This is a genomic window from Corticicoccus populi, from assembly GCF_042686195.1.
GTDB lineage: Bacteria > Bacillota > Bacilli > Staphylococcales > Salinicoccaceae > Corticicoccus > Corticicoccus populi.
In genome coordinates, this window is the sequence record NZ_JBHUOQ010000001.1 from 171,957 (window position 1) to 402,642 (window position 230,686).

Genomic DNA, 230,686 nt, shown 5'->3' on the forward strand with positions numbered 1-230,686 from the left:
ATCTTCCTCGAATTGCTCAGGTTTTTTCTGAGGTGGATATCTGTCCATGATTTTCCCTTCACGGGAAACCAGGAATTTAGTATAGTTCCATTTTATTGCGCTTGTCAGTAAGCCTGTTCTGCTTTCTGTCAGTGCCTTGAACAGGGGATGAATGTCTTTTCCTCTGACATGGACCTTTTCCATAATAGGAAATGTCACACCGTGATTCTCTCTGTAACAGCTTTCAGCGTCTTTTGAATTGAGAGGTTCCTGATTTCTAAAGTCACTGGACGGGAAACCGAGTATTACAAGACCTTCGTCTTTATATTTTTGATATAAGTGTTCAAGGGACTCAAGCTGGGATCTAAAGCCGCATTCGCTTGCGGTATTTACAATGATAACGACTTTATCCCTAAGTAAATCTGTATCAAAAGGTTCGCCGTGTGCATCATTAAAAGTCATATCATAAAAACGTGATTTCATACGCGTGTGCTCCTTTCGAGGTTACATTTTTCAGTTATAATTTAATTACACTTAAACTTTAAATCATAAACATGTTTTTTTAAATTTTTTAGGATAAAAAGACACTATTAACAGTAAAGGGTGATTCAATGGCTTTTGAACATACAGGCATCATTATCGGTGTTAATACAAAAGACCATAAGGACATTGAGGTCGAAGTGCAGGAGCTCAAAAGCTTATCAGAGTCTGTCGGTATAGAAATCATGGGGACACATGTTCAAAACAGAAGCTCCCGTGACCCTAAAAGTTACGTCGGGACAGGTTTTATAGAAGAAGTCTGCATGATGTATGAAGAAATTGATTATGTGATTGTGAATGATGAAATTACAGCGAGTCAGAACAGACGTTTAGAAGATCTGCTGGATACACGGATTATTGACAGAACACAGGTGATTTTAGATATATTCAGTCTCCGTGCAGAATCCCGTGCAGGTAAACTTCAGGTGGAACTGGCGCAGCTTGAATATTTAGTACCAAGACTTTCCGGGCAGGGCATCAATTTATCCCGTCTCGGTGCAGGGATTGGGACCAGAGGCCCCGGGGAGACAAAACTTGAGACAGATCGGAGGCACATCCGGACAAGAATTAAGGAAATTAAAAAACAGCTGATGCAGGTTGAGAATCACCGCACGAGATACCGAGAGAAACGGCGGCGTAACCAGGTGACGAAAATTTCATTAATCGGTTATACGAATGCCGGAAAATCATCACTGTTCAATGCGATGGCAAAATCAGATACGTATGAGGAAGATGCATTGTTTGCGACACTTGATTCCAAAACACGTCGTTTGAAACTGCCGTCGGGCTTTGAATGTATTATTTCAGACACAGTAGGGTTTATACAAAATCTGCCGACCACATTAATCGAAAGTTTTAAGTCGACTTTAGAGGAAGCGGCAGACAGTGATTTTATAATTCATGTGATAGATAACAATTCTGAGCATATCGGTATCCACTACGATACGGTCAAATCATTGATGCAGTCATTGGATATGGCGGATATTCCGCAGACAGTCTTTTTCAATAAGTCGGATTTGAATGCGGGTGAGCACTTTATTCCTTCGGAACCTTCATATTTTGTGAATAAAGATATGGGGACACAGGTGCTCCTCGGGCGCTTGGAAACATTTATGACTGATGCGTTCAGCAGCTATCAGTGCCGGATTCCAGCACATGAATCTCAAAAGTTATATGACATTAAGCGGCATACGATTGTGACGGAAGCAGTGCTTAGTGATAATGTTTATGAAATTAAAGGATACAGCCCGGAAGGCAACTGGGTAAATCGGATATTAGGGAGTACAGATAATGAGTAACGTGAGGCAGATTATTGAGGAATCGCTTGAAGATTTGGATCTATTCATAAAGGATAATAAAAAAACAGCCTACAAAAACTTCAGGAAAGTCATGAACGCATTTAACCATCACAGTGTGACAGAGAGTGACTTTAACGGTACCACCGGCTACGGCTATGATGATACAGGGAGAGATAAGCTGGAAGATATCTACGCAGACGTCTTCGGTGCAGAGGATGCACTGGTCAGAACACAGATTATTTCTGGCACACATGCCATCAGTCTGGTCCTCTTAAGCCTTTTAAAAAAAGGCGACGAACTCCTTTATATTACAGGCGAACCTTATGACACACTTGAAAAAGTCATCGGACATGATGAGAATGACATCGGAAGCCTTGCAGAAATGGGTGTGAAGTACAGTCATATTCCATTAAAAGAAAATGCGTTTGATGAAGAAAAGATTCTATCGGCGGTGACTGCCGATACCAAAATGATTGCGATCCAGCGTTCCAGAGGCTACTCAATGCGGCGTTCTGTGTCGATTGGTCAAATAGAAGCGGTGATTAAAAAAATCAAGGCTGAATATCCGGACATTATTATTTTTGTGGATAACTGCTACGGCGAATTTGTTGAAGACAGAGAGCCGGTAGAAGCAGGTGCAGATATTATTGCCGGCAGCCTGATTAAAAATCCAGGCGGCGGTCTGAGTAAAATGGGCGGCTATGTCGCAGGAAATAAAGACCTGATTACCCGCGTCAGCTACAGGCTCACTGTTCCAGGGATAGGCAAAGAAATGGGGGCAAGCCTGAATGCACTGACTGATATGTATCAGGGATTCTTTATGGCACCGCATGCGGTTATGGAAAGTGTTAATGGTGCACTCCTGACAAGTATGGTGTTGTCAAAGGCCGGTATGACGACCGATCCGCACTATGCAGACGAACGTACGGATTTAATACAGAGCGTATCATTCAACACTGAAGAAGAGATGATTACATTTAGTCAGATGATTCAAAAGGCAAGCCCAGTGAATTCAAAATTCCTGCCTATCCCTGACAAACTGCCGGGATATGAAAATCCCGTGATTATGGCTGCAGGTACATTTGTTCAAGGCGCCTCACTCGAACTCAGTGCAGACGGACCAATCAAGCCGCCGTACACAGTATTTGTGCAGGGCGGACTTCAGATAGAACATGTCATGTATGCGCTGGAAGAAGCATTAAAGGCACTAGGGATAGAGGAAGTGTAGGTATTTTTAGATGATAAAATCAATTAAATATTTGAAAACACATCCTCCTCTGAGGGTGTGTTTTTTTAGGTCTATGCGGGTATAAATGATAGGATGGTAGTAATGAGGAGTGTTAATAATGGCAGAAAAATTTAACTGGAGTCATACGTATAAAGAATTACCCGAAGTCTTCTGGACAGAAGTGGATATGATGGATGCACCGGAAGCAGAGATGGTTTTATTTAATAAAAATCTTGCAGCTGTATTGAATCTGCCGGAAAATCCGGATAATTATAATGATATTTTTACAGGCAGAGGCATGGATAAGCCGATTGCTCTCGCTTATGCCGGACATCAATTCGGTCATTTTAATATGCTTGGTGACGGACGTGCGGCTTTACTTGGCGAGCATGTGACACCTTCCGGTGAACGGTATGATGTTCATTTAAAAGGAACAGGGAGAACTGAGTTTTCAAGAAATGGTGACGGTCTTGCGGCGGTCGGACCGATGGTTCGGGAATATATCATTAGTGAGGCACTACATGCACTCGGAATTCCTACAAACCGAACATTGGGTGTGATGGAAACGGGGCGTGCGGTTGTGCGTGAGAAAAATCTTCCTGGTGCTGTTTTAGCACGTGTTGCGTCCAGTCATATCCGTGTCGGCACATTTGAGTACGCTGCACGGTTATCGAAAGAGCATGTACAAACACTGGCGGACTATACGATTGAAAGGCATTATCCAAAGATTAAGCACAGTGAAAATAAGTATGAATTATTTTTGGAAAGTGTTGCCCATGCTCAAAGCTATTTAATCAGTGAATGGATGGGTGTCGGTTTTATTCACGGTGTGATGAATACAGATAATATGACAGTGAGCGGTGAATCCATTGATTTTGGGCCGTGTGCATTTATGAATCAGTATGATCAGGATACGGTTTACAGCTCAATCGATACAGAGGGCAGATATCGTTACCGTAATCAGCCGGCCATCGGACAGTGGAATTTATCAAAACTTGCGGAAGCGTTAATACCGATTTTGGATGATAATGAAGATGAGGCAGTGAAAAAGGCTGAGAAAGTACTCGGACAGTATCGTGACTTATATCAGGCATACTGGCTGAAAAAAATGGCAAATAAGCTTGGTATTATTAAATTGGAAGAAAATGATGTGGATGTCATTTTAGAGTGGCTTGATATACTGGAAGAGAATAGAGCGGATTATACGTCTGCCTTCAGAAATTTAACCAACAATGAAATTTCTAAATTAGAGTTCAATACAACGGAACGTTTTAGTAAGTGGTTTGAATCCTGGCAGTCATTATTAGAAGGTAAGGAAGCGACACTTGATGAGGCATATACAGTAATGAAAGCAGTGAATCCAGCAGTGATTCCGAGAAATCATATTGTTGAAAATGCTGTTTCAGCTGCAGAAAACGGAGATTACAGTCAGGCGGAAGCACTCATTGAAGTGCTGAAATATCCGTATGTAGATGAACATGATGAAGTATACAAAAATCCTCCAAAACCGGACGAGGAGATTACCGCAACATTCTGCGGAACTTAATGAACGTAAAAACCACAGCAGATCTGCTGTGGTTTTTTCTTCAGTTTGAATTATAAAATTTTTATTCTTCCCATATCACGGGATTCTCATCGTAGGAACTGTCGCTTGGTGAGTAAATAACAGAGTTTACAGTAGATCCTTCAGGTACAAGTGAAATGACACAGATGTCCTGCGTGGCATCTGCATTCCACTCACTGTCGAGTGACTCCACATTACATGCTTCAAAATTTCCAATAATATTCAAGTTCTGTGCAGGTCCCTGCTGTCCGTCAACCGCACCGTTAAACGGGTTCGACAGGACGGTCCCGGCAAGTTCCGAAGAACCTTCATCGACGCCGGTGACTGTAATATGAAGATAGTATGGTACAAGTCCTGCGAGTTCATCTTCCATATCAAGGATATCAAGGTCGGCTGGATTCGCTTCTTCAATATCCGTCACTGTTGCACCCAGTAATGCATATTCATCTTCAGTGTCGTTTACCGGATGTTCCAATACAGCTGAATCACCAATAGTTAATGTTGCGCCCGGTTCAGTCACATCACCTGAACTACCGCTGCCTGAAGTGTCCTCAGATTCTTCATCGTTACTCTCATCTGTAGATGCATCGGTATCTGTCTCGTCTTCAGCCGCATCAGAAGCGTTATCTTCACTTTCCTCTGCAGCTTCATCAGTCGTTTCTTCTGTCTCATCTTCGGCCGGGTTTTCAGTCACTTCCTCAGTCGCAGTATCATCGACTTCTGCATCCTCTGGTTCGTCACCACCGCATCCTGCAACGAGCAGGGTAATGGCTGTAATAAAACCGATACCGAGTAATTTCTGCCTGGTGATTTTAAGAAACACATTTAACATGCTGTCCATATATCAAATTCCTCCTTTTGTTTGCGCTTACAAATTTGAAGTCATAATCTATGTGGTCAAACTGTGAAGTCGGTTATGTCATAAAGCTGTTCGTTCAGTTATTAAAACGACTGTATCAAATGAATAATTGTAAAAATAATACCATATTTAAAGTATTATGTCAATTATTTATCTGATTTTTCAGAAAATATAAGTGTTGTTGAATGATGGAGAATTTTATTAAAAACCCTGAAGATGATACTTATTTACAGAAGATAATGTATGAATAAAAAAGCCCTCCGAACGGAGGGGAAATCGTTTACCGCTTGATCTGATAGCCTTTTAACAATGTGTAGACGACATCAAGCACAGGCGTGTGCAAATCATTTTTATGTTGATAAAAATATTTCTGGATGTATTCGAATTCTGTTTTCACCTTATTGGATACATCATAATACATACTTGTTCCCATATGATCCGGATAGCTTTGATATAAAGCAATTGAGGTTTCTACAAAGTCATCATCAATCATCTGTTCATCCTGGTTAATAATATTTTTCCCTTCTTCCAGCAGCAGTCGGGTAAGATGCAGTATGTCTTCATCACTGAAAATTTGTGCTGTATTTTGAGTCAATGCGGTCATTGAATTGACACCGAGGTTAATGAGTAGTTTTTCATATCTTAAACGTTTAAATTCTGAAGATTTTTCGATAACGAGTTCAGTTTCAGCGTGCTGTTCAATATTTTTGATGAGCTGATCTGTAAAGGGGAGCGGGGTATTATCTATGATTAAGCGGCTGTCCCTGAAGTGTTCGATATAGTTTTGATGTTTCTGGCCGCTGATATAGACGACACTCGGTACCGGATTCTGAAAGAGTCCGTCATAACCCATACCGTTCGCACAAAGAATGATTTCAGTCGTGTCATGGCTCATATTCTTTACGACAGTTGAAACTGACTTCATGGCTGTTGCTTTAACGGCGATAAAAATCAGGTCATATGTCTCGTTTTTGTGACTGTCGAGCGGATGAATATGCCATGGATACGTGATATATTCACCATCTTCAAGAATGGTAAAACCGTCTTGCTCTTCACGTGAGAACAGTGTCACATCTATATCCAGTTGTTTTAATTCCCGTGCGATAATGCTGCCGACAGCACCAATACCGATACAAGCTGTTTTCATAGTGTTTTCTCCAATCATCATTGTATAATATGTATGATAGAATAATTATAACTTAAGTTTGCGACAGGGGGCACATAATATGATTACAACTCATGACCTATACACCATGAAACAAAATAAAGAAAAGATTACTATGCTGACCGCATATGACTACCCGAGTGCAAAGCAGGCGGAAGCTGCCGGGGTGGATACGATTTTAGTCGGTGACTCTCTCGGGATGACAGTGCTCGGCTATCAATCGACAGTTGAAGTGACACTTGATGACATGATTCATCATGCTAAAGCAGTTCGGCGCGGGGCGCCAGACACATACGTTGTTGTGGATATGCCTTTCGGCTCTTATCACGTCAGCCGGGAAGAAGCAGTACAGAATGCGATCCGCCTGTATCAGGAGAGCGGTGCCAATGCTGTAAAATTGGAAGGCCGTCATATTGAAGAATTTATACCGGTGCTTGTTGCTGCGGGGGTTCCTGTAGTCGGGCATTTAGGACTGACACCTCAGTCTGTAGGAATTACCGGCTTTAAAATGCAGGCGGGTACGAAAGAGGATGCACTTGAACTTCTTGAGGCAGTCGAGGTGCTTGAGGCACTGGGGGCGGTCATGGTTATCGTTGAGGCAATCCCGAGTGATCTTGCAGAGAAGGTTTCTGAAAAAGTGGATATTCCAATAATCGGCATCGGTGCAGGTGTTTATACTGACGGGCAGGTGCTTGTCTATCACGATGTGCTGAAGTACGGTACGGATTTTGCACCAAAATTTGTGAAACAGTACGGTGATTTTGATACTGTCGGCATTGAAGGTATTAAACAGTACGTAAAAGAAGTGAAAGATGCATCATTCCCGAGTGATGAGACAACATATAAGAAGAAGGTATTTATTGACGATGAAAACAACAGCTAGCATAGAAGAACTGCGGGGATTTTTAAAAGCGTCACAGGGAGAATCAGCACTTGTGCCGACAATGGGATATCTGCACAGCGGACATATGAAGCTTGTAGAACAGGCAAAGCGGCAGGCGGATGTATGTATTGTCAGCATTTTTGTCAATCCGCTTCAATTCGGTCCGGATGAAGATTTTGATGAATATCCGAGAGATTTAAAACGAGACCTTGCGCTTTGTGAAGCACACGGTGTCGACTTTGTTTTCCATCCGGATGTGGATGAGATGTACCCTGAAGCGCCTGAAGTGAATCTAGGCCTGAAGCATATGTCGAGTGTCCTTGACGGTATCAGCCGTCCCGGTCATTTCGAGGGTGTGATCACAGTCGTTAATAAATTGTTTAATATTATCCGTCCGGATTATGCAGTGTTTGGCGAAAAGGACCGCCAGCAGTTAATGATTGTGAAACGGCTGGTTCAGGATTTTAACCATGATCTTGAAATCATCGGTGTTGAAACAGAGCGTGAAAGAGACGGGCTCGCTAAAAGCAGCAGGAATGTGAATCTTACGATGTCAGAACGAGAAGAAGCGCCTTCGATACATGCGGCGCTTACTCACGGCCGTCAGTTAATTGAAGCCGGTCATGTAAGTACGGAAGACGTTATCCGTGAGGTGACAGACTTTATCGAAACTCGTATATCCGGTAAAGTGGACAGTATAGATATATACAGTTATCCTGATTTAAAGGAAGTCGTTAAAATAAAAGAAGATATCGTCATCTTTGCTGCGGTCAAATTCAGTAAAGCACGGTTGATAGATAATATGTTGGTGAAAAATAATGTTTAGAAAAATGATGAATGGTAAAATTCACAGGGCAGCAGTCACTGAAGCTGATTTGAACTATGTCGGCAGTATTACAATTGATAAAGATCTAATTGAAGCAGCAAATATTCTGCCGAATGAGTCTGTCCATGTGGTGAACAATAATAACGGTGAGCGTTTTGAAACATATGTTATAGAAGGTGAACGGGGCAGCGGGGAAATATGTGTTAATGGTGCTGCGGCGAGAAAAGTACAGGTGGGTGATGTGATTATTATCATCAGCTACGTGACAATTGAAGATAAAGAATCCTTCAATCACAAGCCGAGTGTCGTGATTGTCGATGAAAATAATAAAATATTGGAAAATGATTATACAGAACATCGAGGAACTGAATACACAGTTGAAAGTAATTAAACTAGAGTTTAATTACTTTTTATTAATCATCGGAGGACAAATATGTTAACCAGGATAATCATGTGTATGATAGTTTACGTTATGTTTATCATCATTCAGCCTGCTTTGGAAACATTTGATTTCAGTAAAGGATTTAATGAAGAGAATGTCAGAAGCTGGTCGGATGAATATATCATGCCGAACTATGATATGACTAAAATTACACAAGTGAACAGTGAACAGACACAGGATGTGACGTATACACTCGGCGAACCTTTTGAAGAGGACGGGAGTGTGACACTGGATTCCGAATATCAGGGCACATTCCATGTGTATGACGATCCGGGCGTGTTCCGGATGGTTTTAACGAATGACGGCAGTGTAACTGGAGTTTATACGAACAGTGATGATGTGTCTGTCGGCCAGATGAATTTTGAGGGACTCGACCGTTTGAAAGTTGAAGAAATATACGGTGAGCCGGTATCAACAATCAGTAAAGGAATGCAGCGTCTTGTTGTGGAAAATGATGAATATGATGTGTTTGATCTTGAGGACAGTTATGTCTACTTTTTCTATGATCTGCATGAAAATGATGAAGTCAGCGGCATGCTGGTGATTGATAAGGATGAACTGGATGTGAACAATGTCCTTTATAATAATCCGGATGCAGAAGAATACGAGCAGATGAATTGGTATATGTTGAATGCGGCAAGAATAGAATACGGCCTTGAACCGCTAGAGATTGATGGAGAGGTGAGTGCTGTTGCTAAAAGTCACAGTACAGACATGGCGGAGCGTGAATACTTTGACCATGATTCACCGGAAGGATCTACACTTAAAGACAGGGTAGAAGATGCGGATATCCGCTATAGACTGGCGGGTGAGAATATCGCAACAGGGCATACGTCCCCGATATTCTCTCATCACAGTCTGATGAACTCACTGGACCACAGAGTGAATATTTTAAATGCAGACTATACGCATATCGGGCTTGGCGTTGACTACAGTGATGAAGATGTACCGTATTACACAGAAAATTTTATAGAAAGATAAAAACAGCTGCAGAACATTCTGCAGCTGTTTTTTTAGTTGTCTGATTAAAATTCTCTAAACAGCCCGACCACTTTTCCAAGTACAGTGACACTGTCAAGGTAAATTGGTTCCATTGATGAATTTTCAGGCTGTAGACGGTAATAGCCGCTTTCTTTATAGAAACGTTTAACGGTTGCTTCGTCATCTGACGTCATCGCTACAATAATATCACCATTGTGTGCGATATTCTGTTTTCTTACAATGACACGGTCTCCGTCATGAATACCTGCTTCAACCATGCTGTCTCCGACAACAGAAAGTAAAAAGATTTCACTGTTATGATTGGCTGTAAAGTGTTCTGGGAGAGGGAAATATTCTTCAACATTTTCCACTGCTGTAATCGGCAGACCGGCTGTGACTTTCCCGAGAACAGGAACATGAATCACTGGAGTATGGTTCTCTTCATCCTGCATGACAATCTCTATGGCACGCGGTTTAGTAGGATCCCGTCTGATATATCCTTTTTCTTCAAGTTTTGACATATGACCGTGTACAGTTGAACTGGACTGCAGTCCGACAGCGTTTCCGATTTCTCTGACACTCGGCGGATATCCTTTATCCTGCACAGTGCGTTTGATGTATTGATAAATCTGTTTTTGGCGCTCACTGAGTTCCTTCATAATTCCTTTGCCTCCAGTCGGTGTGTTTAATTTATTTTAACATATGTCACATCGTGTGACAAACATTTGTTCGTATAGATGTTGACAGAGAACAAGTGTTCTGTTAATATGTTTATACAAACAAATGTTCTATGGAGGTTATGACATGAATATCAGTGATTTGAAGTTTTACAGCCTTTTATTTGTTGCATTAGTCGTAATTGGTTACGTTTATCTAGGACAGGCAGACGATAGAGAGAACGCATATTCTGAAGCGGATTATATAGAAGAAGATACAGCAGTTGCAGGAGAAATAGAACAAGAACCGAACAGTATAGACGGCATTGAGACCGCACAGGCAGATGAGGATTTAATGGAAAATACTCCGGGGGCGCGTGGTGTCATTCAGCTTGTCGGGATGAAAGATTAAATTAACTAAGTATGAGCATGGTCTCATGCTTTTTTTTATGGTAAATTATAAAGGAAAGGATTGAGGGATTACTATGCTTGAAAAGGATAAAATCGAACGTTTAAACCATCTTGCCAAAAAGAAAAAAGCCGAAACGATTTCGGAAAAAGAATTGACGGAACTTGAAGGCTTGAGAAGTGAATATTTAAAGAACTTCCGTTCATCATTCAGGAAGCAGGTGGAGCACACGAAAGTGATTGATCCTGAAGGCACTGATGTGACACCTGAAAAACTTAAAGAAATTCAGAGACAAAAAAACATTAGAAAATAAAGGAGTTTTAACAAATGGCATTTGACAAGACAGATCAGTTAGCAGTGAATACAATTCGTACGCTTTCTATTGATGCAATTGAGAAGGCAAACTCTGGACACCCGGGTCTTCCTATGGGTGCAGCACCGATGGCCTATACTTTATGGAGCCGTCATTTGAATTTTAACCCAAGTTCAATGGATTGGTTTAACAGAGACCGTTTTATCTTAAGTGCAGGACACGGCTCAATGCTGATTTACAGCCTGCTTCATTTATCAGGCGCTCTTGAACTGGAAGAACTTAAGGAATTCAGACAGTTTGATTCCAAAACACCGGGACATCCTGAGTTTAAACACACTGAAGGTGTTGAAATTACTACAGGACCACTGGGTCAGGGCTTTGCAATGAGTGTCGGTATGGCTATGGCTGAAAAACACCTGGGTGCATCATTCAATACTGATGACCATAAAATAGTGGATCACTATACGTATGTACTTGCCAGTGACGGCGACTTAATGGAAGGTATTTCTCATGAAGCGGCATCTCTTGCCGGTCATTTGAAACTTGACAACCTGGTTGTACTTTATGATTCTAATGATATTTCTTTAGATGGTGATTTAGATAAAAGTTTTTCTGAAGACATTAAAAAACGTTTTGAAGGATACGGCTGGGAATATTCCATCGTAAAAGACGGGAACGACCTGGATAAAATCGATAAAGCTATCGAAAAAGCGAAAAAAGCAGACCGTCCGGCATTGATTGAAGTGAAAACAGTCATTGGTTACGGTGCGCCGAATAAGTCCGGTAAGAGTGATGCGCACGGTGCGCCGCTTGGAGCGGATGAGCGTAATGCTGCGTTTGAATATTACGGTGTGAAAGACGAAGCGTTCCATGTGGATGAATCTGTCTACGCACGTTTCAATGAAACGATGAACACACGCAGTAATGAAGCTGAAAAAGCGTGGAATGAAGTACTGGAAGCATTTAAATCTGAGCATCCGGAAAAATATGAAGCATTTAAAAATGCGGTCGACGGTACGCTTCCGGAAGATTACGATAAAGATATGCCGTATTATGAAGCGGGAACTAAAAAAGCAACACGCGGTACGTCAGGTGATATGATCCAGGCGTTATCAAAATCAGTCCCTTCATTATTCGGCGGTGCAGCTGACCTTGCAGGCAGTAACAAAACAGCAGTCAGCGGCCAGGATGATTTCAGTGCAGATGATTATGCAGCGAAAAATGTATGGTTCGGTGTCCGTGAATTTGCGATGGCTGCAGCACTTAACGGTATGGCTGCCCACGGCGGTATCCGTCCGTACGGCGGAACATTCTTTGTTTTCAGTGACTACTTGAAACCTGCAGTAAGACTGAGTGCATTGATGGGACTTCCTGTAACATATGTATTGACACATGATTCAATCGCAGTCGGTGAAGACGGTCCGACACATGAGCCGGTTGAACAGCTGGCAGGCCTTCGTGCGATTCCTAATTTAAATACGATCCGTCCTGCAGACGGTAATGAATCACGCGCAGCCTGGAAGCTCGCAATGGAAGCAACAGATGCGCCGACAGCTCTGGTATTGACACGTCAGGATGTTGAAGTGACTGATGTTGAATATGATGCAGTAGAAGAAGGCGTGAAACGCGGCGGCTATGTTATTTATGACAAGGGTGATGATGCGATTATCTTTGCTTCAGGCAGTGAGGTATCACTTGCGGTAAATACGGCAAAAACACTTCATGAGCAGGGTGTAAACATTAAGGTAGCATCCATCCCGAATATGCAGGCCTTTGAAAAACAGGATAAAGCATACCAGGATAGTGTTCTGAACAAGCATATTGAAAACAGAACAGCAGTTGAAATGGCGGCAAGTTTAGGCTGGCACCGTTTCGTAGGTATTGACGGTAAATTATTAACGATTGACAGATTCGGTGCGAGTGCGCCGGGCGGTCTCGTTGTTGAGAAATATGGCTTTACTGTTGAGCAACTCACACGTACAGTTTTAGAGAAATAATATTGAAAAAGATATGAAATTAATGTAAACTGTATAGTGGTTTATGTGGAAAGAGGTGAGTCGCTTGGCAACTTGGATATGGATACTCATCGTCATTGTTGCATTAGTAGGTGGTTTGGCACTGGGATTTTTCCTTGCAAGAAAGTATATGATGGATTATTTGGAGAAAAACCCGCCAATCAATGAAGAAATGCTAAGAATGATGATGATGCAGATGGGTCAGAAACCGTCTCAAAAGAAAATCAATCAAATGATGACGATGATGAATCGTAATGCGGATTCGAAAGAAGCCAAAAAACGCATGAAAGATGCGCGATAATAATAATGAGGCACAGACTGTTTTGGTCTGTGCTTTTTTATTTAACATTATATTTATGTGAAATTATATTTAGCTTTGGGATGACAATGAGTGATATTTCAAGAAGTTCTGTGTCGTTTTATTCCAGGAAACGCTACGGATGAATGAAGTTCGCTCCAGCTGTGTCGCAACACGCTACAGGTACCCTGGAATTGTGACATCTGTGTCGTTTCACCCCGGGAAACGCTACGGATGAGTGAAGTTCACCCAATCTGTGTTGCAACACGCTACAGATACCTTGAAATTATAACATCTGTGTCGTTTCACCCCGGAAAACACTACGGATGAGTGAAGTTCACTCAACCTGTGACGGCATATCATCAAAAGAGCGTAACATCGAGAAGACTTTCCTCAATGTTACGCTCTTTTTTTGATTAAATACAAACATAATAATAGATATAAAATTTCAGTTAAATTATTATTGAATCTCAATTTTCAAACTATTACAAAATAAAATTGATATTATTGAAATGTAAATATATAATTAAGTTATAAATATAAGGGGGTACATATTTTTATGCAGAAAAAATACTATTTATTTTTAGTTCTGTTATTAACGATGGTTATTGCTGCATGCAGTGATGATTCTAATGTGGAAGAAAATACGGGCAGCGGGACTGAAGAGACAGGTCAATCGGGGGATTTGACTGTCGGTATGATGAATGAGGTTGTAACACTCGATCTGCATTATTCGAATGATGCATCATCATCGCAGGTCAGAAGAAATATTTATGAGCGTTTGATTTTCCAGGATGAGAATATGGAGCTTCAGCCGATGCTTGCATCTGAATGGGAGCAGACAGATGATAATACATGGACATTTACGCTTCGGGAAGATACGACATTTCATGAAGGATCGGAGTTTACTGCTGAAGATGTAAAGGCAACGTTTGACCGCGTCCGTGATCCTGCTGTCGCATCTGCAGTGGAATTTTTATTTGAAATGGTGGATGAAGTGGAAGTTGTGAGTGATTATGAAGTGACGATGACAACGGCGTATCCGTTTGCACCGCTTCCGTCACACCTTGCACACGGTACTGCAGGTATCATGAGTAAGGATATTATAGACAGAGACTATCAGCAGGCACTTGATGATGCTGGTGTGGATATGACTGCAGATGAGTATTATGAACTGCGTGAAGCAGGCGGGGAAGAGTATGATGAGGTGGTTGATCAGATTGCAGAACATGTTGGACAGGTGCTGGGTAATGAAACAGACGGTACCAACCACCTAGAACTTGAATCCAGAAGTGCCGGGGATAACGTGGTACTGACAAAATTTGAAGACTTCACAGGTGGAGACAGAAACTTTGATACTGTTACATTCCGTGTGATTCCGGAATCCGGCGCACGTATGGCTGAACTTGAAAGCGGAGGAATTCAAATTGCGACAGATATCGATTCATCGAGTGCCGAACGTCTCGAAAACGGACAGGATACCGCACTCCTTGAAAGAGAATCTGTGCGTATGTCCTACCTCGGCATGAACGTACAGCAGGAACCGTTCGATGATGTGAGAGTCCGTCAGGCGATTGCGTATGCGATTGACAGAGAAGAAATTATTTCAGGTGTATATGATGACATGGGTATTGTGGCAGACGGCCCGCTTGCTCCCGATGTATGGGGATATAACGAAGATCTGGAAGGGGTTCATTACGACCTTGACCGTGCACAGGAATTATTGAGTGAAACGGATGTTGCGGATGGATTTGATACGACAATCTGGGTAAACGATGACCAGCAGATTATTGATACTGCAGTTTACATTCAGGAAGCACTTTCCGCTTTAAATATTAATGTATCAATCGAACAGTTCGAGTGGGGCAGTTATTTGGAAACACTCGCTGAAGGGAATCATGATATGTACATTTTAGGATGGACGACAGTAACCGGTGATGCTGACTATGGTTTATATGCATTGTTCCATTCAGACAGTCAGGGTGCAACGGGCAACCGTTCATTCTATGACAATCCTGAAGTTGATGAACTCCTTGATGCAGGGCGCTCAGCAACAGATGAAGATGTCCGCTATCAAAACTATACAGATGTACAGGAAATTTTGATTGAAGAGGTGCCTATGGCATATATCTTCCATCCGAATTTCGCAATCGGTGTGAATGAGGCCCAGGTGGATGGTGCAATCATTGATCCGACAGGTGCACTGGATATTAAAGATGTAGAGTTTAAGTAACAAGGAAACGGAACAGACATTACAGAATTCTGTAGTGTCTGTTTTTTTGTGAATAAAATACCTAATAGGCCGTCGGTATGAAATCCTAAAAAATGGATGAAAATCAATTGAAAAGTATTTCAAAATCCGAAATATATGGTAGAATTTGTTGTGATACTAAGGTTTGGAGGGGGAAGGCTATGAAGGTTTATAAAGATTTGTGGTGGTTCTTTAAAAAAGAGAAAACCGGCTATTTATTCGGAATTTTAATGCTTGTGCTGGTTGCTTTAATGGAACTGATACCGCCGCAGGTCATCGGGCGTGTCATCGACAGTATTTCTGCAGACACATTAACACCCCGGAATTTAACAGTATTTTTAGCAGTACTGGTCGTTGCGGCCATATTAACATACATATTCAGATACTTCTGGCGGGTATTAATATTCGGTGCCAGCAACAGGCTCGGTAAAATCATGCGTGAACGTCTGTTTCGTAAATATGCAAAGATGAGTCCTTCGTTTTATCAGGAGATGCGGACCGGGGATTTGATGGCCCATGCAACAAATGATATCCGGGCGGTGCAGATGACAGCAGGGGCGGGTATTTTAGCGATTGCCGATTCTTTAATTACAGGCGGTGCTGTCCTGATTACGATGGCTGTGACCATCAGTCCGAAACTAACATTAATCGCCATGATTCCACTCCCGTTAATGGCAGTTCTCACCAGCTATTACGGAAAGCTTTTGAACAGAGGCTTTAAAAAAGCACAGGCGGCATTCAGTGCTTTAAACGATAAAACACAGGAAAGTATTGCGGGTATTAAAGTTACGAAAACATTCGGATATGAAAAGAGTGACCAGGACGATTTTAAAACACTCAGTGATGATGTGGTTCAGAAAAACTTGAAAGTATCCAAAATCGATGCACTCTTTGATCCGACGATTATGCTCGTCATCGGGGCGAGTTATTTTCTATCCGTATTTTTCGGTGCCCGGATGGTCTATGCGGATGAAATTACTATCGGGCAGCTGGTTACATTTACGACCTATCTCGGCATGATGGTATGGCCGCTTCTCGCACTCGGATGGTTTTTCAATCTCGTTCAGCGGGGCTCTGCTTCATATGAAAGAATTAATAAAATCATGAATACGAAAAACGATATTAAGCAGGATAATTATATTCAGGCACTGCCAAAAGGCGAGATTGAATTTAATATCGACCGTTTCAATTTTCCAAAAGATGAGTCCGATGGCATCCGTGATGTTAATTTTAAAATCTCCGAAGGTGCGACTGTCGGTATTGTCGGCAGGACAGGCTCCGGTAAAAGTGCGCTCATCAGACTTTTGCTGCGTGAGTTTGATACGGAACATGCGGATGATATTTTATACGGCGGCATTCCGATCAGGGATTATAATATTAAAACACTCCGGGACAGGTTCGGCTATGTGCCGCAGGAGCATTTCCTGTTCTCAACAACGATACGGAAAAATATTGCCTTCAGTAATCCTGAACTCGATGACTCTGTTATTTTTGAGGCGAGTACATTGAGTGATATCCATAAAGATATTTTGAATTTCCATGACGGTTACGACACGGTTGTCGGTGAGCGCGGCGTCTCTTTATCAGGCGGTCAGAAACAGCGGATTTCGATTGCCCGTGCCTTAATTATGGAGCCGGAAGTTTTAATTCTGGATGATTCATTATCTGCGGTTGATGCAGAAACAGAAGAAAAAATCCTTAATAATATGCAGAAAGCACGTAAAGGAAGAACGAATATTATCACTGCTCACAGAATGAGCGCTGTGAAAAATGCAGATTTAATCATTGTGATGGACAATGGTACAGTCATTGAAAGAGGGACACATGATGAATTGATGCAGGTGAAGGGCTGGTACTATGACACGTATAATGCTCAGGCACTGCGTGATTCTCTGACACATGAACTGGATGATATGGTGGAAGGGGATGATCGTGATGAATGATACAGTAAAATTAAGTGCCCGTGACCAGTGGGAAGTGCTCGTCCGGCTGATTAAGTATACATTTCCTTTTAAAGGCATTATCACACTCGCATTTATCATGCTTTTAATCTCGACTTTTGCTGGAATCGCAACACCTTACATTGTCATGGTGTTTATTGATGACTATTTAACGCCTGGTGTATTCCCGGAACAGGATATGATGTGGCTGATTATTATCTTTTTTACAGTACAGATTGTCGGTGCGCTCACGACGTATTTCAATATTTACCTGTTTCAGTATCTGGCATTCAGGGTGATTCAGCAGCTGCGGATTGACGCTTTCAATAAAATCGGGACACTCGGCATGAAATATTTCGATAAAGTGCCCGGCGGCAGTATTGTGTCTCGGTTAACGAATGATACCGAGGCGATTGTTGAAATGTTTATCGGTGTTTTTGCGTCATTTTTGATGGCGGTATTCATGATGACATCGAGTTACATTATGATGTTCATTCTGGATGTCCGGCTTGCTGTTATCGCACTGTTGTTTATGCCGGTGATTATTATTATGCTGATGGTTTACAGGAAATATTCAGCAATGTTCTTCTCGAAAGCCCGCCAGTTATTGTCGGATTTAAATGCGAAACTTGCTGAATCTATTGAAGGCATGAAAATCATTCAGGTATTTAATCAGGAGGAACGTCTTGAACGTGAGTTCAAGGAAATCAATGACGACCATTATAATTATAATATGCGGACAGTGAAAATTGACGGTCTTCTGCTTGGTCCAGCCATCAGCATGATTTCAATTATTGCGGTGGCGGTGATTCTCGGTTATTTCGGTCTTTTAAGTTTTGAAGCGGGTGTGACGGCAGGGGTGATTTTTGCCTTCATCCAATACATCGAGCGCTTTTTTGAGCCGATTAATCAAGTCAGTCAAAATTTGAATGTGTTCCAGCAGGCACTTGTTTCTGCGAGCCGTGTGTTTACACTGCTTGATGATGATACGCTTGAACCGCGTCAAAATGAGAATGAAAACAGCATCATGACGGATGGAAAGATCGAGTTTAAAGACGTGACGTTCAGTTATGACGGGAATGTTGATGTGCTGAAAAATATTTCATTTACGGCGAATCCTGGTGAAACAGTAGCACTTGTCGGCCATACGGGGTCCGGAAAAAGTTCGATTATCAATTTATTTATGCGGTTTTATGAGTTTGAAAGAGGAGACATACTGATTGACGGACACTCAATTAAAGAGATTCCGAAAACAGAATTGAAACATAACGTCGGTCTCGTGCTTCAGGATCCGTTCATCTTTTACGGCACGGTAAAATCCAATATAAAACTGTATCATCCGTCGATGACGTTTGAAGCGGTGAGGGCAGCGGCTGAATTTGTCCGTGCGGATAAGTTTATTAACAAACTGCCCGGGACTTATGAACATAAAGTGATCGAAAAGGGGAGTGCTTTTTCGAGCGGTGAACGGCAGCTTCTGGCGTTTGCCCGGACGATGGCCATTCAGCCGAAGATTTTAATTCTCGATGAAGCGACGGCGAACATTGATTCCGAGACAGAGGAGGAAATCCAGAAATCTCTTGAAGTGATGCGCCGTGGCCGGACAACACTTGCGATTGCCCACAGGCTCTCTACGATACAGGATGCAGATTTAATTCTTGTATTAAACAGGGGTGAAATTGCCGAAAGAGGGACGCATGATGAACTGATTCAAAAGGACGGTATTTATCATAAGATGTACACGCTTCAAAACGGCTGATACTAAATGTCATAAAATATTCTCATAAGAGTGTATAACCCCCGGTCATGTTCTGATAAAATGAGTGTGATTGGGGGTTTTACCATGGGTAGTGAAGTGACTTTCTTACTCGCATTTGGTGCCGGGGTGCTGAGCTTCATCTCACCATGTGTGCTGCCTGTATTCCCGGCTTTTGTTTCGTATATTACGGGTATGAGCTATAACGAAGTTGAGAATCAGAAGTTTAACATGAGAGCCATACTGCATACATTATTTTTCTTAATCGGATTCAGTATTATATATATTGCGCTCGGATTCGGGACATCATTTTTCGGCGGATTCTTTATAGAACACGGTGATTTAATCAGACAGCTCGGTGCGATTATGATTGTTGTATTCGGACTGGTGATTACAGGTATTTTAAGATTTGATTTTTTAATGAAAGACCGGAAGATTCATTTTAAAAACAGACCGTCAGGTTTTCTCGGGTCTATTTTAATCGGTATGGCATTTGCTGCCGGCTGGACACCATGCAACGGACCGATTATCGGTGCGATTTTTGCGATGAGTGCGACAGAACCGAGTAATGCATTAATGTTGATGGTGATATACTGTCTTGGTTTCGCAGTACCGTTCTTTGTACTCAGTTTCTTCGTATCAAAGACACGCTGGATGCTGAAGTATTCAAATACGATTATGAAAGTCGGCGGTGTCATTATGATTTTGATGGGAATTTTACTGTATTTTGACGGACTGACAAAAATAATAATCTGGTTACAGCCGTTATTCGGCGACTTTCAGGGGTTTTAATATGGAAAATATCAATATTGAAGCAGTTTTATTTTCAATCGCATCCGTGATGGCTGTGTTGATGGGGATTGCCGTCATTTTTATCAGAAAGCGGGCATCGAAAGAGCCGCTCACTATGAAAAAAGTCGTCATACCGCCTATAGCGATGTCGACTGGTGCATTGATGTATGTATTTCCGTATTTCAGGCTGACGTCATTTGAGATATTTGAAGCGGTGGCTGTTGGACTGGTGTTTTCAAGTGTTTTAATATTAACGACAAAATATGAAAAGCGGGACAATGAATTGTATGTGAAACAGTCGAAGTGGTTCCCTGTAATACTCGTGGCGCTGCTTGTCATCCGGCTCGTTTATAAATCGATTCTTTCCATCAGCATTTCACCCGGCGAAATCGGCGGTATGTTCTTCCTCCTCGCATTTGTCATGATTGCGATGTGGCGGGCATCAATGTTTTATCATTTAAATGTATTTAAAAAACAGCAGGCGAACGAGTCTTAAACTACTCGGTTCGTCTGCTGTTTATTTTTTCTGTCTGTTCGAATATGGAGAATTTCTGCTTTTCATCATCTGCATACTGGAACAGGTCCTCATATGCTGTATAGTCAATATTCAATTCTTTCAATTTCTTCTTCATAAACTTATGATCACGCTTTGGTGTTGCAATAATGTAGCCCTTCATAATCTGATCAAGCTCTATTGTTTTGACGCGTTCATCCAGTGCGATTTTTGAAATCCTTCCGGCAATACGTTCTTTTGCCACATCCCTGAATATTTCCGGGACCGGGCTGACCAGTTCATTAAGCAGTGCTTTCGCATCATCATTCCAGAGCGGCAGTGCTTTTTCTATGTAGTGGTCCTGCCAGTCAAGTTCACTGTAGCCGTCTTCTTTAGGCATCCGTTTTAAGAACTTTCGAAACATAAAATAACCGCCGATAATCATTAATCCGAGCATGATAAATGTCCACAGGGCAATACCCCACATAAAAATACCATTCGACATCGTCTCTTCCATACCCTCACCTCACTGTCATTATAGGCATTTATTATGCGCTTGTCCATCAGAGAAATTGTGACAATAAATACTGCAGGCACCTGCTGTATATCAGTGTGTTCAATAAAATAAACATGTTATAATGAATGCGATTACAAAAGGAGGGTGTTAATTATGCCAAAGACAGCAGTAGTTACAGGATCCGCAGGCGGATTAGGAAAAGGAATTGCAGAAAGGCTCGCAATGGACGGCTTTAATGTTGTACTGCATGATATTAATGAAGAACTTCTTAAGGAAACCGAAGAAGCGTTTAAAAAGCAGGGGTATAATGTGGCTTCATATAAAAGTGATGTGTCATCTAAATCGGAACAAACGGAATTGACAGCATTCGCGGCTGAAACTTTCGGGCAGCTGGATGTATTTGTGAATAATGCAGGTATTGATGCGGTGACACCATTTTTGGAAGTTGGTGAGGATCAGCTTGAAAAATTGTTCAGGGTAAACGTATTCGGCACAGTATACGGTACTCAGGCAGCGGCAGAACAGTACAAGAAACAAGGCACTAAAGGTAAAGTGATTAATGCATGCAGTATCGCAGGGCACGAGTCTTATGAAATGCTTTCTGTCTATTCTGCAACAAAACATGCGGTGCGTTCATTTACACAATCATCGGCAAAAGAGCTTGCCCAATTTGGGATTACTGTTAATGCATACTGTCCGGGTGTCGCAAAAACTGCAATGTGGGACCGTATTGATGAAGAGATGGTTAAGTACAATGATGATATGGAACTAGGAGATGCGTTTAAAGAATTTTCTTCTGCGATTAAGCTCGGCAGATATCAGGAGCCGAAGGATGTTGCGAATTTAGTGTCATTCCTTGCGTCGAGTGATTCAGACTATATCACAGGACAATCCATATTGACCGACGGCGGACTGGTATATAGATAAATTACAGATGTTATTGAGCTGCTTCATTCAGAAGCAGCTTTTTTATATTCATAATTTTCCTCTTTCTAAAAAAACTAATGCATTTAAATATGTATTAAAGTATAATTGGAAAGTTAGGGAGGTATAATATAGTATGAATAAAAAACTAATTGCGACGTTTACCGTCGGTGTATTTTTACTTGGAATGATGGAATTAATCATTTCAGGAATTTTGGAATTAATGAGTGATGATTTAAATATGTCACATGCAGTGACCGGTCAGCTGATTACGGTATATGCCGTAGCGTTTGCTGTTTTCGGACCGATTCTGGTCAAATTGTCTGAGAGGTATCAATCAAAGCCGATTATTATTGTCTCTCTTATTGTCTTTATCATTGGTAATGTTATTTTCGGCTTATCTTCAACATTTTTAATGCTTGCTCTCGGCCGTGTTGTGACAGCAATGGCTGCCGCGGTATTTATTGTGAAAGTCATGGATATGACGGTGATATTATCGGCGCCTGCTGTAAGAGGTAAGATGATTGCGCTCGTATACATGGGATTCAGTGCTGCGAATGTTTTTGGTATTCCGCTCGGAACACTGGTGGGTACTGCATTTGGTTGGAGAAATATTTTTATTATCGTGATTATACTCGCTGTCATCGTTGGTATCGGGGTGCTTACTTTTGTGCCGAACCGCTCATCTGAAAGTGTCGGGGAAATTGCGAAATCCCGTATTAAAAGCAAAAGAAATGTCTTTTTATATATCGGGGTGACGATGGCTGTATTGATTGGGAACTATATTGTGATTGGATATATTTCACCGCTCATGACGTCAAACGGCTATGTGCTTGAAAATGTATCCATCGCTTTATTTATTGCCGGTGCCGGCGGGATGCTCGGTACCTTTATCGGGGGTAACCTCGTAGATAAGTTCGGTTCTAAACGGACGATTTTTGTGATGCTGATCTTGTTCAGCATATCGATGTTCTTCATGCCGTTCTTATACGGCAGCCCGGTGTTGTTTTATGGTAACTTATTTATATGGAGTGTATTCCAGTGGAGTACATCGCCTGCTGTTCAGTCCGGCCTTGTTGAGAATGTGGAAGGGTCTGTTGCAGAGGTGTTCAGCTGGAACATGTCAGGCTTGAATCTCGGTATTGGTATCGGTGCTGTGATCGGAGGGATTTTCATCAGTAACTTCGACATTTCCTATGCGCCGTGGGTGAGTCTCGTGATTGTTTTAATGGGCCTCATTTTTGTGTCACTGGTTAAAAATCCGGAACAGGCAGACAGCCGGGCGGAATAGACCGGTTGTCATCTGAAATGATTCAGGCGCTCAGAGTTTCAGTGTAAAGAGAGATTGCTTGATTATTTGAGCTTTAAGACTATATAATATAGATTAATAGTTTTGAGGTGACTAAAATGATTATTTCTATACTGATTTATCTCGGTCTGTCGTTCGCAGTCATATACGGAATAAACTTCTTTAATCTCGCTTATGTGGATTATTCAGTGGCGAATATCCTGGTGACATTTATCGCACTGGTACTTTTACGTGTGCTATACACAGTATTCATTAAGTTTATGAAAGTATTTTTATTTGCTGTAGTGTTTGTGCCGCTGGTCGGCCTGTTTGGATACTATATATATTCATATGTAACCGGTCAGCCGGTTGAAATGATTGCCTGGCCGTTTTAAGGACTCAATTTTTGAGTCCTGTTTTTTTGTCTTCTTTTTTGTGATATATTAAATTGAAAATGCATATTAAGGAGGTAGCCATGAGTGGTTTAAACGAACCTGTCAGCTTCAAAGACCGCGTTCATGAGATTGACGGTATCCGCGGCTTTGCTTTGCTGGGAATTTTAATGATGAATATTATGAGTTTCGCATCACCAATGATGCAGTACAGTATTGAGGGCAGAGAAAATACATTATTTACTTCAACTGCTGCAGATGAGGGTGTAATTATGTTCATCAATACATTTGTTACAGCTAATTTTTATACAATGTTTTCATTTTTATTCGGACTTGGATTTTATATATTTTTAACACGTGCCAATGAAAAAGGGCATCATGCCAATCGATTATTTATCAGAAGAATCATATTACTGCTGTTGTTCGGCCTGATGCACGGTATTTTACTGTGGTACGGAGATATTCTTTGGACATATGCTGTTGCCGGGATATTTCTTCTGTTGTTTTATAAGCTGTCGCCGAAGACAAACCTGATTACGGGTATTGTCATCTTATCTGCAGGGACTGTTTTCACACTGTTGATTGCCGGGTTGGGTTCTATGATGGGTGACATCGAAGGGACTTCAAGCTTCAGATTATGGTTTGATATGCAGGAGACAATTTTAAACGGCAGTTATATAGATGTGATTATTATGAACAGCAGTATTATGACCTTAATGCTGTTCCAGGCATTTGTAACTGTACCGAACGTACTGGCAATGTTTTTAATCGGTTTATATGCAGCTCAGAAAGGAATATTTCAAAACCTTGATGCCCATCGCACTTTAATTAACAGAACAGCTGTCATCGGCCTTTCTGTCGGGCTTCCAGTGAAAATTTTAAGCGGCTACGGTCTCACATACGGCGGTATGGATCCGTTCTGGTCATCCATCGGTATTCTCGCAAATACACTCGGCGGTCCTTTAATGGCGCTTTCGTACATTGCACTCTTTATCATTATTGCAAGAAAGACAAAAGTGTTTGTGAAACTCCTTCAGCCGGTGGGGCAGATGGCTCTGACAAATTATATTTCCCAGACTGTCATTATGCTCATTATCTTTTACGGTTTTAACTTTTTCAACCAGGTGTCACCGGTATGGTTTATTCCGATTGTGATATCAGTGTTTATATTCCAAATCGGATTCAGTCATATATGGATGCGTATCTTCAGATACGGTCCTCTTGAGTGGCTGTGGCGTTCATTTACGTATCTTAAATTGATGCCGATTAAAAGATAATACTATAACAGTGGTTCAGTTTCATTTATAATGAAGCTGAATCTTTTTTTGGATGTGGGGATAATGCAGAAACTATTTATCATAGAAGATGATGAAGTATTAATGGAAGAATTAAAAACACGGTTCAGTGAGTGGGACTGTGAAGTTCAGGGTGTCCGGGATTTCGGTAATGTGGTTCAGGAGTTTATCGATGCAGGACCGGACCTTGTAATTATTGATGTGACGCTGCCGAAATACGACGGTTTTTACTGGTGCCGTATGATCCGGAATATTTCGAGTCTGCCGATTATATTTTTATCTTCCCGTAACCATCCGACGGATATGGTGATGAGTATGCAGATGGGGGCGGATGATTTTGTGCAGAAACCGTTTAATTTTGAAGTGCTGGTCGCGAAAGTCCAGGCGATGCTCAGACGGGCCTACGAATATCAGAATCAGAGCATTGATGTTTTTAAGTTCAGAGATGCGGTATTTAATTTTAAAAAGCTGACAGTAGTGAAGGGTGAGGTCACCATCGAACTCACTAAAAATGAATCGAAAATACTGTCGATATTAGCGGGAGATGTCAATCAGGCTGTCAGCCGTGAACAGCTGATTGAGCAGTTATGGGATGATTCAAAATTTATCAGTGATAACACGCTGACTGTCAATGTGAACAGAATCCGTAAGAAGCTGGAAGAAATCGGTCTCGAATCGGCCATTGTCACAAAGACCGGTCTCGGCTATATATTGAAGGAGTAATGATATGTACATAAAAGAACGTCTCCCGTGGATTATTTTGTTTTTAATGTTCAATGCATCCATACTTGTCATTGGTTTAATCGACAGTTCAATTCCTGATCTTTCTGTTATGTATGTCATCATGATTAATACTTTAATGCTCGTCATTTTTATCATTTGGGATTATATGAGGCAGCGGAATTTTTATTCAGATATTAAAAACTTAAATGTACCCGATGATATCGACGGTCATCATTATGCGAATACATCACTCCAGCGCGAAGTTCATGACAGTCTCCGCCGGCTGAAACAGAGTCATGAGGAACTGATTCTCACAGAGTCGAAGAAAACACGTGAAAATCTGGATGAACTGACGCGCTTTGTCCACGATATGAAAATGCCGTTAACAACAATGCATCTGATGATTCAGGATGTTGAACCGGTACAGCGGGAAAAACTTCTCGCGGAGATGGGTCGGCTTGAAGAAATGCTGAATGAAATTCTTTATGTGAAACGACTGCCGAACATTAAAAATGATCTGTACTTTGAAGATGTATCGCTTGAAATACTTTTAAATCATTCGATAAAAAAGCTGCGTCATATATGTATGAGTAAGGGGATTGGTTTTGATGTCGTTACGGATGTTGACACAGTAGAGTCCGATGTAAAGTGGCTGCAGTTTATCATCGACCAGCTGCTCTCAAACAGCGTCAAATATTCGGAAAACAGCACGATAGAAATCAGTACGTATCATGATTCCGGATATGATTATATTAAAATCAGAGACTTCGGCCGCGGCATTAAACCTGAAGATATTAAGCGGATATTTGATTCAGGTTTTACGTCAACCAGTGATCATGACGACAGTCATGCAACAGGAATGGGTCTTTATTTGACGAAAAATGTGGCAGATGTTTTAAATATTAATGTTGATGTGTCGTCGGTGTACGGTGAGGGGACCACTGTGACACTTACGTTTTCGAAACAGAATACATTTAACCAAATCACTTCTATGTGACAAAACTGTCACATAGAAGTATTTTTTGTGAGGAGAATCGAGGGATAATCACTAAAAAGCAGTGTAAAGTGGAGTTAAAGATTACAGGAGGCGTGATTATGCTATTAGAAGCTAAAGATATAAGAAAGAATTTCGGCAGTAAATTAAATCGTACTGAAGTATTAAAAGGAATTGATTTTGGACTTGAGAAGGGTGAATTTGTATCTATTATGGGACCTTCCGGTTCGGGTAAAACGACAATGCTTAACGTGCTCAGCTCCATCGACCGTGTATCCAGCGGTTCAATTATGATCGGCGGAGAGGATTTTACCAAGTTGAAGGATAAAAGACTCGCAGACTTCAGAAAAAATGAACTCGGATTTATTTTCCAGGAATATAATCTGCTTGACACTTTGACGGTAAAAGAAAATATACTGCTTCCGTTGTCCATCCGGAAAATGTCTAAAAAAGAAGCGGACCGACAGTTTGAAAGTACTGCAGGACAGCTCGGGATTGAGGATTTAAAAGATAAATATCCAGCTCAGATTTCCGGTGGTCAGCAGCAGCGGACAAGTGCTGCACGTGCGTTTATCCACCAGCCGAAAATTATTTTCGCAGATGAGCCGACAGGGGCACTGGATTCAAAATCTGCGAGTGAGCTGCTTTTAAAATTAAAAGAGATGAATGAAGAAATGGATACCAGCATTTTGATGGTGACACATGATGCGACAGCTGCAAGTTACTCTGAACGGGTGGTATTTTTGAAAGACGGAAATATTTATTCTTCTTTATCACGCGGGGAGAAATCCCAGGAAGCGTTCTACAAAGAAGTCATGGATACACAGCGTGTACTGGGTGGTGTTTTAGATGAGTCTAAATAGTCTGATCGTAAAAAACTTCTTTAAAAATCTGAAAAACTACGGATTATATATATTCTCGCTTATTTTCAGTGTGGCACTTTATTTCTCACTGCTGCTGTTGTCAAAAGACCAGTCTGCAAGTGAAGAGATTTCTTCAAGCACCGGACTTGGTGCAATGTTTACTGTCGGTTCTGTGCTGACACTCATTATTATTGTGATGTTTGTATGCTTTGCCAATATGATTTTCATCAAGCGCCGTCATAAGGAACTTGCATTATTCCAGCTTGTCGGTATGAATAAAATGAAGATTTTCCGTATTCTTGCTCTTGAAAATGCATTAATGTATTTCGGAAGTTTAATAGCGGGAATCGGTGTCGGTGTACTCATTTCAAGACTGTTTATGATGGTTTTACTAAAAGTAATGAGAGTCGATATGGAAGTGAGTCTTTTATTCTCAGGGAGTGCAGTCATTCAGACAGCCCTGGTATTTATCGCGATATTTGTTGTTTTAATGGTACAGAATTATTTATTTTTAAGAGGGAAGAAACTAATTGATCTTTTGAAACTCGGACGGACTTCAGAGCAGAAGGTCAAAGCATTTGGTGCCGGTACTGTCATATTCGGTATCATTGGTATTTTGATGATTGGAACAGGATATTATTTATCAACAATTATGTTTGATTCAGCAATCGGGAACCCAATATTTCTATTCATCCTGATGCCGTTAATACTGTTTCTGACCATTGCAGGAACCTATATTACGTTTAAATGTTCAGTGGCATTTATATTGAACATGATCCGTAAACGTAAGGGCGGACATGTCAATGTGAACGATGTACTGTCAACGACAAGTATTATGTTCAAAATGAAATCCAACTCATTCCTGCTGACAGTCATCACCACACTGACCGCATTGAGCATCAGTCTGATGTCAATGGCGTATATTTCATATTATTCTGTGGACTCTCAGATAGAAAATTTATATCCGTATGACTATACTTTCATGAATGAAGAAGATTATGATTTCTATACATCATTACTTGAAGATAATGATATTGAAGTCACACCACAGGTGAAGAACTTTATTCATTATGAGGTGAAAGAAGGCGGTGCAGTAACCTTCAGCGGTGCCGGGGGCAATAACCAGATGACTGACGGCAGTGGAGCGAGTTTAGTTACCATCAGTGAAAATGAGGTTGATGATTTTGATGTCGCTGAGAATGAAGTTTACATCACTGGTATTAATTCACTAATGGAGACATTCATGGAGTTTAACACTGGTGAAATCATGACATTCATGGATGGAGAAGGGTTCGAACGTTCTGTAGAAGTGGTTGATATCACTGATGGAAGTGTACTTCCTACACAGTCGACATTCGGTATGCCGGTAGCTGTAGTAGATGACACTGTTTATCAGGAAATGGAAGAGAATGTGCCGGTGAGAAATACAGAATTTGAATATCCAACAGAACTTTATGCGCTTGATATTACAGATGGCGACAATGAATCAGTACTGGAGCTGATGGATAGTGAAGAAAACCCGCCGTTTGAATCAAAACAAATATCTTATACAGCCATGTTTGAGTCAATCGGCCTTACCATGTTCATCGTCGGCTTTGTCGGCTTCAGTTTCCTACTGACTTCAGGATGTATACTGTACTTCAAGCAGATCGGCGAGTGTGAAGATGAAAAAGGATCGTATAAAGTACTGAGAAAACTTGGTTTCAGTGAAAATGAAATCATCCGCGGACTGTCACTTAAAATGGTAATCACGTTCGGAATCCCGCTTGTTATCGGACTCGGACACACCTATTTCGCGGTGAAGGCAGGCTGGTTCATATTCGGAACCGAGCTGTGGACTCCGATGCTGACAGTAATGGTTGTCTACACGATACTGTACTCAATCTTTGCCCTCCTTTCACTTGGATACTACAAAAAAGTCGTGAGACAAAGCCTGTAATTTCCTGTTTTGCTCACGGGGCGGTACAGATGCTCTGGAATTATGACATCTGTGCCGTTTCACACCGGGAAACGCTTTGGATGAATGAAGTTCACCCTAGCTGTGTCGCACCACGCTACAGGTATCCTGAAATTATGGAATCCGTGTCGTTTCACGCCGGGAAACGTTACAGAATAATGAAGGTCACCCTAGCTGTGTCGCACCACGCTACAGCTACCCTGGAATTATGACATCTGTGCCGTTTCACACCGGGAAACGCTTTGGATGAATGAAATCCACCCAACCTGTGGCGGGACATCATCAAAAAAGCGTAACGTCGAGGAGCAATTCCTCAATGTTACGCTCTTTTTATTTACGTTTCCAGTCGGCCCGGGTGAAGGGAAGGTCAGTGTCGATTTCGCTTGTAATTCGAGAGGGGATGGACGTGTCACCGCCGAGCCAGGCGCCGAAGTCGAAGTGGTTGAAACCGCCGCTTCCGATTCGGATGTCTGTCGTTAAATGATTCTTGTCGTAATATGACGTGTGGATCGTTCCCGACCAGCTCCGATAGTTGTCGACATAGAGGCCGTGGTCTTTATTCGAAAATAAATCCAAAAGTTTCGCTTTTTCAGGCGCCTTGATGTCCTTCACGATATCGAGGCGTTCTTTGGATTCTTTAACGTAGCGCCTGTTCTCTTCTGTCATGCCGAGATAATGGTTGGTACATACATGATCATTCCGGAAGACGACATTTCTCGATGACGCTTCCGCGATGAAGGAGTCATTATTTTTATCCTGAATGATATAGCTGAAGCCGCCGCGGTGGGGCAGTGATTTGAGTAAATGCCGGGCATCATCCGCTGTTTTGCATAATTCGAGAATGAAACGCGAAATGATGAAACATGTGAAACCGTCAAACGGTGCTTTCCGGTTCATAAAGTTGTAGGCGGAGACAAGACCGTGTTCGTTCATGCCGTCCATCCGCCCGGTGACTCTTGAAGCGGGACCGATGTGCGCGTAACCGTGGTCCGGCTTAAACAGTTTATAGATGCCGTCATAAGTATTCGGATGATAGTCATAGTTTCTGATAAAATGCTGCGGGTCAAAGTACACACTGCAGCCGGAGTTTTTCGGGCTGATTCTATAGTGTGCGAGATTCAGTAAAACCTCGTGGTCTGTTAAATCGAGACTGTCTTTTAAGCCCATGAGTTCTTCCCAGATATGAGGCGCAAAGTGCTGATAGATGCTTTTTGTTTCGTTATAATCGAGGTTGAATTTCGGACGGCGCTTGATCCATTCAAACGCACGGTTTTCCATATAAAATGTCTGTTTTAATTCCGCACCCTGCTGCACACCATAATCATAGTGGCTGCCGCGGAATGTATTGATGCTGACTTCAATGTTCATATTTAAAACTCCAGTTAGTGTGTTTTGATGTTTACATCTGTGACTTTGTAGAGTTCGCCGTCACTTTCAAGTATTGAAACAGAACAGTTATCAAGTTTTGTGAACACAAGGTCCACTTCATCTGTGAATAAAGTAAGGATTGCCTTAATGATCCGGGAATGAGCTGTCGCTATGACAATCTCATTTGTATAATTCCGGTCGATAAAGTCAATGACACTGCGTGCACGATTTAAGAGTTCTTCGGGTGTTTCTGCACCCGGCAGATCGCCTTCAGGGTAGCGGAGGCGTATGTTTTCAATGTGGTCACCTTCAAACGGGCCGAAGGACTGTTCCATTAAATCGTCGAGACATTTAATCGGCAGCCGGTGATTTTCATTAATCGTCTCACCGGTTTTATATGCGCGGGACAGCGGACTCGATAAAAACCGGTCAATATGTACATTTTTAAAATAATCACGTGCAAAATCAGCCTGTTTAAGGCCATCGGAATTTAACGGGATATCGCTTGACCCCTGCAGTTTTAATGCGGAATTATAATCTGTCACGCCGTGGCGGACCAAATATATTTTAGTCATCTTATCACCTCATAAACTTTATGAGTATATGATAACATTCAAAGTGGATAATCATATATAATTTAAATTGAACGTATTAAAATATTTGAAATTTTATTTAGTATTATAATGACAGAAAGGATATGTGAATATGAATCTGCAAAGTTTTTATATCGGTGATTATCATGCTGAAGTGACAATGATGCTCGGTGAAGGGGAGCCTTCAAAAGACGGCAGGCCCGCAGTGGTAATCTGTCCCGGCGGCAGTTATATGTACTGCTCCAAAAGAGAAAGTGAGCCGGTCGCCTACCGTTTTTTGGAAAAAGGCTACCGCGTGTTTATATTAAATTATTCAACCATTGGTACGATGATTGAAAAAGAAGGCAGAACACCTTCAAGGGACGAGTTGTATCAGATTGCTTCTATGGTTGAAGATGATAAAGTTCTTGGTTCCGAGTTCCCGAATCCGTTAATCGAGCTTGCGTTAACACTTGTGTTTATACGTGAGAACTGTCATGAATTTAATGTCAATCCTGATAAAATCGGTGTTATTGGTTTTTCAGCAGGCGGGCATCTCGCTGCGAGTCTCGGTGTGCATTGGAACAGTGAGTGGCTGAAAGAAGCGGTCGGCAGTGAACCGAGATGGTTCCGTCCGAATTTCCAAGTCCTGTCCTACCCGATATTAAATTATGTATTAAATGAAGAAATTGCCAATGAACGCGGTATCGGCGATCCGAAATTTATGTCCATGGCAGCACGGATGGTTTTTGGTGCGGAACAGAAACCTGAAATTGTCGAGCGTTCCATAGTAAAAGATTTTGTGAATGAAGACACACCGCCGACATTTGTCTGGCACACGCTGCAGGATAAACTGGTCTTTATTCAAAATTCAATCGAGTTTGTTGAGGCACTCGAGAATAACCGTGTCCCTTGGGAATTCCATACATTCAACAGCGGGGAACACGGACTCAGCCTGGCATCTGAAATTACCGGCAGAGTCGATAAAAGAGCACAGCAGTGGAACGGACTGATGTTCAGCTGGCTTGAGGAAATTATCCATTAAAAAAGAAGATGCCTATTTCCGGCATCTTCTATAATTTATTGAATACAGTGTATAGGTTTCTGAATGATGAGGATAGATCAATTCAAGAAAAGTATCTTTTTCGTTTAACATGTCATTAATATACTTTTTCTTCAAGAGTTTTGTCTCTTTGCTGTCATTAACAACTTGAAGATCTGTCTTTTTCGTGGTGGAGTCACTGTACTTGACGATTACTGTCATTTGCACCATCTCCTCATGTTACTTATAACCGATGTACAGATAGATTAAACATGTTAAATAATTAAGAAAATATTTTATGAACGATGATATAGGGATGTGTTTGAGATAGAAATCAGAAAATTGGAAATGAAAGAAATAGAAAAAGTACTTAAGCTTCAGGAGAGTGTTCACCGGCAGCTGGAGGATAAAGAGGTGCTTCAGACATTAACTGAAGAGGAATTTAAAGAAATTTTTGGTCAGGGTTTTATTGTCGGAGTGTTTGACGGTGAGCAGTTAATCGCAAGCCGCTCGATGTTTATACCGCCTGTCGATGAGCCAGAGCATCTGGCTGATGATTCCGGAATTCAGGATAAAGAGAGTGTGATTTATTCTGAAATCAGCTTTATAGAGCCTGTTTACCGCGGACAGAAGCTTCAGACCCGTATGGGTGAATATTTAATTGATGAAGTGACTAGAGACGGGCGTTTCAAATACTGTCTGACAACAGTGATGCCGACGAATGCTGCGAGTCTGAAAGACAAGTTTAAACTGGGCTTTAAAATCATGGCGACGAAATATAAATACAACGGTAAACGGAGACACATATTAAGGCTCGATTTGCATCAACAGCTGAAAGTATCGGGTGAAGCAGTGAAAGTACGGTATAATGATGTTGAATGGTCGATGGCATACGGTGATGATTATATCGGCGACCGGTTTGACGGAGAGTTTTTATATTACTATCAAAAAACGGAGGATTTAAAATGAGTATGAATCAGCAGATTATTAAAGATGCAGTGGAATTCAGACGTCTGCTTCATCAGTTCCCGGAGCTTAGTGACGAAGAATTTGAAACATCAAAACGTATTGAAGATGCACTCAATCAATACGGGATAGAGTATCAAAAAGGATTTGCTGGAACAGGTATTCTCGGGATTATTAAAGGGAATCATCCGGGTAAAACAGTGGGGCTCAGAGCAGATATTGATGCGCTGCCGATTGATGAAATTTCAGGTGAAGCATTTTCGTCTGAACATCCGGGTGTCATGCATGCATGCGGGCATGATGCACATACATCAATGCTCATCGCAGCAGGGCGTATACTTAAAGAAAGAGTGGACGAAATTCACGGAACAGTATTGTTGATATTCCAGCCGGCAGAAGAAAAAGCACCGACAGGCGGTTCACAGAAAATGATGGATGACGGTGTCTTTGATGAGTATACACCGGACGTGTTAATTGCACAGCATGTATGGCCGGGTCTTGAAGTCGGTAAGTTCGGCGTGATGGCAGGACCGATTATGGGAAATTCCGACCGCTTTAAGATTGATGTGAAGGGTGTCGGCGGTCATGCATCCATGCCGCATGATACTGTCGATGCGATAGTGGTCGGCAACCAGATTATTTCAAGCCTTCAGACTATCGTCAGCAGAAATGCAGACCCATTCGGTCCGGCAGTGGTGACAGTCGGCAGTTTCCACGCAGGAAGCGAACCGAATATCATTGCTGAAACTGCAGAAATCAGGGGCTCTATCCGGTCTCAGTCCGATGAGATGAAGCAGCTCGTTAAGTCCCGTTTCCATACAATAGTAGAAAATGTTGCGGCGGCGATGGGAGCGGAAGTGGAGATTGAATATCTGGACGGCTATCCTGCAACTGTCAATGACAGTGAATGGGCGGATCAGATCCGAAGTACTGTTGTTTCTATGCATGGTGAAGACGCGGCACCAGAATTACAGCCGAGTCTTGCGGGCGAAGATTTCAGCCGGTTTTTACAAAAATATCCGGGTGTATACTACTGGCTCGGTTCATCTGTCGGGGAAGGGCAGAAGCCGCTTCATAATCCAGGGTTTAGATTTAATGAGGCCGCGATGCCTTACGGTATTGAAACAATGGCCCAGGGAGCGATAGATACATTACAGACTTTAAAGAAAAATGTTTAAATATGCTGCAGTCGGCACTGCCGGTGCACTCGGTGCATCAGCCAGATATATCATTACAGTCATGGTGCCGGCAGAAAGCGGCTTCCCACTTGCCACGCTGCTCGTTAATTTAATTGGTGCGTTCTTATTAACATTTACCGGTTTTTATTTATTTCAGAGAATAAAGATCTCGGACACCTTGAAAACGGCTGTTTCTGTCGGCTTTCTCGGATCATTTACCACCTTTTCAGCCCTCAGTCTGGAAACGGTCAGTCTTTTAGAAAACGGCCGGCTGTTTACAGCAGCGGCTTATGTGCTATTGAGTATTTCAGGAGGCGTCCTGATGTCTTATGCAGGATATTTATGTCACAGGCTTCCGGGGAGAAGAACATGAATATGCTGATGCTTATGATTGGAGGCTTTCTCGGTGCTGTGGTAAGGTTTTTTATATTACAGAAGTTTGAAGGGAAAGCATCCTTCGTGACTGTGATAGTCAATACGTCAGGTGCATTTGTGATTGGTTTATGTACCGGGCTGGCAGTGAATACACCGATGTATCTGCTTTTCGGTATCGGTTTTGCCGGTGCATATACGACTTTTTCGACAATGTCCAAAGAATTTTTTGAAATGTTGAAGAACAGAAATTATAGAGAATCCATTAGTTATTTATCTGTAATTTACGGATGCGGATTTTTATTAACAGCTTTCGGAATTTATTTAGGAACGCTTATTCAGCAGCTATAAGAACGATAAATGTGAGGTGACAGGATGAAAAAAATAAGAATTAATTATAAAGACGGCCGGCATAAAACATTTAAGTCCAGCATGCATACAGCTGAAAGTATTCAAAAGGAAGTAAATCACGCTCTCGAGAAAGGGCGGGATTATCTTTTAGTATCGGGGATTGAGATATACCCGGACCTTGTCAGAGAAGTGAAAGAAATACAGAAATGAAGTGTTGAAGACAGGCTGATATTCAGTGATGTCTTCTTTTTTTATAAAAAAAAGACGGAATGCCTGTGCATTCCGCCGGGTTTAATGATTATTTTACGGTCTGAATTCCATCCGTTCATTTCTGTCATGACTGTCAAATACGCCGATAACATCTTCATCAGCATTTCTGAATTCCAGTGCCGGAAGTGTGCCTTCAGCATTATCATACAGAATGCCTGAAGTCATTTCTCTGATGGAAGTTCCGATGCCTTCAAGTTTAGATTGAAGCCCTCTTTCGTTAATGTTTCCGATATTTTCATCTACATGAACAACAAGGTCTGAATACTCATCGTTTTGTGACTCGATGGAAATGATGAAATCATCGTTTGTGCGGTCCTCAAATCTCTGCTCTATAATATCTCTTTGATTGTCGGATACTGTACTGAATGCAGACGCGCTTTCCTCTGTTTCAGTGCTTTCTTCCGTACCTTCCTCTTCAGTTTCAGAAGATTCTTCTTCTGATTCAGATGCTGCCTCTTCACCAGCGGTCTCTGTTTCCTCTGTAGAATCAGCTTCTTCTGTAGAGTCAGTTTCCTCTGAAGTTTCATTTTCAGTGGATTCAGTTTCACTGCTTTCACTGTCGGATTGTACTTCAGTTTCTTCATTGTCAGTTTCATTTTCTGCATTCTGTTCGGAATCATTGCTGCACGCAGCACCAAACATCAGCATAAAGGATAATGGAATACCATACATTAGTTTTTTCATAATTAAATCACCTTTCTTTTTAAAATATAGTCAGAGCGGAAAAAACGCCACAAGAATTACCATAACATGATGAAATATTGAATGAAACAATCATGCTCATTTTTGATGTGAATTATTTTAACATTATTGAAATATTTACAATACCAAAATACGATTTCTGTATATCTTTTTAATGAATTAATGGATATAATCATAACAATATCTAAATATTGGGAGGTTTTCGTATGGGATGGATTATGATTCCGATTATTTTTGTCTCTGCACTTGTACTGCTTTTTTGTGCCGCTGCAGCACTTTCATTTGTATGGAAGGACCAGAGGAAAGAAGCGCAGAATTTATGGGGAGCAGTATTATTTACAGGGACAGTCACAGCAGTACTCCTGCTGATTTATAATGGGTTCAGGGAAACAGGAGAATTATCAATTGCATTTTTTATTATGTGGCTGATTGTATCTATTATTATGATATCAGCAGTGATTTATGCGGTAATACATAGAGTGATGAAAAAAGAATCAGGCAGGCTTCGCAGACCGATTTTGGTTTCATTCGGAATTGGGTTTGTGTTTTTTATTCTGATGATTGTTACTGTACCTGACACGCCTGAATCAACTGAGGATAATACTGCTTCAGCAGAAGTCGAAAGTTCCGGCTCTGAAGCTGAAGAAGAGACTATGGAAGAATCTGAGACTCAGGATGACATAGAACAGGCGGAAAAAGAAGCTGACGAAAGAGAAGCGGCAGAAAAAGAAGCAAAAGAAAAAGAGGAAGAAGAGAAGAGACAGCAGGAAGAACAGGCAGAAAAAGAAGCGGCGGAGAAGGAAAAGAAAGCTGCTGAGGAGAAAGCTGCGAAAGAAAAAGAAGAAAAAGAGCAGGCGGAGAAAGAAGCGAAGAAGAAGGAAGAGAAAGAAAAGGCCGAGCGTGAGAAGAAGGAACAAGAGGAAAAGGAAAAAGCCGAGAAAGAGGCAAAAGAGAAGGCTGAACAGGAGAAGAAAGAACAAGAGGAAAAGGAAAAAGCCGAGAAAGAGGCAAAAGAGAAAGCTGAACAGGAGAAGAAAGAAAAAGAAGCGAAAAACGGCTTGATTCCTGTTACGTTGTACAGGGTAGTGGACGGTGATACGGTGAATGTATATGATGAGAACGGCAGTGAATTGAAGCTCAGACTGCTGCTGATTGATACACCGGAAACGGTTCATCCGAATAAGCCAGTGGAACCGTACGGAAGGGAAGCATCAGCAAGAATGACTGAACTCGTCAATTCAGCAGAACAGTTATATATTGAGTATGATCAAGGCGCGAAGACAGATCATTATGACAGACATCTCGTTTATTTGTATGCTGATGATGTGAATGTGCATCAGGTGCTTCTTGAAGAAGGACTTGCAAGAGTCGGGTATGTGTATGAGCAGCAGCGTTATTTATCAGATTTCAGGGAATCAGAGCAGTATGCCAAAGATAACCAGCTTGGAATCTGGTCGATACCGGGATATGTGAATACAGCAGGAGAGGGCTTTAACAGTGAAGAGGAAGAGCCGGAACCTTCACAGCCGGCACAAAATGAAACGTCCACATCAGAAGGTGAAAATTACAATTTCGCCAACTGTACAGAGCTCAGACAGGTATTCCCGAACGGTGTTGCCAGTGACCATCCGGCATATCAACCGAAAATGGACAGAGATAAAGATAATTGGGCATGTGAGAGATAAACATTAAATATGGACTTGACTCTTTCTTTTAAAGCGTGTAGTATATATTATTGTAATGTAGTTCTTAAATAACAATTTTTAATTTTTTCATTCACGTGAAAAACCCTTTAAAATTTTGTTTAACAATTGCAAATATTTAAGTGCAAAAGCACTAGGAGGTTTTTTCAATGAATGAAGGAACAGTAAAATGGTTTAACGGAGAAAAAGGTTTTGGTTTCATTACTCAGGATGCGGGCGAAGATGTATTCGTACATTTCTCAGCAATCCAAGCTGATGGATACAAAACATTAGAAGAAGGACAAAAAGTTAGCTTTGATATCGAAGAAGGACAACGCGGTCCACAAGCGACTAACGTTGTTGCTCAATAATTATATAACTTTTCAAAAGGCAGCCTGAGGGCTGTCTTTTTTGTTGTAAAATGAAGTATTTAATTGAAGGAACAGGAATGTATCCAATTAAATAATAATTCAAACTGTTGAAACTATAAAAATAAAAAGATATTATAGTATCCGGGAGGATGATTTAATATGACAGTTCAGGACAAAGTAATTGTAATTACCGGTGCATCAAGCGGTATCGGTCGTGCAACCGCAGAACTACTTGCCGAAAAAGGTGCAAAAGTAGTGATTGGTGCAAGAAGAGAAGATTCATTAAAAGAAATCACAGAAAATATTAATGAAAACGGCGGTGCATCATCCTATCAAGTGACGGATGTTGTAAACAAAGAGGATGTTGAGAACTTAGTCAACCATGCTTTGAACACATACGGCAAGGTCGACGCGATCTTTAATAATGCAGGTGTCATGCCGCTTTCGAACCTTGAAAAACTTAAAATCGATGACTGGAATAAAATGATTGATGTAAACATTAAAGGTGTGTTAAACGGTATCGCAGCAGCGCTGCCTGTAATGCAGAAACAGGGACACGGGCACATTATTAATACAGGCTCTACAGCATCCCATCACGTCGCACCGACTGCGGCAGTTTATGCCGGCACAAAATATGCAGTCAAAGCGATTTCAGAAGGACTCAGACAGGAATCAGGGAAAGACGTTAAAGTGACGTTAATCAGCCCTGGAGTCACAGATACAGAGCTTGGCAATGATATTACAGATGAAAATATTGCCGGCGGCTTAAAGGAACAGAGAAAATCAGCGCTTTCTCCGAGAGTGATTGCCGAATCTGTTGTATATGCGCTCGAACAGCCGGATCATGTAGATGTCAGTGAAGTACTTGTACGTGAGAGAGGTCTTGGATAAGCGTTTTTTGAATAAATGATTTACTTTAAATCTTTATTTTGATATGATTTTCTTAAAGATAAAATATGATGAATATAACATTTTAAATAGGATTGTTACTGTTTAATCAGGCGAAACCTAAGCAAATGATTCCGGCACTCTGCGGGGATGTATTTTGCTTGGGTTTTTCTTATTATAAAATGATATTTTTCTATCTTTAAATCAATATTTGACAGAAGGAGACATATATTATGACGAAAAGATTTCCAGAGAATTTTTTATGGGGCGGTGCAACCGCTGCCAATCAGTATGAAGGTGCGTATAATGCAGACGGTAAAGGCTTGTCTGTGCAGGATGTCACACCGGACGGCGGATTCGGTCAGATTACAGATGGACCGACAGAAGATAATTTAAAGCTTGAAGGTATTGATTTCTACCATCGCTATAAAGAGGACATTAAGTTGTTTGCAGAAATGGGCTTTAAGGTTTACCGGACATCTATTGCCTGGACACGTATTTTTCCAAATGGTGATGAAACAGAACCGAACGAAGCAGGACTTGAATTTTACGACAAAGTATTCGATGAATGTCTGAAATACGGTATTGAACCGCTGGTAACGTTATCTCACTACGAGACACCGCTTCATTTATCGAAAGAATATGACGGCTGGACAAACAGAAAGTTAATTGATTTCTTTGAAAGATATGCACGTACAGTATTCACACGCTATAAAGATAAAGTGAAGTACTGGCTGACATTTAATGAAATTAACTCTGTGCTGCACGCACCGTTTATGAGCGGCGGCATCTGGACAAAACCTGAAGACTTAAGCAAGCAGGATTTATACCAGGCCATTCACCATGAACTGGTTGCGAGTGCGAAAGTAACTAAAATCGCACGTGAAATTAATCCGGATTTTGAAATCGGATGTATGGTGATTGCAATGCCGACTTATCCGATTACACCGCATCCGGATGATGTGGTTTCAGCATACCATTCAGAGCGTCAGAATTATTTGTTCTCTGATGTACATGTACGTGGGAAATATCCAAACTATGCGAAAAAAATCTTCCGTGATAATAATGTGGAAATTGAATTTGCAGAAGGCGATGAAGAAATTTTATTGGAAAATACAGTTGATTTTCTGTCATTCAGCTACTATATGAGCAGAGTAAGCTCTGCACATCCTGAAAAATATAAAAAAGGCAGAGGCAACATTCTCGGAGGACTGCCGAACCCGCATCTAGAATCTTCAGAGTGGGGCTGGCAGATTGATCCGCAGGGTCTGTATCTCGCATTAAATGATTTTTATGACCGTTATGAGATACCATTATTCATCGTCGAGAACGGGCTTGGTGCAGTAGATGAGCTTGTGAAGGATGAAAATGGTGAGTGGACAGTCGAAGATGACTACCGCATTGATTATATGAATGCCCACCTGCAGCAGGTTGGAAGAGCTGTTGAAGACGGCGTAGATATTATGGGGTACACATCATGGGGCTGTATTGACCTTGTCAGTGCATCCACAGCAGAGCTGTCAAAACGTTACGGCTTTATCTATGTGGACCGTAATAATGACGGCAGCGGATCATTTGAGCGTTACAAAAAGAAAAGCTTTAACTGGTATAAAGAAGTCATTGAAACTAATGGCGAATCATTGAAATAGTAAGTGAGGAAGAAGCGGTGTCTATAGAGACCCGCTTCTTTTATTACATAATCACCAGTGGGAGCAGCTGCTTTGTTGCCTACTGAACAAGTTTCCTACTTGCATCATACTCACGGATTCTTAAAGGATTTCTTATCTTTTATGATTTTTTCGGCGGTGAATGCATTAAATTCTTTGAACAATATTAATTGATTTCCCATGTAATCTTCTCTGAGCTGATTCCGAATATATTCTTGAATCTGTTTTTATTGCGGATACTTTGCCGACTAATACCCACGAATTTGATAATTATGTGAATCAAGCACTGCTCACATCATTTTCGGACGGGGTGAACTCGCAAGACCATTCAGCAACAAAATCAATTACATGACAATATTCGTAAAGAAATTCAAGATAGCACCATTACTAAAACCGTGAATGCTGAAAAGCAAGCCTGATATATGGAAAGTAATCAATCATTTGAAAAATATCGTAAAAAGCTATCATAGGGCGGTAGATATGGACCAAGTTATGTAACCATATCCCATGAAGAAGCTCAAGATTTGGTGAATCGATACGCAGGTACAGAAAGTATAAAATTGACAAGAAGTAATACTTTTGCAAATAGAGAATTAATCACACATCGTAATGGTAAAATAGGGTATTATATAAGTGAGGATGGTGAAGGATTTTCACAAATGTATTCGATATTCTAAAACGGGCACAAGTATATTCCTGGCGAAAGGAGATTGACTATGAACTTAGAACAAGTTAAGCCGTATTTAAGCCGAAATGTCAAAGTGTCATTCATAGACAATCAGCGCTTAGATGGATATCTTACCAATTATGCGGCTGAATTGGATGATAATGATGCACTTGTTGAAACGGTTATGCTAAAGCCTTTAAATCCACAAGGCACTTATTATGACTTAAATATAAACGAAATCAAAAGTATTGAATTTCTAAATTAAGCACTTCCCTTAAAGTAATGAGATGAGTGCTTTTTGTATGCATAAATTTATTTGTCTTTAGCCAATAGACATTATAAACAGGGCTTTTTATTATGCCTATCTATGGCTTTGTATATAAAAGACAATTACCCATGGGTGGAAAATAACATGACTGAAGCACTAGAAAACAATTACCTTTTAATCTGCAGTTCTTTGCAGAGGGGGGACGAATCAGACCAGGCTGATGATAATTCTGGAGATGACAATAACACTCAGGATAACGACGATAACCAAAAAGTGCAGTGTATTTGTTTATAATAATGGCAAAAAGGCAATCGGTAAAAATGATACGAAGAAACCGCCTAAAAATCTGGCAACACCGAAACCGAAAGAGTATACGGTGCAGCAGAGATACACTATAATGAACTTTTTATTAGTGATGAATATATTTTAAAGTTAGAACCACTAATTGACGAAAAATTTTACCAGAGAATAAAAGCGAAAACTAAAACAAAATTTGAAGTATCAATTTTATTAAATAGCGGCATTTCTGAAGCCACCGATAAAAAAGGAATTTTCTTTAGAAATTATGAAGCTGCCAAATCAATGAATGCTATTAGGACAGTTTTACATTTTCAATGGGTCACGTTAAAAGTGAAGCTTTAGAAGATTCTGATTCTAACCAATTAATAGAGGATATAGTAAATAATCAGGATATTATTCCGAAAGCTAATGTGTCTTTTAAAGAACAAATGGACTCAAAGGCTGAATTAGCTGATTTATTGAAAATGAAAATGAACAGTATTGTGGACTTTGACATTCCAGAAAGAGCTACTTTAAGGGAAGATGCTATTCTAAATAAAATACGTTTTAATTATGAGGATGAATTTAAAGAGAGGATAAATAATTTTTTTAAAGTTTACGGGAGGAGATGAATATTATTAGATATATTTTTATAGGAATAGTATTCACTTTTATTTTATTTTTAGGTTGGAATATATTTCATTCGGATAATAAAATACAAATGCAAATTTTAAGTCATTTTATTAACATAGATATCACTATAATAGGTTTTTTAATTACTTTAATTGGGATAATTGCAGCATTAAGAAATGTAAAACTTGTGGACGATTACATGAAAGATCATGGTAGTAATTTCAAAAATATATTATCTGTCACTATATCCTCTGGAATGCTCACTATCATACTTGTACTATTAATAATTAGTTCAATTTATGCCTGTATTAATATATTTCTTTTAATCGGAATTTTAATTTTACAAGCAATTTTTTTTATAAGCTGTATGTTTATTATAATGAACATGTTGGATATGATTTTTAAAAAAACTGATGAACCGATAGATGACAAAGAGGTTTATAAATAAAGTTGAACGGGGTTTGAGGTTTGAAAATTACAAGAAATACTTTCTCAAATGGTTATCCCTATAAAAAGATTAGCCGGTTAGGGCTGGTCTTTTTTTGACTTCTTGATAGAGTTATGATAACTCCTCAGGATTTTTCAAAATTATATGTAACTCTTACCCAAACACTTGTTTTAAAATTTTAATAATGAGCCCCAAAACTGCTCCAACACAGATTTTAATAGATGTTTTTAAAGCTAGCTAAAACACCACATAAGAAAAGGCTTAAAACCATTGATATCAGTGGTTTTAAGCCTTTAGAATAAGATAAATATTTATTATCTTGAGTAGTACTCAACGATAAGCTGTTCGTTGATTTCAGCTGGTAATTCTGAACGTTCTGGAAGACGTACGAAAGTACCTTCTAATTTTTCTTCATCGAAAGTGAGGTAATCTGGTACAAAGTTGTTGTACTCGATTGCTTCTTTAACGATGTCAAGGTTACGTGATTTTTCACGAAGACCAATCACTTGTCCTGCTTTTAGAGAGTAGGACGGGATGTCTACACGTTTACCGTCAACAGTAACGTGACCGTGGTTTACTAACTGACGCGCCTGACGACGAGTTCTAGCAAGACCTAATTGGTATACAACCGCATCAAGACGTGAAGCAAGTAAAGTCATGAAGTTTTCACCATGAACACCTTTGATTTTACCAGCGCGGTCGAAGATTGTACGGAATTGACGTTCGTTAATACCATACATGTAACGTAATTTTTGTTTCTCCTGAAGCTGTTGACCGTACTCAGAAAGTTTCTTTCTTTGAGTAGGACCGTGGTCTCCTGGGACATACGGACGACGTTCTAATTCTTTACCAGTACCTGTTAATGAGATACCTAAACGACGTGATTTTTTCCAAATTGAACCTGTAAATCGAGCCATTTTGACTCCTCCTTATTGCTTGTTTAATTTATGCAATAAACATCTTAAGGACGCAACCGCTCATACGGGTATGCAATTTAAAGTGCCTTCGCCTCATAGCATTGGTTACACAGCACACCAACTTTTGGGAATTACATACTTACATATAATGATTGTTAGCTACTTAATCCGTTCATTTACACAATAATTCATAATACACGTTCATGGAGCAGTTGTCAATCGAATTTACAAATGTTTCTTAAGGACTTCAACGAATTCTGCCAGTCCTTCTTCGTCAGAGGCAGTAAATCTGTTGTAGAGAGGAGAATCAATGTCAAGAACGCCTATTGGAAGATTGTCTTTATAAATCGGTATGACAATTTCAGAGTTTGAAGCGGCGTCACATGCAATGTGTCCCGGGAACGTGTGGACATCTTCAATCCTGAGTATTTCCTGATTTTTGAATGAAGTACCGCATACACCGGAGCCGTTATCAATTCTGACACAGGCCGGCAGACCCTGAAACGGGCCGAGAACCAGCTGATCTGTACGGGCTTCATACAGATAGAAGCCGACCCAATTCACATTATCCAAAAAATAATTCAGAAGACTGGAAGCATTTGAAAGATTTGCGGTTTTATTTGTTTCTTCATCTAATAGACTGTCGAGCATTTGATTTAACTGCTTATAATCTGTAATCTTAATATCATTAAACATGGAAATCACCTATGAATTTAGAATATTGATAAATTATACAGTTAAGTGTTTTTTGTTTCAACATTTTGAGCTATAATGAAGTATATGTTTAGGAGGTAGCTGTATGTGGGTCTATATACTTATTGCGTTGATTGTCATCGCCGCCGTGTTAACGGGCATTTTATTATATATGCGGAATACGCGTAAAGATATTATTAAAGAGCAGCATGAACGACTGGAACAGGTAAAATCTTTACCGTTTCAAGATATGTTAGTTAAGGTGAAATCATACAATCTCCACGGAGAAGTGGATTCCTTATATAAAGGATGGCAGTCGGAATGGCAGACTGTAATTACTTCTGAGATTGATAAAGCAAGTGAACATTTAAATACAGCTACGGAAGTGCTTGAAAAATTTAAGTTTAATGAAGCAGAATCCCACGTAAATCAGGCGAAGGCACAGATGGATGTGTGTGAAGAAAAGTACGACAGTCTGTCAAAAGAAGTGAATGGACTGATTAAGGATACTGAGACTTCTGAGCAGGAATTTTCAGAATCTGAACGCCTTGTCCGTGAAGCGAGGAGAGATATTCTTGCGAGCGGTCATAAATACGGGGATGCGAGCATACCGCTTGAGGATCTGGTTGAGAGCTATGAGCCTGAACTGAAACAGTATTCTGTTCTAGTGAATAACGGGGACTATGTTTCAGCGAATCATCATATGAGTGAGATTCATGATGAGCTGGTGACTTTAAAAGAAAACATGGATGAAATTCCGCTGTTAATTAAAGATGTTCAAAAAGATCTGCCGCAGGCATTCCAGGATATCAGATTCGGATGCAGAGACTTGAAAGCGGACGGGTATGACCTTGAGCACGTTAAAGTAGAAGGCAGACTGTCGACGCTTAAAGGGAAGTTAAATCTGGTTGAGCCTTTAATCGCACGACTGGATCTTGATGAAGCAAGAGCAATCATTAATGATATCAACGACCAGCTCGATGATATGTATGAATTGATTGAGCATGAAGTGAAAGCAAAACAGCAGGTGGATAGTAGTAAAGATTCAATTACGGACCAGCTGTTTAATGCGAAAGATTTAAATTATACACTGCGTACAGAAATTGATTATCTGAAAGGTTATTTCCATATTAACGAGGCGGATGTTCACACGGTTCACAAATATGAAAATGAAATCGAGAACTTAATTGATGTATACGATGAAATTATGACAGAAACATCTAAAATGTCTGTAAGATTCAGTGAAGTGCTCCACAACTTAAATTATATTAAAGAACATATCGGCTCTATTTATAATGAACAGGCGGACATTCAGGAACACTTAATCAACCTGCGGGAAGATGAAAGTGAAGCCCGTGAAAATGCCCAGTATGTTCTTGATAAAAAGGAAACTGTATACCGCAGTCTGATGAGTTCGAACTTGACTGCTGTTCCGGAACGGTTTATTGTAATGAAAAACGAACTGGATATTGATATTCAGGAAATTCATAAATACTTTAAACGCAGGCCGCTGAACATTCAGTATCTTAAGGATAAGGTCGGTCAGACTGTTATACTGATGAATAAGTTTGAGCAGGATGCTTACGAAATTCTGCATGAATCAGAGCTTACGGAACTGATGATTCAGTACAGTAACAGATACCGTCGTGATGACCCGGATTTCAATGAAAAATTGAATGAGGCAGAACGTTTATTTAAGGAAAACCGCTACAAGCGGGCACTGGATATTGTCAGGGATGCACTGAATAAAGTTGAGCCCGGTGCAGCAGAGCGGATTGAAGATGAATTTGATAAATAAAAGACTGAGGCTTAGAGTAGAAATACTCTAAGTCCTTTTATGTGGAAGGAGATTAAAATGATTTACCTGGATAATGCAGCAACGACAAAACCGGACCGGAGTGTGATGGAGACATTTCAGAAGGTGAGTGAGGATTATTTTTATAATACTGCGAGTATTCATCAGGCAGGCAGGAAAGCAGAAGCACTGCTTGAAGCATCACGCAGGCAGATTAAAGCACTTTTGAAGGTGGAACATTATGACTGTGTGTTCACATCAGGTGCCACAGAGAGTAATAATATAGCGATTCAAAGTGTGCTGGAGATGAAAAAAGCATTCGGCCGGACAGTACTTGTAAGTGAGCTGGAGCATCCAAGTGTGATTAATGTACTTGAGGAGATGCGCGGTGAATTTAATGTACAGTTCATAAAAACCACACGGGACGGTAAAGTCGATACGACGCACTTAAAAGAATTAATGACTAATGATGTCATATTCGTAACAGTCATGGCTGTCAATAATATCACCGGCAGTGTTCAGCCACTCGATGAAATTAAAGCTGTCCTCGCTGATTATCCGAAAGCCCATTTCCACACAGATGCGACACAGGCTGTCGGTAAAATCAATATTAACTATGACGGGATTGATACGTTCAGTATTTCAGCCCATAAATTTTATGGCGTAAAAGGTATCGGCGCGTTGTTTATGAAAAATATTAAAAATGTGAAGCCGGTATTATTCGGCGGCGGTCACGAATCAAATATCAGAAGCGGCACAGTGAACCTGCCGGGTGTAACAGCGATGGCAAAAGCCTTAAGAATCGCGGAAGAAACAAGAGATGTTACATATCAAAATCTTTTAAGTTATAATGATAAGATTAGAAAAGAAATGTTGAATTTAACATCTGTTGAGATGCAGCCGAATGATGTCCCTCATATTTTAAATATGTCCTTTAAAGGTGCGAAAGGCGAGGTTGTGGTCAATGCATTGTCAGAACGGGGAATTATGGTTTCAACAACCAGTGCATGTGCTTCGAAGCGTCATTCTTTAAATGAAACACTGCTTGCGATGAAAGAAAGTCAGGATGTCATCGAAGGGAGTATTAGAATTTCATTTTCAAAAGATACTGACGAAGGAGAGACGGATCGTTTAATTGAAGCGTTAAAATCAGTTCATGAAGAATTAGGAGATGTATTAGTATGAAGTACGACCATATATTAGTCAGATACGGTGAGATGACGTTAAAGTCGAAAAATAGAAAGATGTTTGTAAGTGCGCTGAAAAAACGGATGGTGCGTGCATTAAAAGGTCTCGATATTCATATTAAAACTAATCGTGACCGGGCATATATTGTCCTTAATGAAACGGACCCGTATGTTGTGATTGAACGTCTGAAACATATCAGCGGAATACTCAGCGTATCGCCCGTTGTCAGAATTGATAAAGAAGAAGCGGCGATGAAAGATACTGCACTGAAGTTTGCAGAGTCGTTTGAAGAAGGAAAGACTTTTAAAATTGAAGTGAAGCGGGCGGATAAGACATTCCATCTGGATACATTTGGTATTCAGCACCTGCTCGGCGGATATATATTGGAGCATACGAATCACTTAACTGTAAAGGTCAAGAAACCGGATTACATGATTATGACCGAGGTCAGACAGGATGCGGTTTATATGTATTATGAAAGAATCGCATGTCTCGGCGGACTGCCTCTTGGTACCGGCGGAAAGGCATTGTTAATGTTATCCGGCGGTATTGATTCACCGGTTGCCGGTCTTGAAATTATGAGGAAAGGTGTGGAAATTGAAGCGATTCATTTTCATTCACCGCCTTATACGAGCCCGATGGCGACGGATAAGGTCAAGCAGCTGGTTGATATTATGAGTGAGCAGACAGGTTTTGATATTAAACTCCATATTATTCCGTTTACAGAGCTTCAGACCACCATCTACGATCGGATTCCGGATAATTTGTCTATGACGACCACACGCCGTGTGATGCTTACTATGTCAGAAAAATTATCACATAAAATCGGGGCGGAGGCAGTAGCGAACGGGGAAAATCTCGGCCAGGTGGCATCCCAGACATTAACAAGTATGCACGCGATTAATGAAGTGACGAGCTTACCTGTACTGAGACCTTTACTGACGCTTGAGAAAAATGACATCATCAAAATGGCGAAGGACTTTGGATCATATGAAACATCCATTCTTCCATATGAAGACTGTTGTACGATATTTAAACCGAAAGCACCTAAAACAAAACCGGCACTTGAAAAAGTAAAACATTTTGAAGCATCCGTTGATTTTGAACCGATGATTGATAAGGCACTTCAAAATATAGAAGTGTATGTACCGAACGAAAAAGAAGAGAAAAATGAATTTGAAGACTTACTGTAGGTGATACGTTGGAATTTGAATGGTCAATATTGTTACTCGTTATATTTTTCGGATTTTTAGCAGCATTTATCGATTCAGTCGCCGGCGGGGGCGGGCTGATTGCCATACCTGCCCTGTTGTCTACCGGCATGCCGCCAGTTCAGGCACTTGCGACTAATAAACTCGCCTCATCTTTCGGATCCCTGACAAGCTCTATCCGTTTTTTAAGAGGACGTCATGTAGATTTGAAGGTGGTTATCCGTTTATTTCCTGTGTCAGTGGCGGTATCCATGATTGGTGCACTCCTTGCGGTTAATATGCCGGGGGAACTGTTAAAGCCGCTGGTATTAATTATGCTGATTGTTGTCCTCGTGTATACTTTGGTAAAAAAGGACTGGGGACAGATTGAAAAAGATAATGTTCTGACGGTAAAAAAGATATTATATTTAATCATTTTCTCTGTCATCATCGCATTTTATGATGGTTTTATGGGTGGGGGAACAGGTTCTTTTTTAATGTTTCTCATGTTGTTTGTCGGGTTTGATTTTTTGAAATCAGCAGGGAATGCGAAAGTATTGAATTTCGGCAGCAACTTAGGTGCCCTGGTTTTATTCATCATTATGGGTGAAGTGAATTATACATACGGACTTGCGATGGGGGCGAGTATGATTGTCGGCTCATGGTTCGGTGCACAGATGGCTATTTCGAAAGGTGTCGGCTATGTTAAAGCATTGTTTATCATTGTCACAAGTGTCCTCATCTTAAAAAATATTTATGATTTTATTGTTGGATAAACTAAAGGACAGGGCGGATGCCCTGTCCTTTAACCGTTATATGATAAATGTGATTTGTATTTCAACAGGTGCATCGCCTGGAAGAGAGGAACAACCGACAGCGGCCCGTGTACCGACACCAGAATCACCGAATATACTATGCAAATAGTCAGAAGCAATATCTGCGATTTTGGAATGCTCAGTGAAATCTTCAGCTGCATTTATATAGACAGTCATTGAAAATACACCTTTTATCCGTTCACTTTCGGTGAGTTCTTTTTTTGCCGAGGAGACGGCATTTTTAACTGCGAGTTCTACAATCGGAATGTATTCATCTACAGCGAAAACGGCAGGGATTTTCCCTGTGGATATCAGTCTGCCGTTCACTTTCGGAGTCATACCAGCCGTCTGGATAAACATGCCGGCTTTTTTGGCTGGTTTATAGTTGCCGTTAGGGATAATTTTATGGTTCATTTTGATAGTACCCCGCAACAGTGATGATTCTCTTCACTGCATCTACTGCGTTTTGATGATCCTGAGAAAAGTTCAGACGGATACTGTCGGTGAACTCTGGACCGAATTCTGTTCCAGGAGTTACGACCACATTGGCCTGTTTCCTGAGAATTTTTGAGAAAGTAATACAGTCTACAGAAAGGACGTCAAATTTCGGGAAAACATAACTGCCTGCCTCCGTGGTCCTGACCGTAATACCTGCTTCTCTGAATAAAGTAAGAATATCATCACGGATTTCCTGATGCTTTAATATCCGTTCATCCATCCAGCCGTCTGGTTCACTGAACCATGATTTTAAGACCCGCTGATTATAACCGGACGCCCTTAAAGATACAATCGCCTGGAGCTGTTCCATCCTGTTAATAATGACAGGTGAACCGAATGCAGTACCGAGTCTGAAGCCGCTCAATGATTCTGTTTTGGAAGGTCCGGTAATGGTGATGATTTTTTCCCTGTCCGCATCAGGATGACTGATTGCATGAGTGTAACTGCGCTGGTCAAAAAGCTGTCTCGAATACAGCTGATCCACGATTAAAGTAACATCATATTGATTGGAGAGTGATATAATCCGGTCGATTTCTTCTGATGAATAAATGACGCCTGCAGGATTATTCGGATTGGAAAAAAGAAATGTGCTAACACCATCCTTGAATGCCGCTTCCAATGCAGATAAATCCAGTCCTGCTTTTTCATTGTGATTCAAATAGTCCAAATGTACCGGGTACAGTTCTCCTTGAAAGAAATGAACCAGTTTCCTGTTGGCAAAGTAATCCGGTTCAGCAACAGCAACTTTATCTCCCCGTGTGACCGTCGCACCGACAGCTAAAAATAAAGCCCCCTGTGTGCCGGGTGTAATAATCAATTCTTCTTCGGGATTAATATTAGTACCGGTAAAAGCGGATAATTTTTCAGCAGTTTCTGTGAGAATCTCACTTAATCCACGATATTCTGTGTATGCTTGACTGCTGCCGATCTCTGAAAATCCTTCATTAAAGTAATCAATCGATTCCGGTAGCGGCTGATGCGCATCAACATCACCGTGGGAAAAATCTACAAATATCCCTTCCAGGCTTTCTCCCTTAATTTCAATATCATTCTTGTTCTGCCTTTTTTCCTGGCCCGGTGCATTATCAGCATTCAATTTTTCGAAAAGTGATTCAATGTGATTCATTTAATAACCTGCCTCTCAATTTGACTTATGACTTATGTATATTATCAGTGTGGCTGAGATAATCATTTGAGTAAACAAAAAAACTTCCTGATTACAGGAAGTTTCTTTGTGTTTTATGCCAGAATGTATTATTCGGCAATCTTAATGTTTGTATCGTACGGTCACTGACTTTTATTTCAACTCTGTCTGTGTTTTGTACTGCGACTGCTTCATTATCAAGAGACATAATCGGATAATGATCATGTGCCTGATCAATCATTAAAGTGAGAGAACGTTCTTTGCTAAAAACAATACTTGTTCCGAGTGTACGGAATTTATTGTTATTCACACTCGCGAGTTCAGTCAGCTGCATTGCAGGAAGCATTGGGTCAATGACTGCACCGCCGAGTGATTTGTTGTAGCCGGTGGAACCTGTCGGTGCACTGACAACAATACCGTCACCATGGAATTGTTCAAACAAGAAGTCATTGATATAAATATCCATCATAATTGTTTTTACAATACTTGAACGGAGTGTAAATTCATTCAGACAGTAATTCGTCTGGTTATCATTGATTTTCACTTCGATAATCGGATATTTTCTTACTTTTGTTTCACTTGAAGTAAATGCTTCTTCAATGGCTTTGTGATCTTTAATATTGAAGTCGCAGTATAGATACTGTCCGTCTCTGACTGCGATGCCGATATATACACAGTCATCTTTAAAGCCTGTTTTTCTCACAGATTGAAGGAAAGTACCGTCACCGCCGATGGAGGCAATAATATCTGCTTCATCGCTTGTTTTAACAGTTTCAATATCAACGCGCGCAAACACTTCTTCTAAATCTTTACGTATCTTCTTGGTTTCTTTTCCAAACGGGTCAAAGAAATATATTTTTTTAAGATGGTTCACTATGTCCACTCCTGTTACTATTTATCTCGTGCATCTCTATGTTATCATAAAAAAGAAATCTAATTAAATATAAAGGAGATATTCTATGAAACGAATTGTTGCGGCAGTCATTGCTGCTGCGTTACTTATTTTCGGTATATTCTTTTCTTTCCTGACCTCGTTCTGGGCAAGTGACTGGGAAGAGGTCTTCAATGAATTTAGCGGCGGCGCTTTTCCGTCATCGTTTGTAGTAGAAGACGGGGATTTAGATAATCGTATTGCCATCATTAATATTGAAGGTACGATTATGGATACAGGGGAAGAGTCATCAGTTTTCAATTCTGCAGGCTATAATCATACCCTGACGATTGAAGCATTAAAAGAAATTATTAACGATGATACGATTTCCGGTATTTTATTAAATGTTGATTCACCGGGCGGCGGCGTTTATGAAAGTGAAGAGATTCATAAATACTTAATGGAGGCAAAAGAAGCGGGTAAAGTCATCTACAGCTCAATGGGCGGCATGGCAGCTTCCGGCGGTTACTACGTTTCTTCACCTGCAGATCAGATTTTTGCCTCCAATGAAACCCTGACAGGTTCCATCGGTGTAATTATGCAAAGCATGAATTACAGTCAGCTGGCAGAAGATTTCGGAGTGACGTTTGACACATACACAAGCGGTGATATGAAAGAAATGCTGAACGGACAGAGAGAACCGACAGAAGAAGAAACACAGTATGTGCAGGGCATGGTTGATACTATGTTCCAGAATTTCGTAGATGTTGTTGAAGAAGGCCGCGGCATGAGTGAAGATGAAGTGCGTAATATCGCAGACGGTCGTATCTATCTTGGACAGGATGCTGTTGAAAATGGTCTGGTGGACCAGATTGGTTATATTGAAGATGCGACAGAGGCACTTAAAGAAGAACTCGGCGGCAACCCTCAAATTATTGAATACGGCTATGATGACAGTTTCGCGAACATTTCATTCACATATAAAGTGAAAGACTTCATCGGAGAAGTGACCGGTCAAAGCGATATTCAGCGTGTGGAATCATTGATTAATAACAGACAGGGTATGCAGCCGATGTACCTGTATCAGGATTAGGAGGTGCGGTAAATGGAGCAGAGTGAAAGATATCAACCGGCAGGTCTTCCTTTGGAGAAGAAACTTGACTTTATGGCAACCGCATCATCTTTCTCGCGTTTTCTCGCATTTTTGATTGATATTCTGGCAATATGGGGGATTAACCAGATCGCAGTTTATCCTTTAATCCGCCTGTTTGGACTTGAAGGATGGTATTTATTCGCACCTGTTGTGAATCTTACGGTCATTTCAAGCGGACTTGTTTACTTTCTGTACTTTATACTGATGACATATTTCTTAAAAGCCACTCTCGGCAAAATGATTACAGGAATTCATGTCATTGATAAAGAAGAGAAGAAATTAACGTTTACTCAAGTGATATTCCGGGAATTAATCGGTAGGTTCATTAATAAGACATTATGGTATCTTCCGGCACTGTCAGTGTTGTTTACAGAGAACAGGATCGGACTGCATGATTACTTTGCGGATACCTATGTGGTAAAGAACAGTTATTATCATTATAAAAATGAAATCAAAACAAGTATAATGAGAGATGTGGACAAAACAAATCAGGAGGATGATTTATAATGGCTGAAGTTACATTCAAAGGAAATCCAATTACGTTAAGAGGAACTGAAGTAAAAGTTGGAGACAATGCACCTGACTTTAAAGTTCTGGATAACGGTTTAGGTGAAGTGACACTTAAAGATTACAGCGGCAAGAAAAAATTAGTCAGTGTAGTACCGTCATTGGACACAGGTGTCTGCAGTAAACAGACCCGCAAATTCAACGAAGATGCGGCCGGTGTTGATAATGCAGTAGTACTGACTATATCAAATGACCTGCCGTTCGCCCAGAAACGCTGGTGTGCAGACGAAGGCATTGATAATGCTGTAACATTGAGTGACCATAAAGATTTATCATTCGGTGAAAACTACGGTACAGTAATGGAAGAATTAAGACTTCAGGCGCGCAGTGTATTTGTGATTGATGAAAATGATAAGGTCACATACGTTGAATATGTACCAGAAGGTACAGATGAGCCTGATTATGACAAAGCGGTTGAAGCATTAAAGGCGTTGTAATATAATAATGCATTATGGACTTGGACTGACCCGGACAGGGCAGTCCATATTTTATGGTAATGAGGGATAGTATGGAAACAAGTAATCTGGAAAAAATCTATCAGAGATTAATTGAAGAAACAGATCATATTTTAAAGGAAAATGAGAATCTCAGCCGTTTGGAAGCTTTATCGGAAGCACTGGCAGAGGTGCATGTTGAAGGTGATTTAAGTGAACTACGGAAGGCGTTTCAGTTCGCATACCTTTATCAGGTGAAAGAAGAGCCTGTGCAGCCGAATCATCAGCTGACTCCTGATGCCATCGGATATTTGGTTGCGCACCTGGTAAAAACCTTTACTGCAGATAGAGAAGAAGTAGATATGATTGAAGCGGGAAGCGGCACAGGACACCTTTCAATGACTGTAAAAGAACAGGCTGAAAACGTAAAACTTCATGGTGTGGAAGTAGATCCGCTTCTTGCCAGAATGAACGTCAGCTTATGTGAGTTTTTGAAAGTACCGATGGATATTTATCCTCAGAATATTATTGAGCCTGCAAGACTGCCTCATGCGGATTTTGCTGTCGGGGATCTGCCGGTCGGCTATTATCCGCTGCCGGTGGAAGGTTTTACAACGGCGTTTAAAGAGGGCAGAAGTTTTGCACACTTATTAATGCTTGAAGCGGCGATGTCCTATGTGGAGGATGACGGTATCGGAATATTTGTAGTCCCGTCCAACATCCTTGAAGAAAATAACGAAACCATTAAAGAGTACATTTCAAAAGATGCAACGCTGCTCATGTTTTTAAATCTGCCGAACACTATTTTCCGTTCGGAAAACCAGCGTAAATCAATCATTGTGCTCCAGAAAAACTTTAAGCCGTTAAACCAGGCAGATGTTCTGATAGGAGATGTTCCTGACTTTAAAAATGCACCACAATTTAAACATTTCCTTGACAACATAGAATCATGGTATGATGATTATGCTAGAAAGAATCAGTAGGAGGAAATTATGTCTAAAATAATCGCTATAAACGCGGGGAGCTCATCCTTTAAATTCCAGTTGTTTGAAATGCCGGAGGAGACAGAAGTTGCTAAAGGTCTTGTAGAGAGAATTGGTATGGATAACGGGATATTTTCAATTACAGTTGATGGGGAAAAGCATACTATAAATCAGGATTTTAAAGATCACGAGGAAGCAGTTAATTTAATGCTTGATAAACTCGTAGAATATGGTGTCATTAAAGACATCAGCGAAATTGACGGAAGCGGACACCGTGTGGTTCACGGCGGTGAGAAATTTGATGATTCCGTACTTATAGATGATTCCGTTGAAGAAGAGATTGATAAACTGAGTGAGCTTGCGCCGCTTCATAATCCAGCGAACTTAATGGGAATCAGAGCGTTCAGAGAACTGCTTCCGGATGTGCCACATGTGGCAGTATTTGATACTTCATTCCATCAGACAATGCCTGAAAGTTCTTACCTGTACAGCCTGCCGTACAAGTATTATAAAGATTACGGAATCCGTAAGTACGGTTTCCACGGAACAAGCCATAAATATGTTACCCAGAGAGCGAGTGAACTTCTCGGGAGACCACTTGATGAACTGCGCTTAATAAGCTGTCACCTTGGTAACGGCGCAAGTATCGCAGCAGTTAAAAACGGACAGTCCATTGATACTTCAATGGGATTCACACCGCTTGCAGGTGTGACAATGGGAACCCGTTCAGGTAACCTTGACCCAGCATTGCTGCCGTTCATTATGGAAAAGACAGGTAAAACTGCAACGGAAGTATTGAATGTACTGAATAAAGAATCCGGGCTTCTCGGCGTCAGCGGTTTTTCAAGTGACCTGCGTGATATTGAAGAAGAAACGGTTAAAGGAAACGAACGTGCAGAGCTTGCATTGAACGTGTTCGGCAACAGAATTCACAAGTATATGGGCTCATATGCAACAAGAATGGGCGGACTGGATGCTATTATCTTCACAGCCGGAGTCGGTGAGAATTCAGATGTCGTCCGTGCAAAAGTACTGGAAGGTCTTGAGTTTATGGGTGTATACTTTGATCCATCCATGAATGATGTACGCGGCCAGGAAAAATTCCTGAACCATCCGTATTCACCAGTTAAAATTATTATTATCCCGACAAATGAGGAACTGGAAATCGTTAGAGATGTTGTAAGAATCGGTTTCAGTGACGAGGGTTAAAGGAATTATTGTGAGGAAGTCACAATGACATTTTCTTAAAATAATGATTGTATAATCATGACTAGAAAGAGTTAGGGATTATTCACTAAAAAATTAATTAATCACTTTTATCAACTTTTGATAGGAGTGATTTTTTTATGGAGTTTTTTAATAAGTTACATGGTAGTATAAAAGGGTATTAAAAAACTAACATGGGGTGCTGAGATGAATCAATATGATTTAATTAATGGATGGAAATTAGAAATAAATGAATTCCCTTTTAAGGTTTTAAAGAATGACAGCCTTTTTGCAATATACAATTTGAAGGAAGGTTCAATATCAGGAATGATTGAATTTAAGAATGATGATGTTTTCAAAACTTCTTTAATTGCTTGGGAATATGATATAGAAACTGATGCTAAAAACAAAATAATCAACTTTGTTTACACTGCTGAAAAATTAGCTGAAGAAGAGATGTTGAAAGAATTAGATTAATATTTTTAATTCTGACAAGTGTATTCATTCATATTAGCGTTGTTTTATATTAGTAGATGATTGGGAGAGTGGTCAGGAGAAATTCCTGAACCATTCGTATCCGCCGGTTAAAATTATTATTATCCCGACCAATGGGGAACTGGAAGTCGTTAGAGATGTTGTAAGAATCGGATTCAGTGACGAGGGTTAAAGTATATTTGAAGTTTGAATTATCATAAATCATGGCAGTTTATCTCAAGGATAAGCTGCCATTTTCAGTATAATCTAAGATTTTAAATATCGATATACAGTTTTAACTATTATAACGACAGCGGAGAAAAAGAGAATAGGGATAACGGTTAAAATCAGGAAGTTACCATCCTCTACCGATCCAAAAAAGTATAATAAAATACGAAAAATCACGAACAAAATCAGCGCAATGGTGAAAGAGTTTAAGAGTGTTTTTTTCATGAATGTGCCTCCACATATGTCATAGAGTAATTGAGTAAAAGTATTGTAGCATTAAGGAAAGCTTCTTACAATTGAAATGACACTTGGGATATAAAGCACTTTACTTCATAGGGGTTTATCCAATATATTTAGTAGTGTATTGTCGTGATAATCACTTAAAATGACAGCTAAGGAGATAATGTTAAATGAGTATGATTAAGAAAGGTTATGCCAGATACGATTTGATGAAAGAATTGAATTATGAAGGTATAGAGTCGGACTATAATGAAATACTGGAATACTTTTCAGATCTTCCGGCAGATGATTATGCACCGGGGTTAAACAGATACAGAAGATATTCAAGGGCACTTGTTCTGCCGGGAACTGAAGAAATTCACTGGCTTCCGACCATTCAAAAAGGAGATAATGAGTTTTCTGCGTATTTTCAAGGGAAGTTCAATCCCGAGCACCCGGGTGCATACAGGGAATTTCATAGTATAGAAGAAAATATAAGAAATAATAAGCTGCTGAATAAAATCATCAAAGCCAATTATGATGAAACGTTCTGGAGCACAGAAGACAAAATTATGCCGATTCATGTGGGGGTTCATTTTGTTAAATTGTTTGTTCAGAATGATGATGACAAAGCAGTATCTTCACCGGACTGTCTGCATCAGGACGGCGAGCCGTTTACTTTTGCACATTTGATTGAGAGGGATAATGTGAATGGCGGGACCAATGCGATTGGAGTGCCTGGAGCGGCCGGGAAAGTGCCCGAGGAAGTGGATGATGAGGATTTACTGGAAGTGTTTGAAATCGATCAGCCGCTGGAATCGTACGGCGTTTATGATTCAGCAGTCAGCCACTATGTGAGTCCCGTGACAAAAGGCGGAGAGGACAGACCGGGTGTCCGGTCAGTGATATTAATTGATTATCAGCAGACAGTAGTTGCAGATGTAGACGGTTAGTCTAAATAGCTGTTTTAAAGAAAAAATCTGAAATATATTGACGCATTAAAAAAGCAGCACATTAATTTGTGCCGCTTTTTTTGCTTATTCTTCTTCTTTTGCTTCAGCCAGCAGTTCATCAGTTGCAACTACAGGTTCAAATTCATCAGGGATTGTTTCTGTACGAACCACGAGTACGTCACATGGTGCATGTCTTACAATCGCTTCAGAAACAGAGCCGACAATGAAACGCTCAACTGCGTTTAAGCCGGATGAACCACAGACAATGACGTCTGCACCGGTTTTTTCGACTGCTTTTTTCGGAATAATCGCTTTTGGTGAACCGTAGTCAATGATTTTATCTACATCAGTCACACCTTTTTCTCTAGCGACTTCTTCGTAACCGTCTAATAATTTTTTAGCAAATGCATTGGCACGATCTGAAATAGAGCGGTCATAAGCCTCTACTGATGCAAAGGAACGTGTGTCAATCACGTTAATGATTGTCAGCTTGGCGTTGTTCCGTTTTGCTGCTCCGACTGCTGTGTGGAATGCCCATTCTGCTTCGCGTGAACCATCGACTGCAATGAGAATATTCTTGTAGTTAACCATATTATAGAAACCCCTTTCATCTTTATTCAGTTATATTATACCCTTTTTCGGAAAATAATATCAATTTAAATTAACTTAATCATGACGGTTTTGTGAAAGCGTGTTACAATTGACGCAGTTGGAGATGAACAGGCTTTTTGGAAGGCATTTTACAATCAGTTGAAAAAATGAAAGGGGTTTAATTGTAATGATTATCGGTGTACCTAAAGAGATTAAAAATAATGAGAACAGAGTGGGGCTGACGCCGGGGGGGGTGCATGCTTTTGTGGAAGCAGGCCATACTGTTAAGGTGGAAACTTCTGCCGGAGACGGTTCTTATTTTGAAGATATAGACTATCAGGGTGCAGGCGCAGAGATTGTAGACAGTGCTGAAGCAGCCTGGGATGCGGATATGGTGGTAAAGGTAAAAGAGCCTCTGAAAGAAGAATTTAATTTCTTTAAACCGGGCATGATTTTGTATACATATTTACATCTTGCACCGGAAGTTGAGCTGACTCAGGCTTTGCTTGATAATAAAGTAACTGCCATTGCATACGAAACAATACAGGCAGTGGACGGTTCTCTACCGCTTCTTGCACCAATGAGTGAAGTGGCAGGGCGTATGGCGACACAGATCGGCAGTGAATTTCTTCAGAAAAATAAAGGCGGCAAAGGAATTCTGCTGAGCGGCGTACCGGGAGTGGAACGCGGAAACGTAACGATTATCGGCGGTGGCATGGCCGGTACAAATGCTGCGAAAATGGCAATCGGCCTCGGTGCGAGTGTAACGATTCTTGACTTAAATCCGAAACGTTTACGTGAGCTCGATGATCTTTTCGGCTCCAGTGTGCAGACAGTGATGTCTTCACCGTTAAACATTGAGAAATTTGTTAAGAACAGCGACTTAGTAATTGGTGCAGTATTAATTCCGGGAGCGAAAGCACCGAAACTGGTTACTGAAGAAATGGTCGAGGGAATGAATCCGGGATCAGTCGTTGTGGATATCGCGATTGATCAGGGCGGTATTTTTGAAACAACAGATAGAATTACGACACACGATAATCCGACGTATATGAAACATGATGTTGTGCATTATGCTGTTGCGAATATGCCGGGTGCGGTGCCGCGTACATCAACGATTGCATTAACCAATGCGACGATGAATATCGGTCTTTCAATCGCAAACCACGGATATAAGGAAGCGGCAAAGAGAAATCCGATGGTAATCAGCGGTTTCAACACTTTTGACGGACATGTCACTTATAAAGCAGTCGCTAAGGATCAGGGACTCGAGTATACAGATATTAGAGAATTGATATAAGAAAATGCGGTCTTCCATTTCGGAAGGCCGCATTTTACTGTTCAGAATGTATATAGATCATATCAAACGGTATATTTCGAAGCAGTTCATCTTTTTGTTCCGGTGATTTTACGACTGGAATAATTTCAATTCGTTTTTTTGCATGTGTTTTCAATTTGGCGAGCGGTTGAAGAGATTTGAAATCCGACATGTCAGTCTCTCTTATATCAAACATGACGGCGGACACATCAAATTCAACAGCTTCATCCAGCAGTCTGCTTTGTAAGAAGGACGGGACTTTATTAAAAGACGGGCCGATAATGAAATGCCTGTCTCCAATCACTTGTGACAGTTCATGAAGAAAAAAATGATCAAGAGAATGAAAATTGTCCGTGAATACCTGGTCAATAATAAAGCCGTCTGCCTCTTTGAAATGTCTGATGGTTTCAATATTGATATTTTTCCGCATGAATAGGTTGTTCTCTTCAAAATGATTGACGGTGACATAGCTTTCAACATCGGAATGGAGCGCTTTTATCATTTTTAAAAGCACGGGATTCGGTGCGTTAAAGTTTTTCTGGCTGAGTACGACGGGACCGTCTATATTTAAGTGATGGCAGTGTGTTAAAATTTTCATGTGTTCACCTCGATTTTCATTGTATCATAAGTACTTACAGTGAATTGTTTGAAAAAATCACGGGTGAATGTTTATGATAAATTAAACATGAAATGACAGGTGATAAGATGAAAAGATATGATAATATCACAGAATTGATCGGCGGAACGCCGGCAGTAAAGTTAAATCAAGTGGTTCCCACGAATTGTGCGGATGTTTATGTGAAGCTTGAGCTTTTCAATCCGAGCAGGAGTGTCAAGGACCGGGCGGCTTTTAATATGCTTCAGCAGGCTGAAAAGGACGGGATTATTAAGCCGGGTGATACCATTATAGAGCCGACAAGCGGCAATACGGGAATTGGTCTTGCTATGAGTGCAGCTGCAAAAGGCTACCGGGCAATCTTTGTGCTGCCTGATAATATGACTGTGGAACGGATTAATATTCTGAAAGCATACGGTGCGGAAGTTGTACTGACACCTGCTGATGAAAAGATGCCGGGCGCAATTAAAAAAGCAGTCGAATTAAAAGAAGATATTCCGAACGCGTTTATTCCGCAGCAGTTTGAAAATGCTGCGAACCCGGATATCCACCGGACGACGACGGCACTTGAAATTTTGGAGCAGATGGATCATTTGGACGGTTTTGTTGCAACAGCCGGGACGGGTGGAACCATTACCGGCACGGGTGAGGTGTTAAAAGCGCATCTGCCTGATATTCATATTGCGGTTGTTGAACCGAGCGGGTCCCCTGTCCTATCCGGCGGAGCACCCGGGAAGCATAAGCTTGTCGGGACAAGTCCCGGCTTTGTGCCGGAAATATTGAATACATCTGTGTATGATGAAATTATTCAAATTGATGACGATGATGCCGTCAACATGTTCAGACGGCTTGCGAAAGAAGAGGGAATATTTGTCGGACCTTCTGCAGCTGCAGCTGTGCATGCAGCAATTATGGTCGGTAAAAAGCTCGGACCAGGTAAAAAGGTTCTTGCTATTGCACCGGATTCCGGTGAACGTTATTTGAGCATGGGTTTGATTGAATAAAAAACAGTGAGGTAGAAAATAATGCTTAGAAAAATGGAAAAGAATGAATTTGAAGTGTTTCATCAACTTTTGGAAGATAATTTTCCGAAAAGTGAACGGCGTCTAAAGCATGTTCAAAAGCGTCTGCTCGATCTTGACAGTTACAATGTGTTTGTTGAAACCGACGGAGATGATATTGTCGGTTTCTTTGCCGAATGGTCAAGTGAAGCGTTTCGTTTTGTAGAACATCTTGCAGTCAATCAAAAATACCGTGGAAGCGGTACAGGGTCAAGGCTGTTAAAGGAATATCATGATTTAAGTGATGTTCCGGTGATTCTTGAGGTTGAGCCGCCGGAAGATGATATTCAGCAGCGACGTGTAAAGTTTTATGAGAGAAACGGTTACCATTTAACGCCGTTCGGTTACATGCAGCCGACCCTCTATGAAGGAGAGACACCGATACCGCTTGTGTTGATGAGCTATCCTGACAGAATGACTGAAGCAGAGTTCAACACATTTAAAACATGGTCGCATACAACGATTTACCATCCGGACAATAAATAGTGATTAAATCCAGCCTGAAACGGGAAAGATTGAGTATGACTATTTTAAAGGGAGATGTGGTTGGATGAATATCAGTTTTCACGGGCATGCGGTAGTACAGTTTGAACATAACGGTTCTAAAGTAATTATTGATCCATTTATTAACGGCAACAGCTTATCGGATTTATCTGCAGATGAAGTGAAGGCAGATTATATTATTTTGACACACGGGCATAATGACCATGTGGGAGATACCATTGAAATTGCTAAAAATAATGATGCCAAGGTACTTGCACCTGTAGAACTTGCAGACTTTTTGGAAGGTCATGGTGTCAAAGCAGTCGGGACCAACATCGGCGGTACTTACGAAGGTGAGTTCGGTTCCGTGAAGTGGGTTCACGCATTTCATTCGTCAAGTTTCACACACGAAGACGGTTCAAACACGTATACGGGTATGCCGACGGGATTAATATTAAAAATCGGTGACAAGACTGTTTACCATACAGGTGATACAGGGATTTTCGGTGATATGGAATTAATCAGCCGGCTGAACGGCCCGATTGATCTGCTCTTTATCCCAATTGGTGATCATTTCACAATGGGAATTGATGATGCAGCTTATGCGGTTAATCATTTTATCACCCCGGAGATTGTGGTGCCGATTCACTATAATACTTTCCCGCCGATTGAAACAAATCCTGAAGACTTCAAAGCAAAAGTGTCCTGCGAATGCCAGATATTATCTGCCGGAGACTCAGTGAAATTTTAACTATTATACTTCCTCTAAACCAAGGGGGAGTATTTTTATTGTATAATAAAGACAAGGTGATCACATGGCAAAATCAAAACATAATGTAATATTGGAATATATAGAAAAACTCCCGGAAGGGGCGAAAATTTCGGTACGGCAGATTTCAAGTTATTTAAATGTATCTGAGGGTACCAGCTACCGTGCTATTAAGTCTGCAGAAAAAGACGGGATTGTAAAAACCATTGAACGGGTCGGGACCATACGGGTCATCCGGAATGAGGACCATTTGGACGGACATTTAACCTTTAATCAGGTGAATCGTGTCATTCAGGGACAGGTACTGACGGGGACATCGTTTCTTGAACGGGAAATTACACGCTTTGTCATCGGTGCAATGGCTGCAGAGGAAATAGAATCCTATCTTGAAAGCGGTGCGATTTTAATTGTCGGCAACCGGGAGGAAGCGCAGTATACAGCAATTGAAAATGGTGCAGGGATATTAATTACCGGCGGGTTCGGCGCATCTGAGGAGATAATAAAAAGGGCGGAGGCATCAAAGCTTCCTGTCATCTCCACCAGTTATGACACATTCAGTGTCGCTTCAGTGATTCAACGAGAACTGTACAGCCTGTCTTTATCGAATTCACTAACGACTGCGAAAGATTTAATGATTAAACAGAATGATTATTCGTTTGATATCGAAAAAAGCAGATACAGGTATACAGCAATGGACAAGGTCACGCTTTTAATACATGAAGATAAGTATCTTGGGGCAGTCAAGTCATCGGATTTAAAGATGATTGATGCGTCAAATTATCAAGGATTTTTAATACCGGATATTGAAGCATCTTCGATAAGTACGCTGCAGAGAATACGCCAGATTATGAGCTGGCAGCAGTTGAACATTGTGCCTGTAGTTGAGGATTCCCGCCTGCTGGGTATTGTGCACAGGAGGGATGTCTTTAAAAATGTTGAGACGCCGAAGCTTGAAGCGAACGTGTCGACAGATGAGCTTGTAAGCAGAAACATTATGATTGAAGAAAATAAAATTCATATTACAGTGATGTCGTTTATGACGGACGAACTGGGGACAATGACGCAGGGCAGTCATATGGATTTAATCGAACGGGCAGTGAAGGCGGTACTTTCAAACTACGATATTAACAGCTACCACATTGATTCGATGAATGTCATGAATTTAAAATTGATTCAATTAAACCAGGAGCTCATCCTTGAAGGACAGGTCATTGATATCGGTGATCAGTTCATCCGCCTTGAGGTCGTGACAGCATCCGATGAAGTAGTTTATTCGAAAGTGTCGATGCTTGTACAGTACTATAAGAAATAAAAAAGAAGCTAAACTTTCGTTTAACTTCTTTTTGCACTGAACATTCCGCAGTTATCTGCTTTTCTGCCTTCTTGCTTCAAATTCTTCCCAGGCTTTTTCTTCTATCGGGAGATTTGCCTTGAATTTCTTGCGTGCTTTGTTGAAATAGTAGACATTATACGCACCGAAAAGGATAAATACAGCACCCACGATGATGGCAACGCTTGTTGTAAACTGGATGATGGAATTCAAACCCATCGCAACCAAAAACAAGCCGAGCCAGATACGTGAAATACTGGTGAAATAGACAGATTGTACATCCCTTACAGAGCGGATTTGACGCATTTTATAAATAACAAACATCAAAAGACTCAAGAATAAAAATGATACTAACGATGATACAATAATTAAGTACAGCAGCTCCATTCATTACACTCCATTCTAGATTGTAGTATAATTTAGTAGAGAGAATAAGTAAATAACAGTTAGAGGAGAAAGTGCATTGTTCACAGAATATATAAAAACATTTGAGACGGTAAATGAAAATTACCAGGCAGTTATGGATTTAATTAAAGAAAACGATGAAATTGTGATATTACGGCATGTCCGTCCGGATCCGGATGCTCTAGGCGCACAAATCGGGTTGAAGTATGCCATAGAAAATATGTTTCCTGAAAAAACAGTCTATGCACTGGGTGAAGATGAGCCGAGTTTAAGTATGTTTGATCAAATGAACATCACTTCGACCGCACAACAGCCGCTTGTCATTGTAGTAGACACTGCGAATGAGGAACGTATTGACGGAGATATTTCAAACAGCACTAAAGTGGTTAAAATTGATCATCATCCGAACAGAGAACCTTTCGGCGGTATTAACATTGTCGAGACAGGTGTCTCATCGACTTCGGAGTTAATTTATGCGCTCATTACTTTATGGGGCGAAGATGAAATGATGAGTGATGATGTTGCGAAAAACCTCTATCTCGGCATTGTCGGGGATACAGGGCGGTTTTTATTTGATAATACATCGAGTTTAACGCATTATACCGCATCAAAACTGAAGGCATATGATTTTAATGCATCAAAATTAATGCAGGAGATGAACCAGACTGCAGAAGAAGAATTCAGGTTCAAGGGATACTTAATTGATAATTATGTACTGCGGCCTTCCGGACTTCTTTATGTTTATGTCTCTGAAGAAGCGCTGAAAACATACGGTATTTCTGCGAATGTCGCAAGTTTGAATGTAAATATGTTCCGTGAACTGAGTGAAGTTAAAGTGTGGTTCATGGCACTTGAAGAAGACGGGAAGCTCCGTGTGCGGCTCCGTTCAAAAGAAATAGTGATTAATGATATCGCAGAACAGTTCGGCGGCGGCGGTCATCCGCTTGCGAGCGGTGTCAGAATAGGGTCGAAGGAAAGGCTCGAATTATTGATTGAAGCGATAGAAAAGAAATTATAACGGCGGAGGCGATTCAGGTGATCAATTTAAATGTGCATTCATGTTATGATTTTTTATCGAGTAATATTAAAATTGATTCACTCTTAAAAAAAATCAGTGCGGATAAACAGGAAGCTGTTGCGGTCACAGATTTTAACCGGATGCACGCTGCATTTCAACTGCTTCAAACGGCAAAAAAATATAATGTAAAGCCTGTCATCGGGATGGAAATTCTTGTCGATGACGGGCTTGTTCATATGCCCTTTGTGCTTTATGCCAAAGATGAAACCGGTTATAAGTCACTGGTCAGACTTTCCGCGATGCTCAGCTACCGGTCTTTGGAACATACGCCGAAGGACTTCTTCCTGAGAGAACTTTCGCACTGTATTGTGGTCGCAAAGACCGTTGATGGTGCGAATATACTGGACGGAATGGTACATATCAATGATGAAGATAAGTATACATCCCATGATTTTCACAGTACATACAAGCGGATGTTCCTGCATGAGGCGTCTTATATGGAGCCGGGTGACTTGAAGGCGGTGAAGGCGCTCCATGCAATCCGTGATAATGAAAGACTCAGTACCAATGGGCTCGTGGATATTGAAGGACCGGACTATGTGATTTTAAGAAACAATGTGGAAGCGGCTGAGGATTTACTGAACGTAAATGAAGAAATTGTCAGTAAGTGTAATGTGCCTCTGCCGAAAAGCCGGGTGACGCTCCCGCATTTCCCGCATGAGGAGAATCAAAATTCGGATGATTTTCTATGGAAGCAGCTGACCGAACGGCTCAGTAAAAAGACGGACGGTTCAAAAATGTATGCGGACAGACTGAAATATGAATTTGAGACCATTAAGGAAATGGGATATTCGGATTATTTTCTGATTGTCAGTGATACAGTGAATTACGCTAAAAATAATGATATATATGTCGGACCGGGACGGGGATCTTCAAGTGCGAGCCTGGTATCGTATCTGTTGAATATTACTGAAATTGATCCTTTAGAATACAACCTGCTTTTTGAGCGGTTTTTAAACCCGGAGCGTGTGACGATGCCGGATATTGATATCGATTTCGAGGATACAAAGCGTGAACAGGTCGTACAGTATTTAATCGATAAATACGGCGGTATGAACGTTTCAAATATAGTCACATACGGGACGCTCAGTGCCAAGATGGCAGCACGTGATGTCGGCCGTGTATTGAATTTTACAGAAGAAGAACTGAAAATGATTTCGAATCTGATTCCGAACGGCCCGAATGTTTCTTTGGAAGCATTGACGCATTCAGAACAGTTTGAGCGTTTAAAGGCACATGATTCCAAGTACAGGATATATGAAGATATCTGCCTTAGAATAGAGGGGCTTCCGCGTCATACTTCAACGCATGCAGCAGGTGTACTGCTCAGTGAGGAAAAACTGACTGAGACCATTCCGGTGATGTTTTCAGAAGGTCATACGCTGAGCCAGTGGCCGATGACTGAGGTGGAGGCTGCGGGACTTTTGAAAATAGATGTCCTCGGGCTCAGAAATTTATCATTAATCCGTTATATGATGAATCGGATTATAAAATATGATTCAGATTTTGATATCAACCATATTCCGAATGATGATGAAAATGTGTATAAAGTGTTGTCAAAAGGACTGACGCTCGGTGTCTTTCAGCTGGAATCGGACGGCATACGGAAAGTCATCCAGCAGGTGGTCCCTGATAAGTTCCTGGATCTCGCAGCTGTCATTGCTTTATACCGGCCGGGGCCGATGAAGGAAATACCGAATTTTGTCCGTGGGCAGCATGATCCTTCAACGATTACTTTTCCACACCCGGATCTTGAAGACATTTTAAGGGAGACTAACGGTGTCATTGTGTATCAGGAGCAGATTATGCTGATTGCGAGTAAAATTGCCGGCTACTCGTATGCGGATGCGGATATTCTAAGGCGCGCGATGAGTAAGAAGGACCGGAAGGCTTTATTAAAAGAAGAGAAGCGATTTTTGGAAGGTGCTGTAAATAAAAATTACTCTGAAGAACTAAGCCGTCATATCTATGACCTGATTCTTGAATTTGCAGACTATGGTTTTGTAAAAAGTCATGCGGTCGCATACAGTCAGATTGCTTACAATCTCGCATACATTAAAACAAAATATCCAGAAATATTTTATGCAGTGATTTTAATGCACCATCAGGGAAATGATGACAAAATTCATCAGTTAATTGATGAAATGACGAAGATGAATGTTTCCATTTTCCCGCCGGAAATCAACACATCAGGCTTTTCAAATAAAGAAGACCGGAAGCGCCGGGGCGTTGTTCTCGGACTTTCAATGATTAAAGGTGTTACTTATAAAATTGCAGAAGCGGTCCATAATGAACGGAAGGAAAACGGGCGCTACACGGATATTTATGATTTAAAAACGCGGGTATCCGGTGTTAAACTGAGCGACTCTGTACTTGAGAATTTAATATATTCCGGTGCGCTTGATGAATTTAAGGAAAACCGGGCAACGATGCTTGCCTCTCTGACGAATTTAAGTGATATCGGTACAGAAGATTTTAACTATGATTCTTTTTTAAGTTCGCTCGGCTTCAGTCCGAAAAAGGAATATGAGGACATGGAGGAAATGACGGATATTGAACGTATTGAAGGAGAGAAGGAAGCGCTCGGCTTTTATATCTCAGAGCATCCGATTAAAATTATTCAGAAAGATCTTCAGTATATCGCTTTTGACAGCCTGTCCGGAAAGCAGTCCTACGGCAGTTTTTTAGTCAACGTTGAAAGTAAACGTGTCATCAAGACGAAAAATGGTCAGAATATGGCCTTTGTCACACTGACAGACGGCAGTTTCGAAATCGACGGCGTGGTATTTCCGAACACATATTTCAGCCGCAGCAGGAAGCTTGATGAGGATATTATCGTTGTCAGCGGTAAATTTGAAGAGCGTAACGGTAAAGCACAGCTTGTCATCAATGAAATTTGGACAATTGAAGAATTTAAAGTACACTATAAATCTCAGGTGAAAAGAATTTTTATCAGAAATAAAGACCGGTATGATTATTTTGAAATACTTGGGAGTAAAGGTATTCCGGTCGTTGATTTTTCAACAAAAGGGATTGTCGGTTATATTCCTGAAGAGAGAATTGATAAGATTGTCAATCAATTCGATCCGGAGGACATACGTTTAATGCGAAAATAATTGTATTGGAATAGCGAATTTGTTAATATTGAAGGTGGTTCGACCACTTAACATGAAAGGAAAGATAGAATGTCCTTAAGAGATGATGCACTTCACATGCATAAACAAAACAAAGGTAAACTTGCTGTCAGTTCAAAAGTAGAAATTAAAGATAAAGAGGCACTGAGCCTGGCGTACTCACCGGGAGTTGCTGAGCCGTGCAAAGAAATATATGAAGATGAAAGAACTTTATTTGACTATACAATTAAATCAAACACTGTCGGTGTCGTTACAGACGGCTCTGCAGTACTCGGCCTTGGAAATATCGGTGCTAAAGCGAGCCTGCCGGTAATGGAAGGGAAAAGTGTGTTATTTAAAAATTTCGCAGGTGTCGATTCATTCCCGATCGCACTTGAGACGAATGACGTTGATGAGATTGTTAATACTGTTAAGTTGATGACACCTGTCTTCGGTGGAATTAATCTTGAAGATATCTCTGCACCGAGATGTTTCGAAATTGAAGAAAGATTAAAAAAAGAAACTGACATTCCTGTATTCCATGATGACCAGCATGGTACAGCGATTGTAACGTTAAGTGGTTTACTCAATGCTTTGAAGCTGACAAACCGCCAGATGAATCAAATCAGAGTCGTTTTAAACGGTGCAGGTGCTGCCGGTGTCGCAATTGTGAAGCTGCTTCACAGTTTCGGTGTACGCGATATGATTATGTGTGATTCCCGCGGTGCGATTTATGACGGGCGTCCGAACGGTATGAATCCGGTTAAAGAAGAAATCAGTAAATATACAAACAGACATCAAAAACAAGGTGAGTTGAAAGATGTGATTGAAGGAACGGACGTATTTATCGGCGTTTCTGTTGCGGGTGCTTTGACTGAAGAAATGGTTAAGTCGATGAATGATGATCCTATTATTTTCGCAATGGCAAACCCGACACCTGAAATTATGCCTGAACTTGCGAAGGCAGCGGGTGCGAGTGTTATCGGTACAGGGCGAAGCGACTTCCCGAATCAGATTAACAACGTACTTGCATTCCCGGGTATTTTCCGAGGTGCACTTGATGTACGTGCGACACACATTAACAGTGATATGAAGAAGGCTGCAGTTAAAGCGATTGCCGACTTAATCCCTGAATCTGAATTGACTGCAGACTATGTTATCCCGGATCCTTTTAATAAAGAAGTTGCACCACAGGTAGCGAGAGCTGTTGCGAAAGCGGCAATGGATTCCGGTGTCAGCAGAATTAAAGTAGATCCTGAAGATGTGTACAAAAAAACACTGGAACTTACTTTGTAGTCAGGGGCGGATATGACAGAGAAAAAAGGCCTGGAAGCAATTGTTGAAGAGATTCATCATCTCATCATTGAGCAGGGACTTGAAATTGGTGACAAGTTACCCAGTGAACGTTTTTTAAAAGAAGAATTGGGTGTGAGCCGTCAAAGTGTGAGAGAGGCGCTGCGGGCGCTTGAGTTCCTCGGCATCATATACGTGAGACGCGGCGAAGGCACATATCTCGCAAACATAGATAATCATCAACTCTTTCAGTTAATAGCCAAGTATTTAATACGTACTGATGAACAGCGGGAAGATTTAGTAGAGATAAAATTAATGATGGAAAATTATGTGCAGGAACAAACTTCCTCTAAGCAGAAATCGGTCATGGATTATGACAATGACATCATGAAGAAAATTTACACTCTTGTCGATAAATATACTGGAGAGTTATAGAATATCTTGTATTAAGGAGTAATATATGGAATCAAATATGCTGAAGGATTTATTCTTCAAACTCAATAAAAAAAGAAATGAAAAAAGTGATACTGACGGTGTGTTTGAAAAAACTGAAACCATAATGACCAAGTGTCCAAGCTGTAAAAAAATACTATATTCGAAAGAATTGTATAAACGGCTGAATGTATGCTCAAACTGTGGACATCATCTGCCGATTTCAAGTACAGAGCGGATGGAAGCTCTGCTTGATGACGGTTCAAGTATCCCTTTATTCGAAAATGTGACTTCAGGAAATCCTTTGGATTTTCCAAACTATGAAGAAAAAATCGAAAAAGATAAAGAGAAAACCGGACTCAATGAGGCGGTTATCGTACACGAGGGAACGATTGATGGAACAGGAGTCGTCGTTGCGATTATGGATCCGCGTTTTAGAATGGGCAGTATGGGCAGTGCCGTCGGCGAGAAGCTTGCGCGGGCATTTGAACATGCTGTGGAGAACAAACTGCCTGTGATTGTATTCACAGCAAGCGGCGGTGCACGGATGCAGGAAGGTATCGTTTCTTTAATGCAGATGGCAAAAGTCAGTGTTGCGATTGAGCGTCATAATCAGGCGGGACTTTTATATGTTGCCTATATGACAAATCCGACAACAGGCGGTGTATCTGCAAGTTTTGCATCCGTCGGTGATATTAACCTGGCGGAAACAGGAGCGATGATCGGCTTTGCCGGACGTCGTGTCATCGAGGAAACGATTAAAGAAAAGCTTCCTGATGATTTCCAGACAGCTGAGTTTCTGGAAAAACACGGACAGCTGGACCGTGTGATTAACCGCTTGGAAATGAAAGAATATCTCGGTAAAATTCTTAAGATGCACAGTGAGGTGAAATAATGAATTTTGATTTTGAGAAGCCCCTCAGAGAGCTGGAAGAAAAAATAAAAGAGCTTGAAAAGTATGCATCTAAAAATAAGCTGGATCTGGCAAAAGAAATCAGTTTTCTTGAAAATAAGCTGGAAGATAAGCGGAAAGAAATTTATTCGAATCTGACACCGTGGCAGCGTGTAGAAATCGCACGTTTTATCAAACGGCCGACGACGATTGAATTTATAGAAGCTTTATTTGATGATTTTGTGGAATTTTTCGGAGACCGTGTATACAGTGATGATAAGGCAGTGATTGGTGGAATTGCTACATATAAAGGAACACCTGTTACTGTAATCGGCCATCAGCGCGGCCGTGATACAAAAGATAATATTGAAAGAAATTTCGGTATGGCACATCCTGACGGCTACAGAAAAGCACTTCGTCTAATGAAACAGGCGGACAAATTCAACCGTCCAATTATCTGCTTTATCGATACTAAAGGTGCATATCCGGGTAAAGCGGCAGAAGAACGCGGGCAGAGTGAATCTATCGCAAGGAATTTAGTTGAGATGGCGGGATTGAAAGTACCTGTTATCAGTATTGTCATCGGTGAGGGCGGTTCCGGAGGTGCACTGGCACTCGGCGTCTGCAACCGTTTATTAATGCTTGAAAATGCAACGTATTCAGTCATTTCACCGGAAGGTGCTGCGAGTATTTTATTTAAAGATGCATCTTTAAAAGAGATTGCGGCGGAATCATTAAAGATTACAGCCAATGATTTGAAGGAACTCGGTGTCGCTGACAGTGTGATTAAAGAGCCTTACGGCGGTGCACATCATGATAAGGCGTTTGTTTTTAAAAGTCTGGATGAAACGTTAAATGATAATTTGACAGAATTATTGAAGCTTTCAAAAGATGAGCTTGTGGAAGACCGCTATCAGAAATATATGTCTATCGGAAAATATGAAGAGCAGTCGTAATATGACTGTTCTTTTTTCACGGTAAAACGTTTTCGTAATGGCTGATTATGGAATGAAATGCCGAGTTATGCTATTTTAAAGGTATAGAAATTGATACGGAGGTCACTCATGAAGAAAATTGCAGTATTAACTAGCGGTGGAGACGCACCTGGAATGAATGCTGCCATACGCTCAGTCGTTAGAAAAAGCATATTTGAAGGCTTTGAAGTATATGGTGTGTTTCAAGGGTATCAAGGATTAATCAATGATAATATTAAACAGCTTGAACTTGGTGATGTCGGTGATATCATCCAGCGCGGCGGGACAAAGTTGTATTCGGCCCGCTGTCCTGAATTTAAGACACCGGAAGTACGTCAAAAAGGGATTGAAAACTTAAAAAAACGCGGTATCGATTCTTTAGTGGTTATCGGCGGCGACGGCAGTTACCGCGGTGCCCAGCGTTTAAATGAAGAGGGCATTAATACCATCGGTGTTCCGGGAACGATAGATAATGATATTAACGGAACAGACTATACAATCGGTTTTGATACAGCATTAAATACAATTATTGATGCGGTCGATAGAATCCGCGACACAGCAACCAGCCATGAACGGACATTCATCATTGAAGTGATGGGGCGTGATGCGGGTGATCTGGCACTTTGGGCCGGGGTTGCCGGTGGTGCTGAAACCATCTTAATTCCTGAATCAAAGACAGACATTAAAGCTGTTGCTGAACGTATCGAGGCAGGTATGAGCCGTGGTAAGAAACACTCAATTATTATTGTTGCTGAAGGTGTGATGAGTGCGGCGGAATGCGGCGATGAGCTGCGCAAATACATCAATGTGGATACAAGAGAAAGTGTACTCGGACATATGCAGCGCGGTGGTAAGCCGACAGGATCGGACCGTGTACTGGCATCAAGATTAGGTGCTTATGCGGTGGACTTATTGAAAGATAATATTTCAGGGTACGCAGTCGGTCTTGAGAAAAATGAAATGTCAAAAACGAGTTTTGATGAAGTGTTCCAAAAAGAGCATGTGATTAATGAAAAGCTATATCAGTTGTCAAAAGAGTTATCAATTTAGGAGGAAAATTAGAATGCGAAATACAAAAATCGTTTGTACAATCGGTCCTGCGTCTGAAGCACCGGAAAAATTAGAGCAGTTAATGATAGAGGGTATGAATGTTGCCCGTCTGAACTTCTCACACGGGGATCATGAAGAGCATAAAGGACGGATTGATAATATCCGTAAAGTAGCAGAGAAACTTGATAAAAATATCGGTATTCTGCTTGATACAAAAGGTCCCGAAATCAGAACACACAATATGACAGGCGGTGCTGTCGAACTGTCAAAAGGTACTGACATTATTGTATCCATGGACGAAGTGGAAGGTACTGCTGAAAAATTCTCTATCACATATCAGGAGTTGATTGATGATGTGGATGCCGGCAACCGTATTTTACTGGATGACGGTTTAATTGAACTTGAAGTGACAAGTATTTCGAAAGAAAAAAATGAAATCTACTGTAAAGTTTTAAATGACGGCGTTTTAAAAAATAAAAAAGGAGTCAATGTCCCTGGTGTATCTGTAAAACTTCCTGGTATTACTGAAAAGGACCGTGCAGATATCATTTTCGGTATCGGTGAAGGCGTTGACTTTATCGCAGCAAGTTTCATCAGAAGAAACAGTGATGTTCTTGAAATCAGAGAGCTTCTTGAAGAGTATAATGCAGGACACATCGGCATTATTCCTAAAATCGAAAATCAGGAAGGTATCGACAACATTGACAGTATCCTTGATGTTTCCGACGGTTTAATGGTTGCAAGAGGGGATCTTGGTGTTGAAATCCCGCCTGAATCCGTACCAATGGTTCAGAAAGATTTGATTAAGAAATGTAACTATTTAGGTAAACCTGTAATTACAGCAACACAGATGCTTGACTCCATGCAGGTGAACCCGAGATGTACACGTGCAGAAGCAAGTGATGTTGCGAATGCGATTTATGATGGAACAGATGCAGTAATGCTGAGTGGAGAGACTGCAGCGGGTGATTATCCTGTCGAAGCTGTCCGTACGATGACTTCAATCGCTAATTCAGCAGAAGCGGCACAGGATTATAAAAAATTACTGTCCGAGCGTACAAAAACCCAGCAGCCGAACCTGGTAACAGCGATTGGTGTTTCTGTTGCCCACACAGCATTGAATTTGAACTGTAAGGCGATTATCGCTGCAACAGAGTCCGGTCATACCGGTAAAATGATTTCCAAATACCGTCCGCATGCAGATATTATTGCGGTGACACCGCATGAGCATGTTGCAAGACATCTGGCGCTCGTTTGGGGCGTACATCCGATTGTGACTGACGGTACGAAAAATACAGACCATCTGTTAAATACTTCTGTGACTGCAACTATTGATAAAGGTTATGCAGGTTATGGAGACTTATTAATCATTACAGCAGGTGTACCGACTGGTAAATCAGGATCTACAAACCTGATGAAGCTTCATGTAGTGGGCGATGTACTCGTTAAAGCACAGGGTATCGGCCGCAGAAGTACAGTGGCAGAATCAGTGGTTGTTCATTCTGCAAAAGATTTAAAAGATAAGAACGTTGAAGGCAAAATCGTAGTTGTACAGTCTGTAGAGCCTGAATATACTGAGAGCCTTGAAAAAGCAGCAGGTCTTGTGACAGTTGAAGGCGGACTGACGAGCCACGGTGCAATCGTCGGTTTGAATATCGGTCTTCCGACTATTGTCGGTGCTGAGAATGCACTGGATGTAATCACTGACGGTATGCTTGTTACAATTGATTCAGAGCAGGGAGCTATTTATAACGGCCACGCGAACGTGCTGTAATATAATATTTGTTAATAAAAATTAAGAAGGCTGTGGAAATTTCACAGTCTTTTTATTTTTGATAAATGAAGTATTTTCCAAGAAGCGTTCTGCATGGTTAGTGTTGCAAATGAATTCATTACATTTGTATAATGAGAGTGAGGTGCATATTATGAAAAGATACTTAGTACTAATGTTTTTAACAGCCGGGGTATTGGCGGCGTGTAATAATGAGCCGGTTGAAGAAACCACTGAAGAGGAAACACCCGCTGAAGAAACGGATAATCAAAGTAATACTGATTCCGAGGCTGAAGAAGAAAGCGGCGAAAGCGATGAAGGCAGTGACGAAAGCAGTGAGAATACGGATGTTGATTTAACGGCAGAGGGAATTATAGATGAATCGATCCGTCAGTACGGAGATACATTGAGCTATGAAATGAGGCACAATTATGTAATTTCAAGTGGAGATGACGAAGAGGAAATCCGGTTGATTACGACACGCAGCGACCAAAATGAACTGAAAGTGGACGTGAATACACCGGATGATACATTTTCACATTACATTATTGAAGGGGAGCATTTTATTTATATTGATGGTGATTTTGAGTTCCAGGAAGAAGACGTTGATATTTCAGGTTCATCCTACGGGGATATTGTTTCAGGTCTGGAACCATTCAAAGATGCATCATTTTCTGAAACTGAAGACGGCTATGTTTTGACAAAAACAATAGAAAATGATGAGGCGTTTGCCGAGCTTCTGCCTGAAGAGCTGATTTCTGAAATTCCGGAAGGCGGAGCGGAAGGGACGATTGAACTGCTGTTTAATAATGACTTCCAATTTAATGGATCGAATCTCGATGTAACTCTGGAAGAAGACGGAGAGACTTATCAATTAACGTCAAATAGCACTATCCGCGGTGTCGGGACACTTGATGTGATTGAAAAACCAAACGGTATGTCAGAGCAATAAGTTTATCTTATGAAATGATATAAGATAATTAACTCTTTGTTATAACGGACCCGGGAAGTATGTTATGCTGTGAATACCCTTTATTTAAAGGGCTTTCACAGTATAAAAGTGGATATTTACATGCTGCAGTATAACGTTTTGCTTTTGTTCACAAAAAGTCATAATTTGATATAATGTAGTTAACATTCATATTTTAGTGATGAAATTTCAGAGGAGGATATTTTATGTCTCAAAAGAAAGGTTTAGAGGGGATTGTGGTTGCTGACTCCCGTATCAGTTCAATTATCGGGTCACAGCTCACATATTGCGGTTATGAAATTGATGACCTTGCGGAGAATGCATTGTTTGAAGAAGTTGTTTATTTATTATGGAATGACCGCCTGCCGAACCAGCAGGAACTTAAAGAGTTCAGTGATAAATTATTTGAATTAATGAATTTAGATGAAAGAATTTACGATCATTTTAAAAATTATCCGATTGAATCTGTGCATCCAATGACTGCACTGCGTACTGCATTGTCATTCACAGCACATTTTGATGCGAATGCCGAGAATACTTCAGATGCTGCCCAGAAAGAGAAGGCATTGAGAATTCAGGCACAGCTTCCGGCACTCGTGGCATCATTTGCCCGTGTCCGCAATAATCAGGAAGTAATCAAACCTAAAAAAGGATTGAGCTATGCTGCGAATTTCCTGTATATGCTGAATGGTGAAACACCGACAGACGTACAGGAAGAAGCGATGAATAAAGTACTTGTACTGCAGGCAGATCACGAGTTGAATGCTTCTACATTCACGGCCCGTGTGTGTGTGGCAACTGAATCAGATATTTACTCAGGCATTACTGCTGCAATCGGCGCATTAAAAGGTCCACTGCACGGCGGAGCAAACGAACAGGTGATGAACATGCTGAAAGAAGTCGGCTCACTTGATCAGGTTGATGCGTATATTCAAAAGAAAATTGACAACAAAGAAAAGATTATGGGTATCGGTCACAGAGTTTATAAAGAAGGCGACCCGCGTGCCAAGTATTTGAAACATATGTCGAAGAAGCTGACAGAAGAAAACGGTGAAGGCGAGCTGTTTGAGATTTCCAAGAGAATCGCTGAAATCGTTGAAAAGGAAAAAGGTCTTCTTCCGAATGTTGATTTCTACAGTGCAACTGTTTATCATTCACTTGGAATTTCTTCAGATCTATTCACACCAATTTTCGCAATGAGCCGTGCTTCAGGCTGGACAGCGCACATTTTAGAACAGTATGCAGATAACAGACTGATTCGTCCAAGAGCTGAATATGTCGGTGCAACAGGAAGAAAATACGAAGCAATTGAAAACAGATAATCTATTGATAATAATTTTTGGAGGTATTTTATAAATGGCAAGTGAAAAAATTCAAACTCAAAACGGTGAACTTACAGTTCCAAATCATCCGGTTATTCCATTTATCGAAGGGGACGGAATTGGTCCTGACATCTGGAAAGCATCTCAAAGAGTATTAGACGGAGCGGTTGAAAAAGCATATAACGGCGAAAAGAAAATTGACTGGAAAGAAGTATATGCAGGACAAAAAGCATATGACCAGACAGGTGAATGGCTGCCGCAGGCAACACTTGATACAATCGATGAATATTTACTTGCGATTAAAGGTCCTTTGACAACACCAATCGGTGGTGGAATCCGTTCATTAAATGTGGCACTTCGCCAGGAGCTGGATTTATTTACGTGTCTGCGTCCCGTAAGATATTTTGATGGTGTTCCTTCACCGTTAAAACGTCCTGAGGATACTGATATGGTTATCTTCCGTGAGAATACTGAAGATATTTATGCTGGTATTGAATTCCAGGAAGGTACTGAAGAAGTGAAAAAAGTGATTAACTTCCTTCAGGATGAAATGGGTGCCAAAAATATCCGTTTCCCTGAAACTTCCGGTATCGGTATTAAGCCTGTATCAAAAGAAGGTACAGAACGTCTTGTGCGTGCAGCGATTAACTATGCGATTGAGCACAAACGTCCTTCAGTTACACTGGTTCATAAAGGGAATATCATGAAATTTACAGAAGGCGGCTTTAAAGCATGGGGCTATGACCTTGCGGAAAGAGAATTCGGCGATAAAGTATTTACATGGAAAGAATACGATAAAATCGTTGAGCAGGAAGGCAGAGAAGCTGCGGATAAAGTTCAAAGCGAAGCTGAAGCGGCAGGTAAAATCATCGTGAAAGATTCAATCGCGGATATCTTCTTGCAGCAGATTTTAACACGCCCGAAAGAATTCGGCGTTGTTGCGACAATGAACTTAAACGGAGACTATATCTCTGATGCACTTGCAGCGCAGGTCGGCGGAATCGGTATTGCACCGGGTGCGAACATCAACTATGAAACAGGACATGCAATCTTTGAAGCGACTCATGGTACAGCACCTAAATATGCCGGTCTTGACAAAGTGAATCCTTCATCAGTTATTTTATCAGGTGTATTACTTCTTGAGCATATCGGATGGCAGGAAGCAGCGGATCTGATTACTAAGTCAATGGAGAAAACAATTGCATCCAAAGTAGTAACATATGACTTTGCACGTCTAATGGATGGTGCAACTGAAGTGAAATGTTCTGAGTTTGGTGATGAACTGATTAAAAACATGGATTAATAATTTAAGGAGTGATTCTTTTGACCAGAAAGAAAATATCAGTTATCGGTGCCGGTTTTACCGGTGCGACGACTGCTTTTATCGCAGCTTCAAAAGAACTGGGTGATGTTGTCCTTGTAGATATCCCGCAGGTGGAAAAACCGACACAGGGGAAGGCACTTGATATGCTTGAGGCAATGCCTGTCCTCGGGACTGATTCGAAAGTGACAGGTACGAGTGATTACAGTGACACAAAAGATTCTGATATAGTGATTATCACTGCCGGTATCGCAAGAAAGCCGGGAATGAGCAGGGATGATCTGGTACAGACCAATCAGAAAGTGATGCAGTCAGTGACGAAGGAAGTGGTTAAACATTCTCCGGATACCACTATACTGGTACTGACAAACCCTGTAGACGCTATGACTTATACCGTTTATAAAGAGTCAGGTCTGCCGAAAGAAAAAGTAATCGGACAGTCCGGTGTCCTCGATACGGCACGTTTTTGTACTTTTGTAGCAGAAGAACTGAATGTTTCTGTAAAAGACGTCAAAGGTTTCGTTCTTGGCGGTCACGGTGATGACATGGTTCCTTTAATCCGTTATTCAAGTGTCGGTGGTGTTCCGCTCGATAAACTTCTCGATGACGAAACGATTTCCGGAATTGTTGAACGTACACGAAAAGGCGGAGCGGAAATTGTTGGACTGCTTGGTAACGGTTCTGCATACTATGCACCTGCAGCGGCACTTGTACAGATGGCAGAAGCGATTTTAAAAGACCAGAAACGACTGCTTCCGGCGATTGCACTTCTTGACGGTGAATATGGTTATAATGATGTGTATCTCGGAGTGCCGACGATTTTAGGTGAGAACGGTATCGAGAAAATTGTTGAACTTGATTTAACAGACTCGGAAAAAGCTGAACTTCAAGTGTCGAAAGAATCCGTTGAAAAAGTTATGAAGGTTTTAAAATAGTATTGCGAAAATTATAAACCCTACGTATAATAAACAGTCGTCTGAATATTTCAGACGGCTTTATTTATTTTGGGAGGTAAGTTAAAAATGGAAAGTGGTAGAAAGAAAAATGGTCTCTTCCAAAAATTTCTGGATTTTGTAGAATGGCTCGGTAATAAACTGCCGCATCCAATCACATTGTTCGCTTTACTTGCAGGGATTACATTAATCGCTTCTGCAGTTTTTTCAATGTTTGAAATTGAAGTGGAGCATCCAGGGGAAGACGGCGGAACAGTAACAGTCAATAATTTATTAAACAGTGAAGGTATTAATTATATTTTCTTAAATATGACTGATAATTTCATCAATTTTGCACCGCTCGGAGTAGTACTGGTGACAATGCTTGGTATCGGTATTGCCGAACGTTCAGGATTAATCAGTGCAGCTTTGAGAGGATTTATCCTGTCAATTCCTAAGAATTTAATTACAGCAGGACTGGTATTTGCAGGTATTATGTCTTCAATTGCTACAGATGCAGGATATGTTGTACTGCCGCCTTTAGGTGCAGTGATTTATCTGGCGCTCGGCAGACACCCGCTTGCCGGTCTGGCAGCAGCTTTTGCCGGGGTCTCGGCTGGATTCTCTGCGAATCTGCTGCTAAGCGGTACTGACGCAATGCTTGCAGGATTAACAATTGATGCAGTCAATATGATTGACCCTGCCTATGCTGAAGGTATGAATATTGCGATGAACTGGTTCTTTATCGCAGCAAGTGTATTTTTACTGACGTTTGTCGGCTGGTTTGTATCGGATAAGATAGTTGAACCGCGTCTTGGAAGTTTCAGTGCCGGAGATTCAGATGATCCAACTGTAAACGATGAAGACATGAACGGCCTGCAGCCGATTGAGAAAAAAGGTCTCATTGCTGCAGGAATCTCAATTGTAGTCAGTGTGATTTTAGCAGCGCTGCTTGTTGCACTGCCAAATTCTCCGATGCGTGGTGCGGATGAAATCGGCAGTTATCTTGATACAATCATTCAGTCACCATTCATGGATGCATTAGTGCCGATTATCACAATTTTATTCTTTATACCGGGTCTGGTATACGGTCTGGTTACGAAGAGTATTAAAAATGATAAGGATGTCGCGAATCAATTAACTGAAACGATGGCAACAATGGGAATGTTTATTGTGCTTGCATTTACAGCAGGACAGTTTGTTGCATTCTTTGCAGAATCTAATTTTGGTGTCATCATTGGTGTTTACGGTGCAGAAATACTTGAAGCTGTTAATATCAGTGGTATTCCGTTGTTAATTGGTTTCATGCTGGTAGTTGCTTTTGTTAATTTATTTATCGGGAGTGCAAGTGCGAAATGGGCGATGATGGCGCCGGTTTTTGTGCCGCTCTTAATGCAGTTCGGTTTTTCACCGGAACTGACAACAATGGCATACCGTGTTGCAGATTCTTCAACCAACATTATTACACCGTTAATGACGTATTTCGCAATCATCATTGCATTTGCTCAGAGATATGATAAAAATATCGGAATCGGAACACTGATTTCCGTCATGCTTCCGTACTCTATATTCTTCTTCATATTCTGGTCATTGATGCTGATTGTCTGGATGTGGATCGGCATACCGCTCGGACCGAACGCACCGGTTCATTACTAATAAGATTGACGCAGACTTTGTTCTGCGTCTTTTTTTGTTGGATTATCATTATATGCTAGGTATAATTAACTTGAAATGACTTTAGGAGCGTGACTCATGAATAAATTGATATTAATTGACGGAAACAGTATTGCATTCCGGGCGTTTTACGCACTGCCTCTGTTATCAAATCAAAGCGGTCTTCACACAAATGCATTATTCGGCTATGCCAGATTACTTGAAAAAATCATCGAAGATGAAGAACCGACACACTTTTTAGTCGCGTTTGATGCAGGAAAATCCACCTTCAGACATCAGGCATATAAAGAATATAAAGGCGGCAGACAGTCTACACCGCCGGAGCTCGGCGAGCAGTTTGCACCAATCAGGAAATTGATTGATGCCTACGGTATTAAACGCTATGAAGTGAGTGAATACGAAGCGGATGATATTATGGGGACGCTCAGCCGGATGGGTGATGAAGAAGGTTTTAAAACAATCATCATTACGGGTGATAAAGATTTAACGCAGCTCGCAAGTGAGCATACGGATGTTTACTTTACTAAAAAAGGAATCAGTGATATCGAAGTCTATACTCCGGATCATGTAAATGAAGTATACGGCTTAAAACCGCTGCAGATTATTGATCTTAAAGGATTGATGGGTGATAAGTCCGATAATATTCCCGGAGTGCCGGGTGTCGGCGAAAAAACAGCGCTTAAACTCCTTCACGCGTACGGCTCAGTGGAAGGTGTCTATGAAAACATTGATGCGGTCGGCGGCAAGAAGCTGAAAGAAAACCTTACAGAGAATAAAGACACCGCTTTAATGAGTAAAGAGCTTGCTACGATTTATCGTGAAGTACCGTTTGATTTCGATTTAGACAGCTTAAAATTTGATAAAGACAACAATGAAAAACATGCGATCTTTAAAGAATTTGAATTTAATTCACTCCTTGAAAACGTGGATGCTGAAGCGGCAGAGGAAAAAGAAGCATTTACAGACGAACTGACGGATGATTTAAGTGCTCTCGGCAAAAATATTTCACTGCATCTGGAAGTGCATGAGGATAATTATTTATTCAACGCACCAGAGTATGTGGCAGTCACTGACGGCAGTAAAACTTTTATCAGCAGGACAGAGGATGTGGACACTGATGAATTATTAAAGGTGCTGAATCACAGTGACACTGTCAACAGTTATGATATTAAACGTCAGATTGCACTGCTGAGTCACCTTGGAATTCAGTTTACAGATTTTACGAGTGATATTATGCTCGCAAGCTTCTTACTGGATCCGTCTAAAAAGATTATCGGTGTCAGTGAGACTGTTCAGGATTACGGTTTTTCAATAGACAGTGATGATTTCGTATACGGTAAAGGCAGAAATAAAAAAACACCGACGGAAGAAGAAATGATTTCTTTCCTAAATGATAAAGTGATGGCGGTGCATCAATCACTGCCGCTCGTTAAAGAGAAGCTCGAAAAAGATGAGATGCTTGAATTGTGGCAGGACCTGGAAATGCCTCTGTCTAAAGTACTCGCTGACATGGAACTCAGAGGTATTACCGTGGATGTATCACGTCTTAAAAGCATGCAGGAAGATATTGATGTGCGTTTAAAAGAAATAGAATCTCATATTTATGAGCTCGCGGGTGAAGAGTTTAACATTAATTCACCGAAACAGCTCGGTGTGATATTATTTGAGAAACTTGCCCTCCCGGTGATTAAAAAGACAAAGACTGGATATTCAACAGCTGTTGATGTTCTTGAGGCACTTTTAAATAAGCATGATATTATACAGTACCTGCTGGATTACAGAACGTTATCCAAACTACAGTCAACATATGTGGTCGGCCTGCAGAATGAAATTCGTGATGACTCAAGAATCCATACCCGTTTTAATCAGACGCTTGCTCAGACAGGACGTTTATCATCTGTAGAGCCGAACCTTCAAAATATCCCGATCCGGATTGAGGAAGGCAGGAAAATCAGACGCGCATTTGTCTCAAAAGATGATGACCATGTGCTTCTGGCACTTGACTATTCACAGATTGAACTGCGTGTTCTGGCGACAATTACCGGTGATGTGACCATGACTGAAGCTTTCAGCAGCGACACGGATATTCATACAAAGACTGCGATGGAAGTGTTCGGTGTCGAACATGATGAAGTGACATCATTGATGAGACGGAACGCAAAAGCGGTCAATTTCGGAATTGTCTACGGCATCAGTGATTATGGACTCAGTCAAAACCTTCATATTACGCGTAAAGAGGCTAAGGCATTCATAGATAATTATCTTGACTCTTTCCCGGAAGTGAAGCAGTTTATGAGTGATGTCGTTCAGGATGCAAAGCGTGACGGTTATGTTAAGACGCTGATGAACAGACGCAGATACATTCCTGATATTCAGAGCAGAAATTTCAACGCCAGAAGTTTCGCGGAACGAACAGCAATGAACTCTCCGATTCAGGGGAGCGCCGCGGATATCATTAAGCGCGCAATGGTAAAGTATGCAGAAGATGAAGCAGCACAAAAATTTAATGCGGAACTATTGCTGCAGATTCACGATGAATTGATATTTGATGTGCCGAAAGATGAAATTGAAGCATTTATTCCTGTGATTCAAAATATTATGGAACATGCGCTAGAATTGAAAGTGCCGTTAAAAGTAGACTACGGCTACGGCAAAGACTGGTACGAAGTGAAGTAGGTGGAAATATGCCGGAATTACCGGAAGTAGAATTAGTAAAAAGAGATTTGTCTGCGGTTGAAGGGCTCACTGTCGACGAAGTGACAGTATCCGATTATGTGACGTCAGGTCATGAAGCGGGCAGAAAAACAATTATTAAACAGCCTGTCCCTCTGTTTGTAGGGGAGATGACAGGTGCAGAAATCATTAAAGTGGGCAGACGCGGCAAATATTTGTATTTCATTCTTAAAAAGTTTGAGGAAACATATTATTTGATGAGTCATCTCGGAATGAGCGGCGGATATTTCCATGTCCGCTCATTCAATGATATTCAGGAATTAAATTACCGGAAGCACTGGCAGGTGCAGTTTACACTGTCTGACGGAACATTCCTTGTGTACAGTGACATCCGACGGTTCGGCGAAATGCAGGTGGTGCCTTCATTTTCAGCTTTTCTGCCGCTTTCTGCCATGGCTCCAGAATATACTGATGCTGCATCGAGAGAATATTTTCTGCACCAGCTGTCGAAAGATAAGTACCAGAACAAGCAGATTAAAGCAGTGATTATGGATGCAGGTGTGATTCCCGGTGTCGGTAATATTTACGCTTCTGAAAGTCTGTATAGTGCCGGAATTCTCCCGTCGAGAAAAGTGAGATACATTTCGAAGGCAAGATTAAACACATTATTTGATGAGATAGTCAATGTATTTGAACTGTCACTGTTAAACGGAGGTTCGACGATTTCAGATTATAGAAGTCTGTCCGGAAGTTCCGGTAAAATGCAGGACAGGTTCAATGTGTATCAGAAGAAAACATGTCCAAAGGGGCATGAGATAAAAACAAAAATCATAGCAGGCAGAAACACATTTTATTGTACAAGATGCCAGAAATAGGTGGACAGATGAATAAAGTAATTGGATTAACAGGCGGTATTGCGAGTGGTAAATCAACTGCTTCGGATTACATAAAATCCCAAGGGTACCCGGTACTCGACGCGGATATTTATTCCCGGAAAGCACTTGATAAAGGAATGCCGGGCTATAAGAAGGTGGTTGACCATTTCGGACGTGATATTCTGGATGAGAGCTTTGAGATTGACCGTAAAAAACTCGGTCAGATTATCTTTACTGATAAAAGTGAACGGGAAATGTTGAACAGTATTGTACATCCTGAAGTCCGAAGAATGATGAATGAGGATCAGACACGATTTTTGGAAGAATCCCATGTATTTTTGGATATTCCTTTGTTGTTTGAAAATGGACTGGATAAAAACTGTGACATTACAATTACTGTTTTTGTGAACAGTGATGTTCAGCTCGCACGTCTGATGGCAAGGAACCAATTATCGAAAGTGGATGCTAAGGCCCGGATCAACAGTCAGATGTCGCTTGAAGAAAAGAAAAAAAGAGCGACATATCAGTTTGACAACAATGGTTCAAAGACGGATTTGTATGCTCAGATTAATGATTTTCTAAACAGTCTGTAATCAAAAATACAGCGGATAAAAAAATTGAAAATAAAATCACAATATACGTTTTTAACTCCCTTTTAATGTGTTATACTAATTATGAAAAAGCATAACATATATATAAGGGAGTTTTTTTATGACAAAAGTTGCGATTAATGGTTTAGGTAGAATAGGAAGAATGGTGTTCCGTCTGATTGCAGATTCAGAACATCTTGAGCTTGCAGCGGTCAATGCAAGTTACCCTGCAGAAACTCTGGCACATTTGATTAATTATGACTCCACACACGGCAGATGGGAAAAAACTGTTGAAGCAAAAGGAAGCGCTTTATATGTGAACGGGAAAGAAATTAAAATTGTTTCTGACAGAGATCCGGCGAATCTGCCATGGAAAGAGCTTGAAGTAGATATTGTTTTTGAGGCGACAGGTAAATTCAACCACGGGGATAAAGCACAGGGACATCTTGATGCAGGTGCGAAAAAAGTGCTGCTCACCGGACCGTCAAAAGGCGGGAATGTACAGACTATTGTTATCGGAGCGAATGAAAGTGAACTTGATGTAAGCGGATACAATGTTTTTTCGAACGCTTCATGTACCACGAACTGTCTCGCACCGGTTGCAAAAGTGCTGAATGACTCATTCGGTATTGAAAGCGGCCTGATGACGACAGTACATGCTTACACAAATGATCAGAATACGCTGGATAATCCGCATAAAGATCTGCGCCGTGCCCGTACAGCATCAGACAGTATTATACCGACATCAACCGGAGCTGCGAAAGCGCTTGGGGTTGTTCTTCCGGAATTGAATGATAAACTGGACGGTCTGGCACTCCGTGTTCCGACACCGAACGTATCCCTTGTGGATCTCGTGGTGGACTTAAACAAAACAGTGACTGCAGAAGAAGTGAATGAAACATTTGAAAAGCATGCTGAAGGTAATCTGAAAGGGGTTCTCGGTGTGACATATGAACCGCTTGTATCAAAGGATTTTAATACCGATTCAAGAAGTGTCGTTATTGACGGCTCCCTTACGATGGTGATGCGTGATAATAAGGTCAAGGTTCTTGCATGGTATGACAATGAGTGGGGTTATTCTGTCAGAACTGTGGAACTCGCAAAAGCAATTGCGGAAGGTATGAAATAAAGTGTCTGCCCGGGATATACAAGGATATAGTTGTCTTTACAGACAGCTTTTATCTTATGTGTATCCCGGTTTTTATTATTAAGTCAGGATTTGTTATAATAGATAAGAAGATTAATTAAAGAGGTGAAGATTATGAAATGTCCTCAGTGCCAGCATGACAGCTCAAAAGTGATTGATTCAAGACATACTGATGAGATGTCGGCAATCAGAAGACGGCGGGAATGTGAGAAGTGCGGCTTTAGATTTACGACTTTTGAACGTGTTGAGTTAACACCTCTTGTGGTAGTAAAGAAAGACGGGACGAGGGAAGTATTTTCAAGGGAAAAAGTGCTGGACGGTCTTTTAAGGGCATGTGAAAAAAGAGCGATTCCGTACAGTGAACTTGAAAAACGGACGGATAATGTTGAAGCTGACTTGAGAAATTTAAATAAGGCGGAAGTGTCATCGAATGATATCGGTGAATGTGTAATGAAAGAATTAATTACACTTGATCAGGTGGCGTATGTGAGATTTGCGTCTGTATATAAGGAATTTAAAGATATCGACCAGTTGATGGATACGTTAAATCACCTTGCTGAAGGCAGGAATGAAGATGAACTTCAATGACAGATTAAAACCGAATACTGAATTTATAGTATATGCGCCGATGAGGCTGTCAGCGGATCATCATGAAGTGTTGAATCAGTTGTATTTACCGGTTCTTCAATCCGATACGCTGATGGCTTATTTATATTTACATGAGTCTACGGCGCATTATAAACCGTTGACTCATCGTTTTCACAAAGAAATCATGGATGCTCTGTCAATACCGCTGTCCGCATTTTCAGATATGCTTGAAAAGCTGGAAGGTATCGGGCTCATCCGGACATATGTGTCTAATAAAGACCACGATGATTTATTTGTATATGAACTTCTGAGTCCGATGTCTGCAGAAGCATTTTTTAAAGATCCGATGATGAGTATGTATTTACACGGCAGAATCGGTTCTGAGCAGTATAAAGAGAAAAGGAGCCGCCTGAGTTATCCGGCGCTCCCGGATGAAATTAGTGATGTGACACGGAAATTCACTGAAGTGTTCCGTCATAACGAAACGGATGAATTTGAACTGCCGTCAGAGGATTTTAAACGGGATGTGCAGTCAACAGGTGCCAACGTTGATATGGACGACTTTGATTTTGATGTACTCTATACGCATTTAAAAGGTACCAAGATTGATAAGAAATTCTTTAACAGAGATGTTAGAATGTTGATTGTAAAGCTGAGTGTACTGTTTAATTTAAATGCATATGATATGAAGATGATTTTATTGAATTCCACGAATCAATACCGGGGAATTGATAAAGAAAAATTGAAGTACGAAGCAAGAAGTTATTATCAGAAAGAATATAATAAACCGATGCCCGCTTTAACATCCGTCCGCCAAAAAGAACCGGATACAGAAGAGCATGCAGATGAAATGGGTTATATTACATCGTTAAACGGAATCAGTCCTGTGGACCGGCTGAACGATTTAAAATCTTTTTCGCCGAGTGACACGGATTTAAAACTGGTTACGGATATTATTGCGAATACGACACTTGAGAACGGCGTGATCAATGTCCTTCTCGAATACGTGTTTCAGATTCAGGAAGGGGAACTTCCTGTCCCTTATACAATGAAAATTGCAAGGGACTGGCAGAAGGCGGGATATCAGTCTGCAGAAGAAGCGTATCAGTCCATTATCGACTACAGGAAAGAACAGGAAAAAAGAAAGCGCGGGAAACCAGGCAGAGTCCGGGACGGCGAGAAGAAGCCGTATTGGATGGATAAAGAGAAAGCAAAAGATGCAGAACCTGTGAATTACAGCAGTCAGAAAACCGCAAAGGATGACCCGGAGCTGCAGAAGATGATCGATGAATTCAGAAAAAATTAGGTGATTAGTATGGAATCAATGAGTGATCTGCTCAAAACCAATAAAAGAATTGAACAGAATAATGAACGGATTTACCAGCAGTTAATCCAGCACCCTAAAATCACAGCGCTGATTAATGATAAAGAAAAGCCGCTGACTGCTTCAATGATCAGAAATGATATGATTACACTGAAGCATTACGCAGATCAGCCGACTGAGTGCGAAGTGGACAGTGACGGAAACTGTATCAGCCATCCGGATGGATATGTGATTAATATTGATATCCGCGAGGGCCGTGCGAACATGTATTATACACCGTGTCCGGTAAAAGAACGTCAGGATGCGTTTAGAAGAAAAGAAAATTTAATTCAGTCCTACCATGTGCCGAAGGATATTAAGAACGCGACATTTGATACGATTTTTATCGACGGGGATTCAAACCGGAATCCGTTAATCAGAAAAGCCATCCAAGTTACGAAAGATATCGCATCCGGTGACAACTACCGCGGTCTTTACGTCCATGGTGAGTTCGGTATCGGGAAGTCTTATATTTTAGGCTGTATCGCCAATGAACTGAAGGAAAAATCTGTGTCATCCATGATTGTATATGTGCCTGAAATATTGAGGGATTTAAAAGCCGGTTTCAGAGACGGGACAACAGATGAGAAATATAGAACGTTTAAAGAAGCGGAAGTATTGATTCTCGATGATCTCGGTGCTGAAGATGTGACGCCGTGGGCGAGGGATGAAATTATTACGAGCCTCCTTCACCACCGGATGGTGCAGAATAAACCGACGTTCATCAGTTCCAATTACAGTATCAGTGACCTCGAGTATAGATACAGCATCACGAAAGAAAACGGACGTGAAGAAACAAAAGCCCGCAGAATGACAGAACGTATCCGCGCGCTCTGTGAAGAGTTTGAACTTAAAGGGAAGAATTACCGTACAAAATAGTACGATGATGATCTGCATGATAAAGAACGGTTGCGGAACTGAATGAATTTATGTATAATCTATCTATAATTTCATTATTGTAAATCCAAGGACAAGACTTGAATGTGTTTTTTAAAAGAGAGTGCATGGTGCGCTGAAACATGCATACTAAACCGTGAAAGGTTACTCCCTTGATATATGCCGGTTAATACCCGGACGTTTTAAGTGCGTTAAGCTTATCTTGAGTTGAGAATCTGATTCTCATAAATCAGGGTGGTACCACGGTTATAATCGTCCCTCTATTTTAATAGAGGGGCGATTTTTTTGATAATGAAAAAATTGAAAGGATGATAAGTATGAGTGAAGTTAATATTAAATTTCCAGATGGAAATGTAAAAGAATTTGAATCCGGCGTCACTGCAGAAGAGATTGCACAGTCCATTTCACCAGGTTTAAAGAAAGCGGCTGTTGCTGCTAAAGTGAACGGGGAAATGTATGATCTCCGCCGTCCGATTGAAAACGATGCGGATTTTGAATTATTTACAAACAAGAATGAAGAAGGTCTTGAGGTACTGCGTCATTCTACAGCACACCTGATGGCACAGGCACTGAAACGCTTGTACGGTGATGTAAAGTTTGGTGTCGGTCCTGTCATTGAAGAAGGATTTTACTACGACTTTGATATGGATGAAAAAATTTCTTCCGATGACTTTCCTAAAATTGAAAAAGAGATGCAGAGAATTGTTGATGAAAATGTTGAAATCCACCGTAAAGTATTGTCCCGAAACGAAGCAAAAGAATTATTTAAAGATGATCCGTATAAGCAGGAGCTGATTGATGCGATTCCTGAAGATGAGAAAGTGACAGTCTATTCTCAAGGAGAATTTACAGATTTATGCCGCGGAGTACACGTTCCGCAGACTTCAAAAATAAAAGTCTTTAAACTGTTATCCACTGCCGGTGCGTACTGGAGAGGGGATGCAGATAACAAAATGCTTCAAAGAATTTACGGAACTGCATTCTTTGATAAAAAAGATTTAAAAGCATATTTAAATCTGCTTGAAGAAAGAAAAGAACGCGACCACCGGAAAATCGGTAAAGATATGAAATTGTTCCAGAACAATCAGAATATCGGTGCAGGCCTGCCGCTCTGGCTGCCGAACGGTGCAACAATCCGGAGAGAAATCGAGCGTTATATTGTGGACAAGGAAGTTGAACTCGGTTATGACCATGTATACACTCCAATCATGGCAAATGTTGATCTATACAAGCAGAGCGGACACTGGGAGCACTATCAGGAAGATATGTTCCCGCCGATGGATTTAGACGGTGAGGAGTATGTCCTTCGTCCGATGAACTGCCCGCATCATATGATGATTTATAAGGCAGAGAAGCATTCATACAGAGAACTGCCGATTCGCATTGCAGAGCTCGGCATGATGCATCGTTATGAGGCGAGCGGGGCGGTCAGCGGACTGCAGCGCGTCCGGGGAATGGTTTTAAATGATGCGCACGTATTTGTCCGTCCGGATCAGATTAAAGAAGAGTTTATCCGTGTCGTCAATTTAATGCTTGAAGTATACGGTGATTTCGGTATTAAAGACTATTCATTCCGTCTCAGCTATCGTGACCCTGATAATAAAGAAAAATACTTTGACGATGATGCCATGTGGAATAATGCTGAGAGCATGCTGAAAGAAGCTGTAGATGAAATGGGTCTTGAATATGTGGAGGCGCTCGATGAAGCGGCATTCTACGGTCCGAAACTCGATGTACAGGTGAAAACAGCACTTGGTAAAGAGGAGACTTTATCTACAGTGCAGCTTGATTTCCTTCTGCCTGAGCGTTTTGACCTCGGCTATGTCGGCAATGACGGTGAAAATCACAGACCGGTCGTGATCCACCGAGGTATCGTTTCTACAATGGAACGTTTTGTGGCATTCCTGACTGAAGAATATAAGGGAGTGTTCCCGCTATGGCTTGCACCTCAGCAGGTGGAGATTATTCCGGTCAATGTGGATCTTCATTATGATTATGCAAGAAGCGTAAAGGATGAACTGAAATCCCAGGGAATCCGGGTGAATATCGATGACCGTAATGAAAAACTCGGCTATAAAATCCGTGAAGCCCAGATGCGTAAAGTGCCGTATCAAATTGTTATCGGCGATAAGGAAATCGAAGAGAACGAAGTGAATGTCCGTAAATACGGCGAGCAGGAGCAGAATTCTTATGACCGTGAAGAATTTGCATGGAAGCTCGTGGATGAAATTCGTCTGAAAAAATAATTTGACAAACAGTCAGTCGACGTGTATAGTAGTAAGAGTTGATAAGAACGGACAAGAAGAAGCACCCGCTTCTCACCCGCAAACACTTAAAGTTGTGACCGGGTTACTTACGAAAACTGTACTGCCTTACGCGCGGTATGGATAAGTATGAGGCGGGCATATGCCCGCCTTTTTTGTTCGTCTTAAATCTTATGGAGGTGTCGACAATAGCAAAGGACCAAACAATTATTAATGACCGTATCCGTGCTAAAGAAGTAAGACTCGTTGGACAGGATGGGGAGCAGATTGGTATTAAACCAACACGCGAAGCCCAGGAAATGGCTGACCGTGTAGAACTTGATTTAGTGCTTGTTGCTCCAAAAGCCAAGCCGCCGGTCGCACGTATTATGGACTACGGCAAGTTTAAGTATGAACAGCAGAAGAAAGAAAAAGAAGCTCGCAAAAAGCAGAAAATCATCAATGTTAAAGAAATCAGACTATCACCGACAATTGAAGAGCATGATTTCAATACTAAATTGAAAAATGCACGTAAATTTATCGGTAAAGAAGACAAAGTGAAAGTTTCTATACGTTTCCGCGGTCGTGCGATTACGCATAAAGACATTGGACGTAAAGTACTGGAACGTTTTGCTGAAGAGCTTTCAGACATTACAACAATCGAACAGAGACCTAAGATGGAAGGTCGTTCCATGTTCCTGATTGTTGCACCAAACAATGATAACAAATAATCGGAGGGAAATTTCATGCCAAAAATGAAAACACACAGAGGTTATGCTAAACGTGTTAAGAAAACAGGTACAGGTAAATTCAAGCGTAACCATGCTTACACAAGTCACTTATTCGCTAACAAATCTACTAAAGCGAAACGTAAATTAAGAAAATCTACATTAGTTGCGAAATCAGACGCAAAGAGATTAACACATCTTTTAGCTAGAGCGAAGTAATTATATTATCAAGGAGGAATCACCATGGTTCGTGTGAAAAATGGTTTAACGTCACGTAAAAGACGTAAAAAAGTATTGAAACAAGCAAAAGGATATTTCGGTTCTAAAAGTACTTTATATAGAACAGCTAAACAACAGGTTACAAAATCAGGTCAGTATGCATACCGTGACCGTAAAAACAAAAAACGTGAATTCAGAAGATTATGGATCGCACGTATTAACGCTGCAGCACGTCAGCACGACATCAGCTACAGCCGCTTAATGAACGGTTTAAAATTAGCAGGTATCGATATTAACCGTAAAATGCTTTCTGAAATCGCAATCGCAGACGATAAAGCATTCGGTGAGCTTGTAAGCCAGGCGAAAACTGCTTTAAACAAATAATTAATATAATATATGGACATCCGGTGAAGTGAATCTCAGCCGGATGTTTTTTTATGCATATCATTTGAAGGAACAGTATATTAGATTATAATATTTTTTTATTCTATAATAATTGAATGAAGAGATTAACAGGAGGCGATGATTGTGAGCATGGAAAATTTAATGATGAAAGCTCTGTCGATGGATATGATTACAGCGAAAATGTTCAATGAACTGCACACTGCAGTGACAGAAGCATACGGCGAAGAGAGAGGCCGGCAGCTGATTCAGGACGGTCTTAATGCCTATGGTTTAAAAGATACTGAGGCACTTGCGAAAAAAGCAACTGCTGAAGGTGAGAACCACCGTTTTTATGACTATCTGCCGAATCATGTAGAAGGTGAAGAACAGTATGCGGATTTAACACCGTTTGCAAGGTTCTCAAAAATGTTTGCACAGATTGCAAAGCAGGTCGTGGATAATGATGAAGAAAAAGGTGAGGACGTCATCAGAAGTGCCGTTGAACAGTTTGGCTTAAAACGCGGAGAAGGTATCAGACAGCGTGCCAGAACAAACGGTCTTGATAATACGTCCGACAATTATTTGAAGAACTATGACATGGCAAGAAGTGAACTGTTTGAAGTGGATACGACACACAAAGAAAACGAAATAGAGCAGACATTCACTTACTGTCCGCTCGGCCAGCAGTGGGCTGATGATGACATGGCGAAGTACGGAATTCTATACTGCCAGATGATTGACCCGTCACTTGCGAAAGGTTATAACGAGAACTTTGAAGTGGTGCATGATGAATATGTACTGAAAGAAGGCCAGTGTCACTTTGAGTTTAAGATGAAGGACAAGTAAATACAGGATTGACCAATTCACTATTCCGGAGGCATGAATATGGCATTTCAATTTGACCATCTGGTACATTTTACAGACAGCCCGGAAGATGCCGGGGAACGTTTAAAAAATATTGGTCTTCATGTGACCACAGGCGGCAGACATGAGGATGGCGGTACGTTTAATACGCTGACGTATTTTGATTTGAGTTATATTGAATTAATCGGTGTCTTTGACCGAAAAGCAGCTGAAGCGCCTGCAGAGCCTTACAGCTTGAGAGATACTTTTCAGAAGAATCATTTTAACAACGGCTTTTCAAAGATTGCATTCCGGTCTGATAATCTGGAAAGAGACCGGGAATATTTTGAGTCTGTCGGACTTGAAGTATACGGGCCGGTGCCTCTCAGCCGTAAGAGACCGGACGGCAGTGTATTGAGCTGGAAACTCCTTTACATTGGAGACGGTGAACATCATTTAGGTCTGCCGTTTTTTATTGAATGGGAGACGTCTGATGATGATCGGCGTGCGGATTTAATCAGCCGCGGGAATATTAAAATGCATGACAAAGGAGACCCTGCGTTTGATTCAGTCGGCATGGTGGTTAAAGATGCCGCTGAAACATTGAAAAAATGGTCCCGCTATTTTAATCTTGAAGCAGACGATGAGATATTCAAAGATGAGTATTTAAATGCGGAAGGTCACCGTTTGAAACTTGACGGCGGCGATATTATATTTTACCGTCCTGCCGGTGAAGGAATCGCTGCAGATATACTGGAAGAGAACGGGGAGACGCCGTTCATTGTGAATATTGAAGCTTCCGGTGAAAAAGGTCAGTATGAAGTGAAGAATGGTATATATCGATTCGTATAGTGTTTGAAAAACCGGCAGATCTCAATCCGCCGGTTTTTTTGTGTATGATAATGTTATGATAAGAATATTATAATTGACGGAGGCGTTTAAATGAGAATCGCAACAATTGGAACGGGAAGAATCGTACACGAATTTTTAGATGCTGTTGAAATGATTGACGGCACTGAATGTACCGCAGTTTACTCAAGAACAAAAGAAACTGCACAGACACTTGCAGAAAAGTATCAAGTGGATACTATATACACAGATTTAACAGAAATGTTCAGTGCTCCGGATATTGACGCGGTCTATATTGCATCACCGAACAGTCTGCATTTTAAGCAGTCATATGATGCACTGAGTCACGGGAAACATGTGATTTGTGAAAAGCCGTTCACAACAACTGTGGAGGAAACCGAACAACTGACAGCACTTGCGAAAAAGAAATCCCTGCTGCTTTTTGAAGCGATTAAAAATATTCATCTGCCGAATTATCAGCTGATCAGCGAACATATTGAGCGTATCGGTGATATTAAGTTTGTGCAGTGTAACTACAGTAAGTATTCAAGCCGCTATGATGCATTAAAAAACGGGGAGACGCCGAACGTGTTTAACCTGGAGTTTGCCGGGGGCGCACTTGCCGACTTAAATATTTATAATCTGCATTTCATTATCCGTCTTCTCGGTGAGCCGGAAAGTATTGAATATACAGCAAATAAACACCCGAACGGCATAGATACTTCCGGCATCGCAGTGATGAAATATCCTGATTTTATCGCTGAATGTGTTGCAGGGAAAGATGCGAGAAGTTTAAATTTCTCTATTATTCAAGGAGAAAAAGGCTACATCAGTGTTAAAAATGGTGCCAACGGCTGTGATGAAATTACAGTGGATATTGAGGGGAAAGCCTATCATTTAAATAATCAGACAGTAGACAATCATCTTTACTATGAAACGAAAGTATTTTCAGAAATATTTAAAGACAATGACCTTGAGAGATGTTATGCAATGCTTGAACATTCACATTCTGTAATGAATGCTTATGAAACTGCGAGAAAATCAGCGGATATTATTTTCCCGTCAGATGAAGCGTGACAGGGGGAAGTTTTGTGAATAAAGACAGCATTGTATTTAATGAGTTCGGCCGTCCGGCAGATGTATTATCACTTGAAAAGATGCCTTTGACTGTACCAAAGAAAGATGAAATTGTTGTGAAAATACACCTCAGTCCCATCAACCCGTCCGACTTGATTCCTGTAAGCGGTGCATACCGTCACAGGATCGAGCTGCCCGGAGTCCCGGGCTATGAAGGCATTGGTATCGTCACTCAGACGGGGGACGGTGTGCCGGATGCACTTTTAGGACGCCGCGTGCTGCCGCTCAGAGGGGAAGGGACGTGGCAGACATTTGTCACAACCAAGGCAGCACATGCAGTCCTGGTACCGGATGACATTGATGATGTCACAGCTGCCTGCATGTATATTAATCCTGTTACAGCCTGGGTGATATGTACGGAGACGTTAAAACTTTCAGAAGGTGATGTGCTGGCAGTCAATGCATGCAGTTCATTTATCGGGCGGATTTTTGCACAGCTCAGTAGAATTTTAAAATTTACACTGATCGCACTTGTCAGGGATGACAAATATAAAGAGACGTTAACATCCCTCGGTGCGTCATATGTTCTCAATACTTCAACAGAAAATGTGAATGAAACCATTTGTGAAGTGACAAATAGAAGTGGAGCCGATGCGGTCATTGACTGCGTCGGTGGAGAGGATGGCACGGAACTCGCATTTTCATTAAAACCGGACGGCCGTTTTCTGTCTCTCGGTCTTTTGTCCGGACATCAGGTGGACTGGCAGAGACTGTACAGTGAAGGAATTGAGGTGTCTTTATTCCACTTACGCCACTGGAATAAAGATATCACAGTGGAAAAATGGCAGCGTACTTTTAAAATATTGATTTCACTGGTAAGTGAGGGCAAGCTGGATTTGAAAAATACGGATAAAATATTTGATGCAGCAGAAGTGTCACAGGTACTGCAGTATATTGAAAAGAGGGAGAATAGAGGTAAAGTGTTTTTATCCTTTTCGTGAAAATGCCTCAAACCGGACGGTCTGAGGCGGGGTGTTTATTTGTAACCATAGAAGACATCTTTTTTAATATGCTTCTTTTTAATCCCTTTTGATATAAGCTGTGTGAATGTTGATGTCACAAATTGATCCGGACCTGCTACAAGGTATCTGGCGGAACCATCATCTGATATATACTGATCCAGTTCGCTGAATCTATCATATGTTTTTATATGGAGCGTGACAAAGCCGTCTTTTTCGTATGATTCAAGTTCGTCTTTAAAAAGCGGTTCTTCATCATCCGTGAAATAAATAAGTGTGATTTTTGACGGCACTTTATTAAAAGCGGCACTTTTTATCATTGCTCTGAACGGTGTGATGCCCATACCGCCGGCAATAAAAATCTGCCCGGTAGCAGGTGTTTCATTGAATGTGCCGATTGGTCCCTTCAGTGAAAGTGAATGATTCACATTCAAGTTCATCAACGCCCGCTTATAGGGGCTCGGCTTACTGCCGACTCTTGTTGTAATACTGAGAGTATCTTCATCCGGTGAAGATGAGATGGTAAAAGGTTTTGTTTTGTTCTTGAGTACTTCATGATTAATTTTGAATAAGCCGTACTGTCCTGCTTCATAGGAAAAATCTGCAGGCTTTTCAAAATGAAAAGTATGTATATCCTCTGTTTCCTGTGTCCTGTATTTGAATGGCAGCGAATAGTTTGTGAACATCGCCATTGAGTCTCGGAAAAATCCCATAGGTGTGTCCTCGTTTCTTTAAGTAGTTTGTTGTTTTATTATAAACTGAGGCAGCTGTGAGAGTAAACAGTCAGGGGTAAAGAGTTATCAGTTACGTGAATTTTAAAGCAGAAAGAGTGTAAATATGGAAATTGAGAATAACCAGACTAAAATAAAATACGGTATTATCGCGCTGTTGGGTATGCTGACAGCAATCGGCCCATTGTCTTTGGACATGTATCTGCCGGCACTGCCTGTGATATCCGGTGATATGGAAACATCGGCATCGCTCGTCCAGGCAAGTCTGACGTCATGCCTCATCGGACTCGCGCTCGGGCAGTTGATGTTCGGACCGCTCAGTGATATACAGGGCAGAAAGCGTCCGCTTTTGATTACGCTTTTAATATACGCAGTCATTTCAGTACTGTGTGCATTTCAGACGAATGTATGGATATTTATCATTCTTCGTTTTATACAGGGTTTCACCGGCGCTGCGGGTATTGTCATTGCCCGTGCAGTTGTCCGTGATATGTATGCGGGTGTCGATTTGACGAAGGCATTTGCATTTCTTGCCCTTATTAACGGTGCAGCACCTATACTCGCCCCGGTATCAGGCGGTTTTGTTTTAAGCTTCGGATCATGGAAATGGGTATTTATCATTATTGGATTGATTGGATTTACATTATTTACTGCTGTTTTATTATGGATGAAAGAATCTCTGCCGGAGTCAGAACGTTCAAAAGGCGGTATTTTTCAGGTGGTACAGACTTTCGGCAGCCTGCTGAAGGATAAAGTATTCATGGGGATTGCTCTCACTCAGGCACTTGTGATGTCGGCGATGTTTGCGTATATCGCAGGTTCACCATTTGTCCTTCAGAACATTTATGAAGTCAGTCCGCAGCAGTTTTCTTTAATTTTCGCCTTAAACGGAGTGGGGATTATCATCTCCGCCCAGCTTGCCGGCAGATTGTCCGCGCGTTTCAGTGCGATGCGTATATTAAACACAGGCGTGCTGATTTCGTTTACGGGGAGTGTACTCGTTTTAACGGCTGTCTTAATTGACGGGCCGCTCTTCTTTATGATTATTTCTTTATTCTTAGTTGTGGCAAGTGTCGGAATGGTATCCACATCATCCCTGTCACTCGGCATGCAGAATCAGAAAAAATCCGCAGGCAGCGCTGCGGCATTTCTCGGACTGCTTCCGTTTATCGGAGGGGCGGTGGTTTCACCGATTGTCGGCATTAGAGGGGAATTTGTTTCCTGGCCGATGGGAGTTGTAATTATGAGTTGTAGTTTTTTTGCATTAATTATATTTTTATCATGGGTTAAAAAACCGGCTACATGATGTAATACCCAAGCAGGTGATAACCATAATAAAATGAGATCAGTGTGAGCACGCTGAAAATTAAATTCTCGGTTTTGCTCCCTGTTCTTGTTGTTACCGGAAACCGGACTTTAAAAGAGACGGGAAAGAAAAGCTGAATGCCGCTTTTTGTACCCATATCAAGTATGTAATGACTAATCATTCCGACGATAAGACCTGCCTTGATAGTGTCATCGGGAAAGAAAGTGTCCATTAAAAAGGCAACAGCCGCTAGGAATAACAGGCTGTGTGTAAACGAACGGTGCCCGAATATCAGATTGATGATTCTTGATAATAAAGGCATCCGTCTGCCGACCTTACTGCCGCTGTGACAGATATCAGGTATAAGTGCCCCGACAACCCCGGCGACGGTGGTAATGACCGGATCTGTTCCTAAGAAGTGTGAGTAAGCGAGACCGGCAGCAATACCGCCGATAATATGTGTTTTACCAGTCATGATGTAACCTCCTTGAAAAGACCTTGATTTTAGTGGATCTTAACTAATTTATTTTACCATTTTTCAGTTGGAAATTGAATAATTATTTCATTTTAAAAATAATTTATCCGACATTATAGAAATAATCAGTACGGTTTCTGTTTTTAGGGTCGGTTTAGTATGTAAAGGGGATGTTCAAGATTTTTAATGGGTTGAAAAGAGGTTTACCAACTAGATTCAATTTTATGAATGGTGTTGAAAGTAATAAAGAGAAGAAGCAGGCATTCAAATGAATGTCTGCTTCTTTGTTAGTTGAATCATCAAGTTCTTCCTTTTTTAAAGTAAAGGGAGAGAAGAATCGAAAATGATGAGATAATAATCATTAATATAAATGCACGGTGCATACCGTTGAGCATTGCTGTTTGTTCAGGCAGGTTTGATGCTTCCATTGTCATTGTAATAATTGTTGTAAATAATATTACACCGAGCGCCAGTGAAAACTGCCTCATAATGTTAACGAGTGCGGAAGCATCCAGCACGTCTTTCCCGTCCACTGAGTTCATCGCAACTGTCTGGAAAGTCATAATCGTTAAGCCGAACCCTGCCATAAATAAGCAGAAATATGCTGTGATAATTAAGGGCGGTGTATGAAGTTCGACGGTCCATAGTAATACCAGTGCAGCTGTTGACATCACAAGACCCGGTATAATCACGCGTTTTGGCCCGAATGCGTCATAAAGTTTTCCGGCAATGTAAGTCATAATAATGAGAACAACAGTACCCGGCACAAGAATCATTCCGGATACAAATACGGATGTTTCGAGCACATCCTGTGCGAGCATTGGAATAATGGTTTCAACAGAGAGCAGCAGCATAATATTTAGGAATAACAGCACAGTTCCAAGAGTGAAAATCGGATTTAAAAGCAGTCTCAAGTTTAAAATAGGCTGTGTTTCCTTTAATTGACGGATAAAGAATACTGCAAGGCTGATCATTCCAATCAAAAGCGGCAGGACAGTATAAAGATGTGTAAAGCCGTATACACTGATGTTGCTGATACCGAGTGTAAAGCTGAAAAACCCGATACTGCCGACAATTAATGAAGACAATTTAAGTGAAACGTTCTTCCTTTCAAAGACATCCTTCATAAAAAAGACCGCCATGATTAATGCAATAACGGATAATGGAATCAACATTAAATAAAGGGCACGCCAGCCGGCGAAGTCTATGATGATTCCGGCAATCGGCGGGGCACTGGCAGGTGCGACGTTTACGACGACACCCAGCAGTCCCATCGCAGATCCCCGCCGTTCTCTCGGATATACGCTGATGATGACAGTCTGTACAAGGGACAGCATAATCGCAGCACCGACTGCCTGAACGACTCTTGAGATAATCAGGATAAGAAAAGTCGGTGCAGTGTAACCGATGATACTCCCAATGATAAAAGATGAAATCGAGAATATCACCAGAGCTTTTGAAGTGTATGTATTTGAAAGGTAACTTGTTGTCGGCAGAATTACAATCGTTGTAATCAGAAATATGGTCGTCAGCCACTGGACTTGAGTCGCAGTGATATCAAACTCTCTCATGATTGTCGGATATGCTGTGATGAGTAAAAACTGGTTGAATGAAAAAACAAAAGATGTAAACAGTACAACAGATACAATTTTACGTCTCTCATTTGCTGTCATGTATATTCCGCCTTTCCACAAATTAAAACGTCACTAGAAGACTAGTGACGTTTTAATATTGAATGATAAATAGTGTGACATAAAATAATCATAGTATTAATCTGATTATAGCATTCTTCACCGTATTTACAATGCGTCTGCCGTCTGTAAATAAAATGTAATTTCACTACTTAAAGGGAAGTGTCAAAAAAAGTTTTGAAATTTAACTCAAAACAAAATATAATATAAATATTATATTATTTTAATGATTTCATAATTTCAGATATTTTAAAGTATATATGATTCAAAATTTTGGAGGAAGATTTATGATTTTAGGTTTACTGAAAGACAACAAGCCGGGTGAATACCGGGTGATTTTAACACCGCTCGAGATAGAAACAATCTGTGAAGACGGGCACACTGCGCTGGTTCAAAAGGACGCGGGGCTGTCTGCAGGATTCTCAAACGAAGCGTATGAAGCAGCAGGTGCTGAAATTGTTGAATCTGCTGAGGAGATGTACGGACGCAGTGATTTTATTACTAAAGTGAAAGAGTTGAATGACACTGAATATGGTCTGTTAAAAGAAAATCATATTCTTTACACATGTATTCATCCTGCTGCCCACGAGGATCAGGTGCAGGCGATTCTCGACAGTAAATGTATTGCGATTACAGCAGAAGATTCCCACCGTTATGGTTCTGTGAACTGTGAAGCGGCAGGTAAACAGGGTGCATTGATGGGCTTAAACGCGATGCTTACCATTAACGGAGGGAAAGGTAAATTTGTCAGCGGTCTCGCGGGTGCACCGGGAATGAAAGTATTGATTTTAGGCGGCGGTTTAGTCGGTCAGTCGGCACTGCAGGTACTTCAGTCTCTTGGCGCATGGTGTACAGTGATGGATGTTAACTATGGTGTCATGAGAGATATCGGTAAAACTTATAATGAAAAAGTGAGCACCCAGCTGTCAACGAAACAGAATATTAAGGCACTTCTTCCGGAAATTGATATGGTGATTAACTGTGTTAAGTGGCCGAAAGAAAACAAAGATTATTTGATTGATAAAGACATGCTTTCTCTTATGGAAAAGGGCTCTGTTATTGTTGATATCAGTAATGATGAAGATGGTGCGATTGAGTCATTCAGAGAAACCACCCATGAAGATCCCATTTATATTGAAGAAGGTATTGTCCACTACTGTGTCAGCAATATACCGGGTGCCATCGCAAATTCGACATCTGTTGCGTATGCTGCTTCGGTACTGCCGCATATCCGTTCTATATTAAATAACGGGGTGGAAGAAGCTGTCGTAAGAGATGGATTTCTTAGAAGAAGTCTGACAGCCTATAAAGGATATTTAACGCATGAGGAGACAAGTGCTATTCAGGGAAGACCATGGATCAGACCTGAAGAAATTTTAGATTTAAAGGATTCAGTAATTGATCCTGCACCGCCGGCAACAGGAACGAGATCCACAAACTATATTGATTTGACTGAAGAATAGGAAAGAAGGAAAAATATGACAATCAACACACTGCTGGTTGATTTTGCCTGCGCGAGCATCCTGATTTTAATCGGGATGTTTCTGCGTTCGAAAATCACTTTATTCCAGAGAAGTTTCATCCCTGCAAGTTTACTCGCAGGGTTTCTCGGACTGCTGCTTGGTCCGGAGTTTTTAAATGTACTGCCTTTTTCAGGAGAAATAGGCTCGTATGCGGGTGTAATTACGATATTCGTATTTGCTGCGATTGGGATTAACGGCTTTAAATTTTCAAGAAGAAATATGAAACAGGATTTAAACCGTATGGGTGCATATGCAGTTTATAAAGTACTGATTATCACTTTGCAGTTATCAGTACCTATCGCATTTTCGATTTTAGTAATTTCAAGAATCGTTCCTGAGATTAACTATGGATTCGGTTTATTGATTGCTTCAGGATTTTACGGCGGACACGGAACAGCGGCGGCAGTCGGTGATACATTTGAAAATCTCGGCTGGGAAAATGCTACAGACCTCGCGATGACCGCAGCAACTGCCGGTATACTGGTTGGTATTTTCGGCGGACTTATTTTCATCAAATGGGCGACGAAAAAAGGCTATACCCATTATGTTAAAGATTTTTCTGAAATCTCATCGGATTTTAGAACAGGCTTGATTAATAAAGACAAGAGAGTATCCATGGGGACTGAAACAGTATCACCGGTTGCGATTGACCCATTGGTATTTCATGTCGCGCTTTTAGTTGTGCCGGCAGGACTCGGTTACTTATTAAACAGTTACATATCAGAAACATGGGGACTTGAATTCCCGACATTTACAGTAGCATTCATCATTGCGCTTTTGATGTATCTCCTGCTCGGCAGAGGAGAAAAAGGCGTTTACAAATACGTAGACAGTAAAGTGGTTGACCGGCTGGGAAGTGCCGCAACCGATTATCTTGTATTCTTCGGAGTGGCATCCATCCAGCTGCCGGTTGTCGCGCAGTACTGGCTGCCTTTGACGTTACTGGTACTGTCCGGTATTGTCGTTGTTGTCGGTGCATTGGTATTGATTGGCCCTGGTATGACTTATGAGAGCTGGTTTGAACGTTCAATATTTGTTTACGGCTATTCAACGGGTGTGTTTGCCGTCGGTTTAACACTGCTTAGAATTGTTGACCCTAAAAACAAGTCAAAAACATTAACAGATACAGCGATTGTCGGACCGTTAAATACACCGATTGAACTATTTGCATGGTCGGCAGGACCGTTTATGCTTCTCTTAGGACAGCACTGGACTTTCGTTGGCATATTCACCATTGCGAGTGTCGCATGTTTTGTTGTTGCAAGGATGTTTAAGTGGTGGTACTGGAAGATTCCGTTGGATCAGAGACCACCTGTGCCGCTCGATGATGATGAAAAATAGAATTGTTTAGAATAAAACACCGCCTAATGAGTAAAAATCATCAGGCGGTGTCTTTTTATAAGGGTTAAACATGGTTAAATGGAGTTTAGTTTTTCCTGCAGTTTCTGTTCTTCGATTTTTATCTGATCTCTGTCAAACGGCTGGGTGTATCCTTCTTCAATCAAATGTTTAACATTCCCGACCTGGAACCTCCAGCCGGTAAAGTCATCCGCTGTTCTTTCGAATTCAAGCGGCATTTTTTCCTGTAATGTGAATATGGTCTGATCATTATTCTCTTTTAAAGTGATATCCACTTCGCCGATGTCCCAGGTGAATTTTATTCTTGAAGAAGGCTCATATATTAATACATCCATCTCCTCAAATGTACCGTCACCGAGGTCAAACAAGAGTTTCAAGCCATTGTCTGTTTCCTTAAATGAAAGTTCAGGAAACCATTGTGATATTCCTTTTGTTGTACCGAGGTATTCAAAGACTGTTTCCGGGCGGCTGTTAATTTCAGTCCGAAGGGTCTGATGATATGCAGACACGCTTTTTTTGTATTGTTTATCCATAGACGGTCTCCTTTAAATCTGGTCTTAACTACGCGTGCTTATCCTCATTATTGTCTCCAGATTCCCGAATCTGCATTAAAAAACCGATTGCCACAGCTGGTAATACAGCGCCGGCAATGATAACTAAAGCGAGCCACATAGTAGACACATCCTTTATATTTTAATACTATCTTATACCCTGATTCGTTCAGTAATAAGCAGTTTTGAAAATTATTTTATTGAAAGCACAAAAGAATATCGGCGTTCATTAAACCTTAAAGAATATTGTGATTCTCAAGGCTTTTTTACGTACAGTAATAAAAAGAATTTTAATTTTCGGAGTATAATATGATTTTAAAATGAATTGTCCACTGCAACGGACAATATACAGGGAAGCGTTTTCGAATAAATCAGTTAATATGAAAAAAGAGGAGGGGCGCTATGAGTCAAAAAGAAAATAGAGAACAAAAAATTCTAATGTTTCTTTCGAAAAACGAGGATTATGTGACCTCGGAAAGTCTGGCGGATTTACTGAGTACTTCTCAAAAAACGATTTACCGTTTAATTAAAAAAATAAATGATGATTTTGACAACGGTTTGTTGATTCTTTCTGAAAAAGGAAGAGGATACAAGCTGGATTATGAGAAATATATTAAATCCCGAAAAGGCAATTTGAAATATAAAGATCAGGATTTTTCCCCGGAGGAAAGGCGCAATCGTGTGATGGAGGAACTGTTGTTATCATCTCCGAAGCCGATTAATATATTTAAACTCTACAACAGTTACTATGTCGGTGATTCCGTGATATTCACTGATGAGCAGGTGATGAGTGAAAAGCTTAGAAAATATAATCTGGTTTTAGAAAGAAAAAACAGAACCCTTTCAATTATCGGTGATGAGGTCAATATCAGAAAAGCAGTAAAAGACAGCATTGAGATTTTTAATGTCATTGATATTGATGATTTAAAAAGTAATGAATCATTAAATTTCAACAGATACGATGTTCTTTTTATCCTGGACCAGCTCAGGAATATTGAACGGGAACTGGATATTACGATTCCGTATCCTTACAACGTAAATATATTTTCACACTTGTACATTATATTAAGCCGTTCAAGAAAACAGCCTTCACTTTTATATACAGACACGGTTTCAGACGAAGAATTAAAGACTATGAAAAATGACTTGAATTTATATCAGGCAGCAAGTTCGACCATTAATCATATTGAAAAATATTTAAATCAAAGTCTTCCTGAAATTGAAGTGTACTTTTTATATCAATATTTAGTGTCTTCAAGAATGCAGGGAACCATTAACACCGGAACTGCTCTGTCACCGGAAGTCATCAAAGTGACTGAAAAATACATCAGTGAGATGAGTATCAGACTCGGCATCCATATTGATACGCAGTCAATCTTTCTGGATTTAGCCAATCATATTAAGCCGATGCTTAACAGGCTGGAACATAATATCCGGGTGAATAACAGTCTGCTGGATCAGATTAAAGTGACATACGAACAGATATTTTTACATGTCAAAGAAGTTTCAGATAGTGTGAGCAGGCAGTTTGGTCTAAAAGAAATTAATGATGACGAGAATGGCTTTGTCACATTGTATTTTGCCAAAATCATTGAAACCACGCAGTTTCAACAGCCGATTAAAACATTGATTATGTGTACTACGGGAATCGGTACATCAGAATTGTTAAAAGCAAAAGTTTCAAAGAAATTTTCTGAACTGGAAATTGTAGATGTTGTTTCAACCAGGGATTTGAATATGTTTATAGACAGATATTCAGATGTGGAATTAGTGCTGAGTACGATTCATATTGACGGTGCAGTGCCGAAGCATTTTCTTTTAGTCAGTGCAATGTTCACAAATGATGACCAGAGAAGACTGCAGAAAGTAATTGAGGCGATTTATCATGAAAGATAAAGTATTATTTAAACTTTTTACCGGCTGTGACATAAAAGATGAAGCTGAATTATACGATTTTGTTTCAGAGCGTGTATTTCCGAATCATCCCGAAAGCAGGAACAGGCTCGTTCAACAGTTTGAACAACGGGAGCGTTTAGGAAGTGCACTGATTTCTGAACACGCAGTGCTGCCGCATGCAGAGAGTGATTTTATTAAAGAAAGTAAGGTTCTGGTTCTTCAAATAAAAAACAGCATTCCTGTATGGGGCGGGACGCCTGTCGCCATCAGACTGGCAGTTGTCATTCTATTGAAAGAAGACGAACAGTTTGATGTAAAGAAAAGAATTTCATCGTTCACAAGAATGCTTGCGGATGAGGACTTGTTAGAGCAGTTGTTTGAAGCGGAAGAAGATGAATTTTATCAAATTATAAAAATGGAGGAATAGATGATGAAAATAGTTGGTGTTGCAGCGTGCACGGTTGGGATTGCACATACGTATATCGCACAGGAAAAACTTGAAAATGCAGGTCAGAAGGCGGGACACGAGATTCATGTGGAAACACAGGGAACTATCGGCACGGAAAATGAACTGACGGAAACACAGATTAAAGAAGCAGATATTGTCATTCTCGCAGCGGATGTGAAAGTGGCCGGGCGTGAACGATTTGACGGCAAAAGAATTATCGAAGTACCGACAGAAATCGCAGTAAAGTCACCGAATAAGCTGATTAAAAAAGCAGTCGAAGTGATTGAAGCAGGAAAATAATATAGGGAGTGTCAGTTATGGAAGTTACAGAAATTTTAGATACAAATACGATTAAAACAGATTTGAAAGTCAGCAGTAAGGATGAGGCATTAAAAGCACTGGCGGATCTTCTTTTGAAAAATGAATATATTACTGATATTGAAGGATTTATGAAAGATATTTACGCACGGGAAGCTGAAGGTCAGACAGGGATTGGCAATTATATTGCGATTCCTCACGGTAAAAGTGACAGTGTAAAGAAATTAGGCGTGGCAATCGGTATTAACGAAACTGAAATTCCTTGGGAGTCACTTGACGGCAATGGTGTAAAGGGAATTATTTTATTTTCAGTCGGGAACGATAATGACGGTGCGAAAAACCATTTGAAATTACTCTCTCTTTTCGCAAGAAAACTTGGAAATGATGAAGTGATTGAAAAGCTGCTTGATGCGAAAACAGAAGAAGATGTTATACAGGCTTTTAAAAATTAAAGGAGGTTTTAGTGATGAAAATAGTAGGTGTTGCAGCGTGTACAGTTGGGATTGCACATACGTATATCGCGCAGGAGAAACTTGAAAATGCAGGTCAGAAGGCGGGACACGAGATTCATGTGGAGACGCAGGGAACTATTGGTACGGAAAATGAACTGACGGAAACACAGATTAAAGAAGCGGATATTGTTATTCTTGCAGCGGATGTGAAAGTGGCCGGGCGTGAACGATTTGACGGCAAAAGAATTATCGAAGTACCGACAGAAATCGCAGTAAAGTCACCGAATAAGCTGATTAAAAAAGCTGTCGAAGTGATTGAAGAAGGAAAATAACATCCGGAGGAGGATAAATACAATGGCTAAAATTAAAAACTTGAACTTAAAAGGTCATTTGATGACAGCAATTTCCTACCTGATACCCATTGTCTGTGGTGCCGGCTTTTTAATCGCTATCGGTATGGGGTTCGGCGGTACGAGTCAGGATGTATTGGTGCAGGGGGAATTTTCTTTCTGGGACGGGCTTGCCACAATGGGTGGTGCAGGTCTTGGATTGTTACCTGTAGTCATTGCGACAGGGATCTCATACTCAATTGCGAATAAACCCGGGATTGCGCCGGGCTTTATTATCGGATTGACAGCAATTTCGATTGAAGCAGGCTTTATCGGCGGTATTATCGGGGGATTTATTTCAGGTTACCTTGCTATGGCCGTTTTAAAATATTTCAAAGTACCTAAATGGGCAAAAGGTTTAATGCCGACATTAATCATTCCGTTCATTACTTCTATTGTCGGCGGACTGATGATGGTATACGTCATTGGAGTTCCGATTGCTGCATTGACTAATCTTTTAACAAGTGCACTTAGTAACTTAGGTAATTCATCACTCTTGATGTTCGGCGGGGTAGTCGGTATTTTAAGTGGTATTGACTACGGCGGACCGATCAATAAAACAGTGTTTGCCTTTGTGTTGACGATGCAGGCGGAAGGTATTAACCAGCCGATCACTGCACTTCAGCTTGTAAATACAGCAACACCGATTGGATTCGGACTTGCATTTTTTGTTGCGAAATTATTCGGAAAAACCATCTACACACCACTTGAAACTGAAGCATTAAAATCAGCAGTACCGATGGGCTTTATCAATATTGTCGAGGGTGTTATACCAATTGTCATGAATGATATTGTCCGCTGTATTCTCGCGACTGCGATTGGCGGTGCAGCAGGGGGTGCGGTATCTATGCTTCTCGGAGCTGATGCGACAGTACCTTTCGGCGGTGTACTAATGCTTCCGACAATGACCAATCCAATGTCAGGTGTCGCAGCACTGGCAGTGAACATTGTGGTCACAGCACTTGCGTTGGCACTACTCAAGAAAAATGTAACGGATCAGCCTGTCGTTGAAAAAACAGAAGACGATGAAGAAGACATTGATCTGGATGATATTAAAATTACTTAAGCAGAAATTTGGTTTAAATATTTTGAAGCAGATATATGAGATTTAAACATACAAAAGGAGCCGTATATAAAGATGAAAAAAGTAGAGTTTTCACCATCTTTAATGACGATGGATTTAGATAAATTTAAAGAGCAGATTACATTTTTGAATGACCACGCAGATTCATATCATATCGATATTATGGACGGGCATTATGTTCCGAATATTACACTGTCCCCGTGGTTTATAGAAGAATTAAGAAAAATAAGTGATCTTCCCGTTTCAGCACACTTAATGGTAACGAATCCGAGTTTCTGGGTTCAGCAGCTGATCGATATTAAATGTGAATGGATCTGCATGCATGCTGAAGTATTGGACGGACTCGCGTTCAGGCTGATTGATCAAATTCATGATGCGGGACTGAAAGCAGGTGTTGTTTTAAACCCGGAAACACCGATAGAGCATATCTTCCCGTATATTGAACTTGTTGATAAGATTACCATCATGACGATTGATCCGGGATTTGCCGGACAGCGTTTCATTGAAAGTACACTCGATAAAATCACGGCATTAAGAGAACTGCGTGAAGAAAAAGGCTATCAGTACGTGATAGAAATGGACGGGTCTTCCAACCGTAAATCATTTAAGCGTATTGATCAGGCTGGCCCGGATATATATATTGTCGGAAGAAGCGGATTATTCGGTCTTGATGACAGCATTGAAAAATCATGGGAAATAATGTGCAGGGATTATAAGGATATGACCGGCAAAGAAATTTCTTAAAATAAAATAGAGAGCATGTCCTACGGGAATTTCCCGGCAGAGCGTGCTCTCTATTTTATTTTTCTTGTTTTTCTCCTGCCTTCAAATAAATACAGGTAAACACCAACAAGGACAATGCTGCCGCCGATCATCTGGATGACAGTTAAATGTTCACCGAGGATTAACACCGCAAGTATGGATGCACCGACCGGTTCAAGAAGTACACTGATAGAAATGGTCGTCGGTGTCACCAGTGTGAGCAAGTAGTTAAAAACAACATGGGCAAAGCTCGGAAAAATTGCGAGCAGTATAAATAAAATCCATTCATTGCTTGAGTAGTGAATCAGGTTGTCTTCAGTAATTAAATTATAGATCACTAAAAATACTGCCGAAAAGCCGAATACGATGAAACTGTAAATCCAGTGAGTTAACTTTTTCATCGCACGCTGGCCGATCATTAAGTAAATGACAATCGCAAGGACACAGAGGAATGACAGAATATTACCTATAAGCATTGTTAAATTTTCAGTATTAAAGTCACCCCAGCTGACAATTAATATACCGAAGAACGATATGACTGTCGCAGTAAGGGTCTGTAGATTCATTTTTTCCTTATAAAATAAAAATGCTGCAAACATCGCAACAATCGGCTGCAGGGCAAGGATGAGTGTGGAGCTTGCCACTGTGGTCATCTCGAGGGATGTAAACCAGAATGCAAAGTGCATGGCAAGGAACAGGCCTGCAAATATGAGTGCTGTCCAGTCTTTTAAATTTAATGCCGACAATTCTTTTCTGTATTTAAAAGCGAAGGGCATAATCAGTACGGTTGAAAACAACATCCGGTACATACTGATGACTGCTGCCGGTGCTTCTGAAAGTTTAACGAAAATTGCCGCAAAAGATATTGCGATTACCGCAAATACTAATAATACAACGACCCTGTTCTGCAATATGCATCCTCCTTAATGTTTCCAATTATATGGAGTATAACGGGGAATGATACAATATGTAAATATTTATTTCGAAAAATTTTTGAGATTTAAATACTGAATGTTCGAAATATGAGATAATGTCTAATATTACAGCTTGAAAGAGGGGATGATTTGAAAAAAGACAGTCTTCTGTTCAATTATTTAATGGTTATACTGGTGATGCTGATCTGGGGATTGAATGTGGTCATATTAAAAGTGCTGGTCGATGAACTGCCGCCGCTTCCGATGACTGCAGTCAGAGTAACAATTGCCTCAATCACGGCATATTTGTTTATCAGAATGACACAATCTTTCAGACGGGCAACTAAAAATGAATTTCTGCTTATTGTGCTCAGTGCAGTCTGTGGTGTCATCCTGCACCATCTGCTGCTTGCGGTGGGTCTTCAGACAATTAATGCATCGAGTGCAGCGCTGATTCTCGCGCTCGTCCCGATTACAACAGCCCTGTTCGCAACACTGTTTTTAAAAGAAGCTGTCACACGGCTGAAATTTCTTGGTTTTGTCCTGGCGTTTGCCGGCGTATTCTTTATTCAGGGGGCATCTTTTACTTCATTTAATATGAGCACAGGCGAACTGGTTGTATTTATCTCTATGGTCGCCCAGGCGCTTGGTTTTATATTTACACGTAAGGTAACTGTAACGATGGATTCGAGACAGGTGACAGCCTGGTCGATGCTTATCGGCTCGTTCGGTCTGTTGATTTTAAGTTTTGTCCTGGATTTTGAAGGTGTTAAAGAAATCACTGCACCGCATTCTATGTATATATACGTACTGTTAATCATGTCGGCGGTCGGTGCGACTGCACTCGGCTATATTATCTACAATGCTTCTATTCAAAAAGTCGGTGCAAGCAATACAGTCGTATTTAATAATCTGGTGCCTTTGTTCGGACTGATATTTTCAAGTATTTTCCTGAATGAAATCATTACGACAGAACAGATTACAGGTTTTATATTTATTGTGGCAGGTATTTTATTCGGAACGGGATATTTTGAGTATATATTTTCGAAATATCGTAAGAATAAGAAATGAAAATCTTAAATATGGAGTGATTTTATGTCAGAGGTAACAGAAAAAATTAGAGCAATTATTGAGGAAAAACGAGATGCTTTTTTTGAAATCAGTGATCAGATCTGGGAGTGCCCGGAGATCAGATTTGAAGAAACAAAGTCATCCGCATACTCTGCAGATTTTATGGAAAAAGAAGGTTTCACTGTGGAACGCGGTGTTGCAGATATTCCGACAGCATTCACGGCGACATTTGGAAATAAGGGGCCTGTCATCGGGATTCTCGGGGAATATGACGCACTGCCGGGATTGAGCCAGAAAGCAGGTGTGACTGAATATGATCCTGTAGAACGTGACGGCCATGGTCACGGCTGCGGACATAATCTGCTTGGTGTCGGTGCGATGAGTGCAGCAGTTGCAGTAAAGGAATATTTGGAGAAGGAAAATATTGAAGGCACAGTGAAATATTTCGGCTGCCCGGCAGAGGAGAGCGGTTACGCTAAAACGTATATGGTTAAAGCAAGATTATTTGATGATGTTGATGCAGCCTTCTCATGGCATCCGCATTATTTGAATTCACTATTTAATGGTCCATCTTTAGCTGTGATTCATGCGACATTTACGTTTAAAGGAAAGAGTTCCCACGCTTCAGCATCCCCCGAACTCGGGAGAAGTGCACTGGATGCGGTTGAACTGATGAATATCGGTGCCAACTATATGCGGGAGCATATGATTGATGAAGCACGTGTGCATTATGCAGTGACCAATACCGGCGGCAAGTCTCCGAATGTTGTGCAGAGAGATGCGGAAGTGTCTTATTTTGTCCGTGCACCGCGGGCTGAACAGGCACGCAGTCTGTTTAAACGACTGACTAAAATCGCAGAAGGTGCTGTATTGATGACAGAAACTGAAATGACTTATAAAGTAGAGGGCGCATGCTCAAACCTTGTACAGAATTCTGTTCTTGATAAACTGCTTCATCAAAATATGAATGCCCTCGAGACAGAAAGATATACGGAAGAGGAAGTCAGTAAGGCAAAAGAATACTTCAATACACTGAATGATGAAGATAAAAACTTTGCAGAAAATCTAACAGGAAAGACACTCGCCGAAGTCTTTAAAGAACGTCCGCTTGTTCATGAAACTGCACCGTACCGTGAAGCACCCGAGTATGCTAAAGGATCCGGATCCACTGATGTCGGTTCTGTCAGCTGGGTCGTACCGACCGCACAGCTGGTTGCAGCAACATGGTCATTCGGCACACCGTTCCATACCTGGCAGGTCGTTTCCCAGGGAACATTGTCTTATGCAAAAAAAGGCATGCTTTATGCAGGGGAGTCCATCGCAAGTTCAGTGATTGATTTATTTAACAATCCTGAAGTGATAGAGGATGCGAAGAAAGAACTCGTCGAACGTGAAGCGGGACCTGAAAATTATAAATCACTCCTGCCCGACGAACAGTATACAGCACCGATTTTAGAAGAGGAATAAAATAAATTTCACCTGTATACTACGGCTTAATAAAAAGGACTTCCTGATATCAGGAAGTCTCTTTTAGTATTGATGACTGCAGTAAATATTCTGTGTCATATTTTTCAGCCTGTTGTTTTATGAAGTTGAGTAAATCTTCTTCTGTACTTTGAGATTCTGTAAATTTTGCTTTCAGCTTTTTATACATTTCTTTCTCATCATCAGTACAGACCTTTTTGAAGTATCCCCACATATGATCGAATGCGTTTAACACAGAACCTTTTGACGGGGGTACATTGAGCGCATCTTTAATTAAACGCTCTATTTCATGAATATCATCTGTCGCTTTCAATGTTTCACGGATTAAATCATAGTGTTTCTGTGAATGAAACATCACCTCATATTTATGATGTGCCCAAAGTGATTCTGCTTCTTTTCTCATGTTATTTCCTCGAAAACGCCGTCTGTCATTTTAAATACTTTATCACAGTACTCTGTCAGCCGTTCATCATGTGTCACGATGATGCATGTTTTGTTCTGTGCTTTTGTCTGTTCTTTTAAAATTTTTACGACGCTGAGTGCGTTTTCGGTATCGAGTGAAGCGGTGGGTTCATCAGCCAGTATAATTGCCGGGTTGGTGTACAGTGCTTTAACAATCGCAGCACGCTGTTTCTGCCCGCCGGATATTTCCCCCGGCAGCTGATTTTTAATATCATTCAGTTTCAGCTGATCATACAACGCATTCAGTGATTCGTCCGACATGACATCATCTTTCTTTTTCTTCAGCAGCTTAAACTGCTCTTCAACAGTCAGGAAGGGGACCAGATTACTTGCCTGAAGTATAAAACCGATTTTGGATAAACGGATTTTAGAGAGCTGTTTTTGGCTTAACTGTGATATTTTTTCACCGTCTATAGTAATTTCACCGTCGGACGGTGTCTGAAGTGCACCGGCCATTGTGAGCAGTGTACTTTTCCCTGATCCGGAAGGACCGATAATCGCAACGAACTCACCCGCTTCAAGTGAAAAAGAGGTGTCTTTGACAGCTTCGATAGTAGAGCTGCCGTCATTAAACGTTTTAGTAACATTTTCAAATTTAAGCATATTCTCTCTCCTAACCAATCGCTTCCAGAGGATCGACTTTTCTAATTGAAGACACGGACAACAGACCGCCTAAAAGTGCCACAAGAATCAGCACGACTGCATAAAGGCTCAGTGTCACATAATCAAAAGTAACAGGGACAACATCCGGTAAAAAGAGTCCGGTGACTAATGTCAGACCGAGTCCGATGGTTGTACCAATAATGGATAATATCAAAGTCTGCGCGAAAACAGATGCTGCGAGCATACCGTTGGTGAAGCCCTGTGCTTTTAACACACCGAACAGCTGTCGTTTCTGCAGGGTGATAACATATAGGAAGATACCAATGACCAGTGCAGAAATTACGAATAAAAATATAATCATAAAGTTAAGTGTCAGGTTCTGTGCCTGATATCCTGGCAGTTCATTGATGAAATCCTCTGTCGGCATCATGACCAGAGAATCATCAAGTTCAACATCACCGGTGTCACCCTGAATCACCATTGCACTGACTGTATCATCACCGTACATGGGATTAATCTCTCTCACAGTATCCATAGAACTGTACATTGTGGGCGCCGCATTGTATTTTGCACTTTCAGTGAATCCTGTGATTTCCAGGGTTTCATCACTGCTTGCGAGAGACAATTCGTCACCGATTTCAAATCCTTCTTCTTTTAATGAAGCATCCGCAATTACCTCACCGGTATTTTCAAACATATCCCCGGATTCAAGTGATGGAATGATAAAAGATGTATCATCTTCAACACCGAATAAGAATGCAGACTCCTCATTATCTTCATTTGAAACAATTAAAGATGTCTGAATAATTGATGTATTGTTCTCATCAATATCCGGCAGTTCATCTTCTGAAATAAAAGACTGGGCAATCGTATTATTGGCATCATCATTTAAGACGATGGCATCCGATTCCCAGAGATCGATACTTTCCCTGTTCATATTCATGAGCCCGCCGGCAAGACCGGATAATAAAAAGACTAAATAACTGATCATGACAAGCACCATAACAACAAGGCTGAATTTCAATTTATTACGGACAATTTCCTTCCACGCTAAAAACATAAGTGCACCTCCAATAGATTAAGTATATATGAAGGCGGGTTCTATCGGGTATGAAAAACACTTGGGAATTTATAAATTTTAAACCGACTGGTTAATATGTTTAAGAAATTCATTTACAGTGACAGACTGCGGCATATTTTGATTTACTGCAACACCGATTTTTCTTTTTTCAATTGGAATATCAACAGAAATCTCAAATAACTCACCAGAATTCAGGTGATTCTGAATCAATTCTTTTGTGATAAATACAATTCCCATATTCATCTTTGCGGTTTCAATTAAGAGCTCTACACTGCCCACCTCAATATCCGGATAAACTTCGAGTTGTGATCTTTGAAATAACTGATCAAGAAATTTTCTCGAACTGCTTCCTTCTGAAAAAGAAATCAATGGATATTTTTTAATATCTTCAAGTGTAAGTATCTTTTCGTTTAAATATCTGTAGTTTTTTCCACCGGCAAATACACTGTCAATATCCATAAAATGATTGATTTCTATGTGTTCTGCCTGAACAGGGAGGTGGACAAAGCCGATATCAATCTGCTGATTCGATAGCTTATTAATAATTTCAGGTGTAGAACCGTGTCTTAACTGAATGTGGATATCCGGATATAAGTCTTGAAATGATTGAATATACGGAAGCAGATAGTGTTTGAAGGTGGAGTCGCTGCCACCGATTGAGAGTGTGCCGGAATTTAAATTCTTCATGGAGAAGATGGCATTTTCCGCCTGATTGACCCACTCAAATATTTGACTTGTATACTGAAACAGCACATTTCCTTCCGGCGTGATTAATACGCCCTTAGAAGTTCTCTTAAATAAACAGACACCAAGACCGTTCTCAAGCTGCCGGATCGCATGACTGACACTTGGTTGTGTAATAAAAAGACGTTTTGCTGCTTTAGAAAAATTCTTTTCAACCGCTGTAATGTGGAATACATAGTATAAATCTAAATTAATGATATAGACACCACCTATAACTGTTATTTAAAAGATTAATTTTATTTATATCATACATGTAAATATAATGAAGTTAAATCATTTGTTCAGGAGGATTCGCTATGAAGGAAAACAAATATTTTAAAGGAAACGTAGAAAGCGGCTGGGGGAACTTACAAAATATAAAGTCTTTGATAGTTTCTCCGTCACACAGACCGCTGGACGGAGAAATATCCGTTCCCGGAAGTAAGAGTTTAACCAACCGTGCACTGATTCTCGGTGCAATGGCGGAAGGGACATCAAATCTCAAAGGAATATTAAAGAGTGATGACTCCTATTGGTGCGTTGAGTCATTAAAAAGTCTGGGAGTAAGCATAAAAATAAAAGGGAATGATGCAGAGGTAGCCGGTGGAAGTACAAACTTCAATAATGGTGAGATTTATGTTGGATCCGCAGGAACAGCAGCAAGATTTTTACCAGGCTTTTTGGCAGCAGCCGGGAAGGGTGAGTGGAAACTGACTGCTAGTGATAATATGAAAAAACGTCCAATCGGACCATTGATTCAAACGTTATATGAACTCGGTGCGGATATACAATATCTTGAGAAGGAAAATCATTATCCCATTTTAATCAAAGGCAAACATTTATCAGGCGGTGAGGTGAAGATGTCCGGAGATGTTTCCAGTCAATTTATCAGCGGCTTATTGATGGCAGCACCGCGCTTTAAATCACCTTTAATCATTAGAACAGACGGCGGTATTGTACAGAAAAATTATGTGAAGATGACACTTGAATTGATGAAGGAATTTGGTGCAGTTGTGGAATTTGATGACAATCTTGAGTGGATGAAAGTCATACCTTCTGCTTATTCCGCCAATGATATCAAAATTGAGGCGGATATTTCCGCAGCGTGTTATTTTATGGCGCTTGCAGCTGTGACAGGTGGAAGGATAAAAATAAATAACATTGATTGGAGAACTAAACAGCCCGACATCGGTATGCTGGAGATTTTTGAGGAGATGGGGTGTATCGTGATTAAAGCGGACGATTATATTGAACTGAGAGGACCTGCGCAGTTAAAAGGCGGATTTGAAGTGTCTTTAAAGGAAATGTCTGATCAGGCACTGACACTCGCAGTAACTGCAATTTTTTCAGACGGCCCAGTAATAGTGAAAAATGTTGGTCATATCCGTCATCATGAATCAGATCGTCTTAAAGTTATTTGTCTGTCAATGAAGAAAATAGGGATTAACGTTCAAGTGTTTGATGACGGATTTAAAATATATCCCGGCAGACCCTCACCTTCAGCACTTGACACTTATGATGATCACAGGGTGGCGATGTCTCTCGCATTGATCGGCACAAAGATACCCGGCGTCAAGTTGAATGACCCGGGTTGTGTATCAAAGACATTTCCAGAATATTTTTCTGTCCTGAAAAATTTAGGGATTGAAATTGAAAATAAATAATGCTTGAATGTCTTTATTTCATTTATGATTTTCTGACTTTTGAAAAAATCTATATTTAATGTAATAACTAAGCAGAAGAGTGGAAATAACGATTAGAAAACTGACTGTCAGGTTCAGATAATCATCACGTACTAATAGGAGAATGATATAAACGATAAATGAAGTGATAAGCGGCCAGCGCATGATAAAACCTCCTTATTAATATTGTGAAATTAAATATAAATAGAATCAATTAGTTTTTCTTTTGTCGGATCTATGCTTGAAATAGGCGGCAGTCAGGACAGCGGCTGTTGTAATAAGATAAATACTTGTGAAATCCCAGAAATCATCACGTATAAACAGTGCAATAAGATAACTAATTAGAGTAATCGACAGTATCAATCCTAATCTCATGTCAGCATCTCCTTTGATATTTACGGCGTATTATACGGCAGTCATTTTTATAATCATCTTCTATTATTGGAGTAAAAGCAAACATTATTTGTATTTTTATCCTTTTGTTGGAAGAAGGTATTCGTTCTTTAAATCAAAGTATTCCATTAAAGTTTTATGCATATTTTATTCATTTAATGTACTTATAATGATTTATTTAAAGGTATTATGTGATTTTTAATTGCATATAATAAAAGTATATGCTAATATATATTCAAATAAATATTGTGATGCAGTTTCTGCCCCCGGGCAGGAACATTTAAGAGCATTGACTCTCATTCCCGTTAGGGCCTGCATAATGCAGGAGGGGTGAGAATCAGTGCTCTTTTTTAATCACATTTTTCAAGGAGGACTGTTATTGGGTGAGTTCAGAGTATTAAGTGAGGCGGAAGTGCGGCAGACGTTGGATATGAAACAGGTTATTGAAGTGGTGGAGACGGTTTATAAAGCCAAAAGTAGTGGAGGCGCAGAGGCGTGGCCGACTGTATTTTATGATTTTGAAAAAGGCAGAGCGGACATGGATATTAAATCCGGTTTCTTAAAAAGTGAGAAATTATTCGGTCATAAAACTGTGACCTGGTTTGGTGATAATGAAGAAAGAGGAATCCCGACATTGATGGGAGTAATTGTAGTTTTTAACGCTGTGACCGGCGAGCCTCTCGGTCTGACAGATGCATCATTTATCACAGGTATCCGTACAGGTGCTGCGGCAGCTACAGGTGTTAAATATTTAGCAGCAAAAGACGCAGAAAATGTATTGCTTCTAGGTGCCGGAAATCAGGCTTTATTTCAGGTTGCAGCAGTATTAACAGCGCGTCCGGGTATTAAAAAGATCAGAGTGGCTGCAAGAAACCAGAAGAAAGTACATACATTTATAGAGGGAGTTTCTGAAAAGCTGAAAGATACGTTTAATATCGATTCTGAGAACGTTGAATTTGAAGCTGTGGACGCGTTAGAGGATGCTGTCAAAGATAGTGATATCATCATCACCATTACGTCTTCGAGGACACCGGTGATTAAACATGAATGGGTGAAAAAAGGGACGCATTTTTCGTGTATTGGTGCAGACATGGAAGGAAAACAGGAAATTGATTCTAAAATTTTAACTGATGCCAAAATTATTGTTGATGACCTGAAACACTGTATGGAAGTTGGAGAAATAGAAATCCCACTTAATGAAGGTGTGATTAAAGAGACGGATATTACAGGGGAAATCGGTGACTTAATTCTGGGTAAGATCGAAGGTAGAAATAATGATGAAGACATCACGGTGTTCGATGCGACCGGCATGGCATTACTGGATATTTTTACAGCAAATCTCGCACTGAAAAGTGCAGCAGAGAAAAATTTAGGTACTGTATCAGAAATTTAAAAGGGAGAGATGTATATGAGTTTCAGCAGTAAAGATGTTAAGGAAGCTTATGAAAGAATTAAAAATTATATTGTTAAAACGCCGCTTGAGGAATCTTTTTATCTGGAAGATGACAATCAAAAATATTTCTTTAAGCTGGAGTCTTTTCAAAGAGTGAAAAGTTTTAAAATACGCGGTGCTTTAAATAAGATGATGACATTAACTGAAGAAGAGAAACGTTTAGGTGTCGCAACGATTTCCTCGGGGAATCACGGCAGTTCTGTCAGTTATGCGGCATCATTACTCGGCATTGAAAATGTGAAAATTGTTGTGCCGAAAACTGCTCCGAAAAGTAAGGTGGACAAAATTGAATACTTTGGCGGTGAGGCTGTATTACTCGGGGATAATTATGATGAAGCCCATAAAGAGGGGATGGCATTTATTGAAGAAAATGAGCTGACTTTTATAGATGCTTTTTATGACGACTCGGCAATCTACGGCGGTCAAGGGACCATCGCAATTGAAATTCTGGAAGAGAATAAAGATATTGATACAATCGTGGTGCCAATTGGCGGCGGCGGACTGATTACCGGGATTGCGGTTGCGGCGAAAACGATTAAACCGGATATACGAATCATAGGTGTTCAGACGGAAGCGTGCCCTGCGATGATTAAGGCATATGAAGATAATGTATTTTATGAAGAGTATCCAAGTGGACCGACGTTATGTGATGCACTGGTCGGCGGTATCGGAAAGCTGAGTTATGAAATGGCGAAGGATTATGTGGATGATTTCATTGAGGTATCGGAAGAATCAATCGGCAGAGCTGTCAGTTTTATGGCAAAAGAAGAAAAGTATATTGTTGAAGCAGGGAGCGCTGTGACTGTCGCAGCAGTCACAGATTACAAAGAAAGAATCGGCGGTAAAAATGTGGCGCTTGTACTTTCAGGCGGCAATATAGACGGTGAGATATTAACGGAACTGATGACGAAATACTAAATGAGAATCATGATGTCAAACAGATAAAGGAGAGAGAAATGAGTCAAATACTCACACAACAACTAATGGATTCAGCAGTCACAGATTATAGATACTTACACGAACATCCCGAAATATCCTGGCAGGAATTTAATACCGCAGGATATATCAAAAACCGGTTGGACCAATTGAATATTGAAACCCTTAATTATGAAATGCCTAGAGTTGTGGGATATGTTAGAGGAACAAAAGGGAATAAAACCATCGCGCTCCGTGCGGATATGGATGCATTGACTATCCATGAAGACAGCGGTAAACCGTATGCTTCTAAAATTGACGGCATTTCTCATGCATGCGGTCATGACGGTCATGTTGCAGTTTTATTAACTGTGGCCCGCTGGTTGTCGGAAAACGCTGTCGAACCGAATGTGAAGTTAATTTTTCAGCCGTCGGAAGAAATTGAACCTAGTGGTGCAAAAGATTTAGTCGATAAAGGTGTGCTGGATGATGTCGATGCGGTGTACGGTATTCACTTATGGCAGAGGCTTGAGAAAGGGAAAATCGGTCTGTCCCACGGTGCGATGATGGGATCATCTGATGATTTTATGATTACTGTGGAGGGTGCGGGCGGTCATGCAGCACTGCCGCATAGAACGATAGACCCAACCTATATTTGTTCTCATATTATTCAGGGGCTGCAGACTATTGTAAGCAGAGAAACCAGCCCGGCAGAAACTAAAGTGATTTCAATCGGAAGTATTCAGGCAGGGAGTACATTTAACAGTATTCCGAGTTCTGCTGTTATGAAAGGAACGGTCCGCGGGTTTTCAACAGATGTGGTCGATTTTGTTGAACAGCGGATTGGAGAAATAGTGGACGGAATATGCCGCACGTTTAATGCGACAGGTACACTGAATTATATTAAAGGGACGCCGCCGTTAATTAATCATTATGAGGAAAGTAACAGAGTAGAAAAAATTGTGAAACGTGAATTTGAGGCGGATACATTTGTACAGATGCCGCTTGAAATGATTGCGGAAGATTTTTCCCATTACCTGCTTGAAAAACCAGGAGCGTTTATATTTGTCGGCATGGGCGGTCCGTCAAGCCGGTTCCCGCACCATCATTCTAAATTTGAAGTGGATGAATCGGTGTTTGGTGAAGCTGTGAAATTATTTATAGAAATTGTGAGGGACTATTGAAAGGGAGCGGATGAATAATGAAGATTAATCATTTTAAGATTGAGGAATGGATGAATGAATATGAGGATGACGCAGTATATAATCTGGCAGAAACATGTGTCGATTCACTGACACTGCGTGAACTCGTAGAACTCGGCGGAAGTTCATATGATACATTTTTTCAAAACTTAGCCGATTATAAACTAACATACGGACATATTGAAGGGTCAGAGGAGTTTAAAACACTGGTGTCTGGATTGTATGAAAACCAGACACCTGACAATGTACTGGCAATGAACGGTGCAATCGGTGCGAATTTTCTTGTACTTTATTCTTTAATTGAAGCAGGGGATGAAGTAGTGAGTGTCCACCCAACGTATCAGCAGCTTTATGATGTACCTGAGTCGTTCGGTGCCACTGTCAAAAAGCTCTATCTGCGCCCTGAAAATCATTATCTGCCGGATATTAAAGAATTGGAAAATATGGTCAGTAACAAGACAAAATTAATCATTATTAATAATCCCAATAACCCTTCCGGCGCAGTGATGGACCGGGATTATCTGAAAAAGATTGTTGCGGTGGCAGAGTCTGTAGATGCCTATATTCTGTGTGATGAAGTGTATCGTAATTTACTTCAGAATACGGAGCGTGATGTCCCGTCAATTGTAGATTTGTATGATAAAGGCATCAGTACGAGCAGTATGTCAAAAGTACTGTCACTCGCCGGACTCAGGCTGGGGTGGATTGCTGCCAATGAAGCGGTGATTAAAGAGTGTATTAAACACAGAGATTATACCACTATCAGCTGCGGGATGATGGATGACATTCTGGCGGTCCATGCGTTAAAACATTATGATTTAATCATGGAACGTAATTTGAAAATTATTCATGATAATTTAAATATTCTTGATCAATGGATAGAACGTGAACCGAAAATACATTATGTAAAACCTGAAGCGGGAACAACCGCAGTCGTACATTTTGATTATGATTTAAGTTCAGTTGATTTCTGTAAAGGATTGTATGATTTGAACGGGGCATTTCTTGCACCTGGGAGTGCATTTGATCTTGAAGGGACATTCAGAATCGGTTATGCATGCGGGACACAGGTGTTGAAGGACGGTTTGGAGAAAGTATCAGAATATTTAAGAACAATAGAACCGACTGAGGAAATAAAATAACATAATAAGTTAAAGGCAGGGAACTTTATGATACTGGATTTAGAGAAAACATTTAGTGAAACGGATATTTATTTTGAATTATATGAGCATAAAGCAATCTATACGAATGAAGATGCGGTAGTGATGAAAGAAGAACAGGGCTTTTCCGGTACAGAGACCAAAAGTCTTTATCTAAAAGGAAAAGATAATGTGAACTATATCTTTTTAACATACACGACCAAACGGACTGATTTTAAAAAGCTGAAAAGTGTGGTCGGTAAGAAGCTGTCTGTTGTATCACCGGAAGATATGGAGGCACAGACCGGACAAAAACCCGGTGCCGTGTCACCGTTCGGCTACAGTAAAGATGTCCCGTTGATTATAGATGAAGAATTACTTTCTGAAGAAAAACTCGTATTTGCACCGGGGAGACCGGACCGTACAATGGTTGTGCTGGTTAAAGATATTTATAAAATTATAGATGTGCTTGACATCAAGCATTATATCTATGCAGAGAATTAAGAACGCAGCACCTTCACCTAGTTATTAAATATAATCAGAAAAGTACCGTTAAGCAGCTCTGCCTAACGGTACTTTTCTATCTGATCAATGTTCTATTCTTCGTTTTCATCTTCTTCAACATACTCCAGTATATCCCCGGGTTGGCAGTCGAGTGCTTTACATATAGCATCCAGTGTAGAGAAACGGACGGCCTTCACCTTACCGGTTTTTAAATTGGATAAGTTCACATTTGAAATTCCGATCTCCTCCGCGAGTTTGCCGAGGGGCATTTTTCTGTCTGCGAGCATCCGGTCAAGTCTGATAATAATCATTGATAATCCCCTCCTTAAACTGTCTGGTCGTATTCATCCTGCAGGAAAGCGCCGTATTTAAACACTTTGGCGATAATCCAGATAAATACACCGCTGAATAGAGTGACAAGGCTGAAACTGTAGTCATAGCCGCCGCCTTGTATAAAGGAATAGATTTCTTCTACCGCATTCGTCACTACCAGACTTTCGTAGATGAAGTGCTGGAATGCGAGTCCAACCAATCCTTGAATGAAAGCAAGTGTAACAAAAGCATACGCTACGTACTCAATCATTTTACTGTTTTGTTCAGTAAAAATATCTGCACTTTTCATATTTTTTAACCAACGGTTCACAAAGTAGGTAATGGCAGTGAAATTTAATGCCACTAATAATGTTGATCCCGCTAAAAGAAATAATGATGAGCGCGTGATGGATACAGTTTCAATTAACTCATCAGTAATTTGAACGCTGAGGCCGGTACCTTGATAGGTAGTTTCAATCGGCGCTGTCTGCAGCCAGTTACTGATTTGATCGAGCGGCAGGAATGGTATTGCGATACTTCCTCCGACTACACAAAGTGTCATAAATGCGAATATGCCGAGAAAGATGTAGGAAATAACGTAAAGCACAGAAATAAAGGTCTTAAAACGTTTGTGTACAACAATGTTATCTGTCATGGTATACAGCTCCTTAATGTTTTTTCTTGAATTAACTATAACACGTTATTTTAAATAAAACAATAACTTTTTAATGTTTATCATTAAATAATTAATCTTTTATATAGTTTTGGCTTTTGTGATATAAATATTTTTGAGTGTATTATATGGAGGGATTCATTACGGATTCGGAAATACTTTGTGGTAGAATAGTATTGAAAATGATTCAACAAAGGAGATTATTATGGATAAGCAGCTTGAATTGATGAAAACATTAACAGATACACACGGCATTTCAGGTTTTGAATACAATGTAAAAAAAGTGATGAAAGAATACTTAACACCTGTCAGTGATGAAATTGTGCAGGATAATCTCGGCAGTGTATATGGGAAACGTAAGGCAAAGACGGGAGACAAGACGATTTTAATCGGCGGTCACCTGGATGAAATCGGCTTTATGATTACAGATATTGATGACAACGGCTTTTTAAAGTTTACGACAGTCGGCGGCTGGTGGAGTCAGGTTATGCTGTCACAGCGCATGAATGTCATTACAGATAACGGCATCTTAACCGGTGTTATCGGTTCAAAACCGCCGCATATTTTAAAGCCGGATGAAAGAAATAAGGCAGTGGATATTAAAGATATGTTTATCGATATCGGTGTTTCTTCAAAAGAGGAAGCGGAAGAAGCGGGTGTAAAACTCGGAGATCAGGTCACACCGCATTCTGAATTTACAGAGATGGCGAATAAAAACTATCTGCTGGCAAAAGCATGGGACAACCGTATGGGCTGCGGTGTCGCAGTGGAAGTGCTTCAAAACCTTAAAGGTGAAGATGTGAATATTAATGTTGTCAGCGGCGCAACTGTACAGGAAGAAGTCGGTCTCCGCGGAGCGAAGACATCTGCATATACAGTGCATCCGGATCTTGCGATTTCTGTTGATGTCGGTATTGCCTGGGATACACCGGGAATGTCCGCGAATGACGGTAAAGGAAAACTCGGAGACGGCCCGCTTCTCGTGTTAATGGATGCTTCAAACATCGGTCATGTCGGCTTCCGTCGTCATATCCAAAAGGTCGCAGACGAAAAAGGAATTCCGGTACAGCTTCAGACAATCACAGGCGGCGGTACGGATTCCGGCGGCTTCCACGGTGCACATCAGGGGGTTCCTTCAGTGAATATCGGCGTGCCGCTCAGATACATGCATTCCAATGTTTCTATTCTGCATAAGGACGACTACAACAATGCAGTGAAACTGATTACTGAAGTCGTAAAATCTCTCGATAATCACAAGGTGGACGAAATCATTTGGTAAATAAAGAAATCATCTCTTCAAAAGACAACAGGAAAGTAAAAGAACTGCGGAAGCTGCACCAGCGGAAATACCGTAAGAAGACGGGACAGTTTTTAATTGAAGGCGAACATTTAATCGAGGAAGCGGTGCGGTTTAAGCAGGAGATTCACCTCATTGTATTAACTGAATCGGCAGTACCGTCGTTCGATGTTGAAACGTTCGAATGCATGTATGTCTCAGACAGTGTGATGAAAGTGTTGTCGAGTCTTGAAACACCGCCCGGAATGCTTGCAGTGGTGAGTTACATTCCTGCGAATGATAACGGGAACCGTGTGCTTGCGCTTGACGGCATACAGGATCCCGGCAACCTCGGCACTCTCATCCGGACTGCGGATGCGTTTGGTTTCAGCCGATTGATTTTGTCGGAAGACACAACAGATCCGTTCAGTGATAAAGTGCTCCGGAGTGCACAGGGCAGTACATTTCATTTGAATATCCAGTCCGGCAGTATCGTTGATGCGGTCAATGCATTTGACGGTCTGACCATCGGCACCAGTCTCGAAGGCTCGGTCTTTTTGGAAGAAAGTACACCGGAGTCACATGTGATGGTTGTGTTAGGCAACGAGGGGCAGGGTGTATCCAGTGCAGTTTTAAATGCGGTGGATCAAAAAGTGAAGATACAAATGACCGGTTTCAGTGAAAGTTTGAACGTTGCGGTCGCAGGAAGTATTATCATGCATCATTTCAAAGCTTGATTTTTATAAAACTTCCATTATAATATTTGTATAGTATAAATATATGCTTCAAATGAAGCCGGACATAAATGATTCCCAAAGTCATTTCAGGGAGCACGGTACACCGACTGTAATATCGTGCATTGACAGGGATCAGGTTCACCTGGTTGATGAAGTAGGGTAAATCCCTTATCTTTTTAAGTGTCTGCATTATGCAGGAAAACAGGTGGTACCGCGGAGAACTCCGTCCTTATTTTATAAGGGCGGCGTTTTTTTATTTGTTGATAAAAAAGGAGTGGCAGAATGGATACAAGTCAAATGACCGAGATTAAAACTGCATTTGATACTGAAATCACTTCAGTGGATAATGAGAAATCACTACAGGATTTAAAAGTGTCTTATTTAGGTAAAAAGGGCAGAGTGACCGGTCTCATGAAAGAAATGAGAAACCTGTCTAAAGAAGAACGTCCGGAGTACGGACAGAAAGTCAATGAGCTCCGGACGCACATTGACGGCGTGATTAATGAAAAAAGCCGGGTGCTGGAAGATGCGGCACTCAATGAAAAACTGAAAACAGAAAAAATCGATGTGACACTTCCGGGCCGTACATTCAATATCGGCAGTGCACACCCGCTCGGTCGCATTGTTGAGGACATTGAAGACTTCTTCGTTGGTCTCGGATACGAAATTAAAGAAGGTTATGAAGTCGAAACAGACTATTATAACTTTGAAGCATTAAATCTGCCGAAATCCCACCCGGCACGTGACATGCAGGACAGTTTCTATATTTCAGAAGAAATGCTCCTCCGTACACATACTTCGCCTGTACAGGCGAGAGTACTCGGTGAACAGGACGGCAAAGGACCTGTGAAAATTATCTGTCCGGGTAAAGTGTACCGACGTGACAGTGATGATGCGACACACAGTCATCAGTTTACGCAGATTGAAGGGCTTGTGGTCGATAAAAACATCCGCATGAGTGATTTAAAAGGAACACTTGAGTTATTCGCGAAGGAAATTTTCGGGGATGAGCGGGAAATCCGTCTCCGTCCGAGTTATTTCCCGTTCACTGAGCCGAGTGTTGAAGTGGATATTTCCTGCTTTAAATGTAAAGGTGCCGGCTGTAATGTATGTAAGCAGTCCGGATGGATTGAAATATTAGGTTCCGGTATGGTGCATCCGAATGTGCTGGAAATGGCCGGTTTTGATCCGGAAGAATACTCCGGGTTCGCATTCGGTATGGGTCCTGACAGAATCGCAATGCTGAAATACGGTATTGAAGATATCCGTCATTTCTATACGAATAATTTAAGTTTTATCAATCAGTTCAAGTCAACTGAAGACAGAGGTGACATTTAATATGAAAGTATCAAAAGAATGGCTGCAGGAATATATTGATGTCAATCAGCCGATTGACGTCCTGTCTGAAAAAATTACGCGCGGCGGTATCGAAGTGGATGATGTCATCGATTATACAGACGGCATTAAAAAACTGACTGTCGGCTATGTGAAATCTGTTAAACAGCATCCGAATGCAGATAAATTGAATTTATGTGAAGTGGATACAGGCGAGGCAGTTAAACAGATTGTCTGCGGTGCACCGAATGTGCAGGCGGATACGTATGTTGCTGTATGTGAAGTCGGCGGACGTCTGCCGGGCGGTGTCAAAATTAAACGGGCGAAACTGCGCGGTGAAGTTTCAGAGGGCATGATCTGCTCGCTTGAAGAACTGGGCGTTCATTCCGATTATGTACCTAAAGAGTACCAGGACGGTATTTTCATCTTCCAGGAGCCTCAGGAAATCGGTGCGCCGGCACTGCCGCTTGTGTACCTGGATGACCAGGTGATGGAATTTGATTTGACGCCGAACAGAAAAGACGCACTGTCCATGATTGGTGCAGCATATGAAACACGTGCACTTTTCGGCGGGGAAGTGACACGTCCGGAGCAGGATTTCACTGAGTCCGATGACACTGTTGATGTATCCATCAAGAATGAAGACACTGATGCGGCACCGTACTATGCACTCCGCACAGTGAAAAATGTGACTATTGCACCATCACCGACATGGATGCAGATCCGCCTGATTAAAGCGGGTATCCGTCCGATTAACAATGTTGTAGATATTTCAAACTATGTACTGCTTGAATACGGTCAGCCGCTTCATATGTTTGATTACGACGAAATCGGTTCTAAAGAAATTGTGACACGTTTTGCGAAAGACGGCGAAACAATGATTACACTTGATGAGAAAGAGCGCCGTCTTCTGCCGACAGATATTGTTGTAACGAACGGCAGAGAACCCGTTGCACTCGCAGGTGTGATGGGCGGCAACTTCTCTGAAGTGACTGAAAAAACGACCAATGTGTTAATCGAGTCAGCAGTGTTTAATCCGGTATCTGTCCGTAAAACAAGCAACCGCTTGAATCTGCGCAGTGAAGCAAGCAACCGTTTTGAAAAAGGTGTTTCACATGAGTTTGTAATGCCGGCACTGGAACGTGCGGCGTATTTACTTGAACAGTATGCAGGCGGTACTGTCACAAAAGGACACAATGCGGACGGTGCGCTTGATACGTCAGACAGCTTAATCGAAACATCCACATCACTCATCAACAGCCGACTCGGTATGGATTTATCCACTGCGGATATTGAAGAGACACTGTTGAAGCTTGGTCTTAAAACGAAAGTCGACGGTGATGCATTAAACATTCTGGTGCCGTCAAGACGGGATGACCTGACGATTCCTGAGGATATTAATGAAGAAGTCGCGCGGATATACGGTTATGACGCACTGCCGTCATCACTGCCGGAACTGACTGAAATCACTCCGGGCAAACTGACAGATGTCCAGAAGAAGACACGTATTGTCAGAAGACAGCTTGAAGCACTCGGTTTGTCCCAGGCAATCAACTATGCTTTGACAACAAAAGAAAAGGCACTGCAGTTCACAGAGCGTAAAGATGCACTGCCGCTGTTGATGCCGATGAGTGAAGATCATGCGGTGTTAAGAAACAGTCTTGTTCCGCACCTCGTGGACAATGCAGTTTATAATACTGCACGTCAGAGAAAAGACATTGCACTGTTTGAAACAGGGCGTATCTTTATTTCAAAAGGAACTGAAACACAGCCGGAGGAAATCGAAATGCTCGGCGGAGTCTTAACAGGTGAGTTGAACCGTACAGACTGGCTGCAGGAAAAAGTGCCGGCGGACTTTTATGCGGCAAAAGGTGTTCTTGACAGTGTATTTGAAAAGCTCGGTCTGACTGATCGTGTCCGTTATGAATCATTTGAAGACTACCCGGAACTGCACCCGGGCCGTACAGCAAAAATACTGCTTGACGGTGAATTTATCGGTTTTGCAGGAGAACTTCATCCGAGATACGCAAAAGAGAATGACCTCGGCGGCACTGCAGTGTTCGAAGTCAATCTGGATGCGCTCCTTCAGGTGCAGCAGGGCAGTATTGAATATGAACAGCTTTCAAGATATCCGTCAGTCACAAGAGATATCGCACTTGTTGCAGACAGCAGTGTTTCTGCCGGAACACTCGTTCAAATTGTGAAAGATGCGGCACCAAAGTATTTGACGGATGTATTCCCGTTTGATGTCTATGAAGGGGAGCACATTGAAGCAGGCAGAAAATCAGTGGCACTCAGACTGACATATTTAAATAAAGAAGCAACACTGACTGATGAAGCTGTTGAAGCTGTTCATCAGCCTGTACTTGAGGCATTGAAAGATAAAGGCTTTGCTTTAAGAGGATAATTTTAAACCCGGTTCAATGCTCTAGGGAATTGAACCGGGTTTTCATTTTTATAGTGTATGAAAAAGCCATCAGTAATTTATTTAAGCATATCCAGTACTTTCTGACGGGTTTTAAAATGTTTTTTAGTCAATTGATCCACGTACTGTATGCCGTGTTTTTTGGCGAGTGATGCAGCAAAGGTATCGACTTTCTTACTTGCACCTCTCGGGACCTCCTGACGGAGTGTTGTGTTCAAGTTTTCCATCTGTTCAAGATACTTGGCACGTGCAATAATACTCGCTGCTGCGACTGCCAGGGATTTTGATTCTGCTTTTGTTTCCTGATGGAGTTTATCATTCAAAAATGCACTTGGCACATATTTTTTATATGCGTTTAATGTGGTGAACTGGTCGATTAACACCGCTTCAACATTTTCTTTTGCGGCATCATCCAGTTTTTCATAAACATTTTTAATACAGTGGTCGTGAAGGACGGCTTTCAGTTTGACGATATTCCAGCCTTCATCCATTTTTTTATTGTAAGAGGGGTTATCCAGTACAACGAGGGAATAAGGGATAGTATGGATTAAGTCCCCGGCAATTTTTTTGACGGTGCTGTTGGCCAGGTTTTTGGAGTCTTTCACACCGAGTTCTTTTAACAGTTCAATTTTGTCGCTTTCGACATAAGCAGCACATACAGTCATGGGGCCGAAATAATCCCCGACACCTGCTTCATCACTGCCGATAGTATTGTAGGAATCGTAGTTCATCAGTCTCTGTCCTTTACGTTTTTTAGTTACTATACTTGTGAAATCACTTGGCAATAAGTATAATGAGTTAATGATAACATAAGAATGCTCGGATGTTTGAATAAGGGAGTGACGCTCAATATGACGGAATATAAAAACCGTATTGTTGTGAAGATTAATGACCAGAAATATACCATTATCGGTCAGGATGATCCGGCACACATCAGATATGTGGCACACCTGGTTGATGAGAAGATTAAGGAAATCGGGGAATTAAGCCCGGGCCTTGATACAACCAGAAAATCAGTCCTCACAGCTGTCAACGTTATGGATGAATATGTGAAATTAACACAAGAACATGATGACCTCTTAGAGGAAATCGAGAAGCAGGGTAAATAGTTATGGGAATATTATTATTAGTATTATTAATTATTGGTTTAGTAGCCGGATACAGAAGAGGGCTTGTACTTCAGTCGCTTCACTTAATCGGAACAATTTCAGCAGTCATTATTGCTGCATTAAATTATGAAACACTGTCTGCAAGGCTTGATTTGATCATGCCTTATCCTTCAACGGCTGAAAGTTTAGCGAATCCAATCTTCCCGGATATCGCAAGTGCAGAGTATGCATATTACGATATGTCGGCATTTTTCATGATTTTCATAGTGAGTAAAATTGTGATTCAGCTGATTGTCAGTGCATTTGATTATTTTCAGCAGGTCAGTGTGTTTGGTATTGTCGGAGATATTTTAGGTCTCGTTTTAGGAATTATTGAAATGATTTATGTATTGATTGTTGTTTTATATATGCTTGCGTTAATTCCGGCGGACATTACACAGAATTTCGTTATTGATTCATCGATTGCGGACTTTATAATGGATCACACATTTATCTTATCTGATAAATTTATAGAATGGTTACAGATTGAGTCATAGTGATATGACTCTTTTTTTGGAGGAAAATATGACTAAAAAAGATTTAATACAATTACTAGAAACAATCGGAACATATATGGAGCTGTCACTTCAAAACCCGTTTAAAATATCCGCCTACAGGAAGGCGGCACAGGCACTGGAAGCAGACAGCCGGACACTTGATGAGATTGATTCTTTTACAGAAATAAAGGGCATCGGGAAAGGTGTTAATGATGTGATTGTCGAGTATGTCAACACCGGTGAATCGGAGGTGCTGAAATCCTTGAAGGAGACAGTACCTGCCGGTTTAATCAGAATGCTTAAAATTCCGACACTCGGACCGAAAAAAATTGCGAAGATTTATAAAGAACTCGATATTACAACTATCGAAGGTTTAAAAGAAGCGTGTCTGAATAATGAAGTCAGTGCACTCGCTGGTTTCGGCAAAAAGACAGAAGAAAACATCATCGGTGCGATAGATGATATACTGTCCCGTCCGGAGCGTTATCCGATTGAGGCGGTTCTGTCTTTTCGGAATTTGATCGAACGTTATTTAGACGAATCAAAAACCGTGGAGAAATATAACGTTGCCGGCAGTGCAAGACGGATGAAGGAGACGAGCCGGGATATTGATTATATACTGACTGTCAGTGATGTCGGACAGTTTACGTCGGATTTTACGGATCAGGCATTTATAAAAGATGTTGTTGCCCGCGGTGAAAAGAAACTGTCTGTCATTGTGGTACATGATTTAGATGAGATTAATGTTGACTTCCGCTTTGTAAAACCGTCGGAATATGCATCAACACTGCATCACTTTACAGGTTCCAAAGAACATAATGTAAAGATGCGCCAGATTGCCAAGTCCCGCGGTGAAAAAATCAGTGAGTACGGTGTGGAACAGGACGGAAAAATGCTTACATTTGATACGGAGAGAGATTTCTACCGTCATTTTGAGCTGGACTTTATTCCGCCGGCAATGCGTGAAACCGGTGAGGAGACATCAGTCGATGTCAGTGAAATAGTCACGCTTGATGATATTAAAGGTGATATTCACATGCACACAGTGTACAGCGACGGTGCATTTTCCATCCGAGATATGGTGGAGGCGTGTATAAAAAAGAATTATGAATATATTGTAATTACGGATCACTCAAAAGGTCTGCCGGTCGCAAACGGTCTTGATGAAGCGAGGCTTCAAAAACAGATTGAAGAGATCAGAAAACTTGATGCCGAGTATCAGGAGATTGATATTTACGCCGGTACAGAAATGGATATATTAAAAGACGGGACGCTTGATTTCAGTGATGAGACGCTTCAGTCTCTCGATTATGTCATTGCTGCGATTCACTCAAGTTTTTCACAGACTGAGGCGGAGATTATGCACCGTCTGAAGACGGCATGTGAGAATCCGTATGTCAGACATATCGCACATCCGACCGGCAGGTTAATCGGTGGACGTGACGGTTATAATGTAAATATGGAAGCATTGATTGAAATGGCGAAATCGACAAATACAGTGCTTGAAGTCAATGCAAATCCGAGAAGGCTTGATTTAAGTGCTGAAGTCATCCGTCATAAAGATTTGATGCTGACAGTTAATACGGATGCCCATCATATTGATCATCTGGAGTTTATGAAGTATGGTACAGCGGTGCTTCAAAAAGGATTAATCAGGAAGGATCAAGTCATCAATACGATGGACAGAGACGCGTTTAAAGCGTTTGTTAATTCTAAAAAATAGAGGGATTTATCATGAATGAAAGAACTTTTAGAACGTTAGAGTTCGATAAAATTTTAGAGCAGATCAGAACATATGCGACGAGCGGAAAAACAGCCGCCGGAATTTCGCCGGAAATCATTTCAACGGACTTGAATGATATTTCGACAATGATTGATGAGGTCGATGATGCATTAACAATGCTTAGATACCGTCATGTTGAGCTCGCCGGCATTACAGATATAAAGGAACACGTAAAACGTGCTGAAATTGGCAGCATGCTCGGTGTTGCGGATTTAAATGCAGTGAAGGGGCTTCTTTACCGGAAGTACACATTAAGCGGTATTTTTGAAGAATTCCAGGCGGATGAGGCGGAACTGCCGCACATCCGGTCTTATATAGAAATGCTGCCGGATATTCACTACATTTATAAAAAAATACAGTCCTGCATCGATGAAACAGGTGTACTGGACCATGCATCTGAAAATCTGCTCCGCATCCGACGGAGAATGAGTACAGAGGAACAGAGAATCCGTGAACGGTTGAATCAGCTGATCCGCGGAAGCAATCAGAAAAAACTCAGCGACAGCATCATCACGATGCGTAACAACCGTTATGTGGTGCCTGTAAAAGTGGAATACCGCAGTGACTTTAACGGTATTGTCCATGACATGTCTTCAAGCGGCCAGACAGTTTATATTGAACCGATGGCAGTGGTGCAGATGACAAATAATATTCAAAGCATGCGGGATGAAGAAGCAGCGGAAGTGGAAAAAATTCTCTATGATTTAAGTGCACGTGTCGCAGAAGTCGGAGATGCGCTGAATTTAACGGATGATTATCTGCACCATTTGGATATGGTCTTTACGAAGGCAAAATACGGCAGGTCCATACGGGGCACAAAACCTAAAGTCACCGAAACAGGCGGAATTTACCTTCCGGGTGCCTTTCATCCGCTGATTGACCCGGAAGTGGTCGTGAAAAATGATATTATTATGGATGAAGAAACGAAAGCTGTCATTATTACCGGTCCGAATACCGGCGGTAAAACAGTGACCTTGAAAACAGTCGGTCTCTGTCAGCTGCTGGCACAATCCGGTGTGCCGGTCCCTGCAAGAGACGGCAGTGTCTTAAGAATCTTTAATAAAGTCTTCAGTGATATCGGGGATGAACAGTCCATCGAACAGTCATTGTCGACATTTTCAAGTCACTTGACGAATACGAGAGATATTATTAATGAAGCGGATGCCGACAGTCTGATTCTTCTGGATGAAGTCGGCGCAGGTACGGACCCCGAGGAAGGTGCGGCGCTCGCAATCAGTATTATTGAACATCTGCTGATGTTAAAATCGACACTGATTGCTACAACACATTATCCGGCATTGAAATCATTCAGTTATACGAGAGAAGATGTCATGAATGCAAGTGTTGAATTTGACGTGAACAGTCTGTCGCCGACATACCGCCTGCTGATGGGAATACCAGGGAAGTCAAATGCATTTGAAATTTCCAATAAACTCGGTTTAAACGCGAGTATTATCAGACGGGCAAGAAGTCTCGCCGGACGGGATTCAAATGAAGTGAATGATATGATTTCAGCACTTGAAAAACATACGGCAAAAGCCCGGGACAATGAATATGAAACGACAGAAATATTAAGAGATGCATCAAAACTACAGCAGGAACTCAGCAGATATTATAATGATTTTGAAGATTATAAAGAGAAATTAAACAAGGCGGCAAGAGAATCTGCGAATAGAATTGTCAAAAATGCGGAGATTCAATCAGATGAGATTATTAAGTCGCTTGAAGAAATGAAAGCGAGAGGCGCTGAAGGCATCCAGCAGCATGAAATTATTGAACAGCGTAAAGCCCTTCAGGATAATTATCATCATGAATCACTGAAGCAGGCAGTTGAACAGAAGAACAAAGATATCGTCAAAGAAGGCGATGAAGTTGATGTATTATCCTACGGACAGAAGGGTGAAGTGCTGTCTGTCGAAGATGATGAAGCGGTGGTTCAGATGGGTATTATTAAGATGAAAGTACCAATGGATGAACTGAAAAAACGGAAGAAAGAGAAAATCTCTGCGCCTGTCTCCCGGCGTATCGGAAAACAGGTGGTCAAGCGTTCACTTGACTTACGCGGCGAGCGTTACGAAGAAGCACTTAACAGGCTGGATCAATATCTTGACCAGGTGCTGTTGTCCAGTTATAGTGAAGTCGAAATCATTCATGGAAAAGGCACCGGAGCACTTCAAAAAGGCGTCCAGCAATTCTTGAAAAAACACAAAAAAGTTAAATCGTTCAGAGGCGGTCTTCCGAGCGAAGGCGGTTTCGGGGTAACGATTGTTGAAATGAAGTAGGTGTAATATATGGACAATTTTGATATGTATAAACTGGCGAAAGTATTATTCTGGGTGGCCGGTGTGATGTTTGCAGGAGGCATTATTTATTTATTTTTCCTGGTGTAAGCAATTCCATTGAGTCGGATGATTCATTCAGTTATAATTGGTTTATAAATGAAAGTATGGAGGAATACTAATGGCATTATATGATGTAAACGATCAAAACTTTAAAGATGAAATTTCCAGCGGTGTTACGCTTGTAGACTTTTGGGCGACATGGTGCGGCCCTTGTAAAATGATTGCGCCTGTACTTGAAGAAGTTGCCGGTGAAGTAGACGGTAAAGCAGATATCGCAAAACTCGATGTAGATGCGAACGGCGCAACAGCGAGTGAATATGGTGTAATGAGTATCCCAACTCTTATCTTGTTCAAAGACGGCGAACCTGTTGATAAAGTGGTTGGTTTCCAGCCGAAAGAACAACTTGTTCAATTAATTGAAAAGCACGTATAATAAAAGCCGCCGGAAGGCGGTTTTTTTATATCAAAATTCGAGGGATGACTATGTCAGAATTAAAATTAAAACTTTCTGTACTGCCGACTGAACCCGGCTGTTATTTAATGAAAAATGAATACAGTGAAATCATCTATGTCGGCAAGGCAAAGAATTTAAGAAACCGGGTGAAATCTTATTTTACCGGAGCACATGATGAGAAAACGATGCGTCTTGTTAAGGAGATTACAGACTTTGATTTTATTGTCACATCTACGGAAGTAGAGTCTCTCCTGCTCGAGCTGAACCTGATTAAAAAGCATCAGCCGCGGTATAACATACTGTTAAAAGATGATAAGAGCTATCCCTTTATTAAAATTACAAAAGAGAAGCATCCGAAACTTGTGGTCACACGTGTGGTAAAACCATCCACCGGAATCTATTTCGGACCTTACCCGAATGCATACAGTGCACATGAAACAAAAAAACTGCTGGACCGTATATATCCGCTTAGAAAATGTAATACAATGCCTGACAAATTGTGTCTGTACTATCATATCGGACAGTGTCTCGGGCCGTGTGTATATGATGTTGAGCAGTCGCAGTATGATGACATGAAAAATGGTATTACACGCTTTCTAAATGGTGAAACCGATCAGATTATGAATGACCTCAAGACAAAAATGCAGGATGCCGCTGAAAAACTGGAGTTTGAAAAAGCAAAAGAATACCGTGATTTAATGGGGCATATTGAAAATACGATGATGAAGCAGAAAATGATGACTGCCGATATGTCGGCACGTGATGTCATCGGCTACAGTGTATCAAAAGGATGGATGGCGGTTTCAGTGCTGTTTATCCGAAACGGCAACCTGATAGAGAAAAAGGCAGAACTTTTGCCTGTAAACGATGATATAGAAGAAGAATTTTTCAGATTCGTCGTGCAGTTTTATGATCTTAATTCTAATATTCTGCCGAAAGAAGTGCATATTCCGAAAGAATTTGATTTGGATATCATTCAGGAGGCGCTCGAATCAAAAGTGATTCAGCCGATGCGCGGACAGAAAAAAGAGATGGTTGATCTTGCGAAGAAAAATGCAGAAATCGCTGTATCCAATAAGTTCGACATGATTGAACGTGATGAAGCGCGGACGATAAAAGCAATTGAGGCGCTCGGGGATGCATTGAATATTGAGACACCTGTCAGAATTGAGGCATTCGATAACTCGAATATTCAAGGTGTGGACCCGGTCAGTGTCATGGTTTCATTTATTGACGGAAAGCCAAGCAAAAAAGACTACCGTAAATATAAAATCAGGACAGTTAAAACCGTGGATGATTATGCGTCAATGGCTGAAGTCGTGAGACGCCGGTATACGCGGGTGTTAAAAGAAGGGCTGCCGCTCCCTGATTTAATCATTGCAGACGGCGGACTCGGTCATATGAATACTGTAAAAGATGTGCTGATTAATGAACTGTCCCTCGATATTCCGGTCGCAGGGCTTGCCAAAAATGATAAGCACAAAACAGCCGAGCTGTTGTTTGGTGATGAGGGGGCTGTTGTTCCGCTCAAAAAGAACTCTCAGAGCTTTTATCTGCTTCAGAGGATTCAGGATGAGGTACACAGATTCGCAATCAGTTTCCACAGAAATACGAGAAGAAAAACATCAGTGACATCTGCACTTGATAATATTGAAGGTATTGGACCGAAAAGAAAACAGACGCTTTTGAAGACATTCGGATCGATTAAGCGGATGAGTGAGAAAACTGTGGAGGAATTTACAGAAGCGGGTATTCCTAAAAATACGGCTGAAAAAATAGTCGAGGCATTAAAAGACAGGAACAAAAAATAATTTGAAGCCAAAGAGAAACTCTCACGAAAGTTAGTGTAATATTATTTTAAATTAGTATATTGAAATGAAATGTGCAGGTATTTTGCCTGCATATTTTTTGGTGGAAATTCCAGTTGAAAAACGTTTTCAATTGAATTTTAAAATAATTCTAAATAACGGCAAAGAACCCTTTATGTTGCCTTGATTTCTCTAATTTATACGAGTAGAATAGAGTATGTAAATTTGTACTAATATGCAGAGTTAGGGGGGAATTCGAGTGTCGAAACAAGATTCAAGTTTTTTAGTACGTAGATTACATTCTTTGCTCGGTGTGATACCTTTAGGTGTCTTTTTGATCCAGCATTTAATGATTAACTACACAGCAACAAGAGGTCCGGAGGCATTTAACTTCGCGGCCGGCATCATGCATAATCTTCCGTTTGTTATCTTCCTGGAAGTCTTCATCATTTATCTTCCGATTCTTTTCCACGGTATTTATGGTATATACATAGCTTTCACAGCTAAGTATAATGCAGGTTCATATGGAACATACAGAAACTGGATGTTTGTGCTGCAGAGAATTACCGGTGTGATTGCGTTTGTTTTTATCGTGATTCACGTTTATCAGACAAGATTCCAGGTATTTCTTGGTGCTGAAGTGAATTATGATATGGTCAATCAAATTGTAACCAATCCAGCGTGGCTGGTATTCTATATCATCAGTTTACTATCTATTGTATTCCATTTTGCAAACGGTTTATGGTCATTCATGATTACTTGGGGAATTACACAGTCAGACCGCTCACAAAAGATTATGGGTGCTGTCGCTGCGGTTATTTTTGTTGTAGTCAGTGCGATTGGTTTACAAGCAATTTTTGCGTTCATATAAAAAGAGGAGTGTAAAACATGGCGAATAATAAAGTTATCGTCGTCGGTGGAGGACTGGCTGGTTTAATGGCGACTATTAAAGCAGCAGAAGCGGGTGCAGAAGTAGATTTATTCTCTATTGTACCAGTGAAACGTTCTCACTCTGTTTGTGCCCAGGGCGGTATAAACGGTGCAGTGAACACCAAAGGTGAGGGGGACTCTCCTTTAATTCATTTTGACGACTCAGTCTATGGCGGCGACTTCCTGGCAAATCAGCCGCCGGTTAAAGCAATGTGTGAAGAAGCACCGAAAATTATACATCTGCTTGATAGAATGGGTGTAATGTTCAACAGAACATCTGAAGGACTGCTTGACTTCAGACGTTTCGGTGGTACATTACATCACAGAACAGCCTATGCAGGTGCAACAACAGGACAGCAGTTACTTTATGCACTGGATGAGCAGGTGCGTAAACATGAAGTAGACGGTCTTGTGAATAAATTTGAAGGCTGGGAGTTTCTCGGTATTGTTCTGGATGATGAAGGACGTGCACGCGGAGTAACAGCACAGGATATTAATACGGCTGAAATCAGCACATTTAAATCCGATGCTGTCATCATGGCGACAGGCGGCCCTGGAATTATCTTCGGTAAATCGACTAACTCAATGATTAATACAGGGTCAGCGGCATCAGTGGTCTATCAGCAGGGTGCGGTCTATGCGAACGGTGAATTTATACAGATTCACCCGACAGCAATCCCGGGTGATGACAAACTGCGTTTAATGAGTGAATCAGCTCGTGGTGAAGGCGGACGTGTTTGGACATATAAAGATGGTAAACCATGGTATTTCCTTGAAGAGAAATATCCGGATTACGGTAACCTTGTACCGCGTGATATTGCAACACGTGAAATCTTTGATGTCTGTGTCAATCAGAAGCTCGGTATTAACGGTGAGAACATGGTATATCTTGACCTTTCTCATAAAGATCCTCATGAGCTCGATGTTAAACTCGGCGGAATCATTGAGATTTACGAGAAATTTACGGGAGACGACCCTCGTAAAGTACCGATGAAAATATTCCCTGCGGTTCACTATTCAATGGGCGGACTGTATGTGGATTATGATCAGATGACAAATATTCCGGGTCTGTTTGCAGCAGGTGAATGTGATTATTCACAGCACGGCGGCAACCGTCTTGGTGCGAATTCACTGTTATCAGCAATTTTCGGAGGCGGTGTAGCAGGACCTAAGGCAATTGAATATGTTAAAGGTCTCGATACTTCATACGATGAACTTGATGACTCTGTATATGATAAGTACAAAGAAGAAGAAGAAGAGAAATTCAATAATATCCTGAATATGGACGGCGGAGAAAATGCTTACGTTATCCATAAAGAACTGGGAGAAATTATGACTGATAACGTTACTGTTGTACGTCATAATGACAGACTTCTGGAAACGGATAAGAAAATTGTAGAGTTGATGGAACGCTATCAGAATATTAATATCAACGATACGAAAAAGTGGAGTAACCAGGCGGCATTCTTCACACGTCAATTGTGGAATATGCTTGTACTTGCACGGGTGATTACAATCGGTGCATACAACCGTAACGAATCCCGCGGTGCCCACTATAAGCCGGAATTCCCGGAACGTAATGATGAAGAGTGGCTGAAAACGACAAAAGCATACTTCCAGGGCAAAACAGATGCACCGAAGTTTGAGTATGAAGATGTAGATGTCAGCTTAATTACGCCGCGTAAACGTGATTACTCTAAGAAATCTGAAGGGGGGAGCAAAAAATAATGGCAGATAAAACGATTAAATTATCTATAAAGCGTCAGGAAAATCCTGAAACATCACCTTATTGGGAAGATTTTGAGATTCCTTACAGAGATAATATGAATATTATCAGTGCATTAATGGAAATACAGCGTAACCCTGTAAACAGTAAAGGTCAGAAAACGACACCTGTCACATGGGATATGAACTGTCTGGAAGAAGTCTGCGGTGCATGTTCAATGGTGATAAACGGTAATGCAAGACAGGCGTGTACAGCCTTGATTGACCGCTTCCAACAGCCGATCAAGTTAGAGCCGATGTCAACATTCCCAATCGTTAAAGACTTACAGGTAGACCGTTCATTTATGTTCGACAATTTGAAACGTGTGAAAGCATGGGTTCCAATTGACGGTACGTATGATTTAGGACCGGGTCCAAGAATGCCTGAGAAAAAACGTCAGACAGCATACGAAATGTCTAAGTGTATGACATGCGGTGTATGTCTTGAAGTGTGCCCGAACGTTAACAACAAATCAAACTTTATGGGTGCGGCCCCGATCAGCCAGGTTCGTTTATTCAACCTGCATCCGACAGGCAGCATGACTAAGAATGAAAGACTGGATGCGTTAATGGGTGTCGGCGGTATTTCTGAGTGTGGTATGGCACAAAACTGTGTGAAAGCATGCCCTAAAAATATCCCGCTTACAACATCTATCGCTGCAATGCAGAGAGAGACAACATTCCATATGTTTAAGTCATTCTTCGGCAGTGACCACCAAGTGGATTAATACAAATATTGAAAGGAAGAGACGACCTGTCTCTTCCTATTTTTTTACTCTGATATAAGTTATAATTGAATAAATAAACAATTAAGGACTGAAAATATGACAGATAAAGAACAAATCATCTCAATTGAGAAATCACTTCGATATATATCTGCGCATGTCAGAGCCCACGGCCGTGAGATATTAAAAGAATATGAGTTATCTCCATTACAATTTGTAGCACTGCAGTGGGTCGGTGACAAAGATGATATTACAATCGGTACATTATCGTCCCGTTTGTATCTGGCGCACTCTACTACAACGGATATTGTGGACAAACTTGAAGACAACGGCTTTGTGAAGCGTTATAAGTCGGACCGTGACAAGCGGCTTGTATTGATTAAAATGGAGGATAAGGGAAAAGAAATTATCTCCGCAGTTATTGCGAAACGTGTCTCTTATATTTCCCAGATTACCAGTCATCTCTCAAATGAGGACAAGGAGATACTGCCTTCTGTTTTAGAATCAATCCTTCATGAAAGTGAAAAGTATTTCCATGAATAAACCCATCGGAGTCATGGATTCAGGTGTCGGCGGACTGACTGTGGTTAAAGAAATCATCCGTCAGATGCCCGATGAAGAAATTCTGTATTTTGGAGATATTAAGAGATGTCCTTATGGTGAAAAGAGCCTTGAAGAAGTTAGGAAATACACAATAGAAGTTGCAGATTATCTAGTTGCGAACGGTGTAAAAATGGTGGTGGTGGCATGTAACACGGCTACTGCAGCGGCACTTGATATATTGGAAGAAAGATATGATGTGCCTGTGGTCGGAGTCATTGAGCCCGGTGCAAGAAGTGCAATCCAGAGCAGCACCAACCGGAAAGTGATTGTCCTTGCAACAAGAGGTACTGTGAATTCCGGTGCATATAAAAATGCTATTATAAATCTGAATAAAAATTTCCAGGTCGAGAGTCTCGCGTGCCCGAAATTTGTTCCGTTAGTGGAAGAGATGAGGTATAAAGACCGTGTCATTTCGCGTATTGTTGTTCACCAGACCTTAAAGGAATTATACAGATCTGAAGCAGACACTGTCATTCTCGGCTGCACCCATTATCCGTTGCTCGCAATGGAGATACAGGATTACTTTGGGGACAGCAAGAAAGTGATTGATTCAGGCTATGAAACAGCACGTGACGTCAGTGCGATTCTGACATATCAGAAGGCGCGTAGTGAATCAAGGGATGATGTCTGTCATACGATACTGGTCCATGGAGATACAGAACGTTTCGAGTACATTCTAAAAGACTGGCTCCCGTTTACATTATATGAAATAAAAGAAATCGAACTATAGGTGGTACAAACATGAAAAGAATAGTAATCGCAAGTGGAAATAAAGGTAAGATTGTTGATTTTCAGGCAGTATTTAAGGAATATGAAATTATTCCGATTAAAACTTTAATCCCTGATTTTGATCCTGAAGAAACTGAGGATACTTTTCACGGAAATGCAACACTGAAATCTGAATATGCAGCAGCAAGATTGAATCTCCCTGTCATCAGTGATGATTCCGGTCTGTCGGTGAAAGCCCTTGATGGTGCACCGGGTGTTTATTCCGCAAGATATTCGGGAATAGGTGCGACAGATAAAAAAAACAATGAAAAACTCCTGAAGGCGCTTGAAGGCATTGAAGACAGAAGTGCTTATTTCACATCTGTTATAGCACTTTCCATACCCGGTGAAGAGACAAGAACGTATGAAGGAAGACTCTATGGTGAAATTCTAGAGTCACCTGAAGGTGACGGCGGTTTTGGCTATGATCCGCTCTTTAAAACCGATGAGGGTGTGTCTCTTGGAACAATTTCACCGGATGAGAAAGCACAAATCAGCCACAGACGTCGTGCGCTTGATGAACTCAGAAAAGATGAGGAATTGTTTAAAATATTAACTAATTCATAAGGGTGAGTCAGATGAAGGTATTAATAGTAAGCGATAACCACAGTGAAAAAGGAATTATATATGATGTTTATTCCAACAATCCGGGGGATTTAAATATCCATCTCGGAGACAGTGAGTTTAATTACGATGACAGTGAATTAAGTCATTTTTACAGAGTGAAAGGGAATTGCGATGCGGATCAGAGATTTCCTGTAGAAGAGTTTGATCATGCATCAAATATATTTTTAACACACGGTCATTTATATGATATTAAATTGAATCGTTATCAGCTTGCGAAACGTGCTGCTGAATACGGTGCGAAGTATGCAGTTTACGGGCATTCCCATATTGCGGAAGTAGAGAAAATTGATGATGTATACTGCATTAACCCAGGCAGTATTTCATTGCCGAAGGGTACATGGCCGGCAAGCTACTGTGTGCTTGATACCGATGAAGACAGCGTCACATTTTTCAGCCGTGACCATGAAGAGATAGAAACATATCTTCTTGAAGATTTATAGGAGCGATGTCAGCATTATAAAAAGGGTAAACACAATGACACTCACAGTGAAGATGTTCGGTTTTAGCAGTCTCTGCATTAAAACAGTCACTGTGATAAAAAGAAGTACTGCACCGATAATGATAATAATCAGCGGATGCATGTCAAAACTTGAGTAGCGCTGCGTCAGATAAAGCATTGCAAAAATAATGAAATATGTTGAAATAAAGCGTTCTATTTTACGTTTCATAACGACCAGCCTCTATAGTAATATATTTTTATTTTAACAGAAGACTTGGAGAATTGTAGATGAGAATACCGGTAAATAGAGAAATTGAACTTAGAACAGTTGCGGTCGCTGAATTTGAAAGTGTATTTTCAGCAGTGGATCAAAACCGTGCGCATTTAAGAGAGTGGCTCCCATGGGTTGATGCATCCAAGAGTGCCCGTGGATACCTTGACGTGATTAAATACTGGCAGCATGATATTGACAGCGGTGCCGGTCTTCCAATGGGTGTTTATTTTAAAGGTGAATTCATTGGGATGTGCGGTTTTAATACGATTGATCACCAGTCAAAACGTGCACAAATCGGTTATTGGATATCGAAGGAATTTGAAGGCAGAGGCGTCGTCCGTAAAGCAGTTGAATCCCTCATCGACTATGGATTCAGCCAGTTGGAACTGAATCGCATTGAAATTATATGCGGTGTTGAAAATAAAAGAAGCAGGAAGCTTCCTGAATCACTTGATTTCACTGAAGAAGGCGTCATGAAAGAATATGAATTCCTGTATGACCATTTTCATGACTGTGTATTATACAGAATGTTGAAAAGTGAGTACGACAATAAATAGTTAAAAATGGGGTCTGCCGGTTGATACGGCAGGCCTGTTTTAGTAAGAGGAGAGGGATTATATTTGAGGAAATTACCGAAAGTCTGGTTAAGGGATGTATCTTACTGTGATGTTGAAGAGCGGTATCAGTGGTTTTTGGATAAGGAAGTGATTAAATATTTAAATGTGCCTCAAAATTATCCTCCATTTACTAAAGAACAGACAAGAGAATGGATTACCCAATGTATTAATCGAACAAATGGTTATGAACAAAAAGCGATTATTACTGAAGAAAATCAAAATATTGGCTGGATTGATTTAAAAAATATTGATTCAGATGATGGAGAGGCTGAATTGGGAATAGTGATTGGAGACAGAGGATACTGGGGAAGGGGATATGCCTCGTCGGCAATGAAAGAGATGCTTCATTACGGTTTTAATAATCTTAATTTAGAAAAAATATGGTTAAGAGTAGATGCAGATAATCAACGGGCCATTAAATCTTATACAAAGTTTGGATACAGGGAAGTGGCTCTTTTAAAAAACGATAGAATCCGACATGGAAAGCATATTGACCGGTTCAAAATGGAATATCTTAAAAGTGATTTTCAGTATTAAAAATATGAAAATTTGCAGGGAGTTTATTGAATGGATATGGTCTCTGCAAACCTTCATATTAATAAAATGGTATTATTTGAATTCTATATACATTGCTGGATGATGATCCTTCTCATATTGAAAACCGTATTTCTCATAAAGGTAGTTGGCAGGAGTTTCTGCGATTAGATTAACATATGTACCCTTAAAAGAATGATTATTGATATACTCCATGATATTATCCATTATTGTCTTTCCAAGACCATTTCCCTGAAAGCGCGGACTAACCGCGACATCAATGATATGAAAGACAGTTGCACCATCTCCAACAACTCTCCCCATGCCGATAAGGGAATTGTCCTGATAAATAGTAATTGTAAAGAGCGCATTTTTCAGACCGATTTCTATCGCTTCCTTGTCTTTAACAATTAAATCGCACTCTTTAACTAAATTGTAATAATCGTCAACAGTTGGATTGTCATAAGATAATGTGTAGTTCATAAGGAACCTCCGGTAAATAAAGTTTTGGACTGTGGAACATTCTATATGATGAATTATATCATTCTTTGAAGAAATGATTAAAATGACATTTAACCTGAGGGGAGGATTACTGGTTAATAAGATGAGTATTTGGCAGTGAAGAGGAGTTGTCTCATTTAATTCATTTTTTCCAAAATAATAATTTAAATTAAAAAAGACTTTCTATAAAATACTTTGGCATTTAGAGTCAAAAGATTTCACATGTCACAAGCATCACAAAAATAAAACCCCAAACCCGTTATCAGGTTTGAGGTTACGTATTTCAATATAACGTCCTGGGAGGGATTCGAACCCCCGACCGACGGCTTAGAAGGCCGTTGCTCTATCCAGCTGAGCTACCAAGACACATTCGCAATCGAACAAATATAATTATAATCAATGTAGGGTGGTAAAGTCAATTCTATTTCAGAAAAACATTGTGTTTTATTACACTGGTGAAAGGAATTTACATGATAAGGATACTATATAAGTCTAAATTGAAAATTTATCGTTCGATTATATAGTTTTTAATCACTATTTCTCCTTCACCAGAGGGTATTTGAAAATTTTCATAATATTTTTTAAGTGTTTTATCACTAACATGCACGGCGTTGGCATGTAATTGATTATTTCGGATATTCAAACGCTTTTCCAAAATTTTATAGGGAACAGATAAATATACCATGTGTCGTTTTCCACCCGATTTTTGAATTATATCTTTGTAAAGGGTCCTCTTCTCCTTACTCCAAAAACTAAAATCAATCACTAAATTTTTATTTTCCGAAAGCAAGGGTTGAATGCGTGATTTCAATTTTTCTTCAGCATGGTTCTGGTACTTCTCTAATAGGTGAGCAGGAAAATCCACACCGACCCGGCCGTGCGATAAATAAATCTCTTCATCAATTGATAATCTTACAAACCCGTGTTTCTCCAGTTCTTTTGAGAATGTTGTTTTACCTGATCCGGATACACCACACATCATCACAGCAACAGGAGGATTTTTAGTGATTCGTTTTATGAAGCCGTCAAAATCGAATGTGTTCAACAAACAATCAGTCCTTCCAATCATTAATGAAGTATTTTTTCAGCCAGTAAACGGTATGATTTTTTCTTTGCTTCAAAATCATAAATATTTGTAATGATCATAAATTCATCTGTCTGATAGAGTGCTTCTAATTTTTTGAGCTCCGACTGCACTTTTTCGGGTGTCCCGATAATACATCTTCTGCGGTTCTTTTTGATGGTATCCAGTTCCGCGTCACTAAAAGCAGTTTCCTTGATTTCTTTTTCAGGGAGTACTTTTGTACCGAGTCCTCTGCCGACATTTAAGAGCCACTTATCCTGTGACAACGCAAGTGCTTCTGCTTCTTCTTCTGTTTCAGCACAAACCACAAAAATACAGACAATGGATTCAGGATGACTGAATGATTGGGAGGGAGTGAAGTGTTCCCGGTATGTCTGAAGTGCGTTTTTGCCGTTGTCCGGATTAATGAAGTGACCGAACACAAATCCGAGTCCCGACTCTGCAGCGAGAGCACCGGAACGTTCTGAAAGTCCGAGCAGCCACAGGGGAGGGGGATTATCAATCCTCGGTCCTGCTTTAACCAGCCTGAATTCATGGTCTCTCGGCAGGGTGTTGTATAAAAATCCCTGAAGTTCAGACAGCTGGCGTGGGAATTCACGAAGACTTTTATTTTCCCTGTCTGTTAATGCGGAACGGGTCAGAGAAGGCCCACCGGGGGAACTTCCGATACCGATATCAATACGATCCGGAAAAAAGCCTGACATCGTTTTGGCATTTTCAGCAATCTTATACGGACTGTACTGCGGCAGTAGTATACCTCCTGATCCGACACGGATATGATTTGTCACTGATGCGATTCTCGTCATCATGATTTCAGGAGAGGAGCCTGCAAGTCCACTGCTGTTATGATGTTCTGCCACCCAGTAACGGTTGTATCCGAGTGACTCAGTCCATTGTGCGAGCTCAAGCGTATTTTTAAGTGCCGCTTCAGCACTCTGGCCTTTGGATATTACTGCCTGATCCAGTACGCTAAGTTTCATCGTTTGTTGACTCCTTTTTCCTGACTATTGATAAGAGTAAGTCAGCTAAGTAAATATTAAAGCTTTTATCGTATTTACTGAAATATAACCGGGCTTCTTTACTCTGATATTGTTCAGCAAGATTTAATATGTTCTGTTCATTAATAAAGTAACCCGAATAGGATTGATTTAAGTATTCAAGAAATTCCTTCATCGTATCCAGTGCTTCTGGAAGATTATTTTTAAGAGCGTAGATTTTGTCATAAAAATAAGTGAAATCAATTTCTTTATTATTGGTAAAATCAATGGCGTGCTGCATGTCCACATCTTTTAAATCAAGGTGATTTTCAAGAAGGGTTTTTTCCAAAGATTTTTCCGGATGCAGGCTGTTCAGCATTGCCTCTGTATTTTCTCTTTCAGCTTCAAGCCTTTTTATTTCTGTATTAATCATATGTTTCTGAAGTTCAAGAACTTTTTGTAAATCATAACCCTGTGTATTCAGGATGTCTTTAATCGTACTTAAAGAAACCCCGAGAGATTTTAAAGATGAAATCATAGTCAGATGCATAATATCTTTAGACCGGTATATCCGGTGGCCGTTCTCATTCCGGTCTGTCACCAAAAGACCGATTTCGTCATAATACCTGAGGGTTCTTATCGTTACATTCGTTAGTATGGACACTTCTTTTACGGTATAAATCATTTCACCTTGCACCTCACGCTGCGTAACCCTTTATGTTTAGTATAAAGGAGGAAGTATTTTGAATCTAACAGTTAAGAAATATTTAATAGAAAATAAGCAGTTGTCCGTCTCTGTAGTGAGTAAATCTGAAATGTACAGCAGTCACATTCCTGTATCTGCAATGATACCATTACTGCTCAGTCAGGAAGAAAGAATCACCCTGCACTTCAAAAATAATCAGGGGAGTGTACTTGTTATTGATGCACTGTCGTCAGGCAGTGTGACTTATGAAAAACGCATCACAGATGTTTTGGGAACAGTGAAGTTGTTTGGAACTAAGAGTAAACTGAAAAATTTCGGTGCATCCTATCATACAATTATGCAGATGAATCATTTTGATTTAATAGATAATCTGACTTCATATTATAAAGAAAGCGAGCAGCAGGAATTATCGATGATTGAAAATGATGATGCAGTTGTGATGGTGAGAGCTCTGCCGTCATATGATGCAGTATTTTATGAACGTGTGATTCAAAAATTTCAGGCAGGGGGAAATATTTTAAGAGAATATGATGATTGTTTTGTAGGAAATGAATATATTGATGTGTTTGAGAAGGAATGAAAGAGCGGCATCCTATGATGCCGCTCTTAATTTGACTAATATGATATACATGACAAATATTATAAAGTAATAATAACAATGGAAAATATGTATTGTAGTACTAATAAATTATAGTAGCAGCTCTAATAATTTTTGTTTTTCCAAACATTTCATTAAGAAACAAATTAATTTATAGTTTTATATGTTCTAATATTTAATTATTACTTAAATAAATATTAGGAGGAGTAAAATGAATCATAATTGGTTGGATATTGAAGAAAAAGTAATAATCATCACAGGCGGTAGTTCAGGAATTGGCAGGGAAATTACAGAATCATTATTGGATAATGGCGCTATTGTTTACAATGCTGATTTAAGAAATTCAGATGTCTCTCATAATAACTATCATTATTTAGAAGTGAATGTAACTAACGAGAAACAAGTCATTGAAGCAGTACAAAATGTTGTCAATGAAGAAAAAAGAATAGATGTACTAATCAATAATGCAGGTATTAATCTTCCGAGAATGATTGTAGATGTAAAAGGTGAGAAACCTGAATATGAAATCAATATGCAGGATCTGGATTTTATGTTTGACGTTAATTTAAAAGGCCCTGTTTTATTTGTAAGAGAAGTTTCAAGAGTATTTGTAGAACAAAAAAGTGGTGTGATTATTAATATGTCCAGTGAAGCTGGTCAGGAAGGATCACAAGGGCAAAGTATTTATTCTGCAACAAAAGCAGCCTTAATAGGATTTACAAGAAGTTGGGCTAAAGAACTTGGGAAGTATAACATCAGAGTCACAGCGGTAGCACCAGGCATACTGGAAGAGACTGGTCTGAGAACTCAGGCGTACGAAGAGGCGCTTGCTTATACACGTAATACGACAGTAAATAATTTAAACACTGATTACTCTAAGTCCATTCCCATTTCTAGAGTCGGAAAGCTGAAAGAAATTGCTGATTTAGTATGTTATTTATCATCTGAGAAATCAAGTTATATTACTGGTACAACAATCAATGTTTCAGGAGGCAAATCCAGGGGATAATATGTTTTAGGGAGAGGGTGTATGATGAATAAAAATCATCTGAGAATAATAGAATTGTTAATTGGTGGAGAAAAAACAGTTCAAGAAATATCTTATCAATTGAACATATCGGAAAGAACCCTTTCCAACTATATTACCCAGATTAATGATCATTTCGAGCAAAGTATAGAAATAGTAAAGCGACATGGTCGATACTCTTTAATTATTTTGGATGAAGTTCATTTCAGAGTACTGTTGCAGAAACTCAGGCACGAAATGAAAATTGTTGAATATGAACAAAAGCAAAGACGAGCAGAAGTATTCCATATTTTAATCAATAATAATACAACTACTATTGATGACATTGCTGAATCTGCTCATTTAAGCAAAAGTGTCATAAACATTATTATTAATGATCTGAAAGAAATGTCAATCAGCTACTCGATTGACATTAAAGGAACACCTAATGTTGGGTTAAGGGTTAATGGGACAGAATTTAATATCAGAAAAATGTTGGTTAATCAATTTCATGATTTTTACAGTGCTTTTCAAATATCTGATGAAATGAGAAGAATGATTGATAATATTAAAACACTCTATCATTTAGATGAGGAAAGTCTGAACAGGTTGGAGTCAGCGGTTAAAGTGACTATAGAACGTTTAGAAGGAAATTATGAAATTAAAGATAAGTTGAACGTTGATCCTAAAATATATGTGTCTGAAGATTACATGAATTTTAAAGAGTTGATTGATTATATTGATACTGAATATAATGTCCATAACAAAAATGAGGAAGTTTTACTGATTGTAATGCAGCTACTGGGCAGAAGAGCATCAATCATTGATGACATTATTAGTAATGATGATGAATCATTATTGAAAATAATCATCCAAAACACAATAGATGATATAAAAGATGATTTTAAAATCCAGATTGATGAATCTCTCTTTACAAAGGATATTCAACTGCATATAAAATATTTAATCAACCGATTGCTATTTGGTATTAAATTGAATAATGAATCTCTCAAAGATGTACAACAAAAATTCCCTCTGGCATTTGAACTTTCAAAAGTACTTGCTCAAAATATTGAACAGTTGATAAAGATTAGTGTGCCTGTTAATGAATTGGGATTCCTATCTATATATTTCAGTATTTTTTTAGAAGAATTGAATGAAAAATTAAGGAATATAAAAAGAATAGCAATTATTACTGACCAGGGATTAAGTACATCAAAGATGATTGAATCTAATTTAAAAAACATTCTAAATCAGAATATTAGTGTAGATATTTTTACAAGAGAAGAAATTAACGAAGATATTCTAATGGCTTGTGATCTAGTTATATCAACAATTAAAGTCAATAGACTCTTTAATAAGTTGATATTTGTAGATGATGTGCTTGATAAAAAACTTCTGCGGTTAAAAATAGAGCAATTTTTGGTATATAAAAAGGTATCCCGGGATACCTTAATCAATCATAATGTACTGTTAGATTTTATTGATGAAAGCGACTTGATTCATATAGATAAAAGTATCTCTTATAGAGATGCTATAGAAATGCTTTCTCAACTACTGATTTCAGAAAGAAAAGTTGACGAAGGTTTTACTTATAGAATTTTAGAACGTGAATCTAATGTTTCTACAATCTCAAACAGTATTGGCTTTCCACATGCTGTTCACAATTTTCAGGATGTTCAAATAAAAATGGCTGTATTGGATGAAGGACTTGAAAATAATAGTGAAGTGAAAATGATTATTATGATGGCAATACCTGACAGTTATTCAAATGAAGCGATGCTTATTAAACTCTACGAAGAAGTATTATCTTTAAGTACTAATATTTTTGCACTTTCAAATATTAATTATAAAACAAATTATAGTGAACTATCTTATTTGTTGAATTATAGGAGAGGGGGATAAGTATGTTTATTATCATAATGATTATAATTTTAGCAGTTGGTTTTGGTCTTCAGTATATATTTGGTATGTTTCAAATCAAAAATTTCACCAAGCATTATACTGAGCTGCGCAGAAATGGAAAGGTTGCAATTGGAAGGAAACCTGCAATTTTCCAATCTGGAACGTTGGTTCTTCTTCAAATTAATAAAAAGAAAGAAATAGAAGAGGCACGCTATATGCAAGGCGTCACGGTTTTCAGCAGGGTGAAAAAACTAAAAGGGCTTGAAGGTCTGAGAATAGACAAGATTATTATTGAAGATGTAAAAAGTCATAATCGTTTACTTAGAAACGCTATTATGGATGCTAAACGAACTTATAATATTGTTCAAGGTGGTGGAGAAGTAGAAAAAATACCATCTCCATTTATGAAAGCGGCATCTAAAGTAAATCAAATGTTTAGTAAAAAGGAGGCAAAATAATATGGACATAATTGTAAGTTTTGCAGAAGGGTTTATTAATTTATTTCAAACCGGAGCAGATGTATTCATTGATTGGATGAGTAGTATTGTTCCGTTGGTTTTAATGCTTTTAATTGCAATGAATACATTTATACAACTGATTGGAGAAGAAAGAATAAATTTTTTGGCACAAAAATCAACTAAAAATGTTTTTTTAAGGTATATGGTATTACCCTTTTTAGGGGCCTTTATGCTGGCAAATCCAATGGTTCATTCATTAGGACGGTTTATGCCTGAGAAATATAAACCCAGCTATTTTGCATCGGCTGCACAGTTTGCACATACAAGTAACGGGATATTCCCACATATTAATCCGGCAGAGTTATTTATTTTTCTTGGTATCGCGAGTGGGATTACTCAACTCGGACTACCGATGACCGATTTAGCTGTCAGGTATTTACTTGTAGGATTGGTTTTAAACTTTATTGGTGGATGGGTTACAGATTTTACAACAAGTTATGTAGAGAAGCAGCAAGGTGTAAAACTTAGTAAAGAAGTTAAGTTGGATAATTGAGGTGAAAAATAAATGAATAAAAAAGTTACAGTTGTAAAAGGTTCAGGTGGATTTGGAGGACCGTTAACTTTTGGTGTAGAGGGAAAGAAAGACAAAGTGATGTATGTTACAGGCGGCCATAAACCTGATATCGTGGATAAAATTTGTGATATTACTGGTGCGACTGCTGTAAACGGTTTTGAAACTTCTGTCCCGGAAGAAGAGATTATGGTTGCAGTAATTGATTGTGGTGGCACCTTAAGATGTGGCATATACCCTAAAAAAGGTATTAATACAATAAATATTATGGCGACCGGTCAAAGTGGTCCGTTAAGACAGTATATTACTGAAGAGATATATGTTTCAAATGTTGGAGTGAATCAAGTTTCTGTTCAGGGTGAATCAAATTCTGAGGAGCAGGCGACTGAAAAAAGTGAAGAGGTTGAACCGCAGTCAACTTATTCTAAAGATAAGAAGATCATGGAGACAAGAGCAGAACAAAAGAATAAAAGCCTCTTAACTAAAATAGGGCTTGGAGCTGGAAAGGTAATTAATACTTTCTATCAGGCTTCAAGAGATGCTGTTCAAACAATGCTGCACACAGTTATACCTTTTATGGGCTTTGTTGCCTTACTTATTGGAATTATTCAGGGATCCGGGATCGGTGATCTATTTGCAAATGTAATGGCTCCGTTAGCAGGGAATATATGGGGATTAATTGGTATAGGTTTCATTTGTTCCTTACCATTTCTAAGTCCATTACTAGGACCGGGAGGAGTTATTGGGCAAGTCTTGGGAACTTTAATTGGTGTTGAGATTGGCCGTGGAAATATTCCGCCCAATCTGGCGTTACCTGCATTATTTGCGATTAATACTCAAAATGCAGCTGATTTTATCCCAGTTGGACTTGGTCTTGCTGAAGCGGAAACGAAAACAATTGAGGTGGGTGTTCCATCAGTATTGTATTCAAGGTTTTTAAATGGTGCACCAAGAGTATTTATTGCCTGGCTGGCCAGTTTCGGTTTATATGAATAATAGAACAGGAGTGAGATGATAAAATGATTTATGAAACAAAGGTAAAAGAAGTTGGTGCAGAAGCATCTGCATTTGAAAGTGAAAAAATGATTATTCTGTTTGGTGATAACGCACCATCTGAGCTCATTGATTTTTGTTATATCATTGATATTAATGAAGTAAGTAATGAAATTACTGAAGAAAATGTACTTTATCTAAATGATGAAGCATACAATATAACTAAAGTAGGTGGCGCAGTCAATAAAAATCTAAATGATTTGGGACATATCACTTTAAAATTTGATGGAAGTGAAGAGGCTGAACAGTCAGGGACTTTATACCTTGAAGATAAAAAAATTGTACCGATTGATAAAGGTACAAGAATCAGTATAAATTAAAAAAGAACCGGTGCCTTTGTACAAAGGTACCGGTTCTTTTCAAGTGGATAGTTTATTCAGGGAAACTGACATTTTCAAGTCTTATGACACCGACCGGATCAATTTCTGCACCTTCTACGAGGGTTTCATTTACACCGATTCCAAGCTCTGCATAAAAGAGCGGGGTAATCGGCAGGTCTTCCAGCAGAATAGACTGTGCTTCTGCATATAATTCTGCACGTTCAGCATCATCTGTAGTCTGGCGTCCGCTTTCCAATACTTCATCGAGTGCTGTGTTGGAGTAGAGCCATCTGTTACCGGAGCCGTCCTGGCTGTCAGTGTGGAACATTGGATAGAGACCGTAATCCGGGTCACCTGTTACAGTAATCCACTGAAGCATGAACATATCATGTGTACCTTGTTCCGCACGCTCTAAAAATGCGCCGAATTCAAATTGTTCGATGGTGACATCAATTCCGATTTCAGAGAGTCCTTCCTGAATGAGCAGGGCGATATCCATGACTTCTTCAGAGTCGGATACCCAGAGTGTTGTTTCAAATCCGTCAGGGACACTGGAGTTATCCATATATTCCTGTGCTAAATCTAAATCATACGGGATTTCCTCTGCACTTTCATCATGACCGACAACTGCCGGAGAGATATGTGTTGATGCATGGATACCTCTGTCATTTAGTATACCGCTGATAATCTGTTCGCGGTCTACAGCGTGTGAGATGGCATGTCTGACGTTTTCGTCATCAAACGGTTCTTTTTCATAGTTGAAAGCAAGGTAAGTCATAGAGAGACCGTTTTGATCAATGATATTGGTATCTTCATGGCTTCTGACACGTTCCATGCTTTCAGTGTTCACGTTATCTGTAATACCGATACCGCCTGTCTCAAGTTCAGCAAGGCGTGCCTGATTTTCAGGAATAACACGGTAAGTCACAGTATCAAATTCACGGTCGCCGCCGTGATAATCTTCAAATTTTTCGAGGATGACCTGGTTTCCGGGGTCTCTTTCCTGAAGTTGAAGATGATTGGTACCGTCAGGTTTTCCGGCAATCACTTCGCCGATATATTCAGAGATTGAAGAAGACACTTCCTCAAATTCATCTCCGCCTTCTTCCCGTAAAGCATAATATTCTTCAAGTGTCATATCGACACCGGCCTCATCGAGGGCGTTTTGATAATCTTCATCAATGACTTCTTTACTCAGTATTCCGGCTGTATTGTGTGCAAGGTTTGAAAGTAAAGGTGAGAAAGGATAGTCTGTATGGAAATGGACTTCATGGTCATCAATGACTTCGATTTCATTGACCATTTCAAACATAAACATTACAGATGAAGCAACTGCAGGGTCAAGCAGGCGGTCAAATGTTGCCTTTACATCTTCTGCGGTAAACTCAGAACCGTTATGGAATGTTACCCCTTCTTTTAATTGAAAACTCCATAAGTTGTCTTCGACCTGCTCATAATTTTCTGCAAGTCCGTCTTCAATTTCCATATCAAAATTCTGAGTGACTAATTTGTCATAAAGCTGGGTTCTGAGCTGTGCCGATGGAATATCGTTTGATTGATGCGGATCCATTGAAACGGGCTCATTAATCATGCCGATAACTAAATCATTTGCGGAATTTTCTGTAGAAGCACCGTCATCGTCAAGATTTTCATCGACATTGTCATCACTGGTACATGCTGCGAGCAGAAACAGTGCACTGAACACACTGACGAACCAAAAACGTTTTAACATTTTTACATCCCCTTTTATTTTGTTACTACAATTGTATCTAAAAGTGTATAATTTATCAAAATATTATATAAATATTCTGTGAATTACACTGTAGCAGCTTTATAAATAAAAGAAAAGACACTAAAAAAGTGTACGCAATGCATACACTTTTTCAGACATTTTTAACTGCTGTTTCAATAAATGTTTTAAAAATATTCTGTGATACAGAATCATTATGGAAGGAGCCTTCCGGATGCCACTGCAGTCCAATAACAAAATCTCTTTCTGTGCTTTCGAAGGCTTCAATAATGCCGTCGTTGCTTTTTCCGGAAACGATAAAATGTTCAGCAATATTTTTATTCGCCTGATGGTGAAAGCTGTTGGTTTTAATTTCGAGGCTGCCTGTAATTGCTGCAAGTTTTGAGTGTTCTGTAACACGTACAGTGTGGGATAAATAATCTCTCGGCGCATTTTGATTATGCTGCATGACTGTATCACCGACCTGTGAATATATGTCCTGATACATTGTTCCACCTGCATATATGTTAAGAATCTGCGCACCGCGGCATATCGCAAGAATCGGTTTATCCTGCTGTAGTGTATATTCAATCAGTTTCATCTCGTAAGCATCACGCCCGGGTTCGATATTACCGAGCTTCTGATGCGGATCATCTCCGAAAAGGGAAGGATCAATATCATCACCTCCAGTGAGAAGAAGCCCGTCAATGGCGTCAACCTGCTGCTTGATCTGCTGTTCTGATTCTGTTTTGGCAAGTACAAGCGGCACGCCGTCAGATCCGGATACCGCATTGATATAGGTGACAGGGAGCTTCAAGCTGTCCCCAGTAATAAAAGTAGTAATACCGATGACCGCATTTTTCATTTAAATGCATCCTTTCTTTAAATTTTCTACCATAATATTCGGAATTTAAGACCATTGTACCAATAATTTCATTTTTTCGACAAATGAACAGGGAAGTGTCGATTGTTTTATGTTGTTGGATATATTAACATTAAAGTAATTTATGAAAGCGTCATCAAAATGGAGGGTGATTATGAAACTGGAAGGGAAAGTTGCGGTTGTCACAGGTGCTGCATCGGGAATGGGAAAGGCGATTGCAGAGCTTTACGGTAAAAATGGGGCAAAAGTGATTGTATCGGATATTAATATTGATGGTGCGGAGCAGGTGGCAGCAGGAATTTTGGGTAATGGCGGTACTGCAGCAGCGGTGAAGACCGATATTGCGAAGCAAGGTGATGCTGAAGGGCTCATTGATGAGGCGGTAAATACGTTCGGAACTCTTGATATTCTGGTGAATAATGCAGGGATTATGGATAATTTTGAACCTGTCGGTGATATAGAAGACGCTTTGTGGGAAAAAGTGTTTGCAGTTAATACGACGGGTGTAATGCGTACCATGCGTAAAGCAGTGCCTGTATTTCTTGAAAAGGGAAAGGGCGTTATCATTAATATTGCATCAACTGGAGGATTCAGTGGTGCACATGCCGGTGCTGCATACGGAGCTTCAAAGCATGCGGTTGTCGGCTTAACAAAGAATACCGCATTTATGTATGCGAATGAAGGAATCAGGTGTAATGCCATAGCCCCTGGTGCAGTAGAGACGAATATAGGTGCCTCAATGACGGGAATCAATCAATTCGGTATGTCACGCGCAGGATTAACACATGGATTGTCACCAAGAACCGGACAGCCTGTGGAAATAGCAGAGGCAGCTTTGTTTCTGGCATCTGATGAATCGAGTTTTGTAAATGGAGTTGTGATGCCTGTTGACGGTGGGTGGACTTCAGCCTTTTAAAAAGAGACATAAAGTTTTAAATACCGCTCTTTCGGGCGGTATTTTAGTTTGTTTTAAACGTGACTGGCCGGTTTTTTATTAAATCAGTTTCTCATGAATAGACATTTGACTTAAATATTATATAGTATAGGAGTGTACATTATATGATTAGAGGCGGGCGGATATGTCAAAAAGTGAACAGAAGCTGACTAAAAAACAGATTGCGATTATAGAAGCGGCAACTGAATTATTTGCAGAAAAAGGATTTTCGGCAACGTCTACAAGTGAAATTGCTCAGAAAGCAGAAGCGGCTGAAGGGACAATATTCAAACACTTTAAATCGAAAAAAGGACTCTTGATGTCAGTTGTTTCACCGATTACTGTAGAGTTTTACGGTCCGATGATAAAGAAAGATCTGGATAAAGTATTTGATAAGGAGTTTGAATATTATCAGGATTTTATACGTGCGATGATTGAAAACAGGAAAATATTTATCCAAAATAATCTGCCGGTGCTGCGAATCCTCATTCAGGAGATTCCGTTTCATCCGGAGTTAAAAGAGCAGTTTATTGAGCAGGTAGGGAAGGATATCATCGAAAGAATCAGGGGAATCATACGTTTTTATCAAGAAAAGGGACAGATGGTTGATATTCACACCGATACTATCATCCGTACAGTGGCATCTACCATACTCAGTTATATTGTTGCGAGGTATGTGCTGATTCCTGAAGCCCGTTGGGATACTGAAGAGATTGAAACAGAAAGGATTATTCAGCTTCTGGAAAATGGTTTATCTAAAAAGAAATGATGCGGACAGCTCAGGCTGTACCGCATCATTTTTTAAACTTTTCTGTACCGCTTCATGCCTATAATATTCAAGAGTGTGAAAAGAATAATGAATCCTGCAAGAAACGATAACGGGATAAGAATATCACTGAGTGTATATCCTTTAAGAACGACATCAATCATGGCGTTCCCTGCATAATAGAGCGGCATAAACGGTGCAAACCACTGCAGCCAGTTTTCCATAGATTCCACTTTAAGCATACCGGAGAAGAATATCTGCGGTACAATCACCAATGGAATAAACTGCATCATCTGAAATTCACTGTTTACAAATGTGGACAATAAAAGCCCGAGTGCAACAAAGCTGAGAAAAATATTAATGATAAACATACTAATGATAGATCCTGCGATTTCCATGTCAAGAATGTACACGGAATAAGAAATAATCACTGCTGTTTGTATTACTGCAAAAATACCGTAGCCAAAGAGGTAACCGAGTACAATTTCCGACCGTTTAATCGGCGTGGATAATAATTTCTCAAGGGTGCCGCTGCTTCGTTCTTTGAGCATGGACATCCCCGCAATAAGAAAAACGAAAAAGAATACAAAAAAGCTGATGAGTACCGGATTGAGTATTTCAAAAAAAGTGTGGTTTTCATCTCCGTAAATATAGTTGACAGAGACCGGGTTTTGATCTGCCGAAAACTCTTCTGTATCAAAGGTGTCAGGTATATTCATTTCAGTATTTATATTAATATCTTCACGGTATGCCTCCGGCAGTGTTTCCAATACACGGTTAATATTTTCAGTCATCTCATTTACATTGGATAGTAAACCGTCAATATCATCTGAAAATTGATTGAGCTTTGTTTCTGTGACTGCCTGGGAACTTTCCTGGATGGCAGAGCCTTCCTCCATCGGATTGTCATTCAGAATGGTCAGCGTAAATTCTTCTTCCTTCTCCTCAAGAACCGCATTGGCATTCCCTGCTTTTAAATAGTCGGCGGTATCAATACTGTTTTCTTCCTTAATGATTACATCATTTTCTTTTAAGACCTCGACTATATTGTTGTCTACATTCACCACTGCGATTGTGACACTATCATCCGGATCGGGAAAAATATAATTGAGCAGCGTGATAATCAGTACAGGTGCGATAAGTAATAACGCCATCGTCCGCTTATCCCGGATAACCTGTTTAAAGATACGTCTAATCAGGACGAACATTCTCATTTTCTTCCGCCTCCAGTTTAAGAAAGACATGATCAATGTCTTCAGCATGATATGCTTCAAGAATTTCCGACGGTGTCCCGCTGACAGCAATTTTTTTATTTTTCATGAGAAGCAGATGGTCACATTTCATTGCCTCGTCCATAATATGTGTTGTAATTAAAAGTGTCCGTGTTTTTGATAGTGTATGAAGCTGCTCCCAGATGGACAGTTTCAAAACAGGGTCAATACCAACAGTAGGTTCATCCAGTATGAGGTATTCAGGCTGATTAATGAGTGCGATCGCCAGAGACAGTCTGCGTTTCATGCCGCCGGAATAATGACTGACTAATTTATCCCGGTCATCATCAAGCTGCACCAGTTTTAAAGTATTTTGTATGGATTCCCTGCTGATTTTAGTGCTGTACATATTGGAGAAGAAATTGATATTTTCAAAACCGGTTAAATCATTGTAAAGAGAATCGCTCTGTGCCATATAGCCGATACTGTTTAAAATCTTTCGATCTGGGACCGTTTGATTCTGAATTTCAATCTTTCCTGAATCATATTTTTCCATGCCCATTAAACACTTAATCAATGTAGTTTTACCTGTTCCGGAAGGACCGATGAGTCCGGTAATTTTATTATTTGGAATATCAACAGATATGTTTTCAAGTATCAGGCTTTTACCGTAGCTTTTCGAAAGACTGTCTATGTGAATCAAATCTAATCACTCCTTACCCAATAATTATAGTGAGTACTTACTCACTATAATATCAAATAAAAATAAGAATAACAAATATACCGTATCAGTCTTTAGGGGTGCACCTCATGATTGATACGGTATATTTAATATCTAGTTCTTCTGTTTTCTTTTATTAATAATGGTTCTGGTAATCAGTTTTTCAATCTCAATCAGGATGAATGTACCGATACCAATAATGAACGGATAAATCCAGTACTGTATCTCAATTGGATATAAATCAAATACTTCTCTGAAGAATGGCACATAGGTGACTATGATTTGAAGGAGTACCAGTGCACCTGCAAGTAAGAAGGCAATTTTGTTTGAAAAGAAATTTTTATCAAATGCAAAATTCAGTTCGTTTCTTACGTTGAAGAGGTGGAACGCCTGCATGATAACAATTGAATGCAGTGTGATAGTGGTTACCTGAGTCTGTGTATATTCTGCCGGATTTCCGAGAAGGGTTGTATTCATTGCCATAATGGCACCGCCGACAAGAAATGACACGAGCAGTATTCTAAAAATATAATATGGACTGAGCAGTTTTGCATTCGGTTGTCTTGGCGGCTTCTGCATAGATCCTGCTTCCAGCTTCTCGAATGCCAGTGCAAATGATACAGTGACTGCAGTAACCATATTAATATAGAGCACTTGTATCGGTGTAAGAGGTACATTTAATCCGAACAATAAGGCGGTGACAATCAGAAATGCTTCTGCACCATTTGTCGGCAGTATGAAAAGAATTGTCTTTTTCAAATTATCGTAAATCCGGCGTCCTTCTTCGACTGCATTGATAATTGTTTTAAAATTATCATCGACAAGCACCATTTTTGAGGCTTCCTTGGCAACTTCTGTTCCTTTTATACCCATGGCAACGCCGATATCAGCACGTTTTAAGGCGGGTGCATCATTCACACCGTCCCCGGTCATTGCGACAATTTCATCATTTTCCTGCATGGCTGTAACAAGCTGCAGTTTATTTTCTGGACTGGTCCGTGCAAAGACATCTGTTGTTCTGACAGCTTCTCTCAGCGCGTCATCACTCATTTGATCGAGTTCGCGTCCTTCAAGAACATTATCATTATCTGTAATATTCATCTGTTTTGCGATCGCGAGAGCAGTGGCTTTATGGTCTCCGGTAATCATTTTAATTTGTATACCAGCCTGTTTTGATACTTTAATGGCTTCAACAGCTTCTTCTCTCGGAGGATCGAGTATGCCTGCGAGACCGATGACAGTCAGCCCTTCTGATACATCTTCGTGGTCAATTTCATCCACAGTATCATCAACATTTTTATATGCAACACCAATGACACGCTCACCTTTGTTAGAGCGGGCAAGCATTTTATCTTCCCAGAGCTGCCTTTCCCGACTGTTTTCTTCAAGCCCCGCCATATCCATCAGACGGTCCGGTGCACCTTTGACGAGAATCATGTTTTGATTGTTTCTTTCAACCAGCCCCGCCATATATTTATAACTTGAATCAAATGGAATTTTGGAAATCACAGGCAGTCTGTCAATTTCGATATTGGCTTTTGATGCTAAGGTGACGAGGCATCCTTCGGTGGGTTCTCCGCTGATCTGCCAGCCGTCACCATTATTGTTGTGAAGTACTGAGTCATTGATTGAAAGTGCGGCACTTAGGAATAAAGACAGTTCTTCGTCACTCGATATATCAATTTCTTTTTGGTTCTGAAGAATCTGTCCCTCAGGCGCATATCCTGTTCCCGTCACTTCAATATGCCGGTCTTTAAGTTCAATTGATTGGACCGTCATTTCATTTTTTGTTAATGTCCCTGTCTTATCCGAGGCAATCACTGTTACGGCACCCAGAGTTTCAACAGACGGCAGATTTTTCATAATGGCATTGTTTCTTGCCATGACCTGCATACCGAGGGAAAGAATAATAGAAAGGATTGCAGGGAGTCCTTCCGGTATGGCGGAAACAATTAAACTGATTGCATATAACAACAGTTCACCAGCCGGATAGTCATAAAATAAAGCGGCATTTATAAATAAGAGTAGTGCAACCGCGACAATGACAACAGACAGCATTTTTCCGAATTGATTGGTCTGTCTGAGGAGAGGTGTTTCAGTTTCTTCAACTTCTGATATCGATTGGTTGATTTTCCCGATTTCGGTGTGTCTCCCGGTAGTAACGACAATTCCCTGTCCTGATCCCGAAACAACAGCTGTACCGGAAAATGCCATATTGAACCGGTCCCCGAGTACTGTGTCCCGAGGAAGACGTGCAGTGTTTTTTTCGACTGATGTTGATTCGCCGGTTAATGGAGATTCTTCAATACTCAATGCACTTGACTCCATCATTCTTAAATCTGCCGGTATCTTGTCACCGGCAGACAACAGCACAATATCACCCGGAACGAGTTCACTTGATGGAACTTCCATCCGGTCTCCGCCGCGAATGACTGTTGATTCAAGTGACAGCATGTTCTTGATGCCTTCTAATGCTTTTTCGGCTTTATTTTCCTGAAAGTAGCCGATGGAAGCATTGATTAATACTACGATTAGAATAACAACCGTATCAGCATAGTGTCCGAGAACAACAGTCAGTACAGCGGCTGCAATCAGAACATAAATCAGGACATCATTAAATTGCTTTAAAAATTTTAACCATTTAGGATCTTTCTTTGCTTCCGGGAGCTCATTTTTGACCCATTTTTCCTGTAATTTTTGGACTTGTTCTTTACTTAGACCATTATTCATATCCGTATTGAGTTCGGACGTTACTTGATCTAAGTCGATGTCGAACCAATGATGTTCAGACATTTAATATTCTCCTTTCTCAATAATTGTTAATCAATAAGCTGTTACCTTAATTATAAGTGAAATTATTCACAAAGTATACAAGTATTATCAAATAGTTTTGACAATTCAGTTACATTGACTTTCTGTTTCACTTTATTTGCCTGAATCTTCTGGTAAAGGTATATTTAACGTATATTAAAGTGTTCGAATAAAATAGGGGAGGGAATACTATGTTTAACTTTGTCGATAAAGTTGCGGTAGTAACCGGCGGGGCTTCAGGGATCGGTTATGCTATAACAGAGCAGTTGATTAAGAGCGGGGCTAAAGTAGCTGTAGGGGATTTAAACAACGATAAAATGAAAGCGCTGACAGAAAAATTTGGTAAAGATGTGATTACAGTGAATGCGGATGTTACTGTGGAAAAAGACATGAAGCAGCTTGTTGATACGGCTGTTAAAGAATTCGGCCGTCTTGATATGGGATTTAATGTTGCGGGGCTTAGTAAGCCGGGATTGATTATGGAACAGGATTATAAAGACTGGAAGAAAACAGTGGAGATTGTATTGGACGGTATCTTTCTTGCGATGAAATATCAGGCAGCCGCTATGAAAGACCACGGGGGTTCGATTCTGAATATATCCTCATTGAATGCCCACGTGCCTATGTTTTACGGTGCGGCATATGCATCAGCAAAGGCAGGGGTGGAAATGCTGACAAAAAATGCAGCATTGGAATTTGCCGAGTATAAAATACGTGTAAATGTCATTCTTCCCGGTCTTGTAGAAACACCGCTCACTGCTCAATTTTTTGAAAATGAAGCACTGCACGAGGCGTTTATGGAGAGAATCCCCGAGCAAAGGGCGGCACAACCTGTAGAAATAGCAGAACCTGCTTTATATCTTGCTTCTGACAAGGCAAGTTATATTAACGGCACAAGCCTTGTAGTCGACGGCGGATGGGAAATTACAGGGTATCCGAATCTGAATCAGTACATGTGAGTAAACAATAGTCTGTGGCAGTATTATATGTTACAGACTATTGTTTTTAATGTTATTATAGTGCAATACAATATATGACATATGGAGGGGCGTATGAGTGAAGTAAGTATTGATAAGATTCATTTTAATCGTGATGAGATACTTAATTTAAAGTATAAATCATATAATAATTTTCCATTAATATATATTTTGCATCATCAAGGCAAACGTACAGCATATATAGGTGAATCTTTCCAAATCAGAAACCGGTTAAATACACATTTGAGAGATGATCTTAAAAAACGTCTGAAAGAAGTTCTTTTAATATCACATGAGAAATTTCATCAGTCGGCGACATATAATATTGAAACAAATTTGATTAATTATTTTATCGCGGATCAGAAATACCAATTATTAAACAAGAGTCAGATTACCCAGTCGGTTACACATAATTACTATAATAAAAGTGAATACCATCATAATATATTCAATGATATATGGGAAAAGCTGAAAAATGATGAGCTGGTAGATAATACACTTGAACATCTGCAGAATAAGGATATTTTTAAGCTTTCACCTTACAAAGAATTATCAGAGTCGCAGGTGGAGCTGAAAGGGCGGATTATTGAGTTTTGTAAAACCAACATCAACGGGGAGAATAAGGCAGTATTTTTTATACATGGAGAAGCGGGAACGGGAAAAAGTGTGGTTCTCAGTTCAACGTTTAATGCAATACAGGATCTGTCAAAAGAAGAGGACTCAGAGTTCAAGGGTACTGAGAATCATCTTCTTGTAAATCATCAGGAAATGATTAAAACATACGAATCAATCTCTAAAAGTCTTCCGAATTTAAAGAAGAAAAATTTTATGAAACCAACACCGTTTATCAATGCTGTTGAAAAAGGGAAAATTAAATCGGATATCACTCTTGTTGATGAGGCGCACCTCTTACTTTCGAGACCGGACAAGTTTAATGCTTATAACGGTGAAAATCAGCTGCAGGATATTATTAATCTAAGTAAGGTGACGATTGTTGTATTTGATGAAAAGCAATTTTTAAAATTGAAAAGCTTCTGGTCACAGAATCTTTTGGAAGAAGCGGGTAGTAGTCATCATGTCGAAAGATATCAGCTGACCGATCAGTTCAGAATTCAGGCAGAGCAGCCAGTCATCGAATGGATTGATCAATTTGTTGATAAGAAAGTTTGTCCTGTGCCGGTTACTGAGGGTGATTATGAACTGAAGATATTTAACCATGCCGGTGCAATGTTTGAGGAAATTGCAAAAAAGGATAAGGAACATCAACTTTCACGAGTCGTGGCAACTTTTGATTATGAGCATAAAAAGGACGGCGGATCATATTATGTTGAAGAACCTGGATTTAAGGGTCTATGGAATCGAACAACGTATAAAGAAACTTGGGCGGAACATCCTGACACAATCAAGGAGGTCGGTTCAATTTATACTATCCAGGGATTTGATTTAAATTATGTCGGTGTAATACTCGGTCCCTCTGTATCATATGATGAGGATAAGAAGCAGCTTAAAATTCTTACTGAAAAATATCAGGATAAAGAAGCTTTTCGTGAATCAAGAACATTAAAGGCAGAGTATCATACAGGAAAGGGTAAAGAGCAGATTATTTTGAACTCAATTAATGTATTGATGAAACGCGGCGTCAAAGGGCTTTATATATACGCCAGCGATAAAAAATTACGAAAAGTTTTAAACGATAATTATTTTGGAGATGAGCAGTTATGAATGAACTAATTACGGCAATTAATCAGTTCAGAGATGAAAGAAATTGGAGACAATATCATAATTCAAAGGATCTGGCACTTTCTTTGTCTTTAGAAGCGTCTGAGCTTCTGGAGAATTATCAATGGATATCTGCTGAGGAAGGTAATGAGAAATATAGAGAAAACATTAAAGATGAACTGGCAGACGTTTTTATTTATGGATTAATGTTTGCAGATGATCTCGATATCGATGTTGAAGAAGCGATATTACAGAAGCTCGAAAAGAACAGGGTGAAATATCCGGTAAACGATTGAGGTGGGTGTATGATTAGTGAAATGAAGCTGTCTGATGTCAGTACTGCCGCGGAACTTGCATTGAAACTTTGGCCGGAAGGGACGATTGAATTGTTTATCGAAGAGATGAATGATCTGCTTAGTGACTCTGAGGCAGTTGTATATTTGAAATATGCAGATGAAAATGTGGTAGGCTTTGCACACTGTCAGCTTAGAAATGACTATGTTGAAGGTACAGATTCCAGTCCGGTGGGTTATTTGGAGGGCATATATGTAAGTGAGCCGTTTAGAAAGCAGGGTATAGCAGGGGAACTGATTAGAGCCTGTGAAGGCTTCGCAGCCCGAAATGGATGCACAGAATTTGCAAGTGACTGTGAAATTGACAATGATGATAGTGCAAAAATGCATTTGAAACTTGGGTTTACAGAGGCAGGCAGGATTATTCACTTTAAGAAAACATTATAATCATTCACTGCGAAATAAAGAATCCGACGGAATATTCCGCCGGATTCTTTATAATATATATCTTTTTTACTCAAACCATTTAATAAAGAGCCTGCTAAGGTAAAAGCAGTGTCTGCTCAGCATAAATCATATCTGCATTTTCTATATTATTTGCCTGAGCTAATTCTTCAACTGTGGTGCCATAAATATTAGCAAGAGAGGATAAAGTATCACCTCTTTGGATTTTAACCTTATTACCAGAAAGTTCCCCAGCTTCATCATCTTCAGCGGTTTCTCCTATTTCATTATAGACAGCAACATAAAATTCGCCTCTAGTCATACCTTCATCATAGATATCATTTATCTTTGCTTTATCTTCTATTTCCTTGGCTTCGGAACTATCTATATTTTCAAGGCCGTTTTCCGATTCAATATTGGTCGACTCACCATCTTCTGAAGAATTTAATTCAATTATGTCATTGTTTGCTAAATATTTTACTGCCTGATATTCCTCTGAATTATTATCTATCCCTTTGATTTCCCAATAAGGTCTGTCTTCAGATGTAATTACTCCATTTTGAACATTAACAATATAATCTATCGCCATAGATCTTATTGTTCCTTCTGCTTCACCTCGTTCAATGGTTGAAACCCAAATTGGTTCAAAAGACTTGTCTTCAAAAATTCCGCCTTCACTTAATAACTGATCCAAACGATATTGATTCATCCCGACTTTTACAACAACATCATCTTCCAGTGGTTCTCCTGTCTCTTCAAAGACCACATCCTGAATGCGTTCTCCATACTCTTTAGTTAAATCAATCGTATAATTCAACCCGCCAAAGGTATCATATGTACTGTACTTTGATGCGCGTCTTTCAGGGTTAAAACTTACAGTGATATCTCCAGGTTGAAGTGTATTAAAATAATCTGCAGACCATTCCATATAAGTTCTTAATTCTTCCCCGGTCATTTCAAAGACGGAGGTTTCTCCAAGAACAAAAGTATAGTTATAATTGATGTCCTTTTTATGGATAACATCATCATCCAGTTCATGATTCATTTCTGTTAATGTTGCAGTCACATCTGCCCCGCTGTAATATAATTGAACTTCATTATAAAAACGATTGATAGGAGTAGAATACATAAAATCATAAGGGACATCCGGTAATTCATCATCATGAGTCATCGGAACGCCTTCAACTGTTCCTAATACTGTATTAGCATCATCCCGAGCACGTTGGTGTTCCTCAGACAACAAGTTTTCAAATTCAGTGTCTCTTTCAAATTCAGAAGCTTCAACTGTTTCTGATTCAACCGCCACTTCTCCGTTTGATTTATCTACACTAATATCGATAACAGAAAGATAGTTCGCATAGGCGTCAGGTTCAGTGATAACCACATCATTGATTACTTCCTGACTGATATTTTCATGCATATGTCCTGCTATCACAGCATCCAGTTCAGGAACTGCATTGACTAAATCTTCAACCCCTGTGTTTGGGATGTTATTCTCATTTTCTAAACCCATGTGCATAACGCCTACAAAAACATCAGCTTTTCCCTCTAACTCAGCCATCACTTTTTTAGTTTCTTCAACAGGATCGTGTATATCTAAATGATCACCTAAATCACTGTCCTTGTTAAACAACATTGTCGTTGGCGTTGTCATTCCAATCAAAGCAACTTTGACTCCCTCTTTTTCAATGATTTGGTAGCCTTCTGTGATTTGTTCGCCATCCTTCATTTCGAGGTTACCTGCTAATACAGGATTATTAAATTGTGAAACAACATTCTTTAATACTTCAGCGCCAAAATCAAATTCATGATTCCCTAATACCCAGGTGTCATATTCTAGTTCATTCAACATCCTCACACCCGGATGATCGTTTTCCTCAGAAAACATATCAATATTATTCCCTTGTATCAAATCCCCGGCATCAACTAAAATAACATTATCCCGCGTTTCTCGATAATCTTTTATTGCTGTAGAAAGCTGACTCAAACTTCCGTCCTCTATTTCTTCATCAATTTCATAATCCCACGGCATTAAAAAACCATGTACATCTGATGTTCCCAGAATAGTAATATCTACAGTGGAATCATTCGCTTCTGCAGCGTATGTATTAAAACCGCTTGTACTAAAAACAAGCCCTATAACCAATAATCCTATTATTTTCTTCATTTTTCCAAACCTTTCTTTTTATTTGTATACTTAAAATATACCATATTGATATGTAGGGGTTTGCATAAAGTTAATAGTTTGTGTAAATGAGGTAGTAGAAAAAGGAAAGTATATCTGAAATACTCCGTAGTCATTTTAGAGGGCAGGGGACAGCCGGACTGGTTAGAGTATGTGAAGGCTTCACATATTGAAATGGGTATACCGAATTTGTAAGTGACTGTGAAATAAAAAATCCAGCGGATATTCCGCCGGATTTTTTATATTGATTACTGTTTAATATCTGCGATTAAATCTGAAGGCAGTCCGCTGTGTTCGGATAGAAATGCATCCAGTCCTTTATCTTCGATCTGTTTGTTCATTTCTGCCTGCTCTGGGTCCTCTGTATTATCGAATTTTAGAGCATAGCCGACAAGTTTGGATAATGCATGATGCTCCAATCCTTCTCTGTGAAGGTAAAGAAGCGGTTTAATTATACGGTCATTCGGACCGAGTTTTCTTAACACACCGCGCCCGACACGATTTAAATCATCCGAAAGATGTGTGTTTTTAAAGCGCTCAATGATTTTTTCAATATATGCACGCTGCTCTTCTTCGGAGAAGTCATACTTATTTGTTAAATATAACGCCGTTTCATTCAACACTTTGTTCAGGAAGTTTGTAACTTCCTCATTCTGCATTGCTTCGGATACTGTTTCAATATTTAATGTGCGGCCGAAATAAGCAATGGCCACATGTCCTGTGTTAACAGTGAAAAGTTTTCGCTCAATGTAAGGCATCAACTCGGAAACATACGTTACACCGTCCAGTTTATTACTGCCGAGCCATGCGTTTTCTTCGATTACCCATTCAAAGAACGGCTCAACTTTCACATCAAGGATGTTTTCGTTGGTTTGAATCGGAACAATACGGTCGACTGCTGAATTTGGAAAGCCGACAATGTTCTCATCAAGATCCGGTATTTCATTTAAAACAGCTTCCTTTAGAACATTTGTTGCCATTACCGCATTCTCACATGCAATAATGTTTAAAGGTCTGTGGTCCTCTGAACGTTCTTTAAGGTGAGGAATAATAGATTTTGCGATAATCGGCAGGATATTGACACCGACTGCAGTAGTGATAATATCCGCTTCCAATACGGCTTCTTTTAACTTATCCGGCTGTTCGGCAGTGTTAATACCGCTGACATTTTCAACTGTATAGCTGTCACCATTTTCGGCGGCAATGTTCACAGTATAGGATGTGTCACGGTTTAACGCATCAATAATTTCCTTATTTACATCGGCAAATGTAACTGAATATCCATTGTCGCTCAGGACTTTACCTATAAATCCACGGCCGATATTGCCTGCACCAAAATGGAGGGCTTTCATATTATACGTCCTCACTTTCAAACAGCTCAATAATTTCATCAGCTGAGGATGCATTAATGACTTTTTCGGCATTCTCTTCTTCAGAGAAGATAATTGCGATTTTTTGAAGCAGTTCTAAATGTTCATCACCTTTTCCGGCAATACCGAGAACAATTTTAGCTTCATTTCCGTCAAAATCAACACCGTCCGGCAGCTGCACAAGTGAGAGGCCGCTTGAGATGACTGAAGTTTTTCCTTCATCAGTGCCGTGTGGAATCGCAAGACCGTTACCCATGAAAGTGGATACGACTTTTTCACGATCAAGCATTGAATCAACATACGCCGGTTCTACAGCACCTTGATCAACTAAAATCTGACCCGCCAGCTTTACAGCTTCCTCTTTTGTAGATGCTTTTTCGTTCAACTTAATATTTTCTTTTTTAATCATAATCATTTGTCCTTTCTGTAACTGTATTTAATATAATTTTTAATTGTGGTATCAATCGTATAATCACCGAGTACTTTACTGATATCCTGATGATTCTCACCGAGAAGGACACTGATTTCACTAATCAATCCATCAATCAGGGTATCATTCGGCGCAAGAATAAGGACTTGATAATTCACTTCTTTAATATCATTATGATAGTTCTTATCCATTATGCCGTCTTCATTGTAGATGATAAACAACTGATGTCTCGTGATGACTTCTGATTTCAGGTGGGGGAATGAAAACCCGTTTTCTCCGATGATAAATCCTGTTTTTTGATACCTGTCCTTTAACGTATTCATGATAGATGAAATATCATTAAAATCTGCATACTGAAGCAGAATATCTTCCAGATTATCCAGCGCATGAACAGCTTCAGTATCTACGTTAATCATTTTTTTAAAATGAAATAATTCTGAAGCCTGCAGAACCTTATCGACATCAACATCTACTGAAGACTCTACCCCTCCTTTAGGCGGTTTGAAACTTAGTTCAGTCTGAACAGTCGATATGAAGTCGGAAATCTTTTTAATGTCATGGTCGTCAAGAAGCGGATTCACCAGTATATAATTTTCAAGGTCGAGCGGCACAGTGCTCAATATGAGCTCACCCTCTGAGATATCTGCATCACCAAGTTCTGAAATAGACAGTTCTTGTTTGATAGATATATTTTGAAATTTAGACTGAAGCTGGCTTGAGAGAATTCTGCTTGTGCCGATTCCGGAAGAGCAGACGGTAGTGACCTCAATTAAAGGATTAGCCTTTAAAATACCACCGAAGTGGATGGTCAAAAATCCGATTTCAGCTTCATCCAGTGAATGAAAGCCGAATACTTCCTTAAAAGCATCTCCGCTCGCCTGAAACAATTCCGGATACTGTTCTTTAATAATATCGAGGAGGGGATTGGTGGTAATGATTCCCGACTCCAGACGATGCAGTGTCGGCTCAATATGAAGAATTAATCCTTCTTTTAGTTCAGGATACGAGTGAAAGGGATAGTGAAAATCGATGCTTACTTTTTGAATGAATTCCACAGTGTGTTTTTCAACATCTTCCATGCTGAACTGATTCTGAGATTTTCTCCTGCTTCCCCGCAGGTGCATCGTGATAAAATAGACTTCCTCATCCGGAAGTGAAATACTGAATTCTTCTTCTATTTTGCTGGTTAATCCTTTTGAGACTTCAAATTCCTGTGTATCTTTAAGTTCATCCTTAATACTCGATTTAATCTCAACGACTTGTGTATTTAACGTCCGGTCAATTGCCAGAACAATGTGGAGTGTTAAGTTTAAATAGGCATTTTCCGTCAACTGGTAGGGCAGGACATCGAGTTCATCCATCAACAGGCGCTCTACTTTAAATATATTATCAATTTCAAGAATACCGAGCAGTTTATTGTTAATCAGTGAACTGAATACGAAATTATTTTCAATGACAGAATAGATACTGTTGGAATTCAATTCGCCAATCATCATATTCGTCAGGAAATCCTGTTTATTTAAAGTGTTTCCGATCAGCTGGACACCGACGTTTCTCTCTTTGACGATGGACAGATCAAAAGGTGAGAGTGAGGTGTTCAGTTTATTAATCAAGTCATCCAGCATATGCTCACTGATTCCGAGTTCTACTGCCAGTGCGCTTTTTTTAATACCGCTTGGATTAATCATTAAATGATAAACGAGTGCCACCTTTTTCTCTTCTTCACTTAAATCTTTATCTGCATTGGATGCGATATATTTTGTGAGTGTGTCCCGTTCGAGTGAATTGATATCAATTCTAATCCCTTTTCTGTACTCACTTTCAAGATGGATATTTAAAGACTCCAGCGTTTGTTTCACATTTTTAAGTTCCCTGTGGACCGTCCTTGATGATACGCCGAGTTTTGAAGCGATTTCCTTAATAAGCAGAAAGGTGCCGTTATGATATATAAGTTCGCTGATAATTTTCTTTTCTCTGGAACTAATCATAAAGGCACCCCCTTGTTATTTAATTTAATATTATTCTATTGGTGTTTCTTAAGTTCTTCAAGTAATTCATCATATTTTGGACTGTTTAAGAAGTTATCAACAGAAATATGATATGCTGTCGGAACTTTTTTCTCTGCACGTTCTGTCAATGTTTTCTGGGTAATGATGATGTCTTCATCCCCTTTTAACTGGTTGATGGCAGAGTTTGTAACATCGATATTAATGTCTGCTTTTTTGAATTTGTTTTTCAGCATACCTGCACCCATCGCACTGGATCCCATACCGGCATCACATGCGAATACGATTTTTTCTACTGAAGCGTAATCGAAATCTTTGGATACTGTTTCATCGACAGCAGTTTCCTGTACAGCGTCCTCTTTAGTCAACGCACCAGCCACTGAAGATTTTTTACCTTTTCTTTCTTCCATCTGTGCAGTTGCTGCTGCTAAATCTTCTTCTTTTTGTTTAGAGAATCTTAGAATCAGTGCAGCAATTACGAATGAAACAATCGTTGCTACAAGTACACCGGTAATCATCTGCAGGTATTCTCCGCCCGGTGTCATTGCACCATAAGCTAAAATACTACCCGGTGAAGCAGGTGCAATCAATCCGAAGCCGAGAAGGCTGTATGTGAAGATCCCTGATGCACCACCGAGAATTACAGCAAGTAAAAGTTGTGGTTTCATCAGAATGTACGGGAAGTAAATCTCGTGAATACCTCCGACAAACTGGATGAAAGCTGCACCCGGTGCAGTGGCACGTGCTGTACCTCTGCCAAAGAAAGAGTAGGCAAGCAGTACACCAAGGCCGGGACCAGGGTTGGATTCAAGTGTATATAAAATAGAACGTCCGATTTCTAAAGACTGGTCTGCTGCGAGTGGTGTCAGGACACCGTGGTTAATCGCATTATTTAAGAATAACACTTTTGCCGGTTCGATAAATACGCTGACAAGCGGCAGTGCACCGATTGAGATGATTGCGTCTACACCTTGTCCGAGTAACTGAGTTAATCCAAGCACAACCGGTCCAAGACCGTAGTAGCCGAGAAGTGCCAGGAGGAATGCTAAAATACCTGCTGAGAAGTTATTGACTAACATCTCAAGACCCTGTTTGATCTTCGGTACTAAAAAGTCATCCAGTTTCTTAATAGCATAACCGCCGAGAGGACCCATAATCATTGCGCCGAGAAGCATTGGTGAATCTGCTGCTGCAATAATCCCCATTGTTGCGGTTGCACCAACGACACCACCTCGGACACCGTGTACCAGGTTACCCCCTGAATACGCGATAAGAAGCGGTAATAGGAATCCAATCATCGGGTCAACCATTGATGCGAGTCCTTCATTTGGTGTAAAACCGTCCGGTATGAAAAATGCTGTGATAATACCCCATGCGATAAATGCTGCGATGTTCGGCATAATCATACTGCTTAAAAATGTACCGAAACTCTGGACTTTACGTTGAAGTCCGCCTTTTTTTGCTGTTTCTTCTGCCATAGTTCTCACCCCTGTATATTATTTTGTAATTTAATCATAAATCAGGGAAGTACTGTTCACAATACAATTAGGATGCAGGTTTGTCACAAACAATTTGACAAATGTGGGGTATCGGAGAATCCTTCTTTAAATACATTGGATATTTACATATTAAGAAAAGCATTGTATGATGATTGTGATAGATTTTAATGAATTAAATTAGACACATCAATCTTTAATGAGGTGCTTTTGTGAGTGTATTCGGTATTTAAATAGGACAAATTAATTGAACAGACAGTTACAGTTGCTGTGTCGTTTTTAGTAAACGGATGCAGCTTATTAAGTGTGTCTGTTCACCTATGAAGATACCTTCAGTTCATTAAATGATTATATACAGACTGTATTGTCTTGAATATAATGTGTCAGATGAGAAGCTGTGGATATCCACGGCTTCTTTTATTTTTATCAACCGGTGTGTGATGTGTTCATCAAAATCTCTCATTCGGAGGTATCTTCATTCATGAAAATGAAATCATAAATGAGGAGTAATAATAATGAACAGCAATACTTATGAAAAATTACAGTATGATGAATTAAAGAAAATTGTAAAATCTTATTGTGTCAGCGGGCTCGGCAGACAGCTGATTGACAAACTTGAACCGAGCAGTCAGTTGAAAGTGGTCGTTAATCGACAGAATGAAACGACAGAGGCAAGAAAAATTATTGATGCCGACGGGAATATCCCGTTTTTCGGCATCACAAATATTGAAAGTGTCATTGATAAGCTTGAAAAAGGAATGATTCTTACACCTGATGAATTAGTCAGTGTTTCTGATTTTTTAAGAGGGTGCCGTAAAATTAAAAAATTTATGGAAAAAAGAGAATTTATCGCACCGGTTCTGTCTGGATATGCAGGGTCCATGACCGAATTTATGTCCATTGAGGAGGACATTAACCTGTCGATTAAAGGCGGCAGGGTGGATTCTGCTGCGAGCAGAGAGCTGAAGCGGATTCGAAAAGGAATAGATACTGTTGAAAGTAAAATTACTGAACGGTTAAATAAGTTTTTAAATAACAGCGCGAACAAAACATATATACAGGAATTTCTAATCAGCAAAAGAGACGACTGTTACACTATTCCAATAAAAGCATCGTATAAAAATCAGGTTTCAGGCAGGGTGATTGAAGTATCATCAACAGGGTCTACTGTATTTATTGAGCCTTCCACAGTGTCAAAGCCTGCACAGGAATTGACTGTTTTGAAGACCGAAGAGGAAATTGAAGCGTATCAGGTGCTGTCCACACTTTCAGGTACGATTATGGCTCATATTTATGATATAAGAATCAATATGGAATTAATCAGTCAGTACGATATGTTATTCGCAAAAGGAAAGTTCAGCCGGCATATCGAAGGCATCTCTCCTGAAGTAAATGATTACGGTAAAGTAAAGTTGATTCAATGTAAACACCCGCTTCTCTCAGGCAGTGTCGTGCCGCTTGATTTTGAAATTGGCAGAGACTACCGGGGCTTAATTATTACCGGTCCGAATGCAGGAGGTAAGACGATTGTTCTAAAAACGGTCGGTCTTAATACGCTGGCAGTCATGTCCGGCTTTCACATTTCTGCAGAAAAAGGGACCGAGGTGGCGGTATTTGACTCTATATTTGCGGATATCGGAGACAATCAAAGTATGGAAAATGCATTGAGTACATTTTCATCACATATGAAAATTATGTCTGAGTTTATCAGGGGGTCAGGTAACAACACGCTGGTACTGAGTGATGAAATCGGAAGCGGTACAGAGCCGGGAGAAGGGGCAGCACTTGCTGTCTCAATACTTGAAGCATTGTATAAGAAAGGGACTATCACCGTTGCGACAACACATTATGATGAAATTAAACGGTATTCTGAACAGCACCCCGACTTTATGAATGCGGCAATGCGCTTTAATGCGGAAACACTTGAACCATTATACCGTCTGATGATTGGTGAATCGGGTGAGAGTAACGCACTCTTTATCGCAGATAAAATGAATATAGATAAAAATATATTGAATCAGGCAAAAAGGTATATGGATGGTGAAGCATATAATCTTGAGCGTTTGGATGAGAATAAAATCCGTCAGCCGAAAAAAACAGTTAAAACTGAATCAGTCCGACGCTTCATGAAAGGGGATCGTGTCTTACTTCTGGATCAGGGTGATACCGGGCTCATATACGAAGGGCAGGATCAGTTTAATAATGTCACCGTGTTTTATCGTGATGCGTTTTTAAAACTCAATCAAAAGAAGGTTCAGCTCGAAATGTCACGTTATGAATTATATCCGGAAGGCTATGATTTAGATCAGTTGTTTACAGATTATGAAACGCGAAAAACAGCCCGTGATTTGGAACGGGGATCAAAGAAGGCTCTGCGGAAAGTAGAAAAGGAAATTAGAAAAAGCAGGAAGTAGATTGAACGGGGACCGGCATTTGCGCGGTCCTCTTTATCTGCCAAAATGAATTTAAAAAGTTAAACAGTTTTAATTTACAATGTGTACGGTCTTTTATAGAATTATGTATGATGACATTTTGAGGAGAGTACAAATGAATAAATTTGATGAACAAATATTAGTTGTGCCAAGAACGCAGCTTTTTAATAATGAAACGAATGCTTTTAATGGTTTTATTGGTAAAGATGATGCACGTTATGACGAAATAGTTGGAACTTTCGGCGGTTTCGAAGTGAAGCGGCGCGGAGATATGGAGGAAGATCCTTCATATAAACAATTGATCAGCTATGTAATTATCCGCTCTCAGGATGATGCGGAAACACTGGTATATAAACGCTTAGGCGGAGGCGGTGAAGAGAGACTTCACGGACTTCTGTCAATTGGTGTCGGCGGGCATATGAATGATGTTTCTGAAGCGGAAGATATTAAAGAAAAACTGTTCATTAATGCTGAACGAGAGCTTTCTGAAGAGGTTGATCTTTCCGGATCGGATCTCGATCAGATTGAAATACTCGGGCTGATTAATGATGATGACAATGAAGTTGGGAAAGTTCATATCGGTCTAGTTCTGAAAGTCAATGTTCAAAAGGACAGTGTGAAAAATATGGAGGCTGATACATTGTCTTTATCCTGGGAGAATAATCAGGACTTGAGCAGTATGAGTCCTTATGAATCCTGGAGTGAACTGATTATTCGTGATGCGTATGAACGATAAAATCAGTTCACATTACCGTTTTATAAAGAAGGCTGAAAAAGACCTGGTGCAGATGTTTAAGGAGGGTGCTTCGGCTGATTTTATAAAAAGGTATACGTCCTTTTTGAAAATTACAGATCCGGATATCCGCATAGAAGAAATGTACTATGAATCATTGGATGATGTGCAGGATTATCAGACAATTATTGATTATGCACTCGGTATGATGAATGACGGGCGTGGTGATTATCAGCTTCATATGATTGAGCTGCTCGGTGCATTAAACAAGCTGGAACGTTACTATGACGTCATCAGTTTTGCAGATCAGTTAATGGAAGAAAATATTTCACAGGGCTTTAGAATCGATATAGCCAATGAACGGCATAAGGCAAAACTGGGGCTTGAAAATGCTGTTTTAAAACATACGGAACAATATGGGTCAGAAGAGGTTGAAGATGTCCAGTTTGATGAAATGTCAAAGGAGGAAACGCTTCAGTTCCTCGCGTATATATCAGAGCAGAATGATACACGGTATGCTGAAAAAGTGGTTGAAGCCCTAAATCGTGACCACAGCCCTGAAGTGACTACCTTTATGCTCTTATATTTAAAAGATGCCGGGTTTACAGGCGGAATTGACTACAGGAAGTTTAACACTGTTGAATCTGTGGTAATAGAAAAACTGCCGGTGCTTGAAGAGATGGATTTAATTAAAGTCGTACTTCCAAAAGTGACCGGAAAGCTCGAAAAGACTGCACCGGAAATGGTCGAGGAAGTAAAAATGCTTGTGATGGGCCATGCGATATACAGTTATCCTAAGGAAAGTCCGGTGGATGCAGCGTATTTAGCAGATGCATACCTCGCATATTTGTACAGTCTGATTAATCTGGATATTGATGTTGAAGCCGATGAAAAAGCTATGGAATGGATTTACAGCATTGAAAAAGAGATGAATCAACACAATTAATGTATCAAATATTGGACTTGTGCGTTGTCTATGTTATACTGAAAAAGTTATTGAAAAATGTATTAACGGAGGAATTTAACTATGTCTCATAAGTGGGAAAAACAAGAAGGAAACGAAGGCGTATTAACAGTAACTGTAGAAGCAGCTGAATTTGACAGTGCTTTGGACCAGGCCTTCAAAAAAGTATCTAAAGAGGTATCTGTACCTGGCTTTAGAAGAGGGAAAATCCCCCGCCAGATGTTTGAAAAACGTTTTGGTGTAGAATCATTATACCAGGATGCTCTCGATATCGTATTATCACCTAACTATGCGAAAGCTGTTCAGGAAGAGGATCTTAATCCTGTTGACCAGCCGGAAGTTGACATCGTTGAAATGGAAAAAGGTAAAGACTTAGTGTTCACTGCTAAAGTAACAGTAGAACCTGAAGTAAAACTTGGAGATTATAAAGGTCTTGAAGTAGAAGCATTATCAACTGATGTGACTGATGAAGATGTGGACCATGAAATCGGACATCTGCTTGAAGCACATACAGAAATGGTTGTTAAAGACGAAGATGAAGCAGTTGCAGAAGGCGATACTGTAAATCTTGACTTTGACGGATATGTTGACGGAGAACAGTTTGACGGCGGTAAAGCTGAAGGGTATGACCTTGAAATCGGATCCGGTTCATTTATTGAAGGGTTCGAAGAGCAGTTAGTCGGACTTAAAGTTGATGACGAGAAAGACGTTGAAGTAACTTTCCCTGAAGAATATCATGCTGAAAACCTTGCAGGAGAGCCTGCAACTTTCAAAGTGAAAATCAATTCTATTAAAGTGAAAGAAACACCTGAACTTGATGATGATCTTGTTAAAGAACTGGATCAGGATGTTGAAACAGTAGATGCTTTAAAAGAAAAGCTTCATAAAGATTTAAAAGAAGCGAAAGAACAGCAGTCAGATGCTCAGCTGAAAGAAGACCTCGTTACTCAAGCGAGCGACAATGCTGAAATCGACGTACCTGAAGCAATGGTAAATACTGAACTTGACAGAATGGTTCAGGAATTCGAACAGCGTTTATCCCAGCAGGGAATCAACCTTGAAATGTATCAGCAGTTATCTGGTCAGGATGAGGATGCACTTCGTGAGCAGATGAAAGAAGATGCTCTGAAGCGTGTACGTACAAACCTGACTTTAAGACAAATTGCTGATGATGAAAATATCGAAGTGACTGAAGCGGACATCGATGCTGAGCTTGAAAAAATGAGCGGGCAGTTCGGAATCAGTGTAGAAGATATTAAAGCAACTTTAGGCGACCTTTCAATGCTTGAAGGCGACCTTAAAGTTCAAAAAGCACTAGATGTTTTAGTAGACAATTCCAAGCAAGCTTAATCAACTTTTAATCAGAATATAAATAGAGCTCTGTAACTCATGTTACAGAGCTTTTATATAGAGAACCGGCCGGTGGTTCAGATATTTGATTTTACAGATGATTTCTAGTATATTTTATGAGAATGAAAAAAGAGGTGTTTAATATGTTCAAATTTAATGAAGAAGACACGAATTTAACTTGTTCATTCTGTGGTAAAGATCAAGAACAGGTGAAGAAGTTAATCGCAGGCAGCGGCGTATATATTTGTAATGAATGTATCGAATTATGCCATGAAATAATAGAAGAAGAACTGAAAAGTGAGCCTGCGGAAATGTTTACTGAAATTCCGAAGCCTCAGGAAATTTTAACTGCACTGAATGACTATGTTATCGGTCAGGATAAAGCGAAACGTGCATTGAGTGTTGCAGTGTATAACCACTATAAACGTATTAACCAGAATACAAGTGATGATGATGTTGAAATTTCTAAAAGTAACATTGCCTTAATCGGACCGACAGGAAGCGGTAAAACGCTTCTTGCACAGACACTTGCAAGAACACTTAATGTTCCGTTTGCAATTGCGGATGCAACAAGTCTGACTGAAGCCGGCTATGTTGGTGATGATGTGGAGAATATTCTGCTTCGTTTGATTCAGGCGGCAGACTTTGATGTAGAACGTGCCGAGCAGGGAATTATTTATGTGGATGAAATTGACAAGGTTGCCCGTAAGAGTGAAAATACGTCAATTACACGTGATGTTTCCGGTGAAGGCGTTCAGCAGGCACTTCTGAAGATTTTAGAAGGTACAACTGCAAGCGTTCCGCCGCAGGGAGGTCGCAAGCATCCGAACCAGGAGTCTATACAGATTGATACAACGAATATCCTGTTTATTCTCGGTGGTGCATTTGACGGTATGGATGAAATTGTTAAACGCCGTCTCGGTGAAAAAGTGATTGGTTTCGGCGGTGGAAATGCAACGGATGATAAAGACGAATTACTGTCACGTGTCCGCCCAGATGACCTTCAAAGTTACGGTCTGATTCCGGAATTTATCGGTCGTGTACCGATTATCAGTCATTTGGAAGAGCTTGATGTTGATGCATTGAACTCTATTTTGACAGAGCCGAAAAATGCGCTTGTCAAACAATATCAGAAAATGCTCGGAATCGATAATGTAGAACTTGAATTTGATCCCGATGCATTGAATGCAATCAGTGAACTTGCGATTGACCGTAAAACAGGTGCGAGGGGACTCCGTTCTATCATTGAAGAGCGTATGGTGGATATCATGTTCAGTGTACCTTCAAATGAAGATATTAAAAAGGTTAAAATCACGCGTCAGACAATTGAAGAAGAAGCCCAGCCGCTTCTTTTTGATGCAGAGGATAACCCGATTGAATTAGATAAAAAAAGCGCGTAAGTGTTTAAATCAAGAGGCTGTCTGACGTGTCAGACAGCCTTTATTTGTGGAGTGAAAAGTTATGAAAATTAATCCGAATAAAGTTGAGTTTATGATTAGTGCAGTATCCGATGCACAGTATCCGGATACACCATTAAAGGAAATCGCATTAAGCGGACGTTCAAACGTCGGCAAGTCGTCATTTATTAACTCGGTAAGCGGCCGTAAAAATATCGCGAGGATTTCAAGTAAGCCCGGGAAAACTGTAACATTGAACTTTTACAATATGGACGAGAAATTTCTTTTTGTTGATGTACCTGGATACGGTTATGCCAAACAGTCAAAAAAAGAGCGGGAAAAGTGGGGGAAGATGATTGAAGCCTACTTAACGGACCGTAAAGAATTATCATGTGTTGTACAGCTGATTGATATCCGTCACAAACCGTCTGAAGACGACATACTGATGTACGATTACTTGAAGCATTTTGAAATTCCGGTCATTGTAGTGTGTACAAAATCCGATAAAATTTCAAAAAATAAAATGCCCCAGCATTTAAAGGTGATTAGAGAGGATCTTGAACTTGAGGAAACAGATCAGCTTATTCCTTTCTCATCAGTCGACAAAAAAAATCTGCCTCAAGTGATGAGTGCAATGTCTGAATTCATATAATTTGTGACTTTTATTTAAAACTATTATTAATAAGGCACTGTACTATAGATAGAAGCCTTTATCTTTGGTAGAATGGAACTATTGAATATAGATTAAAGTATTTGAATTAAGTTATCGGGGGGCATTTTCGATGCACATTATTGCACTTAGCCTGAACTATAGAAAGGCGAGTGTCGAAGAGCGCGAGACTGTTGCGTTCAAAGACGAAGAAGTCGTTCATGCGCTGCATGAGTTAAGGGAACAAAAGAGTGTGTTAGAAGCAGTACTGTTATCAACGTGTAACCGTACAGAAGTATATATTGTGAGTGACCAGGCGCATACCGGCAGATATTATTCCCAAAAATTTTTAGCCGACTGGTTTCAGGTTGAATTAGAGACTATTAAAAACCTGGCGGATGTTAAAGAGGGCAGTGAAGCAATAGAGCATCTGTTCAAAGTAACTGCCGGTCTCGATTCAATGGTTCTTGGTGAGACACAGATACTGGGTCAGATTAGAGATGCCTTTTTTATGGCGCAGGAAGAGCATACAACAGGTGCTGTATTCAACCGTTTATTTAAAGAAGCCATTACTGTGGCGAAACGCGGTCATAATGAAACAGACATTTCGAAGAATGCGATTTCCATCTCTTATGCTGCAGTGGAATTAGCGAAAAAAATCTTTAATAATGTTAAAGAGAGCAGAGTGCTTGTTGTCGGTGCAGGTGAAATGGCGGAACAGTCGCTGTTAAACTTAACATCTAACGGCATGCATGAGGTGACGGTGATTAACCGGTCGCTCGAAAAAGCGGAAGCTTTGGCAGAAAGATTCCACGGCACCGCAAAGCCGATGGATATGCTTGAAACAGAGCTTGCTTTAAGCGATATTGTGATTTCAAGTACTGCCGCACAGAATTTTGTAATTACGGAAGATTTGATGCGTAAAGTACTGAAGCACCGTAAATCATCTCCGCTGATTATGATGGATATTGCGCTGCCGCGCGATATTGAACCTGAAGTGAGCGGGCTTAATAACATTTATATGTATAATGTGGATGATCTGCAGGGACTTGTTGATGCGAACTTATCAACACGTCAGCATGAGGCGGAAAAAATTGAGTTAATGATTGAAGATTCAATTCGTGACTTTGACGAATGGATTAATATGCTTGGGGTAGTCCCTGTCATACAGGCATTAAGACAGAAAGCATTATCGATTCATGAGGAAACGTTTAAAAGTGTCGAACGTAAAATGCCGGATATGAGCGAAAGAGAAAAAACAGTGGTATCCAAGCACATGAAGAGTATCATCAATCAAATGCTGAAAGATCCAATTATTTATACAAAAGAAATTGCCGGAGATCGTAAAAGAGAGAAGAAACTCAGCGATATAGAATCACTTTTCGGTATAGAAGATTTAGTGTCTGAAATTGAAGATGTCGAAAAAGAGAATCAGCAGGCAAAAAGACTTGCGAGAAAAGAGCAATTGGCACTCGACTAAAGACAGGTGGGAAACATATGGATATTATGTTCCGCATCCATGAATTGATATTGTTAATATATTTAGTCAGCCTTTCTGTTGCTGCATATGATTTAGTGTTTAGAAATCGTGTGGCCAGAAAGGTTTCCTTTTATATGACGGCGGCGGCCGGCGTGTTACATGTATCAAGTTTTATTTTTATCGCTTGGAACATTGGACGTATTCCGGTGATGACGACCTATGAAGGGATGTTTGCACTGTCCATGATACTGGTTATCATTGGCATTGTGCATTATAGATTAACCGATTCTGAGATGACATTTTTTGTGTATTTATTCAGCAGTTTTATATTACTTTCAATATTCACCTTTGCCCCTGTCAGTTTTGACCGGGTGGTGCAGGTGTCGAGTATAATGAGTGAGCTGCTGCTGGTACATATCAGTCTTGCATTAATTGCCTATGTACTGTTTTTTGTATCGGCACTGCATGCTGTGATTTATATTATCCAGTATGGGAATTTAAAAAAGAAACGCTTCAATCGTCTGTTCTTTTCACTGTTCAGCATTGAAACTGCGCAAAAAGTAATGGTCAGAACAGCCTTTTTCGGTGCTGCATTTTTACTGGTCAGTACAATGCTCGGTATGCAGTGGGGTGTCAGAATAAACGGAATGAGCATTTTTTATGATATTAAGGTACTGTGTACCATCCTTGTTCTGCTGTTTTATGCGGCAATATTGGGGCGTTTAAAAATGACCGGCAATGCACATGAGTTTGCGAAATTGAATATTATCGTATTCATCATCTGCATGCTGAATTATTTCTTTGTTACACAATTATCAAGCTTTCATTTTTGGAATGATTAAAGGAGAAGTATTGAATGAGAAAATTTATCGTAGGTTCAAGGCGCAGCGGTCTTGCAATGACACAATCCAAGCAGTTTATCAAATCGTTACAAAAACATTTCCCGGATGTTGAATTTGAAATCAAGGAAATTGTAACTAAAGGTGACAGAATTGTTGATGTACAGCTGTCCAAAGTCGGCGGAAAGGGTTTGTTTGTGAAAGAGATTGAAGCAGCCCTTGAGAATAAAGAAATTGATATGGCGATTCACAGTCTTAAAGATGTACCGAGTGTCCTTCCTGAACAGTTTACAATCGGTTGTGTACCGGTCCGTGAAGATGTGAGAGATGCATTTTTATCAAATAATAAGGTGTTATTTAAAGACCTGCCCGCAGGAAGTGTGGTCGGAACAAGTAGTCTCCGTCGTGCAGCACAGTTGACGGCTGTCCGTGATGATATTACAGTCAACTGGGTGCGGGGAAATATTGATACACGGATTAAAAAGATGGAATCCGGTGAATATGATGCTATTATTCTTGCAGCAGCCGGTTTGAAACGTATGGGCTGGAGTGATGAGCGTGTGACCGAATATTTCGAACCGGAAGAATTTATTCCGGCAATTGCTCAAGGTGCACTCGGCATTGAAGTCCGTAAAGAAGACCGTGAACTTCTCGATATGCTGAAAAAAGTCCATTCAGATGAGGATTCTGTATGTACGACTGCGGAACGGACATTTTTGAAACGTATGGACGGCAGCTGTCAGGTGCCGATTGGTGGATATGCGTCATTTGAAGACGGCGAATTATATTTAACAGGATTAATCATGCCTGAGGACGGCAGTGAAAAATATCTGGTTAAAAAATCCCATCAGGATCCGGTAACGCTTGGAAATCTTGTGGCGGATGAGATGGAGAAAATCGGTGCCAAATCAATCATCGATGAAATTAATGCCAAATAAACCACGTGTCGCAGTTACGCAGAGTACGTTAAACGCTGAAAGTAATATGCTTGAGCTTCTGCATCTGCCGTTAATTAAAATACAGCCTTTAACTTTTAATGAAGATATATTGAAAAAAAAATATGACTGGCTTGTACTGACAAGTAAGAATGCAGTAGATATATTGATGAAACACCGTGATAAAATCAATGTGGATTATATTGCGAGCATCGGTGAAAAAACGTCTGAACGCATTAGAAGTTACGGACTCGAAATTGATTTCGAACCTGAATCATATACTCAGGAAGGTTTTATCGAAACGTTTGATACCGGCGGAAATTTAGAAGTATTGTATCCGGCCAGTAAAAATGCGCGGCCCTTTTTAAAGGAATCTTTGGAATCCCATGGTATATCCGTGCAGAAAATCGATTTATATGAGCCGGTGCCGGATGAAGAAAGTATTAATCGTTTAAAGGTGCTGTTTCATGAAATTGATGCTGTTACGGTGTCATCTCCTTCTGCTGCGCATATACTTCATCAGTATTTTCCGGCAGACATGTTAAACAGTAAATTGATTACAGCTGTCGGACCCGTAACCGCGGCTGCACTCGACAGCTGCGGGATAAAGTCCGTGCTGCCTGAAAAAGAAACATTAACCCATATGATAAATCTAATAGAAGAAAAATACAGAGGTGCTTTTGATGAGTTTTGACCGTCATCGTAAATTAAGAAGAACAGCGTACATGAGAGATTTAGTACGTGAGACGAAATTAACAAAAGATGATTTAATCTATCCGATATTTGTCACTGAAACAGAAAATACAAAAAAAGAAATTGAATCCATGAAAGGGGTCTATCAAATATCCCTTGACCGTCTGCACGAAGAACTTGAGGAAGTAGCTGCATGCGGCATTAAATCCGTCATGTTTTTCGGAATACCGAAAGAGAAGGATGCATGTGGTTCCGGTGCATACCATGACCATGGAATTGTTCAGGAAGCATGTAAGCTGTCCAAAAAACTTTTTCCGGAGATTCTGGTACTTCTTGATACATGTCTTTGTGAGTACACAGATCACGGGCACTGCGGTCTAATTGACCCGGATACCAAAGATGTTGACAATGACTCAACACTGCCGCTTCTTGTAGATACAGCAGTATCACAGGCACGTGCCGGTGCAGATATCATTGCACCGAGTAACATGATGGACGGTTTTGTGACTGAGATCAGAAAAGGGCTCGATGACAATGGGTTCAGCCATATTCCAATCATGAGCTATGGTATTAAATATGCTTCAAAATTTTACGGTCCCTTCAGAGATGCTGCTGAATCTGCACCGTCATTCGGTGACAGACGCACTTATCAGATGGATCCGGCCAATCGTCTTGAAGCGCACCGGGAACTTAAGAGTGATCTTGAAGAGGGTGCGGATATGATGATTGTAAAACCTGCTCTCTCATACCTGGATATTATTCGTGATGTCAGAAACCAGTCGGATGTACCGATTATTGCATATAACGTCAGCGGAGAATATTCCATGACAAGAAACGCAGTGGATCAGGGGCTTCTTGAAGAATCTGTTATTATGGAACAGATGATTTCCATGAAGCGTGCCGGTGCTGATATTATCATTACTTATTTCGCAAAAGATTTATGCAGAATGCTTGATGAAGGGATGAAGTAATATGTTTGAAAAATCAAAAGAACTATACAGTGAAGCTGTTAAATTAATGCCGGGCGGTGTGAATTCTCCGGCACGTGCATTTAAATCAGTCGGGGAACACCCGCTGTTTATCGACCATGCTGAAGGGGCACGTCTTTATGATGTGGATGGAAACTCATACATTGATTACTGCCTGAGTTTTGGTCCGTTAATTCTCGGCCACAGTGATGAAAAAGTGGTTCGTGAAGTCACACAGGCGACTGTCAGAGGGACAAGTTTCGGTGCACCGACACAGCTTGAAAACGAGATGGCTGAACTGGTTATAGACAGAGTGCCGTCTGTGGAAATGGTCCGCATGGTATCTTCAGGAACGGAAGCGACACTTGCAGCCCTTCGTCTTGCGAGAGGGTACACAGGCAGAAATAAGATTTTGAAGTTCGAAGGATGTTACCACGGTCACAGTGATTCTTTATTAATTAAAGCAGGCTCCGGTGTCGCAACACTCGGACTGCCGGATTCTCCGGGGGTTCCTGAAGGCACAGCGAAAAACACCATCACTGTACCGTATAATGATATTGACAGTCTAACAGAAGCATTTAATCATTTTGGTGATGACATTGCTGCTGTGATTTTAGAACCTGTAGCAGGAAACATGGGGGTAGTTCCGCCTGAAGAGGGCTACCTGGAATCAGTCCGTGAAATGACTGAAGAAAACGGCACGCTGCTGATTTTTGATGAAGTAATGACAGGATTCAGAGTCGGCTACAATTGTGCACAGGGACATTTTAATGTTACACCGGATATCACATGTCTCGGAAAAGTAATCGGCGGCGGTCTTCCTGTCGGTGCATACGGCGGTAAGAAAGAAATTATGGAGCATATTGCGCCCGCTGGCGATATTTATCAGGCTGGTACTTTATCCGGCAATCCGCTTGCGATGACAGCAGGCCTTCACACGCTGAAACAGCTGACAGAAGAAAGTTATCAGTATTTCAAAAAGCTTGGCGATATGCTGGAAGACGGACTGACTGAGATATTCAAAGATTACGGCTATCCGATTACAATTAATCGTGCCGGTTCCATGATTGGTTTCTTCCTGACTGATCAGGATGTTGTCGATTTTGAAAGTGCAAACACCAGTGATCTGGCATTGTTTAAAGCACTGTATCAGGAGCTGCTGAAAGAAGGCGTTTATCTGCCGCCTTCCCAATTTGAAGGCATGTTCTTATCTACGAAACATACTGAAGCAGATATTCAGGACACTTTAAATGCATTTAGAAATGCGTTAGCGAGAATTAAAGAAAATTCATAAAAAATCGTTGATACTAAAGGGTTTGTAGATGACTACACTGTAATAATTATGTATGAGCAATCTTTAAATTTCAGAGGAAAATCAAATATTTTGCGAACATTACCTTATTTAAGTCGTGTTCTGTATTTATCCACTTTTTCATTTAATTAGAAATGAAGGAGTGGATTTTTTTATGACCTTTAAGAAGAAAAATAGACCTAGAATGAGCAAGAAGAAAGACACTAGTGTAATCACTTTAAGCGATTTATACAGAATTAGTTATCAACATGTTTCTACTTTATTAGCTGAAAGTACATCTAGAAGATATAGAGTTGCGACCGAAGAGCTACTTAATTTTTTTGGGGATGTTGAATTGAATATTTTAACTGTAGCAGATGCTTACGATTTTACTAATTATTTACGCTATGAAAAGAAGCAATATGAAGGCGTTGATGTAAGAAAAGACTTTCACAAAATTGGATTAAAAAGTAGTTCAGTTAATAATTACATCACAACAATTGCAGCAGCGATTAATATCCTTTATGAGCTTGAGTATTTAGATGAGAAAGACTATAAAAATGTCTTCTTAAAGGTGAAGAAAATCAAAGAGGATAAAAAGAAACCTCGGCAGGTATCATCTGAGGATTTAAAAGACTTTATGAAAGAGTTAGATATTCAATACTATGCAGATTTAAGAATGAAAACAGCGATATACACATTCTTAGAATCTTATTGCAGAGTGGGGGAATTATGTAGTTTGAAAGTAGGAGATATTGATTTTCAAGCCAATCTAATCACATTCAACAAAACTAAAAACTCAAATTTTAGAGTCGTCCCTGTTAGTAAAAAAGTAATAAGAATGCTGCAAGTTTTAATTAAAGAAAGTGAAGTATTCGATAAAGATTATGTATTTTATACAAATAGTGGCACACCGATGACACCGGGCGGAATGAGGAAACAATTCTATTTAGTATCTGAGCGAGCTGGATTAGATGAGAATATAACGCCACATCGACTTAGGCATAGTTCCTCAGTGGAATTTTTAAAAAATGGTGGAGACATTAGAAGCCTTCAAAAAATGCTTGGTCATTCGGATATTCAGACGACAACAATTTATTTGAATATACATGATAATACTTTGGTTGAAGCTCAGAGTAAATACTCACCGTTATCCATTTTAAACGGTAAAACAAATGCACCAGCCACAACGAAGGCTAGAAGAAGACGATACGACAAATAAAAACAAAATAAAAAAAGCTCGCAACACACACACCCGAAATTAATCAAGTAGTAGTCACAAGCCCTTAGACAGCTATTATTCTACTACTAATTCACCAAAATTTCAAGTGTTGTCGAGCAAAAAGGAGCAAACTACAATGACAACACTTAAATTAAATGACTACGTTAACTTCAACTCACTGCAAGAATTGAATCATCATGTATCCTTGCATACTAAGCATAATCAGTTAAACGATACTCAATTTAAGCTACTCACTATCCTATCTCAGTATTCAGTAAAATATTTGGGAGCATCATACCTCAAAGTATCTACACTCATGAGCTTATTAGATGTGTCTAAATCTACTGTTAAGCGTAATCTGAAGGTATTAGTAGAACTAGGTATCATCACAAAGCAACACACATTTAGAAAGGTTTCAGGAGGATTTGGAGCTAATATATTCATCATCAATGAGTATTTTGAAACTACTAATGAACCCTCGAATGTGAACCCTTGTGAAGGCTCTGAGAAGACAGCAGGAGAGCGACTTGAAGCACGATTAGAGAAAGAAGAAACTGCCTTTCATAAAGCATTAAAATCTAATTCTTTAGTTACTAATCAGTCTTCTATCAATCGTGAGTGGAATATAAATTATAAGGACATAATTCCGTCCCATATTCCGACTAAACTAGGAGAGCATATGATTAAATTCTTTAATTCCGCTGATGTATGCCGTATATATCAAAGTTTGAAGAATGCAACTAAGTTCTATATTCACAGATATGACAACGAAAAGATTGAAGATTTGATGTTCAAAGGTGTAAATGCTTTGATTCAAGCGATTAAAAATAATAATTGGAATCCTGAGAAGTATTCAAAAGTGAGTAATATATACGGGTACGCCTACCATTCGACTCTTAATATTTGTGTTGCGGATGAATTCGATAGGCTGTAAGTATTGTCGTATAGGGATTCCGTCCAGCAGACGGAAGCTGTAAGTATTGATGTATAAGGCTTCCGCCAGAATGGCACCAAGCTAAAAGTAAGGCTTTCGGTGATTTACCGTAAGCTGGTATTGGCTCAGATTAGATATATTTAACTAACTTATAATTTATTAGCCTAAAGTATCTAATCCACTAGAATCCATTTTGGCTTCAAATACTCTTCATTCTGAGGGTGTTAGCATAAACATAGTACTATTTATCCTTTTGAATATACGCTTCTCTATGGAGGTCTGAGGATGGTTAGAATTGATTTAAAGGGGGATAGAGGTACAAATATTAAAATAAGTATGGTATCAAGTAGATTAAAAATATAAAATAAAAGGATGGATTAATTATGACAACAACAAGCACTAAGAACAATGAGGGAATTTTGGAACTACTAAAGTACACAGAGTATGAAAATTTAGAAATGGGAGACTCAATCGAAGAATTAGCAGAAATGACTGATGTTGATGCTAAGACTATTGAGCAGCTTAAAGCAGGTAAGTTGTTCTTGAATGAGATAAGTGAGAGAGACTACAAGGAATTAAACAGATTTGCGAATCAGGAGGATAATGTACTAACTGTAAAAGAAGATTCATATATCGCTTTGGAAATTATGAAGGATTTAATGGATACTTCTGATTTAGTCAGCTGGGAGATTAGAGATGGTAGTGACAATGGAAACTGTACATTAATTTTAAATTTTGGTTATTATGTTTCACAGAGCTATATGAAAGAAGTGTATAATGATTATAGAAATCAGTTGCTAGTTAATATTTAATTTAGATGAGAAGCAGCTATTAATTTAGCTGTTTTTCTTTTTATTAAAATTAAAAAAAGCTGAACAATTAAGTCCAGCTTCCACAGTTTGTAATCTAATCAGGTGAAAATGAAACCTAAAATTACATAGTTTTTATGATAACGTAATTTAGGAATAAAGTAAAAACTCCACTTTCTACTAGCGATATAGTGATTTTAGGAGTCTATAACACATGTCATTAATTAAGTAGAAAGTGAAGAAAAAATAAAACTGTAAGGTGTAATAAGTGAAGTGATTAACTTCTAATTTAATTATATGCTAATTAATAGTAAATCGTCAAATAATCATCAAAAAGTTTGTGAAATTTAATAGAAATATTAGTCAATATTATTGATTCCGTCAATTTAAAATCATACTCAAAATGAAGATATTTGTATGGTTTTTATAGACAATATGATTTCATTCATAATTTGGACATAACTACTATTTTTCATTGGATATACTGGTGGAAAAAGAGATATAAATTAGAGTTAGAAGTGTAAAAGTACAATATTTATTTTAAGGGAAAAACTATAAAAAATCGAGTCGTCCTACGTACTGTAATATGAGAGGGTATATTTCTGACTAGTTTCAGCAGCTCATAAAAAAGTTTGTGAAATTTATCGAACTTTTCTTTGCATAGCGAGCTATATTAATCTGAGAGAAGTAAATTAAAAATAAAAAAGTTATAGTAAAACACTAGACTTTAAGCCTCAAAACCACCTATTAATATATGTAAGGCTCTGTTTCAAATCAAAAATAAGAACACAAGTATACTATATCTCTGAGATAGCACATCTCAATAAAGGAGAATACGCTCCTATTATATTTATGAGCAAGAATAACACTTGCTTAATAAACTGATTGTAAATCTATCACAATCAAATTAATCCCCTCCATTTTATTTTTAGGCATCCAGTTTACGCTGGGTGTCTTTTTATTTGAAATTTTGGGTAATCAAAAGTTTACATTACATAAATCAATTCTGAGTGTTCTATATAACCCTCAGAGAAGCATAATAAATAAACAGTACATTGTACCAATTTAACATTCACAACGCTCTCACAGGCTCTCAGGCATGTCAGAATTGATTATAAGAAAGGAGATACATAATGAACAAAGAAAGAAATAACAAAGTGAGAACGGCTTTGAAGGAATATCTATTATTATATGATGAGCCGAGTCTAAAAGTAATCTCAAAGAAGGCTGGGTTGAATTACAATCGACTCACTCGCTGGATGAATCACAAAGAAGAGTATGCTGATAAGTCTCTAAGATTAATCATTAATTACATTAAAAGAACTGAATCAAAACAAAAGCAGCTTAGAGTAATCATAAAGAAAGTAAGCTGAAAGTGATAATATCGCTCTCAGAAGTCATTTAAAGCCATTCTAAGAGACTTTAAGGATTAGATGATAAATAGTACCATAATGAATGTAGGAAGCTGATATAGGCTCTCAGAGGACACACAGAGGATTATAGGAAGTATTACATAATAAATATATTAAAAAGGATGATACAAATGAACAAAGAAATTATTGAAAAATTAAATGAGATTAACGCTAAGATTGAGAAGCAGAATGAGATGCTGGAAGAGTATTTGAATGAATGTAAGCAGCAACGGGAAGATGATTTGAAAATAGAAGCAGAAGAAACAATTGAGCTTAAAGATGCTAGTTATAGCAAGAGAGTAATATTACACAAATAAATATAAAAATAATTAAAAAAGTAGTTGACTTTAAGATAGGAGTATGGTATAATATATTTGTTATTAATGTATAATTTTATCTATAATAATCCTATTATACTTTATATATTTATTATATCAAGTGAATTATCTTTAAGTCAATAGGAAATTTATAATAAATAAAAAAATAAAATATTACGGGAGCGAAGCGAGCAAGAGCATTCCGCTGCTCAGGGCGGCATAGTAAATAGTAAAGTAAATTATTAAAGGGCAACCCTATATTGTCCTATAGTAAAGTCTTTATCACTCAGGTTTTACTATAAGAGAAAAAGGGGTTGCCCTTTAGAAAAATAAAATGGAAGGGAATAATCAAATGAAAGAAAAAGAATTAATTGAACTAGCTAAAGAGCATGAAAACACTATACAAACTAAAAGAAATATTGTTGATACTTTTGGCTCTGATAATCAGAAGAATCATTTCAATAAATATGGAAAATTTAAAAATAAGAAGAAAGAAGAGCCACTTTTAAGAACACTTAATCAATATTTTGAATCAGTTGAAATAGTAAAACAGGGTAGAAATAATAATTATCAATTAGGAGCTGCTAGAGCAGAAGTTGCTCAAAGAGAATCGAGAGACAAGCTTAAAGGTAACAAGTCTGAATCAACTAAACATCTAGATGTACTATTACTGTTGATGATTCAAAAGAACATGAAAAATAATATTACATATGAAAACTCTATATCAAAATGGATGAAAATATTTGGTGTAGTGAATCAATCGCAATATCAAGTATACAGTTCAACTTTTGATGAAGATGCTGAAAAGAATATAAAAGATAAAATTAGATTGGCTACAGAGGAGAATACAGTAGATTACTCTATGTCTCTCAAATATGAGAGTGATGCAAAAACATATTTTTATGATGATTTTAATAGTAAGAAATCCACTTTCATGAGTGCACTCAACAGATTCGAGAAGAATGATTTGATTAATACTAACGAAGTACCCGTAGCATATCTACATAAAGGAGTCATTCAAAAAGGTAAGAAAGTTAAAATTGTTGGGTTACACAAAGATTCATTCAAAGAGTATAAAGCAAAACAAAAAGAGTTACTGGAAGCGCATGAGCTGAATTTAAATACGGTGTATAAAAGTCGATTCTGGAAGAGTAAAACAGAACTAAATAATAGAGTTGAAAATTATAAAAATGACCTTAACGATTTCTTAAGAAATGAATTTGAGTCACTAGATGCAGATGGAAATGAAATTAAAATACATATCAAAAATATTTATAAAAATATAGAAATCACTTCAAAAGTGACAGAAGATAAAATTGAAAAATATATTAAAGATTACTATGAGCATACGATTTATCAAGATTACATAAATCAAGATGAAACAGACTTTTTCATGAATCAAATGGATAAATATGATGAATGCAAAAGAGTTGAAAGAGTAAATAAAGTGGTAAAAAAGATGAATGAAAAAGTTGAAGAAGCTAAAGAAGAAGATGAAAATTTTGGGGAAGATGGCTTCAGAGCATCAGATTTTGAAATAAACTACATAGGAATGAGAGCTGTAGAACTCTATAGAAATGATTTTGTTAATCTGATTAATTCGCTTAATGAAGAGTTTAAAAGTGGGTTTGACTTAGAGAAGGAGATTCATGAATATAAAGTAGCGTTCAAAGAGATGGAGCAAAGCAACAATGTTAACCATGAAGCAATGTTGGAACAGGCATATGAAAGCATGTCAAAAGAAGATAGAGAGTTATGGTTTGCAGTGGGATGAGTATTAAAAAAGGAGAATAAGAAATGAAAGAATATAAAACAATTTACAATACAGATGAGATTGATTTAGAACTTGATGAAAATAAATTATTGCAATTTTTATCGGAAGAAGATGAAGAATGGCGTAAGTTTCCAGATGAAAATTTCTGTGATAATTATTACATATCGAATCATTTAAGAGTTTACTCAGTTAAAAGTAAGAAGTTAATAAAGACAACAGGTGAAAATAGATTCTATAGAAAAAAAGGTGTTAATTTATCGCACGAAGGAGAAAAACAATTCTTCAATTTGGAGTATTCAAAGGATAATGCATTCAAGCCACCTCTTGAAGATAATAAAAAAGCTGAAGTAATTGATATAACAAATAGGTTAAAGAGAGCTTAAAGTAAACAAATAAACGGAAGAAACAAAACTAAAAAAATAAAAATTGTACTGGGGAGTATCAAAATGGAAATGAGATTAATAATATATGACAGTATTAGAAATGAAAACAGAAACAAAGGTAAAGAAGATAGATTACGATGAGTTTATTGAGCAAGTTAAGCATAACAAATTTAAAGTTGATGAAGTGGATTATGATGAAATATTAAGTGAAATGAGACGAGCAAAGCGAGATTATTCAAATATTAAAAGTAAGGCAGATAAATTTAACGTTGTAACAGTGTTCAGCCTGTTTAATGAGCTATGTGCAATACATAAAGAAATAATTGATATACATACATATATAAGCCAGTATATGCTACTGGTTGAAGATGCAATTGAAGATAGTTATTACATACAGTCGCTTGAAGATGAGGAAATAGAAGTATACAGAACAATAATGAAGCTCAGAGCATATAGTGCGTATGTATCAAATTTAGCTGAACTGAGCTTCAGCCTATTATGTAAAAAGATATATAAAGATGAGTATGATGTGATTGCGAATGACAACAAAGCAGATAGGATATTAGGTGTCGATATCGTACTTTTACATAAATATGAGGATGTGGCTCACTATGTGCATAATACGAAATATACGAAATTTTCACTTGAAAAATTAAAGAAAAAGAACGGAAAAGAAATGACTGTTATTGATAGCAGAATTAAAACCGATATTTTTAATTCTGAAAAAAGAAGACAGTACATAAAGCAATTTAATAATCACACAGAAGCTTTTTACAATTTAGAGGATAGTAGTGAAGTTGTGAATAACGTTTACTTATTCACTGAAACATACGTTAGAAAGCTAATAGAAGGTAAGAAAGTAAAGTGTGACAAAAGACAATATGAAGAGTTGGAATACTTAGAAATCAGCAGCTATCAGGAACGAAATTACATAAGTAAAAATGGAACAGTGAATAAAAAAAGTTGGTATGAGTAAGTATTATTTTTTTATACTTTGACGAAATAAAATTACAATACAATTCAATTTAAAAAGAAATATAGTGCCAAATAGTGAAAATTTAGAGAAAGCGACCTCTTAGGATAATCGTAGAAAGTCCGTTTGATAGTTGGTAAGGGTATTTATCCTAAAAGTGTTAAATCGTCTATATGGAAGCGTAGAGAGTGTTTAAAAGGGTTTGGGGAAATTCTTTATATTTTTATGAGTGAGAAATGATGAGAAAGAGGGAGAAATATAAAAATGACGGGTGAAATTAATAGTGAAGAAACTGGAAAGAGTTATTACAAATGATGGAAGACAGTTTATTGAAAGTTTGTTTGAATATCGAGTGATTAAGCAGAGCAAGATTACTACAAGTAAAGTGGTAATGACGGGAATGGATTTAAAAAATAAAAAGGAATACAAGAAAGATTACAGAGTATATTTTTACACACATTTTAAAGGATTAGCAAACAAATATGCTTTTGTTTTGAACAGAGAAGAAGCGTTACAAGTATATGCAGCTTGTTTAACTGAAGCCGTAGGATTGCTGGGAGAAAGGTTTCCAGATATTGAAGAGTTTAAAACTAAAAAGAAATTGCAGAATGAAACAAGTCGATACATTAAATCAATGGTTGAAAATGGAATGTATTTGGAAGTTAATCATTCTGTTAAAAAAGTGACTTTGAACAAAGATAAGACTAAGTATATAAGCATTGATGCTCAAAGTATTGAAGCGATTGAAGATTACTATAGAAGGAATGATAGCAGTTTTGAGCTGTCAGATGACAATAGAATTGAGCCTAATGTTCGTGAAGATGAGATGTACCAATTCAACAGCTTAGTTGAAAACTTCTTAAAATCGAAAGAGAGAGTGCTTACGAATCGTCAGCTAGACTGGTACAACAAACTCAAAAATGTATATGTTGCACAGCATGACACACATATGTCTAAAAGTGAAGCATTTGAAAGTGTTGGATTGAGCTTAAAGAATTTCAGTGGATACTGTAAGAGGATTAAAGAGAGAGCAGAAGAAGACTTTGCGGTATATGGTAAGCATAAGGCTTTGAGTGCTGGTAGTAGAGAGCAATTACATAAAGTGTTTACACAGTTCATTGATGTAGCTGACAGTGACGATAATCTGAATAATATTAGAGTAAATCTGAATCGAATCATTAAAGATAATTATGAAACAGAACAGTTTGAAATAGTAATACTAGATGGGTTGAGTACAGATGAAAAGATTGAAATAGTGAGAGCTGTTAAGTCTGATAAGATGGTAAGCAATCGAATTTTATATAAAATTTATGGAAACGTTGAAACATACATAAGCAATAATGAAGTGGTTGAAGTTGAAGCTAGTCAAGTGAAGAGTACATATCATGAAGGCTATTTAATCAGTGCTGAAGATAGTAAGTATACTAATTTTAAAATGGATGCTTCAGGTGTACTGAGACCGATTGAAATAGAAGGGGAAGTTGGATGATTAGGAAGAAACGTTGTAATAAAAATGGGTGTCGTGAGTTCGTTGAAGAGTTGCATGAAGCGTATTGCAAGGAACATATTGGAGAAGTTGATAGACAGTATAACGAGTTCAGAAATAAATATGATAAGGAGTATGTGAGCTTTTATTCAAGTAAAAAATGGAGAGATAAAAGGCTTCAAGCGTTGAGAAGAGATGAATACCTTTGTAAAGATTGCTTAAAAGATGATGTATACACAGTAGCTGAAGAGGTGCATCATATTATTGAGACTAAAGATGACTGGTCTAAGCGATTAGAATTAGATAATCTAATCAGCTTGTGTAAAGCCTGTCACAACAAGCGACATGAAAGGTAAACAAAAGAATACAAGTATATGTACTGAGTGAGCAGATGTAAGTTGTCTGTTCACTTTTTAAATTTGGAGGATGAAAAATGATTGAAAGAACGAGAGAAGAGAGATTAAATTATATTGTTGATTTGAGGGCTCACGAAATTGTTGAAGGGGTATTCAAAGTAGTAGAAAAAATAAACAATTATGAAGAAGAAGAAATTAAAATAACAAGAACGCTAAGATTAAATGAAATTAACAACATGGTAATCAAAATTGAATGTGATAAAAAATTACAAAAGTTATACTTCTTAACTAATAAATCTGTAGATACCGACATTTTTGATATAGATGTTGATTATCATTTCAATGGAACAGATAGAGTAGAGTATGAATTTAAATTAAGCAAAACTGGAAATAATGGAAATACTATATTCGATACAGCTAAACAAATAGCTGGAATAATTAAAAATGAAATTGTAGAAATAATTAAAGATGAAGAATGTGAAAATGAAAAGGAGCAGCTAAAGAATGAATGAAACATTATGAAATTGAAAATGAATCAGAAATGCATGAATTAATAATTGAATATATTGAATGTGTGTATACATATGAAGAATTAGACGAAGATGAATATCAGATAGCTTATTTTGAAGCTGAAAATAATATTAAAGATGAATTGGAGAATGGATAGATGAGATTATTTAAAGCGTTGAATTGGATTACTGCATTACTATTAATACTACAATTGTTTAATACAATCAGCATAAGCTGGTGGTTAGTATTTCTTCCGAGCATTATTTATTTTGGAATACTATTTTTATTAATGCTAGTAATCGGAATAGCAATAGTAGTAGTTGTAATCACTACTGGAAAAAGTATTGATGATATAGATGCGGATGAGATTAGAGAGAAGTTAAATGGACTTAAAAGGAAAGGTAGATAAATAAAATGACTGAAGTAAATTATAATGAAGTGTTTAATAATGTAGTAAGTGCAGAGCAACAAAGAAGAGACAGACATATTGAGTTAGCAGACAAAGTTAAAGCAGAAGTAATTGAAATTGGAAAGATATTAAATGATGTCGTGGAAGCAGGGAGCTTTGAGGATACTACTGTTAGTATAGATGAGACTGAGCTGAGATTTGATTGCTGTAGTGAAGCTATTGTGATTACAGTTGATACAGATAATGAAGTTAAGCTGGTAGTAGAGCATCAAACTATTGTGGCAGACTATGAAGAAGATGAGTTATCAATGCAGAAGATGACAGAAGAGTTCTTAGCTCAGTATGATGCAGGTAAAGAGATTGAGTTTGTTAAAGATGCTTCTTATTATAAAGTAGATGAAGTAAGACAGTATGTAGTAGAGAAGGCTGCACAAATGTATGTGAGTAATAATTAACGTTGATTGATAACTAAATATGTATTAAGATGGAAATACAGGTAATAGTATTATAAATTGATATCAAAGCAGCTACTTTAATTAGTAGTTGTTTTTTTATTTATGGCAAAAAGTATCACGGAATTCGAAATAAATATTAGGTGAAAATGAGAGGAAATGATTCTTCTCAAAAAGGAAGGAAAATTGAACGAAAGTAAAATTACACAAAAATGAAAATAAAGAAAACAAAATTAAACAAAAAACACCGGTAATAAAAAATAAAAGGGAAAAATTTAATCCCCCCGAACGCTCAAACCCCTTGTGCCCCAAGGGATTCAAAACGCCGCATATCTTTTTCTTCAAGGAATTCTCTTTTCTAAAGTCTTTCGATTTACGAAACATATGATTTTCCCTCAGATTCCACTTTTAAGCTCACTTAATACATAACTATCCATCATCCATGCCTAACGCCTCTTAAAATCGCTCTCTCAGCATCAATAAATTCCCTTATATCCACTATTTAAAGCAATTCACTATCAACTCAACATTTTACAGAAAGGATGATAAAAATTTGGGTAGAAAACGAAAATTTTACACAACAAGAAATGAAACAAAAGAAGAGCAAGCACAGCGAAATGCTATCAATAATAAATTAGAAGATTTCAGTTCAATACAGAGTACACCTCCAGCTTATTTATCAAAGCTAGGCAAGGCTGAGTTCAGACGATTAAAGCCACTCTTAGATGAGCTTCCGATATCTTCACTGGACTTAAATTTAATAGTTGTATATTGCGAACTATACGCTACATATCGACAGCTTCAAGATGAAATGAACAAAGAAGGATTAATTATTGAATCTTACTTTGCAACAGGAGAACTAAAAGAAAGAAAAATTAATGTCGCTCAAAATGAAATTATTAAGGTGTCCAAAGAATTGAGAGCAATTGGTTCAGAATTAGGATTATCAGTATCAAGCAGAATGAAATTAGTAGAGCCTTCAATTCAGGAAGATGACCCCTTCAAGGATATGTTTGATGGTGATTAAAGATGACAGTTAAGAATAAATCAACAAAGAATCCAAAAGGAGCAGGGAGAAAGAAACTTAATCATGACTATGCTACTGAATACGCAGAGAAAGTTGTAAGCGGTGAGATAACCGCAAGCAAAAAGAATATACAAGTAGCGAAAAGACATTTGAATGATATTAAAGTTCAGAATGTACTTAATTATCAATGGAAACCTGAAGAAGCTAATAAAGTAATCAAATTTATTGAAATGTTACCAGACCCCAAAACAGGAATACCTTTAAAACTGGAGTTATTTCAAAAATTCATACTCTCTTCATTAATTGGCTGGCAAGATGAAGAAGGGTACAGACGATTCAAAAAAGCTTATATTTCAATGAGCCGTAAAAATGGGAAAACACTTATAATAAATGGATTAGCGGTATATGAACTAATGCTAGGCAAGTACCCGACTGACCAAAGAGAAATACTAATTGCTGCTAAAACTTTAAGACAGGCACAAACGTTATATAAAATGGCTTATCGACAACTCAATTTACTTAAAGCAAACTCACAAACTTTGAGAAAACAACTTGAGATGAGAAAAACAGATATTGTACATATACCCTCAGATTCAAGTATGAGAAGTGTCGCAAACAATCCTGATGCAGTGGACTCCCTAAATCCTTGTGTAAGTATTATTGATGAAGCAGCAGGACTTGAAGACACTGAAATGTATAATCGTTTAAAAAGTGGTATGTCCCTTCAGAAGAATGGTTTGATGGTTTTGATTTCAACAGCAAGTAATAAACTAAACAGTTTAATGTACTCAGAGTACAAATACATAACAAATCTATTAAATGAGAAGATAACAAACAATAATTATTTTGTCTACTGTGCTGAACAAGATTCAGAAGATGAAATTGAGGATACTGAACTTTGGGTGAAATCCAATCCTTTGTTATCAAACAAAACGCACCATAACACTATTTTGAAAAATATTAAACAAGATATTGATGAGCAGAGAGAACTGGGAGAAGAACAAGGCGTATTAATTAAAAACTTTAATATGTGGCAATCTGAATCAAGCTCAACCTACATCTCAGATAAGTCATGGCAAGCATGTAGCACAGATGAAGTAATAGACATTACAGGCACAGATACCGTAGTAGGATTAGATTTATCTAAGGTAGATGATTTAACTTCAGTTTCATTCTGCCACCTAATAGATAAAAAGAAAATATATGTAGACTCTCATTCATTTATTTCCACTCGAACACCTTTAGAAGTAAAAATGAAAAGAGATAAAGTAGACTACTTAAAAATGGAACAAGAAGGATATGCCACAATAACTAAATCTGAATCAGGTGTAATAGACTACACAGAAGTGATTGAATATATATTAGACTATGAGAAGAAACGTAACTTAAACATTAAAGCTGTGATGTTTGACCCCTATAATATAGGCACATTTGAACAGGCAATGAAAACATATGAAGAGAAACATAAGATTAAAATTAAATGGGAGTTTATTGAGCAATCTCAACAGATGTATAAACTATCTCCTGTCATTAAGAATTTTAGAATAGGAGTATGGAATAAAGAGATTATACATTCAAACAATCCACTTCTCAACTATGCTTTGAATAATGCAGTAGCAAAAGAAGAATTAAATAGTAATATCAGAGTTCAAAAGAAATCGAGATATACAAAAATTGACCCTTTAGCAGCGTTATTTAATGCTTACGGTGAAGCACAACATTTAGCATTCAAACCAATGTCGATTAACGAAAAAATAAAATCAGGAAAGTTTAGTTTATAGAAGGAGAAAACAATTTGAAGAAAATAGATAAAACAATATTAGCAATATATGAAAACACTTTTTTATTTTTCAATAAAGCAATAACACTAATTTTTAGTTTAGGTGTATTAGTACCAATAGTATTTTTATCTGGAATCACAGTTATTTTAATCACAGTATACTCAATAAGCATTATCGCTTTTGGATTCACATTAGGCGGTGTGCTTATTTTATTGTCATTTTTATTGTTGCAAATGCAAGTAAATTAAGAAATCAAGTATATTAAACGGACGGCAAAGAATAAGAAAAATTATCCTCAAAGAGAGGTGAACTAAAATAGTAAAATTTAATATATTTAGCGGACTAAAAGAACAAAGAAACACAAGAAACATAGAAGCAACTTTCAATCACATCACACAGGCAATTGAGAGAGTAGAGTATTCATCTTCAAGAGCTATTGAAAATGCAGACATTTATACAGCAATTTCAACTATAGCGAATGATGTAAGCTCACTTCCAATTAAAGTAACAGATACTTCATTCAACAATAATGAAGAGTTAGAGTATCTGCTAAACACTGAACCAAATGCTGTAATGAGCGGTAAAAATTTAATCTATGTATTAATCGTTAACGCAATTCTGAATGGAAATAGTTTTGCACAGATTGAAAGAGATAAGAATGGTATTCCAATTAATATTCATCATCTATCGAATGACAGAGTGACGATTCAAAAGAATAACAGTACAGATTACACAACTGAGCTTATTTACGAAGTGAGACAAAATGGTAAGGATTCAAAAACAAAAGAGATTAAAGCTCAAAATATTATTCATATCATGCCTTTCTCAACAGATGGAATTAAGGGAGTTAGTCCTTTAGTTAGCTTGAGGAGTGACATAGAAGCTCAGCAAAATTCAAAGAAATTCTTCAACTCATTCTTCAAAAATGGTACTCAATCAGGCGGAACAATAAAGGTTGCTAGTGATTTGGACAGTGAAGCGAAAGAGTTAATCAGACAAGAATTTCAGCGTATTAATGCGGGAACTGAAAATAGCCATAAGGTGCTAGTTCTTGATGAAGCTATGTCATATGAACCAATCAAAGTAGATACTGAAATACTCAAGCTAATTAATGAGAGTAAATACAGTACTCAGCAAGTAGCTAAAGTATTGGGATTGCCTTTACATAAGATGGGGATTGAAACTCATTCGCAATCACTTGAGCAGGCATCTAATGATTATTTAATTAATACTTTGAGCAACTATATTTCAGTTTTAGAGAGTGAATTCAATCGCAAGTTATTCAATGATAAGACTCTAAGAATGAATAATAAAATTACTTTCTCTGCTGACAAATATAAATATGTAGATGCAAAGACTAAGAGAGAAATAATTAAAAATGATTACGAACTAGGTCTAATCTCACAAAATGAAGCAAGGGAAGAAATAGGTAAACCTGCTCTAGAGAATGGAGATAGATTCATTCAATCATTGAACTATATGAACAGTGAACTTATTGACAATTACCAAGTTCAAAAAGTAAAAGATGTTCAGAAAAATGTAGTAGATGAACCACTTGAAGAAAAAGGTGATACTGATGAGTAAGCCTATAAAAAAATGGGTTGATTTGAGTAGTCTTCCTACAAAAATATACAAAGGTAGAACAGTAATAAATTGGGAGCTTGTGAAAAATCACGAAGTTCCTTTTTTATATGGTGAAATAAAAGGTAAATTTACAATTATACATCACTTTAAAAAAAATAAACATATTGTTTTAAAAATTAAATACAAAGATAGAGAATTTACAAAATATTTAAATAGTATTAGACAAGCGAAAATAAGTTTTGTTGTCGATAGTTATCACTATAGTTGTGGAGATATTGTTAATAATTCTAAAATTTTAGAGAAAATTAAAATGAGACATAACAAAAATTCATTTGAAAATGGTTATTTATTAAAATGCTTAGAGACAGGTCAGTACTATGAAATGAGACAAACTCACATTAAACAAGGAAGAAAATCTCCCTTTGTCAGCGGTCAAAAAGTCTATGAAGGCAATTGGCTATATTCAGAAACTCACTTACATAAATATTTTGAAAATCCAGAAGAAGCTAAATTGTATACAAGAAAAAGTGGGGAAAAAATTAATTGCATATGCCCCAACTGTAAAAAACCAAAACAATCTATTGTTTGCGAAATTGTCAATAGAGGTTTTTCTTGTAACTATTGCTCTACAAATACCTCATACTCTGAAAAACTTCTATCCTCTCTTTTAGACATCAACAAAATCAATTACATCCCTCAAAAATCTTTCAAAGAAAACAGATTTAAATATGATTTTTACCTTCCTGAATACAACTTTATTATAGAAACTCACGGAATCCAACATTACGAAGAATCCACTGGTTATTTTAAAGATAGTCTTACTGAAATTCAAGAGAACGACCTTTTAAAAAAAGAATTTTGTGAAAGTAAAAAGTTATCTTATATTGAAATTGACTGTAGGAAATCTGAAATGAAATTTATTTTAGACAACATTAATAAGAATACATATTTAAGAGATTTATTTAAGAATCAGGATTTAGAAGAACTAAGTATTTTAATTCAAAAAAAGAGTAATCATAAAAATATTTTAACAATGGTCGATGATAGAAGAAATGGTATGACTTACAAGCAAATAGGAACAAAACATGGATACTCAGAACATACAATAGCGAATATTTTAAAAAGATATATTGCTTAGAGAGTAGGTGAAGAAGAAGAATGACTGTAGAACAAAGAACAGTAAAAACTGAACTAAGAACAATTCAAAATGAGTCTGAGAAGAAAATTTTAGAAGGCTATGGATTAAAATTCAATTCTAAAAGTGAACCTCTTAGCTCGAATGGAGTTCGATTTGTTGAAACTATATCTCCTGAAGCTGTGAAAGATATCAATTTTGAAGATGATATTAGATTCCTGATTGACCATGACTCTCAAAAGATAATTGCTAGAACAGTAGCAGACACTTTGAAAATTGAAGTTGATGAAATCGGAGTTAAATTTAGAGCAGAGCTTAATAACACTACTTATGCTAGAGACCTTTATGAAAATATCAAAAGTGGTTTAATCAATCAATGTAGCTTTTCTTTTGAGCTTCCTGAAACAGGTGGGGACAGTGTGAGATACAACAAGGATGAAGGCATATATGAACGCACAATTAAGCGATTTAAAAAGATTGGTGAAATATCTGCTGTCACATTTCCAGCATACTCAGACACTTCAGTTTCAGTAAGAAGCATCGAACAAGCAGAAAAAGAAGCACAAGAATTAAAAGATAAACAGAAACGTAAATTACAACTTGAATTAGATTTACTCAAATTTGAGGAAGGAGACACAAATACATAATGACTATTGATGAAGTAAAAGTAGAAATTAGAAACAAAATGAATGAAATGCAAGAAGCTCTTGATTCAGATGATTTATCAAAAGCCGAAGCTATCAAAGCTGAGATTGCTGAATACAAAGAAATGATTAAACAACTCGAAGCAGAATTAGCTGAAGTGGAAGACAAAGAAGAGGACTCTGAAACAGAGGTACAAGCAGAAGAAAAATCTGAAGAAGTTGAATCTGAAACAAGAGATGAAGATGATACGATTGCAGAGCTTGAAGCAAAAATTAAAGAATTAGAAGCAGAATTAGAAAAAAAGAAAGCTGAAGAATCAGCAGAAGAAAATAAAAATATTGAAGAAGAAAAAGGAGAAAGAAACATGACAGAAGTAGTTGAAAGAGTAACAGTATTAGATAATAAAGAAGAGGTTCGCAGCGACTTCCAGAATTATATTAAAAATAATGAATTAAGAGATTTAACAACTGAATCAGGTGCCGTAATCGTTCCTGAATATTTAGCGAAAGAAGTACAAGATTTTACAGATGAACTTCAAGCACTTGATAAACATGTAACAGTTGAATCAGTAACAACTAAATCAGGCTCTAAACCAGTTTACAATGGGGATGCTGCTAGTCCGTTAGTAAGCGTTGCTGAACTGGAAGAGAATCCAAAATTAGCTGTTCAACCTTTGACAGATGTTAAATTCGACATTGAGACTTTTAGAGCATATCTTCCCATCTCGAGAGAGGCTATTGAAGATGGAATTGGTGCTGAAACACTTGTTAAAAAGATTTTAGCTGAATCAGTAGTAGCTACTCGTAATGCACATATTTTAGCTGTATTAAACACATTTGACACTAAAGAAGTAACCACTTTAGACGGTTTGAAAGACATCATCAATGTTGATTTAAAAACTCGACACCAGAAACACTTTGTAATGTCCCAGACAGTTTACAACGCAATCGACAAAATGAAAGATAACAATGGTCAATATTTACTGCAAAATTCTATTTCTGCTGCATCAGGCAAACAAGTTTTTGGACTTGAAGTAGTTGTATTTGAAGATGCACTAATTGGTCAAAATACTGCATATGTTGGTAATCTTGCGGAAGCAGTTGTAATCTTTGACCGTTCACAATATTCAGCACAATGGACTAGCTACATGCACCATGCTGAGTGTCTCATGGTGGCTATCCGACACGATGTTAAAGAGCTTAACAAAGATGCAGTCCGCAAAATCAACTTCACAGTACCAGTTGAAGAAACACCTGAAGGATAAATAAATCTAAGAGGGTTAGGAATTCCTGACTCTCTTAATATATAAATTAAAGGAGATGAATCAAATTTGAAAATTAAAGTATTAAATGATTTCAAAGATATTCACTCTCAACAATTATACAAAGCAGATTCAACGATTGAAGTATCTAAAGAAAGATATGATGAAATGAAACAGAATTTAGCAAAGTATGATGGTGAATTTTTAAAAGAAATCAAGCAACGTAAAGCACGAAAGAAGAAAGAAGTAGCATCTGAAGAAGAAGGTGCATGACATGGACTTAGAAACAGTAAAGAAACATATTAGAGTTTTGGACGATTTTGAAGACGATATTCTCACTGAATATTTAGAATGGTCGAAAACTAAAGTTGAATCCTCAGTTACATCTACACCTCATTTATACATCACATTTTTTGAATCTAACTCACATTATAAAAGAGCAGTAATACTACTCACGGCACACTATTTCAATAATAGATTACCACTCTCAGACAAACCTCAATATAATTTGTCATTTGGATTAAGAGATGCTTTATCTCATCTGAATGCTAACTTTCTTATGTATCAAAAAGAATTAAATGAATCAGATGAAATTGAAGAGATTGATGAAGATGAATTTGATTAATAAGATGAATCAAGTTATTGAGGTTCAAGAAAAGAAAACAATTAATGATAAAGGTATCTCTAAGACTGAATACACAACTATTCTGAAAGCATATGCTCATTTGGATACTGTGTGGGCTAAAGATTATCAAACAGCACTCTCCTCTGGTACACAGAATAGAATTAAGTTTACTATTCGATTTGTACCTTTAGAAATTACTAATAAGATGCATATCCTTTTCAAGGGTGAAACATACAATATTAAAGAGGTTTATCCTGACTATACTAATCATCAAGTCATTCAAATTATGGCTGAAAAGGTTGGGATATGAATGGCTAAGAATGAAGTAACAGGCTTTGAAGATGTAATGAAAAATATTGAGAAGTTGGGTGATGCGATTGAAAAGCAGTCTAATGCAGCTATCAGACATGCAGCAAAAGAGGTAGTAGCACCTGAACTGAAGAAGAATACTCCAAAGTTGCCTTACATGAAGAAGCATCACATGCAAGATAATATATCAGTCTCTAATATACGAACGAATAAAGAAACATTTGAAAAGTATATCGTGGTTGCATATAAAAAACCAGTTAAACACCGTGTTCATTTTGTCGAGATGGGGACACTTCGACAGCGACCACAACTCTTCATCACTCGGACAACTAACGATACGAAAAACGGAGTAAACAGAGCAATATTAACTCATCTCAGAAAGGCGTTGAAATTATGACTGTAGAAGTATACACAGAGGATTGGTTAGAAATATTAAGAACTAATCTAGTTGAAAATTTAACAGAACTAGTTGATGAAAACAGAATATATAAATTCAGCGTTCCAGATGAGCTTTCAGATGAGCAATTATCTCCTTGTATTCGTATTAACTTAGCTGATTTCAGTCCAAATAATTGGGCGGGTAATGAAGTAATTGGTTATCATGTGGAATTTCTCATAGATATTTGGCATGAGAATCACACTAAAGTATTTATAATCGGTCAACATGTTCAACAGATATTGAGAGAAATGAGCTTCAGACAGAGTAGTCCTACTTTTGATGAGGATGAAGATACAAAAATGTACAGGGATTCAAGGATGTATGAAGGAAATATATTAATCAAATAAACAAACTAAATAATTTTAAATTTAAAGGAGAAATACAATAATGGCACAAACAAAAAATGATTATCAAGCTATCACAGGCTTACGCAGAGCGTACATAGCGGTAATGAAAGAGGATACTCAAGAAGCAGTATCTTATGATACAGTTCACGAAATTGACAGTGTAAAAACTTTCGGTGTATCACCCGAATCCAGCTTAAACAAAGCATATGCAGGTAACAGACAAGTTCAAGTCGCTCAATCAAATTCAGGTGCTACATTTAACATGACATTCCATTCACTTCCTGATGCAATTAGAGAAGCGATTCAAGGAGAAACTAGAGGAGAGGATGGGATTACCCGTTCCAACTCTGAAAGTGTATCACCTTATTTAGGAATCATTGCAGAATTTACTAAAGAAGACGGTTCAAGCCGTTTCGTAGGATTAACTAAAGCAATCCTAACACCTGCATCTGAAGAAGCTCAGACTAAAGAAGATTCAGTTGAATTTGGTGAAATCGCACTCGAAGGTGAAGCATCTGACCGCCTATTTGACGGAGAGCGTAAATTAACTAAGAACTCTAAGGATGAAGATTTTGACTTCTCTGTATTAAGTAACTTAGTATTCCTGAACGACACTAAAGCACAAGGATAAACACTTCAAGTAAGCATGTCGAATGATGTGCTTACTATTTTTATTTATTATATCGAATGATTCAGTAACTATTTAAACTAACTATTAAACTATTTTAAGCAACACATTGAGCAACACAATTAAACGAAACTTAAAGGAGAAATATATATAATGGCAAAAACTACACATAGAAAAATTACATTACTAATTGATGGAGAAGAGAAAACATTTTACTCTAAATTCGCATCAGCACGAAATGTATTCAAAGCACAAGATTTATTCAAAAAAATGGAAACTAATGAAGATGAGCAAGAAGCGATTATGGAAGTATTAAACTTCTTAGCTAAAGACATCTACCATGATGAATTTACAGCGGATGATGTACTAGACGGCACTGACTCAGCAGAGTTCATGACTATGGTGCAAGACCAGTTAATTGCTGTAATGACAAAAGATGTAAAGGAAACTAAAGATTTTTTGATTCAGCAGCAAGCGAAGAAGAAATAAATGAAGAAGACTTCACAATAGAAAAACAAAGAGAATATCTTCAGGACTTCATTGAGATGCAGATGAGTCGTGAAGACGGAAGACACATGAGCTATAACGAACTCATGGAATGCGATATATTCGGATTACTGGAGACAGAGATGCGGATATATTACAAAAATAAAGAAAAAGATAAAAAGAAAAATCAGGTTGATATAGATTCAGCGATTGATTTTATTTAACAGTTTTTAATGCCTTACAAACTTATCCCAGTTTGTTGGGCTTTTTTTTATGCCTAATTTTAAACATTCGATAAATAAGTAAAGATAGAAAGAAGTGAATAATGTGACACAAAGTTTGGGAAAGATGTCAATTGCAGTTGGGCTTAATCTCAGCGACTTAGGTAGTTCATCTAAAGTTTTAAAACAACAGATGAGACAAGTGAACAGTGAGATGAAAGTTAATGCTTCAGCATTGAAAAACTCAAGTAGCGAAGCTGATAAACTCGGTTCAACGTTAAAAGGACTGGAGAAGAAGCAAAAAGTACAAGAAGCTCTAGTTGATTCAGCGGCAGACGCTTACGAAAAAATGGTTGAAAAACATGGTGAAGCATCAGACGAAGCACGAACATATGCGACTCGACTTAACGAAGAGAAAGCAAAATTAAACGATGTTAAAAATGCAATCGAAAATACTAAAGGTGAACTTGACGATTACACCAAAAAGACAGCAGAAGCAGAAGAGCAACAAAGACAATTAAATGAAGAATTAGAAAGACAACGAAAAATAGCCGATTCACCATGGACTAAATTGTCTCAAGGAATGGAAACATACGGTAATAAATTAGTTAGTGTCGGCACAGGTATGAAAGACTTTGGTGGACTGTTAACTAAGTCAATTACACTTCCAGCAATTGGTGCAGTTACCGCAATCGGTGGTATTACAGCGGCATTCGGTTGGAAAAGGTTAGTAGCAATCGACTCAGCTAGAGCACAATTACAAGGATTAGGTTACGATGCCGAAGGCGTAGACAGGATATCATCTCAAGTTTCGGATGCGATTCAAGGCACTATTACAACTATGGCTGAGGGTACAAGTATCGCAGCAGGTGCACTAGCCGCAGGCGTTGAAGAGGGTGCAGAGTTAGAAGAATACATAAAAAGAGTAGGTAACGCTGCCGTTGGTGCCAATCGACCAGTTGCAGATATGGCTCAAATATTCAACCGTGTTCAAGGTGGCGGAAGAATGATGACTATGGAGCTAAATATGATAGAGGACGGAATGCCCGGATTTGCTCAAGCGATGGCTAAGCATTTGGGAATTGGACTCGAAGAATTCAGGAAAATGGTATCAGAAGGAAAGGTGTCCTCTGAAGACTTTATGACAGTAATGGACGACTTCGCAGGTGGAATGGCTGAAGCTTATGCCGGTACTTGGGAAGGTATGGTAGCTAATACGAAGTCTAACATTGGAATTATTGGACAAAACTTACTATCTGGTGTATTTGAGCAATCCAAAGAATCAATCGGTCAATTCCTCGAATTATTACGCTCAGATGATTTGAAAAATTGGGCTTCTGAAGCAGGTGAAAAATTAGGTACAGCATTCACTCAAATTGTTGAAAAAGTTAAAGGTGCAGTGGAGTGGTTCACTAAACTAGAAACTGAAACTCAAAAATTATATGGAATATTTACATTAGCAGCAGTCGCAGCAGGACCTTTAATCACAGTGTTTGGAACGATATTAATATTTATCGGTCAAGTGATGAAAACATTATCTCCTTTGTTTGCGTTAATCGGTAAAGCAGGTGGATTATTCAAAATACTGGGTACAGCAGTAGGTTTACTATTTACACCAGTTGGATTAATAGTAGGCGCAATCGCAGGACTAGCGGCAGGCTTTATTATAGCATACAACAACTCTGACACCTTCAGGCAAGGCGTTCACAATGTAATCGAACGAGTTAGAGAAGGCTGGGAATACATAAAAGAATTCGGTTCAGGTATCAAAGATTTATTCACAGGTTCTGAAGAAAATGGAATGAAAATATTATCCGCTTTGGGAGTAACAGATGATAATATTCAACGAATACTCGGATTAAGAGACAATGTAATGTCTGTAAAAGACAAAATTATAGAATTAAAAGATAATATAGTTGCTCAAGTTCAACCTGCACTAGAAGGCGTAATGAGCTTTATTAGCGATATTGGCACACGATTAAAAGAAATGTGGAATGAAAATGCTTCATCTATTATTCCGACAGTAACGAATATTGGAAATATAGTATCGACTGTATTTAATGCCATTCTTACAGTTATCAACTTTGTAATGCCTGCTGTATCCTTCATTATCAAAATGGTTTGGGAAAACATAAAAGGCGTTATAAATGGTGGATTAACTTTCATTGATGGCTTAATTAAAGTGTTCACTGGAATTTTTACAGGTGATTTCTCTAAACTTTGGGAAGGCGTTAAAAACATATTTTTCGGCGGAATCCAATTTGTATGGAACTTATTCCAGCTCATGTTTTATGGAAGAATTATAAAAGGTGTAGGTACACTTGTCACTAGCTTCAGTGGATTAATACGTTCACTGTGGACGAATGTAGTTAAATTCTTTACGAGTATGTCAGATTCAGCAATATTGAGAGTCTATTATATGAGAGACTGGGTAGTTAAAACGATTAGAAGTCTTTATGAGACAGTCGTTCTCAGAATAATGTACATGAGAGACAGCGTTGTTAAAACAGTAACTTCAATGAGAGATAGATTCACCGATTTAGTTCGATATTTATACATTAGAGTGAGAGACATATTCTCAACTTTGAGAGCTAGAGTAGTCGATATTGTAACAAATTTAAGAACTAGAGTGACTGATTTAATATCAAATTTAAGAACTAGATTTACTGAAATAGTCACGAATTTATTCAATCGAGTAAGAGACACATTTACAAGATTAAGGGATAGAGCTTCCGATATCATGCTTGCGATGAGAATGCGAATTGCTGATACTATTAGCCGTCTAAGAGATGCGGTAGTCAATCGAGTCACAAATTTACGAGATAGAGCAGTCGCAGGTTTTAATCGTCTGAAAGATAGAGCTAGTAAAATGGTTAAAGACCTAAAAGATAAAGTTTCTAAATATTTTGATGATATGGTCGAAGGCGCAAAGGCGCTACCTGGTAAACTTGGAGACGGAATAAAGAACTTTGCATACAAAGCAATCAACGGCGCTATAACGATGGGTAATTCTATGATTGACAAAGTGGCTAATGTCGTAAATAAAATAATTGATGGTATTAATTCAGTCACATCTAAACTAGGAATTAAAGACAACATTAGCCATTGGAATCCAACCAAAATTAGTACAGTTGGTTCAGGAGGAGGAAGAGCTAGAGGTGCGGCAGGAGCTGCCACTGCACGATTCTCGACAGGTACGAATCCTAACGAACAATTTATTAAAAACGGAGCAATTGCTCAAAATATGTTTGGTATGGTTGGAGATAAGGGTGATGGTAACGGCTCTGGAACAAGAGAAATTGTTCAATACCCGAATGGTCAAGCTGGATTATTTGATAATAATACTGAGTTATTCCTTCCTAAGGGAACTATCATATACAACAACAAACAGACTGAGCAAATTTTAAATAGTATGCCTCAATTCTCAACAGGTACCAATGCTGGAAGTGGAACAGATATTAAGAGACCATCTCAAACAAGAGGTGCTAAGAAATCAGGATGGGGAACATTCAAAGATTTACTCTCAAATACATGGGATTACATCAAGAACCCTAAGAAAGCACTGGAAGCGATTGTAGCTAATGTAGCTCCATCTTGGGGTAAAATGTCAGGCTTTGCTCTAAATATGGCTAAAGGTGGATTTAACACTATTAAAGATAGTGCGCTTAATTTCATCACCAAAATATTCAAAGACAATGAAGGTGGAGAAGTAAATGGTGGAAGTATCCTCAATAGAGCGATTACAGCCCGATTTGGTACATACCCTCCTGCAATTGCTAGACAATTGGGCGTTTCCCGTCATTATGGTTTAGATACTGCACACAAATATGAGAAATTAACTTCTCCTGTCTCAGGCAAAGTCACTAGAGTTTGGCACGATAAATTCGGTGGTAATGCAATTCAGATTAAAGCTGGAGACTTGAACTGGTGGTTCATGCATATGCAATCAATTGCTAGGAAAGTTGGGGATGCTGTTAAAGCAGGTAAAACTAACTTAGGTGTCACAGGCAACACTGGATTACGCACAACAGGTTACCATCTTCATTCTCAAGCTATGAAAGGCGGAATTGGTAATGCTTATGCAATCGACCCTTTACCATTGCTTAGAAAAGCTCAAAAGTTCGCAACAGGTGGGCTAGTAGGAAACGGATTCTATCATCTCGGTGAAGAAGGATATAAAGAGTTTATCATTTCTACAGACCCTAAAAGAAGAGCAGATTCAGAGAAACTATTAGCATTAGCTAGTAAGACAATCCAGAAGAACAATGGCAATTTGAGACCGAATCAGCTACCAAATATATCAGGTGGAAGTAATAACAATCAAACTAAGCATGAAGTTAAAGAATTGAAATCTATGGTTGAAGAGCTAATGGAGAGTAATAAGAATCAGAACAAAATGATTGAACTACTGACTCAGTTAGTCAACAAGCCTGATATGGTAGCAGTGTATAATGAGAATCAACTTGCTAGAGACTTGCAACCAGCGATGAGCAAAAGAATGAATATAACAAGTGATAGAAACGCTAGATTTAATGTCTAGTGTTTCTTTTTATTATAGAAGGAAGTGAAAAAATGCAATTTCAAATAGCTAAAGAGCTAGACAGAAATGTCACTGAAAGATGGAGGAAATTAACTAATTTATATATTGAGAATTCGTTTGAGATTCCATCATTAAATACAGAGATAGAAACAAGAGAAATACAAGGTAGAAATGGATTCATACTCGGGGAATCAAAAGTAAATGGATATAACTTTAGTATTCCTTTCGTCTATGTGAATCATGAGAACGAACCCTATCAGGATATTGTAAATAAACTAGTTGAACATTTTACGATTGGTGAAGAAGTCAGATTGAGATTTGATAATGAGTACTGGTACTGGTTAGTCAGATTTCATGGCACGATTCAATTTAAACAGCGTACACAAGGTTATGTAGAATTTGAACTTAACTGCTTGATTACAGACCCGTTTAAACATTCCAACGAACTATTTAACACTATATCAGAAGCTGACCATCTTACCATCTACAATCAAGGTACAGCGCCTACTTATCCAGTCTTCACTGCAACCGCAAAGAAGAATGCCACTATGCTGATGATATCTAAAGCAGATGAAGATTACTTCATGATTGGCGAATCAGAGGATACTGAGAAGGCTACAAAGGATTTAACACCTTATAAATTTAATGACGAGTTCAACAATGGCACATTCAGAGGTTGGAATTATACAGCAAATGGATGGGACTATGGAACAGCTTTAGATGGTGGAGATGCTTCAGGGGGACGATTTAGTTTTAATCCGAATTCCATCTATGTCTCAAATTGGGGAGAAGCCCCTAAGACAAATTGGCATGGTGCAAGTATTCAAAAAGGTATCGGAGAGTCATTACAGGACTTCAGTATGCGATTCAAGATTCAGGTAAGAGGGAAACAACATGGTGCAGGTAAAACATTCACATATTTGTATGATGAACAGAATAGATTAGTATTCAGTGTCGGTTACGCAGATACAGCGACTTCATCAAACATGGGTGCTGTAGTCGTAAATGCATATAATCGATTTGGTGATTCCAAACGAATCTTCACAAGGCATATGGCAGGCAGCGATAAACGTTTAGACAGATTAGCTGTATTTATGCACCTAGAACGAAAAGGTAAAAGAATCAAAATAACGACATACAATTATGATGACCTAGATAGTCGAAACACAAAAAGGAGAACAGTTGTCAGAAATAGAGTAACCAAAACATATAACGATACTCAAGAAGCTTATCAGTCCAAAGTAAGAGTGATGCACATCTATCAAGCGAAAAATAAAAATAGAGAAGACTTCCAAAGACAATTGATATTAGGTATATCTATTCAGCAGTTACTACCTGCTAACAGTAATGACACACCTTACATCATTAAAAAAGGTGATGAAATAGTGATAGATAATCATAATAATTACATTTCAATAAATGAAGAGCCTATGACTCATTTAAAAGACTTTGGAAGTAACTATTACAGTATCGACCCGAATTTAACAGAAATATTTATCCTCCCCGAAAATTCATTTGAAATACAATGCGAATGGAGGAATAGATTTTATTAAAAACAGAAAAGAGTGAATGAATTGAGCAGCATACATATACTGGACAAAAACACAGAATTAATTAAAGATTTCTTAACAAATAAACCGAATGAAAAAATTGTGATTGAAGATAAGCATGTGAGAAATATTGAGAATCACACAGAAACCTTTGACTTTATTGTTGATTTAAAAGCATCAGAGAATATTAATATGAAAGATAGAGTAATTATTCCTTCCGAAAATAAAGGTGAATACAGAGAGTTTATTGTAGATGATATTGATACAAATACATTTGATGGTGAAACAGAGATTAGAACTACAGCATCATATCTTGAATTAGATAAAGGGTATCCTCATTTTCCACAAACTTTATCTCAAAGCACTGCACAGCAAGCAGTAGAGTTTGCTTTAAATATGGTGGACTGGGAGGTTGGAGAGGTTGAATATGCTGGTATCCGTACAATGAGTTGGACTTCCTACAACTCTCCTTACGAAGTATTAAAAATTATTGCAACTAGATTTGATTTACAATTAGACTTTACAATTGAGACAGAAGGAAATAAAATTACTAAGCGATTAGTACATTTACGAAATAAAGAAGCTCTATTCAACGGTAAAGAAGTGTCGAGAGGTAAGGATTTATCCAGCCTTACGGTAGAAAGACAATCAGCGGATATAGTGACTGCACTCGTTGCCCTAGCTCCTGAACCTCCAGAACCAGAAGAAGGAGAAGAGAAAAAGGAAAGATTAGTTATTTATTTACGGGATGAAGAAGCCCAATCTAAATATGGTAGAGGACAGGATTACCTTTGGTCAGTATACGAACCTGAATCTGAAGATAGTGATATGACAGAAGCAAGGCTTAGAACATTAGCAACTACTGAATTGAATAAACGAAAAGAAGCGAAAGTAGATTATTCGATTGATGCGATTGACTTAGAGCAATTCTTAGGACATGAGCAGGTGAGACTTGGTGACAAAATAAAAATAAAGGATGATTTACAAGCGCCTTACTTCTATGCTGATGCAGTAGCAAAAGAAATCTCTCGTTCAATTTTCAATCCTCTTGATAAGACTTATGTACTCGGTGAAGTAGTTGAATACACTAGAGAGCAAATATTAGCTACTTGGGAAAGTTTCAGAGAGTACTTCACTAAGCGACTACAAGAAACACAAAGCAGACTGGATAACATTGTAACTATTATCGACACTGAAGTAGAAAAAAGAATATTCAGAGGTGCTACACCTCCTGAGAATCCTATAAATGGACAACTATGGCTAGATACCTCTAATCCCGATAAAGCTGTTCTGAAAGAGTATATCAACGGTATGTGGGTAATCAGAATAGACAATCCATCTGAAGAGGATATAGAAGCAATCAGCAGAGCGACAGCAATGTACGAGTCTATTGTATCTCAGCTGAGACATATGGAAGCTCTACAAATGCAATTATTTACAAGAGCAAACAAAGTAAAAGATGATGAGTATTTAAACGAATTTCACAGAAATAATTTGAATGACAAAATGAGTGCGGTTATTGGCACTTATAATATACTCAAAACTGAAGTAGATAAATATAAGAACTCGAAGAAGGTAACGTTGCAACAAGCAAACTACATTCAGCAATTGATGATTAACTATTCAAATATGATGAACGAATTAAATACTGCTATCATTGAAGCTGAAAACTATGCCTTAAAGCATCTCGAAATTCTACAACAACAATACACAGATGAGAAATTTAATGAAGCAGTAGAAACAACAGCAGAAAGATTAGGATTCATAGTTGAAGATGGTGTCATTAAGATTGGTGAAAATACTGCTCTGAGTGGACTAGTTGAAATCATAAATGAAAGCACTGAAGAACAACTTAAATCAGTTGTAAGAGTATCCGATTACGAAGCTGACAAAGCAGGTATCATTGAAAGATTAGATGCTTCCGATTCAGAGAGAACGCAACTATCTAACCAGATTAAAGATAGAGTAACGCTCACTGATTATAACAAGGATAAAGATGAAAATTCAGGTAGAATTAAAACGCTTGAAACTTCCATTGAACAAAATGGAAAAGCCATTGAATTAAAAGCTTCTAAGACTGACATAGACTCAGTGAGGAAGACACTTTCAGACACTAAAGCAGACTTAACTGTAAGAGCAGATTCAATTGAAACGAATGTCAGAGGACTCAATGACGATTTAGAATTAACGAAATCCACGATTCAACAAACTTCAGATAATATTAACCTCAGAATTAATACCCTCAATATTGGGGGAGATAACCTCATACCTAAAGCCGATTTTTCTTTATATAATAGTCCACCTCAAGGCTGGTCAGCTTGGGGAAGTAGTAACTATCTTAACTCCAATATTATAGGTGGAAAAGTTCTCCTAGCACAAACTCCAAATCCTAATAACAATTCGAACACTTCAACTTTAGGCTTCCAATCTCCTCATTTATTCAAAGATGTTAAAGAAGGTAAATTCTACACTCTAAGCTGGTATGCAAACACATCAGCTTCATTTGATTCTGCTTTCAGATATTGTTTCTTAATGAACCCGAGTGGAAGCAATCAGAATTTAGCAACTCCTGAAATTGTGAGTACAGGTAATAGTATTGCTGATATGAGTCAAACTTATACTCAATACAAACTGACTTTCAAAGCTAATTTTAGTGGAAGAGCTTATGTGTTAATCGGTGGACATTATTCTGCTAACACTTATGCATTCATTTATATGAGTGAACCTCAATTAGAAGAAGGGGAGTTTGCAACATCTTTCAAAGCATCTACTGAAGAAACAATCAAGCAAGATAATTTAGTATCATCTATCAATCTCGACACTTCAGGAACAAAAATTCAAGGTAAACAAGTAGATATTAATGCGAACGACATTAATTTAACCGCAAACAATTCATTTAACTCACTAGTTACAGATGTATCTAAAATTTCATCCTCCATAGCATCAGGAACAGTCCGTTACTCAGGAGTTGACCGTACAAATTGGAGAGACTTAGTTGAGGTAGATGGTTCGCAATTCAATGACCAATACTCATATGATGTAACAGCTAAAGTAAGAGGAACAAATACTGAAACTTTAATTGCTTCACTCACTTCAAAAGGCTCAGGAAATGGCTGGGATTTATCAGTGAGAGAAGATAATGGTGGCTCGGCATGGAGACCTCAGATATATACAATTTCATCAGGCGGAGCTAGAATTCGTACAGCAGGAACCACAGCATCAACTTGGACTATAGAAGTGTCATACAACAAATACATAGGAACAGGCACAGGAATGTCATGGGCTGATTCCAAAATTACTCAAACAGCAAATAATATCACCTTAGAGGTTAACAAGAAAACAGATGAGTCTACAGTACGCTCATTAATCTCTCAATCGGCTACTAATATCAACCTTAGAGTGGATACAGCACAAGATAGAGCAGATAGTGCATGGTCAAGGGCAAGTACAGGTATAAATAATGCTGCAAGTGCTGACACTAAAGCTTCAAATGCTGCAACAGTAGCTGGTAGAGCTGAAGGTAAGATTGATGGTTTAGAAGTTGGAGCAGATAATTTAATCCCAGACTCTGGGTGGCATAAAGAGCCTTCTGGAAGTTACTTAATCCCTAATAATTGGAGAAATCCAGTTGGTGGTATTGTTTGGTCTGGTAGGCAGAATAGCTATTGGATGTTGATACGAGTAAACAATAGTTCAGATGGCTCAAGTGGTTCAACAAGCAATAGTTATTACGGACTAAGAACTCCATCTTTATCGGAACCTTTAGTAGAAGGACAAGAGTACACTTTTACTTTTAAAGCTAGAAATTTAGCAGGAAGTAATTATAACTTTAGTTACACATATGTAATATATGATAACAACAATCCGAACCAAAGAATAATTCCTACTCGAATTAAAAATGTGGATAATGCTGGTCAGTTATGGTCTGTAACTTTCACATCCAGACACAATGATACAGCTCACATATTAATCGGACACAGTGGAATCTCTGGGGAGCATAACGCTTTCTATCTAAAAGAACCGATATTAGCAAAAGGTAATAGAACAACACCTTGGTCTGATTCTATTCTTAACAAACCTGACAAAGACAAAATCATCACAGAAATCAATCTAACTCAGGATACTGCTGAAATCAGTGCTCAGAAAATACAGTTGAACGGTGATTTAATTAAAGTGAATGGTCAGATGAGAGTTGGAGATATTAACTTCAACAGAGCAACTGCAACTGGTGGTTCTGGTACATCTACCTTAAAAATGCAAGGTGACATGGTTGAGTTAAGAGGTAACTATACAAGACAATGGAGAGGTTCTACTGCCACAGAAAATGTTTATACTGTGATGGAAAAAGGTCATATGAGATTTAGAAATGAATCTAGAGACCGTACATTATTCTATTCTGATTTTGGAATCTCAACTTATGCTGATGGTCGAGGCGCTAACGAAGATTCATCAGGTACAATAAGTTTCTTTGACCATACTTATAGCCCTACAGCTAGAGGTTTATTAGCGCATTCTACTTGGGGAGTAGTTGGTCTAAAAAGTGATAATAACCGAATTATTTTAGAATCAGGAAAAAGTAACTTTGTATACGCTGCTACTCCTAGAATGAGAGTAGTTACAGACCCTGATAAACCTACTGATTACTCTGAATTCCAAGCTGGTGAAGTGTTAGTTAAAAATATCAGAGCCAATGAAGGAGAGTCTAACTTCTACATTGGTGTTTCTACTAATGAGCTTAGAGTCACTAACAACCTTTTTTACAATGGCGGAAACACAGGATACAGACCAGTAAGAGCATGGACATTTATTTCTCAAGGCGGAATGATGATGGAAAATCATGCGGCTGGTAACTCTTATATAGGTGTTGGCACTGGAGAATTAAGAATCACCAATAACAATGGCTATAATGGTGGAAATACCACTTATAGAACAATCAGAAGTAATGGCATTGCTTTAGAGGGCATGATTACTACTCATTTTAGTGGAGATAACTTCTACTTTGGTGTTGGTGGTAGTGAATTAAGAATCACCGATAACAATGGTTCAAGCGGTAACTATAGAGATATCAGAGCTAGAAACTTTTATAAAGGAACATCTAGTTCACCTCTTTCATTGTTTAGCAGTTTAACTGAAAAACCTGTAAAAAATGAAGCAAGTCAATTGATTGAAGAAATTGATTTAGTGAGATATAAAACTCAAGACTACCCTGAATATGACACATTTGGAACATCTGCAATCACACCTCAGAATAGTGAGGAAAAAGATGGTGTAGATATTGGTCAAGCGACTATGTTGTTGGTTAAAGCTAATCAAGAGTTGATTCAGAGTAATCGGGAGTTACAAGATAAAATAGAGCAACAAGAAGAAAGATTAAATAAACTAGAAGAACTCTTACTTTAATTAGTGAGAGTTCTTTTTAATATCAAAAAAATAAAAGAAATGAAGATATGAGGAGAATATAAAAATGAAAAAATTAGAAGATATGACACAAGAAGAATTAATCCAACAGGTAGTAGTATTAGAAAAAGCGATAAATAAATTGGCAAGCAGAGTAGCTAATGTAGAGGTTAATTACGCTATTTTAGAAGCTCAAATACCTGAGCAAAATGAGCAAGTGCAACCGTAAAACTATAAAAAAATAACAATATTGCAGGTGTAGAAAGTGACAAATGAAAACGATAAAAGCAACAAAAACTATGTAACTCAAGTTGAACTATACAAACACACTCAAAAAATGCATGACAAATTAGATGACAAAATTGATGAAATTGATGATAAACATACTGAACGTAATCACGAGTTGAAAATTTTAATTACGACAATGACAGAGACAAATAAGAGCATTGAAAATAATACAAGTAGAACTGCTGAAAGTGTCGAGAAGTTAAGTAGCGAATTGAAGCAGAGTCATTCCGAAACAAGCAATAAAGTATCAGATTTGAGTTACCGAACAAAGAAAATTGAAGATGATAAAGCAGGCAGAATTACAATAATGGTCGCTTTAATTGGTGGAGGATTAACCTTATTAGGTGTCATTCTTAAACCGTTTATCGAATCAATTTTTATGTAAAAAGGAGATTTAAAAAAATGAATAAAATTAAAATAATGTTAACCAATTTATTTCAAAATAAAGCATTAATGATGAGAGCAACACTACTTATTTATGCTTTGATTAATCAGTTCCTTGTGATGAAAGGATATAGTCCACTGCCATTTACTGAAGCTGAGCTAGAAGAAGGCATAACTATGTTGATTACAATTGTGGCTACCGCATTAATAGCATATAAAGACACACCTTTATCAAATGAAGCAGTAGAAGCGAATCAATATATGAAGCAACAGAAAGCAGAACGGAAGAATAAAGGGGGTCACAAATAATGCAAGTGCAAAATAGTTACTTACAACTACTTAATTACGAGAGAGCAACTAGTCTTCAATTAATCCAAGGTGATAAATCTAAAATTTCTTTAAGAATACTCGATAAGTCTCAAAAAGTGATGGAAAAATTAAATGGTAAGACAGCGCAAATTTCAATTATTCAAGTTGATGGAAATATACTAAGAGAATTAATTGAAGTACAAGTTGAAAATAGTAAGGTTACGTTTAACCTAGAGACTGTATTGGAAGCGACTGAACATGAGATTAGAGTTCAAATTGAAGATTACTTCTTTCCGTCTTCTAGTGCGACTTTTAAATTAATTATTCTTCCTGCTCATAATTTAAGTGATGTAGATGTTTCAAAAATTGAAACTATTGATATCGTTGTAGATGCTTTAAGAGAAGATGTTGTGACTGAAGCAATTAGACATATTGATAATAACAAGGAAAAATTTAAAGGAGATAAAGGGGATAAAGGTGAAGCTATTATTGTTCAACCTAAAATTTATACTAGAGAAGAGTACGAAAATCTCGAAGAAATTGAGGATGACTTACTTTATATAATTGTGGGTGAAGATTAATGATTGAAATTAAATATGGTCACGATGTTTTATATAAAAATGAATATAATCAACTACCTTCTTTCAAATTAGGTAATAATGAATCTAAATTTTTATTTAAGGGAGACAAATTAGTCTCTCCTAATTATGCTCAATCTGATAGTTTAATTCTTCATTACGACTTTACATCACTGAATAATAATTCGACTAATAGAGCGGTAGCATCTGACTTATCAGGCAACGGCAATGACGGTCAGTTACACAATTTTAACTTTACTGAGGAATCAGGATATGTGGATGGCGGATTGAAGTTTGATGGGGTGGATGATTATGTTAATTTTGATGAAATAGTATTCGATTCGTTAGATGAGTTTACTGTGGAATTATATATTTCTGAAGTACCAGATAATAATGGTTCTTCTTACATCTTAGGTGATGGAAACAAATCATTTTCCAATTCAACGAATACATCATTTCAAATATTTAAAAGTGAAAATGCAAAATCTATTTCTTTCAATAGGAAGGGAATGCGAAGCAGTTCAGGTGGATACAGCGTTTTAATCGATAATAAATTAAGTTATTCGATATCTGTTAAAAATAAAGAAATGAAATTTTACTTAGATGGTAAACATTTAATATACGGAAATTCAATTATAACAGATGATGAATCAACTTCAGTTTTCAACAATCTGGGTCAAGCTTACTGGTCGAGTAGTTCAGGATTTACAAAGGGAGTAGTTTCAGGGGTTCGGATATATAATAAATCGTTGTCACCCGAAGAAATCAAATACAATTATGAGATTGATAAAGAGAGGTTTTAAAATGAAGTATTCGATTGGAAAATTACTATATTTTAACGAATTAGGATTCAACACAGAGCATTGGCGTAAAAGTTTAAATGGTGAGTATGCCGTTGTGCATTACGACACTGTGAAATTTGTTGTTGATAAGGATAGATTGGAATTATACAACCATAACAGTGAAGAGTTTATTAGGCTGATGAATAGTAGTGAATGGTCAGAGGAAAATAAATAATAATAAAAATTGAATACATATCAAATTAGAGCAGCTAAACGGCTGCTCTTTTTTTATGTTCCGAAATGAAATAAAACTACAAATTTTTATAGGAGATGAAGAAATTATGACTTACAGAGTAGCATTAGATGCAGGACATGGAAGGCATACAGCAGGAAAGCGAAGTCCAGCAGGAGAAAGAGAATGGTTTTTCAATGACAAAGTAGTGAGAGCCGCAACTGCTGAATTGAATACATATCAGAATGTAATAGTAAGACGATTAGACGACCCCTCAGGGCAACGAGATATTCCATTAGCACAAAGAACTAACAATGCTAATAATTGGAATGCTCATGTATTAGTATCTTGCCATCACAACGCATTAGCAGGTAAATGGTTTAACGGAGGTGGAGTTGAAACGTTTATTCCGCAAGGTAATGCTTCAAACTCAAGGAATTTAGCTAACCTAGTAAACCCTAGAGTAGTGTCGGCAATGGGATTAACTAACAGAGGTGTTAAGGTAGCTAACCTCTGGATGAACAACCAGTCCAAAATGCCTTCTATTCTTGTTGAAGGTGGATTCATGGATAGTAATATCGATATTAAAGCATTAAGAAGTGATGTTAAATTAGTTGCACAAGGTAGAGCGATTGCTACAGGCATTGCTTTATATTTAGGATTGAAGAAGAAATCTGGGAATGCTGGTAAGAGTTCTAATACTTCTAGTTCGACTAAAAATCCAACAACTAAGAAGACGAGTGACGGTTGGAATATTAATGCTCATGGAACACAGTGGAAGAAACAAACTGGAGTTTGGGTTAATGGTAATAAACCAATTACTAAGCGGAGAGGTAGTCCGAGTAGGAAAGCACCTTCAAGCGGACAAATGAAAGCTGGTCAGCGATTAGATTACCGTGAAATCGCAAGGGCTGATGGTCATATCTGGCTTTTAGATTTGAAGAGTAATCAGTGGATTCCTGTTAAGACTTGGAATAGCCGAACAGGAAAAGTCTCCAAGGATTGGGGCACATGGAAGTAATACATAAATTAAGCACAAAAATAAAAATTCCCTACTTTTATAATAGGGAATTTTTATGCTTATGGTTTAGTAGCTGTACTAATCAAACCGATAAACTTAAGGCTGTATAAAGCTGATAGTCCAACTAGGATATAAACAACTTTAGAAAGAATAGCTTCTTGACTACCAAATAGTGAAGCAACTAAATCAAATTCAAATAATCCGACCAATAACCAGTTTAAGCCACCAACAATTAAAAGTATTAAAGCAACAATATCTAACGCTTTCATGGTTATCCTCCTGTTTTTTGACTTAAAATAAATTTACCCGATGAAGCAGAAGTTAAAACATAAAAAAATAAAAATGAACCTTATAATAGTAGGTTCGCAAAATAAAATAGTTTAAATAATTATAAATCATATTGATTTTTGGCAGCTTATCTTAATTGATAGGTTGCCATTTTTTTATGGGGTTTTTTAATAAGTTCCATGGTAGTATAAAAGTGTATTAAAAAACTAACATGAGGTGCTAAGATGAATCAATATGATTTAATTAATGGATGGAAATTAGAAATAAATGTATTCCCTTTTAAGGTTTTAAAGAATGACGGTATTTTTGCAATATACCATTTGAAGGAAGGTGCTATATCAGGAATGATTGAATTTAAGAATGATGATGTTTTCAAAACTTCTTTAATTGCTTGGGAATATGATATAGAAATTGATGCGAAAAACAAAATAATTCATCTAGTCTACACCGCTGAAAAATTAGCTGAAGAAGAGATGTTAGAACAATTAGATTAATATAGGTATATTGAAGCTTACACTTTAGTAAGCTTTTTTATTTTTTAGAATATATTTAAGTATAGAGTATACCTAAATTAAAAAGGCTTGGGAGAGGTGAGGATGGTATTGTCAAAAGAGTATATTTAGACATATATAATAGTAGAAACTTGTTGACAAAACGTTACTCAGGAAGGTAAAATTTATACAAATGGAAAAGTAAGAATACTTTTTTTCCTCTGAGAACACTATAAGTTAGGCTTTTAAGACTATCTACATACCTCTTGCTTTTAGTAAAAAATGTCATCGTTCTTATCTACGAAACATACTGAAGCAGATATTCAGGACACTTTAAATGCATTTAGAAATGCGTTAGCGAGAATTAAAGAAAATTCATAAAAAATACTTCATGAAGTGCTGAATATGTGTATAATAGTTAGTGAAATAGAATATGGGGGGCGTAGATATGAGCGATGAAAAGCGCTTTGAAAATGGCAGCGAAGAGGGACGAACGTACGTCGATGGTCAACCTCGCGAAATTAAAAGTAAAAATGAAAAAGAAGATCATGCCAAAAATCCACTTGTATGGGTAATTCCGGTTATGATTGTAATTTTAATTGTGCCGTTGTTGATTTTTCACCTTGGAAATGATGATCATGAAGGTGAAGATGAGGCAGCAACTGAAGAATCTTCAGATGAAGGCGGAGAAGAAAGTGCTGAAGGTGAAGAGTCAGGTGAAGAATCTGAAGCTTCATCCGGTGATGCGGATGCTGAAGGTATCGCGCGTGACAACTGTGCATCATGTCATGGTGAAGATTTCAGCGGCGGAATGGGTCCGGCACTTGCAGGGACATCACTTGCAGAAGATGAGTTTCATGACATTGTAAGAAATGGACAAGGTTCCATGCCTGCATTTAGTGAAGATCAGCTTTCAGATGATGACATTACTGCATTATACGGCTTTTTCGGTGAACAATAATTAATATAATGGCGTATCTTCAATTTGAAGATGCGTCATTTTTCTTTTAGAGACCTTTCTATTCATGTGTAAATAGTATACACTTAAAATAATACGAAATCCGAAATATTGATTGAAGGTTATTTTTAAATGAAATATGTCCATTTACTACTATTGATTGTCACATCTTTTGTCATCTCTTTTCTGTTATTCCGTACGGGAGTTATCCTCCCCTGGCTGTTCGGCTCCATGGCAGCGACATTTTTATATATCCGCTTTGTGACGCGTGATTTTTATTTTCCGAAGTGGCTCGGCAATGTTGGTGTATTTGTCATCGGCTTTGAGATCGGCACACAGTTTACGCCTGAAACGGTTCAGGAGATGGCGGGTCATGCGGTGAGCATTATTGTGATGACGCTCTGCGTGATTATTCTGAGCCTCATACTGTCTGTTTTCTTTATGAAATTAACAGGCTGTACAGTTGAAACAGCAGTACTGTCTTCAATACCCGGTGCCTTGTCTCAAATGATATTAATGGCTGAGGAAAACAAACGGGCGGATATTCTGCTTGTGACTATTACTCAAATGTCGAGAATTGTCCTGGTGATTATTCTTGTCCCGATTATTGCACGATTTTTTCAGAGTGACACTGTGTCTGTCATCGATGACAGTGCACCGCTTCTGACGGAAAGTTTTATTACACCGATGATTTTAATACCGGTTGCTGCAGTCGTAATCATGTACATACTGAAACGGCTGAAATTTCCTGTGCCGTTTATGCTCGGCCCGATCATTGCCGTGATCATCTGGAATTTAAGCACCGGCTATGATTTCTCGATGAATATTGAATTTATGTTTGCAGCACAGATTTTGTTCGGAATTCGAATGGGCGTTCAGTTATCGTCACTTCTGAATCAACTGAACGGCCGGATGATTATTTCTATGCTGGTTCAAAATATTTTGCTCATCATTGGAACACTGCTGCTCGTCGGCCTCTTTCAAATTTTTATGGATGTTGAGTTTAATGATTTATTTTTGAGTGCGGCACCCGGCGGAATCGGTCAGTTAATTGTTGTTGCGGTTGAAATCGGGGCGGATGTTGCCATGATTTCAAGTTATCACATATTCCGGATCTTTTTCATTATATTAATTGTTACACCGCTTATTAACTATATTTTAAAAAGAAGACGACAGAAACAAAATGAAACTTGACAGATTTTTATAGTTTGATTACTATAAATTTAATGAAATATATTAAAGTACAGAAGATTAGCTTGAATTTGGCGTGAAGAGAGTATGTGGCTGGTGAAAACATACCGGAAATTTAAGTGAAAGTAATCTGTAAACAATTTAACTTGAAATCATTCAGTAGGGTTAAACGTTTTATATGCGTTAAATATATGAAGAGTGGCAGTATTTTACTGCCAAATTTAGGTGGTACCGCGGAACTCCCGTCCTATGTATAGGATTCGGGGGTTTTTATTTTGAAGAAAAGGAGTGGTTTGATGGAAATGCCCAAAAAATATCATCCACAAAGTGTAGAAGAAGGAAAATATAAAAAATGGCTGGAGGCAGGGAGCTTTAAATCTGACGCAGCAAGTGATAAAGAACCGTTCAGTATTGTCATACCGCCGCCGAATGTAACAGGGAAACTGCATCTTGGACATGCATGGGATACAACACTACAGGATATTATTACCCGGATGAAGCGGATGCAGGGATATGAAGTACTTTATCTTCCTGGAATGGATCATGCGGGAATTGCTACACAGGCAAAAGTGGATGCACGTCTCCGCGAAGAGGGGATTAACCGCCATGATATCGGCCGTGAGAAATTCCTCGAACATTCGTGGAACTGGAAAGAAGAATATGCAGATTTCATCCGCAGTCAGTGGGCGAAGCTCGGCCTCGGTCTTGATTATGATAAAGAACGTTTTACTTTGGATGAAGGGCTCTCTAAAGCAGTGCGGAAAGTGTTTGTTGACATGTATAATAAGGGTCTGATTTATAGAGGTGAGTATATTATCAACTGGGATCCTGCAACACAGACTGCCTTATCGGATATTGAAGTGATACACAAGGAAATTGAAGGTAAGTTTTATCATGTGAAATATCCGCTTGAGGACGGCTCCGGCTTCCTTGAAATCGCAACAACACGTCCTGAAACGATGCTCGGTGATACTGCAGTGGTGGTTCATCCGGATGATGAACGCTATCAGAATTACATTGGTAAAAAAGCAATTCTTCCTGTTATCGGCCGTGAGCTGCCGATTATTGCAGACAGTTATGTGGATAAAGAATTTGGAACAGGTGTCATGAAAGTCACACCTGCACATGACCCGAATGACTTTGAACTCGGCAACCGTCACAACCTGGAACGGATTAATGTTATGCATCCGGATGGTTCCATTAATGCACTCGGCGGCAAATATGAAGGAATGGATCGTTTTGAATGCAGACGCGCACTGGTTAAAGATCTGGATGACGCGGGTTACATGATTGACATTGAGTCCCACGTTCATTCAGTTGGTCATTCCGAGCGCAGCAACGCAGTGGTTGAACCTTACCTGTCCACACAATGGTTTGTGAAAATGCAGCCGCTTGCTGATGAAAGTCTTTCGAACCAGAAAACAGACAACCGTATTGATTTTGTGCCTGAACGTTTTGAAGGAACATTTAATACATGGATGGAAAATATACGTGACTGGTGTATTTCAAGACAGTTGTGGTGGGGGCACCAGATTCCTGCATGGTACCATAAAGAAACCGGTGAAATGTATGTAGGTATGGAAGCACCTGAAGATGTTGAAAACTGGGTACAGGATGAAGATGTTCTTGATACATGGTTCTCAAGTGCACTCTGGCCGTTTTCAACAATGGGCTGGCCGGAAGAAGCGGATGATTTGAAAAAATTCTTCCCGACAAATGTACTGGTAACCGGCTATGATATTATTTTCTTCTGGGTGGCACGGATGATCTTCTCATCACTTGAACATACCGGGGAAAAACCGTTTGATGATGTGCTCTTGCACGGTCTTGTCCGTGATGATCAGAACAGAAAAATGTCGAAATCCCTCGGCAACGGTGTGGATCCGATGGATGTCATTGAGAAGTATGGTGCAGATGCACTGAGATACTTCCTGTCTACAGGTACAACACCGGGGCAGGATCTGCGTTACTCCGATGAAAAAGTAGAGTCCGTATGGAACT

232 protein-coding genes, 1 tRNA gene, 2 pseudogenes and 2 other annotated features (2 of these 237 only partly in view) are annotated in these 230,686 nt (G+C 39.2%); of the genes and pseudogenes, 187 read left to right on the plus strand and 48 right to left on the minus strand.

The features are described 5' to 3' along the window. On the minus strand, window positions 1-462 hold the 5' portion of the coding sequence (locus tag ACFSX4_RS00985; protein ID WP_377770649.1) for a glutathione peroxidase. The gene continues 27 nt to the left of window position 1, outside the view; only the first 462 of its 489 coding nucleotides appear in the window; its start codon is at window positions 460-462; its stop codon lies beyond the left edge, outside the window. A gap of 128 nt (window positions 463-590) precedes the next feature. Between ACFSX4_RS00985 and hflX the strand changes: the two genes are divergently transcribed. The 3 genes from hflX (at window position 591) to ACFSX4_RS01000 (ending at window position 4,591) form a co-directional block, all read left to right on the plus strand. After that, the gene (gene hflX, locus ACFSX4_RS00990; protein WP_377770651.1) at window positions 591-1,817 is read left to right on the plus strand and encodes a GTPase HflX; all 1,227 of its coding nucleotides are present in this window, start codon (window positions 591-593) and stop codon (window positions 1,815-1,817) included. Next, window positions 1,810-3,045, plus strand: a complete 1,236-nt coding sequence (locus tag ACFSX4_RS00995; RefSeq protein WP_377770653.1) for a methionine gamma-lyase family protein — start codon at window positions 1,810-1,812, stop codon at window positions 3,043-3,045. The genes hflX and ACFSX4_RS00995 overlap by 8 nt, the downstream gene beginning before the upstream one ends. Window positions 3,046-3,163: 118 nt before the next feature. After that, window positions 3,164-4,591 (plus strand): protein adenylyltransferase SelO, encoded by a 1,428-nt coding sequence (locus tag ACFSX4_RS01000; protein ID WP_377770655.1) that lies wholly within the window; start codon window positions 3,164-3,166, stop codon window positions 4,589-4,591. Between the two features lie 61 nt (window positions 4,592-4,652). Here ACFSX4_RS01000 and ACFSX4_RS01005 read toward each other — a convergent pair whose 3' ends face one another. Together ACFSX4_RS01005 and ACFSX4_RS01010 are read right to left on the minus strand one after the other, a co-directional pair. Beyond that, window positions 4,653-5,450 carry a hypothetical protein gene (locus ACFSX4_RS01005; RefSeq protein WP_377770657.1) on the minus strand — a complete coding sequence of 266 codons (798 nt, stop codon included), beginning with the start codon at window positions 5,448-5,450 and terminating at the stop codon, window positions 4,653-4,655. 298 nt (window positions 5,451-5,748) lie between these two features. Next, complete coding sequence (locus tag ACFSX4_RS01010; RefSeq protein WP_377770659.1) at window positions 5,749-6,615, minus strand: ketopantoate reductase C-terminal domain-containing protein; 867 nt, start codon at window positions 6,613-6,615, stop codon at window positions 5,749-5,751. Window positions 6,616-6,694: 79 nt separating this feature from the next. On the opposite strand from ACFSX4_RS01010, the gene panB reads away from it, so the two are divergent. From panB to ACFSX4_RS01030, 4 genes are read left to right on the plus strand one after another with little or no spacing between them, the layout of a single operon-like run. After that, window positions 6,695-7,516, plus strand: coding sequence for a 3-methyl-2-oxobutanoate hydroxymethyltransferase (gene panB / locus ACFSX4_RS01015; RefSeq protein WP_377770661.1), 822 nt, complete (start codon window positions 6,695-6,697; stop codon window positions 7,514-7,516). Beyond that, window positions 7,500-8,342 (plus strand): pantoate--beta-alanine ligase, encoded by an 843-nt coding sequence (gene panC, locus ACFSX4_RS01020; RefSeq protein WP_377773401.1) that lies wholly within the window; start codon window positions 7,500-7,502, stop codon window positions 8,340-8,342. Before panB ends, panC begins: the two co-directional genes overlap by 17 nt. Further along, a complete protein-coding gene (gene panD / locus ACFSX4_RS01025) occupies window positions 8,335-8,733 on the plus strand; it encodes an aspartate 1-decarboxylase (RefSeq protein ID WP_377770663.1) in 399 nt (132 codons plus the stop codon). The genes panC and panD overlap by 8 nt, the downstream gene beginning before the upstream one ends. 42 nt (window positions 8,734-8,775) lie before the next feature. Continuing rightward, window positions 8,776-9,765: a CAP domain-containing protein gene (locus tag ACFSX4_RS01030; RefSeq protein WP_377770665.1), complete on the plus strand. Its 990-nt coding sequence runs from the start codon at window positions 8,776-8,778 to the stop codon at window positions 9,763-9,765. Window positions 9,766-9,809: 44 nt separating this feature from the next. Here ACFSX4_RS01030 and lexA read toward each other — a convergent pair whose 3' ends face one another. Then, window positions 9,810-10,424: a transcriptional repressor LexA gene (gene lexA, locus ACFSX4_RS01035; RefSeq protein ID WP_377770667.1), complete on the minus strand. Its 615-nt coding sequence runs from the start codon at window positions 10,422-10,424 to the stop codon at window positions 9,810-9,812. A gap of 145 nt (window positions 10,425-10,569) precedes the next feature. Between lexA and ACFSX4_RS01040 the strand changes: the two genes are divergently transcribed. From ACFSX4_RS01040 to ACFSX4_RS01080, 9 genes are all read left to right on the plus strand, one after another. Next, window positions 10,570-10,833, plus strand: a complete 264-nt coding sequence (locus ACFSX4_RS01040) for a hypothetical protein (protein ID WP_377770669.1) — start codon at window positions 10,570-10,572, stop codon at window positions 10,831-10,833. 73 nt (window positions 10,834-10,906) lie between these two features. Then, the gene (locus ACFSX4_RS01045) at window positions 10,907-11,143 is read left to right on the plus strand and encodes a DUF896 domain-containing protein (RefSeq protein ID WP_377770671.1); all 237 of its coding nucleotides are present in this window, start codon (window positions 10,907-10,909) and stop codon (window positions 11,141-11,143) included. A 14-nt stretch (window positions 11,144-11,157) separates the two neighbouring features. Next, window positions 11,158-13,140: a transketolase gene (gene tkt / locus ACFSX4_RS01050; protein WP_377770673.1), complete on the plus strand. Its 1,983-nt coding sequence runs from the start codon at window positions 11,158-11,160 to the stop codon at window positions 13,138-13,140. Window positions 13,141-13,204: 64 nt separating this feature from the next. Further along, window positions 13,205-13,459, plus strand: coding sequence for a YneF family protein (locus ACFSX4_RS01055; protein WP_377770675.1), 255 nt, complete (start codon window positions 13,205-13,207; stop codon window positions 13,457-13,459). A gap of 556 nt (window positions 13,460-14,015) precedes the next feature. Beyond that, a complete protein-coding gene (locus tag ACFSX4_RS01060) occupies window positions 14,016-15,689 on the plus strand; it encodes a glutathione ABC transporter substrate-binding protein (protein WP_377770677.1) in 1,674 nt (557 codons plus the stop codon). A 179-nt stretch (window positions 15,690-15,868) separates the two neighbouring features. Beyond that, window positions 15,869-17,650, plus strand: a complete 1,782-nt coding sequence (locus ACFSX4_RS01065; RefSeq protein WP_377770679.1) for an ABC transporter ATP-binding protein — start codon at window positions 15,869-15,871, stop codon at window positions 17,648-17,650. Then, window positions 17,643-19,406 carry an ABC transporter ATP-binding protein gene (locus ACFSX4_RS01070; protein WP_377770681.1) on the plus strand — a complete coding sequence of 588 codons (1,764 nt, stop codon included), beginning with the start codon at window positions 17,643-17,645 and terminating at the stop codon, window positions 19,404-19,406. The genes ACFSX4_RS01065 and ACFSX4_RS01070 overlap by 8 nt, the downstream gene beginning before the upstream one ends. Before the next feature lie 84 nt (window positions 19,407-19,490). Beyond that, on the plus strand, window positions 19,491-20,195 hold the full coding sequence (locus ACFSX4_RS01075; RefSeq protein ID WP_377770683.1) for a cytochrome c biogenesis CcdA family protein: 705 nt from the start codon (window positions 19,491-19,493) through the stop codon (window positions 20,193-20,195). Window position 20,196: 1 nt separating this feature from the next. Then, window positions 20,197-20,691 (plus strand): CcdC family protein, encoded by a 495-nt coding sequence (locus ACFSX4_RS01080; RefSeq protein WP_377770685.1) that lies wholly within the window; start codon window positions 20,197-20,199, stop codon window positions 20,689-20,691. Window position 20,692: 1 nt separating this feature from the next. Here ACFSX4_RS01080 and ACFSX4_RS01085 read toward each other — a convergent pair whose 3' ends face one another. Continuing rightward, window positions 20,693-21,193 carry a DUF2621 family protein gene (locus tag ACFSX4_RS01085; protein WP_377773403.1) on the minus strand — a complete coding sequence of 167 codons (501 nt, stop codon included), beginning with the start codon at window positions 21,191-21,193 and terminating at the stop codon, window positions 20,693-20,695. 165 nt (window positions 21,194-21,358) lie between these two features. Between ACFSX4_RS01085 and ACFSX4_RS01090 the strand changes: the two genes are divergently transcribed. The 8 genes from ACFSX4_RS01090 to ACFSX4_RS01125 all read left to right on the plus strand — a co-directional run bounded on the left by ACFSX4_RS01090 (window position 21,359) and on the right by ACFSX4_RS01125 (window position 29,623). Continuing rightward, the gene (locus ACFSX4_RS01090) at window positions 21,359-22,132 is read left to right on the plus strand and encodes an acetoin reductase (RefSeq protein WP_377770687.1); all 774 of its coding nucleotides are present in this window, start codon (window positions 21,359-21,361) and stop codon (window positions 22,130-22,132) included. 133 nt (window positions 22,133-22,265) lie between these two features. Then, entirely contained in the window at window positions 22,266-23,420 is a 1,155-nt protein-coding gene (locus ACFSX4_RS01095) for an MFS transporter (RefSeq protein WP_377770689.1), read from the plus strand. 116 nt (window positions 23,421-23,536) lie between these two features. Then, window positions 23,537-23,812 (plus strand): hypothetical protein, encoded by a 276-nt coding sequence (locus ACFSX4_RS01100; RefSeq protein WP_377770691.1) that lies wholly within the window; start codon window positions 23,537-23,539, stop codon window positions 23,810-23,812. A gap of 80 nt (window positions 23,813-23,892) precedes the next feature. Continuing rightward, window positions 23,893-25,086, plus strand: coding sequence for a DUF418 domain-containing protein (locus tag ACFSX4_RS01105; protein ID WP_377770693.1), 1,194 nt, complete (start codon window positions 23,893-23,895; stop codon window positions 25,084-25,086). 63 nt (window positions 25,087-25,149) lie between these two features. Next, the gene (locus ACFSX4_RS01110) at window positions 25,150-25,827 is read left to right on the plus strand and encodes a response regulator transcription factor (RefSeq protein ID WP_377770695.1); all 678 of its coding nucleotides are present in this window, start codon (window positions 25,150-25,152) and stop codon (window positions 25,825-25,827) included. A 4-nt stretch (window positions 25,828-25,831) separates the two neighbouring features. Next, window positions 25,832-26,824, plus strand: coding sequence for a sensor histidine kinase (locus ACFSX4_RS01115; RefSeq protein WP_377770697.1), 993 nt, complete (start codon window positions 25,832-25,834; stop codon window positions 26,822-26,824). A gap of 98 nt (window positions 26,825-26,922) precedes the next feature. After that, window positions 26,923-27,684 carry an ABC transporter ATP-binding protein gene (locus ACFSX4_RS01120; protein ID WP_377770699.1) on the plus strand — a complete coding sequence of 254 codons (762 nt, stop codon included), beginning with the start codon at window positions 26,923-26,925 and terminating at the stop codon, window positions 27,682-27,684. Continuing rightward, a complete protein-coding gene (locus ACFSX4_RS01125) occupies window positions 27,671-29,623 on the plus strand; it encodes an FtsX-like permease family protein (protein ID WP_377770701.1) in 1,953 nt (650 codons plus the stop codon). The genes ACFSX4_RS01120 and ACFSX4_RS01125 overlap by 14 nt, the downstream gene beginning before the upstream one ends. A 348-nt stretch (window positions 29,624-29,971) precedes the next feature. Here the strand turns inward: ACFSX4_RS01125 and ACFSX4_RS01130 are convergent, their stop codons facing one another. Together ACFSX4_RS01130 and ACFSX4_RS01135 are read right to left on the minus strand one after the other, a co-directional pair. Then, window positions 29,972-31,009, minus strand: coding sequence for a C45 family autoproteolytic acyltransferase/hydolase (locus ACFSX4_RS01130; RefSeq protein WP_377770703.1), 1,038 nt, complete (start codon window positions 31,007-31,009; stop codon window positions 29,972-29,974). 14 nt (window positions 31,010-31,023) lie between these two features. Next, the gene (locus ACFSX4_RS01135; RefSeq protein ID WP_377770705.1) at window positions 31,024-31,584 is read right to left on the minus strand and encodes a histidine phosphatase family protein; all 561 of its coding nucleotides are present in this window, start codon (window positions 31,582-31,584) and stop codon (window positions 31,024-31,026) included. A 130-nt stretch (window positions 31,585-31,714) separates the two neighbouring features. Between ACFSX4_RS01135 and ACFSX4_RS01140 the strand changes: the two genes are divergently transcribed. Beyond that, window positions 31,715-32,626, plus strand: a complete 912-nt coding sequence (locus ACFSX4_RS01140; RefSeq protein ID WP_377770707.1) for an alpha/beta hydrolase — start codon at window positions 31,715-31,717, stop codon at window positions 32,624-32,626. 12 nt (window positions 32,627-32,638) lie between these two features. Here ACFSX4_RS01140 and ACFSX4_RS01145 read toward each other — a convergent pair whose 3' ends face one another. Next, window positions 32,639-32,845, minus strand: coding sequence for a hypothetical protein (locus ACFSX4_RS01145; RefSeq protein WP_377770709.1), 207 nt, complete (start codon window positions 32,843-32,845; stop codon window positions 32,639-32,641). Window positions 32,846-32,971: 126 nt separating this feature from the next. On the opposite strand from ACFSX4_RS01145, the gene ACFSX4_RS01150 reads away from it, so the two are divergent. Genes ACFSX4_RS01150 through ACFSX4_RS01170 form a run of 5 tightly spaced genes read left to right on the plus strand, consistent with a single transcriptional unit; the run spans window position 32,972 to window position 35,700 of the window. Further along, complete coding sequence (locus ACFSX4_RS01150) at window positions 32,972-33,592, plus strand: N-acetyltransferase (protein WP_377770711.1); 621 nt, start codon at window positions 32,972-32,974, stop codon at window positions 33,590-33,592. Continuing rightward, on the plus strand, window positions 33,589-34,767 hold the full coding sequence (locus ACFSX4_RS01155) for a M20 metallopeptidase family protein (RefSeq protein WP_377770713.1): 1,179 nt from the start codon (window positions 33,589-33,591) through the stop codon (window positions 34,765-34,767). The genes ACFSX4_RS01150 and ACFSX4_RS01155 overlap by 4 nt, the downstream gene beginning before the upstream one ends. Continuing rightward, window positions 34,760-35,140, plus strand: coding sequence for a fluoride efflux transporter CrcB (crcB, locus tag ACFSX4_RS01160; protein ID WP_377770715.1), 381 nt, complete (start codon window positions 34,760-34,762; stop codon window positions 35,138-35,140). Before ACFSX4_RS01155 ends, crcB begins: the two co-directional genes overlap by 8 nt. Next, window positions 35,137-35,490, plus strand: a complete 354-nt coding sequence (locus tag ACFSX4_RS01165; protein ID WP_377770717.1) for a fluoride efflux transporter FluC — start codon at window positions 35,137-35,139, stop codon at window positions 35,488-35,490. The genes crcB and ACFSX4_RS01165 overlap by 4 nt, the downstream gene beginning before the upstream one ends. A 24-nt stretch (window positions 35,491-35,514) precedes the next feature. Further along, window positions 35,515-35,700, plus strand: a complete 186-nt coding sequence (locus ACFSX4_RS01170; protein WP_377770719.1) for a hypothetical protein — start codon at window positions 35,515-35,517, stop codon at window positions 35,698-35,700. A gap of 93 nt (window positions 35,701-35,793) precedes the next feature. Here the strand turns inward: ACFSX4_RS01170 and ACFSX4_RS01175 are convergent, their stop codons facing one another. Next, on the minus strand, window positions 35,794-36,444 hold the full coding sequence (locus ACFSX4_RS01175) for a hypothetical protein (protein ID WP_377770721.1): 651 nt from the start codon (window positions 36,442-36,444) through the stop codon (window positions 35,794-35,796). Window positions 36,445-36,668: 224 nt separating this feature from the next. Here ACFSX4_RS01175 and ACFSX4_RS01180 point away from each other — a divergent pair, with 224 nt between their 5' ends. The 8 genes and pseudogenes from ACFSX4_RS01180 (at window position 36,669) to ACFSX4_RS01215 (ending at window position 43,365) form a co-directional block, all read left to right on the plus strand. Beyond that, entirely contained in the window at window positions 36,669-38,147 is a 1,479-nt protein-coding gene (locus tag ACFSX4_RS01180; RefSeq protein WP_377770723.1) for a thermonuclease family protein, read from the plus strand. A 167-nt stretch (window positions 38,148-38,314) separates the two neighbouring features. Then, window positions 38,315-38,515: a cold-shock protein gene (locus tag ACFSX4_RS01185; protein ID WP_377770724.1), complete on the plus strand. Its 201-nt coding sequence runs from the start codon at window positions 38,315-38,317 to the stop codon at window positions 38,513-38,515. A 159-nt stretch (window positions 38,516-38,674) separates the two neighbouring features. After that, window positions 38,675-39,406, plus strand: a complete 732-nt coding sequence (locus tag ACFSX4_RS01190) for an SDR family oxidoreductase (protein ID WP_377770726.1) — start codon at window positions 38,675-38,677, stop codon at window positions 39,404-39,406. A 230-nt stretch (window positions 39,407-39,636) separates the two neighbouring features. Further along, window positions 39,637-41,052 carry a glycoside hydrolase family 1 protein gene (locus ACFSX4_RS01195; RefSeq protein ID WP_377770728.1) on the plus strand — a complete coding sequence of 472 codons (1,416 nt, stop codon included), beginning with the start codon at window positions 39,637-39,639 and terminating at the stop codon, window positions 41,050-41,052. A 512-nt stretch (window positions 41,053-41,564) separates the two neighbouring features. Next, window positions 41,565-41,747: pseudogene (locus ACFSX4_RS01200) on the plus strand (polymorphic toxin type 50 domain-containing protein); the annotation flags it as partial. 39 nt (window positions 41,748-41,786) lie between these two features. After that, entirely contained in the window at window positions 41,787-42,002 is a 216-nt protein-coding gene (locus ACFSX4_RS01205) for a hypothetical protein (RefSeq protein WP_377770730.1), read from the plus strand. 617 nt (window positions 42,003-42,619) lie between these two features. After that, entirely contained in the window at window positions 42,620-42,916 is a 297-nt protein-coding gene (locus ACFSX4_RS01210) for a DUF6731 family protein (RefSeq protein ID WP_377770732.1), read from the plus strand. Continuing rightward, window positions 42,913-43,365 (plus strand): hypothetical protein, encoded by a 453-nt coding sequence (locus tag ACFSX4_RS01215; protein WP_377770734.1) that lies wholly within the window; start codon window positions 42,913-42,915, stop codon window positions 43,363-43,365. Before ACFSX4_RS01210 ends, ACFSX4_RS01215 begins: the two co-directional genes overlap by 4 nt. Window positions 43,366-43,679: 314 nt before the next feature. Here the strand turns inward: ACFSX4_RS01215 and rpsD are convergent, their stop codons facing one another. Together rpsD and ACFSX4_RS01225 are read right to left on the minus strand one after the other, a co-directional pair. Continuing rightward, window positions 43,680-44,282, minus strand: coding sequence for a 30S ribosomal protein S4 (rpsD, locus tag ACFSX4_RS01220; protein ID WP_377770736.1), 603 nt, complete (start codon window positions 44,280-44,282; stop codon window positions 43,680-43,682). A 225-nt stretch (window positions 44,283-44,507) separates the two neighbouring features. Beyond that, window positions 44,508-44,978 carry a GAF domain-containing protein gene (locus ACFSX4_RS01225; protein ID WP_377770738.1) on the minus strand — a complete coding sequence of 157 codons (471 nt, stop codon included), beginning with the start codon at window positions 44,976-44,978 and terminating at the stop codon, window positions 44,508-44,510. Window positions 44,979-45,081: 103 nt separating this feature from the next. Here ACFSX4_RS01225 and ACFSX4_RS01230 point away from each other — a divergent pair, with 103 nt between their 5' ends. The 4 genes from ACFSX4_RS01230 to ACFSX4_RS01245 are packed head-to-tail and all read left to right on the plus strand — an operon-like array spanning window position 45,082 to window position 49,924. Continuing rightward, on the plus strand, window positions 45,082-46,773 hold the full coding sequence (locus tag ACFSX4_RS01230; protein WP_377770740.1) for a septation ring formation regulator EzrA: 1,692 nt from the start codon (window positions 45,082-45,084) through the stop codon (window positions 46,771-46,773). 57 nt (window positions 46,774-46,830) lie between these two features. After that, window positions 46,831-47,955 (plus strand): cysteine desulfurase family protein, encoded by a 1,125-nt coding sequence (locus ACFSX4_RS01235; RefSeq protein ID WP_377770742.1) that lies wholly within the window; start codon window positions 46,831-46,833, stop codon window positions 47,953-47,955. Next, window positions 47,952-49,151, plus strand: coding sequence for a tRNA uracil 4-sulfurtransferase ThiI (thiI, locus tag ACFSX4_RS01240; protein WP_377770744.1), 1,200 nt, complete (start codon window positions 47,952-47,954; stop codon window positions 49,149-49,151). Before ACFSX4_RS01235 ends, thiI begins: the two co-directional genes overlap by 4 nt. 8 nt (window positions 49,152-49,159) lie before the next feature. Beyond that, on the plus strand, window positions 49,160-49,924 hold the full coding sequence (locus tag ACFSX4_RS01245; RefSeq protein WP_377770746.1) for a TSUP family transporter: 765 nt from the start codon (window positions 49,160-49,162) through the stop codon (window positions 49,922-49,924). A gap of 36 nt (window positions 49,925-49,960) precedes the next feature. On the opposite strand, the gene ACFSX4_RS01250 is transcribed toward ACFSX4_RS01245, so the two are convergent. The 3 genes from ACFSX4_RS01250 to ACFSX4_RS01260 all read right to left on the minus strand — a co-directional run bounded on the left by ACFSX4_RS01250 (window position 49,961) and on the right by ACFSX4_RS01260 (window position 52,479). Next, complete coding sequence (locus ACFSX4_RS01250; protein WP_377770748.1) at window positions 49,961-50,377, minus strand: RidA family protein; 417 nt, start codon at window positions 50,375-50,377, stop codon at window positions 49,961-49,963. Continuing rightward, window positions 50,367-51,587 carry a pyridoxal phosphate-dependent aminotransferase gene (locus ACFSX4_RS01255; RefSeq protein ID WP_377770750.1) on the minus strand — a complete coding sequence of 407 codons (1,221 nt, stop codon included), beginning with the start codon at window positions 51,585-51,587 and terminating at the stop codon, window positions 50,367-50,369. The genes ACFSX4_RS01250 and ACFSX4_RS01255 overlap by 11 nt, the downstream gene beginning before the upstream one ends. Before the next feature lie 91 nt (window positions 51,588-51,678). After that, window positions 51,679-52,479: an NAD kinase gene (locus tag ACFSX4_RS01260; protein ID WP_377770752.1), complete on the minus strand. Its 801-nt coding sequence runs from the start codon at window positions 52,477-52,479 to the stop codon at window positions 51,679-51,681. Between the two features lie 85 nt (window positions 52,480-52,564). On the opposite strand from ACFSX4_RS01260, the gene sppA reads away from it, so the two are divergent. From sppA to ACFSX4_RS01295, 7 genes are all read left to right on the plus strand, one after another. Beyond that, window positions 52,565-53,569, plus strand: a complete 1,005-nt coding sequence (sppA, locus tag ACFSX4_RS01265; RefSeq protein WP_377770754.1) for a signal peptide peptidase SppA — start codon at window positions 52,565-52,567, stop codon at window positions 53,567-53,569. Between the two features lie 12 nt (window positions 53,570-53,581). Further along, on the plus strand, window positions 53,582-54,136 hold the full coding sequence (locus tag ACFSX4_RS01270; protein WP_377770756.1) for an RDD family protein: 555 nt from the start codon (window positions 53,582-53,584) through the stop codon (window positions 54,134-54,136). Next, entirely contained in the window at window positions 54,136-54,633 is a 498-nt protein-coding gene (gene tpx / locus ACFSX4_RS01275) for a thiol peroxidase (protein WP_377770758.1), read from the plus strand. Before ACFSX4_RS01270 ends, tpx begins: the two co-directional genes overlap by 1 nt. Window positions 54,634-54,704: 71 nt before the next feature. Continuing rightward, window positions 54,705-55,613, plus strand: a complete 909-nt coding sequence (locus ACFSX4_RS01280) for a class I SAM-dependent methyltransferase (protein WP_377770760.1) — start codon at window positions 54,705-54,707, stop codon at window positions 55,611-55,613. Window positions 55,614-55,622: 9 nt separating this feature from the next. Further along, complete coding sequence (locus ACFSX4_RS01285; protein ID WP_377770762.1) at window positions 55,623-56,822, plus strand: acetate kinase; 1,200 nt, start codon at window positions 55,623-55,625, stop codon at window positions 56,820-56,822. A 204-nt stretch (window positions 56,823-57,026) separates the two neighbouring features. Beyond that, window positions 57,027-57,296 (plus strand): hypothetical protein, encoded by a 270-nt coding sequence (locus ACFSX4_RS01290; RefSeq protein WP_377770764.1) that lies wholly within the window; start codon window positions 57,027-57,029, stop codon window positions 57,294-57,296. 635 nt (window positions 57,297-57,931) lie between these two features. Beyond that, window positions 57,932-58,693 (plus strand): 2OG-Fe dioxygenase family protein, encoded by a 762-nt coding sequence (locus ACFSX4_RS01295; protein ID WP_377770766.1) that lies wholly within the window; start codon window positions 57,932-57,934, stop codon window positions 58,691-58,693. Between the two features lie 84 nt (window positions 58,694-58,777). Here the strand turns inward: ACFSX4_RS01295 and ACFSX4_RS01300 are convergent, their stop codons facing one another. Continuing rightward, on the minus strand, window positions 58,778-59,284 hold the full coding sequence (locus tag ACFSX4_RS01300; protein WP_377770768.1) for a universal stress protein: 507 nt from the start codon (window positions 59,282-59,284) through the stop codon (window positions 58,778-58,780). Between the two features lie 187 nt (window positions 59,285-59,471). On the opposite strand from ACFSX4_RS01300, the gene ald reads away from it, so the two are divergent. Then, window positions 59,472-60,584 carry an alanine dehydrogenase gene (gene ald / locus ACFSX4_RS01305; protein ID WP_377770770.1) on the plus strand — a complete coding sequence of 371 codons (1,113 nt, stop codon included), beginning with the start codon at window positions 59,472-59,474 and terminating at the stop codon, window positions 60,582-60,584. A gap of 34 nt (window positions 60,585-60,618) precedes the next feature. Here ald and ACFSX4_RS01310 read toward each other — a convergent pair whose 3' ends face one another. Further along, window positions 60,619-61,200, minus strand: coding sequence for a hypothetical protein (locus ACFSX4_RS01310; protein ID WP_377770772.1), 582 nt, complete (start codon window positions 61,198-61,200; stop codon window positions 60,619-60,621). A 107-nt stretch (window positions 61,201-61,307) separates the two neighbouring features. On the opposite strand from ACFSX4_RS01310, the gene cysK reads away from it, so the two are divergent. The 4 genes from cysK to ACFSX4_RS01330 all read left to right on the plus strand — a co-directional run bounded on the left by cysK (window position 61,308) and on the right by ACFSX4_RS01330 (window position 64,843). Continuing rightward, entirely contained in the window at window positions 61,308-62,222 is a 915-nt protein-coding gene (cysK, locus tag ACFSX4_RS01315; protein ID WP_377770774.1) for a cysteine synthase A, read from the plus strand. Window positions 62,223-62,243: 21 nt separating this feature from the next. Further along, complete coding sequence (locus ACFSX4_RS01320) at window positions 62,244-62,765, plus strand: GNAT family N-acetyltransferase (protein WP_377770776.1); 522 nt, start codon at window positions 62,244-62,246, stop codon at window positions 62,763-62,765. 64 nt (window positions 62,766-62,829) lie between these two features. After that, the gene (locus ACFSX4_RS01325) at window positions 62,830-63,513 is read left to right on the plus strand and encodes a metal-dependent hydrolase (protein WP_377770778.1); all 684 of its coding nucleotides are present in this window, start codon (window positions 62,830-62,832) and stop codon (window positions 63,511-63,513) included. 64 nt (window positions 63,514-63,577) lie between these two features. After that, a complete protein-coding gene (locus tag ACFSX4_RS01330) occupies window positions 63,578-64,843 on the plus strand; it encodes a DRTGG domain-containing protein (protein WP_377770780.1) in 1,266 nt (421 codons plus the stop codon). Window positions 64,844-64,894: 51 nt separating this feature from the next. Here the strand turns inward: ACFSX4_RS01330 and ACFSX4_RS01335 are convergent, their stop codons facing one another. Continuing rightward, the gene (locus tag ACFSX4_RS01335; protein ID WP_377770782.1) at window positions 64,895-65,248 is read right to left on the minus strand and encodes a YtpI family protein; all 354 of its coding nucleotides are present in this window, start codon (window positions 65,246-65,248) and stop codon (window positions 64,895-64,897) included. A 76-nt stretch (window positions 65,249-65,324) separates the two neighbouring features. Between ACFSX4_RS01335 and ACFSX4_RS01340 the strand changes: the two genes are divergently transcribed. From ACFSX4_RS01340 to ACFSX4_RS01475, 28 genes are all read left to right on the plus strand, one after another. Beyond that, window positions 65,325-66,284: a DHH family phosphoesterase gene (locus tag ACFSX4_RS01340; protein ID WP_377770784.1), complete on the plus strand. Its 960-nt coding sequence runs from the start codon at window positions 65,325-65,327 to the stop codon at window positions 66,282-66,284. A 17-nt stretch (window positions 66,285-66,301) separates the two neighbouring features. Next, entirely contained in the window at window positions 66,302-69,460 is a 3,159-nt protein-coding gene (locus tag ACFSX4_RS01345) for a DNA polymerase III subunit alpha (protein WP_377770786.1), read from the plus strand. Window positions 69,461-69,529: 69 nt separating this feature from the next. Then, window positions 69,530-70,753: an NAD(P)-dependent malic enzyme gene (locus tag ACFSX4_RS01350; RefSeq protein WP_377770788.1), complete on the plus strand. Its 1,224-nt coding sequence runs from the start codon at window positions 69,530-69,532 to the stop codon at window positions 70,751-70,753. A 12-nt stretch (window positions 70,754-70,765) separates the two neighbouring features. Then, entirely contained in the window at window positions 70,766-71,185 is a 420-nt protein-coding gene (locus ACFSX4_RS01355) for a FadR/GntR family transcriptional regulator (protein ID WP_377770790.1), read from the plus strand. A 37-nt stretch (window positions 71,186-71,222) separates the two neighbouring features. Beyond that, a complete protein-coding gene (gene accD / locus ACFSX4_RS01360; RefSeq protein ID WP_377773405.1) occupies window positions 71,223-72,077 on the plus strand; it encodes an acetyl-CoA carboxylase, carboxyltransferase subunit beta in 855 nt (284 codons plus the stop codon). After that, complete coding sequence (locus ACFSX4_RS01365) at window positions 72,077-73,030, plus strand: acetyl-CoA carboxylase carboxyltransferase subunit alpha (protein WP_377770792.1); 954 nt, start codon at window positions 72,077-72,079, stop codon at window positions 73,028-73,030. The genes accD and ACFSX4_RS01365 overlap by 1 nt, the downstream gene beginning before the upstream one ends. A 108-nt stretch (window positions 73,031-73,138) precedes the next feature. Continuing rightward, window positions 73,139-74,098: a 6-phosphofructokinase gene (gene pfkA / locus ACFSX4_RS01370; RefSeq protein WP_377770794.1), complete on the plus strand. Its 960-nt coding sequence runs from the start codon at window positions 73,139-73,141 to the stop codon at window positions 74,096-74,098. A gap of 13 nt (window positions 74,099-74,111) precedes the next feature. Continuing rightward, the gene (pyk, locus tag ACFSX4_RS01375; RefSeq protein ID WP_377770796.1) at window positions 74,112-75,872 is read left to right on the plus strand and encodes a pyruvate kinase; all 1,761 of its coding nucleotides are present in this window, start codon (window positions 74,112-74,114) and stop codon (window positions 75,870-75,872) included. A gap of 151 nt (window positions 75,873-76,023) precedes the next feature. Next, on the plus strand, window positions 76,024-76,821 hold the full coding sequence (locus tag ACFSX4_RS01380) for a hypothetical protein (protein WP_377770798.1): 798 nt from the start codon (window positions 76,024-76,026) through the stop codon (window positions 76,819-76,821). 224 nt (window positions 76,822-77,045) lie between these two features. Then, complete coding sequence (locus ACFSX4_RS01385; RefSeq protein ID WP_377770800.1) at window positions 77,046-78,161, plus strand: citrate synthase; 1,116 nt, start codon at window positions 77,046-77,048, stop codon at window positions 78,159-78,161. Window positions 78,162-78,195: 34 nt separating this feature from the next. Next, on the plus strand, window positions 78,196-79,464 hold the full coding sequence (gene icd, locus ACFSX4_RS01390; protein WP_377770802.1) for an NADP-dependent isocitrate dehydrogenase: 1,269 nt from the start codon (window positions 78,196-78,198) through the stop codon (window positions 79,462-79,464). 14 nt (window positions 79,465-79,478) lie between these two features. After that, window positions 79,479-80,417: a malate dehydrogenase gene (gene mdh, locus ACFSX4_RS01395; RefSeq protein WP_377773407.1), complete on the plus strand. Its 939-nt coding sequence runs from the start codon at window positions 79,479-79,481 to the stop codon at window positions 80,415-80,417. An 87-nt stretch (window positions 80,418-80,504) separates the two neighbouring features. After that, window positions 80,505-82,070, plus strand: a complete 1,566-nt coding sequence (locus tag ACFSX4_RS01400; RefSeq protein WP_377770804.1) for an AbgT family transporter — start codon at window positions 80,505-80,507, stop codon at window positions 82,068-82,070. A gap of 96 nt (window positions 82,071-82,166) precedes the next feature. Beyond that, window positions 82,167-84,764, plus strand: coding sequence for a DNA polymerase I (gene polA, locus ACFSX4_RS01405; RefSeq protein WP_377770806.1), 2,598 nt, complete (start codon window positions 82,167-82,169; stop codon window positions 84,762-84,764). A gap of 8 nt (window positions 84,765-84,772) precedes the next feature. Further along, a complete protein-coding gene (gene mutM / locus ACFSX4_RS01410) occupies window positions 84,773-85,636 on the plus strand; it encodes a bifunctional DNA-formamidopyrimidine glycosylase/DNA-(apurinic or apyrimidinic site) lyase (protein WP_377770808.1) in 864 nt (287 codons plus the stop codon). Window positions 85,637-85,644: 8 nt separating this feature from the next. Continuing rightward, on the plus strand, window positions 85,645-86,229 hold the full coding sequence (gene coaE, locus ACFSX4_RS01415) for a dephospho-CoA kinase (protein ID WP_377770810.1): 585 nt from the start codon (window positions 85,645-85,647) through the stop codon (window positions 86,227-86,229). 118 nt (window positions 86,230-86,347) lie between these two features. Further along, window positions 86,348-87,355, plus strand: a complete 1,008-nt coding sequence (locus ACFSX4_RS01420) for a glyceraldehyde-3-phosphate dehydrogenase (RefSeq protein ID WP_377770812.1) — start codon at window positions 86,348-86,350, stop codon at window positions 87,353-87,355. A 132-nt stretch (window positions 87,356-87,487) separates the two neighbouring features. After that, window positions 87,488-87,961 carry a transcriptional regulator NrdR gene (gene nrdR, locus ACFSX4_RS01425; RefSeq protein ID WP_377770814.1) on the plus strand — a complete coding sequence of 158 codons (474 nt, stop codon included), beginning with the start codon at window positions 87,488-87,490 and terminating at the stop codon, window positions 87,959-87,961. Continuing rightward, the gene (locus ACFSX4_RS01430) at window positions 87,942-89,267 is read left to right on the plus strand and encodes a replication initiation and membrane attachment family protein (RefSeq protein ID WP_377770816.1); all 1,326 of its coding nucleotides are present in this window, start codon (window positions 87,942-87,944) and stop codon (window positions 89,265-89,267) included. The genes nrdR and ACFSX4_RS01430 overlap by 20 nt, the downstream gene beginning before the upstream one ends. Before the next feature lie 9 nt (window positions 89,268-89,276). Next, window positions 89,277-90,203, plus strand: coding sequence for a primosomal protein DnaI (gene dnaI, locus ACFSX4_RS01435; RefSeq protein WP_377770818.1), 927 nt, complete (start codon window positions 89,277-89,279; stop codon window positions 90,201-90,203). A gap of 335 nt (window positions 90,204-90,538) precedes the next feature. Further along, complete coding sequence (gene thrS / locus ACFSX4_RS01440) at window positions 90,539-92,467, plus strand: threonine--tRNA ligase (RefSeq protein ID WP_377770820.1); 1,929 nt, start codon at window positions 90,539-90,541, stop codon at window positions 92,465-92,467. Window positions 92,468-92,514: 47 nt separating this feature from the next. Continuing rightward, window positions 92,515-92,649: a sequence feature (ribosomal protein L20 leader region), on the plus strand. A 15-nt stretch (window positions 92,650-92,664) separates the two neighbouring features. After that, on the plus strand, window positions 92,665-93,195 hold the full coding sequence (infC, locus tag ACFSX4_RS01445) for a translation initiation factor IF-3 (protein ID WP_377770822.1): 531 nt from the start codon (window positions 92,665-92,667) through the stop codon (window positions 93,193-93,195). Window positions 93,196-93,210: 15 nt separating this feature from the next. Then, window positions 93,211-93,411, plus strand: a complete 201-nt coding sequence (rpmI, locus tag ACFSX4_RS01450) for a 50S ribosomal protein L35 (protein ID WP_377770824.1) — start codon at window positions 93,211-93,213, stop codon at window positions 93,409-93,411. 24 nt (window positions 93,412-93,435) lie between these two features. Then, complete coding sequence (gene rplT / locus ACFSX4_RS01455) at window positions 93,436-93,795, plus strand: 50S ribosomal protein L20 (RefSeq protein ID WP_377770826.1); 360 nt, start codon at window positions 93,436-93,438, stop codon at window positions 93,793-93,795. 150 nt (window positions 93,796-93,945) lie between these two features. Next, a complete protein-coding gene (locus tag ACFSX4_RS01460; RefSeq protein WP_377773409.1) occupies window positions 93,946-94,641 on the plus strand; it encodes an L-2-amino-thiazoline-4-carboxylic acid hydrolase in 696 nt (231 codons plus the stop codon). Window positions 94,642-94,680: 39 nt separating this feature from the next. Next, entirely contained in the window at window positions 94,681-95,490 is an 810-nt protein-coding gene (locus ACFSX4_RS01465; protein WP_377770828.1) for a VOC family protein, read from the plus strand. Between the two features lie 90 nt (window positions 95,491-95,580). Next, on the plus strand, window positions 95,581-96,564 hold the full coding sequence (locus ACFSX4_RS01470) for a Gfo/Idh/MocA family protein (protein ID WP_377770830.1): 984 nt from the start codon (window positions 95,581-95,583) through the stop codon (window positions 96,562-96,564). 14 nt (window positions 96,565-96,578) lie between these two features. After that, window positions 96,579-97,565 (plus strand): zinc-dependent alcohol dehydrogenase family protein, encoded by a 987-nt coding sequence (locus ACFSX4_RS01475; protein ID WP_377770832.1) that lies wholly within the window; start codon window positions 96,579-96,581, stop codon window positions 97,563-97,565. Between the two features lie 35 nt (window positions 97,566-97,600). Here ACFSX4_RS01475 and ACFSX4_RS01480 read toward each other — a convergent pair whose 3' ends face one another. Continuing rightward, a complete protein-coding gene (locus ACFSX4_RS01480; protein ID WP_377770834.1) occupies window positions 97,601-98,296 on the minus strand; it encodes an FAD-dependent oxidoreductase in 696 nt (231 codons plus the stop codon). Window positions 98,297-98,420: 124 nt separating this feature from the next. Here ACFSX4_RS01480 and ACFSX4_RS01485 point away from each other — a divergent pair, with 124 nt between their 5' ends. Next, the gene (locus ACFSX4_RS01485) at window positions 98,421-99,620 is read left to right on the plus strand and encodes a multidrug effflux MFS transporter (protein WP_377770836.1); all 1,200 of its coding nucleotides are present in this window, start codon (window positions 98,421-98,423) and stop codon (window positions 99,618-99,620) included. On the opposite strand, the gene ACFSX4_RS01490 is transcribed toward ACFSX4_RS01485, so the two are convergent. Then, window positions 99,613-100,095, minus strand: coding sequence for a metal-dependent hydrolase (locus ACFSX4_RS01490; protein WP_377770838.1), 483 nt, complete (start codon window positions 100,093-100,095; stop codon window positions 99,613-99,615). The genes ACFSX4_RS01485 and ACFSX4_RS01490 overlap by 8 nt on opposite strands. A 299-nt stretch (window positions 100,096-100,394) precedes the next feature. Beyond that, the gene (locus ACFSX4_RS01495; protein ID WP_377770840.1) at window positions 100,395-101,768 is read right to left on the minus strand and encodes an MFS transporter; all 1,374 of its coding nucleotides are present in this window, start codon (window positions 101,766-101,768) and stop codon (window positions 100,395-100,397) included. A gap of 305 nt (window positions 101,769-102,073) precedes the next feature. On the opposite strand from ACFSX4_RS01495, the gene ACFSX4_RS01500 reads away from it, so the two are divergent. Together ACFSX4_RS01500 and ACFSX4_RS01505 are read left to right on the plus strand one after the other, a co-directional pair. Continuing rightward, the gene (locus ACFSX4_RS01500) at window positions 102,074-103,249 is read left to right on the plus strand and encodes an alanine dehydrogenase (RefSeq protein ID WP_377770842.1); all 1,176 of its coding nucleotides are present in this window, start codon (window positions 102,074-102,076) and stop codon (window positions 103,247-103,249) included. 15 nt (window positions 103,250-103,264) lie between these two features. Continuing rightward, entirely contained in the window at window positions 103,265-104,650 is a 1,386-nt protein-coding gene (locus ACFSX4_RS01505; RefSeq protein ID WP_377770844.1) for a sodium/glutamate symporter, read from the plus strand. A gap of 74 nt (window positions 104,651-104,724) precedes the next feature. Here ACFSX4_RS01505 and ACFSX4_RS01510 read toward each other — a convergent pair whose 3' ends face one another. Next, the gene (locus ACFSX4_RS01510) at window positions 104,725-105,201 is read right to left on the minus strand and encodes a hypothetical protein (protein WP_377770846.1); all 477 of its coding nucleotides are present in this window, start codon (window positions 105,199-105,201) and stop codon (window positions 104,725-104,727) included. 420 nt (window positions 105,202-105,621) lie between these two features. On the opposite strand from ACFSX4_RS01510, the gene ACFSX4_RS01515 reads away from it, so the two are divergent. The 7 genes from ACFSX4_RS01515 to alsE all read left to right on the plus strand — a co-directional run bounded on the left by ACFSX4_RS01515 (window position 105,622) and on the right by alsE (window position 110,550). Continuing rightward, window positions 105,622-107,115 carry a BglG family transcription antiterminator gene (locus ACFSX4_RS01515; RefSeq protein WP_377770848.1) on the plus strand — a complete coding sequence of 498 codons (1,494 nt, stop codon included), beginning with the start codon at window positions 105,622-105,624 and terminating at the stop codon, window positions 107,113-107,115. Next, entirely contained in the window at window positions 107,105-107,542 is a 438-nt protein-coding gene (locus ACFSX4_RS01520; protein ID WP_377770850.1) for a PTS sugar transporter subunit IIA, read from the plus strand. Before ACFSX4_RS01515 ends, ACFSX4_RS01520 begins: the two co-directional genes overlap by 11 nt. A 3-nt stretch (window positions 107,543-107,545) precedes the next feature. Further along, entirely contained in the window at window positions 107,546-107,863 is a 318-nt protein-coding gene (locus ACFSX4_RS01525; protein ID WP_377773411.1) for a PTS fructose transporter subunit IIB, read from the plus strand. A gap of 17 nt (window positions 107,864-107,880) precedes the next feature. Then, window positions 107,881-108,333: a PTS sugar transporter subunit IIA gene (locus ACFSX4_RS01530; protein WP_377770852.1), complete on the plus strand. Its 453-nt coding sequence runs from the start codon at window positions 107,881-107,883 to the stop codon at window positions 108,331-108,333. 14 nt (window positions 108,334-108,347) lie between these two features. Continuing rightward, window positions 108,348-108,665 carry a PTS fructose transporter subunit IIB gene (locus ACFSX4_RS01535; protein ID WP_377770854.1) on the plus strand — a complete coding sequence of 106 codons (318 nt, stop codon included), beginning with the start codon at window positions 108,348-108,350 and terminating at the stop codon, window positions 108,663-108,665. Window positions 108,666-108,687: 22 nt separating this feature from the next. Continuing rightward, the gene (locus tag ACFSX4_RS01540) at window positions 108,688-109,788 is read left to right on the plus strand and encodes a PTS fructose transporter subunit IIC (RefSeq protein ID WP_377770856.1); all 1,101 of its coding nucleotides are present in this window, start codon (window positions 108,688-108,690) and stop codon (window positions 109,786-109,788) included. A 72-nt stretch (window positions 109,789-109,860) separates the two neighbouring features. Further along, complete coding sequence (gene alsE, locus ACFSX4_RS01545) at window positions 109,861-110,550, plus strand: D-allulose 6-phosphate 3-epimerase (RefSeq protein ID WP_377770858.1); 690 nt, start codon at window positions 109,861-109,863, stop codon at window positions 110,548-110,550. 50 nt (window positions 110,551-110,600) lie between these two features. Here the strand turns inward: alsE and ACFSX4_RS01550 are convergent, their stop codons facing one another. Beyond that, window positions 110,601-111,479, minus strand: coding sequence for a DMT family transporter (locus ACFSX4_RS01550; protein WP_377770860.1), 879 nt, complete (start codon window positions 111,477-111,479; stop codon window positions 110,601-110,603). A 153-nt stretch (window positions 111,480-111,632) separates the two neighbouring features. On the opposite strand from ACFSX4_RS01550, the gene ACFSX4_RS01555 reads away from it, so the two are divergent. Then, the gene (locus tag ACFSX4_RS01555; RefSeq protein ID WP_377770862.1) at window positions 111,633-112,553 is read left to right on the plus strand and encodes a DMT family transporter; all 921 of its coding nucleotides are present in this window, start codon (window positions 111,633-111,635) and stop codon (window positions 112,551-112,553) included. Window positions 112,554-112,577: 24 nt separating this feature from the next. Beyond that, window positions 112,578-114,020, plus strand: coding sequence for a M20 family metallopeptidase (locus ACFSX4_RS01560; RefSeq protein ID WP_377770864.1), 1,443 nt, complete (start codon window positions 112,578-112,580; stop codon window positions 114,018-114,020). 49 nt (window positions 114,021-114,069) lie between these two features. Here ACFSX4_RS01560 and ACFSX4_RS01565 read toward each other — a convergent pair whose 3' ends face one another. The 5 genes and pseudogenes from ACFSX4_RS01565 to ACFSX4_RS01585 all read right to left on the minus strand — a co-directional run. Continuing rightward, complete coding sequence (locus ACFSX4_RS01565; RefSeq protein WP_377770866.1) at window positions 114,070-114,441, minus strand: YbgA family protein; 372 nt, start codon at window positions 114,439-114,441, stop codon at window positions 114,070-114,072. Further along, window positions 114,438-115,103 (minus strand): ABC transporter ATP-binding protein, encoded by a 666-nt coding sequence (locus tag ACFSX4_RS01570; protein WP_377770868.1) that lies wholly within the window; start codon window positions 115,101-115,103, stop codon window positions 114,438-114,440. The genes ACFSX4_RS01565 and ACFSX4_RS01570 overlap by 4 nt, the downstream gene beginning before the upstream one ends. 10 nt (window positions 115,104-115,113) lie before the next feature. Beyond that, entirely contained in the window at window positions 115,114-116,163 is a 1,050-nt protein-coding gene (locus ACFSX4_RS01575; protein ID WP_377770870.1) for an ABC transporter permease, read from the minus strand. Window positions 116,164-116,241: 78 nt separating this feature from the next. Next, window positions 116,242-116,937 carry a LysR family transcriptional regulator substrate-binding protein gene (locus ACFSX4_RS01580; protein WP_377770872.1) on the minus strand — a complete coding sequence of 232 codons (696 nt, stop codon included), beginning with the start codon at window positions 116,935-116,937 and terminating at the stop codon, window positions 116,242-116,244. Between the two features lie 15 nt (window positions 116,938-116,952). Beyond that, a pseudogene (locus ACFSX4_RS01585) lies at window positions 116,953-117,150 on the minus strand (helix-turn-helix domain-containing protein); the annotation flags it as partial. A 74-nt stretch (window positions 117,151-117,224) separates the two neighbouring features. Between ACFSX4_RS01585 and aroA the strand changes: the two are divergent. Beyond that, window positions 117,225-118,571, plus strand: a complete 1,347-nt coding sequence (aroA, locus tag ACFSX4_RS01590) for a 3-phosphoshikimate 1-carboxyvinyltransferase (protein ID WP_377770874.1) — start codon at window positions 117,225-117,227, stop codon at window positions 118,569-118,571. Window positions 118,572-118,799: 228 nt separating this feature from the next. On the opposite strand, the gene ACFSX4_RS01595 is transcribed toward aroA, so the two are convergent. After that, window positions 118,800-118,964: a hypothetical protein gene (locus ACFSX4_RS01595; protein WP_377770876.1), complete on the minus strand. Its 165-nt coding sequence runs from the start codon at window positions 118,962-118,964 to the stop codon at window positions 118,800-118,802. A gap of 397 nt (window positions 118,965-119,361) precedes the next feature. On the opposite strand from ACFSX4_RS01595, the gene ACFSX4_RS01600 reads away from it, so the two are divergent. The 5 genes from ACFSX4_RS01600 to ACFSX4_RS01620 are packed head-to-tail and all read left to right on the plus strand — an operon-like array spanning window position 119,362 to window position 124,195. After that, a complete protein-coding gene (locus tag ACFSX4_RS01600; protein WP_377770878.1) occupies window positions 119,362-120,375 on the plus strand; it encodes an ornithine cyclodeaminase family protein in 1,014 nt (337 codons plus the stop codon). Window positions 120,376-120,390: 15 nt separating this feature from the next. Further along, the gene (locus tag ACFSX4_RS01605; protein ID WP_377770880.1) at window positions 120,391-121,353 is read left to right on the plus strand and encodes a threonine ammonia-lyase; all 963 of its coding nucleotides are present in this window, start codon (window positions 120,391-120,393) and stop codon (window positions 121,351-121,353) included. Between the two features lie 38 nt (window positions 121,354-121,391). Continuing rightward, window positions 121,392-122,534, plus strand: coding sequence for a M20 metallopeptidase family protein (locus ACFSX4_RS01610; protein ID WP_377770882.1), 1,143 nt, complete (start codon window positions 121,392-121,394; stop codon window positions 122,532-122,534). Between the two features lie 17 nt (window positions 122,535-122,551). Further along, window positions 122,552-123,694, plus strand: a complete 1,143-nt coding sequence (locus ACFSX4_RS01615) for an aminotransferase (RefSeq protein WP_377770884.1) — start codon at window positions 122,552-122,554, stop codon at window positions 123,692-123,694. A gap of 27 nt (window positions 123,695-123,721) precedes the next feature. Further along, on the plus strand, window positions 123,722-124,195 hold the full coding sequence (locus tag ACFSX4_RS01620; RefSeq protein WP_377770886.1) for a YbaK/EbsC family protein: 474 nt from the start codon (window positions 123,722-123,724) through the stop codon (window positions 124,193-124,195). A gap of 92 nt (window positions 124,196-124,287) precedes the next feature. Here ACFSX4_RS01620 and ACFSX4_RS01625 read toward each other — a convergent pair whose 3' ends face one another. Next, the gene (locus tag ACFSX4_RS01625) at window positions 124,288-124,506 is read right to left on the minus strand and encodes a helix-turn-helix domain-containing protein (protein WP_377770888.1); all 219 of its coding nucleotides are present in this window, start codon (window positions 124,504-124,506) and stop codon (window positions 124,288-124,290) included. A gap of 14 nt (window positions 124,507-124,520) precedes the next feature. Then, window positions 124,521-125,162, minus strand: a complete 642-nt coding sequence (locus ACFSX4_RS01630) for a DUF2975 domain-containing protein (RefSeq protein ID WP_377770890.1) — start codon at window positions 125,160-125,162, stop codon at window positions 124,521-124,523. A gap of 223 nt (window positions 125,163-125,385) precedes the next feature. On the opposite strand from ACFSX4_RS01630, the gene ACFSX4_RS01635 reads away from it, so the two are divergent. From ACFSX4_RS01635 to pheT, 4 genes are all read left to right on the plus strand, one after another. Further along, window positions 125,386-126,459 carry a M42 family metallopeptidase gene (locus ACFSX4_RS01635; protein ID WP_377770892.1) on the plus strand — a complete coding sequence of 358 codons (1,074 nt, stop codon included), beginning with the start codon at window positions 125,386-125,388 and terminating at the stop codon, window positions 126,457-126,459. Next, entirely contained in the window at window positions 126,453-127,193 is a 741-nt protein-coding gene (locus tag ACFSX4_RS01640) for a TrmH family RNA methyltransferase (protein ID WP_377770894.1), read from the plus strand. The genes ACFSX4_RS01635 and ACFSX4_RS01640 overlap by 7 nt, the downstream gene beginning before the upstream one ends. Before the next feature lie 297 nt (window positions 127,194-127,490). Then, window positions 127,491-128,531, plus strand: a complete 1,041-nt coding sequence (pheS, locus tag ACFSX4_RS01645; RefSeq protein ID WP_377773413.1) for a phenylalanine--tRNA ligase subunit alpha — start codon at window positions 127,491-127,493, stop codon at window positions 128,529-128,531. Between the two features lies 1 nt (window position 128,532). Beyond that, window positions 128,533-130,935 carry a phenylalanine--tRNA ligase subunit beta gene (gene pheT / locus ACFSX4_RS01650; protein ID WP_377770896.1) on the plus strand — a complete coding sequence of 801 codons (2,403 nt, stop codon included), beginning with the start codon at window positions 128,533-128,535 and terminating at the stop codon, window positions 130,933-130,935. A 77-nt stretch (window positions 130,936-131,012) separates the two neighbouring features. Here pheT and rnhC read toward each other — a convergent pair whose 3' ends face one another. Beyond that, entirely contained in the window at window positions 131,013-131,684 is a 672-nt protein-coding gene (gene rnhC, locus ACFSX4_RS01655; RefSeq protein ID WP_377770898.1) for a ribonuclease HIII, read from the minus strand. Window positions 131,685-131,804: 120 nt separating this feature from the next. Here rnhC and zapA point away from each other — a divergent pair, with 120 nt between their 5' ends. From zapA to ACFSX4_RS01720, 13 genes are all read left to right on the plus strand, one after another. After that, complete coding sequence (gene zapA, locus ACFSX4_RS01660) at window positions 131,805-132,062, plus strand: cell division protein ZapA (RefSeq protein WP_377770900.1); 258 nt, start codon at window positions 131,805-131,807, stop codon at window positions 132,060-132,062. A gap of 2 nt (window positions 132,063-132,064) precedes the next feature. After that, a complete protein-coding gene (locus ACFSX4_RS01665; RefSeq protein WP_377770902.1) occupies window positions 132,065-132,598 on the plus strand; it encodes a CvpA family protein in 534 nt (177 codons plus the stop codon). A 28-nt stretch (window positions 132,599-132,626) separates the two neighbouring features. After that, window positions 132,627-134,321, plus strand: a complete 1,695-nt coding sequence (gene polX / locus ACFSX4_RS01670; protein ID WP_377770904.1) for a DNA polymerase/3'-5' exonuclease PolX — start codon at window positions 132,627-132,629, stop codon at window positions 134,319-134,321. A gap of 11 nt (window positions 134,322-134,332) precedes the next feature. Then, window positions 134,333-136,663: an endonuclease MutS2 gene (locus ACFSX4_RS01675; protein ID WP_377770906.1), complete on the plus strand. Its 2,331-nt coding sequence runs from the start codon at window positions 134,333-134,335 to the stop codon at window positions 136,661-136,663. 178 nt (window positions 136,664-136,841) lie between these two features. Next, window positions 136,842-137,156 carry a thioredoxin gene (gene trxA / locus ACFSX4_RS01680; RefSeq protein WP_377770908.1) on the plus strand — a complete coding sequence of 105 codons (315 nt, stop codon included), beginning with the start codon at window positions 136,842-136,844 and terminating at the stop codon, window positions 137,154-137,156. A 50-nt stretch (window positions 137,157-137,206) separates the two neighbouring features. Beyond that, window positions 137,207-138,988 (plus strand): excinuclease ABC subunit UvrC, encoded by a 1,782-nt coding sequence (gene uvrC, locus ACFSX4_RS01685; RefSeq protein ID WP_377770910.1) that lies wholly within the window; start codon window positions 137,207-137,209, stop codon window positions 138,986-138,988. 256 nt (window positions 138,989-139,244) lie between these two features. After that, a complete protein-coding gene (locus ACFSX4_RS01690; RefSeq protein ID WP_377770913.1) occupies window positions 139,245-139,856 on the plus strand; it encodes a succinate dehydrogenase cytochrome b558 subunit in 612 nt (203 codons plus the stop codon). Window positions 139,857-139,873: 17 nt separating this feature from the next. After that, window positions 139,874-141,643, plus strand: coding sequence for a succinate dehydrogenase flavoprotein subunit (gene sdhA / locus ACFSX4_RS01695; RefSeq protein WP_377770915.1), 1,770 nt, complete (start codon window positions 139,874-139,876; stop codon window positions 141,641-141,643). Next, on the plus strand, window positions 141,643-142,407 hold the full coding sequence (gene sdhB / locus ACFSX4_RS01700) for a succinate dehydrogenase iron-sulfur subunit (protein WP_377770917.1): 765 nt from the start codon (window positions 141,643-141,645) through the stop codon (window positions 142,405-142,407). The genes sdhA and sdhB overlap by 1 nt, the downstream gene beginning before the upstream one ends. Window positions 142,408-142,503: 96 nt before the next feature. Then, complete coding sequence (locus ACFSX4_RS01705; RefSeq protein WP_377770919.1) at window positions 142,504-142,947, plus strand: MarR family winged helix-turn-helix transcriptional regulator; 444 nt, start codon at window positions 142,504-142,506, stop codon at window positions 142,945-142,947. Continuing rightward, window positions 142,940-143,737, plus strand: a complete 798-nt coding sequence (racE, locus tag ACFSX4_RS01710; RefSeq protein WP_377770921.1) for a glutamate racemase — start codon at window positions 142,940-142,942, stop codon at window positions 143,735-143,737. Before ACFSX4_RS01705 ends, racE begins: the two co-directional genes overlap by 8 nt. Window positions 143,738-143,748: 11 nt before the next feature. Next, window positions 143,749-144,342 (plus strand): RdgB/HAM1 family non-canonical purine NTP pyrophosphatase, encoded by a 594-nt coding sequence (gene rdgB / locus ACFSX4_RS01715; RefSeq protein WP_377770923.1) that lies wholly within the window; start codon window positions 143,749-143,751, stop codon window positions 144,340-144,342. An 11-nt stretch (window positions 144,343-144,353) separates the two neighbouring features. Continuing rightward, window positions 144,354-144,842, plus strand: a complete 489-nt coding sequence (locus tag ACFSX4_RS01720; RefSeq protein WP_377770925.1) for a YfcE family phosphodiesterase — start codon at window positions 144,354-144,356, stop codon at window positions 144,840-144,842. Here ACFSX4_RS01720 and ACFSX4_RS01725 read toward each other — a convergent pair. Next, on the minus strand, window positions 144,837-145,070 hold the full coding sequence (locus ACFSX4_RS01725) for a hypothetical protein (protein ID WP_377770927.1): 234 nt from the start codon (window positions 145,068-145,070) through the stop codon (window positions 144,837-144,839). The two genes, ACFSX4_RS01720 and ACFSX4_RS01725, sit on opposite strands and share 6 nt — an antisense overlap. Window positions 145,071-145,129: 59 nt before the next feature. Here ACFSX4_RS01725 and ACFSX4_RS01730 point away from each other — a divergent pair, with 59 nt between their 5' ends. Together ACFSX4_RS01730 and ACFSX4_RS01735 are read left to right on the plus strand one after the other, a co-directional pair. After that, complete coding sequence (locus ACFSX4_RS01730) at window positions 145,130-145,672, plus strand: GNAT family N-acetyltransferase (RefSeq protein ID WP_377770929.1); 543 nt, start codon at window positions 145,130-145,132, stop codon at window positions 145,670-145,672. A gap of 63 nt (window positions 145,673-145,735) precedes the next feature. Beyond that, the gene (locus ACFSX4_RS01735; protein WP_377770931.1) at window positions 145,736-146,269 is read left to right on the plus strand and encodes a GNAT family N-acetyltransferase; all 534 of its coding nucleotides are present in this window, start codon (window positions 145,736-145,738) and stop codon (window positions 146,267-146,269) included. Between the two features lie 72 nt (window positions 146,270-146,341). On the opposite strand, the gene ACFSX4_RS01740 is transcribed toward ACFSX4_RS01735, so the two are convergent. The 5 genes from ACFSX4_RS01740 to ACFSX4_RS01760 all read right to left on the minus strand — a co-directional run bounded on the left by ACFSX4_RS01740 (window position 146,342) and on the right by ACFSX4_RS01760 (window position 149,513). Further along, window positions 146,342-146,749 (minus strand): GNAT family N-acetyltransferase, encoded by a 408-nt coding sequence (locus tag ACFSX4_RS01740; protein WP_377770933.1) that lies wholly within the window; start codon window positions 146,747-146,749, stop codon window positions 146,342-146,344. A gap of 310 nt (window positions 146,750-147,059) precedes the next feature. Further along, window positions 147,060-147,133 (minus strand) — tRNA-Arg (locus tag ACFSX4_RS01745). 139 nt (window positions 147,134-147,272) lie between these two features. Further along, entirely contained in the window at window positions 147,273-147,815 is a 543-nt protein-coding gene (locus tag ACFSX4_RS01750; RefSeq protein WP_377770935.1) for an AAA family ATPase, read from the minus strand. 20 nt (window positions 147,816-147,835) lie between these two features. After that, a complete protein-coding gene (locus ACFSX4_RS01755) occupies window positions 147,836-148,831 on the minus strand; it encodes an LLM class flavin-dependent oxidoreductase (RefSeq protein WP_377770937.1) in 996 nt (331 codons plus the stop codon). Continuing rightward, window positions 148,821-149,513, minus strand: coding sequence for a MerR family transcriptional regulator (locus ACFSX4_RS01760; protein ID WP_377770939.1), 693 nt, complete (start codon window positions 149,511-149,513; stop codon window positions 148,821-148,823). Before ACFSX4_RS01760 ends, ACFSX4_RS01755 begins: the two co-directional genes overlap by 11 nt. A 58-nt stretch (window positions 149,514-149,571) precedes the next feature. On the opposite strand from ACFSX4_RS01760, the gene ACFSX4_RS01765 reads away from it, so the two are divergent. The 7 genes from ACFSX4_RS01765 (at window position 149,572) to ACFSX4_RS01795 (ending at window position 155,445) form a co-directional block, all read left to right on the plus strand. After that, the gene (locus ACFSX4_RS01765) at window positions 149,572-150,114 is read left to right on the plus strand and encodes a hypothetical protein (protein ID WP_377770941.1); all 543 of its coding nucleotides are present in this window, start codon (window positions 149,572-149,574) and stop codon (window positions 150,112-150,114) included. Between the two features lie 229 nt (window positions 150,115-150,343). Continuing rightward, window positions 150,344-151,141 (plus strand): SDR family oxidoreductase, encoded by a 798-nt coding sequence (locus tag ACFSX4_RS01770; protein ID WP_377770943.1) that lies wholly within the window; start codon window positions 150,344-150,346, stop codon window positions 151,139-151,141. A gap of 24 nt (window positions 151,142-151,165) precedes the next feature. Further along, on the plus strand, window positions 151,166-153,043 hold the full coding sequence (locus ACFSX4_RS01775; RefSeq protein ID WP_377770945.1) for a BglG family transcription antiterminator: 1,878 nt from the start codon (window positions 151,166-151,168) through the stop codon (window positions 153,041-153,043). Between the two features lie 2 nt (window positions 153,044-153,045). Beyond that, window positions 153,046-153,501, plus strand: coding sequence for a transcriptional regulator GutM (locus ACFSX4_RS01780; RefSeq protein WP_377770947.1), 456 nt, complete (start codon window positions 153,046-153,048; stop codon window positions 153,499-153,501). A gap of 1 nt (window position 153,502) precedes the next feature. After that, window positions 153,503-154,054, plus strand: a complete 552-nt coding sequence (gene srlA, locus ACFSX4_RS01785) for a PTS glucitol/sorbitol transporter subunit IIC (RefSeq protein WP_377770949.1) — start codon at window positions 153,503-153,505, stop codon at window positions 154,052-154,054. A gap of 12 nt (window positions 154,055-154,066) precedes the next feature. After that, entirely contained in the window at window positions 154,067-155,068 is a 1,002-nt protein-coding gene (gene srlE / locus ACFSX4_RS01790) for a PTS glucitol/sorbitol transporter subunit IIB (protein ID WP_377770951.1), read from the plus strand. 26 nt (window positions 155,069-155,094) lie between these two features. Further along, the gene (locus tag ACFSX4_RS01795; protein ID WP_377773415.1) at window positions 155,095-155,445 is read left to right on the plus strand and encodes a PTS glucitol/sorbitol transporter subunit IIA; all 351 of its coding nucleotides are present in this window, start codon (window positions 155,095-155,097) and stop codon (window positions 155,443-155,445) included. 52 nt (window positions 155,446-155,497) lie between these two features. On the opposite strand, the gene ACFSX4_RS01800 is transcribed toward ACFSX4_RS01795, so the two are convergent. Then, window positions 155,498-157,177: an ABC transporter substrate-binding protein gene (locus ACFSX4_RS01800; protein WP_377770953.1), complete on the minus strand. Its 1,680-nt coding sequence runs from the start codon at window positions 157,175-157,177 to the stop codon at window positions 155,498-155,500. A 151-nt stretch (window positions 157,178-157,328) separates the two neighbouring features. Then, complete coding sequence (locus ACFSX4_RS01805; RefSeq protein ID WP_377770955.1) at window positions 157,329-158,039, minus strand: gamma-glutamyl-gamma-aminobutyrate hydrolase family protein; 711 nt, start codon at window positions 158,037-158,039, stop codon at window positions 157,329-157,331. Between the two features lie 172 nt (window positions 158,040-158,211). On the opposite strand from ACFSX4_RS01805, the gene ACFSX4_RS01810 reads away from it, so the two are divergent. Together ACFSX4_RS01810 and ACFSX4_RS01815 are read left to right on the plus strand one after the other, a co-directional pair. Continuing rightward, the gene (locus ACFSX4_RS01810; protein ID WP_377770957.1) at window positions 158,212-158,973 is read left to right on the plus strand and encodes an SDR family oxidoreductase; all 762 of its coding nucleotides are present in this window, start codon (window positions 158,212-158,214) and stop codon (window positions 158,971-158,973) included. 163 nt (window positions 158,974-159,136) lie between these two features. Next, window positions 159,137-159,760 (plus strand): TetR/AcrR family transcriptional regulator, encoded by a 624-nt coding sequence (locus ACFSX4_RS01815; RefSeq protein ID WP_377770959.1) that lies wholly within the window; start codon window positions 159,137-159,139, stop codon window positions 159,758-159,760. A 32-nt stretch (window positions 159,761-159,792) separates the two neighbouring features. Here the strand turns inward: ACFSX4_RS01815 and ACFSX4_RS01820 are convergent, their stop codons facing one another. The 3 genes from ACFSX4_RS01820 to ACFSX4_RS01830 all read right to left on the minus strand — a co-directional run bounded on the left by ACFSX4_RS01820 (window position 159,793) and on the right by ACFSX4_RS01830 (window position 164,482). Next, complete coding sequence (locus ACFSX4_RS01820; protein ID WP_377770961.1) at window positions 159,793-160,971, minus strand: ABC transporter permease; 1,179 nt, start codon at window positions 160,969-160,971, stop codon at window positions 159,793-159,795. Then, complete coding sequence (locus tag ACFSX4_RS01825; protein ID WP_377770963.1) at window positions 160,949-161,671, minus strand: ABC transporter ATP-binding protein; 723 nt, start codon at window positions 161,669-161,671, stop codon at window positions 160,949-160,951. The genes ACFSX4_RS01820 and ACFSX4_RS01825 overlap by 23 nt, the downstream gene beginning before the upstream one ends. A 132-nt stretch (window positions 161,672-161,803) precedes the next feature. After that, window positions 161,804-164,482 carry a cation-transporting P-type ATPase gene (locus ACFSX4_RS01830; protein ID WP_377770965.1) on the minus strand — a complete coding sequence of 893 codons (2,679 nt, stop codon included), beginning with the start codon at window positions 164,480-164,482 and terminating at the stop codon, window positions 161,804-161,806. 209 nt (window positions 164,483-164,691) lie between these two features. Here ACFSX4_RS01830 and ACFSX4_RS01835 point away from each other — a divergent pair, with 209 nt between their 5' ends. The 4 genes from ACFSX4_RS01835 to aac(6') all read left to right on the plus strand — a co-directional run bounded on the left by ACFSX4_RS01835 (window position 164,692) and on the right by aac(6') (window position 167,936). Beyond that, on the plus strand, window positions 164,692-165,459 hold the full coding sequence (locus ACFSX4_RS01835; RefSeq protein WP_377770967.1) for an SDR family NAD(P)-dependent oxidoreductase: 768 nt from the start codon (window positions 164,692-164,694) through the stop codon (window positions 165,457-165,459). Between the two features lie 93 nt (window positions 165,460-165,552). After that, the gene (locus ACFSX4_RS01840; protein ID WP_377770969.1) at window positions 165,553-167,199 is read left to right on the plus strand and encodes a DUF2075 domain-containing protein; all 1,647 of its coding nucleotides are present in this window, start codon (window positions 165,553-165,555) and stop codon (window positions 167,197-167,199) included. Next, entirely contained in the window at window positions 167,196-167,492 is a 297-nt protein-coding gene (locus tag ACFSX4_RS01845; RefSeq protein WP_377770971.1) for a nucleotide pyrophosphohydrolase, read from the plus strand. Before ACFSX4_RS01840 ends, ACFSX4_RS01845 begins: the two co-directional genes overlap by 4 nt. A 9-nt stretch (window positions 167,493-167,501) precedes the next feature. Further along, complete coding sequence (gene aac(6'), locus ACFSX4_RS01850) at window positions 167,502-167,936, plus strand: aminoglycoside 6'-N-acetyltransferase (RefSeq protein ID WP_377770973.1); 435 nt, start codon at window positions 167,502-167,504, stop codon at window positions 167,934-167,936. Window positions 167,937-168,030: 94 nt separating this feature from the next. Here aac(6') and ACFSX4_RS01855 read toward each other — a convergent pair whose 3' ends face one another. From ACFSX4_RS01855 to ACFSX4_RS01875, 5 genes are all read right to left on the minus strand, one after another. Next, on the minus strand, window positions 168,031-170,100 hold the full coding sequence (locus ACFSX4_RS01855) for a 5'-nucleotidase C-terminal domain-containing protein (protein ID WP_377770975.1): 2,070 nt from the start codon (window positions 170,098-170,100) through the stop codon (window positions 168,031-168,033). Window positions 170,101-170,366: 266 nt separating this feature from the next. Further along, window positions 170,367-171,470 (minus strand): mannitol-1-phosphate 5-dehydrogenase, encoded by a 1,104-nt coding sequence (locus ACFSX4_RS01860; protein ID WP_377770977.1) that lies wholly within the window; start codon window positions 171,468-171,470, stop codon window positions 170,367-170,369. A gap of 1 nt (window position 171,471) precedes the next feature. Beyond that, a complete protein-coding gene (locus tag ACFSX4_RS01865) occupies window positions 171,472-171,897 on the minus strand; it encodes a PTS sugar transporter subunit IIA (RefSeq protein ID WP_377770979.1) in 426 nt (141 codons plus the stop codon). A gap of 2 nt (window positions 171,898-171,899) precedes the next feature. After that, on the minus strand, window positions 171,900-173,906 hold the full coding sequence (locus tag ACFSX4_RS01870; protein WP_377770981.1) for a BglG family transcription antiterminator: 2,007 nt from the start codon (window positions 173,904-173,906) through the stop codon (window positions 171,900-171,902). A 35-nt stretch (window positions 173,907-173,941) separates the two neighbouring features. Further along, a complete protein-coding gene (locus tag ACFSX4_RS01875) occupies window positions 173,942-175,402 on the minus strand; it encodes a PTS mannitol transporter subunit IICB (protein WP_377770983.1) in 1,461 nt (486 codons plus the stop codon). Window positions 175,403-175,935: 533 nt separating this feature from the next. Here ACFSX4_RS01875 and ACFSX4_RS01880 point away from each other — a divergent pair. The 51 genes from ACFSX4_RS01880 to ACFSX4_RS02130 all read left to right on the plus strand — a co-directional run bounded on the left by ACFSX4_RS01880 (window position 175,936) and on the right by ACFSX4_RS02130 (window position 225,757). Further along, complete coding sequence (locus ACFSX4_RS01880; RefSeq protein ID WP_377770984.1) at window positions 175,936-177,834, plus strand: endonuclease MutS2; 1,899 nt, start codon at window positions 175,936-175,938, stop codon at window positions 177,832-177,834. A 133-nt stretch (window positions 177,835-177,967) separates the two neighbouring features. Further along, window positions 177,968-178,588 carry a DNA mismatch repair protein MutT gene (locus tag ACFSX4_RS01885; protein WP_377770986.1) on the plus strand — a complete coding sequence of 207 codons (621 nt, stop codon included), beginning with the start codon at window positions 177,968-177,970 and terminating at the stop codon, window positions 178,586-178,588. Then, window positions 178,578-179,531 (plus strand): hypothetical protein, encoded by a 954-nt coding sequence (locus ACFSX4_RS01890; RefSeq protein WP_377770988.1) that lies wholly within the window; start codon window positions 178,578-178,580, stop codon window positions 179,529-179,531. The genes ACFSX4_RS01885 and ACFSX4_RS01890 overlap by 11 nt, the downstream gene beginning before the upstream one ends. Window positions 179,532-179,612: 81 nt before the next feature. Continuing rightward, window positions 179,613-180,899 (plus strand): trigger factor, encoded by a 1,287-nt coding sequence (gene tig, locus ACFSX4_RS01895; RefSeq protein WP_377770990.1) that lies wholly within the window; start codon window positions 179,613-179,615, stop codon window positions 180,897-180,899. Between the two features lie 143 nt (window positions 180,900-181,042). Next, a complete protein-coding gene (gene clpX, locus ACFSX4_RS01900) occupies window positions 181,043-182,299 on the plus strand; it encodes an ATP-dependent Clp protease ATP-binding subunit ClpX (protein ID WP_377770992.1) in 1,257 nt (418 codons plus the stop codon). 61 nt (window positions 182,300-182,360) lie between these two features. After that, window positions 182,361-182,948: a ribosome biogenesis GTP-binding protein YihA/YsxC gene (gene yihA, locus ACFSX4_RS01905; RefSeq protein ID WP_377770994.1), complete on the plus strand. Its 588-nt coding sequence runs from the start codon at window positions 182,361-182,363 to the stop codon at window positions 182,946-182,948. 130 nt (window positions 182,949-183,078) lie between these two features. After that, window positions 183,079-184,425 (plus strand): glutamyl-tRNA reductase, encoded by a 1,347-nt coding sequence (hemA, locus tag ACFSX4_RS01910; RefSeq protein ID WP_377770996.1) that lies wholly within the window; start codon window positions 183,079-183,081, stop codon window positions 184,423-184,425. A gap of 17 nt (window positions 184,426-184,442) precedes the next feature. Beyond that, window positions 184,443-185,267, plus strand: a complete 825-nt coding sequence (ccsA, locus tag ACFSX4_RS01915; protein WP_377770998.1) for a cytochrome c biogenesis protein CcsA — start codon at window positions 184,443-184,445, stop codon at window positions 185,265-185,267. A 14-nt stretch (window positions 185,268-185,281) separates the two neighbouring features. Continuing rightward, on the plus strand, window positions 185,282-186,202 hold the full coding sequence (gene hemC, locus ACFSX4_RS01920; protein ID WP_377771000.1) for a hydroxymethylbilane synthase: 921 nt from the start codon (window positions 185,282-185,284) through the stop codon (window positions 186,200-186,202). Further along, window positions 186,165-186,893, plus strand: a complete 729-nt coding sequence (locus ACFSX4_RS01925) for a uroporphyrinogen-III synthase (RefSeq protein WP_377771002.1) — start codon at window positions 186,165-186,167, stop codon at window positions 186,891-186,893. Before hemC ends, ACFSX4_RS01925 begins: the two co-directional genes overlap by 38 nt. Then, complete coding sequence (hemB, locus tag ACFSX4_RS01930; RefSeq protein ID WP_377771004.1) at window positions 186,883-187,863, plus strand: porphobilinogen synthase; 981 nt, start codon at window positions 186,883-186,885, stop codon at window positions 187,861-187,863. Before ACFSX4_RS01925 ends, hemB begins: the two co-directional genes overlap by 11 nt. 1 nt (window position 187,864) lies before the next feature. Continuing rightward, the gene (gene hemL, locus ACFSX4_RS01935; protein ID WP_377771006.1) at window positions 187,865-189,154 is read left to right on the plus strand and encodes a glutamate-1-semialdehyde 2,1-aminomutase; all 1,290 of its coding nucleotides are present in this window, start codon (window positions 187,865-187,867) and stop codon (window positions 189,152-189,154) included. Window positions 189,155-189,326: 172 nt separating this feature from the next. Continuing rightward, complete coding sequence (locus ACFSX4_RS01940; protein WP_377771008.1) at window positions 189,327-190,373, plus strand: tyrosine-type recombinase/integrase; 1,047 nt, start codon at window positions 189,327-189,329, stop codon at window positions 190,371-190,373. Window positions 190,374-190,509: 136 nt separating this feature from the next. Beyond that, entirely contained in the window at window positions 190,510-191,307 is a 798-nt protein-coding gene (locus tag ACFSX4_RS01945) for a helix-turn-helix domain-containing protein (RefSeq protein ID WP_377771010.1), read from the plus strand. A 383-nt stretch (window positions 191,308-191,690) separates the two neighbouring features. After that, entirely contained in the window at window positions 191,691-192,119 is a 429-nt protein-coding gene (locus tag ACFSX4_RS01950; RefSeq protein WP_377771012.1) for a hypothetical protein, read from the plus strand. A 1,130-nt stretch (window positions 192,120-193,249) separates the two neighbouring features. Next, a complete protein-coding gene (locus tag ACFSX4_RS01955) occupies window positions 193,250-193,489 on the plus strand; it encodes a hypothetical protein (protein WP_377771014.1) in 240 nt (79 codons plus the stop codon). Between the two features lie 170 nt (window positions 193,490-193,659). Further along, window positions 193,660-193,845, plus strand: coding sequence for a hypothetical protein (locus tag ACFSX4_RS01960; protein ID WP_377771016.1), 186 nt, complete (start codon window positions 193,660-193,662; stop codon window positions 193,843-193,845). A gap of 352 nt (window positions 193,846-194,197) precedes the next feature. Then, on the plus strand, window positions 194,198-195,619 hold the full coding sequence (locus ACFSX4_RS01965; RefSeq protein ID WP_377771018.1) for a hypothetical protein: 1,422 nt from the start codon (window positions 194,198-194,200) through the stop codon (window positions 195,617-195,619). Between the two features lie 23 nt (window positions 195,620-195,642). Further along, window positions 195,643-196,002, plus strand: coding sequence for a hypothetical protein (locus tag ACFSX4_RS01970; RefSeq protein WP_377771020.1), 360 nt, complete (start codon window positions 195,643-195,645; stop codon window positions 196,000-196,002). Window positions 196,003-196,087: 85 nt separating this feature from the next. Next, complete coding sequence (locus ACFSX4_RS01975) at window positions 196,088-196,978, plus strand: hypothetical protein (protein WP_377771022.1); 891 nt, start codon at window positions 196,088-196,090, stop codon at window positions 196,976-196,978. A 280-nt stretch (window positions 196,979-197,258) separates the two neighbouring features. Continuing rightward, window positions 197,259-198,464 (plus strand): hypothetical protein, encoded by a 1,206-nt coding sequence (locus tag ACFSX4_RS01980; RefSeq protein WP_377771024.1) that lies wholly within the window; start codon window positions 197,259-197,261, stop codon window positions 198,462-198,464. After that, a complete protein-coding gene (locus tag ACFSX4_RS01985; RefSeq protein WP_377771026.1) occupies window positions 198,461-198,817 on the plus strand; it encodes an HNH endonuclease in 357 nt (118 codons plus the stop codon). Before ACFSX4_RS01980 ends, ACFSX4_RS01985 begins: the two co-directional genes overlap by 4 nt. A 77-nt stretch (window positions 198,818-198,894) precedes the next feature. Further along, a complete protein-coding gene (locus ACFSX4_RS01990; RefSeq protein ID WP_377771028.1) occupies window positions 198,895-199,329 on the plus strand; it encodes a hypothetical protein in 435 nt (144 codons plus the stop codon). Next, the gene (locus ACFSX4_RS01995) at window positions 199,326-199,484 is read left to right on the plus strand and encodes a hypothetical protein (protein WP_377771030.1); all 159 of its coding nucleotides are present in this window, start codon (window positions 199,326-199,328) and stop codon (window positions 199,482-199,484) included. Before ACFSX4_RS01990 ends, ACFSX4_RS01995 begins: the two co-directional genes overlap by 4 nt. Further along, complete coding sequence (locus tag ACFSX4_RS02000; RefSeq protein ID WP_377771032.1) at window positions 199,485-199,736, plus strand: hypothetical protein; 252 nt, start codon at window positions 199,485-199,487, stop codon at window positions 199,734-199,736. A 5-nt stretch (window positions 199,737-199,741) separates the two neighbouring features. Then, the gene (locus ACFSX4_RS02005; protein WP_377771034.1) at window positions 199,742-200,191 is read left to right on the plus strand and encodes a hypothetical protein; all 450 of its coding nucleotides are present in this window, start codon (window positions 199,742-199,744) and stop codon (window positions 200,189-200,191) included. A 550-nt stretch (window positions 200,192-200,741) separates the two neighbouring features. Continuing rightward, complete coding sequence (locus ACFSX4_RS02010; protein ID WP_377771036.1) at window positions 200,742-201,215, plus strand: phage terminase small subunit P27 family; 474 nt, start codon at window positions 200,742-200,744, stop codon at window positions 201,213-201,215. 2 nt (window positions 201,216-201,217) lie between these two features. Further along, window positions 201,218-202,996 carry a terminase large subunit gene (locus ACFSX4_RS02015; protein ID WP_377771038.1) on the plus strand — a complete coding sequence of 593 codons (1,779 nt, stop codon included), beginning with the start codon at window positions 201,218-201,220 and terminating at the stop codon, window positions 202,994-202,996. A 14-nt stretch (window positions 202,997-203,010) separates the two neighbouring features. Continuing rightward, complete coding sequence (locus ACFSX4_RS02020) at window positions 203,011-203,244, plus strand: hypothetical protein (RefSeq protein WP_377771040.1); 234 nt, start codon at window positions 203,011-203,013, stop codon at window positions 203,242-203,244. 187 nt (window positions 203,245-203,431) lie between these two features. Then, window positions 203,432-204,580: a phage portal protein gene (locus ACFSX4_RS02025; RefSeq protein WP_377773417.1), complete on the plus strand. Its 1,149-nt coding sequence runs from the start codon at window positions 203,432-203,434 to the stop codon at window positions 204,578-204,580. Next, complete coding sequence (locus ACFSX4_RS02030; RefSeq protein ID WP_377771042.1) at window positions 204,573-205,718, plus strand: helix-turn-helix domain-containing protein; 1,146 nt, start codon at window positions 204,573-204,575, stop codon at window positions 205,716-205,718. The genes ACFSX4_RS02025 and ACFSX4_RS02030 overlap by 8 nt, the downstream gene beginning before the upstream one ends. A gap of 20 nt (window positions 205,719-205,738) precedes the next feature. Then, complete coding sequence (locus ACFSX4_RS02035) at window positions 205,739-206,362, plus strand: HK97 family phage prohead protease (protein WP_377771044.1); 624 nt, start codon at window positions 205,739-205,741, stop codon at window positions 206,360-206,362. Further along, complete coding sequence (locus tag ACFSX4_RS02040) at window positions 206,362-207,624, plus strand: phage major capsid protein (protein WP_377771046.1); 1,263 nt, start codon at window positions 206,362-206,364, stop codon at window positions 207,622-207,624. The genes ACFSX4_RS02035 and ACFSX4_RS02040 overlap by 1 nt, the downstream gene beginning before the upstream one ends. 66 nt (window positions 207,625-207,690) lie before the next feature. Beyond that, the gene (locus tag ACFSX4_RS02045) at window positions 207,691-207,894 is read left to right on the plus strand and encodes a hypothetical protein (protein ID WP_377771048.1); all 204 of its coding nucleotides are present in this window, start codon (window positions 207,691-207,693) and stop codon (window positions 207,892-207,894) included. Window position 207,895: 1 nt separating this feature from the next. After that, a complete protein-coding gene (locus ACFSX4_RS02050; protein ID WP_377771050.1) occupies window positions 207,896-208,246 on the plus strand; it encodes a head-tail connector protein in 351 nt (116 codons plus the stop codon). Continuing rightward, a complete protein-coding gene (locus ACFSX4_RS02055) occupies window positions 208,233-208,556 on the plus strand; it encodes a phage head closure protein (protein WP_377771052.1) in 324 nt (107 codons plus the stop codon). The genes ACFSX4_RS02050 and ACFSX4_RS02055 overlap by 14 nt, the downstream gene beginning before the upstream one ends. After that, window positions 208,557-208,952 (plus strand): HK97-gp10 family putative phage morphogenesis protein, encoded by a 396-nt coding sequence (locus ACFSX4_RS02060; RefSeq protein WP_377771054.1) that lies wholly within the window; start codon window positions 208,557-208,559, stop codon window positions 208,950-208,952. After that, window positions 208,949-209,341, plus strand: a complete 393-nt coding sequence (locus ACFSX4_RS02065) for a hypothetical protein (RefSeq protein ID WP_377771056.1) — start codon at window positions 208,949-208,951, stop codon at window positions 209,339-209,341. Before ACFSX4_RS02060 ends, ACFSX4_RS02065 begins: the two co-directional genes overlap by 4 nt. 40 nt (window positions 209,342-209,381) lie before the next feature. Beyond that, window positions 209,382-209,972 carry a major tail protein gene (locus ACFSX4_RS02070; RefSeq protein ID WP_377771058.1) on the plus strand — a complete coding sequence of 197 codons (591 nt, stop codon included), beginning with the start codon at window positions 209,382-209,384 and terminating at the stop codon, window positions 209,970-209,972. A gap of 150 nt (window positions 209,973-210,122) precedes the next feature. Further along, complete coding sequence (gene gpG, locus ACFSX4_RS02075) at window positions 210,123-210,458, plus strand: phage tail assembly chaperone G (protein WP_377771060.1); 336 nt, start codon at window positions 210,123-210,125, stop codon at window positions 210,456-210,458. Window positions 210,459-210,520: 62 nt separating this feature from the next. Beyond that, window positions 210,521-210,679 carry a hypothetical protein gene (locus tag ACFSX4_RS02080; protein ID WP_377771062.1) on the plus strand — a complete coding sequence of 53 codons (159 nt, stop codon included), beginning with the start codon at window positions 210,521-210,523 and terminating at the stop codon, window positions 210,677-210,679. A 103-nt stretch (window positions 210,680-210,782) separates the two neighbouring features. Then, complete coding sequence (locus ACFSX4_RS02085) at window positions 210,783-215,216, plus strand: tape measure protein (RefSeq protein ID WP_377771064.1); 4,434 nt, start codon at window positions 210,783-210,785, stop codon at window positions 215,214-215,216. A 32-nt stretch (window positions 215,217-215,248) separates the two neighbouring features. Then, window positions 215,249-216,769, plus strand: a complete 1,521-nt coding sequence (locus ACFSX4_RS02090) for a distal tail protein Dit (RefSeq protein ID WP_377771066.1) — start codon at window positions 215,249-215,251, stop codon at window positions 216,767-216,769. Window positions 216,770-216,790: 21 nt separating this feature from the next. Then, complete coding sequence (locus ACFSX4_RS02095) at window positions 216,791-222,166, plus strand: phage tail spike protein (protein WP_377771068.1); 5,376 nt, start codon at window positions 216,791-216,793, stop codon at window positions 222,164-222,166. A 64-nt stretch (window positions 222,167-222,230) separates the two neighbouring features. Next, entirely contained in the window at window positions 222,231-222,392 is a 162-nt protein-coding gene (locus ACFSX4_RS02100) for a hypothetical protein (RefSeq protein ID WP_377771070.1), read from the plus strand. 36 nt (window positions 222,393-222,428) lie between these two features. Next, window positions 222,429-222,836, plus strand: coding sequence for a hypothetical protein (locus ACFSX4_RS02105; RefSeq protein ID WP_377771072.1), 408 nt, complete (start codon window positions 222,429-222,431; stop codon window positions 222,834-222,836). Window positions 222,837-222,853: 17 nt separating this feature from the next. After that, window positions 222,854-223,144, plus strand: coding sequence for a phage holin (locus ACFSX4_RS02110; RefSeq protein WP_377771074.1), 291 nt, complete (start codon window positions 222,854-222,856; stop codon window positions 223,142-223,144). After that, entirely contained in the window at window positions 223,144-223,725 is a 582-nt protein-coding gene (locus ACFSX4_RS02115) for a hypothetical protein (RefSeq protein WP_377771076.1), read from the plus strand. Before ACFSX4_RS02110 ends, ACFSX4_RS02115 begins: the two co-directional genes overlap by 1 nt. Then, complete coding sequence (locus ACFSX4_RS02120; protein WP_377771078.1) at window positions 223,725-224,525, plus strand: LamG-like jellyroll fold domain-containing protein; 801 nt, start codon at window positions 223,725-223,727, stop codon at window positions 224,523-224,525. The genes ACFSX4_RS02115 and ACFSX4_RS02120 overlap by 1 nt, the downstream gene beginning before the upstream one ends. 1 nt (window position 224,526) lies before the next feature. Then, window positions 224,527-224,739 carry a hypothetical protein gene (locus tag ACFSX4_RS02125; RefSeq protein ID WP_377771080.1) on the plus strand — a complete coding sequence of 71 codons (213 nt, stop codon included), beginning with the start codon at window positions 224,527-224,529 and terminating at the stop codon, window positions 224,737-224,739. Window positions 224,740-224,794: 55 nt separating this feature from the next. Then, window positions 224,795-225,757 carry an N-acetylmuramoyl-L-alanine amidase gene (locus ACFSX4_RS02130; RefSeq protein WP_377771082.1) on the plus strand — a complete coding sequence of 321 codons (963 nt, stop codon included), beginning with the start codon at window positions 224,795-224,797 and terminating at the stop codon, window positions 225,755-225,757. A 59-nt stretch (window positions 225,758-225,816) separates the two neighbouring features. Here the strand turns inward: ACFSX4_RS02130 and ACFSX4_RS02135 are convergent, their stop codons facing one another. Beyond that, window positions 225,817-226,026, minus strand: coding sequence for a DUF378 domain-containing protein (locus ACFSX4_RS02135; RefSeq protein ID WP_377771084.1), 210 nt, complete (start codon window positions 226,024-226,026; stop codon window positions 225,817-225,819). Window positions 226,027-226,269: 243 nt separating this feature from the next. Here ACFSX4_RS02135 and ACFSX4_RS02140 point away from each other — a divergent pair, with 243 nt between their 5' ends. From ACFSX4_RS02140 to ACFSX4_RS02155, 4 genes are all read left to right on the plus strand, one after another. Continuing rightward, window positions 226,270-226,539 carry a hypothetical protein gene (locus ACFSX4_RS02140; RefSeq protein ID WP_377771086.1) on the plus strand — a complete coding sequence of 90 codons (270 nt, stop codon included), beginning with the start codon at window positions 226,270-226,272 and terminating at the stop codon, window positions 226,537-226,539. Between the two features lie 445 nt (window positions 226,540-226,984). Further along, a complete protein-coding gene (locus tag ACFSX4_RS02145) occupies window positions 226,985-227,497 on the plus strand; it encodes a c-type cytochrome (protein WP_377771088.1) in 513 nt (170 codons plus the stop codon). Between the two features lie 129 nt (window positions 227,498-227,626). After that, window positions 227,627-228,688 carry an AbrB family transcriptional regulator gene (locus tag ACFSX4_RS02150; protein ID WP_377771091.1) on the plus strand — a complete coding sequence of 354 codons (1,062 nt, stop codon included), beginning with the start codon at window positions 227,627-227,629 and terminating at the stop codon, window positions 228,686-228,688. 41 nt (window positions 228,689-228,729) lie between these two features. Further along, window positions 228,730-228,938: a binding site (T-box leader), on the plus strand. A gap of 43 nt (window positions 228,939-228,981) precedes the next feature. Then, window positions 228,982-230,686, plus strand: the 5' portion of a protein-coding gene (locus ACFSX4_RS02155) for a valine--tRNA ligase (protein WP_377771093.1). Its footprint extends 926 nt past the window's final position; only the first 1,705 of its 2,631 coding nucleotides appear in the window; it begins with the start codon at window positions 228,982-228,984; its stop codon lies beyond the right edge, outside the window.

What these genes read in the sequence shown, in the direction of transcription:
- hflX (WP_377770651.1), top strand. Translation starts at nt 591, where the DNA reads ATGGCTTTTGAACATACAGGCATCATTATCGGTGTTAATACAAAAGAC.
- ACFSX4_RS00995 (WP_377770653.1), top strand. Translation starts at nt 1,810, where the DNA reads ATGAGTAACGTGAGGCAGATTATTGAGGAATCGCTTGAAGATTTGGAT.
- ACFSX4_RS01000 (WP_377770655.1), top strand. Translation starts at nt 3,164, where the DNA reads ATGGCAGAAAAATTTAACTGGAGTCATACGTATAAAGAATTACCCGAA.
- ACFSX4_RS01005 (WP_377770657.1), bottom strand. Translation starts at nt 5,450, where the DNA reads ATGGACAGCATGTTAAATGTGTTTCTTAAAATCACCAGGCAGAAATTA.
- ACFSX4_RS01010 (WP_377770659.1), bottom strand. Translation starts at nt 6,615, where the DNA reads ATGAAAACAGCTTGTATCGGTATTGGTGCTGTCGGCAGCATTATCGCA.
- panB (WP_377770661.1), top strand. Translation starts at nt 6,695, where the DNA reads ATGATTACAACTCATGACCTATACACCATGAAACAAAATAAAGAAAAG.
- panC (WP_377773401.1), top strand. Translation starts at nt 7,500, where the DNA reads ATGAAAACAACAGCTAGCATAGAAGAACTGCGGGGATTTTTAAAAGCG.
- panD (WP_377770663.1), top strand. Translation starts at nt 8,335, where the DNA reads ATGTTTAGAAAAATGATGAATGGTAAAATTCACAGGGCAGCAGTCACT.
- ACFSX4_RS01030 (WP_377770665.1), top strand. Translation starts at nt 8,776, where the DNA reads ATGTTAACCAGGATAATCATGTGTATGATAGTTTACGTTATGTTTATC.
- lexA (WP_377770667.1), bottom strand. Translation starts at nt 10,424, where the DNA reads ATGAAGGAACTCAGTGAGCGCCAAAAACAGATTTATCAATACATCAAA.
- ACFSX4_RS01040 (WP_377770669.1), top strand. Translation starts at nt 10,570, where the DNA reads ATGAATATCAGTGATTTGAAGTTTTACAGCCTTTTATTTGTTGCATTA.
- ACFSX4_RS01045 (WP_377770671.1), top strand. Translation starts at nt 10,907, where the DNA reads ATGCTTGAAAAGGATAAAATCGAACGTTTAAACCATCTTGCCAAAAAG.
- tkt (WP_377770673.1), top strand. Translation starts at nt 11,158, where the DNA reads ATGGCATTTGACAAGACAGATCAGTTAGCAGTGAATACAATTCGTACG.
- ACFSX4_RS01060 (WP_377770677.1), top strand. Translation starts at nt 14,016, where the DNA reads ATGCAGAAAAAATACTATTTATTTTTAGTTCTGTTATTAACGATGGTT.
- ACFSX4_RS01065 (WP_377770679.1), top strand. Translation starts at nt 15,869, where the DNA reads ATGAAGGTTTATAAAGATTTGTGGTGGTTCTTTAAAAAAGAGAAAACC.
- ACFSX4_RS01070 (WP_377770681.1), top strand. Translation starts at nt 17,643, where the DNA reads ATGAATGATACAGTAAAATTAAGTGCCCGTGACCAGTGGGAAGTGCTC.
- ACFSX4_RS01075 (WP_377770683.1), top strand. Translation starts at nt 19,491, where the DNA reads ATGGGTAGTGAAGTGACTTTCTTACTCGCATTTGGTGCCGGGGTGCTG.
- ACFSX4_RS01080 (WP_377770685.1), top strand. Translation starts at nt 20,197, where the DNA reads ATGGAAAATATCAATATTGAAGCAGTTTTATTTTCAATCGCATCCGTG.
- ACFSX4_RS01085 (WP_377773403.1), bottom strand. Translation starts at nt 21,193, where the DNA reads ATGTCGAATGGTATTTTTATGTGGGGTATTGCCCTGTGGACATTTATC.
- ACFSX4_RS01090 (WP_377770687.1), top strand. Translation starts at nt 21,359, where the DNA reads ATGCCAAAGACAGCAGTAGTTACAGGATCCGCAGGCGGATTAGGAAAA.
- ACFSX4_RS01095 (WP_377770689.1), top strand. Translation starts at nt 22,266, where the DNA reads ATGAATAAAAAACTAATTGCGACGTTTACCGTCGGTGTATTTTTACTT.
- ACFSX4_RS01100 (WP_377770691.1), top strand. Translation starts at nt 23,537, where the DNA reads ATGATTATTTCTATACTGATTTATCTCGGTCTGTCGTTCGCAGTCATA.
- ACFSX4_RS01105 (WP_377770693.1), top strand. Translation starts at nt 23,893, where the DNA reads ATGAGTGGTTTAAACGAACCTGTCAGCTTCAAAGACCGCGTTCATGAG.
- ACFSX4_RS01110 (WP_377770695.1), top strand. Translation starts at nt 25,150, where the DNA reads ATGCAGAAACTATTTATCATAGAAGATGATGAAGTATTAATGGAAGAA.
- ACFSX4_RS01115 (WP_377770697.1), top strand. Translation starts at nt 25,832, where the DNA reads ATGTACATAAAAGAACGTCTCCCGTGGATTATTTTGTTTTTAATGTTC.
- ACFSX4_RS01120 (WP_377770699.1), top strand. Translation starts at nt 26,923, where the DNA reads ATGCTATTAGAAGCTAAAGATATAAGAAAGAATTTCGGCAGTAAATTA.
- ACFSX4_RS01125 (WP_377770701.1), top strand. Translation starts at nt 27,671, where the DNA reads ATGAGTCTAAATAGTCTGATCGTAAAAAACTTCTTTAAAAATCTGAAA.
- ACFSX4_RS01130 (WP_377770703.1), bottom strand. Translation starts at nt 31,009, where the DNA reads ATGAACATTGAAGTCAGCATCAATACATTCCGCGGCAGCCACTATGAT.
- ACFSX4_RS01135 (WP_377770705.1), bottom strand. Translation starts at nt 31,584, where the DNA reads ATGACTAAAATATATTTGGTCCGCCACGGCGTGACAGATTATAATTCC.
- ACFSX4_RS01140 (WP_377770707.1), top strand. Translation starts at nt 31,715, where the DNA reads ATGAATCTGCAAAGTTTTTATATCGGTGATTATCATGCTGAAGTGACA.
- ACFSX4_RS01145 (WP_377770709.1), bottom strand. Translation starts at nt 32,845, where the DNA reads ATGACAGTAATCGTCAAGTACAGTGACTCCACCACGAAAAAGACAGAT.
- ACFSX4_RS01150 (WP_377770711.1), top strand. Translation starts at nt 32,972, where the DNA reads ATGAAAGAAATAGAAAAAGTACTTAAGCTTCAGGAGAGTGTTCACCGG.
- ACFSX4_RS01155 (WP_377770713.1), top strand. Translation starts at nt 33,589, where the DNA reads ATGAGTATGAATCAGCAGATTATTAAAGATGCAGTGGAATTCAGACGT.
- crcB (WP_377770715.1), top strand. Translation starts at nt 34,760, where the DNA reads ATGTTTAAATATGCTGCAGTCGGCACTGCCGGTGCACTCGGTGCATCA.
- ACFSX4_RS01165 (WP_377770717.1), top strand. Translation starts at nt 35,137, where the DNA reads ATGAATATGCTGATGCTTATGATTGGAGGCTTTCTCGGTGCTGTGGTA.
- ACFSX4_RS01170 (WP_377770719.1), top strand. Translation starts at nt 35,515, where the DNA reads ATGAAAAAAATAAGAATTAATTATAAAGACGGCCGGCATAAAACATTT.
- ACFSX4_RS01175 (WP_377770721.1), bottom strand. Translation starts at nt 36,444, where the DNA reads ATGAAAAAACTAATGTATGGTATTCCATTATCCTTTATGCTGATGTTT.
- ACFSX4_RS01180 (WP_377770723.1), top strand. Translation starts at nt 36,669, where the DNA reads ATGGGATGGATTATGATTCCGATTATTTTTGTCTCTGCACTTGTACTG.
- ACFSX4_RS01185 (WP_377770724.1), top strand. Translation starts at nt 38,315, where the DNA reads ATGAATGAAGGAACAGTAAAATGGTTTAACGGAGAAAAAGGTTTTGGT.
- ACFSX4_RS01190 (WP_377770726.1), top strand. Translation starts at nt 38,675, where the DNA reads ATGACAGTTCAGGACAAAGTAATTGTAATTACCGGTGCATCAAGCGGT.
- ACFSX4_RS01195 (WP_377770728.1), top strand. Translation starts at nt 39,637, where the DNA reads ATGACGAAAAGATTTCCAGAGAATTTTTTATGGGGCGGTGCAACCGCT.
- ACFSX4_RS01205 (WP_377770730.1), top strand. Translation starts at nt 41,787, where the DNA reads ATGAACTTAGAACAAGTTAAGCCGTATTTAAGCCGAAATGTCAAAGTG.
- ACFSX4_RS01210 (WP_377770732.1), top strand. Translation starts at nt 42,620, where the DNA reads ATGGGTCACGTTAAAAGTGAAGCTTTAGAAGATTCTGATTCTAACCAA.
- ACFSX4_RS01215 (WP_377770734.1), top strand. Translation starts at nt 42,913, where the DNA reads ATGAATATTATTAGATATATTTTTATAGGAATAGTATTCACTTTTATT.
- rpsD (WP_377770736.1), bottom strand. Translation starts at nt 44,282, where the DNA reads ATGGCTCGATTTACAGGTTCAATTTGGAAAAAATCACGTCGTTTAGGT.
- ACFSX4_RS01225 (WP_377770738.1), bottom strand. Translation starts at nt 44,978, where the DNA reads ATGTTTAATGATATTAAGATTACAGATTATAAGCAGTTAAATCAAATG.
- ACFSX4_RS01230 (WP_377770740.1), top strand. Translation starts at nt 45,082, where the DNA reads ATGTGGGTCTATATACTTATTGCGTTGATTGTCATCGCCGCCGTGTTA.
- ACFSX4_RS01235 (WP_377770742.1), top strand. Translation starts at nt 46,831, where the DNA reads ATGATTTACCTGGATAATGCAGCAACGACAAAACCGGACCGGAGTGTG.
- thiI (WP_377770744.1), top strand. Translation starts at nt 47,952, where the DNA reads ATGAAGTACGACCATATATTAGTCAGATACGGTGAGATGACGTTAAAG.
- ACFSX4_RS01250 (WP_377770748.1), bottom strand. Translation starts at nt 50,377, where the DNA reads ATGAACCATAAAATTATCCCTAACGGCAACTATAAACCAGCCAAAAAA.
- ACFSX4_RS01255 (WP_377770750.1), bottom strand. Translation starts at nt 51,587, where the DNA reads ATGAATCACATTGAATCACTTTTCGAAAAATTGAATGCTGATAATGCA.
- sppA (WP_377770754.1), top strand. Translation starts at nt 52,565, where the DNA reads ATGAAACGAATTGTTGCGGCAGTCATTGCTGCTGCGTTACTTATTTTC.
- ACFSX4_RS01270 (WP_377770756.1), top strand. Translation starts at nt 53,582, where the DNA reads ATGGAGCAGAGTGAAAGATATCAACCGGCAGGTCTTCCTTTGGAGAAG.
- tpx (WP_377770758.1), top strand. Translation starts at nt 54,136, where the DNA reads ATGGCTGAAGTTACATTCAAAGGAAATCCAATTACGTTAAGAGGAACT.
- ACFSX4_RS01280 (WP_377770760.1), top strand. Translation starts at nt 54,705, where the DNA reads ATGGAAACAAGTAATCTGGAAAAAATCTATCAGAGATTAATTGAAGAA.
- ACFSX4_RS01285 (WP_377770762.1), top strand. Translation starts at nt 55,623, where the DNA reads ATGTCTAAAATAATCGCTATAAACGCGGGGAGCTCATCCTTTAAATTC.
- ACFSX4_RS01290 (WP_377770764.1), top strand. Translation starts at nt 57,027, where the DNA reads ATGAATCAATATGATTTAATTAATGGATGGAAATTAGAAATAAATGAA.
- ACFSX4_RS01295 (WP_377770766.1), top strand. Translation starts at nt 57,932, where the DNA reads ATGAGTATGATTAAGAAAGGTTATGCCAGATACGATTTGATGAAAGAA.
- ACFSX4_RS01300 (WP_377770768.1), bottom strand. Translation starts at nt 59,284, where the DNA reads ATGGTTAACTACAAGAATATTCTCATTGCAGTCGATGGTTCACGCGAA.
- ald (WP_377770770.1), top strand. Translation starts at nt 59,472, where the DNA reads ATGATTATCGGTGTACCTAAAGAGATTAAAAATAATGAGAACAGAGTG.
- ACFSX4_RS01310 (WP_377770772.1), bottom strand. Translation starts at nt 61,200, where the DNA reads ATGAAAATTTTAACACACTGCCATCACTTAAATATAGACGGTCCCGTC.
- cysK (WP_377770774.1), top strand. Translation starts at nt 61,308, where the DNA reads ATGAAAAGATATGATAATATCACAGAATTGATCGGCGGAACGCCGGCA.
- ACFSX4_RS01320 (WP_377770776.1), top strand. Translation starts at nt 62,244, where the DNA reads ATGCTTAGAAAAATGGAAAAGAATGAATTTGAAGTGTTTCATCAACTT.
- ACFSX4_RS01325 (WP_377770778.1), top strand. Translation starts at nt 62,830, where the DNA reads ATGAATATCAGTTTTCACGGGCATGCGGTAGTACAGTTTGAACATAAC.
- ACFSX4_RS01330 (WP_377770780.1), top strand. Translation starts at nt 63,578, where the DNA reads ATGGCAAAATCAAAACATAATGTAATATTGGAATATATAGAAAAACTC.
- ACFSX4_RS01335 (WP_377770782.1), bottom strand. Translation starts at nt 65,248, where the DNA reads ATGGAGCTGCTGTACTTAATTATTGTATCATCGTTAGTATCATTTTTA.
- ACFSX4_RS01350 (WP_377770788.1), top strand. Translation starts at nt 69,530, where the DNA reads ATGTCCTTAAGAGATGATGCACTTCACATGCATAAACAAAACAAAGGT.
- ACFSX4_RS01355 (WP_377770790.1), top strand. Translation starts at nt 70,766, where the DNA reads ATGACAGAGAAAAAAGGCCTGGAAGCAATTGTTGAAGAGATTCATCAT.
- accD (WP_377773405.1), top strand. Translation starts at nt 71,223, where the DNA reads ATGCTGAAGGATTTATTCTTCAAACTCAATAAAAAAAGAAATGAAAAA.
- ACFSX4_RS01365 (WP_377770792.1), top strand. Translation starts at nt 72,077, where the DNA reads ATGAATTTTGATTTTGAGAAGCCCCTCAGAGAGCTGGAAGAAAAAATA.
- pfkA (WP_377770794.1), top strand. Translation starts at nt 73,139, where the DNA reads ATGAAGAAAATTGCAGTATTAACTAGCGGTGGAGACGCACCTGGAATG.
- pyk (WP_377770796.1), top strand. Translation starts at nt 74,112, where the DNA reads ATGCGAAATACAAAAATCGTTTGTACAATCGGTCCTGCGTCTGAAGCA.
- ACFSX4_RS01380 (WP_377770798.1), top strand. Translation starts at nt 76,024, where the DNA reads ATGAAAAGATACTTAGTACTAATGTTTTTAACAGCCGGGGTATTGGCG.
- ACFSX4_RS01385 (WP_377770800.1), top strand. Translation starts at nt 77,046, where the DNA reads ATGTCTCAAAAGAAAGGTTTAGAGGGGATTGTGGTTGCTGACTCCCGT.
- icd (WP_377770802.1), top strand. Translation starts at nt 78,196, where the DNA reads ATGGCAAGTGAAAAAATTCAAACTCAAAACGGTGAACTTACAGTTCCA.
- ACFSX4_RS01400 (WP_377770804.1), top strand. Translation starts at nt 80,505, where the DNA reads ATGGAAAGTGGTAGAAAGAAAAATGGTCTCTTCCAAAAATTTCTGGAT.
- polA (WP_377770806.1), top strand. Translation starts at nt 82,167, where the DNA reads ATGAATAAATTGATATTAATTGACGGAAACAGTATTGCATTCCGGGCG.
- mutM (WP_377770808.1), top strand. Translation starts at nt 84,773, where the DNA reads ATGCCGGAATTACCGGAAGTAGAATTAGTAAAAAGAGATTTGTCTGCG.
- coaE (WP_377770810.1), top strand. Translation starts at nt 85,645, where the DNA reads ATGAATAAAGTAATTGGATTAACAGGCGGTATTGCGAGTGGTAAATCA.
- ACFSX4_RS01420 (WP_377770812.1), top strand. Translation starts at nt 86,348, where the DNA reads ATGACAAAAGTTGCGATTAATGGTTTAGGTAGAATAGGAAGAATGGTG.
- nrdR (WP_377770814.1), top strand. Translation starts at nt 87,488, where the DNA reads ATGAAATGTCCTCAGTGCCAGCATGACAGCTCAAAAGTGATTGATTCA.
- ACFSX4_RS01430 (WP_377770816.1), top strand. Translation starts at nt 87,942, where the DNA reads ATGAAGATGAACTTCAATGACAGATTAAAACCGAATACTGAATTTATA.
- dnaI (WP_377770818.1), top strand. Translation starts at nt 89,277, where the DNA reads ATGGAATCAATGAGTGATCTGCTCAAAACCAATAAAAGAATTGAACAG.
- thrS (WP_377770820.1), top strand. Translation starts at nt 90,539, where the DNA reads ATGAGTGAAGTTAATATTAAATTTCCAGATGGAAATGTAAAAGAATTT.
- rpmI (WP_377770824.1), top strand. Translation starts at nt 93,211, where the DNA reads ATGCCAAAAATGAAAACACACAGAGGTTATGCTAAACGTGTTAAGAAA.
- rplT (WP_377770826.1), top strand. Translation starts at nt 93,436, where the DNA reads ATGGTTCGTGTGAAAAATGGTTTAACGTCACGTAAAAGACGTAAAAAA.
- ACFSX4_RS01460 (WP_377773409.1), top strand. Translation starts at nt 93,946, where the DNA reads ATGGAAAATTTAATGATGAAAGCTCTGTCGATGGATATGATTACAGCG.
- ACFSX4_RS01465 (WP_377770828.1), top strand. Translation starts at nt 94,681, where the DNA reads ATGGCATTTCAATTTGACCATCTGGTACATTTTACAGACAGCCCGGAA.
- ACFSX4_RS01470 (WP_377770830.1), top strand. Translation starts at nt 95,581, where the DNA reads ATGAGAATCGCAACAATTGGAACGGGAAGAATCGTACACGAATTTTTA.
- ACFSX4_RS01480 (WP_377770834.1), bottom strand. Translation starts at nt 98,296, where the DNA reads ATGGGATTTTTCCGAGACTCAATGGCGATGTTCACAAACTATTCGCTG.
- ACFSX4_RS01485 (WP_377770836.1), top strand. Translation starts at nt 98,421, where the DNA reads ATGGAAATTGAGAATAACCAGACTAAAATAAAATACGGTATTATCGCG.
- ACFSX4_RS01490 (WP_377770838.1), bottom strand. Translation starts at nt 100,095, where the DNA reads ATGACTGGTAAAACACATATTATCGGCGGTATTGCTGCCGGTCTCGCT.
- ACFSX4_RS01495 (WP_377770840.1), bottom strand. Translation starts at nt 101,768, where the DNA reads ATGACAGCAAATGAGAGACGTAAAATTGTATCTGTTGTACTGTTTACA.
- ACFSX4_RS01500 (WP_377770842.1), top strand. Translation starts at nt 102,074, where the DNA reads ATGATTTTAGGTTTACTGAAAGACAACAAGCCGGGTGAATACCGGGTG.
- ACFSX4_RS01505 (WP_377770844.1), top strand. Translation starts at nt 103,265, where the DNA reads ATGACAATCAACACACTGCTGGTTGATTTTGCCTGCGCGAGCATCCTG.
- ACFSX4_RS01510 (WP_377770846.1), bottom strand. Translation starts at nt 105,201, where the DNA reads ATGGATAAACAATACAAAAAAAGCGTGTCTGCATATCATCAGACCCTT.
- ACFSX4_RS01515 (WP_377770848.1), top strand. Translation starts at nt 105,622, where the DNA reads ATGAGTCAAAAAGAAAATAGAGAACAAAAAATTCTAATGTTTCTTTCG.
- ACFSX4_RS01520 (WP_377770850.1), top strand. Translation starts at nt 107,105, where the DNA reads ATGAAAGATAAAGTATTATTTAAACTTTTTACCGGCTGTGACATAAAA.
- ACFSX4_RS01525 (WP_377773411.1), top strand. Translation starts at nt 107,546, where the DNA reads ATGAAAATAGTTGGTGTTGCAGCGTGCACGGTTGGGATTGCACATACG.
- ACFSX4_RS01530 (WP_377770852.1), top strand. Translation starts at nt 107,881, where the DNA reads ATGGAAGTTACAGAAATTTTAGATACAAATACGATTAAAACAGATTTG.
- ACFSX4_RS01535 (WP_377770854.1), top strand. Translation starts at nt 108,348, where the DNA reads ATGAAAATAGTAGGTGTTGCAGCGTGTACAGTTGGGATTGCACATACG.
- ACFSX4_RS01540 (WP_377770856.1), top strand. Translation starts at nt 108,688, where the DNA reads ATGGCTAAAATTAAAAACTTGAACTTAAAAGGTCATTTGATGACAGCA.
- alsE (WP_377770858.1), top strand. Translation starts at nt 109,861, where the DNA reads ATGAAAAAAGTAGAGTTTTCACCATCTTTAATGACGATGGATTTAGAT.
- ACFSX4_RS01560 (WP_377770864.1), top strand. Translation starts at nt 112,578, where the DNA reads ATGTCAGAGGTAACAGAAAAAATTAGAGCAATTATTGAGGAAAAACGA.
- ACFSX4_RS01565 (WP_377770866.1), bottom strand. Translation starts at nt 114,441, where the DNA reads ATGAGAAAAGAAGCAGAATCACTTTGGGCACATCATAAATATGAGGTG.
- ACFSX4_RS01570 (WP_377770868.1), bottom strand. Translation starts at nt 115,103, where the DNA reads ATGCTTAAATTTGAAAATGTTACTAAAACGTTTAATGACGGCAGCTCT.
- ACFSX4_RS01575 (WP_377770870.1), bottom strand. Translation starts at nt 116,163, where the DNA reads ATGTTTTTAGCGTGGAAGGAAATTGTCCGTAATAAATTGAAATTCAGC.
- aroA (WP_377770874.1), top strand. Translation starts at nt 117,225, where the DNA reads ATGAAGGAAAACAAATATTTTAAAGGAAACGTAGAAAGCGGCTGGGGG.
- ACFSX4_RS01595 (WP_377770876.1), bottom strand. Translation starts at nt 118,964, where the DNA reads ATGAGATTAGGATTGATACTGTCGATTACTCTAATTAGTTATCTTATT.
- ACFSX4_RS01605 (WP_377770880.1), top strand. Translation starts at nt 120,391, where the DNA reads ATGAGTTTCAGCAGTAAAGATGTTAAGGAAGCTTATGAAAGAATTAAA.
- ACFSX4_RS01610 (WP_377770882.1), top strand. Translation starts at nt 121,392, where the DNA reads ATGAGTCAAATACTCACACAACAACTAATGGATTCAGCAGTCACAGAT.
- ACFSX4_RS01615 (WP_377770884.1), top strand. Translation starts at nt 122,552, where the DNA reads ATGAAGATTAATCATTTTAAGATTGAGGAATGGATGAATGAATATGAG.
- ACFSX4_RS01620 (WP_377770886.1), top strand. Translation starts at nt 123,722, where the DNA reads ATGATACTGGATTTAGAGAAAACATTTAGTGAAACGGATATTTATTTT.
- ACFSX4_RS01625 (WP_377770888.1), bottom strand. Translation starts at nt 124,506, where the DNA reads ATGATTATTATCAGACTTGACCGGATGCTCGCAGACAGAAAAATGCCC.
- ACFSX4_RS01630 (WP_377770890.1), bottom strand. Translation starts at nt 125,162, where the DNA reads ATGACAGATAACATTGTTGTACACAAACGTTTTAAGACCTTTATTTCT.
- ACFSX4_RS01635 (WP_377770892.1), top strand. Translation starts at nt 125,386, where the DNA reads ATGGATAAGCAGCTTGAATTGATGAAAACATTAACAGATACACACGGC.
- pheS (WP_377773413.1), top strand. Translation starts at nt 127,491, where the DNA reads ATGACCGAGATTAAAACTGCATTTGATACTGAAATCACTTCAGTGGAT.
- pheT (WP_377770896.1), top strand. Translation starts at nt 128,533, where the DNA reads ATGAAAGTATCAAAAGAATGGCTGCAGGAATATATTGATGTCAATCAG.
- rnhC (WP_377770898.1), bottom strand. Translation starts at nt 131,684, where the DNA reads ATGAACTACGATTCCTACAATACTATCGGCAGTGATGAAGCAGGTGTC.
- zapA (WP_377770900.1), top strand. Translation starts at nt 131,805, where the DNA reads ATGACGGAATATAAAAACCGTATTGTTGTGAAGATTAATGACCAGAAA.
- ACFSX4_RS01665 (WP_377770902.1), top strand. Translation starts at nt 132,065, where the DNA reads ATGGGAATATTATTATTAGTATTATTAATTATTGGTTTAGTAGCCGGA.
- polX (WP_377770904.1), top strand. Translation starts at nt 132,627, where the DNA reads ATGACTAAAAAAGATTTAATACAATTACTAGAAACAATCGGAACATAT.
- ACFSX4_RS01675 (WP_377770906.1), top strand. Translation starts at nt 134,333, where the DNA reads ATGAATGAAAGAACTTTTAGAACGTTAGAGTTCGATAAAATTTTAGAG.
- trxA (WP_377770908.1), top strand. Translation starts at nt 136,842, where the DNA reads ATGGCATTATATGATGTAAACGATCAAAACTTTAAAGATGAAATTTCC.
- uvrC (WP_377770910.1), top strand. Translation starts at nt 137,207, where the DNA reads ATGTCAGAATTAAAATTAAAACTTTCTGTACTGCCGACTGAACCCGGC.
- sdhA (WP_377770915.1), top strand. Translation starts at nt 139,874, where the DNA reads ATGGCGAATAATAAAGTTATCGTCGTCGGTGGAGGACTGGCTGGTTTA.
- sdhB (WP_377770917.1), top strand. Translation starts at nt 141,643, where the DNA reads ATGGCAGATAAAACGATTAAATTATCTATAAAGCGTCAGGAAAATCCT.
- ACFSX4_RS01705 (WP_377770919.1), top strand. Translation starts at nt 142,504, where the DNA reads ATGACAGATAAAGAACAAATCATCTCAATTGAGAAATCACTTCGATAT.
- racE (WP_377770921.1), top strand. Translation starts at nt 142,940, where the DNA reads ATGAATAAACCCATCGGAGTCATGGATTCAGGTGTCGGCGGACTGACT.
- rdgB (WP_377770923.1), top strand. Translation starts at nt 143,749, where the DNA reads ATGAAAAGAATAGTAATCGCAAGTGGAAATAAAGGTAAGATTGTTGAT.
- ACFSX4_RS01720 (WP_377770925.1), top strand. Translation starts at nt 144,354, where the DNA reads ATGAAGGTATTAATAGTAAGCGATAACCACAGTGAAAAAGGAATTATA.
- ACFSX4_RS01725 (WP_377770927.1), bottom strand. Translation starts at nt 145,070, where the DNA reads ATGAAACGTAAAATAGAACGCTTTATTTCAACATATTTCATTATTTTT.
- ACFSX4_RS01730 (WP_377770929.1), top strand. Translation starts at nt 145,130, where the DNA reads ATGAGAATACCGGTAAATAGAGAAATTGAACTTAGAACAGTTGCGGTC.
- ACFSX4_RS01740 (WP_377770933.1), bottom strand. Translation starts at nt 146,749, where the DNA reads ATGAACTACACATTATCTTATGACAATCCAACTGTTGACGATTATTAC.
- ACFSX4_RS01755 (WP_377770937.1), bottom strand. Translation starts at nt 148,831, where the DNA reads ATGAAACTTAGCGTACTGGATCAGGCAGTAATATCCAAAGGCCAGAGT.
- ACFSX4_RS01760 (WP_377770939.1), bottom strand. Translation starts at nt 149,513, where the DNA reads ATGATTTATACCGTAAAAGAAGTGTCCATACTAACGAATGTAACGATA.
- ACFSX4_RS01770 (WP_377770943.1), top strand. Translation starts at nt 150,344, where the DNA reads ATGAATCATAATTGGTTGGATATTGAAGAAAAAGTAATAATCATCACA.
- ACFSX4_RS01775 (WP_377770945.1), top strand. Translation starts at nt 151,166, where the DNA reads ATGAATAAAAATCATCTGAGAATAATAGAATTGTTAATTGGTGGAGAA.
- ACFSX4_RS01780 (WP_377770947.1), top strand. Translation starts at nt 153,046, where the DNA reads ATGTTTATTATCATAATGATTATAATTTTAGCAGTTGGTTTTGGTCTT.
- srlA (WP_377770949.1), top strand. Translation starts at nt 153,503, where the DNA reads ATGGACATAATTGTAAGTTTTGCAGAAGGGTTTATTAATTTATTTCAA.
- srlE (WP_377770951.1), top strand. Translation starts at nt 154,067, where the DNA reads ATGAATAAAAAAGTTACAGTTGTAAAAGGTTCAGGTGGATTTGGAGGA.
- ACFSX4_RS01800 (WP_377770953.1), bottom strand. Translation starts at nt 157,177, where the DNA reads ATGTTAAAACGTTTTTGGTTCGTCAGTGTGTTCAGTGCACTGTTTCTG.
- ACFSX4_RS01805 (WP_377770955.1), bottom strand. Translation starts at nt 158,039, where the DNA reads ATGAAAAATGCGGTCATCGGTATTACTACTTTTATTACTGGGGACAGC.
- ACFSX4_RS01810 (WP_377770957.1), top strand. Translation starts at nt 158,212, where the DNA reads ATGAAACTGGAAGGGAAAGTTGCGGTTGTCACAGGTGCTGCATCGGGA.
- ACFSX4_RS01815 (WP_377770959.1), top strand. Translation starts at nt 159,137, where the DNA reads ATGTCAAAAAGTGAACAGAAGCTGACTAAAAAACAGATTGCGATTATA.
- ACFSX4_RS01820 (WP_377770961.1), bottom strand. Translation starts at nt 160,971, where the DNA reads ATGAGAATGTTCGTCCTGATTAGACGTATCTTTAAACAGGTTATCCGG.
- ACFSX4_RS01830 (WP_377770965.1), bottom strand. Translation starts at nt 164,482, where the DNA reads ATGTCTGAACATCATTGGTTCGACATCGACTTAGATCAAGTAACGTCC.
- ACFSX4_RS01835 (WP_377770967.1), top strand. Translation starts at nt 164,692, where the DNA reads ATGTTTAACTTTGTCGATAAAGTTGCGGTAGTAACCGGCGGGGCTTCA.
- ACFSX4_RS01840 (WP_377770969.1), top strand. Translation starts at nt 165,553, where the DNA reads ATGAGTGAAGTAAGTATTGATAAGATTCATTTTAATCGTGATGAGATA.
- ACFSX4_RS01845 (WP_377770971.1), top strand. Translation starts at nt 167,196, where the DNA reads ATGAATGAACTAATTACGGCAATTAATCAGTTCAGAGATGAAAGAAAT.
- ACFSX4_RS01855 (WP_377770975.1), bottom strand. Translation starts at nt 170,100, where the DNA reads ATGAAGAAAATAATAGGATTATTGGTTATAGGGCTTGTTTTTAGTACA.
- ACFSX4_RS01860 (WP_377770977.1), bottom strand. Translation starts at nt 171,470, where the DNA reads ATGAAAGCCCTCCATTTTGGTGCAGGCAATATCGGCCGTGGATTTATA.
- ACFSX4_RS01865 (WP_377770979.1), bottom strand. Translation starts at nt 171,897, where the DNA reads ATGATTAAAAAAGAAAATATTAAGTTGAACGAAAAAGCATCTACAAAA.
- ACFSX4_RS01870 (WP_377770981.1), bottom strand. Translation starts at nt 173,906, where the DNA reads ATGATTAGTTCCAGAGAAAAGAAAATTATCAGCGAACTTATATATCAT.
- ACFSX4_RS01875 (WP_377770983.1), bottom strand. Translation starts at nt 175,402, where the DNA reads ATGGCAGAAGAAACAGCAAAAAAAGGCGGACTTCAACGTAAAGTCCAG.
- ACFSX4_RS01880 (WP_377770984.1), top strand. Translation starts at nt 175,936, where the DNA reads ATGAACAGCAATACTTATGAAAAATTACAGTATGATGAATTAAAGAAA.
- ACFSX4_RS01885 (WP_377770986.1), top strand. Translation starts at nt 177,968, where the DNA reads ATGAATAAATTTGATGAACAAATATTAGTTGTGCCAAGAACGCAGCTT.
- ACFSX4_RS01890 (WP_377770988.1), top strand. Translation starts at nt 178,578, where the DNA reads ATGAACGATAAAATCAGTTCACATTACCGTTTTATAAAGAAGGCTGAA.
- tig (WP_377770990.1), top strand. Translation starts at nt 179,613, where the DNA reads ATGTCTCATAAGTGGGAAAAACAAGAAGGAAACGAAGGCGTATTAACA.
- clpX (WP_377770992.1), top strand. Translation starts at nt 181,043, where the DNA reads ATGTTCAAATTTAATGAAGAAGACACGAATTTAACTTGTTCATTCTGT.
- yihA (WP_377770994.1), top strand. Translation starts at nt 182,361, where the DNA reads ATGAAAATTAATCCGAATAAAGTTGAGTTTATGATTAGTGCAGTATCC.
- hemA (WP_377770996.1), top strand. Translation starts at nt 183,079, where the DNA reads ATGCACATTATTGCACTTAGCCTGAACTATAGAAAGGCGAGTGTCGAA.
- ccsA (WP_377770998.1), top strand. Translation starts at nt 184,443, where the DNA reads ATGGATATTATGTTCCGCATCCATGAATTGATATTGTTAATATATTTA.
- hemC (WP_377771000.1), top strand. Translation starts at nt 185,282, where the DNA reads ATGAGAAAATTTATCGTAGGTTCAAGGCGCAGCGGTCTTGCAATGACA.
- hemB (WP_377771004.1), top strand. Translation starts at nt 186,883, where the DNA reads ATGAGTTTTGACCGTCATCGTAAATTAAGAAGAACAGCGTACATGAGA.
- hemL (WP_377771006.1), top strand. Translation starts at nt 187,865, where the DNA reads ATGTTTGAAAAATCAAAAGAACTATACAGTGAAGCTGTTAAATTAATG.
- ACFSX4_RS01940 (WP_377771008.1), top strand. Translation starts at nt 189,327, where the DNA reads ATGACCTTTAAGAAGAAAAATAGACCTAGAATGAGCAAGAAGAAAGAC.
- ACFSX4_RS01945 (WP_377771010.1), top strand. Translation starts at nt 190,510, where the DNA reads ATGACAACACTTAAATTAAATGACTACGTTAACTTCAACTCACTGCAA.
- ACFSX4_RS01950 (WP_377771012.1), top strand. Translation starts at nt 191,691, where the DNA reads ATGACAACAACAAGCACTAAGAACAATGAGGGAATTTTGGAACTACTA.
- ACFSX4_RS01955 (WP_377771014.1), top strand. Translation starts at nt 193,250, where the DNA reads ATGAACAAAGAAAGAAATAACAAAGTGAGAACGGCTTTGAAGGAATAT.
- ACFSX4_RS01960 (WP_377771016.1), top strand. Translation starts at nt 193,660, where the DNA reads ATGAACAAAGAAATTATTGAAAAATTAAATGAGATTAACGCTAAGATT.
- ACFSX4_RS01965 (WP_377771018.1), top strand. Translation starts at nt 194,198, where the DNA reads ATGAAAGAAAAAGAATTAATTGAACTAGCTAAAGAGCATGAAAACACT.
- ACFSX4_RS01970 (WP_377771020.1), top strand. Translation starts at nt 195,643, where the DNA reads ATGAAAGAATATAAAACAATTTACAATACAGATGAGATTGATTTAGAA.
- ACFSX4_RS01975 (WP_377771022.1), top strand. Translation starts at nt 196,088, where the DNA reads ATGACAGTATTAGAAATGAAAACAGAAACAAAGGTAAAGAAGATAGAT.
- ACFSX4_RS01985 (WP_377771026.1), top strand. Translation starts at nt 198,461, where the DNA reads ATGATTAGGAAGAAACGTTGTAATAAAAATGGGTGTCGTGAGTTCGTT.
- ACFSX4_RS01990 (WP_377771028.1), top strand. Translation starts at nt 198,895, where the DNA reads ATGATTGAAAGAACGAGAGAAGAGAGATTAAATTATATTGTTGATTTG.
- ACFSX4_RS01995 (WP_377771030.1), top strand. Translation starts at nt 199,326, where the DNA reads ATGAAACATTATGAAATTGAAAATGAATCAGAAATGCATGAATTAATA.
- ACFSX4_RS02000 (WP_377771032.1), top strand. Translation starts at nt 199,485, where the DNA reads ATGAGATTATTTAAAGCGTTGAATTGGATTACTGCATTACTATTAATA.
- ACFSX4_RS02005 (WP_377771034.1), top strand. Translation starts at nt 199,742, where the DNA reads ATGACTGAAGTAAATTATAATGAAGTGTTTAATAATGTAGTAAGTGCA.
- ACFSX4_RS02015 (WP_377771038.1), top strand. Translation starts at nt 201,218, where the DNA reads ATGACAGTTAAGAATAAATCAACAAAGAATCCAAAAGGAGCAGGGAGA.
- ACFSX4_RS02030 (WP_377771042.1), top strand. Translation starts at nt 204,573, where the DNA reads ATGAGTAAGCCTATAAAAAAATGGGTTGATTTGAGTAGTCTTCCTACA.
- ACFSX4_RS02035 (WP_377771044.1), top strand. Translation starts at nt 205,739, where the DNA reads ATGACTGTAGAACAAAGAACAGTAAAAACTGAACTAAGAACAATTCAA.
- ACFSX4_RS02040 (WP_377771046.1), top strand. Translation starts at nt 206,362, where the DNA reads ATGACTATTGATGAAGTAAAAGTAGAAATTAGAAACAAAATGAATGAA.
- ACFSX4_RS02050 (WP_377771050.1), top strand. Translation starts at nt 207,896, where the DNA reads ATGGACTTAGAAACAGTAAAGAAACATATTAGAGTTTTGGACGATTTT.
- ACFSX4_RS02055 (WP_377771052.1), top strand. Translation starts at nt 208,233, where the DNA reads ATGAATTTGATTAATAAGATGAATCAAGTTATTGAGGTTCAAGAAAAG.
- ACFSX4_RS02060 (WP_377771054.1), top strand. Translation starts at nt 208,557, where the DNA reads ATGGCTAAGAATGAAGTAACAGGCTTTGAAGATGTAATGAAAAATATT.
- ACFSX4_RS02065 (WP_377771056.1), top strand. Translation starts at nt 208,949, where the DNA reads ATGACTGTAGAAGTATACACAGAGGATTGGTTAGAAATATTAAGAACT.
- ACFSX4_RS02070 (WP_377771058.1), top strand. Translation starts at nt 209,382, where the DNA reads ATGGCACAAACAAAAAATGATTATCAAGCTATCACAGGCTTACGCAGA.
- gpG (WP_377771060.1), top strand. Translation starts at nt 210,123, where the DNA reads ATGGCAAAAACTACACATAGAAAAATTACATTACTAATTGATGGAGAA.
- ACFSX4_RS02080 (WP_377771062.1), top strand. Translation starts at nt 210,521, where the DNA reads ATGAGTCGTGAAGACGGAAGACACATGAGCTATAACGAACTCATGGAA.
- ACFSX4_RS02090 (WP_377771066.1), top strand. Translation starts at nt 215,249, where the DNA reads ATGCAATTTCAAATAGCTAAAGAGCTAGACAGAAATGTCACTGAAAGA.
- ACFSX4_RS02100 (WP_377771070.1), top strand. Translation starts at nt 222,231, where the DNA reads ATGAAAAAATTAGAAGATATGACACAAGAAGAATTAATCCAACAGGTA.
- ACFSX4_RS02110 (WP_377771074.1), top strand. Translation starts at nt 222,854, where the DNA reads ATGAATAAAATTAAAATAATGTTAACCAATTTATTTCAAAATAAAGCA.
- ACFSX4_RS02115 (WP_377771076.1), top strand. Translation starts at nt 223,144, where the DNA reads ATGCAAGTGCAAAATAGTTACTTACAACTACTTAATTACGAGAGAGCA.
- ACFSX4_RS02120 (WP_377771078.1), top strand. Translation starts at nt 223,725, where the DNA reads ATGATTGAAATTAAATATGGTCACGATGTTTTATATAAAAATGAATAT.
- ACFSX4_RS02125 (WP_377771080.1), top strand. Translation starts at nt 224,527, where the DNA reads ATGAAGTATTCGATTGGAAAATTACTATATTTTAACGAATTAGGATTC.
- ACFSX4_RS02130 (WP_377771082.1), top strand. Translation starts at nt 224,795, where the DNA reads ATGTTCCGAAATGAAATAAAACTACAAATTTTTATAGGAGATGAAGAA.
- ACFSX4_RS02135 (WP_377771084.1), bottom strand. Translation starts at nt 226,026, where the DNA reads ATGAAAGCGTTAGATATTGTTGCTTTAATACTTTTAATTGTTGGTGGC.
- ACFSX4_RS02140 (WP_377771086.1), top strand. Translation starts at nt 226,270, where the DNA reads ATGAATCAATATGATTTAATTAATGGATGGAAATTAGAAATAAATGTA.
- ACFSX4_RS02145 (WP_377771088.1), top strand. Translation starts at nt 226,985, where the DNA reads ATGAGCGATGAAAAGCGCTTTGAAAATGGCAGCGAAGAGGGACGAACG.
- ACFSX4_RS02150 (WP_377771091.1), top strand. Translation starts at nt 227,627, where the DNA reads ATGAAATATGTCCATTTACTACTATTGATTGTCACATCTTTTGTCATC.